The sequence below is a fragment of the Saccharopolyspora thermophila genome (genome assembly GCF_014646075.1).
GTDB lineage: Bacteria > Actinomycetota > Actinomycetes > Mycobacteriales > Pseudonocardiaceae > Saccharopolyspora > Saccharopolyspora thermophila.
In genome coordinates this window covers 1-184,722 of sequence record NZ_BMMT01000012.1, presented here as the reverse complement: position 1 = coordinate 184,722, position 184,722 = coordinate 1, and the positions used below count along the sequence as shown (strand labels likewise).

164 protein-coding genes, 4 tRNA genes and 3 pseudogenes are annotated in these 184,722 nt (G+C 70.7%); 107 read left to right on the top strand and 64 right to left on the bottom strand.

Going from position 1 to position 184,722, the window contains the following annotated elements:
* Positions 1-840 precede the first annotated feature (840 nt).
* From IEY17_RS26130 to cas2, 9 genes are all read left to right on the top strand, one after another.
* Complete coding sequence (locus tag IEY17_RS26130; RefSeq protein WP_422662582.1) at positions 841-1,422, top strand: ATP-dependent DNA ligase; 582 nt, start codon at positions 841-843, stop codon at positions 1,420-1,422.
* Between the two features lie 1,240 nt (positions 1,423-2,662).
* On the top strand, positions 2,663-3,097 hold the full coding sequence (locus IEY17_RS25525) for a CRISPR-associated endoribonuclease Cas6 (protein ID WP_229680257.1): 435 nt from the start codon (positions 2,663-2,665) through the stop codon (positions 3,095-3,097).
* Positions 3,094-4,530, top strand: coding sequence for a hypothetical protein (locus IEY17_RS17545; RefSeq protein ID WP_188989062.1), 1,437 nt, complete (start codon positions 3,094-3,096; stop codon positions 4,528-4,530). Before IEY17_RS25525 ends, IEY17_RS17545 begins: the two co-directional genes overlap by 4 nt.
* Positions 4,527-5,549 carry a type I-B CRISPR-associated protein Cas7/Cst2/DevR gene (gene cas7i / locus IEY17_RS17540; protein WP_188989060.1) on the top strand — a complete coding sequence of 341 codons (1,023 nt, stop codon included), beginning with the start codon at positions 4,527-4,529 and terminating at the stop codon, positions 5,547-5,549. Before IEY17_RS17545 ends, cas7i begins: the two co-directional genes overlap by 4 nt.
* A complete protein-coding gene (gene cas5, locus IEY17_RS17535; protein ID WP_188989058.1) occupies positions 5,546-6,199 on the top strand; it encodes a CRISPR-associated protein Cas5 in 654 nt (217 codons plus the stop codon). Before cas7i ends, cas5 begins: the two co-directional genes overlap by 4 nt.
* A complete protein-coding gene (gene cas3, locus IEY17_RS17530) occupies positions 6,196-8,667 on the top strand; it encodes a CRISPR-associated helicase Cas3' (RefSeq protein WP_188989056.1) in 2,472 nt (823 codons plus the stop codon). The genes cas5 and cas3 overlap by 4 nt, the downstream gene beginning before the upstream one ends.
* Complete coding sequence (locus IEY17_RS17525; RefSeq protein ID WP_229680256.1) at positions 8,664-9,161, top strand: CRISPR-associated protein Cas4; 498 nt, start codon at positions 8,664-8,666, stop codon at positions 9,159-9,161. Before cas3 ends, IEY17_RS17525 begins: the two co-directional genes overlap by 4 nt.
* A gap of 1 nt (position 9,162) precedes the next feature.
* On the top strand, positions 9,163-10,143 hold the full coding sequence (cas1b, locus tag IEY17_RS17520) for a type I-B CRISPR-associated endonuclease Cas1b (protein ID WP_188989054.1): 981 nt from the start codon (positions 9,163-9,165) through the stop codon (positions 10,141-10,143).
* A 7-nt stretch (positions 10,144-10,150) separates the two neighbouring features.
* Positions 10,151-10,414, top strand: coding sequence for a CRISPR-associated endonuclease Cas2 (gene cas2 / locus IEY17_RS17515; protein WP_188989052.1), 264 nt, complete (start codon positions 10,151-10,153; stop codon positions 10,412-10,414).
* 1,403 nt (positions 10,415-11,817) lie between these two features.
* On the opposite strand, the gene IEY17_RS26125 is transcribed toward cas2, so the two are convergent.
* Positions 11,818-12,357 (bottom strand): NAD-dependent epimerase/dehydratase family protein, encoded by a 540-nt coding sequence (locus IEY17_RS26125; protein WP_373289898.1) that lies wholly within the window; start codon positions 12,355-12,357, stop codon positions 11,818-11,820.
* Entirely contained in the window at positions 12,335-12,550 is a 216-nt protein-coding gene (locus tag IEY17_RS26120; protein WP_373289897.1) for an NAD-dependent epimerase/dehydratase family protein, read from the bottom strand. Before IEY17_RS26120 ends, IEY17_RS26125 begins: the two co-directional genes overlap by 23 nt.
* 1,397 nt (positions 12,551-13,947) lie before the next feature.
* Between IEY17_RS26120 and IEY17_RS17505 the strand changes: the two genes are divergently transcribed.
* Both IEY17_RS17505 and IEY17_RS17500 read left to right on the top strand, forming a co-directional pair.
* Complete coding sequence (locus IEY17_RS17505) at positions 13,948-14,205, top strand: helix-turn-helix domain-containing protein (protein ID WP_188989048.1); 258 nt, start codon at positions 13,948-13,950, stop codon at positions 14,203-14,205.
* A 525-nt stretch (positions 14,206-14,730) separates the two neighbouring features.
* Entirely contained in the window at positions 14,731-15,522 is a 792-nt protein-coding gene (locus tag IEY17_RS17500; protein ID WP_188989046.1) for a tyrosine-type recombinase/integrase, read from the top strand.
* A gap of 117 nt (positions 15,523-15,639) precedes the next feature.
* On the opposite strand, the gene IEY17_RS17495 is transcribed toward IEY17_RS17500, so the two are convergent.
* Together IEY17_RS17495 and IEY17_RS17490 are read right to left on the bottom strand one after the other, a co-directional pair.
* Positions 15,640-15,711, bottom strand: a tRNA-Val gene (locus IEY17_RS17495).
* 58 nt (positions 15,712-15,769) lie between these two features.
* Positions 15,770-16,225: a TIGR02611 family protein gene (locus tag IEY17_RS17490; RefSeq protein WP_229680255.1), complete on the bottom strand. Its 456-nt coding sequence runs from the start codon at positions 16,223-16,225 to the stop codon at positions 15,770-15,772.
* A 903-nt stretch (positions 16,226-17,128) separates the two neighbouring features.
* Here IEY17_RS17490 and IEY17_RS17485 point away from each other — a divergent pair.
* The 4 genes from IEY17_RS17485 (at position 17,129) to IEY17_RS17470 (ending at position 17,964) form a co-directional block, all read left to right on the top strand.
* Positions 17,129-17,554: an SsgA family sporulation/cell division regulator gene (locus tag IEY17_RS17485; RefSeq protein ID WP_188989044.1), complete on the top strand. Its 426-nt coding sequence runs from the start codon at positions 17,129-17,131 to the stop codon at positions 17,552-17,554.
* A 141-nt stretch (positions 17,555-17,695) separates the two neighbouring features.
* Positions 17,696-17,768: transfer RNA gene (locus tag IEY17_RS17480), tRNA-Gly, on the top strand.
* 48 nt (positions 17,769-17,816) lie between these two features.
* A tRNA-Cys gene (locus IEY17_RS17475) sits at positions 17,817-17,888 on the top strand.
* Between the two features lies 1 nt (position 17,889).
* Positions 17,890-17,964, top strand: a tRNA-Val gene (locus IEY17_RS17470).
* 112 nt (positions 17,965-18,076) lie between these two features.
* Here the strand turns inward: IEY17_RS17470 and IEY17_RS25520 are convergent.
* The 6 genes and pseudogenes from IEY17_RS25520 to IEY17_RS17445 form a co-directional block, all read right to left on the bottom strand.
* Positions 18,077-18,223: pseudogene (locus IEY17_RS25520) on the bottom strand (tyrosine-type recombinase/integrase); the annotation flags it as partial.
* A gap of 125 nt (positions 18,224-18,348) precedes the next feature.
* Positions 18,349-19,143, bottom strand: coding sequence for an SDR family oxidoreductase (locus tag IEY17_RS17465; RefSeq protein WP_188989042.1), 795 nt, complete (start codon positions 19,141-19,143; stop codon positions 18,349-18,351).
* A gap of 3 nt (positions 19,144-19,146) precedes the next feature.
* On the bottom strand, positions 19,147-20,496 hold the full coding sequence (locus tag IEY17_RS17460) for an MFS transporter (RefSeq protein WP_188989040.1): 1,350 nt from the start codon (positions 20,494-20,496) through the stop codon (positions 19,147-19,149).
* An 80-nt stretch (positions 20,497-20,576) separates the two neighbouring features.
* Entirely contained in the window at positions 20,577-21,575 is a 999-nt protein-coding gene (locus IEY17_RS17455) for an alcohol dehydrogenase catalytic domain-containing protein (protein WP_188989038.1), read from the bottom strand.
* Positions 21,576-21,606: 31 nt separating this feature from the next.
* A complete protein-coding gene (locus IEY17_RS17450) occupies positions 21,607-22,146 on the bottom strand; it encodes a 2,4'-dihydroxyacetophenone dioxygenase family protein (protein WP_188989036.1) in 540 nt (179 codons plus the stop codon).
* Positions 22,147-22,289: 143 nt separating this feature from the next.
* Positions 22,290-23,114, bottom strand: coding sequence for an IclR family transcriptional regulator (locus IEY17_RS17445; RefSeq protein WP_188989034.1), 825 nt, complete (start codon positions 23,112-23,114; stop codon positions 22,290-22,292).
* 136 nt (positions 23,115-23,250) lie between these two features.
* Here IEY17_RS17445 and IEY17_RS17440 point away from each other — a divergent pair, with 136 nt between their 5' ends.
* Positions 23,251-25,419: a tetratricopeptide repeat protein gene (locus IEY17_RS17440; RefSeq protein ID WP_188989032.1), complete on the top strand. Its 2,169-nt coding sequence runs from the start codon at positions 23,251-23,253 to the stop codon at positions 25,417-25,419.
* On the opposite strand, the gene IEY17_RS17435 is transcribed toward IEY17_RS17440, so the two are convergent.
* Positions 25,416-27,116, bottom strand: coding sequence for a hypothetical protein (locus IEY17_RS17435; protein ID WP_188989030.1), 1,701 nt, complete (start codon positions 27,114-27,116; stop codon positions 25,416-25,418). The genes IEY17_RS17440 and IEY17_RS17435 overlap by 4 nt on opposite strands.
* 364 nt (positions 27,117-27,480) lie before the next feature.
* Between IEY17_RS17435 and IEY17_RS17430 the strand changes: the two genes are divergently transcribed.
* Entirely contained in the window at positions 27,481-28,299 is an 819-nt protein-coding gene (locus IEY17_RS17430; protein ID WP_188989028.1) for an SAM-dependent methyltransferase, read from the top strand.
* 193 nt (positions 28,300-28,492) lie between these two features.
* On the opposite strand, the gene IEY17_RS17425 is transcribed toward IEY17_RS17430, so the two are convergent.
* Entirely contained in the window at positions 28,493-29,482 is a 990-nt protein-coding gene (locus tag IEY17_RS17425) for a sporulation protein (RefSeq protein ID WP_188989026.1), read from the bottom strand.
* Positions 29,483-29,789: 307 nt separating this feature from the next.
* On the opposite strand from IEY17_RS17425, the gene IEY17_RS17420 reads away from it, so the two are divergent.
* On the top strand, positions 29,790-30,620 hold the full coding sequence (locus tag IEY17_RS17420) for an SAM-dependent methyltransferase (protein WP_188989024.1): 831 nt from the start codon (positions 29,790-29,792) through the stop codon (positions 30,618-30,620).
* On the opposite strand, the gene IEY17_RS17415 is transcribed toward IEY17_RS17420, so the two are convergent.
* The 3 genes from IEY17_RS17415 to pruA form a co-directional block, all read right to left on the bottom strand.
* Positions 30,617-31,297 (bottom strand): Pr6Pr family membrane protein, encoded by a 681-nt coding sequence (locus tag IEY17_RS17415; RefSeq protein ID WP_188989022.1) that lies wholly within the window; start codon positions 31,295-31,297, stop codon positions 30,617-30,619. The genes IEY17_RS17420 and IEY17_RS17415 overlap by 4 nt on opposite strands.
* Before the next feature lie 130 nt (positions 31,298-31,427).
* A complete protein-coding gene (locus IEY17_RS17410) occupies positions 31,428-32,357 on the bottom strand; it encodes a proline dehydrogenase family protein (protein WP_188989020.1) in 930 nt (309 codons plus the stop codon).
* 155 nt (positions 32,358-32,512) lie between these two features.
* Positions 32,513-34,141: an L-glutamate gamma-semialdehyde dehydrogenase gene (gene pruA, locus IEY17_RS17405; RefSeq protein ID WP_188989089.1), complete on the bottom strand. Its 1,629-nt coding sequence runs from the start codon at positions 34,139-34,141 to the stop codon at positions 32,513-32,515.
* A gap of 167 nt (positions 34,142-34,308) precedes the next feature.
* Here pruA and IEY17_RS17400 point away from each other — a divergent pair, with 167 nt between their 5' ends.
* Positions 34,309-35,955, top strand: a complete 1,647-nt coding sequence (locus tag IEY17_RS17400; protein WP_229680253.1) for a PucR family transcriptional regulator — start codon at positions 34,309-34,311, stop codon at positions 35,953-35,955.
* Between the two features lie 57 nt (positions 35,956-36,012).
* On the opposite strand, the gene IEY17_RS17395 is transcribed toward IEY17_RS17400, so the two are convergent.
* The 5 genes from IEY17_RS17395 to IEY17_RS17375 all read right to left on the bottom strand — a co-directional run bounded on the left by IEY17_RS17395 (position 36,013) and on the right by IEY17_RS17375 (position 41,935).
* Positions 36,013-38,346 carry an ATP-binding protein gene (locus tag IEY17_RS17395; RefSeq protein ID WP_188989016.1) on the bottom strand — a complete coding sequence of 778 codons (2,334 nt, stop codon included), beginning with the start codon at positions 38,344-38,346 and terminating at the stop codon, positions 36,013-36,015.
* 247 nt (positions 38,347-38,593) lie between these two features.
* Positions 38,594-38,986, bottom strand: coding sequence for a type II toxin-antitoxin system VapC family toxin (locus tag IEY17_RS17390; protein ID WP_188989014.1), 393 nt, complete (start codon positions 38,984-38,986; stop codon positions 38,594-38,596).
* The gene (locus IEY17_RS17385; protein ID WP_188989012.1) at positions 38,983-39,240 is read right to left on the bottom strand and encodes a hypothetical protein; all 258 of its coding nucleotides are present in this window, start codon (positions 39,238-39,240) and stop codon (positions 38,983-38,985) included. The genes IEY17_RS17390 and IEY17_RS17385 overlap by 4 nt, the downstream gene beginning before the upstream one ends.
* Before the next feature lie 116 nt (positions 39,241-39,356).
* Positions 39,357-40,289, bottom strand: coding sequence for a type I pantothenate kinase (coaA, locus tag IEY17_RS17380; protein WP_188989087.1), 933 nt, complete (start codon positions 40,287-40,289; stop codon positions 39,357-39,359).
* A 206-nt stretch (positions 40,290-40,495) separates the two neighbouring features.
* Positions 40,496-41,935 carry an amino acid permease gene (locus IEY17_RS17375; RefSeq protein WP_188989010.1) on the bottom strand — a complete coding sequence of 480 codons (1,440 nt, stop codon included), beginning with the start codon at positions 41,933-41,935 and terminating at the stop codon, positions 40,496-40,498.
* 322 nt (positions 41,936-42,257) lie between these two features.
* On the opposite strand from IEY17_RS17375, the gene IEY17_RS17370 reads away from it, so the two are divergent.
* The 4 genes from IEY17_RS17370 (at position 42,258) to IEY17_RS17355 (ending at position 46,524) form a co-directional block, all read left to right on the top strand.
* The gene (locus tag IEY17_RS17370) at positions 42,258-42,710 is read left to right on the top strand and encodes a universal stress protein (protein ID WP_188989008.1); all 453 of its coding nucleotides are present in this window, start codon (positions 42,258-42,260) and stop codon (positions 42,708-42,710) included.
* The gene (locus IEY17_RS17365) at positions 42,691-43,668 is read left to right on the top strand and encodes an adenylate/guanylate cyclase domain-containing protein (RefSeq protein WP_229680252.1); all 978 of its coding nucleotides are present in this window, start codon (positions 42,691-42,693) and stop codon (positions 43,666-43,668) included. The genes IEY17_RS17370 and IEY17_RS17365 overlap by 20 nt, the downstream gene beginning before the upstream one ends.
* 225 nt (positions 43,669-43,893) lie before the next feature.
* The gene (locus IEY17_RS17360) at positions 43,894-45,267 is read left to right on the top strand and encodes an FAD-binding oxidoreductase (protein ID WP_188989004.1); all 1,374 of its coding nucleotides are present in this window, start codon (positions 43,894-43,896) and stop codon (positions 45,265-45,267) included.
* A gap of 27 nt (positions 45,268-45,294) precedes the next feature.
* On the top strand, positions 45,295-46,524 hold the full coding sequence (locus IEY17_RS17355) for an SAM-dependent methyltransferase (protein ID WP_188989002.1): 1,230 nt from the start codon (positions 45,295-45,297) through the stop codon (positions 46,522-46,524).
* A gap of 165 nt (positions 46,525-46,689) precedes the next feature.
* Here the strand turns inward: IEY17_RS17355 and IEY17_RS17350 are convergent, their stop codons facing one another.
* Positions 46,690-48,102: a lipase maturation factor family protein gene (locus tag IEY17_RS17350; RefSeq protein WP_188989085.1), complete on the bottom strand. Its 1,413-nt coding sequence runs from the start codon at positions 48,100-48,102 to the stop codon at positions 46,690-46,692.
* Positions 48,103-48,243: 141 nt separating this feature from the next.
* On the opposite strand from IEY17_RS17350, the gene IEY17_RS17345 reads away from it, so the two are divergent.
* Complete coding sequence (locus tag IEY17_RS17345; protein WP_188989000.1) at positions 48,244-49,068, top strand: putative RNA methyltransferase; 825 nt, start codon at positions 48,244-48,246, stop codon at positions 49,066-49,068.
* A gap of 38 nt (positions 49,069-49,106) precedes the next feature.
* Here IEY17_RS17345 and IEY17_RS17340 read toward each other — a convergent pair whose 3' ends face one another.
* Positions 49,107-50,567 (bottom strand): aldehyde dehydrogenase (NADP(+)), encoded by a 1,461-nt coding sequence (locus IEY17_RS17340; protein WP_188988998.1) that lies wholly within the window; start codon positions 50,565-50,567, stop codon positions 49,107-49,109.
* A 304-nt stretch (positions 50,568-50,871) separates the two neighbouring features.
* Complete coding sequence (locus IEY17_RS17335) at positions 50,872-52,224, bottom strand: FAD-dependent oxidoreductase (RefSeq protein ID WP_188988996.1); 1,353 nt, start codon at positions 52,222-52,224, stop codon at positions 50,872-50,874.
* 397 nt (positions 52,225-52,621) lie between these two features.
* Here IEY17_RS17335 and IEY17_RS17330 point away from each other — a divergent pair, with 397 nt between their 5' ends.
* The 4 genes from IEY17_RS17330 to pgsA all read left to right on the top strand — a co-directional run bounded on the left by IEY17_RS17330 (position 52,622) and on the right by pgsA (position 58,432).
* On the top strand, positions 52,622-54,721 hold the full coding sequence (locus IEY17_RS17330) for a putative bifunctional diguanylate cyclase/phosphodiesterase (RefSeq protein ID WP_229680251.1): 2,100 nt from the start codon (positions 52,622-52,624) through the stop codon (positions 54,719-54,721).
* Between the two features lie 213 nt (positions 54,722-54,934).
* Entirely contained in the window at positions 54,935-56,950 is a 2,016-nt protein-coding gene (gene thrS / locus IEY17_RS17325) for a threonine--tRNA ligase (protein ID WP_188989083.1), read from the top strand.
* Positions 56,951-57,110: 160 nt separating this feature from the next.
* Complete coding sequence (locus IEY17_RS17320; RefSeq protein WP_229680262.1) at positions 57,111-57,590, top strand: HIT family protein; 480 nt, start codon at positions 57,111-57,113, stop codon at positions 57,588-57,590.
* Positions 57,591-57,805: 215 nt separating this feature from the next.
* Complete coding sequence (gene pgsA / locus IEY17_RS17315; protein ID WP_188988990.1) at positions 57,806-58,432, top strand: phosphatidylinositol phosphate synthase; 627 nt, start codon at positions 57,806-57,808, stop codon at positions 58,430-58,432.
* 29 nt (positions 58,433-58,461) lie between these two features.
* On the opposite strand, the gene pdxS is transcribed toward pgsA, so the two are convergent.
* Positions 58,462-59,379 carry a pyridoxal 5'-phosphate synthase lyase subunit PdxS gene (pdxS, locus tag IEY17_RS17310; protein ID WP_188988988.1) on the bottom strand — a complete coding sequence of 306 codons (918 nt, stop codon included), beginning with the start codon at positions 59,377-59,379 and terminating at the stop codon, positions 58,462-58,464.
* Between the two features lie 232 nt (positions 59,380-59,611).
* Here pdxS and IEY17_RS17305 point away from each other — a divergent pair, with 232 nt between their 5' ends.
* Positions 59,612-61,735, top strand: a complete 2,124-nt coding sequence (locus tag IEY17_RS17305; RefSeq protein WP_188988986.1) for an elongation factor G-like protein EF-G2 — start codon at positions 59,612-59,614, stop codon at positions 61,733-61,735.
* 69 nt (positions 61,736-61,804) lie between these two features.
* Here IEY17_RS17305 and IEY17_RS17300 read toward each other — a convergent pair whose 3' ends face one another.
* Positions 61,805-62,374 (bottom strand): helix-turn-helix domain-containing protein, encoded by a 570-nt coding sequence (locus tag IEY17_RS17300; RefSeq protein WP_188988984.1) that lies wholly within the window; start codon positions 62,372-62,374, stop codon positions 61,805-61,807.
* A gap of 68 nt (positions 62,375-62,442) precedes the next feature.
* On the opposite strand from IEY17_RS17300, the gene IEY17_RS17295 reads away from it, so the two are divergent.
* The 13 genes from IEY17_RS17295 to IEY17_RS17235 all read left to right on the top strand — a co-directional run bounded on the left by IEY17_RS17295 (position 62,443) and on the right by IEY17_RS17235 (position 74,524).
* Positions 62,443-63,144: an AzlC family ABC transporter permease gene (locus tag IEY17_RS17295; protein ID WP_188988982.1), complete on the top strand. Its 702-nt coding sequence runs from the start codon at positions 62,443-62,445 to the stop codon at positions 63,142-63,144.
* Positions 63,141-63,449 (top strand): AzlD domain-containing protein, encoded by a 309-nt coding sequence (locus IEY17_RS17290; protein ID WP_188988980.1) that lies wholly within the window; start codon positions 63,141-63,143, stop codon positions 63,447-63,449. The genes IEY17_RS17295 and IEY17_RS17290 overlap by 4 nt, the downstream gene beginning before the upstream one ends.
* 71 nt (positions 63,450-63,520) lie before the next feature.
* On the top strand, positions 63,521-64,156 hold the full coding sequence (gene pdxT / locus IEY17_RS17285) for a pyridoxal 5'-phosphate synthase glutaminase subunit PdxT (protein WP_188988978.1): 636 nt from the start codon (positions 63,521-63,523) through the stop codon (positions 64,154-64,156).
* Positions 64,157-64,191: 35 nt separating this feature from the next.
* Entirely contained in the window at positions 64,192-64,941 is a 750-nt protein-coding gene (locus IEY17_RS17280) for a YebC/PmpR family DNA-binding transcriptional regulator (protein WP_188988976.1), read from the top strand.
* Positions 64,942-65,015: 74 nt separating this feature from the next.
* Complete coding sequence (locus IEY17_RS17275; protein WP_188988974.1) at positions 65,016-65,525, top strand: DUF4262 domain-containing protein; 510 nt, start codon at positions 65,016-65,018, stop codon at positions 65,523-65,525.
* A 129-nt stretch (positions 65,526-65,654) separates the two neighbouring features.
* Positions 65,655-66,245: a crossover junction endodeoxyribonuclease RuvC gene (ruvC, locus tag IEY17_RS17270; RefSeq protein WP_188988972.1), complete on the top strand. Its 591-nt coding sequence runs from the start codon at positions 65,655-65,657 to the stop codon at positions 66,243-66,245.
* Positions 66,242-66,835 carry a Holliday junction branch migration protein RuvA gene (gene ruvA, locus IEY17_RS17265; protein ID WP_188988970.1) on the top strand — a complete coding sequence of 198 codons (594 nt, stop codon included), beginning with the start codon at positions 66,242-66,244 and terminating at the stop codon, positions 66,833-66,835. The genes ruvC and ruvA overlap by 4 nt, the downstream gene beginning before the upstream one ends.
* Positions 66,836-66,842: 7 nt before the next feature.
* Positions 66,843-67,919, top strand: a complete 1,077-nt coding sequence (gene ruvB, locus IEY17_RS17260; RefSeq protein WP_188988968.1) for a Holliday junction branch migration DNA helicase RuvB — start codon at positions 66,843-66,845, stop codon at positions 67,917-67,919.
* 134 nt (positions 67,920-68,053) lie between these two features.
* On the top strand, positions 68,054-68,434 hold the full coding sequence (yajC, locus tag IEY17_RS17255; protein ID WP_188988966.1) for a preprotein translocase subunit YajC: 381 nt from the start codon (positions 68,054-68,056) through the stop codon (positions 68,432-68,434).
* Positions 68,435-68,707: 273 nt separating this feature from the next.
* Positions 68,708-70,264 (top strand): protein translocase subunit SecD, encoded by a 1,557-nt coding sequence (gene secD, locus IEY17_RS17250; RefSeq protein WP_188988964.1) that lies wholly within the window; start codon positions 68,708-68,710, stop codon positions 70,262-70,264.
* Positions 70,261-71,439, top strand: a complete 1,179-nt coding sequence (gene secF, locus IEY17_RS17245; RefSeq protein WP_188988962.1) for a protein translocase subunit SecF — start codon at positions 70,261-70,263, stop codon at positions 71,437-71,439. The genes secD and secF overlap by 4 nt, the downstream gene beginning before the upstream one ends.
* Positions 71,439-72,002, top strand: a complete 564-nt coding sequence (locus tag IEY17_RS17240) for an adenine phosphoribosyltransferase (RefSeq protein WP_188988960.1) — start codon at positions 71,439-71,441, stop codon at positions 72,000-72,002. Before secF ends, IEY17_RS17240 begins: the two co-directional genes overlap by 1 nt.
* 203 nt (positions 72,003-72,205) lie before the next feature.
* On the top strand, positions 72,206-74,524 hold the full coding sequence (locus IEY17_RS17235) for a RelA/SpoT family protein (protein ID WP_188988958.1): 2,319 nt from the start codon (positions 72,206-72,208) through the stop codon (positions 74,522-74,524).
* A 140-nt stretch (positions 74,525-74,664) separates the two neighbouring features.
* Here the strand turns inward: IEY17_RS17235 and IEY17_RS17230 are convergent, their stop codons facing one another.
* Positions 74,665-75,495, bottom strand: a complete 831-nt coding sequence (locus IEY17_RS17230) for a peptidylprolyl isomerase (protein WP_188988956.1) — start codon at positions 75,493-75,495, stop codon at positions 74,665-74,667.
* A gap of 215 nt (positions 75,496-75,710) precedes the next feature.
* Here IEY17_RS17230 and IEY17_RS17225 point away from each other — a divergent pair, with 215 nt between their 5' ends.
* Genes IEY17_RS17225 through IEY17_RS17215 form a run of 3 tightly spaced genes read left to right on the top strand, consistent with a single transcriptional unit; the run spans position 75,711 to position 78,319 of the window.
* A complete protein-coding gene (locus IEY17_RS17225; protein WP_188989081.1) occupies positions 75,711-76,394 on the top strand; it encodes an MBL fold metallo-hydrolase in 684 nt (227 codons plus the stop codon).
* Between the two features lie 21 nt (positions 76,395-76,415).
* Entirely contained in the window at positions 76,416-77,687 is a 1,272-nt protein-coding gene (hisS, locus tag IEY17_RS17220; protein WP_188988954.1) for a histidine--tRNA ligase, read from the top strand.
* Positions 77,684-78,319 (top strand): hypothetical protein, encoded by a 636-nt coding sequence (locus tag IEY17_RS17215; RefSeq protein ID WP_188988952.1) that lies wholly within the window; start codon positions 77,684-77,686, stop codon positions 78,317-78,319. Before hisS ends, IEY17_RS17215 begins: the two co-directional genes overlap by 4 nt.
* 18 nt (positions 78,320-78,337) lie before the next feature.
* Here IEY17_RS17215 and IEY17_RS17210 read toward each other — a convergent pair whose 3' ends face one another.
* Positions 78,338-79,723 (bottom strand): YibE/F family protein, encoded by a 1,386-nt coding sequence (locus IEY17_RS17210; RefSeq protein ID WP_229680250.1) that lies wholly within the window; start codon positions 79,721-79,723, stop codon positions 78,338-78,340.
* 148 nt (positions 79,724-79,871) lie between these two features.
* Here IEY17_RS17210 and IEY17_RS17205 point away from each other — a divergent pair, with 148 nt between their 5' ends.
* Positions 79,872-80,948, top strand: a complete 1,077-nt coding sequence (locus IEY17_RS17205) for an Rv2578c family radical SAM protein (protein ID WP_188988948.1) — start codon at positions 79,872-79,874, stop codon at positions 80,946-80,948.
* 417 nt (positions 80,949-81,365) lie between these two features.
* On the opposite strand, the gene IEY17_RS17200 is transcribed toward IEY17_RS17205, so the two are convergent.
* On the bottom strand, positions 81,366-81,902 hold the full coding sequence (locus tag IEY17_RS17200) for a pentapeptide repeat-containing protein (RefSeq protein WP_188988946.1): 537 nt from the start codon (positions 81,900-81,902) through the stop codon (positions 81,366-81,368).
* Positions 81,903-82,575: 673 nt separating this feature from the next.
* Complete coding sequence (locus tag IEY17_RS17195) at positions 82,576-83,619, bottom strand: hypothetical protein (protein WP_188988944.1); 1,044 nt, start codon at positions 83,617-83,619, stop codon at positions 82,576-82,578.
* Positions 83,620-84,133: 514 nt separating this feature from the next.
* Between IEY17_RS17195 and aspS the strand changes: the two genes are divergently transcribed.
* From aspS to IEY17_RS17130, 13 genes are all read left to right on the top strand, one after another.
* On the top strand, positions 84,134-85,954 hold the full coding sequence (aspS, locus tag IEY17_RS17190; RefSeq protein WP_188988942.1) for an aspartate--tRNA ligase: 1,821 nt from the start codon (positions 84,134-84,136) through the stop codon (positions 85,952-85,954).
* A gap of 512 nt (positions 85,955-86,466) precedes the next feature.
* Positions 86,467-87,687 carry a phosphotransferase family protein gene (locus IEY17_RS17185; RefSeq protein ID WP_188988940.1) on the top strand — a complete coding sequence of 407 codons (1,221 nt, stop codon included), beginning with the start codon at positions 86,467-86,469 and terminating at the stop codon, positions 87,685-87,687.
* Between the two features lie 429 nt (positions 87,688-88,116).
* Positions 88,117-88,497 carry a hypothetical protein gene (locus tag IEY17_RS17180; protein WP_188988938.1) on the top strand — a complete coding sequence of 127 codons (381 nt, stop codon included), beginning with the start codon at positions 88,117-88,119 and terminating at the stop codon, positions 88,495-88,497.
* Positions 88,498-88,546: 49 nt separating this feature from the next.
* Positions 88,547-89,149 (top strand): carbonic anhydrase, encoded by a 603-nt coding sequence (locus tag IEY17_RS17175; RefSeq protein ID WP_188988936.1) that lies wholly within the window; start codon positions 88,547-88,549, stop codon positions 89,147-89,149.
* Positions 89,150-89,246: 97 nt separating this feature from the next.
* Entirely contained in the window at positions 89,247-90,761 is a 1,515-nt protein-coding gene (locus IEY17_RS17170) for a SulP family inorganic anion transporter (protein ID WP_188988934.1), read from the top strand.
* Positions 90,762-90,796: 35 nt separating this feature from the next.
* Positions 90,797-92,152, top strand: coding sequence for a replication-associated recombination protein A (locus IEY17_RS17165; protein WP_188988931.1), 1,356 nt, complete (start codon positions 90,797-90,799; stop codon positions 92,150-92,152).
* Between the two features lie 104 nt (positions 92,153-92,256).
* A complete protein-coding gene (locus IEY17_RS17160; RefSeq protein WP_188989079.1) occupies positions 92,257-93,222 on the top strand; it encodes a 2-hydroxyacid dehydrogenase in 966 nt (321 codons plus the stop codon).
* 105 nt (positions 93,223-93,327) lie between these two features.
* Positions 93,328-93,738, top strand: coding sequence for a DUF948 domain-containing protein (locus IEY17_RS17155; RefSeq protein WP_188988929.1), 411 nt, complete (start codon positions 93,328-93,330; stop codon positions 93,736-93,738).
* Positions 93,735-94,034, top strand: coding sequence for a hypothetical protein (locus IEY17_RS17150; protein WP_188988927.1), 300 nt, complete (start codon positions 93,735-93,737; stop codon positions 94,032-94,034). The genes IEY17_RS17155 and IEY17_RS17150 overlap by 4 nt, the downstream gene beginning before the upstream one ends.
* Positions 94,035-94,113: 79 nt before the next feature.
* Positions 94,114-96,786 (top strand): alanine--tRNA ligase, encoded by a 2,673-nt coding sequence (gene alaS / locus IEY17_RS17145; RefSeq protein ID WP_188988925.1) that lies wholly within the window; start codon positions 94,114-94,116, stop codon positions 96,784-96,786.
* Complete coding sequence (gene ruvX, locus IEY17_RS17140; RefSeq protein WP_188988923.1) at positions 96,783-97,262, top strand: Holliday junction resolvase RuvX; 480 nt, start codon at positions 96,783-96,785, stop codon at positions 97,260-97,262. Before alaS ends, ruvX begins: the two co-directional genes overlap by 4 nt.
* Positions 97,259-98,464: an endolytic transglycosylase MltG gene (gene mltG / locus IEY17_RS17135; RefSeq protein ID WP_188988921.1), complete on the top strand. Its 1,206-nt coding sequence runs from the start codon at positions 97,259-97,261 to the stop codon at positions 98,462-98,464. The genes ruvX and mltG overlap by 4 nt, the downstream gene beginning before the upstream one ends.
* A complete protein-coding gene (locus tag IEY17_RS17130) occupies positions 98,451-99,305 on the top strand; it encodes a shikimate dehydrogenase (protein WP_188988919.1) in 855 nt (284 codons plus the stop codon). The genes mltG and IEY17_RS17130 overlap by 14 nt, the downstream gene beginning before the upstream one ends.
* A gap of 55 nt (positions 99,306-99,360) precedes the next feature.
* Here the strand turns inward: IEY17_RS17130 and IEY17_RS17125 are convergent, their stop codons facing one another.
* Genes IEY17_RS17125 through IEY17_RS17115 form a run of 3 tightly spaced genes read right to left on the bottom strand, consistent with a single transcriptional unit; the run spans position 99,361 to position 101,766 of the window.
* Positions 99,361-99,630: an HPr family phosphocarrier protein gene (locus IEY17_RS17125; RefSeq protein WP_188988917.1), complete on the bottom strand. Its 270-nt coding sequence runs from the start codon at positions 99,628-99,630 to the stop codon at positions 99,361-99,363.
* 32 nt (positions 99,631-99,662) lie between these two features.
* Positions 99,663-100,925: a PTS transporter subunit EIIC gene (locus tag IEY17_RS17120; protein ID WP_188988915.1), complete on the bottom strand. Its 1,263-nt coding sequence runs from the start codon at positions 100,923-100,925 to the stop codon at positions 99,663-99,665.
* Positions 100,926-100,968: 43 nt separating this feature from the next.
* Positions 100,969-101,766, bottom strand: coding sequence for a GntR family transcriptional regulator (locus IEY17_RS17115; protein WP_188988913.1), 798 nt, complete (start codon positions 101,764-101,766; stop codon positions 100,969-100,971).
* A 243-nt stretch (positions 101,767-102,009) separates the two neighbouring features.
* Between IEY17_RS17115 and IEY17_RS17110 the strand changes: the two genes are divergently transcribed.
* The 9 genes from IEY17_RS17110 (at position 102,010) to IEY17_RS17070 (ending at position 109,608) form a co-directional block, all read left to right on the top strand.
* Positions 102,010-102,246: a PTS sugar transporter subunit IIB gene (locus tag IEY17_RS17110; RefSeq protein WP_188988911.1), complete on the top strand. Its 237-nt coding sequence runs from the start codon at positions 102,010-102,012 to the stop codon at positions 102,244-102,246.
* Positions 102,243-102,695 (top strand): PTS sugar transporter subunit IIA, encoded by a 453-nt coding sequence (locus tag IEY17_RS17105; protein WP_188988909.1) that lies wholly within the window; start codon positions 102,243-102,245, stop codon positions 102,693-102,695. The genes IEY17_RS17110 and IEY17_RS17105 overlap by 4 nt, the downstream gene beginning before the upstream one ends.
* 116 nt (positions 102,696-102,811) lie before the next feature.
* A complete protein-coding gene (locus tag IEY17_RS17100; protein WP_188988907.1) occupies positions 102,812-103,417 on the top strand; it encodes a prepilin peptidase in 606 nt (201 codons plus the stop codon).
* Positions 103,418-103,543: 126 nt separating this feature from the next.
* Complete coding sequence (gene aroC, locus IEY17_RS17095; RefSeq protein ID WP_188988905.1) at positions 103,544-104,749, top strand: chorismate synthase; 1,206 nt, start codon at positions 103,544-103,546, stop codon at positions 104,747-104,749.
* Entirely contained in the window at positions 104,749-105,276 is a 528-nt protein-coding gene (locus IEY17_RS17090; RefSeq protein ID WP_188988904.1) for a shikimate kinase, read from the top strand. Before aroC ends, IEY17_RS17090 begins: the two co-directional genes overlap by 1 nt.
* Positions 105,277-105,366: 90 nt before the next feature.
* A complete protein-coding gene (gene aroB, locus IEY17_RS17085; RefSeq protein ID WP_188988902.1) occupies positions 105,367-106,473 on the top strand; it encodes a 3-dehydroquinate synthase in 1,107 nt (368 codons plus the stop codon).
* Complete coding sequence (aroQ, locus tag IEY17_RS17080) at positions 106,470-106,904, top strand: type II 3-dehydroquinate dehydratase (RefSeq protein WP_188988900.1); 435 nt, start codon at positions 106,470-106,472, stop codon at positions 106,902-106,904. Before aroB ends, aroQ begins: the two co-directional genes overlap by 4 nt.
* An 87-nt stretch (positions 106,905-106,991) precedes the next feature.
* A complete protein-coding gene (locus IEY17_RS17075) occupies positions 106,992-108,452 on the top strand; it encodes a glycoside hydrolase family protein (protein WP_188988898.1) in 1,461 nt (486 codons plus the stop codon).
* A 298-nt stretch (positions 108,453-108,750) separates the two neighbouring features.
* Positions 108,751-109,608, top strand: coding sequence for a 3-hydroxybutyryl-CoA dehydrogenase (locus IEY17_RS17070; protein WP_308424002.1), 858 nt, complete (start codon positions 108,751-108,753; stop codon positions 109,606-109,608).
* Positions 109,609-109,692: 84 nt separating this feature from the next.
* Here the strand turns inward: IEY17_RS17070 and IEY17_RS17065 are convergent, their stop codons facing one another.
* Positions 109,693-110,544 (bottom strand): alpha/beta fold hydrolase, encoded by an 852-nt coding sequence (locus IEY17_RS17065; protein WP_188988896.1) that lies wholly within the window; start codon positions 110,542-110,544, stop codon positions 109,693-109,695.
* On the bottom strand, positions 110,541-111,587 hold the full coding sequence (locus IEY17_RS17060) for an alcohol dehydrogenase family protein (protein WP_188988894.1): 1,047 nt from the start codon (positions 111,585-111,587) through the stop codon (positions 110,541-110,543). Before IEY17_RS17060 ends, IEY17_RS17065 begins: the two co-directional genes overlap by 4 nt.
* A gap of 107 nt (positions 111,588-111,694) precedes the next feature.
* On the opposite strand from IEY17_RS17060, the gene IEY17_RS17055 reads away from it, so the two are divergent.
* Positions 111,695-112,270, top strand: coding sequence for a TetR/AcrR family transcriptional regulator (locus IEY17_RS17055; protein WP_188988892.1), 576 nt, complete (start codon positions 111,695-111,697; stop codon positions 112,268-112,270).
* Positions 112,271-112,387: 117 nt separating this feature from the next.
* Here the strand turns inward: IEY17_RS17055 and IEY17_RS17050 are convergent, their stop codons facing one another.
* Entirely contained in the window at positions 112,388-113,035 is a 648-nt protein-coding gene (locus IEY17_RS17050) for a GntR family transcriptional regulator (protein ID WP_188988890.1), read from the bottom strand.
* Positions 113,036-113,164: 129 nt separating this feature from the next.
* On the opposite strand from IEY17_RS17050, the gene IEY17_RS17045 reads away from it, so the two are divergent.
* Together IEY17_RS17045 and IEY17_RS17040 are read left to right on the top strand one after the other, a co-directional pair.
* Positions 113,165-114,346: a CaiB/BaiF CoA transferase family protein gene (locus IEY17_RS17045; RefSeq protein WP_188988888.1), complete on the top strand. Its 1,182-nt coding sequence runs from the start codon at positions 113,165-113,167 to the stop codon at positions 114,344-114,346.
* The gene (locus IEY17_RS17040) at positions 114,343-115,536 is read left to right on the top strand and encodes an acyl-CoA dehydrogenase family protein (protein WP_188988886.1); all 1,194 of its coding nucleotides are present in this window, start codon (positions 114,343-114,345) and stop codon (positions 115,534-115,536) included. Before IEY17_RS17045 ends, IEY17_RS17040 begins: the two co-directional genes overlap by 4 nt.
* Positions 115,537-115,689: 153 nt before the next feature.
* Here the strand turns inward: IEY17_RS17040 and IEY17_RS17035 are convergent, their stop codons facing one another.
* Positions 115,690-117,153, bottom strand: a complete 1,464-nt coding sequence (locus IEY17_RS17035; RefSeq protein ID WP_188988884.1) for an amidase — start codon at positions 117,151-117,153, stop codon at positions 115,690-115,692.
* Positions 117,154-117,342: 189 nt separating this feature from the next.
* On the opposite strand from IEY17_RS17035, the gene IEY17_RS17030 reads away from it, so the two are divergent.
* Positions 117,343-118,512, top strand: a complete 1,170-nt coding sequence (locus IEY17_RS17030; protein ID WP_229680249.1) for an MFS transporter — start codon at positions 117,343-117,345, stop codon at positions 118,510-118,512.
* A 63-nt stretch (positions 118,513-118,575) separates the two neighbouring features.
* Here IEY17_RS17030 and IEY17_RS17025 read toward each other — a convergent pair whose 3' ends face one another.
* Complete coding sequence (locus IEY17_RS17025) at positions 118,576-119,382, bottom strand: SAM-dependent methyltransferase (RefSeq protein ID WP_188988882.1); 807 nt, start codon at positions 119,380-119,382, stop codon at positions 118,576-118,578.
* 121 nt (positions 119,383-119,503) lie between these two features.
* Between IEY17_RS17025 and IEY17_RS17020 the strand changes: the two genes are divergently transcribed.
* The 5 genes from IEY17_RS17020 (at position 119,504) to IEY17_RS17000 (ending at position 124,566) form a co-directional block, all read left to right on the top strand.
* On the top strand, positions 119,504-120,622 hold the full coding sequence (locus IEY17_RS17020) for an S-(hydroxymethyl)mycothiol dehydrogenase (protein WP_188989072.1): 1,119 nt from the start codon (positions 119,504-119,506) through the stop codon (positions 120,620-120,622).
* Positions 120,622-121,251, top strand: a complete 630-nt coding sequence (locus IEY17_RS17015) for an MBL fold metallo-hydrolase (protein ID WP_188988880.1) — start codon at positions 120,622-120,624, stop codon at positions 121,249-121,251. The genes IEY17_RS17020 and IEY17_RS17015 overlap by 1 nt, the downstream gene beginning before the upstream one ends.
* A 250-nt stretch (positions 121,252-121,501) precedes the next feature.
* On the top strand, positions 121,502-122,737 hold the full coding sequence (locus IEY17_RS17010) for a sensor histidine kinase (RefSeq protein ID WP_188988878.1): 1,236 nt from the start codon (positions 121,502-121,504) through the stop codon (positions 122,735-122,737).
* A gap of 37 nt (positions 122,738-122,774) precedes the next feature.
* Positions 122,775-123,467 (top strand): response regulator, encoded by a 693-nt coding sequence (locus IEY17_RS17005; protein ID WP_188988876.1) that lies wholly within the window; start codon positions 122,775-122,777, stop codon positions 123,465-123,467.
* Between the two features lie 43 nt (positions 123,468-123,510).
* On the top strand, positions 123,511-124,566 hold the full coding sequence (locus IEY17_RS17000) for a Gfo/Idh/MocA family protein (protein ID WP_188988874.1): 1,056 nt from the start codon (positions 123,511-123,513) through the stop codon (positions 124,564-124,566).
* Here IEY17_RS17000 and IEY17_RS16995 read toward each other — a convergent pair.
* Positions 124,544-124,792, bottom strand: coding sequence for a cell division protein SepF (locus IEY17_RS16995; RefSeq protein ID WP_188988872.1), 249 nt, complete (start codon positions 124,790-124,792; stop codon positions 124,544-124,546). The genes IEY17_RS17000 and IEY17_RS16995 overlap by 23 nt on opposite strands.
* Before the next feature lie 162 nt (positions 124,793-124,954).
* Between IEY17_RS16995 and IEY17_RS16990 the strand changes: the two genes are divergently transcribed.
* The 4 genes from IEY17_RS16990 (at position 124,955) to IEY17_RS16975 (ending at position 130,069) form a co-directional block, all read left to right on the top strand.
* On the top strand, positions 124,955-127,372 hold the full coding sequence (locus tag IEY17_RS16990; RefSeq protein WP_188988870.1) for a phosphoketolase family protein: 2,418 nt from the start codon (positions 124,955-124,957) through the stop codon (positions 127,370-127,372).
* The gene (locus IEY17_RS16985; RefSeq protein ID WP_188988868.1) at positions 127,369-128,460 is read left to right on the top strand and encodes an acetate/propionate family kinase; all 1,092 of its coding nucleotides are present in this window, start codon (positions 127,369-127,371) and stop codon (positions 128,458-128,460) included. The genes IEY17_RS16990 and IEY17_RS16985 overlap by 4 nt, the downstream gene beginning before the upstream one ends.
* A 79-nt stretch (positions 128,461-128,539) precedes the next feature.
* The gene (locus tag IEY17_RS16980) at positions 128,540-129,133 is read left to right on the top strand and encodes a protoglobin domain-containing protein (protein ID WP_188988865.1); all 594 of its coding nucleotides are present in this window, start codon (positions 128,540-128,542) and stop codon (positions 129,131-129,133) included.
* A gap of 294 nt (positions 129,134-129,427) precedes the next feature.
* Positions 129,428-130,069 carry a hypothetical protein gene (locus IEY17_RS16975; protein WP_373289895.1) on the top strand — a complete coding sequence of 214 codons (642 nt, stop codon included), beginning with the start codon at positions 129,428-129,430 and terminating at the stop codon, positions 130,067-130,069.
* Between the two features lie 66 nt (positions 130,070-130,135).
* On the opposite strand, the gene IEY17_RS16970 is transcribed toward IEY17_RS16975, so the two are convergent.
* Positions 130,136-131,131: an LLM class flavin-dependent oxidoreductase gene (locus IEY17_RS16970; protein WP_188988863.1), complete on the bottom strand. Its 996-nt coding sequence runs from the start codon at positions 131,129-131,131 to the stop codon at positions 130,136-130,138.
* Positions 131,132-131,193: 62 nt separating this feature from the next.
* The gene (locus IEY17_RS16965; RefSeq protein WP_188988861.1) at positions 131,194-131,616 is read right to left on the bottom strand and encodes a helix-turn-helix domain-containing protein; all 423 of its coding nucleotides are present in this window, start codon (positions 131,614-131,616) and stop codon (positions 131,194-131,196) included.
* 213 nt (positions 131,617-131,829) lie between these two features.
* Between IEY17_RS16965 and IEY17_RS16960 the strand changes: the two genes are divergently transcribed.
* Entirely contained in the window at positions 131,830-132,741 is a 912-nt protein-coding gene (locus IEY17_RS16960; protein WP_188988859.1) for a hypothetical protein, read from the top strand.
* Positions 132,742-132,878: 137 nt separating this feature from the next.
* Positions 132,879-134,315: an Nramp family divalent metal transporter gene (locus IEY17_RS16955; protein ID WP_188988857.1), complete on the top strand. Its 1,437-nt coding sequence runs from the start codon at positions 132,879-132,881 to the stop codon at positions 134,313-134,315.
* Between the two features lie 154 nt (positions 134,316-134,469).
* Here IEY17_RS16955 and IEY17_RS16950 read toward each other — a convergent pair whose 3' ends face one another.
* The 6 genes from IEY17_RS16950 to IEY17_RS16925 all read right to left on the bottom strand — a co-directional run bounded on the left by IEY17_RS16950 (position 134,470) and on the right by IEY17_RS16925 (position 141,045).
* Positions 134,470-136,029, bottom strand: a complete 1,560-nt coding sequence (locus IEY17_RS16950) for a hydantoinase B/oxoprolinase family protein (protein ID WP_188988855.1) — start codon at positions 136,027-136,029, stop codon at positions 134,470-134,472.
* Positions 136,026-137,978, bottom strand: a complete 1,953-nt coding sequence (locus IEY17_RS16945; protein ID WP_188988853.1) for a hydantoinase/oxoprolinase family protein — start codon at positions 137,976-137,978, stop codon at positions 136,026-136,028. Before IEY17_RS16945 ends, IEY17_RS16950 begins: the two co-directional genes overlap by 4 nt.
* A 95-nt stretch (positions 137,979-138,073) precedes the next feature.
* Positions 138,074-140,113: a bifunctional polysaccharide deacetylase/glycosyltransferase family 2 protein gene (locus IEY17_RS16940; RefSeq protein ID WP_229680247.1), complete on the bottom strand. Its 2,040-nt coding sequence runs from the start codon at positions 140,111-140,113 to the stop codon at positions 138,074-138,076.
* Positions 140,114-140,186: 73 nt separating this feature from the next.
* Positions 140,187-140,627: a hypothetical protein gene (locus IEY17_RS16935; protein WP_188988849.1), complete on the bottom strand. Its 441-nt coding sequence runs from the start codon at positions 140,625-140,627 to the stop codon at positions 140,187-140,189.
* The gene (locus IEY17_RS16930) at positions 140,624-140,767 is read right to left on the bottom strand and encodes a hypothetical protein (protein ID WP_188988847.1); all 144 of its coding nucleotides are present in this window, start codon (positions 140,765-140,767) and stop codon (positions 140,624-140,626) included. The genes IEY17_RS16935 and IEY17_RS16930 overlap by 4 nt, the downstream gene beginning before the upstream one ends.
* Positions 140,767-141,045 (bottom strand): LCP family protein, encoded by a 279-nt coding sequence (locus tag IEY17_RS16925; RefSeq protein WP_188989095.1) that lies wholly within the window; start codon positions 141,043-141,045, stop codon positions 140,767-140,769. The genes IEY17_RS16930 and IEY17_RS16925 overlap by 1 nt, the downstream gene beginning before the upstream one ends.
* A 19-nt stretch (positions 141,046-141,064) precedes the next feature.
* Between IEY17_RS16925 and IEY17_RS16920 the strand changes: the two are divergent.
* A pseudogene (locus IEY17_RS16920) lies at positions 141,065-141,199 on the top strand (amidohydrolase); the annotation flags it as partial.
* A gap of 472 nt (positions 141,200-141,671) precedes the next feature.
* Here IEY17_RS16920 and IEY17_RS16915 read toward each other — a convergent pair.
* The 5 genes from IEY17_RS16915 to IEY17_RS16895 form a co-directional block, all read right to left on the bottom strand.
* Entirely contained in the window at positions 141,672-142,580 is a 909-nt protein-coding gene (locus IEY17_RS16915) for a hypothetical protein (protein WP_188988845.1), read from the bottom strand.
* Positions 142,581-142,718: 138 nt separating this feature from the next.
* Positions 142,719-143,048 (bottom strand): hypothetical protein, encoded by a 330-nt coding sequence (locus tag IEY17_RS16910; protein ID WP_188988843.1) that lies wholly within the window; start codon positions 143,046-143,048, stop codon positions 142,719-142,721.
* Entirely contained in the window at positions 143,045-145,024 is a 1,980-nt protein-coding gene (locus IEY17_RS16905; RefSeq protein ID WP_188988841.1) for an ATP-binding protein, read from the bottom strand. The genes IEY17_RS16910 and IEY17_RS16905 overlap by 4 nt, the downstream gene beginning before the upstream one ends.
* A complete protein-coding gene (locus IEY17_RS16900) occupies positions 145,021-145,749 on the bottom strand; it encodes a toll/interleukin-1 receptor domain-containing protein (RefSeq protein WP_188988839.1) in 729 nt (242 codons plus the stop codon). Before IEY17_RS16900 ends, IEY17_RS16905 begins: the two co-directional genes overlap by 4 nt.
* 36 nt (positions 145,750-145,785) lie before the next feature.
* On the bottom strand, positions 145,786-147,063 hold the full coding sequence (locus tag IEY17_RS16895) for an NsdA family TPR-like regulatory protein (protein WP_188988837.1): 1,278 nt from the start codon (positions 147,061-147,063) through the stop codon (positions 145,786-145,788).
* A 139-nt stretch (positions 147,064-147,202) separates the two neighbouring features.
* On the opposite strand from IEY17_RS16895, the gene IEY17_RS16890 reads away from it, so the two are divergent.
* Positions 147,203-147,496: a hypothetical protein gene (locus IEY17_RS16890; protein ID WP_188988834.1), complete on the top strand. Its 294-nt coding sequence runs from the start codon at positions 147,203-147,205 to the stop codon at positions 147,494-147,496.
* 42 nt (positions 147,497-147,538) lie between these two features.
* Here the strand turns inward: IEY17_RS16890 and IEY17_RS16885 are convergent, their stop codons facing one another.
* Positions 147,539-148,510, bottom strand: coding sequence for a sugar-binding transcriptional regulator (locus IEY17_RS16885; protein ID WP_188988832.1), 972 nt, complete (start codon positions 148,508-148,510; stop codon positions 147,539-147,541).
* Positions 148,511-148,638: 128 nt separating this feature from the next.
* On the opposite strand from IEY17_RS16885, the gene IEY17_RS16880 reads away from it, so the two are divergent.
* From IEY17_RS16880 to IEY17_RS16845, 9 genes are all read left to right on the top strand, one after another.
* Positions 148,639-149,640 carry a zinc-dependent alcohol dehydrogenase family protein gene (locus tag IEY17_RS16880; protein WP_188988830.1) on the top strand — a complete coding sequence of 334 codons (1,002 nt, stop codon included), beginning with the start codon at positions 148,639-148,641 and terminating at the stop codon, positions 149,638-149,640.
* Entirely contained in the window at positions 149,633-150,967 is a 1,335-nt protein-coding gene (locus tag IEY17_RS16875) for an ABC transporter substrate-binding protein (RefSeq protein WP_188989070.1), read from the top strand. Before IEY17_RS16880 ends, IEY17_RS16875 begins: the two co-directional genes overlap by 8 nt.
* Positions 150,964-151,893 (top strand): carbohydrate ABC transporter permease, encoded by a 930-nt coding sequence (locus IEY17_RS16870; protein WP_188988828.1) that lies wholly within the window; start codon positions 150,964-150,966, stop codon positions 151,891-151,893. The genes IEY17_RS16875 and IEY17_RS16870 overlap by 4 nt, the downstream gene beginning before the upstream one ends.
* On the top strand, positions 151,890-152,714 hold the full coding sequence (locus IEY17_RS16865) for a carbohydrate ABC transporter permease (protein WP_188988826.1): 825 nt from the start codon (positions 151,890-151,892) through the stop codon (positions 152,712-152,714). The genes IEY17_RS16870 and IEY17_RS16865 overlap by 4 nt, the downstream gene beginning before the upstream one ends.
* A gap of 84 nt (positions 152,715-152,798) precedes the next feature.
* Entirely contained in the window at positions 152,799-154,454 is a 1,656-nt protein-coding gene (locus IEY17_RS16860) for a DUF6777 domain-containing protein (RefSeq protein WP_188988823.1), read from the top strand.
* A 236-nt stretch (positions 154,455-154,690) separates the two neighbouring features.
* A complete protein-coding gene (locus IEY17_RS16855) occupies positions 154,691-156,079 on the top strand; it encodes a DUF6777 domain-containing protein (RefSeq protein ID WP_188988821.1) in 1,389 nt (462 codons plus the stop codon).
* A 301-nt stretch (positions 156,080-156,380) separates the two neighbouring features.
* A complete protein-coding gene (locus IEY17_RS25515; protein ID WP_229680245.1) occupies positions 156,381-157,241 on the top strand; it encodes an MFS transporter in 861 nt (286 codons plus the stop codon).
* 8 nt (positions 157,242-157,249) lie between these two features.
* The gene (locus IEY17_RS25510; protein WP_229680244.1) at positions 157,250-157,660 is read left to right on the top strand and encodes an MFS transporter; all 411 of its coding nucleotides are present in this window, start codon (positions 157,250-157,252) and stop codon (positions 157,658-157,660) included.
* Positions 157,661-157,737: 77 nt separating this feature from the next.
* Entirely contained in the window at positions 157,738-158,976 is a 1,239-nt protein-coding gene (locus IEY17_RS16845; RefSeq protein WP_188988819.1) for an FAD-dependent oxidoreductase, read from the top strand.
* A 56-nt stretch (positions 158,977-159,032) separates the two neighbouring features.
* Here IEY17_RS16845 and IEY17_RS16840 read toward each other — a convergent pair whose 3' ends face one another.
* Complete coding sequence (locus IEY17_RS16840) at positions 159,033-159,596, bottom strand: type 1 glutamine amidotransferase domain-containing protein (RefSeq protein WP_188988817.1); 564 nt, start codon at positions 159,594-159,596, stop codon at positions 159,033-159,035.
* A 296-nt stretch (positions 159,597-159,892) separates the two neighbouring features.
* Here IEY17_RS16840 and hrpB point away from each other — a divergent pair, with 296 nt between their 5' ends.
* Genes hrpB through IEY17_RS25855 form a run of 3 tightly spaced genes read left to right on the top strand, consistent with a single transcriptional unit; the run spans position 159,893 to position 163,245 of the window.
* The gene (gene hrpB / locus IEY17_RS16835) at positions 159,893-162,301 is read left to right on the top strand and encodes an ATP-dependent helicase HrpB (RefSeq protein WP_188988815.1); all 2,409 of its coding nucleotides are present in this window, start codon (positions 159,893-159,895) and stop codon (positions 162,299-162,301) included.
* 57 nt (positions 162,302-162,358) lie between these two features.
* A complete protein-coding gene (locus IEY17_RS25860) occupies positions 162,359-163,048 on the top strand; it encodes a DUF2268 domain-containing putative Zn-dependent protease (protein WP_268240369.1) in 690 nt (229 codons plus the stop codon).
* Positions 163,036-163,245 carry a DUF2268 domain-containing putative Zn-dependent protease gene (locus IEY17_RS25855; RefSeq protein ID WP_268240368.1) on the top strand — a complete coding sequence of 70 codons (210 nt, stop codon included), beginning with the start codon at positions 163,036-163,038 and terminating at the stop codon, positions 163,243-163,245. The genes IEY17_RS25860 and IEY17_RS25855 overlap by 13 nt, the downstream gene beginning before the upstream one ends.
* On the opposite strand, the gene IEY17_RS16825 is transcribed toward IEY17_RS25855, so the two are convergent.
* Positions 163,246-163,440 carry a hypothetical protein gene (locus IEY17_RS16825; RefSeq protein WP_188988813.1) on the bottom strand — a complete coding sequence of 65 codons (195 nt, stop codon included), beginning with the start codon at positions 163,438-163,440 and terminating at the stop codon, positions 163,246-163,248.
* Between the two features lie 86 nt (positions 163,441-163,526).
* Between IEY17_RS16825 and IEY17_RS16820 the strand changes: the two genes are divergently transcribed.
* The 4 genes from IEY17_RS16820 (at position 163,527) to IEY17_RS25500 (ending at position 166,868) form a co-directional block, all read left to right on the top strand.
* Positions 163,527-164,495, top strand: a complete 969-nt coding sequence (locus IEY17_RS16820; protein ID WP_188988811.1) for a GlxA family transcriptional regulator — start codon at positions 163,527-163,529, stop codon at positions 164,493-164,495.
* Positions 164,496-164,888: 393 nt separating this feature from the next.
* Positions 164,889-165,158, top strand: coding sequence for a hypothetical protein (locus IEY17_RS25505; RefSeq protein ID WP_229680243.1), 270 nt, complete (start codon positions 164,889-164,891; stop codon positions 165,156-165,158).
* Between the two features lie 481 nt (positions 165,159-165,639).
* A complete protein-coding gene (locus IEY17_RS16810; RefSeq protein WP_229680242.1) occupies positions 165,640-166,509 on the top strand; it encodes a PAS domain-containing protein in 870 nt (289 codons plus the stop codon).
* Positions 166,509-166,868, top strand: a complete 360-nt coding sequence (locus IEY17_RS25500) for a GGDEF domain-containing protein (RefSeq protein WP_229680241.1) — start codon at positions 166,509-166,511, stop codon at positions 166,866-166,868. Before IEY17_RS16810 ends, IEY17_RS25500 begins: the two co-directional genes overlap by 1 nt.
* 102 nt (positions 166,869-166,970) lie before the next feature.
* On the opposite strand, the gene IEY17_RS16805 is transcribed toward IEY17_RS25500, so the two are convergent.
* From IEY17_RS16805 to eccCa, 5 genes are all read right to left on the bottom strand, one after another.
* A complete protein-coding gene (locus IEY17_RS16805) occupies positions 166,971-167,849 on the bottom strand; it encodes a hypothetical protein (protein WP_188988809.1) in 879 nt (292 codons plus the stop codon).
* Positions 167,850-168,080: 231 nt separating this feature from the next.
* Positions 168,081-168,470, bottom strand: a complete 390-nt coding sequence (locus tag IEY17_RS16800; RefSeq protein WP_188988807.1) for a VOC family protein — start codon at positions 168,468-168,470, stop codon at positions 168,081-168,083.
* 104 nt (positions 168,471-168,574) lie between these two features.
* The gene (locus tag IEY17_RS16795; RefSeq protein WP_188988805.1) at positions 168,575-169,819 is read right to left on the bottom strand and encodes a hypothetical protein; all 1,245 of its coding nucleotides are present in this window, start codon (positions 169,817-169,819) and stop codon (positions 168,575-168,577) included.
* A 1-nt stretch (position 169,820) separates the two neighbouring features.
* A complete protein-coding gene (locus IEY17_RS16790) occupies positions 169,821-170,138 on the bottom strand; it encodes a hypothetical protein (RefSeq protein ID WP_188988803.1) in 318 nt (105 codons plus the stop codon).
* 11 nt (positions 170,139-170,149) lie between these two features.
* Entirely contained in the window at positions 170,150-174,142 is a 3,993-nt protein-coding gene (gene eccCa, locus IEY17_RS16785; protein WP_188988801.1) for a type VII secretion protein EccCa, read from the bottom strand.
* 203 nt (positions 174,143-174,345) lie between these two features.
* On the opposite strand from eccCa, the gene IEY17_RS16780 reads away from it, so the two are divergent.
* Positions 174,346-174,774, top strand: coding sequence for a WXG100 family type VII secretion target (locus tag IEY17_RS16780; protein ID WP_229680240.1), 429 nt, complete (start codon positions 174,346-174,348; stop codon positions 174,772-174,774).
* A 39-nt stretch (positions 174,775-174,813) separates the two neighbouring features.
* The gene (locus IEY17_RS16775) at positions 174,814-175,104 is read left to right on the top strand and encodes a hypothetical protein (protein ID WP_229680239.1); all 291 of its coding nucleotides are present in this window, start codon (positions 174,814-174,816) and stop codon (positions 175,102-175,104) included.
* 94 nt (positions 175,105-175,198) lie between these two features.
* On the opposite strand, the gene IEY17_RS16770 is transcribed toward IEY17_RS16775, so the two are convergent.
* Positions 175,199-175,720 (bottom strand): hypothetical protein, encoded by a 522-nt coding sequence (locus IEY17_RS16770; protein WP_188988797.1) that lies wholly within the window; start codon positions 175,718-175,720, stop codon positions 175,199-175,201.
* Between the two features lie 14 nt (positions 175,721-175,734).
* On the bottom strand, positions 175,735-177,357 hold the full coding sequence (locus IEY17_RS16765; protein WP_188988795.1) for a hypothetical protein: 1,623 nt from the start codon (positions 177,355-177,357) through the stop codon (positions 175,735-175,737).
* Between the two features lie 155 nt (positions 177,358-177,512).
* Here IEY17_RS16765 and IEY17_RS16760 point away from each other — a divergent pair, with 155 nt between their 5' ends.
* Genes IEY17_RS16760 through mycP form a run of 3 tightly spaced genes read left to right on the top strand, consistent with a single transcriptional unit; the run spans position 177,513 to position 179,514 of the window.
* Positions 177,513-177,887 (top strand): YbaB/EbfC family nucleoid-associated protein, encoded by a 375-nt coding sequence (locus IEY17_RS16760; RefSeq protein ID WP_188988793.1) that lies wholly within the window; start codon positions 177,513-177,515, stop codon positions 177,885-177,887.
* Between the two features lie 2 nt (positions 177,888-177,889).
* A complete protein-coding gene (locus tag IEY17_RS16755; protein WP_188988791.1) occupies positions 177,890-178,234 on the top strand; it encodes a hypothetical protein in 345 nt (114 codons plus the stop codon).
* On the top strand, positions 178,231-179,514 hold the full coding sequence (mycP, locus tag IEY17_RS16750; RefSeq protein ID WP_188988789.1) for a type VII secretion-associated serine protease mycosin: 1,284 nt from the start codon (positions 178,231-178,233) through the stop codon (positions 179,512-179,514). Before IEY17_RS16755 ends, mycP begins: the two co-directional genes overlap by 4 nt.
* A gap of 61 nt (positions 179,515-179,575) precedes the next feature.
* On the opposite strand, the gene eccB is transcribed toward mycP, so the two are convergent.
* Positions 179,576-180,979 carry a type VII secretion protein EccB gene (eccB, locus tag IEY17_RS16745; RefSeq protein ID WP_188988787.1) on the bottom strand — a complete coding sequence of 468 codons (1,404 nt, stop codon included), beginning with the start codon at positions 180,977-180,979 and terminating at the stop codon, positions 179,576-179,578.
* 5 nt (positions 180,980-180,984) lie between these two features.
* Positions 180,985-182,363: pseudogene (gene eccD, locus IEY17_RS16740) on the bottom strand (type VII secretion integral membrane protein EccD).
* Positions 182,364-182,511: 148 nt separating this feature from the next.
* On the opposite strand from eccD, the gene IEY17_RS16735 reads away from it, so the two are divergent.
* On the top strand, positions 182,512-183,894 hold the full coding sequence (locus IEY17_RS16735) for a serine/threonine protein kinase (protein ID WP_188988785.1): 1,383 nt from the start codon (positions 182,512-182,514) through the stop codon (positions 183,892-183,894).
* Between the two features lie 14 nt (positions 183,895-183,908).
* On the opposite strand, the gene IEY17_RS16730 is transcribed toward IEY17_RS16735, so the two are convergent.
* Entirely contained in the window at positions 183,909-184,508 is a 600-nt protein-coding gene (locus IEY17_RS16730; RefSeq protein ID WP_229680238.1) for a DUF4129 domain-containing protein, read from the bottom strand.
* Positions 184,509-184,722: the final 214 nt, after the last annotated feature.

Below are 184,722 nucleotides of genomic sequence, written 5' to 3'. Positions count from 1 at the left end.
GGAATCCTGACGACGAGGAGGAGCAGACCGGGGCTACGCACTCGGAGCTGTCCGGCTCCGCGGCAGATGTCCTCCAGGCCAGGGACGTGCACGGCGGGGTCCACTTCCACGGCGGTGGCACCCGACGGAGTAGTGTCTGCCCTATAGCGGAGCCCAGTTGTGGACGGTCCTGTCGGTGACGCCGTAGCGGCGAACGACTGCTGCGAAGCTGCGCTGATGACCGCGAAGGGCTCCGGCCGCTGGTGAGGCCAGAGCCCGAGTTCTGAGTTGCCTCTATGAGGCCCCGGATATCCAGGACGGGTTGAACTCCGGGGGACAGGCACGTCCAGCCGCTTTGCAACTCGTGATCACGGCCTCGCAGCGTGAGTCGCTGTGACCGGCGATGCTCACTCGATCGCGGGTCGCGATACGGCGTTATCGGATCTAGGTGAGCGACTGGGCCGCCCGTCCGACCGGTGTGACGTGATCGGGGACGAATAACTCTCGGCGTCGCGGCCGCCCGGCGGGCGTCGTCGACCTCACCACCCTCACCCCCACGATGCGTCCATCTGTGACCGGGGCAGCGCGATGACCGCAACAACGATGCCGACCAGCGTCACGAGGACCGCTGCCCATAGAGCGATCGTGGTGACGCGGCTGCGTCGGCCGAAACCTGCTGCCAGGACTCCTACGGAACCCCAGCACAGCACGAACCAGACCATGGACCAGAGCAGGCTGTAGGGCAGGGCGACACCGGCCGGGACGCCAGGTCGATCCAGACCGGACGGGGCGGCCGGAAGCCCCGCACGAGCATGGGGTGCACATCCGGCTGGCCGCTTTCGAACACGTGTGCAGTATGCGATGGCGTGGGTCGTGATCGCCATGGCGGCGGCGCTGGGCTCGGAGCAGGATCACGCCAAGGCAGCGCCTTGGATACCCGCGTGGGTGGCGCGCGGGCCTATGCTCCCCACCGCCCAGTCCGGGCCCGCCACCGACGGGTCCGGACTGGGCGGTGGGGATAAGGTGGGACGGCATGCGCGCCTGGTCGTCGCCGGGCCCGAGGGCCTTCGGTTGATCAACCGTTCCGGGCGGGACGTGACCACCTCGTTTTCCGAACTGCGCGCTCTTGCCGACGCGCTCGGCTCGCGGCGCGTCGTGCTGGACAGCGAGATCGTCGCCCTGGGGCCAGGCGGGCAACCGGACTTCGGCCGTCTTCAACTGCGCATCCACCGCGCCCGGCCGACCGCGGTGCAGCTGCGTGACACACCCGCACGTCTGTATGTCTTCGACCTGCTGTACCTCGACGACACCGGACTGCTAAACCCGCCCGTACATCGACCGCCGCGACCAACTCGCCGCGCTCGACCTGGAGCACGGCCCGATCCGAGCACGCGCTCGTCCGCGAGCTGCGGGAGGAGACCGCCATGTTGCGACCCCTCGTAGGGGCGATGAGCACGCGCGACGACCGCCTCGGCACCGTCGTCTGCACCCCGTTGCGACCCCTCGTAGGGGCGATGAGCACCGTGGACTGGATCCACGCGCACTCCGCCCGGTACGAGTTGCGACCCCTCGTAGGGGCGATGAGCACGGCCGAACAGCGATGCACGTCGCGCCAGGTTGATCACGTTGCGACCCCTCGTAGGGGCGATGAGCACCCGATGGTAAAGGACCTGTTCAGGTAGGGCGTTTGCGTTGTCAAGGAGCTGAGTTCTGCAGTGGTGGGGTGGATTGTCACACGGTGTGGGTGTGCTTCTGCAGAAGGCTAGCTTCTTACGACGGCGTAATCAAGAGAACCTTGGCTGAGTGGCGGCTTGACTGGCGGGGCCGCAGGTTGGTGTGGCCTCCGTGGCGGTGGTTGTGGCGGGGGCTGGGTCGCTTGGTCCTTGGTGGCATAAGACGGCTGTCGTGGCGTGATCGAATCCATTGGTCGGAGTTCGTTCACCGCGAGGTGGATTGCGGCAGCGCGTTGTTGGGTTGTTGGTTTCAGCGAACCTGCGGTGCGGTCGGGGGTTTGGGGGGTTCGCTGAAATTGGGTCGGGTAGCAGCGGCTTCTCTGGGGATCGTGGCTGGTCTGAATGGGTGAATGTTGCCCAGGCTGGGGGCGCTGCGGTGCCAGCTGTAGTGCGGGCTAAAGATGTTTGCCCGGAGGGTGGAATCACGGTGATGTCCCTGGTGAGAGGGGTAGCAAGAGGTTCATTGGCCCTGGCAGGGGCGTTGGGAAGGGGATGGCACCCGGAGTCCGGTGTCATCCCCTTCTGGTATCTGGACTTACTGGTGGTGGTCGCGCGTGACAGATGTGGCCGGGCCGTCACGGCGGCTGGACAGGCTAAGAACGACCCCATCGACGGCGTGGTAGTAATGGCGGTTCTCGAGAGAAGGTGTTTGTGTGCGGCTGTTGGTGGAGGTGACGACTCGGGCTCGGGAGATTCCGTGGCGGGAGGTGCTGCGGCCTGGGCGTGGTGTTGTCTACGGGGTGTTGTCGGAGATGGCTCCGGAGTTGGGGAGTCGGCTGCATGAGAAGGGTTGGGGGCCTTACGGGATGGTGCCGTTCGGGCACAGCGCCCCGCGGTTTCCGAATGCCCGGGGTAGGGCTGGGGCGTATGCCGCGGGCGGGGACGGGGTGGTGGAGTTCGCCAGTCCGTTGCCGGAGGTGGTGCACGCCTTGGCTGCAGGATTGTCGGCGATGCGGGTGCTGGACTGGGGTGGTGTCGCGTTGCAGGTCCGGCGTGTTGTCCCGGTGTTTCCGCCGTTGTTCTCCGAGGGCACGGCGCTGCTGCGCACGGTGACTCCGGTGTTGGTGAAAGGCCCGCCGCGTCGGGATGAGCAGGGCTGTCGGCTGCGGAGTCAGCGGTGGCTGCTGCCGGGAGAGCCGGAGTGGGAGGCGTATTTCGTGCGGAATGTGAAGCGGAAGGCCGAGACGCTGGGCCTGGATGCGGGTGTGGAGCTGGAGTCGGTGACTCGGGTGGGTCCGAAGCGCTCGTTTGCGGTGGGGGCGGGTGCGAAGGTCGGCGCGGGGGTCGATGTGGAGTTGTCCGGGCCGCCGCAAACGTTGCAGGCGTTGTGGTCGTGGGGGCTGGGTGTGGCGACATCTGCGGGTTTCGGAGCGGTAGCGGTATGACCGAGACACGTTCTGTGGGCTTGCCGAGTTTGCCGACCGAGTTGGCGGCGGAGCCGGTGGTGTTGACGCCGCATCCGCTGCAGCGGTGTGGTGCTTTTGCGATCGCGGTGATGGCCGGGGTCGATCATCCGTGTGCCGTGGACGAGTCGAGTCTGGGCGGTGTGTGGAAGGAGATGACCGAGGACTTGGTGGGTGTGGCTGGTCTGCATGATGCCAAGCAGCCTGGGGGATTTTGGTTGTCGGTCAGCTACATGCTGTGGCCCAACAGCAAGATGAACACGACCAACCGCAAGAAGCTGACGCCGCAGCAGAGGGCGGAAGCCACGCGGGCGTGGCGGACTGTGCCTGAGGTTGGGGAATGGCCTGGGGCGCCGTGCGTGCTGTGCGGTCGGCAGGCGTGCGGATTCTTCGGCAAGGTCGACGTGCCGTTGGCCGGGTCGGTGGAATACCTCAACACCACCGTGCCCGGCCATGGCGGTGTCGCGCTGTGCGTGGGGTGTTTGGCGAGCTTCTACGCTCTTCCGTACGGTTGCCTGGTCCATAGCGGACGGTTGTCGGTGGTGCACAGCTGGGATGAGGAGTTCCTGGCTGCGGCCATCCGAAACCAGCTTGAGCACACGCGTAGGCAGGCGTCGTGGGGCGAGGCTCCCGTGCTTCCCGCGGGTGGATTTGAACGTGAGCAGCTGGTGGTGGATCTGCTTCGCCGGTATCGAGGCCGGAAGACGGTGACCTCAGGGGTATCGCTGCTGGTGTTCACCAACTCCAACAAGAAGCAGGAGTTTACCGAGCACTCGTTGAGCCAGTCCTTGATCAGCTGGCTGCGGACCACGGCGCTGTGGCCGCGCCGGGCTGCGGCGTGGTCGCAGCTGGAACGGGCGTGCGGCGGCCGCAAGGTGAGCGGACAGGCTCGCCTGGCCCGGTTGCTGGTCGCTGAGCCCCATCGCGTGCCGCGGACGATCGCCTCCACGGTGCACGAGGCCGTCGACGGAACAAAGCCACCGCGGATTCCCGCTGCGGCGGTGGGGTTGTACGAGTTGTTGTCGAGCTTTCTGTATGAGGTCATGAAGATGCCAGAGCAGCATGTGCACGAGATCGAGCAGCTGGGAGTACGCGCGGCTGAACTGATCATCGCGCAGTCCGAGCCGTTGAAGAAGTTCACGGTCGCCTACCGGCGTCCGGGTGATCTGCGGCGGTGGGTCAATGCTCAGTCGGTGGCGTGGTTGACGGCTGAGTTCGCCCGGCAGCGGGAGCCGTTCATCACGCCTCGCCAGCTCAAGCTGCTATTCGAGTTCAGCGATCAGGCGTGGCTGTACCGGAACTTGTTTTTCACGGCGGTGATCGCCGAACTGCACCGTCGTGGCTATGCCACCGATCCCGAGGACGCCGCGAGCGCCCGCAAGGGCATTGAAACCGAGGATGGAGAAGAACTGTGACTTTCCTGGCTGGCCTGCTGGTGATCGAGATCAAGGCGGGCGCACCGAACAACGGTCGCGGCGAGGACAACGTCGCGATGGTCAAGTCCACCCGGGTGGGCAGTCACACCTACCCGTATGTTTCGGCTCAGGCGCTGCGCAGGTGGTGGCGTGACAGCCTGCCCGTGGACGAGCCGCGGTCGCCGGTGTACCGCTCGGGGAAGGGCACGAACCAGCAGGCGTACACCGCCGGACGCGCCGACAAGTACCTTGACGATGACCTGTTCGGGTACATGATCGCCGTGAAGGACGACTCTTACAATCGTGACACAGTGTTGGCGGTGGGCACCGCGGTCGCGGTGGCACCGCGGGTGATCACGCGTGATTTCGGCACAATGAGCCGTGGTTTCGAGATCGGGGCGAACCCGGTTATCCACGAGCACCAGCACTACACCGCTGATGTGGCCAGCCCGGTGATGCTGGATCTGCCGCGGGTGGGGACCTTCGAGTACGAAGGCCGCGGCAACCGCCCGGATATGCCGCCGGAGGCGCTGGAGGAAGCCCGCGCGGCCGGCGCGGTGGAGGTGGAGTTCCGCGACACCAAGGCCATTCGGTTGCCGATGCCTGAGCGTCGGCGGCGGGTCGCCGTCTTGCTGCGCACCCTGGCGCAGCTGCGGGGAGGTGCCAAGCAGTCCCTGCACTACGGCGAGCGTTCACCCGCGTTGGTGGTGTTGGCGCCGACGAAGGGCGGCAACAACCCGTTCACTCGTGTCGTCACCCATGACGCAGGTGCCACGGTGGTGGACACCGCAGTGCTGCGGGAAGAGATCGCGGCCTGGTCTGACGAACTGGACGGGCCTGTGCTGCTGGGATGGGCCCCGGGGTTCCTGCGGGAGAACCGCTCTCTGGCTCGGGAGGAACTCGCCGATCTCATTGATGACGGCACGGTGCGCATGGAGCACCCGCGGGTGCTGCTGCGCGGCCTGGCCGAGGAGATCGAGTCCGGGGAGCACGACATGTGGTTCGAGGACGCTGCATGAGTCGCCGAGCGCTGGAGGTCACCGTCACCGCACCGGTGGCCTCCTTCCGCAACCCTCTGTATCCCTGGGAGCAGGTGGGGTTGCCGTGCCCGCCGCCGGCCACGGTCGGCGGGATGCTCGCCGCCGCGGTCGGCGGCTGGCACCGTGTCGACCCCGCTTTCGGTTTCGCGATGGCCTTCCGCGCCGAGGCATCGGGCATCGACGTGGAAACCTACCGTCCTCTGGCCAGAGGGGGCCGCAGAACCGAGGCCACACCGATGGACCGCCCCTACCTGTGGGGTGTGGAGCTGACCGTGTGGTTGCTGGAGGACTGCGAAAAGTGGTTCCGGGCGCTGCGACGCCCGGTCTGGCCTCTCAAGCTCGGCCGTAGCCAGGACCTAGCGGTTGCCCGCCCCAGGTTCGTCGACCTCGCAGAGACCCCGGGAACCCAGGGGCATGCTTTGGTGCCCGAGCAGATCAGCGCTGCGGGCACCCTGCTGCGGTTGCCGAGCGCGATCAGCCTCGACCGAGCCCGCACTCGCTGGGGCAGTTTCTGCTACGACGCCACCGGCAGCACCGACGCCCTGGCCAGTGGGCTGTCCACCGAGGACGGGCGGGCCGTGGTGCTGCTGGAGGAGGTCCACCCCACTCGCGCACAGGAGGGCGCATGAGCCACTCCGACGACGACAACGACGAGTCGACCACGGATGAGGTGGCATTCCTCGAGGTGTGGGCGAAAAGCCCCACCGAGGACAACCCGACAGCAGGTGGGGAGCCGCTGACCGTGCACAGCCGAGTGGCCCTGCGCGCCGCGATGGCCGTCGAGGATCGCGTCGGGATTGTGCCTGGCGTGCCGGGATGGTTCTGGCGCGCCGTGCTGCTGGCCGCACTCCTGCACGACTTTGGCAAGATCGACCCTGGTTTTCAACGCCAGATCCGCCACCCCGGCAGTCGGACCCACGCCTGGAGGCAACGCCATGAAGTGCTTTCCCTCGGCGCGGTGGGGCTCCTGCTGCCTGCGGAGCCTGCACAGCTGCGATGGTGGGTGGCCGCGGCGGTGGCCACCCACCATCGCCCGCTGCTGCACCCCAAGGAACCCGGGCGGGAGATCCTCGCACCGCACCTGCCCGGCGACGGCGAGCCTCTCCGCAGCCGCTTCACCGTCGCCGACGATCCCGCGGTGCTGCGCGGCCTGCTGGCATGGTTCGCCCGCCAAGCCCACGACCACGCCCTGCTCACCGGGACCCCCGATCTCACCAGGACCACGACCGCAGACGTCCTCGATGCCGTGGCCGCCCTCCTGGCGGAGCTGAACACGCACTGGGGGCTGGATCACCACGGTCACCCCGTGCGCACCAGCGACGGGCTGCCCCTGGTTTTGTTGCAGGGCGCGGTGACCCTGGCCGACCACCTCGCCTCCGCACACGGCGAACTGCTCACCGATCACCCCGTGAGCGGGTTTACCCACGATTTCCTCGCACGCCTGTCGCCGGCAGGCCACGTTCCTGGTGCCTGCACTGAGGAGGTGCTGGCAGAACACCAGAAACAGGCACGCGCAGCTCGGCGTCCACACTTGTTGCTGCGGGCGCCCACCGGCAGCGGCAAAACCGAGGCCGGGCTGATGTGGTCGGAGAACGCCATCGAAGAACTCTCGCTGCAGTGCGGTGGGCGTCCGCGAGTGTTCTATGTCCTTCCGTATCTGGCGTCGATCAACGCGATGGCCGACCGGCTGGCCCGCGTGTGCCGCGGCGAGGTCGGAGTCGTGCACTCCAAAGCCGGGGTGTACCATCTCCAGCACCTCGGAGAGGACACCGACCAGGCCCCGGCCCGGGCGTTGGAGGCCGTGGAGGCCAGCCGCCTGCACCGCGAGCTACTTCGGGTCACCACCCCTTACCAGTTGCTGCGCGCCGCGTTCGCCGGTGTCACCGACGCCGCCACGCTGGTGGACACCACGAACAGCGTGTTCCTCTTCGACGAGCTGCACGCTTACGAACCACGCCGACTCGGCATGATCCTGGCGATGGTGCGGCTGTGGGCGCAGCACCTCGGCGGCCGCATCGGGGTGCTCAGCGCGACCCTGCCCGACCGCTTCACCAGCCTGCTGGACGACACCCTCGGACAGAACACCCTGGAGCCGGTCGACGGATTCGCCACCAGCACGCTGCCACCACGCCACCTTCTGCGGCTCGGCCGGGACCACCTCACCGCACCCGAGACTGTCGATCGCATCGCCGCCGACCTCCAAGCCGGCCAGGCGGTGCTCGTGATCGCCAACAACGTCGCCGACGCCATCACCCTCTACGAGCAACTACGAAACTTCGCACCGGAACGAGGCGACTGCGAACGGGCCGCGTGGCTGTTGCACGCCCGGTTCGAACATCGTGACCGCGCCCGCATCGAACATGACATCACCACCTGGTTCGCCACCGCCGGCACCACATGCCGCCCGGGACTGCTGGTGGCGACCCAGGCAGCCGAGGTGTCACTGGACGTCGACCTGACCGTCCTGCACACCTCCGGCGCCCCACTGGAGCCCCTGCTGCAACGCTTCGGTCGCATCAACCGCCGTGGCCTGCGACCCCCGGAGTCGGTGTGGGTCTACCCGCCCGAGTACCGCACCAGCCGTGGGAACCAGATCCGCGCCGACGGCGTCTACGACGCCGAGCCCACCATGCAGACCTGGGAACTCCTGCAGCAGCACCACCCGCACACCCCGCTGGAGGAAGCCGACACCCAAGCCTGGCTGAACAAGCTCTACACCAGCACCTGGGGCGACAACTGGGAGAAGAAGGTATGCGCCTTCCGGGACGCCTTCACCCGCGACTTCCTCATCTTCGACCAGCCCTTCACCGACCGCACTCACCTGAAAAAGAAATTCTTCGAGCAGTTCGACGGGTTCGAAGCCATCCTCCACGACCGCGTCAACGACTACCAGATCGCGTTGCGGACCAGTGCGAAAAAGGCTGAGGGACGGCTGCTGGCCAGCCGATACCACATCCCGCTGCCCGACCACTGCCGCCGCCACGCCGAATTCCGCAAAGACCTCGGCATCCATGTCATCGACGGCCTCTACGACCCGACCACCGGCCTGACCGAGATCCTCGGCACCACCGACTACCAACCAGGAGAGATCCTGTGATCACCCGTGAGGACATCGGGGGAGTCCACATCAAATACCTCTACCACTGCCCCCGCCAACTCTGGCTGTACGCCCGCGGATTCCGCCCCGAACACCTCAACGAATCCGTCCAGCTCGGTACCGCCCTGCACGAAACCACCTACAGCCGCTACAGCCCCGTCGACCTCGGCGCCGCCCGCCTGGACCACTACGACGGCCAAGCCTGGGTCCACGAAATCAAACACTCCGCCCGCCCCACCGCAGCCGACCGCGCCCAAGCACGCCACTACTGCCACCAACTCACCCGCATCGGCGTCCCAGTCGAAGGCGCGATCCTGCACTACTACCAATCACGACGCACCCAGCGCCTGCCCTACACCCCCGAACAACACACCCACGCCGACAACGACATCGACCGCGCCGTCGAGGTCATCAACAGCCCCACCTCACCGCCCAGACCCGACCGCGCCCGCTGCCACGGATGCTCCTACCGCGACTACTGCTGGAACTCCTGACATGACCACCACCGCCCGCACCTACTGGCTGACCAGCCCCTGCCGAATCCGCCGCAAGGACAACAGCCTGCGCATCGAACGCGACGGCCACGAGCCCACCTACATTCCCATCACCGACGTCCGCGACATCATCGCCGCCGCCGAAGTGGACCTCAACACCTCCATTATCAGCTTGCTCAACCAACACCGCGTCAACATCCACTTCCTTAGCTACTACGGCGACTACGCCGGTAGTCTCCTGCCCGCCGACACCGCCACCTCCAGCCAAACCGTCCTCGGCCAAACCCGACTCGCCACCGACCACGACACCGCCCGACGCATCGCTGCCTCCATCGTGGACTCCGCCGCCTTCAACACCCGCTGGAGCATCGACCGCCGCCTGCTCACCCAGCCCTACCACACCCTCAAAACCACCCTGAAAACCGCAACCAGCCGCAACCAAATCATGGCCGCCGAAGGCAACTTCCGCCGCAGTGCCTGGGAAGCACTCGACACCAAACTCCCCGACTGGCTCCAACTCGCCGGCCGCCACCGCCGCCCACCAGCCAACGCCGGCAACGCCGTCATCAGCTACGCCAACGGACTCGTCTACGCCCGCGTCCTCACCGCCCTACGCCTCACACCTCTGCACACCGGTGTCGCGTTCCTACACAGCACCCTCGAACGCCACCGGCACTCACTCGCACTCGACATCGCCGAACTGTTCAAACCACTATTCGCCGAACGCATCCTGCTCAGGCTCGCCGGCCGCAACCAACTCAAACCCCACCACTTCGACACCAACACCGGCCACGCCACGCTCACCGAGCCCGGACGCAAACTCCTCATCACGACCATTCGCGACGACCTCGCCACCACTGTCAAACACCGAGGACTCGGCCGGAACGTCACCTACGACGAACTCATCTACCTCGACGCACTCGCCCTCACCCGACACTGCCTCGAAAACGAGCCCTACAAACCTTTCCGGGCCTGGTGGTGAACCAGCGATGTACACCATCCTCGTCTACGACACCGCCACCGAACGCAACGCCGCCATCCTCCGAACCTGCCGAAAATACCTACACCACATGCAAAACAGCGTCTTCGAAGGACAACTCAGCCCAGCACAACTCGTCCGACTCGAACACGAAATACGACACCACGCCGACCCCCAATACGACCACATCCTCGTCTACACCTTCCCACCCGGCACCACACCCCACCGCCAAGCCTGGGCCAAACCCGACGACCGCCCCCACAACATCCTCTGAGCCCAACCTCAGAATCCCACCCACACCAACCGCAAAACCACCCAACCGCCGCACACACCCGTACCTTGACAACATCAAAACCATCCACCACCAGCCGCTTTACCCTCCGCGGGCGCCCATCGCCCCTACGAGGGGTTGCAACGGTATGCCGCAACTTGGCGTGGCCGGGCCCAAACAGGTAGCGCACCAGCATGGCCATCACCCCAAGGAGGGGTCGCAACGCGCATGCAAGCGTACTGCGGCACGAGGTGGAGTGCCGCATCGGCCCCGGCGAGGGGCCGCAACGTATGGACGAGCCAGAGGACGTCGAGCACCGGGAGTCCTATCGCCTCCAGGAGGGGCGCAACGAAGGTGCGTCGTGGCATCTGCGGTGGAGCGAGACGGTGCCATCACGACTACGAGTTTGAACTCACGCGGCTGTTCGCGATCGATCAGGATCGGCGGCGTCCAGGTTTACTAGGGCGAGAGCGACCGAGGGACAGGCGGTCCAGTTAACCGCGGCGATCACGGTTGGCCCCGTTCGGAGTCGATGACCAGCGTGGTGGGGTGCTTCCCGACTTCCCGAAGTACAGCGGCCACCCGATCCAGACGAGCCGCCAGCCGCCCCGAACAGTGGTCGAGGTTCGGCCGGGCCCCCGGCCGACCTCCCGTTGGTACGCCCTCGGGGTGTAGGCGCCGTTGCGGTACAGCCGCTCATGTAGCGGTAGCAAGTCGGGGCATTCGCGGCTGAGCCAGGCGGCGTGGTAACCACTCCCGCGCCCACGACTGCAGGTGCAGCACCAAGGGCGTAATGCCCGCAGCCACAGGCCGCGACCAGCTCCCGCACCGTGGTATCGATCTGCTCCAGGCCATCGCTGAGTCTCGGCAAGATCCTGAACTGCCGAATGCCGGGTCGGCCCCAACTTAGCCTCGATTCACCGATGGTTCTTTCTTACGGTGGTAGCGGCGATGGCCGCGGTCTTCCGCGTTTCCATGGAGGAAGAGCAAGTTCGCTCGAATGTTGGTGGACTTCTTATGCTGTAGGCGCTTGCGGTGGCACGTCGCGAACTCTTGTGACGACGTACTCTGTATTGCCTCATGGCTGCGGAGGAGGATCGGAGTTCTTCTGTCGGTAACGACACATCCCAAGGACGGTGCCGATACCCGCAAGCCACGGGATCATCGACGAAAAGCTGCCATGAACGAGGATCACGGTTAGCAGCACCGGTAGCAGTGCCCCGAGGACGAGAACCACTGAGCGACAAGTGGCCCCCCGGTCTCCCTGCGCCCTGTAGAGCAGCATCCAGATAGGACTATGTGGTGGTTGAGCTTTCGTTTCCTCCTGCTCAGGCGGGTTGGGTGGGGTGTCCCGTGGTGCCACGTTACCTTGCCTACGTTCCGTTCAGCCGACTTTGCGAGGCCGGTCAGAGTCCACTTCGTCGACGATCCGGGGACTGAATGAGCCGCCGCACTCCAGTCATACCTGCCTCCGGCGAGCATGCGGGGAGAATCCTCGGAGATGTGCGGTCAGCGGTGGTCCAGAGGCGACGAGCGTTGTTGGGCCTGCGGCTCGACCGGTTGCCGCTCTCATGTGGCGTGACAGTTGGTCGCAATCGCCGAAATGAGTGAGCAACCGGACGTCGAGTGGAGCCGTCTAAGCCCGTTTCGAGCCGTGCCAACACGGGGTGCACATCCGGCCGGCAGTGTTCGAACGAGTGTGCATCATGCGATGGTGTGGGTCTGATCGCCATGGCGGCAGCGAGCATGGCCTCGACAATGTCGGTCACGAAGGTGAAATCGCGATGTTGATCATCATTCCTGTACGGCCTGACCGGACGAACGGTCAGCTTGGCGTCAAGCACTCGCCCGATCAGCATATCGGGCCGTTGGCATTGCCCGTATGCGGTGAAGTATCGCAACGCTGCAACCGTTGTTCGGGAATCAGCGGTCGAGCGTAGGCCAATGCCAAGGCTCGGCAGGCAGCTTGGTCACTCCGTACGGGGATATCGAGGCCGTCGGAGCGCATTCGTTCGTCGGCCAGCCATCGGTCCTCCCGTACACACTGGACGACGTGGCGATGACCACCCGTGGATTCCCAAACGCACTGCTGGGTCCATGATGCGCTGGGGTCGCAATGATGCTGCACGCAACGTACATCGGGAATCGGTCGCACGAAGGACGCGCACCCGGCTCGCCGGCGATGTGGAAGATCATCTCGGCCTCGGCGGGCAGGTTGTCCAGTGGACAGTCGAGCAGTCCGCGCGCTCGAACCGGAAGCGGGGACCTGCGAAGACTGAGGCGAGGTTCTCATCGGCACTAGGGCACACGGCGCGTCGATCGATGCCCAGCAACTGCAACGTCACGTTCCAGCAGGCGCTCGATCAGGTGCCCGCTGGTGAACCCTGCGGTGCCTGTAACCACAACACGGCGTGGACGTCCCAGGTCGAGTTCTCGGTGCCCAACAGGTCGTCGAGTTCGCCCAGCGTGATTTCCAAGGCGTTGGCCAGCCGGCGACGCTGCGATGGGTGCAGCTGCCCACCACGCTCCCACCGAACGACCGTCGAGGGTCCACCCCCACGAGCTCGGCAAAGGGACTCCTGCGTACGCCCAACAGCTCTTCTTCAGGCCACCAGCCCCTCGCGCCGCTTACTCACCGCTCTCCCTCGATCCCCAAGTGCGTACCCTACCGACTTCCTCTCAGGACAAGGCCCCCGACGCAACACCCGTGCCACAATGGGCCGGACGATCAGCGGCGGGTGTCGGCCGCGGTCAGGCCAGGCGCAGCTGGCGGCGTAGAGTGCGGCGCGGCGGTTCGGCTGGAGTGTTGCGGCGGCTGATGCTGGCGGTCGGCGTCGGTCGGGCGGCGGCGGGTTGGTCACGAGGTCACCTCCACTACAGATGCATTGAGCAGCGGCCGAGCGCGACCATGCTGGCGGTGTGCCGGACTATCCGCCTCGATCACGCCCGGCCGGGTCGACGAGAACACATTTGATGCCGACTGTCCCGAGGGGGCTTTTGTTTCGGAGTTCAGGGGTGTCACCAGCGCACAACGTGGCACAATCGTGGAGGCAGCTATGAACTCACTGTCGGTCATTCCGAACCCGCTGGTTGGCGGGATGGATCTGAGTCGACTCATCGCACGCGTTCACCCGAAGCCCAGAGGAGGCGGAGGACCCGCGACGGCGCTGAGTTGTGGTCGGTGATCCGCCCGCGCGTGGGCTCCTGGCCGATCGATCTCGATGTCATGTGGCTGACTCTGGTCGCGGAGAAGATCGTTACCTCTCTCGGCCCACAAATACTGGCGGCTGGTGCGAATCTGGGTGCTCGTTGTGTTCTTTACCAGGGAGGCACGAGTGGGTCGCGTCCAAGCTGGGTGGAGGCGTGAGGTTTATCTACGAACCTGCGAACTTCATTCGGTGTCAGCAGCACGATATACCTCGCCGTAACCCATTTCCCAGTAGCAATTTCCGGTCGTTGTGCGTCCAGATATGGATGCGAAGACAAGTATTGAATGGTCAGATTGCTTCGTTCTTCGAGCTACGTGGAGGTCTCCAATGTCTCACGCGAAATCACAACGTAATGTCTCGATCCGGTCATGCATCGACGACAGTGCCCGGCCGGCTTCGCGATCCATCCGCCTGTACACGCCCGCCGAGGCGGCGAAACAGCTTGCCGTCAAGGAATCCTGGCTCCGCCGCAAGGCCAGCGGACGCACCATTCCGTGTACCTTCCTCGGCAAGCATCTCCGCTTTTCTGACGACGACCTCCGCGAGATCATCCGCCAGGCCCAGTCGCCCGTCACGCACCGCTGAAACACAGACATCGCCACACCCTGGTCGACTCCGATCCTACTTTCGCCTGCCCGGCATAACGCTAATGGCGATCTGAACACAGTTCGCTTGCTCTCTTCCTTCCGGGGAGCGTGGATATGGCCGTGCCGATTTTCGGTGCGGCCATATCCACGGCTTTTATGAAAGAGAATCATCATGGCATGGGTAGAAAGGCGCGGAGACGGATTCCGTGTCCGCTATAGCTTGAACGACGGAACAATCTTCACGGAAAACGGGTTCACCACCCGGCAAGAGGCGGACAACCGCGCGGCTGACGTGGAGTCAGACCAGCGACGTCGGCAGTTCACCGACCCTCGGCTCGCGCAGACCACGATCGACGAGTGGATTCGCGCCTAGTCGGACGCGCACCGCGTCTCCGACGTCACTTGGGCGACCTACGACTCCCACATCCGTAATCACATTCTGCCCCGCTGGTCCGGCACGGCTCTGGGCGACGTCGCGCGCATCGCGGTTAAGGGATGGGTGAACAAGACACTGCGTCCGAACTTGGCCGACAAAAGTGTCCAGGACATCCTCGTGTTGTTCTCGATGATCCTCGGAGAAGCTGTGGACGAGGGGTTGATCGGCGCGAATCCGTGCCGGAAACTGCGGATCAGCTTCACCGACCGCCCCGAACGGCCCCACGCCACCGCCGACGAAGTCGGAGCGCTGGCCGGACGCATGCCACCGGATGCCGGGCTGATGACCATCACCGACGCCTACACCGGCCTGCGGTGGGGCGAGCTGGCCGGGCTGCAGTGGATCCGCACCTACCTCGACGACGACCCGCGCATCGAGATCGACCCGAAGTTCGGTGCCCTGCACGAGATCGCGGGTCGCCTCGAACTCGGCCCGCCGAAGACCCCGGCCAGCGCCCGCACCGTGCACCTGCCGCCGTTCCTCGCCGATCTCCTCGCAGAGCACCGGGAGCGCAACCCTGACGCGCGGTTTGTGTTCACCGGGGCCCATGGGGGCCTGCACCGCCGGTCCAACTTCCGCCGTCGGGTCTGGCTGCCCGCCCTCGCCGGGGACAAGGAACGGGGATGGGCGCCGCTCAACCAGGAGATGCATTTCCATGATCTTCGCCACACCCATGAGACGTGGCTGGTCGAAGACAACGTCCCGCGCATCCTGCGACTGGTGCGCCTCGGGCACAAGCGCAAGGACACAGACGACCTCTACTCGCACGTCACGGACGCGATGGTCGAGGAGATGCTCGCCGCCCTGCAACGGCGATGGGAGCAGGACGGTGGATGGACGTGGGACGACAGTCAGGATTTGAGGCGGGAAGCGGCGTGACCACTTCGGATACTAGTGTGTGGTCAGCACACCGTGCTCCCATTCTGCTCCCCAAAACGATCAGTGGCCTGCCCATGAAGATCACGGACAGGCCACCTGACCAGGCAAAAAAAGCTGTGGGCGATACTGGGATCGAACCAGTGACCTCTTCGGTGTGAACGAAGCGCTCTCCCGCTGAGCTAATCGCCCTTGTTCTGTTGTTCCGCCGCCGTCCCCCGGCGACGAGAAGAACAATACACGATCGTTTTCAGGGCCCGAACAGGGGGGAGGCCAACCACGTCCAGCGCAGCCCGAGCCAGCCGCCCAGGGTGCTGAAGATCCCGAGCAACCACAGCGTGACCAGCACGATCAGGCAGGTGCCGGTCATGACGACGAGCTTGGTGGCGAGGTGTTGGCGGCCCAGCCACCGGACCCAGCGCTGGTAGTGGTGCCTGGTGAAGGTGTTGACCCGGTGGGCCCAGTGGAACTCGGTGGCGAGGATGCCGAGGCCGGCGAAGACGACGAGCCAGCCGGGGCCTGGGTAGGGGATCATCAGGATGCCGGCGATGAGCACGAGGGTGCCGAAGACGCCGAGCACGACGCGGTAGGTGGTGTTCAGCCCGGGTTTGCTGCGGATGCGTTCGCGGACCGCGTGGAGCTTCTCCCGCATGGCGTGCAGCCTGGGGTGGCGGGGTGCTTGCTGGTCGTCGATGGCGGGCTCCATGGTGCTGCGGGATCCCGGTTCTGCTGTGTTGCTCAGGGCTCTCCACCTGCCGGTTGCGGAGGGTTTGCGGGTTCGGCCACCGCGGTGGTCGCTGCGCTGCGCCGTTCCGGGGACCGGTTCGGGGGTCAGAATACGGCGCATAACGGGCTGCGGTCGTGCCGTGGGCCGCTGCGTCGTGCGGGGCGTTGTCAAGGCGGCGGTCGGGTGTCTCGGGTTGCGTCGACCCGCGCAAGTGTGACGGGGATCATGGTCGTTTCGTCGCGGTGCCGGGTCCTTGGACTCTGTCGTCGCTTTTCGATCCTGGTCACAGTGTGACACTGCTCTCGCTTGAGTGTTCGGGTGCACGCGTGGCCGGTCACGGAGCCGGTCCAGGCCATTAGTCCAATCCGGGGAAATGTAGTGGTAAGCATCTCATCGCCGCCGTTCGCGGTCGGGGTCCTCGCGTGGCCGATCGCTTATTGTTGGGTGGACGTCAGGCGAGGTCGGCGACGCGGCAAACCCGGTGGTCAGCCGGGCGCGGAGGTGGCCTCTGCCGGGCGGGGGCGACGGATCGCCGGGCTGTGAGCGCACCGGATCGACCGATTACGGACCGTATTGATCCTCGGTTACTCAACGGTGTCGGCCTGTGATCCAGGGCCCTCGGCCAGGCTCCTCCGCAGTGGATCTTCTTCCAGTGCGGACAACGGATCTGGCTCGTCTCGCAAGTCGACGACCGGTCTGTTGCGGTTCGGCCACCGGGGGCCATCCGGGCACGCTCAGCAACCAATTGATTGCCCAGCGAAGTGGGGCCTGCCCCGTATGGGTGATCTATCGAGGAGTTGCGAGCGTGGCGGCATGAAGAGGCGTCACAACTGTGTTGCTCGGTCGATATGGGGACCAAGCGGGAGCAGGAAGGGGAGGGCTATGCGTACCGATCACGTGACACTACGTTCGACCGCTGTGTTCGATCTGTTGGCTCCGCAGGCGCCTGCCGTGCCGGTCCAGGTGGAGCTGCGCTACGACACGCGGGACCCGTACGCGGTGGTGGCCGCGTTCCGCACCGGCCGCGCCGGCTGGGTCGAGTGGGTCTTCGCCCGCGACCTGCTGGCTGACGGTCTCATCGCGCACGCCGGTGAGGGCGACGTGACCATCCGGCCCGCGGTGGACAACCCGGAGGTCGTGGTGATCGAGCTGAGCTCGCCGTCCGGGCACGCGGTGTTCGAGGCATCCGCGCAGGAGCTGGCCGACTTCCTGGACCGCACCTACGACGTGGTGGTCCCGGGCAACGAGAACCTGTGGGTCGACGTCGACGAGGCGCTCACCAGGCTGCTGCCGCACGACCTGGGCTGACCAGGGCGAACATGGCTTGACACGGCACGCGCCGGGCGATGTGGCACCCCCCTTTGATCGGCTTCCGGGGTGTGGTCTAGAGTTCACTGTGCAACGCGGCGGACGGGCCCGGCGGATCCCGGGCTTCAGAGTCGCAGGCAGGCGGACGTAGCGCAGTTGGTAGCGCATCACCTTGCCAAGGTGAGGGTCGCGGGTTCGAGTCCCGTCGTCCGCTCTGGGATTCTCTGGCGTTCCAACCGGCCTCGGTGTGGATGCGGAGTTCGGCGGAGTGGCCGAGTGGCTTAGGCAAGGGCCTGCAAAGCCCTGTACGCGGGTTCGATTCCCGCCTCCGCCTCGCGCGATTAGCTCAGTGGGAGAGCGCTACCTTGACACGGTAGAGGTCACTGGTTCAATCCCAGTATCGCGCACCAGTTCTTTCCGCAGGTCAGCGGCTCTGCTCCGCCATGGGGCGGGCTCGCTGTCAGCTCGCGGATGGCGATGACATGGCGATGCGATCGTGAACAGGCTCGCTACCGCCGGTACGAGGATGTGTTGTTCCATCTCCGGGGCCACGTGGTCGTAGACCCGGGTGATGCCTTTCCTCTTCTGTCCGAGCCGAGCGCGGCGTGCCACCTTGGGCATCCCGTCCTCGGTCAGCCAGGTGCTGTGGGTGTTGCCTCCTTCGTGGAAGCGAACGCCCTCGTCGGCAGCAGCCCGGCGAGGGCACCCTGGGAGTGACCAACTGCGTGCCTTCGTGAGTGTTCACACGGTGATGGTGGGCTGGGCGTGCCGACGAGGGCGTTCCTTGGGTGGACCTAGCGTGCCAGCCATCCGCCGTCGACGGTCAGGACACTGCCGGTGACGTAGTTGGAGGCGGAGGAAGCAAGGTAGACGACGGCCCCGGCGAGGTCGTCGGCGTTGCCCCAGCGGTTGGCCGGCATCCTGTCACGCATCGCCTCGTACCTGGTCGAGTCCTGCCGGTGTGCCGCGGTGAAGTCCGTCAGCATGTAGCCCGGCGCGATGGCGTTGACGCGCACGCCGTGCGCGGTCCACTCGTTGGCCAGCGCCCGGGTGAGGCCCAGCAGCCCGTGCTTGGCGGCCGCGTACGCCGGAACCTCGACTCCGCCCTGGAAGCTGTTGATCGACGCTATGTTGATCACGCTCCCCGATGTGCCGGTGTCCGTGAGTGCGCGAGCGAAAGCCTGGGCCAGCATGAACGGGGTGGTCAGGTTCAGGTCGATCACTGCGTGCCAGTCTTCGGCACTGGTGTGCAATGCCGGACCGCGCCGGATCGTGCCCGCGTTGTTGACGAGCACGGTGGTGTTCGGCGCCGCGCTCAGCGCCCGGCTGATCAGCTCCTGGGCGGTCGAGGGACTCAGCGACCGCAGGTCGGCCTGATGCGCGTGGCAGAGCACTCCGCGCGACTCGACGTCCCTCGCCAGGTCGGCGAGCGGTGCGACGTCGAGGGCCACGATGTCGGAGCCGGCTTCCGCGAGTGCGAGTGCCATCGCTCTGCCGAGCCCTCGGGCCGCACCCGTCACGATGGCGGCGCGTCCGTGCAACCGGAAGAGGTCCAACGAGCTGGTCGATTGGTGTTCGCGTGTTGGCATCGGTCAGCTGCTCCCGAGCTTGTTGATCGTTCTGTCGTGGCGCAGGGAGGATCCGGCTGTCTCCTTGGCGGCGACGGCGGCGACCAGAGTGATCACTGCGGCGATCGCGAGATAGATGCTGACCGCGGTGGTGTTGCGCTCATCAACGGTTCCGAGCAGGGCAACCGAGATCATCGGAGCGAGGCCGCCCGCGAATACCGATGCCAGCTGATATCCCAGCGAGGCACCGCTGTAGCGGACGGTCGTGCCGAACAACTCGGAGAACAGAGCCGCCTGGGGTGCGTACATGAAGGTCGTGAAGCTCAGACCGATCACGATGGCGAGCGTGATCATCAGCTGGTCGCCGGTGTCGACCATCGGGAAGAACACGAAGCCCCAGATTCCGGTGCCGATCGCGCCGATGAGGTAGAGCGGGCGGCGTCCGACCCGGTCCGACAGCCCCCCGATGACGGGGGTCAGGACGAGCTGGGCCGCGGAGCCTGCCAGGACGCCGACGATGGCCACGGATTTGGGCATGTGCAGGTAGGTCACCAGGTAGGTGAGCACCACGATCGAGAACATGTAGTAGCCGATGTTCTCGGTCATGCGCAGTCCCATCGCGATCAGCACCTCGCGGGGGTAGTTGCGGATGACCTGCAGCAGCGGAGCGCGCTTGTCGGGTTCGGCTTCGCGAACGGCCTTGGCCTCGGCGAAGACCGGGGATTCCTCGATACTCAGCCGGACCCACATGCCGATGAGCACCAGCAGTGCGCTGAGCAGGAACGGGATTCTCCATCCCCAGACCTGGAAGTCCTGGTCGCTCTGCACTGCTGCGAGCACCCACAGCACGGCCGCCGACAGCAGGTTGCCCGCCGGAACACCGGCTTGGGGCCAGGAGGACCAGAACCCGCGCCGGGCGTCGTCGCCGTGCTCGGCGGCCATGAGCACGGCGCCGCCCCACTCGCCGCCGACCGCGAATCCTTGCAGCATGCGGCAGGTCAGCAGCAACAGGGGAGCGGCGATGCCGACGGTGGCGTGGGTGGGCAGGAGTCCGATGGCGAAGGTCGCGGCGCCCATCAGCAGCAGGCTGACGACCAGCATGGTCTTGCGGCCGAGCCTGTCGCCGAAGTGTCCGAAGATGATGCCGCCCAACGGGCGGGCGACGAATCCGATGGCGTAGGTGCCGAAAGCGAGCATGGTCGCCGCCGCGGGCTCGGATTCGGGGAAGAACAGCGGTCCGAACACCAGCGCGGCGGCGGATCCGTAGAGGAAGAAGTCGTACCACTCGATCGAGGTGCCGATCAGGCTCGCGAACACGACCTTTCCGATCGATGTCCGCGACGGAGCGCGCGTGGCGGTTGTGGTGCTGGCCATGGTGTTTCCTCCTTGAAACGCCGGCCGATCGTGAGGAAATGAATGGGGACGTGCGGAATGCTTCGGGTGTGCCTGCCAGGTCAGGGAACGAGAGCTGCTTTGAAGACCTCCGCGGCTGCGGCTGCGTGCAGCGCTCTGTCGGCATCTGTGAGCGGAAAGGTCGTGACCAGGCAGGACCACGGATCCGGGTTGGCCGCCAGGGTGGTCAGGGCGTCGCGGTAGTCCTCCGCCAGCGAGCCGTAGCTGCCCTGCAACCGGATCTCGGCGCGGGTCAGCACGTTCACGTCCGGGTCGGTGGCACCGCCGAACAGCGCCGGAACCACGACCGTGCCGCCGGCCCGGATCCGGTGCAGTGCCGCCTGGAGCGCCTGGGACGAGCCCGATGCCTCGACCCACCCGCTGGGACGGGTTCCGGTGTCCTCTCCGGCGACGCGGGTCCGCAGTCCCAGCGAGGCCGCGACCGCCAGGCGCCGGTGCCGGTCTCGTTCGGCGCCCACGAGCACGACGCGGTGCCCGCGCTGGCGGAGCAGCAAGGCGATCATCAGGCCGATCGGGCCTGGTCCGCTGACAACCGCGTCGTGGGCCGCGTCGGCGCGCTCCAGGTGCCTGACCGCGCGGTGTGCCACCGAGAGCGGCTCGGTGAGCACCAGCGTGCTGGCGGGCAGGTCGACGTCGACCGGAACGAGCCGCCGTTCGTCGATAACGAAGAACTCCGCCGCCGCACCGTCGAAGGACAACCCGAGCACCGTCCGGTCCGGGCAGAGCTGCCGGAGACCTTCGTGGCAGGTCGGGCAGTCCCCGCAGCCGTCGATGGACACGGGCACGACACGGCGGCCGACCCATGCCCGGTCCGCACCGGGGCCGACGGCCACCACCTCGCCGATCGCCTCGTGCCCCAACGTCACCGGTGCTCGCACCCAGTCGTAACCCGCGTCCTGGCGCCAGGCGTGGACGTCACTGCCGCACAGCCCGCATGCCTCGGTGCGGACCAGAACGTGCCCGGCCGGCGGTCGGGGGATTTCCCGACCGCCGATGCCTGCGTCCCCAGGGACGTTGCCGCGCTTGACCAGCGCGCTCATCGTCCCGTTCGACGAGGTGGCACCCGTGGGCTCAGCGGATGAACTGGTCGACATAGTCCGCGCCGAGACCGACGGCCGCATAGTGCTTGCGCGCGGCTTCGAGCTTGGTGAACACGTCCTCGACACCGACCGGGTTGCCGTCGGGGTCAACGTAGATGTAGGCGCCGGTGACGTGGAACAGCGTCACCATCTCCTCCACCCCGTCGGGCACATGGAGGGTGTGGATGTCGCCCGGGGGCTCGAAGGCGTAGCTGCCTTCCTCGGCCCACCAGTCGTGCTCCAGGTAGTGCCAGCGGCCCTTGAGCGTCGTCGCGTGCACCGGTCCCGCGTGCCGGTGGCGGGACAGGATGCCCGTCTTGCGGACCCGGAGGATGTTGACGAAGTAGCCCTGGCTCACCGACAGCAGCAGTGGCCGGAACGTCACGTCCGGGGCCTGCGGAACCCACAACCGCTCATCGCAGTCCAGGTCGAGCGCCTGCGGAATCACCAGGTCCTCGAGCATGCCGTAGGGCTGCTCGCCGCGGTAGGGCACTTCGGCGTCGTACTGGGGTCGTTCTGGGGTCGTGCTCATTCACTCCTCCTCGAAACGTCCGGTGCGACCGGCGTTGGTGTGTTGCGGAGAAGTGATACGTCCGTTGCGGGGGTCGTGGCGGGGAAGCGCCCAAACGTCCCACGAGGCGGTGCAAAACTGTCCGCATCGTGGTAACAAGAAGGTCAGGCTCCGGTTCTGGCAGGCTCTGGTGACCGAGACCGCGCCGCCCGCGGGGTGCTGAGTTCGCCGATCTGCTGCGCCGCTCGTCGCACCGCCTCCACCAGGCCCGGCTGGCGGTCCTTGTTCAGGATCTCTTCGGGCGAGCCGGCGATCGACACGGCCGCGAGGCATCGGCCGTCGGATGCCCAGATCGGTGCGCCGATCGCGGCGATGCCGATGGTGTTGTCCTCGGAGCTGACCGCGAACCCGGTGGAGCGCACCCTGCGCACCAGGGCCTCGATGTCGGCCAGGCGCCGGGGAGTCCGCTGGGTGAAAACTTCGGCCTCGCCCCCGCGCTCCAGCACGTGTGCGCGCCAGCGCTGGTAGAGCGCCTCGCCGCCGAAGGCGAGCAGCACCCGCGCCCCGGCTCCCGCGTGCAGTGGCAGGGAGCCGCCGAACTGGAGCCCGAAGCTGAGCAGCTCACGCCCGTCGATGCGCTCCACGCACACGGCCCGCAGACCGCGCAGAACGTGGAGGTAGACCGTCAGGCCGGTCTCGTTCCGCAAGGTCCGCAGGACGGGTGCTGCGAGGCGGTGCTCGATGCCGGCCTCGACCGCCGCCCGCCCGAGCTGCATGAGCGTGAGCCCCAGCGCGTAACGACCGCGTTTGCCCGTCTCCTCGACCCAGCCCATCCCCTGCAAGGTCGCCAGCAGGCGGTAGATCGTGGTCCGCGGCTCACCGGTCTCCTCGGCGAGCTGCACCACGGTCTGCGGCCCTCGGTACGCCAGCGCTTCCATGAGTGCGCCAGCCTTCTCAATGACGCGGACACCGCCGGTGGACGACCCCATGCTCGTGTCCTTCCTGGCTGAGACGGACCACAAGTTACCACGATGCGGACATGCCTGAAACGGTTCGGGGTTCCGGGGTCGCGTACTGTGGTTGGTTGATCACGGTGGTGGGTCTTGGGGCGCATCGGGAGCTGGGATGAGCCGACTGGGGCGTGCGGACGAAGGCGAGCCTGTGCAGGCGCGCAACGAGCTGTCGGGCACGGTCAACGGTCCTTCGGTTCAGGTCGGTCAACTCCACGGTGACGTGCACGTCGGGGTAACGCCGCTGGCGGAGGTGGTGCCGCACGAGGTTCCGGTTCCGCTGGGCGGGTTCGTCAACCGGGCGCGGGAGTTGGCCCGGGCCGGGGAACTGCTCGATCCGGGGGCCGGTCTGGTGCGGATCGCGGTGTTCACCGGCCTTCCCGGGGTGGGCAAGACCGCGACGGTGCAGCGCGCCGTTGCCAACACCCGTGGTTGCTATCCCGGTGGCGAGCTGTACGTGGATTTCGCGCGGTTGCGGGACGGCGGTGGGACCGCGGTCAACGACGGGTTGGCCGACTGCCTGCGTGCGCTCGGGGTGCACGACAAGGTGATGCCGCCGACCCTGGCGGGCCGGGCGAACCTGTACCGGACGCGGACCAGGGGCCGACCGGTGCTGGTGGTGCTCGACGACGTGACCGAACCCGCGGAGGTGGCGCCGTTCGTGCCGTCCGCGGCGGGGAGCGCGGTGCTCGTGACGAGCAATCGCCAGCTGAGCGAACTGGTGCTGGACGAAGCCGCGGTCGTGCCGGTGGAGCCGCTGTCGGACGAGTCCGGCGTCGAGCTGCTCACCGCGCTGTGCGGAGAGCACCGCACCGCGGCGGAGCCGGAGGCGATGCGGGAGCTGGCCGCGTTGTGCGGTGGGCTGCCGATCGCGTTGCGGACCGCAGCAGCCCGGTTGCGCAGCCATCCCAGCCTGTCCGTGGCTGATCTGATTGCCGAAATCACCGCTGAGGACAGCGGTCTGGCACCGTTCGATTTCTCCGGCGCGGCGCGGGTGGCGTCGGTGTTCACGGCGTGCTACCGGGAGCTGCCCGCTCCGGCAGCGCGCCTCTACCGGGCGCTGGGCCTGTTCCCCGGCGCTGACTTCGACTCGGACCTGGTGGTGGCCCTGGGCGGCGGCGCGCCCGCTGACGAGCGGCGCGCGCTCGGTGCGCTGCTGGAGGCGAACCTGGTCACCGACCAGGGCGAAGGGCGGTATCGCTTGCACGGCCTCGTCCGCCGCCACGCGCGGGGCTGCGCCGACCAGGACGACCCGACCGGCCAGGTGCGCCGGGCGGTACTGCGGAGTGTGGTGGACTTCTTCCTGCGTCGGGCCGCGTTCGCCGACCTGGCGGTCATGGGGGAGGGGCGGCTGCGGATCACCCCGCACGAGGAGTTGCTGGGCGACGAACCCAGTCCGTTCCGCGGTGACACCGCCAAGGTGGCGGCCCTGCGCTGGTTGGACGTCGAGCGGCCGAATCTGATGGCGGTGCTGCGGACCGCGCTCGACGAGGGGTGGTACCGGGCGGCGTGGCAGTTGTCCGAGGCGATGACCGCGCTGTTCGTGAATCGCCGCTACCTGGAGGACTGGGTCGAGTCGGCCAGGATCGGGGTGTGGGCGGCACGGCTGGACGAGAGGCCGGCGGCGGTGGCCCGGTTGCGGAGTTTCGTCTCCCGTGCCTACACCGATCTCGGGGACCTGGTCGAGGCGCGGGCAGCGTTGGACGAGTCGCTGCCGATCGCCGAGGCATCGGGCAACGCGCGCCTGGTCGCGTCGGTGTGGGAGCTGATCGGCCGCCTCCACGACGAGCACGCCCGGGTGGAGTCCGACGAGGTGCGCCGTGCGGAGGCGATCTCGGCGTACCGACGCGCTCTGGAGCTGTTCGCCGCGGCCGACGACGACCGCGGGGGCGCGTTCGTGACGTTCTTCCTGGGGTGCAGCCAGCTCGGGCAGGGGCGGGCGCCGGAGGCGCTGGCGACGCTGGAGCGTGCTCTGGACCTCATCCGCGCGGTGCCCGATCAGCGGATGGCGGGTCGTGCCCTGACCGCGATCGGCTCGGCCTACCACGCGCTGGGGGATGATGAGCGAGCCGTTACCGCGTTGCGCCAGGCGATCGAGCAGCTGCATGCCGGGCAGGACTACTACTACGAAGCGCAGGCCCGCGAAGAACTGGCCAAGGTCGCCGCGCACCAGGGAAATCGCGCGCTGCAGCGGGAAAACCTGCAGCGAGCACTGGACATCCACGCGAGGTTCGGCAGTCCGCGCGTTGCGGAACTGCACGACGCCCTCGCCGCTCTCGGCTAGCTCACCACACCCAGTCGTACTCGCGTCGTGGTCCGACCCGTGTGCACGGTGAGGATCCGATCAGCGACGCTGCGGTCGAGCACGCACGCATAGACAGCCGAGGCCAGGAGCATCGCGTCCACCCCGTCCGCGGTCGCCTCGACGCACGGGCCGTTTCTGATCCTGGCCAGGCACCCGGATGCCGTGGCGGCACCGGCCACGCGGGCACCGGGAAGCGTCTGCAGCGCTTCGGCGGTCCACTGGAGCGCTTCCGTGCGGGTCGCGACGTCGCGCCGCACGAAGACGGCGGCTTGGTGCGGGCGGCGCAGATCGTGGTCGTCTTCGTCCACGGCCAGGTGCCGCACCGCCCCCGGATGCGGCGGGCCCGGGTGGATGGTGTCCGCGGGCGGGCGCGCGGCCGCCGGGTATCGCCAGATGGCCAAATCCTCCGGCCCGGTGAACCGGGTGACGGTGTCGAAGGCCGTCACGGGCAGCGGAGCCGATTCGATGTCCGGCGGACGCAGCAGCGGCACCTCGCCCGGCGGCGGAGCCAGGCCCATCTCGCGGTAGAGGAGGTCTCTCAGCAGGGTTTCGGATTCGCCGACGTGCGCGAAAACCTCCGCGGTGAGCTCGGCGAACCGGTCGGGGTCGTGGCTGTCGAGGGCCCGTTCCACCTGCGCGCGCAGGTCGGCCCGCGGGTCGAGGCGGTCTGCCATGCGGCCCAGCTTCTCGATCGGGGTGCCGGGCACATGTTCGTCGCCGAAAGCGGCCAGCAGCAGCGGCTTACCCAGGGCCGCGCTGTAGAGGCTCAGCGACCCGTGGTCGGCAACGACCAGGTGGGCGGCCACGAGCGCGGCGTGCCACCCGCGGTGCGGCGGCACCAGCAGCAGGCCCGCGTCCAGCGCGTCGCGGAACCAGGTGCGGATGACACCGGGGCCGTACCAGGCCCAGACGTTGGGGTGCATCGCCACCGCGACCTGGTACTCGTCGGCGGGCAGACTGGCCAGCATCTCCAGCGGAAGCGTGCGCCAACGCCCCAGTTCGGACTCGCTGCGCCACGTCGAGCTCAACAGGACCAACCTGCGGCCGCCGAGTCCGAGCTTGCGCCGGTAGCGCTCGCGGAACGGCAGACTGGCCAGCAGCTGGTCGTAGGTCGGGTCGCCGGTCACCGCGGTGTGCCCGGCCACCTCGGAGCACAGGGCCCGCAGCTGCCGCTCCTGCGCGGGATGGCTCAACACCAGGCGTACGCGACCGCTGCGCAACGCTTCGGCCCGTGGCAGGCCGGCCAACCGGGTGCCGCCGGTGGTGGGGTCGGGCACCCACTTGTTGAAACCGATCCCGTGGGGGAGGACCACAGTGGTGCCCCGCAGCTTCGCGAAGTCGACGTTCTCGCTGGCGGAAAGCGCCAGTGCGTAGTGCAGCTCGGGAACCTGGTCCCACGGCACGATGTCGGTAACCCCGGCCGCTTCCAGCAGCGTGCGCGCCCCTGAGCTGTACGGGGAGGTGTCGTTGATCGTGAACAGGGGCTTCACCCGGAAATCGTTGCGGAAGAAGCGCAGTGCCTCCAGCAGCCTGGCAGTCGACGTGACCGTGCGGGCGACGACCAGCACAGCGCGTTCGCAGTCGAACGTCCCCTGTACCCGTTCCTCCGGCGAAACGGGGAGCAGCGGACCGCGCGCATCACGGTCCACACCGACCGCCCGCGATCCCCGGCGCACCCGGCCACGGTGCACGACCGACCGGGCCTGCGCCTACCGAGAACGATCTACCGCCTTGGGCCTTGGGCCTTGGGCCTTGGGCCTCGGGCCTTGGGCCTTGGGCCTTGGGCCTCGGGCCTCGGGCCTCGGGCCTCGGGCCTCAATGTAACGATCATATCACCGTCGGTGAACATCGAAGCTGCAGGGGTGCCCGATTCTAGCGCTGGCGCCGGACGTTTGGAGCTCACGAGCTGCAGCGTGCGGAGCGGTCGGTTTCGACGCAGTCGAAGACCGTCAGGTCAGGGGTCGGTCAACGCCGGGCGGGCGCGTGGACGACGATGTCGATCTTTGACACGATGGGACCCTGTGATCGGAAGGGGGCGCAATGGGTAACGGGATTCGGCGCACCAGCGTCGACCTGCGGACCGACCGGGCACACGGCGCGCGGATCTACGACTACATCCTCGGCGGCAAGGACAACTACGCCGTCGACCGGGCCGCCGCCGAGGCCACCAAGCGAATCTGGCCCGCGCTGCCTGTACACATGCGCGCCAACCGTGAATTCATGCACCGCGCCGGCCGGTATCTGGCCACCGAGTGCGGCATCGACCAGTTCCTGGACATCGGTACCGGCATTCCCACCTCGCCGAACCTGCACGAGGTCGTGCAACAGGTGCGGCCGGAGGCACGCGTCGTCTACACCGACAACGATCCCATCGTGCTCGTGCATGCCCGAGCCCTGATGACCAGCACCCCGCAGGGCCGCACCGCCTACGTGGAGGCCGACCTGCGCGATCCGGACTCGATCCTGTCCGCTCCGGAGTTCCGCGAGACCCTGGATTCGACCCGGCCGATCGGGCTGATGCTCATCGCGGTCGTGCACTTCATCGAGGACGACGACGAGGCGCTGGACGTGGTGCGGCGGATCATCGACGTGCTGCCCTCCGGCAGCTACATGGCGGCCACGATCGCCACGGACGACTTCGCCCCGGACATGCTGGCGGAGGTCCGCCGGACCTACCACGAGCACGGCGAGGCCCTGCGCTGGCGCTCCCGGGCCCAGGCCGCCCAGTACTTCGAGGGTCTCGAACTGGTCGAGCCCGGAATCGTCCAGATGCACAAGTGGCGCCCGGACGATCCAGCCGCGCTGAACATCCCGGAGGCCGACATCGCCATGTACGGCGCCGTCGCCCGCAAGCCCTGAGCCGGCTTGGGAACCAAGGGGAGCGGCCTGCCGGTGTCGTCGACACCGCTTCGCGCGTTCCCACGCCGCGGTGCGTTGTCCGATCAGGACGCTCGTGCCGATGCCGTGGTTGCGGGCGACCAGGCAGGCCGCGTCGGCGCGATTTCCCTGGAAGTCTTTGCTTGCCAGGGAAATCGCGGATCCGGCGCCCGAGTCAGAACTCCTCGTCGTCGCCCTCGAAGAGCTCGCCGACCTCCTCGATCATCTCGCCCGCGACCATGCCGCCGAGGAATCCGGCACCGGCGCCGAGGGCCGCCCCGGCGATCATGCCGCCCATCCCGGAGCTGTGGTGGTGGTCGTGGTGCCCGTGACCGTGGTGGCCGTACCCGTGGTGGTCGTGACCGTGGTGCCCGAAGCCGCCCATCGCGGTGCGGCGCTCGGCGACCTGCTCCAGCCAGCCCTGGATCTGCTGCGCCCAGTCGGTGGTGAGGGCCTCCTCGTGGCTGACGTGGAAGCGGCCGAAGACGTCCTGGCTCGGTGTGAAGAAACCACCGCGCTTGTCGGCCTCCAGGATCACGTCCAGGCCGTGCGGGCTGGCGACAAAGGTCAGCTCCACCTCGTTGACGCGCCCGGCGAAGGCGGGCGGCGGGAAGAACTCGATCTCCTGGAAGAACGGCAGTTCCTGGTGCACCCCGTGGATCCTGCCGTGCTCCAGATCGGCGCTCCTGAAGTGGAACCCGAGCTGCGAGAACGCCTCCAGCACGCGCTCCTGGGCGGGCAGCGGCTCGACGGAGACCGGGTCCAGATCGCCCTTGTCGGCGACCTTGGCGATGGCCAGCTCGGTGCGCACGCCGAGGGTCATACCGTGCAGGTGCTGGCCGTAGACGCTGGTGATCGGGGTTTCCCACGGCACCGGCAGCCCGAACGGGATGGTCTTGTGCTCGCCCTCGCGCAGGGGGAAGCGCCCGGCGACCACGGCACGGTGGAACTCCACCCCGGCGTGCCCGTCGTGGTCGCCGTACTCGGTCTCCATGTGGGTGACGAAGCCGAGGGCGACGTGCTCGATGGTCACGTCCTGGTTGCCGCCGGTGATGCGGACCTCACCGGACAGGTTCTCGCCGGGGCGGACGTGCGGGTGGTGCAGCACGGTGTCCACGGACGGGCCGCCGACACCGAGCACGCCGAGCAGTTTCTTGAAGACCATGGGCCGACCCTTCTCCTGGTGTTGTCGATCGATCGCGGTGAGCGGTTCTGGGGGCACGCATCCATAGCAACGGAAGATCAGGATGGTGAGTTCCGGACAAAAGCCCCGTGGATCGTGATCACGGCAACATCGCGGCACAGTCGTGCTCGCGTGGCGATGCTCGCCGCGGACCGAGGTGTGCGGCGCGGTCCGGGGTCGCCTCCTGGCTCCGGTCGAATCGGTCGCCAAGGCGCGTGATCGGTGCACCTGTCCGAGGTAGGCTGCGCGCCAGCAGTCGGGGAACATCGCGGAGGGAGCCGTGCAGGGCATGGACTGGGTGCGATCAAGCGCGGCCGACATGCGGCCGCCGATCGACCTGAAGACGAACGTGCCGCACTCGGCGAGGATCTACGACTACCTGCTCGGCGGCCGGGACAACTTCGCCGCGGATCGCCAGGCCGCGGCGCGGATCACCGCCGACTGGCCGAACCTGCCGAAATCGATGCGCGCCAACCGCGACTTCATGTGCCGCGTCACCCACTACCTGGCCGCCGAGCTCGGCTTCCGCCAGTTCCTCGACATCGGCACCGGCCTGCCGACCGAGCCCAATCTGCACGAGATCGCCCAGGCCGTGGCCCCCGAATCGCGGGTCGTCTACGTCGACAACGACCCGATCGTGCTGGTCCACGCGCGAGCGCTGCTGACCAGCACCCCGCAGGGCCGCACCGCGTACATCGACGCCGACCTGCACGACCCAGCCGCGATCCTGGGCTCCGCGGAGTTCGCCGAAACCCTCGACCTGGACCGGCCGGTCGCGGTGAGCCTGCTTGCGATCGTGCACTTCATCCCGGACGACGACCAGGTCCGCGACCTGATCGCCCGGCTGCTCGGTCCGCTGCCCAGCGGCAGCGCCCTGGCGCTGTCCACCGCGACGGCGGTGAGCGCGCCGGAGGAGGTGCGCCGGGGAGTCGCCGCGTACAACGCCAACGGCATCCCGCTGGTCGCCCGCACCAAGGAGCAGGTGGAGGGCTTCTTCACCGGGCTGGACCTGCTGGCACCGGGCGTGACCCTGGTCCACCACTGGCACCCGGACGCGGCGGCCGCCGCCACTGACGACGCCCACGTCCACATGTACGGCGGCGTCGCCATCAAGCGCTAGCAGATGTCCGAGCCGGCGGACCGTGACACCGCGGCGCGGGTGGGCTCCGCGGGCACCGGGGCCGGTGGTGCGTTGCGGGGCAGGGCCCGGTCGATGAGGACCAGGGCCAGACCGAGCAGCCAGAACGCGCCGCCGTAGAGCAGGACGTTCAGCGCGAGACCGTCCCAGCCCAGGACGTCGACGTCGAGGAACGGGTACGGGTAGCGGTGCGGGCCGTCCACCGTGGTCGCGCGCACGAGCGCGAAGCCCAGGTAGCCGAACGGGTAGGCGAGCCAGGCGAAGGCGTGGGAGAAGCGGAACCGGCGGTGCTCGTCGAACAGCAGCCAGTCGACCGTGGCGGCGATCGGGGTCACGACGTGCACCACCTGGTTCGACAGGTGCCAGATGGGCGAGGCGTGCGGTGCCACCGGCAGATCCGCCAGCACGAGGTTGTAGACGAGCCCGGTGATCGCGATGGAGAGCGTCGTGCCGCCCTTGAGCCACGTCGGCGGGTGGCCGGCGCCGCGCCAGGTGGCCGACGCCGACCAGGCGAAGACCGCGGCCACCAGCACGTTGCTCTGGATCGTGAAATACGCCAGGGAGGCGGTGAAGCTGCTGTCCCTGGTCGTCAGGTGCACGCCGAGGACGGCGGTGATCACCACGGCGATCCGGAACAGCACCGCGACTGGCCTGCGCATCGGTTTCCCGCCCCAGAATGCGAACAATGTTTCGCGATCAAGGTTAACGACACCCAATCCCGGGCCGGGCATCGGAGCGCGACAAGGCCCGACTCGAACGGGATCCGAGCCGGGCCGGGTGATGGTGCGGTCAGTGCTGCGAGACCAGCGACCGCAGGAAGAACACCAGGTTCGCCGGGCGCTCGGCGAGGCGGCGCATGAAGTAGCCGTACCACTCGTCGCCGTAGGCCACGTAGACGCGGAGCTTGTTGCCGGCGGCGGCGATCCGCTTCTGCTCCTCCGGCCGGATTCCGTACAGCATCTGGTACTCGAAGTCACCGGCTCCGCGCCCGGCCCGCGCGGCCAGGTCGGCGGCGATCGACACCATGCGCGGGTCGTGGGTGGCCACCATCGGATACCCCGCTCCGTTCATCAGGATCTTCAGGCAGCGCACGTAGGAGCGGTCCACCTCGGCCCGGTCCTGGTAGGCCACCGAGGCGGGCTCGGAGTAGGCGCCCTTGCACAGCCGCACCCGCGACCCCTCGGTGGCCAGGTCGCGGCAGTCCTGCTCGGTGCGGTGCAGGTAGGACTGCAGCACCGCACCCACCCACGGGAAGTCCACCCGCAGGTCGCGCAGGATGGCCAGGGTGGAGTCGGTGGTGGTGTGGTCCTCCATGTCGAGGGTGACCGTGGTGCCCGCGGCGGCCGCGGCCTCGCAGATCAGCCGGGCGTTGTCCAGCGCGATCTTCTCCCCGTCGGTCGGCAGGGACTGCCCGACGGCGGACAGCTTCACCGACACCTCGGCCCGGTCGGCCAGCCCCTCGGCCGCCAGCACCGACAGCATCTCCTGGTAGGCCCGCACGGTGTCCGCCGCCTGCTGCGCGTCCAGCGTGTCCTCGCCGAGGTGGTCGAGCGTGACGTGCATGCCCTGCTCGCGCAGGGTGCGGGTGACGCGGACCGCGTCCACCGGGTCGGTCCCGGCGACGAACCGCTCGACGACCGGCCTGGTCAGCGGGTTGGCCTCCACGAGGCGGCGCACGCCCTGCGAACGGGCGGCGGCCAGCATGGTGCTGCGCAGCATCGCTGCTCTCCTTCTCAACGGATGGGTGGGGGGATCTCCTGCCTTCCGCGTTGCCTGCAAGACGAAGCTGCGTGCCGCGGCCCGCCGGACCGGCGAGGGGTCGGAGCGAGAGGTGCGGGGCCAGGGGCGCCCCACGGGGAGGGCGCCCCTGGAGGTCAGCCCATGTGGGGGTAGCCGTACTCGGTCGGGGCGTTCCAGGTTTCCTTGATCGCCCGCGGGCTGGTCCAGCGCTGGATGTTCAGCAGCGAACCTGCCTTGTCGTTGGTGCCGGAGGCCCGGCTGCCGCCGAAGGGCTGGCGGGACACGATCGATCCGGTCGGCTTGTCGTTGATGTAGAAGTTGCCGGCCGCGCCGCGCAGCTTGCGGTGCGCCTCGTCGATCGCGGCGCGGTCGGTGGCGAACACCGCGCCGGTCAGCGCGTACGGACTGGAGGAGTCCACCACGTCCAGGATCTCGGAGTACTTCGCGTCGTCGTAGACGTGCACCGCGATGATCGGCCCGAAGTACTCGGTGGTGAACACCTCGTCGGCCGGGTCCGAGCCGACCAGCACGGTGGGCTCCACGAAGTAGCCGACCGAGTCGTCGCAGCCGCCGCCGACCAGCACCTCGATCGACGGGGTGGTCTTCGCCCGCTCCAGCGCCGCTTGGTGCTTGGCGAACGCGCGGCGGTCGATGACGGCGCCGCCGAAGTAGGAGAAGTCGGTGACGTCGCCGTAGCGGACGGTGCGGGTCAGCTCGGCCAGCTCCTCGCGCAGGCCGCCGTCCCAGATCGACCGCGGCACGTAGGCGCGGGACGCCGCCGAGCACTTCTGGCCCTGGTACTCGAAGGCGCCGCGGACGAACGCGGTGGCCAGCGGGGCCGGGTCGGCCGACGGGTGGACCACGATGAAGTCCTTGCCGCCGGTCTCACCGACGATGCGCGGGTAGCAGCGATAGGTGTCGAGGTTGTCGCCGATGATCCGCCACAGCTTCTTGAACGTGGCGGTGGAGCCGGTGAAGTGCAGGCCCGCGAAGCCGGGGTCGGTGAGCGCGACCTCGCTGACCGCCTGCCCGTCGCCGGTGACCAGGTTGATCACGCCCGGCGGCAGGCCGGCCGCCTCGAACAGCCGCATGGTGAAGTGCGCGGCGAACTGCTGCGACGGCGTCGGCTTCCACACCACCGTGTTGCCCATCAGCGCCGGGGCGGTGGGCAGGTTGCCCGCGATGGCGGTGAAGTTGAACGGGGTGATCGCGGTGACGAAGCCGTCCAGCGGGCGGTAGTCCATCCGGTTCCACTCACCCGGCACCGAGCGCGGCTGCTCGGCCATGATCTGGCGGGCGTAGTGCACGTTGAACCGCAAGAAGTCGATGAACTCGCAGGCGGCGTCGATCTCGGCCTGCTGCACCGACTTGGACTGGCCCAGGATGGTGGCGGCGTTGAGGGTGTCCCGCCACGGCCCGGCCAGCAGGTCGGCGGCGCGCAGCAGCACCGCGGCCCGCTCGTCGAACGGGGTGGCGGCCCAGTCCGCGGCGGCGTCCTTGGCGGCCTGCACGGCGTCGGCGACGTCCTGCGCGGTGGCCTGCGCCGAGGTACCCAGCACGTGGGAGTGGTCGTGCGGCTGGACCACGTCGAAGCGGTCGCCGCCGGCCATCCGCTGTTTCCCGCCGATGGTCTGGGTGAGCTCGATGCGCTCGGACTCCAGTTCGGCGATCCGCTTCTGCAGCGACTCCCGTTCCGGAGAACCCGGCGCATAGCCCTTGACCGGCTCGTTGTACGGCACCGGAACCGAAGTGATGGCGTCCATGGCCATGTCGCCTCCTCGCGAGAAGTCGCCGGTGGATGATTCGGGGTCCCTCATGCCCCGCAGGTCTGTTACCTGGGAGGTTAGGAGCTCAGCAGCACGCCGGGCTTGTCCGATCGGCTATCGTTGGCCACATCGGATTGTTCCGCTGGACAAATGAGGTTCGTGGGGTGCACGAGGTCGGTGTCGACCCGGTCGCGGTGGCCGGGGTGCCGTTGCGCCAACTCCTCATCGCGGTGGGGGAGCCCCTGGTCGACGTGCTGGCCGCGCCCCGCGGTTTCGACGTCGAGGTGCGCGACGTCGTCATCGTCGACCCGGAGGAGGAGTCCGGCAGCGGTCGCGGTGGAGACCTCGTGCTGGTCATCGGAGCACGCGGCCGGGCGGCGACGCGGCTGGTGCGGGCCGCGGCGCGGGACGGGGCCGCAGCGGTGGCGGTCAAGGTCGACTCGGAGGACGACGCCCGCCTGCTGCGCGACGCCGCCATCGACGGCCGGATCGCGCTGCTCGGGGTGCGCCCGGAGGTGCGCTGGGAACGGCTCGAGTCGTTCGCCCGCTCCGCCGTCGACAACGCCCGGCTGACCACCGACGCCGACCTGGGCGAGGCGCTGGGCGACTTGTTCTCGCTGGCGCAGACGGTGGCGGCGATGACCGACGGGATCGTCAGCATCGAGGACACCGCGAACCGGGTCCTGGCGTATTCGCGCTCCGACGACGAGGTCGACGAGCTGCGCCGCCTGTCGATCCTGGGCCGCCAGGGGCCGGAACCGTACCTGGCGATGCTCCGCGAGTGGGGCGTCTACCAGCGGTTGCGGGCCGGTGAGGAGGTCGTGCGCATCGACGAGCGGCCGGACCTGGGCATCCGGCGGCGGATGGCGGTCGGCATCCACGCGGGCAGCCAGCCGTTGGGCACGATCTGGGTGCAGGAGGGCCGGCGACCGCTGTCGGAGAACTGCGAGCGGGCGCTGCTGGGTGCGGCGCGGGTGGCGGCGCTACAGCTGATCCGGCAGCGCACCGAGGCCACCGCCGGGCCGCGCTTCCGGGAGAACCTGCTGGCCGGTCTGCTCGACGGCCGCACCGACGCCCGGTCGGTTGCCGACAACATCGGCGCGGACGCCGCCAAACCGGCGGTGGTCGTGGTGTTCACGCTGCGCCCCGCGGAGGCCAGCGCGGACCGCTCGGAACTGGAGTTCCAGCGGGCCGAGATGACCAGCCTGATCTCGGTGCACGCCTCGGCGTACCGGCGCAGCGCGCTGGTCACCACCATCGGCTCCCGGGTGTACGTGCTGCTGCCGGACCTGCCGGAGCGCTCGGCGGGCGCGGCGGCGCTGAGCCTGACGCGGGAGATCGTGACGGCGGCAAAGCAGCACCTGCGGGCCCGGGTGCAGGTCGGGGTGGGCTCGGCGGTGCCGACGCTGGACGAGGTGGCCGAGTCGCGCACCGAGGCCGACCGCATCCTCGACGCGATGGCCCACGACCTGCACGCCGAGGTCGCCACCATCTCCGACGTCCGGGCGCAGGTGGTGATCAGCGAGGTGCTGACGGTGCTGCAGGGCAACGAGCGCTTCCGGGACGCCCGCCTGGCGGCGCTGCACGAGCACGACGCCGAGCACGGCACGGACCTGGCCCGCTCCCTGCTGGCGTACCTGGAGTCCTTCGGTGACGTCCGAGCGGCCAGCGAACGCCTCCACGTCCACCCCAACACGCTGCGCTACCGGGTCCGCCGGGCGGGCGAGATCACGGGCATCGACCTGGCGAACCCGAGCGAACGCCTCAGCGCCCACCTCCAGCTCCTCCTCGCCCGCCGCACCCGCCGCTGACCACCGACGTGTCGGTCGCGCCGGGAAGGCGTCGCCCGCTGTTTCGGCGAACCAGGCTCAGCGGGGGAGGGATTCGCGGTGGCTGGTCATCCAGGCGGCGATCTGGGCTCGGGAGTGAAAGCCCAGCTTGGTCAGGATCTTCTCGACGTGGCCTTCCGCGGTGCGCGGCGAGATCACCAGGCGGGTCGCGATGTCCCGGTTCGTCAGCCCCTCGGCGACGAGTTCGGCGATCTCGAGCTCGCGTCGCGTCAGCACCGGCACCTCGCCGTCCCCGCGTGGTTGCGCGACCGACGCGGGCGCCGTTTCCAGGGCGAAGTCGATCGCCTCCGCGGTGGCCAGCTCCAGGCCGTGCTTGAACGCCTGCTCGAATCCGCTGTCGCCGAGCGCTTCCCGGCTGCGGTGGAGGTGTTCGTGGTGGAGGTCGGTGAGCGTCGCGTAGAGCTCCGGGGAACCGCCGATCGCGCGCCACATCCCACCGGCGATGCCGAACAGGGTGGCCGCGCGGGAGTGCTCCTCCTGGTCCGCGGTGACCCAGGCCAGCACCTCCAGGGTGAACGCCATGGCCGACCGGTCCTCCAGGACCTGCTCCAGCCGCAGCGCCTGCTTGCAGGCCCGCTCCGCCGCCTCCGACTCGCCCGCGCGCACGTCGATGGAGGCGCGCGCCCACAGCGCGTGGGACCGCCAGAAGAGGTCACCGATCCCGACGGACATCGCCACGCACGCGTCGAGGAGTTCCCGGCCCCGCGCCAGATCGCCGTTGTGGCCGACCGCCAGCCCGTGCATCACCAGCGCGAACAGCTCCCCGCGCAGAATCCCGGCGGTGCGGAACTGCTCGCGCGCCGCGCCGAAGAGCCCGACGGCCCGGTCCAGGTCGGCTTCGACCATGGCGGCCATCCCGGACACGTGCGCCAGGTAACCCTTCTGCTCGTCGCTGCCGACTGCCGCGACCAGGTTGGCGGCCTCGGCCAGGGCCGTCCGCGCGGCGGGCAGCTCGCCCTGGTGCACCGCGAACCAGGCGTTGAGCACGAGCCCGGCCAGCCGCTCCCGCGACACCGCGGGCACGCCGTCGAGCAGCCGGTTCAGCCACATCCGTCCTTCGGAGAGGGACCCGCGCAGCGTCCAGTAGTCGGCCAGCCGGACGGCCATGCGCAGACCCGCACCGGCCTCGCCGTTCGTGCGGGCGCAGAAGTCCAGGGCCAGCCGCAGGTTCGGGTAGTCCGCGCGCAGCCGGGCGTTCCACCTCGCCTCGTCCGGGCCGATCCACCGCGCGCCGAACGCCAGGGCCAGGCGGGCGTACCAGCTGCGGTGGCGGCGGCGCACCGCCTCCTGCCGCCCCGCGGCGGCGAGCTTCTCCTCCCCGTACTGGCGGGTGGTGTCCAGCATCCGGTAGCGAATCCCGGTGGGAGCGCGCTCCGGCAGCAGGATCGACTTGTCCACCAGGGCGTCGACGAGGGCGAGCACGTCCTCGCGCGGCACCTCACCCGTCGCGACGTGCTCCATTGCCTCCAGGTCGAAGGTGCCGGAGAACGCCGACGCGCACGCCCACACCCGCCGCTCCGCCTCGGAGCACAGCTCGTAGCTCCAGTCGATCAGCGCCCGCAGCGTCCGGTGCCGCGGTGGCATCCCGCGCCTGCCGTTGGCCAGCAGGGTGTGGCGCTCGCCGAGCCGGTCGGCGAGCTGTTCCAGCGACAGCGTGCGCAGCCGGGCCACGGCCAGCTCGATCGCGAGCGGCATGCCGTCGAGGTCGTGGCAGATCCGCGCCAGCGCCTGGTAGTTGCAGCTGTCGACGGTGAAGCGCGGGACCACCGCGGTGGCGCGGTCCAGGAACAGGCGCACCGAGTCGAAGTGCGCGACCGACGCCGGCGAGCTGATCTGCTCCGGGTCGGGCACCCGGAACGGCCGCACGTCGTAGGTGCACTCGCAGACCAGGCCGAGCGACTGCCTGCTGGTGGCGACGACCCGCAGTTCCGGGCACGCCCGCAGCAGGGTGCCGACCAACGCCGCGCAGGCGTCGACGAGGTGCTCGCAGTTGTCCAGCACGAGCAGCGCGGGACCGTCGGCGAGACGGTCCACGAGGGTGTCGGTGACCGGGCGACAGGACTGCTCGCGCAGCTGGAGCCGGTCGGCGACGGTCTCCGCGACCAGCCCGGGCTCGCGCAGGTCGGCGAGGTCGACGAACCAGACCTCGTCGTGAAACGCGCGCCGCACGTCCGCGGCGAACCGCAGCGCCAGGCGCGTTTTGCCGACCCCGCCCGGGCCGGTGAGCGTGATCAGCCGGTGCTCGACCTGCAACCGCTTCAGCTCGGAGAGCTCCCGTCGGCGCCCGACGAAGCTCGTCGCATCCGCGGGCAGGTTGCCCATCCGTCGCCGACGTGATGTGGTGCGCGCCACTCGGTCAGGGTAATACCTACGTCCTGACGTGCGGTTTGCACGCGGGATACGTAGGGGTGCGGGTATTTGCACGGGTTCGCCGCCGCGGCGCATGCGGCACGCTCGGTACCACTCCCGTCCGGGAGTCCAGATGCCGGTGACCGCCTCTCCCCCCGAAGCGCCGGTCCCCGGGATCGCGGAAACGCCGTGCGGCTTGTCCGACCCACCCAGCCCCCCGACGGGCCGGACAAGCCGTGCGGACGGCTCATCAAGCCGGTGCTTCGACGGGAAGCTCCGCCTCGGTCGCCGCGTCAGCGAGTCGCTTGTCGTAGGTCACGAACGCAGTCAAAGCGATGCGGGCGTCCAGCGCGGTGGCAAGGTGAATCGCATCCAAACTTCTCAGGTGCGTGCCGTCGAAAGCCGCGGCCGTCGCCAGGACCGGGTCCACTGGTCGAAGGAGCAGACCGTCCAGGAACTCATCGGCGGCGTTCCGCACGGAGCTGGCTACGGCGAGCCGCGTCAGGGCACGATGCAGTTCGACCCGAAGAAGCCTGGACGAGATCAACGGTTCGTCGTGCGACTCCAACCATTCGATCAGGGCTTCGGATTCGGGTTCCGGGATGATCAGCTTGATGGCGGCGCAGGAATCCAGATAGATCACCGATCGGTCTCCTCGCGGTCGGCAAGGATCGCCGCCGACCCGACGGGTTCGCCTGTGGGGGCACTCCGGGCGGGAGCGTGGCGCAACCAGGATCGGAGGCGGCGTTGGCGAGTTCTCCAGTCCGAGGGCAGTTCGCCTCGGTCGGCCCATTCGTCCAGGAGCATTTCATCCGGATCGGGCGCGGTCAGGACGCCCGCGAGCTTGCCGTTGCGGGTGATGATCAGCCGCCGCTCGTGCTGCAGGCGATCGAACACCTCGCCGCTGCGGTGGATGAGGTCAGAGACAGTCACTCTCCCAGCCGTCATGTCACCACTATATGACGGTGGTGACTTCCGCGGAACGATTCCGACCAGCTCGTGCGGCCGCGCGGTCAGAGCTTGCGGAGGCGGACCCGGTTGATGGAGTGGTCCGCGTCCTTGCGCAGGACCAGGGTCGCCCGGGGCCGGGTCGGCAGGATGTTCTCCACCAGGTTCGGCTCGTTGATCGTGCGCCACAAATGCTCCGCCTCGGCGCGGGCCTCGGTGTCGGACAGCTGCGCGAAATGGTGGAAGTGCGAGTTCGGGTTCGCGAACGCCGTGCTGCGCAGCGCCAGGAACCGGTCCACGTACCAGCGGGCGATGTGGTCGGTGTGCGCGTCGACGTAGATGGAGAAGTCGAACAGGTCCGACACCGTCAGGCTCGGGCCCGGTTGCAGGACGTTCAACCCCTCGATGATCAGGATGTCCGGTTGGCGCACCACGTGCTGCTCGCCGGGCAGGATGTCGTAGGCGACGTGCGAGTACACCGGTGCGGCCACCTCGGGCGCGCCGGACTTGACCTCGGTGACGAAGCGCAGCAGCGCCCGCCGGTCATAACTCTCGGGAAAGCCCTTGCGGTGCATCAGACCGCGGCGCACCAGCTCCGCCTTCGGGTACAGAAAGCCGTCGGTGGTCACCAGGTCCACCCGCGGGTGGTCCGGCCAGCGGGCCAGCAGCGTCCGCAGGATGCGCGCGGTGGTGGACTTGCCGACCGCGACGCTGCCCGCGATGCCGATCACGAACGGCACCCTGGTGCCGCGGGTCTCCTCGCCGAGGAACGTCGTGGTGGTCGCGTGCAACTGCTGCCGCGCGGCCACCTGGAGGTTGATCAGCCGCGACAGCGGCAGGTAGACGTCGGCGACCTCGTCCAGGTCCACCGGATCGCCGAGCCCGCGTAGGGCGACGAGTTCGTCCTCGGTCAGCGGCAGCGGGAGGGAGTCGCGTAGTTCCCGCCACTGGGCGCGGTGCAGCTCGACATACGGGCTACGTTCGCGAACGCGCGTCACAGACACCCCTCGACGTTGAGGCCCAGCAGGAACTCCGCCGTCGCCGGGATTCCCCCCGAGCGACACTCGGTGCACATTAGGCCGCCGGGTCGGCTGTGCGCTGTGACCCACTGCACGCTGAGACGCACGGAACACGATCACGCGGGAAACCGGAGGGCGTCCCCGACCGTGGTCGCCAGACGCCCTCCGCCCGCGGTCTCAACCGGTCATTCGCCTGCCCTGTCCGGGTTGAGCTTGGAGTTGCGGTAGCCGTAGGCGAAGTAGATCACCAGGCCGATGAGGAACCAGACGCCGAAGCGCACCCAGGTCGCGGTGGCCAGGAAGGTCACCAGCCAGATCGAGAACACGATGCCGATGATCGGCACGATCGGCATACCCGGGCACCTGAACCCGCGCGGCAGCTCCGGCCGTCGGTAGCGAAGCACGATCACCGCGGCGCAGACGATCACGAACGCCAGCAGGATGCCGATGTTGGTCAGCTCCGCTGCCTCGCCGATCGGCAGCAGCCCGGCGATCAGCGCCGAAGCGACGCCGATCAGCCAGGTGAACCGCGACGGCACCTTACGCACCGGGTGGGTCTTGGCGAACCACTTCGGCAGCAGCCCGTCGCGGCTCATCGCGAACCCCACGCGGGTCACGCCGAGCATGAAGGTGAACAGCACGGTCAGGATGCCCAGGATCGCGCCGACCGCGATGATGGCACCCAGCACCGGCAGGCCCACGTCGGCGAAGGCGCTGGCGAACGCGCTTTCGGTGCTGATCTCCTGGTACGGGATCATGCCGGTGAGCACCAGGCACGCCAGCACGTAGAGCACCATCGAGATGGCCAGCGAGTAGATGATCGCCTTGGGCATGTGCTTCTGGGCGTCGGTGGACTCCTCGGCCGCCGTGCTCATCGCGTCGTAGCCGAACACCGCGAAGAACACCGTCGCCGCCCCGGCGAACGCACCGCCGATGCCGTACGGGAAGAAGGGGTTGTAGTTGCCGGCGTTGATGTGGAAGGCGCCGACGACGATCACCAGCAGGACCACGCCGACCTTCAGGTACACCAGCAGCGTCTCGAAGCGGGCCGCGCTCTTCATGCCCTGGTTGAGGACGAAGGCGATCAGCAGGCACAGCAGCGCCGCGAACAGGTTGATCTTGTAGCTGCCCGGTGGGGCCGCGCCGTCCTCGGTACCGGGGGCGCCCAGCATCCACACCGGCAGGTCCACGCCGAGGAACCCGAGCAGCTCGTTGAAGTAGCCGGAGATGCCGATGGCCACCACCGCGACGATCGCGGTGTACTCCAGCAGCAGGTCCCAGCCGATCAGCCAGCCCACCACTTCGCCGAGTACCGCGTAGCCGTAGGTGTAGGCCGAACCGGCCTTGGGGATCATCCCGGCGAACTCGGCGTAGGAGAAGGCCGCCGCCGCGCTGGCGATGCCGGCGATGAGGAACGAGATCAACACCGCCGGCCCGGCCTTCTCGTTGGCCACCGCACCGGCCAGCGAGAAGATCCCGGCGCCGATGATGCCGCCGACGCCGATGGCGGTGAGCTGCCACAGGCCCAGGGAACGCTTGAGGCCCGTCTCGCCGTCCTCGGTGATCAGCTCGATCGGCTTGCGGCGGAAGATCCCGCGCCCCGGTTGGAGATGTGGTGTGGTCACGGCTTCTCCTGATGCTTCGTCTTGCGCGAAAGGGTACGTACAGGGGTGCTTCGGCTCGTCGGACGTCCCGCGCAACGTCGTCCGTGTGCTGCATCACCACTGGGTTTGCACGTTGCGGCGAAACCTACGCGGACGCCCGGCCGCAGCTGTTTGTCGGTTCGGATGAGAGTTTTGGCAACTGTTTGGCCGAGCCCACAAGCACGGTGGGGAACAGGGCAATCCAGCTCACACCGCTGATGCGCCCGGTAGCGACGCGTGACCGCGCGGGCCCCCGATCGTTAGTGTTCACGCCGGTGTCCGCCGCCTCGGAAGTGAGAGTCCGATGTCCAGTTACCGCACCGTCGTCGTCGGAACCGACGGCTCGGCGCCCTCGCTGCGCGCGGTGGCCCGCGCCGCCGAGGTCGCCGGTGTCTGCGCCGCCCGGCTGGTGATCGTCTGCGCCTACTACCCGAGCAGCGCGCGGGAGGTCGAGCACGCCCAGGACCAGCTGGGCGACGAGGCGTTCCAGGTGATCGGCTCGGCGCCGGCCGAGGACACCCTGCGGGAGGCCGCCGACATCGCCCGCGCGGCGGGGGTGGCGACCGTCGACACCTTCGCCTCGGTGGGGGCGCCGGTGCCGGTGCTGCTGTCGGCGGCGCAGCAGGAGTCGGCCGACCTGCTGGTGGTGGGTAGCCGGGGGTTGAACACGTTGAAGGGGCGCATCCTGGGGTCGGTGCCCTCCGAGGTGTCCCGTCGAGCGGACTGCGATGTGCTCGTTGTTCGAACCGCGAAATGAGCCCGCGCAGCGCGGCCACGAGGTCGAGGAGACCATCCTCGGCGGCCCGCCGCGCTACACCAAGGCCCAGGTCGCCGCGGCGGCCGAGGTCCCGGTGGCCCGCGCCGAACAGCTGTGGCAGGCGATGGGTTTCGCGCACGTCGACGACGACGCGGTGGTGTTCACCGACGCCGACGTCGCCGCCCTGCGTGCCCTGGTGGAGCTGGTCTCGGCGCAGGTGATCCCGCCGGAGCTGGAGTCGGCGGTGGCGCGCTCGTTGGCGCAGACCATGTCGCGGCTGGCCGAGTGGCAGGTCGGCATCTTCAGGTCGCTGCTCGGCGACAAGTTCGCCGTCGACATCGAGACCACCGCGCAGGTCGCCGAGGTGATCCTGCCGGTGATGGAGCGCATGCAGGGCTACGTGTGGCGGCGGCACCTGGCGGCCACCGCGGCGCGGGAGCTCACCGAGCGTGACCCGGGCGCCGACGAGCGGGTGCAGGTGATCGGCTTCGCGGACATCGTCGGCTACACCCGGCTGATCCGGGACTTCACCGAGCTGGAGCTGGCCCGGTTGATCGACGGCTTCGAGGAGGTCGCGACCCGGGTGGTCGCGGAGAACCGGGGCCGCGTCGTGAAGACCGTGGGCGACGAGGTCCTGTTCGTCACCGACACCGCGCCGGAGGCCGCCGAGATCGCGTTGGCGCTCAACGAGGAGATCGCCCGCACCGACCTGCTGCCGCCGCTGCGGATCGGGCTGGCGATGGGGCCGGTGCTGGCCCGCTTCGGTGACGTGTACGGCTCGACGGTCAACATCGCCAGCCGGTTGACCTCGGTGGCCCGCCCGGCGTCGGTGCTGGTGGACCGGGAGCTGGCCGCGGCGCTGCGGGGGCGGCCGGAGTACCAGCTGATCTCGATCGGGCCGACCAAGGTGCAGGGCTTCCGCGGGCTGCGGGCGTGGGCGCTGCGGCGGGCGTCGTGAGCGGGCACCGCACCGCTCACCCATCCGGGGATGTGATCGGGATGATCTTGGATGCAGCGGGCGAATTCCTCTGGTATGGGGCACGCGGGCGCCGGTCACCTGCGGTTTCTCGATCCGCGCCACACCGCAGAGGTGCGGTCTGGTCCCGGTTTGTCCGCTCGGCGGCGGTCGGTGTCCGCCGTTGAGCGGGATGCCCCGGGCGCGTCCCCGCAATAGAGTCGGTGCATGCCCGGATCAGTCGCTGCGGACAGGCATTCCGACGAAGTGACCGCACTGGCCGCGCAGTACGCGCGGCTCCCGGCCGGTACCCCGGTGCGCCTGGCCAAACCCACCTCGAACCTGTTCCGCTTCCGCACCCCGGCGACCGGTCCCGGGCTGGACGTGGGGCGGTTCAACCGGGTGCTGGAAGTGGATTCGGCCAACCACCGCGCCCATGTGCAGGGCATGGCCACCTACGAGGGCATCGTGGACGCGCTGCTGCCGTCCGGGCACATCCCGCTGGTGGTGCCGCAGCTGCGGACGATCACGCTGGGCGGCGCGGTCGCCGGGCTGGGCATCGAGGCCACCTCGTTCCGCAGCGGCCTGCCGCATGAATCCGTGCGGGAGCTGGAGATCCTCACCGGGGACGGGCAGGTGGTGGTGGCCCGGCCGGACGGCGAACACGCCGAGTTGTTCCGCGGCTTCCCCAACTCCTACGGCACGCTCGGCTACGCGCTGCGGCTGGAGATCGAGCTCGAGCAGGTGCGGCCGTACGTCCGGTTGCACCACGTGCGGTTCGGCTCGGCGCAGGAGTGTGCCGCCGCGATCGCCGAGATCTGCCGGGACCGCAGCTTCGACGGTCACCCCGTGGACTTCCTCGACGGAACGGTGTTCGACGCCCGCGAGCAGTACCTCACGTTGGGCTCCTATGTGGACGAAGCTCCGTTCGCCAGCGACTACACCGGACAGCGGATCTACTACCGCTCCCTGCGGCAGCGGCAGGTCGACTACCTGACCATTCACGACTACCTGTGGCGGTGGGACACCGACTGGTTCTGGTGCTCCCGCGCGCTCGGCGTCCAGCACCCGCTGGTGCGGCGGCTGTGGCCGAAGAAGTACCGCCGCTCCGACGTGTACCGGCGCATCGTGGCCTGGGACCGCCGCCACGCGCTGACCGACCGGCTGGCCGTGCTGCGCGGCCGCGGCGTGCACGAACCGGTCATCCAGGACGTGGAGATCCCGGTCGACCGGCTGCCGGAGTTCCTGGAGTTCCTCCACCGGCAAACCGGCATCAGCCCGGTCTGGTTGTGCCCGGTGCGGCTGCGCGACCGCAAGGGCTGGCCGCTGTACCCGATGGACCCCGACACGCTGTACGTCAACGTCGGGTTCTGGGCCACGGTGCCGCTGCGACCGGGTGAGGCTCCCGGCCGGCACAACCGCGCCATCGAACGCAAGGTGTCCGAACTGGACGGTCACAAGTCGTTGTACTCCAACTCCTACTTCGAGGAGGACGAGTTCTGGCGGCGGTACAACCGGCCCGCGTACGAGCGGTTGAAGCAGCGCTACGACCCGGAGGGGCGACTGCCCGGGCTGTACGAGAAGTGCGTGGCGGAGAAGTAGCGGACGGCGTGGCGAGGAGGACCGTTGATGGGCTGGGCAGAGGTGTTCGCGCGCGTCCTGGGGGGCGACGCCCCGGTCGAGATCAGCGCCTTCGACGGCAGCCGGGTCGGACCGGCCGGATCGGACGTGCGCGTGGAGATCCGTTCCCCGCTGGCGCTGTCGCACCTGGCCGCCGCGCCCGGCGAACTGGGCCTCGCGCGCGCCTACGTCAGCGGGGCGATCGAGGTGCACGGCGACATGTACACCGCCCTGTCGGCGTTCCCGGCCGTCGCGCTGGAGGACATCCCGCCGGGACTGCGCCGCGAACTCCTGGTGAAGCTGGCCGGATACCGGTTCTGGTGGCCGGTGAAACCTCCCGCCATCGAGCATCGGCCGTGCGGCTGGCGGCACTCCAGGCGCCGCGACAGCCGGTCCATCTCGTACCACTACGACGTGTCCAACCGGTTCTACGAGTGGGTGCTGGGGCCGTCGATGGCCTACACCTGCGCGGTCTACCCGTCGGCGACCGCCACGCTGGAGGAGGCGCAGTTCGCCAAGCACGACCTGGTGGCGCGCAAGCTCGGCCTGCGCGAGGGCATGCGGCTGCTGGACGTCGGCTGCGGGTGGGGCGGCATGGTCATTCACGCCGCCGAGCACCACGGGGTCCGCGCGCTGGGCGTGACCCTGTCGCGGCAGCAGGCGCAGTGGGCGCAGAAGACCATCGCCGAGCGCGGCCTGGCCGACCTGGCCGAGGTGCGTCATCTTGACTACCGGGACGTCACCGAGACCGGTTTCGACGCGGTCAGCTCCATCGGACTCACCGAGCACATCGGGCTGGCGCAGCTGCCGTCGTACTTCTCGTTCCTGCACGACAAGCTGCGACCGGGCGGGCGGCTGCTCAACCACTGCATCACCCGGCCCGACGGCAGCCGCGGTTCCCGGCCGGGCAGGTTCATCGGGCGCTACGTGTTCCCGGACGGGGAGCTGGAGCCGGTGGGCACCCTGGTGTCGGCGATGAACGACAACGGGTTCGAGGTGCGCCACGAGGAGAACCTGCGCGAGCACTACGCGCTGACCCTGGCCGGGTGGTGCGAGAACCTGGAGCGGCACTGGGACGAGGCCGTCACCGAGGTGGGGCTCAGCCGGGCCCGGGTGTGGCGGCTGTACATGGCGGCGTCCCGCCTGGGCTTTGAGCGCAACGTCGTCCAACTGCACCAGGTACTCGGCGTCCGCCTGGACGGCACCGCATCCCGCATGCCCCTACGCCCAACCTGGTGACCCACACCAAGCGCCCGCACCCCTGACGCGGTCACTCTCGCAAGAAACACACACGCCCACCACCCACCGCCGCCCCAACTCCACCGAAACTTGGGTCCCGACCCCCACGTTGGCCGCAATGTTGGTGCCCGGGGGGGGGCTGGGGAGGAGGCCGGTGCGGGGGGATCACCTTAGGTCGGTCAGGGACAGTGGTGGGATGAAGTCGCCGATGCGGGTGCGGACCCAGAAGGCGCCCGTCTCGCGGCGTTCCCGCCGCGTGGTGAACCGGTAGCGGTACAGCTGGGCGCGAACCAGGGCCGGGGGCCGGTCCGGGAACGGGTTGCGCCGCAACAGGCGCAGCACGTGCTCGTCGTTGCGCAGCAGCGCGAGCACCAGCCCCGGCAGCCACGTGCGGCCGTAGCTGGGCGACAGCGCGAGGAACCACATCAGCCAGTCCAGCCGCAGGTGGTACGGCGCCACCTGCGGCGGCCGGCGGTACGGGTCGCCGGGCTTGCCCCTGAACTCGTACTCGCGCCACGGCCCGCCCTCCTCGGCCGCCCCCTCGATGATCACTTCGTAGCGGGTGCGGGTGACGCTGCCGAACGCGCCGTAGGTGTTGCCCAGGTGCAGCTTGTTGAAGCTGAGGTTCATCACCTGGCGGCGGCCCAGCATGTTGCGCACCGGCCAGTAGCTGAGCACGACGAACACCGCGGTCAGCATCAGCACCACAGCGGCGAACCACCCCGGCAGGGGCTCCAGCGGCGGCGGGGCGGGGGTCACCAGGCCCAGCAGCCACGGTCCCATCACCGAGCACGCCAGGGCGATCGTCAGGAAGTTCAGCCAGGCGAAGTTCCCGCTGACCATCAGCCACAGCTGCGTGATCACCACGATCAGTGCCGCCACGCCGGACGCCGGTTGCGGGGCGAACAGCACGAACGGCACGCCCAGCTGGGTGCCGTGGTTGGCCAGCACCTCGATCCTGTGCAGCGGACGCGGGAGCCAGTGGAACCAGCGGCTCAGCGGGCCGGGCATCGGCTGCGTCTCGTGGTGGTAGTACAGCGCCGTGAAGTCCCGCCAGCAGGTGTCGCCGCGCAGCTTGATCAGTCCCGCGCCGAACTCCACGCGGAACAGCAGCCAGGCCAGCAGCCACAGCACCGGGGCGGGCGGCACCAGCGACCCGGGCCCCAGGAAGGCCACCAGAAACCCGGTCTCCAGCAGCAGTGACTCCCAGCCGAACGCGTACCAGACCTGGCCCACGTTGACGATCGACAGATACAGCACCCACAGCAGCAGCCACAGCACCAGCCACGCCCACAGCGGGCCGAGGTCGGCGACCAGCGCCAGGACGCTCCCGGCGATGCCGACCCAGCACACCGCGGCGAAGAACCGGTCGGAGTAGTGCAGGTGGAACAGGCTCGGCGCGCCGCGGAACGACACCCGCGCCAGGAACCGGGAGATCGGGGTCAGCCCGCGTTCGCCGAGCAGACCCCGGAACTGCCGGAGGGCGCAGGTGAAACCCAGCAGGTACCCGACCGCGACCAGGTGCTGCACCGCGAACCGCGCGGCCCAGTAGTCAGGGGCCGCCAACCAGTCCCACATCGCGCCACCGTCCCCAGCTGCTCCACCCTCGGACACCGGCGTCCACCCCAGTGTGGCCCGGCGCGGTCGGGGAGCGCGGTCGGGACCGGCGCAACACCGCGACTAGGATCGCGGACCGGACGTGCGGGGTGGAGGCGAGCTGTGCTGGACGACGTCGTGGGGGTGTTGGCCTGCCCGCACTGCGGGGCCGGGCTGGACCGGGACGGCACCAGCCTGCGCTGCCCGGCCAATCACGTGTTCGACATCGCGCGGCAGGGTTACGTGAGCCTGCTGCCCGGCGGGACGCGCGTCGTCGGCGACACCGCGGCGATGGTGGCCGCGCGGGCGACCTTCCTGGACGGAGGTCACTACGCGCCGATCGCCGACGCGGTCGTGGCGGCGCTCGCCGGTGTCCAGGGCTGCGTCGTGGACGTCGGCGCCGGGACCGGGTACTACCTCGCCCGCGTGCTGGACGCCTCGCAGGAGCGCACCGGGTTGGCCCTGGACGTGTCGAAGTTCGCCTGCCGCCGAGCGGCCCGCGCCCACGCGCGCATGGGCGCGGCGACGGCGGACGCGTGGCAGCAGCTTCCGGTGCGCACCGGCGCGGCCTCAACGCTGCTGAACGTCTTCGCGCCGCGCAACGCCGCCGAGATGCATCGTGTGCTGCGCCCGGGCGGACTGCTGGTGGTCGTCGTGCCGAACTCCGATCACCTCACGGAGCTGGTCGGGGCGCTGGACCTGCTGGCGGTCGACGAGCGCAAGCAGCAGCGGCTGTCCGAGCAGCTCGCCGACCGGTTCGAGCCGGTCTCCCAGCGCGTCTGCCGGTTCCCGCTGTCGCTCACTGCGGCAGACGCCGAGGCCGTGGTGGGAATGGGGCCGAGCGCCTGGCACGCCGATCCGGGGCGACTGCGGGAGCGGATCGCGGCCGTGCCGGAGCCGGTCACGGCGACCGCGTCGGTGACCGTCGCGGTGTACCGGCGTGCCTGAGACCGCCGGGTCCGAAGTGGACCCGGCGGGCCCGGTCGTCACTTCGGTTCGTGCACGGTCTGCGGGATGCCCCACGGGTTGTCGTCGCGGAGGGCTTCCGGCAGCAGCTCCTGCGGGACGTTCTGGTACGTCACCGGGCGCAGGAAGCGGTCGATGGCCGCGGTGCCCACCGAGGTGAATCGCGAGTCGGTGGTGGCCGGATACGGGCCGCCGTGCTGCATCGCCGGGGACACCGCCACCCCGGTCGGCCAGCCGTTGAACAGCAGCCGCCCGACGCGCTCGCGCAGCCGGGACACCAGGCTCGCGGCGAACTCGGTGTCCTCGGGTTCGGCGTGCACCGTCGCGGTCAGGTTCCCGTCGAAGATTTCCGCGGCGCGGCGGGCCTCGTCCGGCGAGCGGTAGGTGACCACGATGGACAGTGGGCCGAACACCTCCTCCAGCAGCTCCTCGCGGTGGGCGAGCAGGGTGTCCACGTCGGTGGTCAGCAACGTCGGCACCGCGCCGTCGTCGATGCTGCCCTCGGCGAGCACCCGGACCCCGGGCACCCCGGTGACCGCTGCCCGGCGACCGCAGTAGCCCTCGTGCAGCCGCTCGTTGAGCAGCCGGTGGGCCGCGACGGCCTGCGACTCGGCGACCAGCACGTCCTCCAACCCGTGGTCGGCGGGCAGGAACACCAGGCCCGGCTTGGTGCACAGCTGACCGGCATTGCCCGAGTACGAGGTGACGTAGCCCTTGGCGATCTCCTCGCCGCGGGCGCGCACCGCCGCGGGCGTGACGAACACCGGGTTCAGGCTACCGAGTTCGCCGAAGAACGGGATCGGCGTGGGCCGCGAGTTCGCGATGTCGAACAGCGCCCGCCCGGCGGGCACCGAGCCGGTGAAGGCCGCCGCCCTGATCCGCGGGTCCCGCAGGGCGGCCGTGCCGGTCTCGAAGCCGAGCACGACGCGGAAAACGCCGTCGGGAGCACCGGAGGCGCGCAGCGCCTCGACGAGGACCTCGCCGGTGCGCACGGACAGCTCCGGGTGGCCGGGGTGTGCCTTGAGCACCACCGGGCATCCTGCGGCCAGCGCGGAGGCGGTGTCGCCGCCGGCGACGGAGAAGGCGAACGGGAAGTTGCTCGCGGCGAACACCAGGACCGGACCCACCGGCACCAGCATCCGCCGCAGGTCCGGCTTGGCGCCCAGCGGGAACCCGGGGTCCGCGCGGTCCAGGGTGGCCTGCAGGTAGCGGCCCTCCGCCAGTACCTCGGCGAACAGCCGCAGCTGGAAGGTGGTGCGCTTGAGCTCGCCGGTCAGCCGGGCCTCGGAGAGATGCGACTCGGCCATGGCCAGTGGCACCAGGTCGCCGGCGGCGGCGTCGAGGGCGTCGGCGACGGCGCCGAGCTGCCGGGCGCGGGTGGCGGGCGGCAGTTCGCCGAAGCTTCCGGCGACGTCGGCGGCTCGCTGCAGAACGGTGTCGAGTTCGGCGGGGCTGGTGTCCGGAATCCGTGTCGCGGTCAACGTGCCATCCTTCTGCGCGGTATGCGACCACCCAAGTTCGCCTGAACCCGGACATCCCCACCCCAGGGCGGGGTTTCCGGGTTTGCCTGAAGTTGGGCGTCTGCCTCGTCCGGGGTTTCCTAGATTCGAAAGCCCTCACCCAGGGTGGGGACCCACGGGTGCTGACCCCTACACCGTAGTACGCCCATGGACGGCAGGTCGCACGGCGTTCGAAATCTGGAACGGGGTGAGGGGCTGAGGAAGCGCGACAGGCACCTCCCGACCGAGCGAGCCGGTCCGGAAGATGCCCGTCACCTGGTGCAGATCAGCTCTCGGCGCGGCTGATGCGCACCATCTCCTCGCGGGGGACGACCTTGATCCGCTCGCGGCCCCGGGCCTCGCCCTGCGCCTTCTCGTGCGCGTCCAAACGGCCCCAGCCCTCCCAGGTCGTGTATGCCACGCCACGCTCGTCGAGCAGCCGCAGGACGCTGTCCCGCTCCGGCTGCTCCGCCCGCGGCAGCGCCTCGCGGTCCGCAAGCAGGTGGGTGATCGTCTCCAGCGCGTCGCCCTTCGTGTGGCCGATCAGGCCCACCGGGCCGCGCTTGATCCAGCCCGTGGTGTAGACGCCCCGTATGGGCTCACCGTCCAGGTCCAGCACCCGGCCGCCGTCGTTGGGCACGGTGCCCGTCGCGTGGTCGAACGGCACGTCCGCCAGCGGCGAGCTCAGGTAGCCCACCGCCCGGTAGACCTGCTGCACCGGGTAGGTCTCGTACTCGCCGGTGCCGCGCACGGTCCCGTCGCCGGTGAGCTCCATGACCTCGACCTTCAGTCCCTCGACCCGCTCGTCGCCGAGCACCGCCACCGGCGCCCGCAGAAAGTGCAGGTGCAGCCGGCGCGCGGTGTCGTGCTTCGGGTCCCGCAGCGCCCAGTCCTGCAGCGTTTTGACGATCGTCTTCACCTGGTTGTTGGTACGGATCGCCTCCTCGCTGGCCCGGTCGAGCTCGAAGCCCTCGGGGTGCACGATGATCTCGACGTCGTCCTGGTGGTCCAGCTCCCGCAGCTCCAGCGGGGTGAACCTGGCCTGCGCCGGGCCCCGCCGGGCGAACAGGTGCACGTCGGTGACCCGCGAGTTTTTCAGACCACGGTGGACGTTGTCCGGGATCTCGGTGCTGAGCAGGTCGTCGGCCTGCTTGGCCAGTACCCGCGCCACGTCCAGCGCGACGTTGCCGGCGCCGATCACCGCGACCTGCTCGCCGTCCAGCGTCCAGTCCCGCGGCGCCTCCGGGTAGCCGTCGTACCAGTAGACGAACTCGGCCGCGCCGTAGCTGTGCGGCAGGTCGATGCCCGGGATGTCCAGCGGCCGGTCCCGGTCCGCGCCGGTGGCGAAGATGACCGCATCGTAGTGGTGGCGCAGGTCGTCGAGCTTGATGTCCACGCCGTAGTCGACGTTGCCCAGAAACCGGATCTCCGGCTTGTCCATCACCCGTCGCAGCGCGCTGACGATGCCCTTGATGCGCGGGTGGTCGGGGGCCACACCGTAGCGGATCAGGCCGTAGGGAGCCGGCATCCGGTCCAGCAGGTCGATGTCGACCGGGGTCTCGGACTTGGTCAGGGTGTCGGCGGCGTACACACCGGCCGGCCCGGCCCCGACGATCGCGACTCGCAGCGGGCGGGTCATGCGCTCTCCTCACTGTGCGCCCCGCTCGGGCGCTGGTCGACTGGGCCCGCGCGCGGTCCGCCCAGGTGTTGTGGGTCCGCGGGACGTGCACGGGGACCCCGTAAGCTTAGGCATGCCTTACCCCCGATCCCGCGATGCGGACCGGTGACAATGCTCATAGGGCGCCCCCGCTGCCGGGTGGCGAGGTTAGGCGGAAGGGCTGCTGAGGTCGCCCACACCGCGTACGTGGCCGAGTGCGGTACGTGACAGTAAGATCACGATGGGATCGTCGACCCAGCCGCTGCCCGGCGCGTCGCAGCGGCGGCGAGCGTCAGGTGCAGGGCACGTGAGAGACAGGTGGGGAGATGCGCCAGGAGTCGGTTGGTCGGTCGCAGCCCGCGGGTCGCGGGGCGGAAACGTGATCACCAGAGTGGACCGACTGGAGTTCGCGCAGCGCTGGAAGCGGGAGATCGTGCACACCAGCTACGTCCCGCTGGCCCGGGCTGACATCGTCCAGCACCTCGCTGACTGCGTCGACCGACTCATCGGCGAGCTCACCGGCGCGTCCCCGCCCGGTGCGGCGCTGGACGTGGGTGCCGAACTGGTACAGATCCACTTCACCAACCCCGAGGTGCTGTCCCGCACCCTGCGGCTGTTCGCCGCCGACCTGCCGGCGCTGGTGCCCGGCCTGCGCCGCGACCGGTTGTTCACCGCCCTCGGCGACCTGGCCGCGGGCTTCGCGGGGCGGCTGCGCGAGCAGACGTTCGACGAGCAGGAAGTGATCAAGCAGGCCGTCCTGCACGCCAGGGACGCCGCCGAGGAGGCGCTGCGCGCCAGCGAGGCGCGGTTCCGCGCGGTGTTCACCGCCTCGGCGCTGGGCATCGCGGTGGTCACCCGCGACGGCGTGATCGAGGAGGTCAACGCGGCGATGACGCGGATCTTCCGCCGCGCCGAGGCCGACCTCGTCGGCGCCGCCGTGTTCGAACTGGTCGACGACGAGTGGCTGGACGCGCTCACCGACGTCGTCACGGAACTGGCCGCCGGGGACGCCGGTCACGGCTTCCTGGAGACCCGCTTCACCGCGTCCGACGGCGCGCACGTGTGGACCCGACTGTCGGCATCGTTGGTGCGCGACGCGGGCGGCGAACCCGGCTACCTCGTGCTGCTCTACGAGGACATCACCGACCGCCACATGCTCCAGGAGCAGTTCCGGCGGCAGGCCACCCACGACCCGCTGACCGGGCTGGCCAACCGCACCCAGCTGCAGACCAGCCTCGACGAGGCGCTGGAGCGCACCCACCCGGGACGCCGGGTGGGGCTGTGCTATTTCGACCTGGACGGCTTCAAGGCGGTCAACGACAGTCTCGGCCACCCGATCGGCGACCGCCTGCTGCGGCAGGTCGCGCAGCGGCTGGAGGTGGTGACCCAGGACGAGGGCGCGCTCGCGGCGCGGATGGGCGGCGACGAGTTCGTGGTGCTGGTGCCCGACTCGCAGGGCGCCACCGCGGTCGTTGACCTGGTCGAGCGGCTGCTGCGGGAGATCACCCGGCCGGTGCTGATCGGCTCCCACGAGCTGAGCGCCTCGGCCAGCGTCGGCATCGTGGAGCGCGAGGTTGACGGGACCGACGCGGACGCGCTGCTCCGCGACGCCGACATCACGCTCTACCGGGCCAAGCGGGACGGGCGGGCCCAGTGGGTGCTGTTCGACCCCGAGCGCAACGCGGCCGCCCGCCACCGCTTCTGGCTGTCCGCGGCGCTGCCCGCCGCCCTGGACCAGAACGAGCTGTTCGTCGAGTACGAACCCGTCCAGCGGCTGGAGACCGGCAAGCTCGTCGCGGTCTGCGCCAACGTGCGCTGGGACCACGAGGAGTTCGGCGAGCTGGGGGCTGACCGGTTCGTGGAGGTGGCCGAGGAGACCGGTCTGATCACCCGGCTCGGCAGCTGGGTGCTGGAGCAGGTGTGCCGGCACGCCGCCCGTTGGGCGGAGCGGCTCGGCGACGACGCGCCGGTGGCCGCGGTGAACCTGTCGGTGCGGCACTGCCGGGACCCGGAGCTGGTGGCCGACGTGCAGGGCATCCTGCGGCGCACCGGGCTGCCGCCGCGGTCGCTGGCGCTGTGCCTGCCGGAGCGCGCGCTGTTCGATCACCAGGGTGACCCGGTGGACACCCTGGAGATCTTCGCCGAGATGGGCATCCGGTTGGTCGTCTACGAGTTCGGCGGCGACTACCGCGGCGTGGGGCGGCTACGCCACCTGCCGCTGTCCGGGATCCGCATCGACGGTCCCCACCTGGACCGGCTCGCCGAGCCGACGGACCCCGACCCGCTGGACGAGCACCTCGTGCGCTGCGCCGTCGGCGCCGCGCAGCTGATGGACTTCCCGGTGATCGCCGGCGGGGTGCGCACCGAGCTGCAGGCGCGCCGGCTGCGCGAGTTCGGCGTCAGCCTGGTGCAGGGGCCCTACGCCGGGGAGCTGGCCTCGGCGCTGGAGATCGAGCAGATCGTCGCCGCCTCCCGCTGACGGCCTGCGAAAGCGGCGCGGCCGCCCGGCCCGGGCGCAAGCAGGAGTTCGGCGACGACCGCCAAGGTCCCGCGCACCCGGGAGCGGCGGTAGGTGTGCTGCGACATCCCGATAGCATCGGGATGCGAAGCGTATCCACGCCGGTCGGCGACCGGCACCAGCCGAGGAGTGATCGTGTCCGTACAGCCGTCCCACGCCCAGCAAGTTCTCCGGGTGAAGGTTCCGGCGGGCACTACCGCGGGGGCTGCGGTCGCCGAGGCAGGGTTGCCGTCCAAGGGCCCGGAAGCGATCGTGGTCGTCCGCGACCCGGACGGCATCCTGCGCGACCTGGCGTGGGCGCCGGAGGTCGACGTCGAGGTGGAGGCGGTGGCCGCCGACACCGAGGACGGCCGCAGCGTCATCCGGCACTCCGCCGCGCACGTGCTGGCCCAGGCGGTGCAGAACCTGTTTCCGGACGCCAAGCTGGGCATCGGCCCGCCGGTGCGGGACGGCTTCTACTACGACTTCGACGTGGACCGGCCGTTCACCCCCGAGGACCTGCAGGCGCTGGAGAAGCGCATGAAGCAGATCATCAAGTCGGGGCAGAAGTTCCAGCGCCGTCGGCTGGATTCGGTCGAGGCCGCCAGGCAGGAGCTGGCCGCCGAGCCGTACAAGCTGGAACTGGTCGACCTCAAGTCCGATGTGGACACCAGTGAGGTGATGGAGGTCGGCGGCGGCGAGCTGACCGTCTACGACAACATCGACCGCAACGGCGAGGTTGTCTGGGGCGACCTGTGCCGCGGCCCGCACGTGCCGCACACCCGGTACATCCCCGCGGTCAAGCTGATGCGGGTCGCCGCCGCGTACTGGCGGGGCAACCAGAACAACCCGCAGCTGCAGCGGATCTACGGCACCGCCTGGGAGTCCAAGGAGAAGCTCGCCGAGCACCTGGAGCTGCTGGCCGAGGCCGAGCGCCGCGACCACCGGCGGCTCGGTGCGGAGCTGGACCTGTTCTCCTTCCCGGAGGAGATCGGCTCCGGCCTGCCGGTGTTCCACCCCAAGGGCGGCATCATCCGGCGCGAGCTGGAGAACTACTCCCGGCAGCGTCACGAGCAGGCCGGCTACGAGTTCGTCTACACCCCGCACATCACCAAGGACCAGCTGTTCAAGACCTCCGGACACCTGGACTGGTACCGCGACGGCATGTTCCCGGCGATGCACCTGGACGAGGAGCGCGACGCCAACGGCGAACTGCGCAAGCCCGGGGTGGACTACTACCTCAAGCCGATGAACTGCCCTTTCCACAACCTGATCTTCCGCTCCCGCGGCCGCTCCTACCGGGAGCTGCCGCTGCGGCTGTTCGAGTTCGGGTCGGTGTACCGCTACGAGAAGTCCGGCGTGGTGCATGGGCTGACCCGGGTGCGCGGCATGACGCAGGACGACGCGCACATCTACTGCACCCCGGAGCAGCTGCAGGACGAGCTGACGTCGCTGCTGAGCTTCGTGCTGGACCTGCTGCGCGACTACGGCCTGGAGGACTTCTACCTCGAGCTGTCCACCCGCAACGAGGAGAAGTACGTCGGCGACGACGAGAGCTGGGCGGTGGCCACCGAGGCGCTGCGCACCGCCGCGGAGAGCTCCGGTCTGGAACTGGTGCCCGACCCGGGCGGCGCCGCCTTCTACGGCCCGAAGATCTCCGTGCAGGCCAAGGACGCGCTCGGCCGCAGCTGGCAGATGTCGACCATCCAGGTTGACTACCACCTGCCGGAGCTGTTCAACCTGGAGTACACCGCCCCGGACGGCAGCAAGCAGCGGCCGATCAAGATCCACCGGGCGCTGTTCGGCTCCATCGAGCGGTTCTTCGGGGTGCTCACCGAGCACTACGCGGGCGCGTTCCCGGCCTGGCTGGCGCCGGTGCAGGCGGTTGGCATCCCGATCGCCGACGATCACGTGCCGCACCTGCAGCGGGTGGCCGCCGCGCTGCGCGCCAAGGGCATCCGCGTCGAGGTCGACACCAGCGACGACCGGATGCAGAAGAAGATCCGCACCCACACCACGCAGAAGGTGCCGTTCCTGCTGCTGGCCGGGGACAAGGACGTGGCGGCCGACGCGGTGTCGTTCCGGTTCCGTGACGGCAGCCAGGTCAACGGGGTGCCGCTGACCACCGCGGTCGATTCGCTGACCCGCTGGGTCGAGCGGCGGGAGAACGCCTCCCCGACGGCGGAGAACTTCCGGGCGGAGGTGTCATGAGCGACGCTGTCGCACTTCTGGCTGGAGGACACCGGCCGGATGCGGGTGTCCGGCAGGACGCGGAGGTGTCGTGAACGAGCTTCCCGAGGGCGTGGAGCTGATCGAGCAGCCTGGTGTCGGCGTGCCGGACGCGTTGCAGCGGCTGTGGACCCCGCACCGGATGGCCTACATCCAGGGCGAGAACAAGCCGGTCGGCGACGACAGTGACGGCTGCCCGTTCTGCCGGTTGCTGGACTCCGGCCGACCGGACAGCGAGACGCTGATCGTGGCGCGCGACGAGCTGGTGTTCGCGATCCTGAACCTGTACCCGTACAACCCGGGGCACCTGATGGTGCTGCCGTACCGGCACGTGGCCGACTACACGGAGCTGACCCCGGCGGAGACGGTGGCGCTCGCCCAGTTCACCCAGCGTGCGATGCGGGTGATCCGAAAAGTGTCCGCGCCGCACGGGTTCAACATCGGGCTGAACCAGGGGCCGGTGGCCGGGGCGGGGATCGCCGCGCACCTGCACCAGCACGTGGTGCCCCGGTGGGGCGGCGACTCGAACTTCATGCCGGTCATCGGGCACACCAAGGTCCTGCCGCAGCTGCTGGGCGAAACCCGCGAGCTGCTGGCTGACGCCTGGGCCCGGGTTCGGTAAACCCGCGCTCGGGACGGGAACGGGCCGAGGACGCCCATCCTGGCCCGTTCGGGCGGCGATTCCGGGTGGAGATCGGCGCGTCGATCCCCGCGACAGTGACGTGTCACCAAGGTCACGGAGTGCCGCGTCGGCGCCCGCCCGGCTGGCGGGGTGATCACCGGCGGCTAGTCTGCAAGAACGGCAAACGACTGCACAGGTGGCTGGCACTTCAGGCAATGCTCAACATCTTCGCGCGGGCTTCACTATCGCGGCTGACCAACCCAATCGGCGCGGGGCTGGTCCGGCTCGGGCTGTCGCCGAACGCGGTGACGGTGGTCGGGACCACGCTCAGCGCCACGGCGGCGCTGTGGTTCTTCCCGCGCGGCGAGTTGTTCGTGGGCACCGTGGTGGTCGCGGTGTTCCTGCTGTTCGACATCGTCGACGGTGCGATGGCCCGCGCCGGGGGCAGGGCGTCCCGCTTCGGCGGGGTGCTCGACGCGAGTTGCGACCGGCTGGTCGACGGCGCCCTCTTCGGTGCCCTGGTGTGGTGGGCGCTGGTCGTGGAGGTGGACCGGCTGCGCGGCCTGGGGCTGCTGATCTGCCTGGTCACCGCCCAGGTGATCTCCTACGTCAAGGCTCGTGCGGAGGCCAACGGGCTGCGGGCCGACGGCGGCCTGGCCGAGCGTGCGGAGCGGTTCCTGGTGATCCTGGTGGGCACCGGCCTGCACGGTCTGGGCGTCCCGTACGTCCTGGACGTGGCGGTGTGGCTGCTGGTGGTGATGTCGCTGATCACCATCGCCCAGCGTCTGGTCGCGGTCCACGCGTCGTACCGCGCCGGCGAGTCGGGCGAGGGGCACCCCTGACGTGAAGTGCCCCCGCACCGTCATCTGGTTCACCAGCCGCGCTGGGCGTAGCGCTGCTGCTCGGAGAGGTCGTCGAGGTTGATGCCGACCATGGCCTCGCCGAGCCCGCGGGAGACCTTCGCGATCACGTCCGGGTCGTCGTAGAACGTGGTGGCCTTGACGATCGCCTCGGCCCGCTTGACCGGGTCGCCTGACTTGAAGATGCCCGAGCCGACGAAGACGCCCTCCGCGCCCAGCTGGCGCATCATCGCCGCGTCGGCGGGGGTGGCGATGCCGCCCGCGGTGAACAGCACCACCGGCAGCTTCCCGGTCCGGGCCACCTCCTGGACCAGCTGCACCGGGGCGCGCAGCTCCTTGGCCGCCACGTAGAGCTCGTCCTCGCCGAGCACCGACAGGCGGCGGATGTCGGCGCGGATCTGGCGCATGTGCCGGGTCGCCTCGACCACGTTGCCGGTGCCGGCCTCGCCCTTGGAGCGGATCATCGCCGCGCCCTCGGAGATCCGGCGCAGCGCCTCGCCGAGGTTGGTGGCACCGCACACGAACGGCACCGTGAAGGCCCACTTGTCGATGTGGTTGGCCTCGTCGGCGGGGGTGAGCACCTCGGACTCGTCGATGTAGTCCACGCCCAGCGACTGCAGCACCTGGGCCTCCACGAAGTGCCCGATGCGCGCCTTGGCCATCACCGGGATGGACACCGCGTTGATGATGCTCTCGATCATGTCCGGGTCCGACATCCGGGCCACGCCGCCCTGCGCGCGGATGTCGGCGGGCACCCGCTCCAGCGCCATCACCGCGACCGCGCCGGCGTCCTCGGCGATCTTGGCCTGCTCGGGCGTCACCACGTCCATGATCACGCCGCCCTTAAGCATCTCGGCCATGCCGCGCTTGACCCCGTCGGTCCCGGTCCGGGTGGTGCTGGTGGTGTCCTTGGCGTCGACGGTAGTCACTTCGACCTTCCTGTTGTTGTTGTCGTCGGTGGTGCGCAGGGATGCGCAGCGCGCCGACCTCGCGCTGGAGAGGTTAGTGCCGAACTGGACCACTTCAACGGTCCACTCTTGGGCTTTTCCGGTAGTCCACTTGACTCCCGTGGCGACCGCCAGCCCTTGCACGACCGGTGGCCGAGGTGTGTGATCGGTGACACATCCGGTCGCCGGGAGCGGAAACGCGCAGGGAGTAGCCATGGGAAGCAAACAAGGCGGCGCGGTAGGAGGGCCGGCGATCCCGGCCCCTTCAGATCCCGCCATGATTCGCAACGTCGTGCTGGTCGGCCCGTCGGCGGCGGGTAAGACCACGCTGGTCGAGGCGCTGCTCGCGGCCACCTCGACGATCCCCCGGGCGGGCACGGTCACCGAGGGCACCACGGTGTGCGACCACGAGCCCGCCGCGATCGAACAGCAACGGTCCATCGGTCTGGCCGTCGCCCCGGTGCAGTACGGCGAGATCAAGATCAACCTCATCGACACCCCCGGCTACGCGGACTTCGTCGGCGAACTCCGCGCCGGGCTGCGCGCGGCCGACGCCGCGCTGTTCGTGGTGGCCGCCGCCGAGGGCGTCGACGCCGCCACCCGGGCCATCTGGCAGGAGTGCGCGGCGGTCGGTATGCCGCGCGGCGTGGTGATCTCCCGGCTCGACCAGCCCCGCGCGGACTTCGACGGCGCACTGCTGGCCTGCCAGGACGCCTTCGGCTCCGGCGTGGTCCCGCTGTACCTGCCGCACCGCGGCGCCGACGGCGAGATCTCCGCCCTGGTCGGCCTGCTCACCGGCAGCCTCTACGAGGTCGGAGGCGTCCACCCGGCCGACGAGCAACTGCGCGAGCTCTACGACGAGCAGCGCGGCGAGCTCATCGAGGCGATCATCGCCGAGAGCGAGGACGAGTCGCTGATGGACCGCTACCTCGGTGGCGAGCAGATCGACGAGAACACGCTGATCAGCGATCTGGAGACGGCCGTGGTCCGCGGTGGCCTGCACCCGGTGGTGCCGGTGTGCGCGGCGACCGGGCTGGGCGTGCGGGAGGTGCTCGACGGCATCGCCCGCGGCTTCCCGTCGCCGCTGGAGCACCCGCTGCCGGAGTTCACCGACCCACAGGGCCGCCACCCGCGCACGCTCACCCCCGACCCGTCGGGGCCGTTGGCCGCCGAGGTGGTGCACACCTCGGTCGACTCCTACGTCGGGCGGGTCTCCCTGGCGCGCGTGTTCTCCGGGACGATGCGCCCGGAACGGCCGGTGCATGTCTCCGGGCACGGCATGGCCGAACGCGGGCACCCCGACCACGACGAGGACGAGCGGGTGGCGCACCTGTACTCGCCGCTGGGCGCGAGTCTGCGCGAGGTGCCGCACTGCATCGCCGGTGACCTGTGCGCGCTGACCAAGATCGGGTCGGCCGAGACCGGCGACACCCTGTCGGACCCATCGGACCCGCTGCTGCTGACCCCGTGGCCGATGCCCGAACCGCAGCTGCCGATCGCGGTCACCGCGCACACCCGCAGCGACGAGGACGCGCTGGCGCGCAACCTCAACCGGCTCGTCGCCGCGGACCCGAGCCTGCGGCTGGAACGCGACAGTGCCAGCCACCAGCTGGTGCTGTGGTGCATGGGCGAGGCGCACGCGGACGTGGTGCTGCAACGGCTCCGCGAGGGGGGCGCGGAGATCGACACCGTGCCGGTGCGGGTGCCGCTGCGGCAGACGTTCGCGCAACCGGCCAAGGGGCACGGGCGCCACGTCAAGCAGTCCGGCGGGCACGGCCAGTACGCGGTGTGCGACATCGAGGTGGAGCCGCTGCCGCGCGGGTCGGGTGTCGAGTTCGCCGAGCGGGTTGTCGGGGGAGCCGTGCCGCGGCAGTTCATCCCCAGCGTCGAGAAGGGCGTGCGCGCGCAGGCCGAGAAGGGTATCACCGAGGGGTGTCCGCTGATGGATATCCGCGTGACGCTGGTGGACGGCAAGGCGCACAGCGTCGACTCGTCCGACGCGGCGTTCCAGGCGGCGGGGGCGCTGGCCCTCAAGGCCGCCGCGGAACAGGCGGGGCTGGTCACCCTGGAGCCGGTCGACGCGGTGGAGGTGCGCATCCCGGACGAGCACCTCGGGGCGGTGCTGGGTGACCTGTCGAGCCGCCGCGGCAAGGTGATCGGCACCGAGCCGGAGGACGGCGGCTGGACGGTGGTGCGGGCGCACGTGCCCGCGAGCGAGCTCATGCGCTACACGATCAACGTGCGTTCGCTCAGTTCCGGCAGCGCCACGTTCACCCGGCACTTCGAGAGCTACGAGCCGGTCCCGGAGTCGCTGCTCGCGCAGATGACCACCAGATGATGGGTGTCGGCGATTCCGGTGGAAACCGGCTTGAGGTGATGTCCACTGGGATCGCCGCCTCCCGCGGCGTCAGACGTGTTCCATGACGAGGACCGCCTTGGTGGTGGGGGCAAGCGCCTCGTAGCGGTGCGGGACGTCGCCGGAGAACGAGATGTAGTCGCCCACGTCGAGCTCCACCGGGTTCTCCTCCGGGCCGACGCGCAGCTTCCCGGCCGTGACGATGACGTGCTCCACCGAACCCGGGATGTGCGGGTCCGCGTGCCGCACCCCGCCCGGTTCGAGCTCCAGCACGTAGAGGTCGCGGCGGGTGCCGGGCTGCCCCGACGACAGCAGGGCGGCGGCGTAGGTCGACTGCTCGGAGCGCACGATCGGCACCTGGCCGGCGCGGACGACCCGCACCCGGGGCGTCGGCGGGTCGACGAGCCGGCTGAACGGCACGCCCAGCGCCACGCCCAGCGCCCACAGCGTCTCGACGCTGGGGTTGCCGGTGCCCGACTCCAGTTGGGAGAGCGTGGATTTCGCGATGCCGGCGCGGCGGGCGAGTTCGGTCAGGGTCAGCCCGGCGCGGTCGCGCTCGCGGCGCAGCGACATGGCGATGATCTCCAGCGGCGCGGCCGGGGAGTTCTCGGTCTCACTCATGCTGTTCGGTCTGCCGGTCCAAAAATTCGTTTTGACGAACGCTCCTCGTTTCGTTCAGGATAACGAACGTGAGTGCGTTACAGCGAACACGAACGGCTTTCTGGCGGGATGCGCTGGTGCGCGACGTGCTGTCGATGGCGCTGGCGATGGCCATCGTGGGGGCCTCGCTGGGCGCGATCGCGGTGAGCAGGGGCGTACCGCTTCCGATGATTACCCTGATGGGGGCGGTGGTGTTCGCCGGCGGCTCCGAGTTCATGGCGGTCGGCCTGATCACCGCCGGCGCCGCACCGCTCACCGCGGTGCTTGGCGGCCTGATGCTCAACGCCCGCCACTTCCCGTTCGGCCTGGCCGTCGGCGGCCTGCTCGACCGCGGCTGGCCGAGCCGGCTCGTCGGTAGCCACCTGATGGTCGACGAGTCGGTCGCGTTCGCGTTGGCGCAGGACACCACCGCGGAGAAGAAGCGCGCCTACTGGCTCACCGGCATCGCGCTGTACTGCGCCTGGGCGCCGTCGGTGTTCCTCGGCGGCCTGCTGGGCCAGGGCATCGGCGACCCGAGTGCCCTCGGGCTGGACGCCGCCATGCCCGCCGCGCTGCTCGCGCTGATCATGCCGTCGCTGCGCGAGCACCGGACGCTGCGGGCGGTGGCGCTCGGCGCGCTGATCGCCGTGGTGACCACCCCGGTCCTGCCCGAGGGGCTGCCCGTCATGGCCGCCCTGATCGGCCTGGCCGCCGCGCTGCCGCTGCCCAAGCGGATCGAGGTGACCCGATGACCCTCGGGGTGATCTTCGCGCTGGCCGCCGGGACCTACGCGATGCGACTGGCCGGTCCGCTGCTGCGCGGGCGGATCCAGGTCTCGCCGCGCTGGGAGCAGCTGATGTCGATGGCGGCGATCGTCCTGCTCGCCGCGTTCGTGACCACCAGCACCGCCTTCGAGTCCGGCGGGTTCGCCGGGTGGGCCCGGTTCGCCGGGGTCGCCGTCGGCGGCGTGCTGGCCTGGCGGCGCGCGCCGTTCGTGGTCGTGGTCGTCGCCGCGGCCGCCACCACGGCCCTGCTGCGGCTGGCCGGACTCACCTGACTTTCGTCCGGGTTCGTGCGGCGCCGGTCCCGGGCTTCGGCCGGACACGCGGATGCAGGACAATCGGAGTCGTGACGAAACCCGTTGTCGGAGTTCTCGCCCTGCAGGGTGGGGTGGCCGAGCACCTGGCCGCGCTGGAGCGCAGTGGGGCCGACGCGCGTCCGGTCCGCCGTCCCGAGGAGCTGGCCGCGGTGCACGGCATCGTGCTGCCGGGCGGGGAGTCCACCACCATGACCCGCCTGCTGGACACCTTCGAGCTCTACGAGCCGCTGCGCGAGCGGCTGGCCGCCGGGCTGCCTGCGTTCGGGTCCTGCGCCGGCATGATCATGCTGGCGCGCGAGGTGCTCGACCAGGACCCGCAGCTTCCGGCGGTGCGGCCGCTGGGAGCGCTGGACGTCGCGGTGCGCCGCAACGCCTTCGGCCGGCAGGTCGACTCCTTCGAGACCGACCTGGAGTTCACCGGCATCACCGACGGCCCGGTGCACGCGGTGTTCATCCGCGCCCCGTGGGTGGAGAAGGTCGGTGACGGGGTCGAGGTGCTGGCGAGCGTGCCCGAGGACCCGGACACCACGGGACGCGGCGGGGCCGCCGGTAGGATCGTCGCGGTTCGGCAGGGACCGGTGCTCGCCACTGCTTTCCACCCGGAGCTGGTCAGCGGGGACGAGCGCGTGCACCGCTATTTCGCACAGATCGTCCGCGCGCAGTGAAAACGGCAGCGCAGGCGTAGAACGACGGAGGAGAGATGAGCGGCCACTCGAAGTGGGCCACCACCAAGCACAAGAAGGCCGCCCTCGACGCCAAGCGCGGCAAGCTCTTCGCGAAGCTGATCAAGAACATTGAGGTTGCCGCACGAACCGGTGGGGGCGATCCCGAGGGCAACCCGACCCTGTACGACGCCATCCAGAAGGCCCGCAAGAACTCGGTGCCGTTGGACAACATCGAGCGCGCGCGCAAGCGCGGTGCCGGTGAGGAGGCGGGTGGCGCCGACTGGCAGACGATCATGTACGAGGGCTACGGCCCCAACGGCGTCGCCATGCTGGTGGAGTGCCTGACCGACAACCGCAACCGCGCCGCCGGCGAGGTGCGCACCGCGATGACCCGCAACGGCGGCTCGATGGCCGACGCCGGTTCGGTGTCGTACCTGTTCAACCGCAAGGGCGTCGTCCTGCTGCCGAAGAACGGGCTCAGCGAGGACGACGTGCTCATGGCGGTGCTGGAGGCCGGCGCCGAGGAGGTCAACGACCTCGGCGAGAACTACGAGATCCTGTCCGACCCGGCCGACCTGGTCGAGGTCCGCAAGGCGCTGCAGAACGCGGGCATCGAGTACGACTCGGCGGAGACCAACTTCCTCGCCTCGGTCAACGTCCAGCTGGACGCCGAGGGCGCCAAGAAGATCTTCAAGCTGATCGACGCCCTGGAGGACTGCGACGACGTGCAGAACGTCTACGCGAACTTCGACGTCTCGGACGAGATCATGGCCGAGGTCGGCTGACGCCACGTGACCGCGCCGCTCCCGCCGGTACCCGCGACCGGGCACCGGCGGGAGCGGTGTGCTTCGCGGGCAGAATGGCGCCCGTGGTCGACAGCGATGAGGGACTGCGCCGCTGGCTGGTGAACGAGGCCGACAGGCACGGCGCGGCGGTGGTGCACGTGGCCGGCGACGACCGCGGCGCGTCGTATGCGTTCTCCGTCGGGGCCTGGCGGCGCTTCGGGAAACCGGAAGTGGTCGTGATCGGGCTGCCCCAGGAGGTGGCGCACGCGGTGGTCCACACCTACGTCGAGCGTGTCGCGGCCGGGGAGCGGTTCCGGCCCGGCACGCTGTACGAGGGCTTCCTGCAGGGGTGCCCGGTGACCTTCGAGAAGGTCGCCCTGCGGCACTACCCGGAGTTCCTCGGCAGCGCGTTTGTGGTCTACAACGGCGCGGACTTCCCCGCCGTGCAGCTGATTGCCTCGAGCCCGGACGGGGGCCGGTTTCCGTGGCAGGACGACGCGCCGGGTGGTTTCCGCGAGTACCAGCCGGTGCTGACCGACAGCGGTCTGCCGGAGAGCTGGACCCCGGGCGTCGACGGGCCCTGAGCGCGTGCGGGCCGAGGCCGCGCGCTGTCGTGATCGGGTGGGTGCGTGTCGGTGCTCGGCCCGCGGTGCGCGGTTCGCTAGGGTTCGAACGGATGTTCACGGGTTGTTGATGGCTGGGCAGGTGGCTGCGTGCGCGTGTTGGGAGTCGACCCCGGGCTCACTCGCTGCGGGCTTGGCGTGGTCGACGGCGGCCGCGGCCGCGAGGTCGCCTGCGTCGCGGTCGGCGTGGCCCGCACGCCCCCGGAGTGCGAGCTGTCCGCCCGGTTGCTCGCGGTCGCCGACGTGGTCGAACAGTGGATGGACCGGCACCGCCCCGAGGTGGTCGCCATCGAACGCGTCTTCAGCCAGCACAACGTGCGCACGGTGATGGGCACCGCCCAGGTCTCCGGGGTCGTGGCGCTGGCCGCCGCGCGCCGCGGCCTGCCGGTCGCCTTCCACACGCCGAGCGAGGTCAAGGCGGCCATCAGCGGCTCCGGGCGGGCGGACAAACGCCAGGTCACCACCATGGTCACCAAGATCCTCGGGCTGGCCACCGCGCCGCGGCCCGCCGACGCCGCCGACGCGCTCGCGCTGGCCGTCTGCCACCTGTGGCGGGCCCCCATGGCGAACCGCCTCGCCGAGGCCGAGGCCAGGGCAGCCGAGCTCGCCCGCAACCACCGCGCCCGGCTCCGGGCGGCGCAGCAGGCCGCCCGGACACCAGCAGGAAGGAAACCGCGATGATCTCCACGGTGCGAGGTCCGGTGCTGTCCATCGGGCTGGACCACGCCGTGATCGAAGTCGGCGGGGTCGGCCTGGCGGTGCACGCCACCCCGGCGACGCTGGCCGGACTGCGCCGCGGCGAGGAGACCCGGCTGTGGACCTCGCTGATCGTGCGCGAGGACTCGCTGACCCTCTACGGCTTCGCCGACGCCGAGTCCCGCGACCTGTTCGGCCTGCTGCAGACCGCCTCCGGGGTCGGCCCGCGGCTGGCGCTGGCCACTCTCGCGGTGCTCTCGCCCGACCAGCTCTGCCACGCCCTGGCCGACGGCAACCTCACGGTGCTCACCCAGGTGCCGGGCATCGGCCGCAAGAGCGCCGAGCGGCTGATCCTGGAGCTGCGGGACAAAGTGAGCGCGGTGGCCGCGCCCGGACCGGGGGCCGCACCGGACCGCGCCCGGGTGCGCACGGAGGTGTCGGAGGCGCTGGTCGGCCTGGGCTTCTCGGCCAAGCAGGCCGAGCAGAGCGTGGAGGCGGTGCTCGCGTCCGGCGACGGCGACCTGGACACCTCGGCGGTGTTGCGCCGGGCGTTGACCAAGCTGGGACCGAAGTGAGGGCCTGATGTACCAGGACGACGCAGCCGGGGACTGGGGCGGCGACGGCGCCGAGGTCAGCCTGGCTCCGCACCAGGAACCCGCGGAGCGGGATGTCGAGATGACGCTGCGGCCGCGCAGGCTCAGCGAGTTCGTCGGCCAGGCACGCGTCCGGGAGCAGCTGGAACTGGTGCTGCACGGTGCGCTCAAGCGCGGCGACCAGCCCGACCACGTGCTGTTCTCCGGTCCGCCCGGGCTGGGCAAGACCAGCCTGGCGATGATCATCGCGGCCGAGCTGGGTGCCTCGATCCGGGTCACCTCCGGCCCGGCGCTGGAGCGCCCCGGCGACCTCGCGGCGATGCTGTCCAACCTCGCCGAGGGCGACGTGCTGTTCATCGACGAGATCCACCGGATCGCCCGCCCCGCCGAGGAGATGCTCTACCTGGCGATGGAGGACTACCGGGTGGACATCGTGGTCGGCAAGGGGCCGGGCGCCACCAGCATTCCGCTGGAGCTGGCCCCGTTCACGCTCGTCGGGGCCACCACCCGGTCCGGCGCGCTGACCGGCCCGCTGCGCGACCGGTTCGGCTTCACCGCCCACATGGAGTTCTACAGCGCCGAGGAGCTGGAGCAGGTGGTGCGGCGCTCGGCCGGGATCCTCGGCGTGGACCTGCGCGACGACGGTGCCGCCGAGATCGCCCGCCGCTCGCGCGGCACGCCGCGCATCGCCAACCGGCTGCTGAGGCGGGTCCGCGACTTCGCCGACGTGCGCGCCGACGGCGCGGTGACCCGCGACATCGCGCGGGCGGCGCTGGAGGTCTACGACGTCGACGAGCAGGGACTGGACCGGCTGGACCGGGCGGTGCTCGGGGCGCTGATCAGGTCGTTCCACGGTGGACCGGTGGGCATCTCGACGCTCGCGGTCGCGGTCGGCGAGGAACCGACCACGGTGGAGGAGGTGTGCGAGCCCTACCTGGTGCGCGCCGGTATGCTCGCGCGCACCCCACGTGGCCGGGTCGCCACGGCAGCCGCCTGGCACCACCTGGGACTCACCCCGCCCCAGCACGCACCGGGCGAGCGACCGCCGAGCCTGTTCGACGAGTGATCGGCCGGTGACCTGGGCGTAGTAGGGTCCTCGGCACCCCGGGTGGACCTGGCACACTGGGGGCTGAACATCCGAACAATCCGGGCGCAGTGCTGCGAGGGCTGGGCCCTGAAGCGTCCGCTGAACGGAGCACGATGGACCTCCAATCCCTGATTCTCCCGCTGCTGATCGTCCTGCTCGCGGTGCCGCTGTTCCTTCAGGCGCGTAAGCAGAAGCGCGCCATGCAGGAGCAGCAGAAGCTGCAGAACTCGATCGCCCCCGGTGACCGGGTGATGACCACCTCCGGCGTGTTCGGCACCGTCGTCGCCACCGCCGACGACACCATCGACCTGGAGCTGGCCCCCGGCCTGACCACCACCTGGGTGCGTGCCGCGATCCGCGAGAAGGTCACCACCACCAGCGCCCCGGCCACCACTGCGGAGGCCCCGGCCAAGGCCGAGGAGAGCCGCTCCGCTGACGACACCTCCGCCGACGAGGCCAGGACCGAGGTCGCGGAGCAGCAGAAGACCAACTGACGCCCGGCGGGACGTCCCCGGGCCCGGCCCGGGCCCGCGGTGGCGACGCGCCGACCAGCGACGCGGGCACCGGACACCATGCCGGGCCCGCGTCCGTGCGTAGCGATCGGTGACGCACTGTGGACCCCAGGGCGGGGACGGTCACAGCGGGTTTGTCACACTGGACCGAGAACTGCGGTGATCGGCACCACCCGGTCACCGCCAGGAGTGCGCGCGGGTCGCCGGCGAGGCCGAATCCGCGCACCCAGACCGCGAACAGGAGACCGACGCACCGTGGCACCTCCGGCCGGGCAGATCCGCCCAGGGCGTTATCTGGCGATCTTCGCGCTGATCGTGGCGGCGCTCTACGCGCTGGTGTTCTTCACCGGCGACGGCAGGCCCTACCCGAAGCTCGGGATCGACCTGCAGGGCGGCACCAGGGTCACGTTGACCGCCCGCACCCCGGACGGCAGGCCACCCACCACCGAGTCGCTGAACCAGGCCCGGCAGATCATCGAGACCCGCGTCAACGGCATGGGCGTGAGCGGCTCCGAGGTCACCCGGGACGGCAACAACCTGGTGATCACCGTGCCCGGCGCGGGCGGTGAGCAGGCCAAGCAGCTCGGCCAGACCGCCGAGCTGAACTTCCGCAAGGTCGTCAACCAGGTGCCGGCGCAGCCCGCCCAGGCGGGCACCACCCCGCAGGCCGTGCACCAGCAGCAGCCGGGCGACCAGCGGGAGGCCATCGAGGAGGCCAAGCGGACCCGGCAGAGCACCGACCCGGGCGTCCAGCAGCAGGCCCTGCAGGCGCTGGACTGCAACGCCGAGGACCCGCTGCGCGGCAACGACGACCCGAAGCTGCCGCTGGTCACCTGCGACCGCGAAGGCGAGTTCAAGTACGTGCTGGACCCGGTGTTCCTGGAGGGCAAGGAGATCGCCAACGCCCAGGCCGTGCCGCCGCAGCCGCAGGCCGGCCAGCCGGGGTGGACGGTGTCGCTGGACTTCAAGAGCGCCGGGGCCAAGGTGTGGGCCGACTTCACCTCCGCCAACGTCGGCCAACAGGCGGCGTTCGTGCTGGACAGCGAGGTCGTCTCGGCGCCGACCATCCAGCAGGCGCTGCTGGCTGGCAACGCGTCGATCAGCGGCCAGTTCAACCAGCAGAGCGCGACCGACCTGGCCAACATCCTCAAGTACGGTTCGCTGCCGCTGGCCTTCGACCAGTCCGAGGCGGAGACGGTGTCGGCGACCCTCGGTGTCGCCTCGCTGGAGGCGGGCCTGCTCGCCGGCGGCATCGGCCTGCTGCTCGTCGCCGTGTACTGCCTGGTCTACTACCGGTTGCTGGGCATCCTGACGATCCTGTCGCTGGTGCTGTCCGGCGGTGTGGTCTACGCGGTGCTGGTGCTGCTGGGCCGCTGGGTCGGGTTCACCCTCGACCTGGCCGGGGTCGCCGGTTTCATCGTCGCCATCGGCATCACCGCCGACTCGTTCATCGTGTTCTTCGAACGCCTCAAGGACGAGATCCGCGAGGGCCGCACGTTCCGCTCGGCCGTGCCCCGCGCCTGGGTCCGGGCACGGCGCACGATCCTGTCGGCGGACGCGGTCAGCTTCCTCGCCGCCGCGGTGCTCTACGTCCTCGCCGTCGGCCAGGTGAAGGGCTTCGCCTTCACCCTCGGCATGTCCACGGTGCTGGACCTGGTGGTGGTCTTCCTGGTCACCCACCCGCTGGTGGCGATCGCCTCGAAGAACAAGGTCCTGTCCAAGCCCTCGGTCTCCGGCCTCGGTGCGGTGCAGCGGCTGGGGGCCCAGCACCGCGCCGCCCGCAAGGCCGCGACCACCGCCAAGGAGGCGTGAAGGTGACGACTCCAGGTACCGAAGGAGCCCGGCGCGGCAGCGTCTTCCACCGCCTCTACACGGGGACCGGCGCCTTCGACATCGTCGGCAGGCGTGCCCGCTGGTACGTCGCGCTGGGTCTGCTGGTCCTGGTGTGCCTCGGCGCGATCGGGTTCAGGGGCTTCAACCTCGGCATCGACTTCGAGGGCGGCACCAAGATCCAGCTTCCGGCCGTGGGCGCGCAGGGGCCGATCAGCACCGACGCGGTGCAGGACGCGTTCCGCGACGCGCTGGGCCACCCCGCCGAGACCGTGCAGATCGTGGGCGTCGGAGCCAACCAGAGCATCCAGATCCGCTCGTCCTCGCTGACCACGGACCAGGTCGCGGCGGTGAAGCAGTCGCTGTTCACCGAGCTGCAGCCGCTGGACCAGCAGGGCCGCCCGAGCCAGCAGGTGATCAGCGACAGCGCGGTGAGCGGCACCTGGGGTGGCGAGATCACCCAGCAGGCGCTGATCGCGCTGGGCGTGTTCCTGGTGCTGGTGACGGTCTTCCTGGCCCTCTACTTCGAGAAGTGGATGGCGGTGGCCGCGCTGATCGCGCTGTTCCACGACATCATCGTCACCGCGGGCATCTACTCGCTGGTCGGGTTCGAGGTCACCCCGTCCACGGTGATCGGCCTGCTCACCATCCTCGGGTTCTCGCTGTACGACACGGTGGTGGTGTTCGACAAGGTCAAGGAGAACACCCGCGGCCTGCTCGGGCTGACCCGCCGCACCTACGGCGAGGCGGCGAACCTGGCGGTCAACCAGACCCTGATGCGGTCGATCAACACCTCGGTGATCGCGCTGCTGCCGGTGGCCGGGCTGCTCGTGGTCGGTGCCGGGCTGCTCGGCGTCGGCGTGCTGCGCGACCTGGCGCTGGTGCAGCTGGTCGGCATGATCGCCGGTGTGGTGTCGTCGGTCTTCCTGGCCACCCCGCTGCTGGTGGACTTCAAGATGCGCGATCCGAGGTACCGCGACCACGCGGCCAAGGTGCAGCAGCGGCGGGAGCGCTCCGCGACCAGGGCCGCTGAGGGCCCGGCCGAGCCCAGGCACGCGGTCGCGGCCGGTTCCGGGACCAACAACCACTCGTCCGGCCGTCGCCCGAGCCGTCCCGCGGGCAAGGCGGGGCGCCCGACCGGCAGGCGGCGACGCTGATGGCCTCGCTCGGAGAAACGCCGTCCGTGCAGGTCACCGATGCTTCCGACGACGCGCTGCGGCGGGCCGCGGCGCTGATCCGCGAGATCCCGGACTTTCCGGAGCCGGGGGTGCTGTTCCGCGACATCAGCCCGCTGCTGGCCGACCGGGACGGGCTCAACGCGGTCGTCTCGGCACTCGGCCGGGACAGCGAGTTCGACGTGGTCGCCGGGGTGGAGGCCCGCGGTTTCCTGGTGGGCGCCGCGGTCGCGCAGGCGTTCGGCACCGGGGTGATCGGGTTGCGCAAGCCCGGCAAGCTGCCGGTGGTGGCCGACCGCATCGAGTACACCCTGGAGTACGGGCGCGCGACCCTGGAACTTCCGGCCGACACCCTGCGGCCGGGGCAGCGGGTGCTGATCGTCGACGACGTGCTCGCCACCGGCGGCACCCTGGGCGCGGCGTGCCGCCTGGTCCGCCAGGCGGGCGCCGAGGTGGCCGCGGCGGCGGTGGTCCTGGAGCTGACGGCGCTGGAGGGCCGCGACAAGATCATGGGCGAGACCGTCCGCGCCCTCCTGCGCGTCTGACCAGCGTCTCCCACGTCGTGGGACCGGAACGCGTGTGCGGTGATCGGTCGGGCTGAAGTCCGTTCGGCGATCGGCTGCCCCAGGTGACCGCTGGGCGTATCACACCCGCACCAGGGAAGGTCCATCGCCCGGATGGCGTTATTCTCAGTGTCCGGGTCCCCCGGACCTGGGACGAGTGCAACGCCTGAGCCCGGGAGCGTGCGGTGAGCCAACACGTCGAATCTCCTGCCTCGGCAACCGGCCCGGTTGCCCAGCCGCGGGCGGCCTCCGCGACGCGGCGCGTCCGGGCCCGCCTGGCCAGGAGGATCACCGCGCAGCGGGCCGCCCAGGTCAAACCGGTGCTGGAGCCGTTGGCCGCGGTGCACCGCGAGCTGCACCCGATGGCCGACCTGGCCCTGCTGCAGCGCGCCTACGACGTGGCCGAGGAGAAGCACCGCAGCCAGAAGCGCAAGTCCGGTGACCCCTACATCACCCACCCGCTCGCGGTGGCGACGATCCTCGCCGAACTCGGCATGGACACCACCACGCTGGTGGCGGGCCTGCTGCACGACACCGTCGAGGACACCGACTACTCGCTCGAGCGGCTGGCCGCCGATTTCGGCGACGAGGTGGCGCACCTGGTCGACGGCGTGACGAAGCTGGACAAGGTCAAGCTGGGTGCCGCGGCCGAGGCCGAGACCATCCGCAAGATGATCATCGCGATGGCCCGCGACCCGCGGGTGCTGGTGATCAAGCTGTCCGACCGGCTGCACAACATGCGCACCATGCGCTTCCTGCCGCCGGAGAAACAGGCCCGCAAGGCGCGCGAGACCCTGGAGGTGCTGGCTCCGCTGGCGCACCGGCTGGGCATGGCCACCATCAAGTGGGAACTGGAGGACCTGGCGTTCGCCATCCTGCAGCCCAAGAAGTACGACGAGATCGTGCGTCTGGTCGCCAACCGGGCGCCGTCGCGCGACACCTACCTGCGCACCGTGATCGACGAGCTGTCCCGCCAGCTCGACGCCGCACGGCTGGCCGCGAAGGTGGAGGGGCGGCCCAAGCACTACTACTCGATCCACCAGAAGATGATCGTGCGGGGCCGCGACTTCGACGACATCCACGACCTGGTGGGCGTGCGGATCCTGGTCGACGAGGTGCGCGACTGCTACGCGGCGATGGGCGTGGTGCACGCGCTGTGGCAGCCGATGCCCGGCCGGTTCAAGGACTACATCGCCCAGCCCCGGTTCGGGGTCTACCAGTCGCTGCACACCACGGTGATCGGCCCGGAGGGCAAGCCGCTGGAGGTGCAGATCCGCACCCACGAGATGCACCGCACCGCGGAGTACGGCATCGCGGCGCACTGGCGGTACAAGGAGACCAAGGGCCGCAACGGCGCTGGCAAGCAGTCCGCCGTCGAGATCGACGAGATGGCATGGATGCGGCAGCTGCTGGACTGGCAGCGCGAGGCCGCCGACCCGGGCGAGTTCCTGGAGGCGCTGCGCTACGACCTGGCCACCCGGGAGATCTTCGTCTTCACCCCCAAGGGCGACGTGATCACGTTGCCGTCCGGGTCGACGCCGGTCGACTTCGCCTACGCGGTGCACACCGAGGTCGGGCACCGCTGCATCGGCGCCCGCGTCAACGGTCGGCTGGTCGCGCTGGAGCGCAAGCTGGAGAACGGCGAGGTCGTCGAGATCTTCACCTCCAAGGCGGAGGGGTCCGGGCCGAGCCGGGACTGGTTGTCGTTTGTGGCGTCGCCGCGGGCGAAGGCCAAGATCAAGCAGTGGTTCGCCAAGGAGCGCCGCGAGGAGGCGATCGAGTCCGGCAAGGAGCTGATCGCCAAGGAGATCCGCCGGGCGGGCCTGCCCGTGCAGCGGCTGGTGTCGGCCGAGACCCTCGCCGCGGTGGCCCGCGAACTGCACTACGCCGACGTCACCGGGCTCTACGCAGCGGTGGGCGAGAAGCAGCTGTCGGCGCAGCACCTGGTGCAGCGGCTGGTGGCGTTCATCGGCGGCCCGGAGCAGGCGGCGGACGAGATCGCCGAGCGCTCCACGCCGTCGACGCTGCGCGGCAAGCGGCGCAGCAGCGGCGACTCGGGTGTGGTGGTCAAGGGTGCCGGTGACGTGTGGGCGAAACTCGCGCGCTGCTGCACGCCGGTCCCCGGCGACGAGATCCTGGGCTTCGTCACGCGCGGCGGCTGGGTCAGCGTGCACCGGACGGACTGCACCAACGCCGACGACCTGCGCAAGACGCCGGAGCGGCTGGTCGAGGTGTACTGGGCGCCGTCCGCGTCGTCGGTGTTCCTGGTGGCGATCCAGGTGGAGGCGCTGGACCGGCACCGGCTGCTGTCGGACGTCACGAAGGTGCTGGCCGACGAGCGGGTGAACATCCTGTCGGCGTCGGTGACCACCTCCAAGGACCGGGTCGCGGTGAGCCGTTTCTTCTTCGAGATGGGCGACCCGAAGCACCTGGGCCACGTCCTCAAGGCGGTCCGCAACATCGAGGGCGTCTACGACGTCTACCGCGTGACCTCCGCGGCGTGAGAGGGCGGCGGAACCGGGATCGCCGACATCATGAAGCCGATTCGGCGCTGCCGTCGTGCTTCCGGTCGTTGCGTGCGTGCCCCAGAACGTCGGAAACGGGGCGCCGTCCGTCGCGGACAGCGCCCCCTGTCGGCTCCTGATCAGACCTGGACGTCGACCCTTTCGAAGGTGACCTGCTGGTTCGGGTGGCCGCCGCCCGGCGACGGCTCGAACGCGCCGTCGTGGCCGGCGCGGGCGATTCCGTCGATGACCTTCAGGCCCTCCTCGGAGATCGTGCCGAACACCGTGTAGTCCGGCGACAGCGGCGCCTCGCCGAACACCATGAAGAACTGGCTGCCGTTGGTGTTCGGGCCGGCGTTCGCCATCGCCAGGTAGCCGCGGCCGTACCGCAGCTCCGGGAACGTCTCGTCGTCGAAGGCGTAGCCGGGGCCACCGCTGCCCTGGCCGGTCGGGTCGCCGCACTGCAGCATCTGCAGGCCCTCGGTGCCGATCCGGTGGCACGACGTCCCGTTGTAGAAGCCCTGCTTGGCGAGGTGGATGAAGCTGTTGACGGTGCACGGCGCCAGCGACCGGTCCAGGGTGAGCGGGATCGCGCCGTGGTTGGTGACGATCGTGGCGGGCACGGTGCCCTTGGACGACACCTCGCCGTTGGCCGGCGGCTGCACCGGCTTGCTCGGCGCACCGTCCGGGCGGTACTGGCAGGACACCGGGTCCGGCAGCGGCGTGGGGCGGGTGGGCGGCGGCGCCAGCTCGGTCGGGATCTGGATCTCCGGCTGCGGCGCCGGCTGCTCGGCGGCCTGCCCGCCACCGGTGCGGTTGAAGTAGAAGACGCCCACCACGACTGCGATGACCACCACGATCGTCGCGCCAATGGTGATCATGCGGCGGCGCTTGGCCTGCTCGGCCCGGCGCTGCAGCTGGCGTTCGAGCTTCCGCTTGGCCGCCTGGCGCCGTTGCTCGTTGCTGGGCACCTGCTCCTCCCGGATCCAGTGAGCCTGTGATGTTGTCGCCGGGAGTTTATGAGGTCGGTGCGCGGTCGAACCTGAGAGCCCGCGCAGCGTCCTCGCGCCGGGCGCGCGGGGCGGGACGATAACCTGAAGTGGACCGCCCGCCGGGTGGCACCCCGCTTGAGCGGGTGGCACGGGCTCGCCGGGTGGCCCAGCACTTCGACGAAAGGTCGCGCTTCGTGCTTGTCCTCGGGTTCCCGGTCGGACCGCTGCAGGCGAACTGCTACGTGCTCGCGCGCGGGGAGGGCGAACCCTGCGTCGTGGTGGACCCCGGCCAGGACGCCGTGCCGCCGCTGGCCGATCGGCTGCGCGAGCACCGGCTCACCCCGGCCGCCGTGCTGCTCACCCACGGGCACTTCGACCACGTCTTCTCCGCCGGTGCGGTCTGCGCCGAGCACGACATCGCCGCGCACATCCACCCGGCCGACCGGTTCATGCTCACCGACCCCGGCGCGGCGCTCGGCCCGGCCGGGCGGCAGCTGTTCGGCGACGCCCTGGTCATGGACGCCCCGTCCGAGGTTCGCGAACTCGCCGACGGCGACGTGCTGGAGCTGGCCGGGCTGCGCTTCGACGTCACGCACACCCCGGGCCATACCAGCGGATCGGTGCTGTTCGGCGTCGGCACCGAGGAGGGTGGGCGGCTGCTGCTGTCCGGCGACACCCTCTTCGCCGGGGCCATCGGACGCACCGATCTGCCCGGCGGCGACCACGGCCGGATGCTCAAGTCGCTGAGCACCAAGGTGCTGCCGCTGGACGACGACACCGTCGTGCTGCCGGGCCACGGACCGACCACCACCATCGGGCGCGAACGCGCGGGCAACCCGTTCCTGCAGGGCCTGCCCACGTCCGACGCCCTCTCCTGACGAGGACTGAACCACCACACCATGACCACGTTCACCGCACCCAAGGGCATCCCGGAGTACTTTCCGCCGGAGTCGGCGAGCTTCCTGGCGGTCCGCGACACCCTGGCCGAGGCCGCGCGGCGCGCCGGGTACGGCTACATCGAGCTGCCGCTGTTCGAGGACACCACGCTGTTCGCCCGCGGCGTCGGCGAGTCCACCGATGTCGTGTCCAAGGAGATGTACACCTTCGCCGACCGCGGCGGCCGGTCCGTCACGCTGCGCCCGGAGGGCACCGCGGGCGTGATGCGCTCGGTCATCGAGCACGGCCTGGACCGCGGCCAACTGCCAGTGAAGCTGTACTACAGCGGCGCGTTCTTCCGCTACGAGCGGCCGCAGGCCGGCCGGTACCGGCAGTTGCAGCAGGTCGGTGTGGAGGCGATCGGGGTGGACGACCCGGCGCTGGACGCCGAGGTGATCGCCATCGCCGACGAGGGCTACCGGCGGTTGGGCCTGACCGGGCACCGCATCGAGATCACCTCGCTCGGCGACAGCACCTGCCGCCCCGCCTACCGGGCGAAGCTGCAGGAGTTCCTGCGCGGGCTGCCGCTGGACGAGGAGACCCGGCGCCGCGTGGAGCTCAACCCGCTGCGGGTGCTCGACGACAAGCGCCCCGAGGTACGCGAGATGGTCGCCGACGCGCCGCTGATGGTCGACCACCTCTCCGCCGAGGCGAAGGACCACTACGAGCGGGTCAAGGAGCACCTGAGCGACCTGGGCGTGGCGTTCGTGGAGAACCCGCGTCTGGTCCGCGGTCTGGACTACTACACCAAGACCACCTTCGAGTTCGTCCACGACGGGCTCGGCGCGCAGTCCGGCATCGGTGGCGGCGGTCGCTACGACGGGCTGATGGCCGAGCTCGGTGGCCAGCAGTTCTCCGGGGTCGGTTTCGGGCTCGGTGTCGACCGCACCCTGCTGGCCTGCCAGGCGGAGGGCATCGCGGTCGGCGACCAGGCCCGGTGCGACGTGTACTGCGTGCCGCTGGGCGAGGCGGCCAAGCGGCGGCTGGTCGCGGTGGCGGGCGGTCTGCGCGCCGCGGGCGTGCGCGTCGACCTGTCCTACGGCGGCAAGGGCCTCAAGGGCGCGATGAAGGCCGCCGACCGCTCGGGCGCGCGGTTCGCGCTGGTGCTCGGCGAGCGCGACCTGGAGTCCGGCACCGCGCAGCTGAAGGAGCTGGCCAGCGGCGAGCAGCGCGCGGTGGCACTGGACTCGCTGGTTGACGAGGTGCGAAGGGCCCTCGCGGAGCCACGCGGATGACCGAAGTCGAGACGGTGCCGCTGGACCTGCTGGACCGCGCGACGGTGCGTCGGCGGGCTCGCAACGTGGCGATCGCGGCGCTGGTCGTCGCGGCGGCGTTCGGCGGCATCGTCGGGCTCTTCGCGGGGGTGACCGGGTTCGCCGTCGCCGCGGCGATCGTGGCGGTGCCGTTGTTGCTGCTGGCCTTTACCGAGTCCCGCAAGACCATCGTGCTGCGCGGTGGCGAACTGATGGTCCGCGCGCTGGGGACCCGCGTGGTGGACGTGCGTAGCGCCGACCGGCTCGAGGTGTTCGTCACCGACCTGCGCGGTGCGCGGACGATCAACCTGCTGGTCGGCGGCCCGCCGAAGGGCAAGGCGATCAGCGTGTCGTTGGCCATGTACGCCGGGACCGGCGGCCGGGAGCTCGGGATCTACGCCCTGCGGCGGCTGGCCGACGCGCTGGCCGGCAACGCGGACACCCGCGCTCTGGTGCTCTCCCAGTTGATCGTGGCGCAGCTGCGCGCCGAGGCGCGCGGTGACGCGGCCCCGAACCGGCCGCTGTTCCGGCTGGCGTCGGTGGCCCCGCCGGGCCGGATGGCGCAGCGGCTGCACTCGGACGCGGTCGCGAAGTTCGTCGCGGCGCTCGACTGAGCCGGGGCGGGCTCGGGGTCAGCGCGGCCCCGGTCGGCGGTGCGGCGCCCGGGACCGCACCGTCGCGCTCGTTGCACCGGTCGCGGCGGCCCGCCCGACCCGGTCGGCCACGGACACCCCGCTGCGGCGCGGGCGCTGCGCGGGCTCCCGCACCGCCACCGCCGCGGCGATCGCGGTGGTGATCGGCACCGCGGCGACCAGGCCGATGCTGCCCACCAGCGTCCGCACCACCTCCTGCGCCACCGCCTGCGACGTCACGATCTGGGCGAAGGTGCGGCCGGAGAGCGTGTAGGCCAGCAGCATCGGCAGTGCCGCACCCGCGTAGGCCAGCACGAGCGTGTTCACCGCGGACGAGACGTGGTCCCGGCCGATCCGCAGCCCGGCGGAGTACAGCTGCCGCCAGGACAGCGTGGGGTTGGCGCGGCGCAGTTCCCACACCGCGCTGGTCTGGGTCACCGTGACGTCGTCCAGCACGCCGAGCGCCCCGATCACGATCCCGGCCAGCAGCAGCCCGCGGGCGTCGATGGGCGCGCCCAGCACGCCCATCAGGCTGGAGGTGTCCTCGTCCAGGCCGGTGAGGCTGGTCGCCGCCGAGAACACCGCGCTGAGCAGGCCGATCATGGCGAGACTGAGCAGGGTGCCCAGCACCGCGGTGGACGTCCGGGCGGACACCCCGTGCGTCAGGTAGAGCACCGCGAACATGATCAGCCCGGCGCCGACGATGGCCACCAGCAGCGGGTCCTGTCCGGCGAGGATGGCCGGGAGCACGAAGCCGACCAGCACGACGAAGCTGAGCCCGAGGCCGATCAGCGCGGCGAAGCCCTGCCAGCGGCCGAGCACGAGCACCGCCGCCGCGAACACCAGGGCCAGCACCAGCAGCGGAGTGCCGCGCTGGAAGTCCACGACCTGGTAGGCGCTCGGGTCGTCGGGATCGGCCCCGGAGTAGCTGAGCACCACCTGGTCGCCGACGGCGAAGCGCGGCGTGCCGGGGTCGGTGGGCACCACCTGCTGGATGGTCCGCCCGGGGCGGGGGCCGTCGGCCATCCGCACGCCCAGATGCACGCAGCCGCCTTGTTCGGGAGCGTCCTCGGTGCAGGACCCGGCGACGGCCGAGACGACCTCGGCGTTGACCGGGGACTGCCCGAATCCGAGGTCGGCGCCGGTGCGCTGGTGGTGGCCGAACGGGTAGAGCAGCAGCACACCGAGGACCGTCGCCAGCGCGAACGGCACCAGCATCACCGCGAGCACGCGCTTGACCTGCTTGGAGGCGGGCTCGGCCGGGCCGTGCCCGTGGCCGTGTCCATGGCCGTGGCCGGTGATCGGTGGTGCTTCGGGCGAGGGGCGGCCCCTGCGGCGGCGGGCCCGGTGGCTGGGTGGTTCCGCAGCGGGACGGCGGTCGGTCACCCGGCCAATTATGCGGACTCCCCGGTAGGCGACGGCGGCAGCGGGCGCGCGGGAGCCTCGTGCACACAGCGTCGCCGTACGCCACCTGATGGGAGGACATCGGGGAATACGGCTCGACACGATCTCGAAACTATGTTCGAATTGAATCATGCGATGGGAACAGCAACGCATCGTCCGCCCGGCCGGGTGCGCCCCGGAACTGCCGCTGGCGCTGCCGGAACCGGCGCGCGGCAGCGGGCGAGCGGGGCTGCGCCTGCCCGATCCGATACCGATCGAGGCGGGTACGGAGGATGCCTACGCGATCGAGATCCACGCCAAGTCGATCATCAACCGCGTGCCGAGTGCGTCCCACGTGCCGTTCAACTGGACGATCAACCCGTACCGGGGTTGCGCCCACGCCTGCCGGTACTGCTTTGCCAGGCGCACGCACACGTATCTGGATCTCGATGCGGGGCACGACTTCGACAGCAAGATCGTCGTCAAGGTCAACGCGGGCGCGCTGCTGCGCAAGGAACTGGCCAGCCCGCGCTGGCGCGGGGAGCCCATCGCGATGGGCACCAACACCGATCCCTACCAGCGGGCCGAGGGGCGCTACCGGCTGATGCGGGAGATCCTCGCGGCGCTGCGCGACCGGGCCAACCCGTTCTCGATTCTGACCAAGGGCACGTTGATCCTGCGGGATGTCGACCTGATCCGGCAGGCGGCCGAGGTCGCACCGGTGTCGGTGGCGGTGTCGATCGGTTCGGTCGACGAGGGGTTGTGGCGGGCTGTCGAGCCGGGTGCCCCGCCACCCCGCCGGCGGTTGGACGTGGTGCGCCGGTTCGCGGATGTGGGGATCGGCTGCTCGGTGTTGATGGCGCCGATCCTGCCCGGCCTCAGCGATGCGCCGGAGCAGATCGACGCGACGGTGCGGGAACTGGTGTCGGCCGGGGCCGCGAGCATCACGCCGCTGCTGCTGCACCTGCGGCCGGGGGCGCGGGAGTGGTATCGAGCCTGGCTCAGCCGCGAACGGCCCGATCTTCTGCCGCTGTACGCCCGGCTGTACCGCAACGGCGCGTACGCCCCGAAGTGGTACCAGCGGGACGTGACCGACCTGGTGGCGCAGGCCAAACGTCGTCACGGGATGGCGAAACCGCAGCGGCCGGGCAACTTCCGAACGCAGCGGCACGACCCACCGCAGTCCGACGCAGAACGGGAGCAGGCACGCCAGCTCGCCCTGCTCTAGTGCGTCGGTCAGTCGTAGGCGTCGGCCAAGGTTCGCCACTGCTCGGCGTCATGGCTGTGCAGGACCAGCGTGGCGCCCGCTGCGTCACGCCACTGGCGTGGGACACCCGCAACCGGACACGACCACGCCGCCCCTCCCCAGATTCACCTAAACTTGGAAAGCCCGGCCCTGGCGGATTCCCGATTTTGCCTGAATTCGGGAGGTTCGCTCTCCGCCTCGACCGGAGGTTCCGGAATCTTGCTGGATGTAGTTCCAGCCGTGGGCAGATGCGAAAGCACCCGCCGGCTACTGCCGAAACGGCAAGATCGCTTAGGTTGAGGGAGTACTCAATGCTGCGAGGGAGAACGGCCGAGATTGTGGGACGGATTCGACGGTCTGAATCGGGGTTGCGGGCGCTGATCGCTCGCCGCCCGCACTTTACTCCGATTCACGGGTGGGGACAATCGCGATTCGTGGGAACAAGTGCGGGGCGCGCACCCTGAGACCGGCCTCGGTGGCGATGATGATCGCCGCCGAGGCTGCTTGCTCGGCGGCGATCCGGGCGCCGCGTGGTCCGAGCAGCCCGCGGGCGCCGGCGATCCGCGACGTCGTCAGGTCGCACCCCGCGGCCTTCGTTGCCTCGAACTCGACGCCGTCGAGCGAGCAGTCGGAGAACACCACGTTGGACAGGCCTCCGCTGATCGTGGCCTCGCGAAAGGTGCACGAGTGAAACACAGGCGCGCCCTTGACGCTCTCGACGTGGATGCTCGCGTAGTCCAGTCGGCAGCCGTCGACGTGGACGTCGTTCGCCGACGCCAACGACAGCCGGAAGCCCACCGTGCGGCTGCGGACGATCTCGGTTCGCCGAGCCCTGACACCATGCCATGGCGCATTGGACAACTCGACGTCCTCGAACCGAACGTCGGAGAACTCCAGCGGCGAGAACTTGGTGCCGGAGAGGTCAACAGAACGCACCAGCGAGCGGACGAGAATACCCTCACCCTTGACGTCGGTGAATTCGCCGGTCTCGACTCGGATCTCGTCTCCCTCGAATTGCCCTTGAACGTGAATGCCTCATCGGTCAAGTCCTCGGGGTCGAATGTCGGGCGCTGAATGGTGCGTTCACTCCCCATTTCGCGAAAGTCCATGTCGGGACCAAACCGGCGCAGTCCAATGCGGGGCGTCCTGCTGGACCCGTTCAGCCCCGGCGCGGCACGGCTTCGCCGCCGTCGGTGGACGTGCCGATGTCCGCCCGGCTGTGCCGGAACGGCGCGTACGCCCCGAGTCGTATCAGGCGACTGGCGTGGGTGGCGGAGGTGACGCGGCGCCACGGCCTCCGGCGCGTCCCGCGCCGGGGCCCGGGACGTCGTCGCGGACACCGCCGGATCGGCCGCGGGTGCGCCGGCTCAGCTCGTTGTGAGCCGCCGACCGCTGGCACAACGGGCGCGGTTCGGGAAAATGCACATCATTTTCGATTGGTGGGGCAATGGGTTAGAAATCGTTTTCTTGTGTTACAGGAAAATCGGCGCTCGGTTTCGGCAACGTAAATGGGTTGGGCGCGCTGTTCGCCCTTCAGCCAACTGCCGAACCGGCGCCGATTTTCGATTACTGTCCGTGATGTCGAGGGGGTGTGTCTCCCTGGAACGGGTCAGCGCGCGGTGGTCCGGGACGAGCTCGCGGAGCCCGACTGCTCCTCCGGCTGCCAGCGGACGCCGAACACGCCCATGCCGAAGTCCAGGGCCACCGCGTGGGTGCGGCCGAACCGGTCCACCGTCAACGGCTTCGGCGGCTCCACCTCCTGCGCGGTGGTGTCGCCGACGTAGCTCTCGCAGTGGGTCGGTGGGTGGGCCGGGTCGAACTGTAACTCGACCACGTACTGCCGCACCGGTAATCGGAACAGTCGGCAGAAGCTGTGCTCGGACTCGTTCGGGCCGGTCGGGGGATCGATGATCTCGTACTCCAGCAGCAGCGTCTCACCGCGCGCCAGGGCCCGGTCGAACAGCAGCTCGGCCACCACGAGATCGCGCGCGTGGTCGGTGAGCACCTGACCGAGGCGGCAGGAGCGGATCGGCCGGATGATCGGCGGGGTCTCGCTGGACGAGGCGCCGTCGAAGATGATCACCCAGCGGTCCACGCCGTTGGTCTCGGCGCGGACGAGCTTGCGGGTCCGGATCTTGCGCAGGTCGCCACGCTGGTCCACGTGTACCACGTCGTGGTGGCTCAGGCGGGCGAGCTTGCTGTCATGGCTGGTGTCGATTTTGGTCAGCAGCTCGGCGGCCGACTCGTTGTCCGACCACAGCGCGCTCAGCGGCGGCGCCTCGGCCGGGGCCTGCCTGGTGCGGCCGCGCGGTCGAGGCGGGCCGAGCAGCGAAGACAGGGAGCTCTCCGGGACACCGAGCACCTGCTCCAGCTGTCGGAGGGCGAGCAGGGAGTCGGGGCGTTCCGGGCGGCGTCGGCCGGACTGCCAGTAGCTCAGCGCGGTGATGCTGACGGGTGTGCCGCGGGCGCGCAGCCGGTGCTGAATGCGTTCCAGGCTCAACCGGCTCGCCCGGATCGCCGTGCGCAGCGCGGCCTCGAACGGTCCGGTGCGCAGCAGTTCAGAGAGTTCGGCCGACAGAGCGTCCGTTCCTTGCTGCGCGCTGCGAACGGCCGTCGGGGCGGTTGGGCGAGCCTCGGTTTTCGGGCCGGTCATCGTTACTCCTCGTGTCCGCCGAATTCCGACTTACGCTAATCAGTGGATCTTATGTTGCGCAACGACCGAGTTTCGGTAGTCGCCTCCTACTAAAGGATGATCTGGGCGCTACTTAAGGCAGGATTCAACTTCCTTCGGCGGCGCGGCGCACCGAACAATGACGCCTCCTGATCGTCGATCGTGCGTCGAATGAGGCGAATTCTGTCCTTCGTCGCGCCACACTGGTATCAACCATCGGTGTCGGCGCCCGGAACGGGCCTGTCGGGCAGACTGGTGGTGGGCGGGGCGGTGGTCGCGCCCGCGGCACCTGCCCGACGTGATCTCGGGCTCGTTGGCTAGCCTTGATGCCTTGCGTCCCAGCTGTCGGGTCGGCGTGTCCGGGCGGATGCCGTGCCCGCGGGGCAGCGGTCGACCGGGCAGGCGGCAGCGTAGGTCGCGGCACCACGTGTCAAGATCGTCCAGCCCTGGTCACCAACCAGGAAACCGGTCAGGCGGAAGAAGGAGCTCAGTACCCGTGATGCGCACGCACGAGGCCGGATCGCTTCGCGCCGGTCATGCCGGGCAGACCGTCACCCTCGCCGGGTGGGTGGCGCGCCGACGCGATCACGGCGGGGTCATCTTCATCGACCTGCGCGACGCGTCGGGTGTGGCCCAGGTGGTGTTCCGCGAGGGCGAGATGGCCGAGCGCGCCCACCGGCTGCGCTCGGAGTTCTGCGTCCGGGTCACCGGCGACGTCGTCCGCCGCCCGGCGGGCAACGAGAACCCGGAGATCGCCACCGGCGAGATCGAGGTGACCGCCACCGCCCTGGAGGTCCTCTCCGAGGCCGCGCCGCTGCCGTTCCCGCTGGACGAGCACCTGGAGGTCGGCGAGGAGGTCCGGCTCAGGCACCGCTACCTCGACCTGCGGCGCGCCGAACCCGCCCGGATCATGCGGATGCGCAGCGAGGTCAACCGGATCGCCCGCGAGGTGCTGCACAACCGCGACTTCGTCGAGGTCGAGACGCCCACGATGACCCGCTCGACCCCGGAAGGCGCCCGCGACTTTTTGATCCCGGCCCGGCTGCAGCCCGGCAACTGGTACGCGCTGCCGCAGTCGCCGCAGCTGTTCAAGCAGCTGCTGATGGTCGGTGGTCTGGAGCGCTACTTCCAGATCGCGCGCTGCTACCGCGACGAGGACTTCCGCGCCGACCGGCAGCCCGAGTTCACCCAGCTCGACATCGAGATGAGCTTCGTCGAGCAGGACGACGTGATCGAGCTCGGCGAGGAGATCCTGGCCGCGCTGTGGGGCAAGCTGGCCGGTTTCGAGATCCCGCGCCCGATCCCGCGGCTGACCTACGCCGACGCGATGGCCCGGTATGGCACCGACAAGCCGGACCTGCGCTTCGGGCTCGAACTCACCGACATGACCGAGTACTTCAAGGACACCCCGTTCCGGGTGTTCCAGGCGCCCTACGTCGGCGCGGTGGTCATGCCGGGCGGCGCCGACCAGCCGCGCCGCCAGCTCGACGCCTGGCAGGAGTGGGCCAAGCAGCGCGGCCACAAGGGCCTGGCGTACGTGCTCGTCGGCGCCGACGGCACGCTGTCCGGCCCGGTCGCCAAGAACCTCTCCGAGGCCGAGCGGGAGGGGCTGGCCAAGGCGGTGGGTGCGAACCCGGGCGACTGCGTGTTCTTCGCCGCCGGTCCGCGCTCGGCGGCCCGCAGCCTGCTCGGCGCGGCGCGGCTGGAGATCGGCGAGCGCTGCGGGCTGATCGACCACGACGCCTGGTCGTTCGTGTGGATCGTGGACGCCCCGATGTTCGAGCCGGTCGACGAGACCGACGAGGTGACGGTGGGCAGCGGCCGCTGGACCGCGGTGCACCACCCGTTCACCTCGCCGAACGCCGACTGGATCGACACCTTCGACCAGGACCCGGAGAACGCGCTGGCCTGGGCCTACGACATCGTCTGCAACGGCCACGAGATCGGTGGCGGTTCGATCCGTATCCACCGCTCGGACGTGCAGGAGCGGGTCTTCGAACTGCTCGGCATCTCGCACGAGCAGGCCCAGGACAAGTTCGGCTTCCTGCTGGAGGCGTTCAAGTACGGCCCGCCGCCGCACGGCGGCATCGCCTTCGGCTGGGACCGGATCTGCATGCTGCTCGCCGGGGCCGACTCGCTGCGCGACGTCATCGCCTTCCCCAAGAGCGGCGGCGGGTTCGACCCGCTGACCGGTGCGCCGTCGCCGATCACCATCGAGCAGCGCAAGGAAGCCGGGATCGACGCCAAGCCGGCGGCGAAGGTCGGCGACCAGAGCATCTCGGTGTTTCCGCCCGGCGTCGTCGAGAAGCAGGGCTGACCCCGGCGTCGGCACCAGGTGCTACACCCGCGGGTGGTCTGTCCGGCTGACCGCTCGGTGACCCCCGGCGAGGCCGCGACGTCGTCACGGCGCTGCCGGCCGGTGCGGCGGGCATGCGGTCGCTGACCGGCGAAAAACGCCGCGTTCGAGCTGCGGTTGCGCAACCGTCTCCGCCGTGCAACGTCGTCGACGTCCCGTTCCGTCATGGTCGGCGGAGGAGTGCGGTCGGTCGACCACCGATGGGAGTGATGCCCCTGAAGGCGGAGCTTGGGACGGTGCTGGAGGCGAGGCTGGAAGCTGTGGTGCGCCGAGGGCCGCTGCGCCCTCGGGAGCGCCTTTCGAGGGCCCCACGGCAGGCCGCCAGGACTCGTCGCGAACGGCGACAGCGGGGGGGGGCTGCGGGAGAAGCACCATTGGTGAACACGCAGCGAATACGGGTATTCACCGGTTGTGTGTCACTTGACCGGTCATGCCCTCTCGGGTTGAGGTTGTGGGGGTAGTGTCTGGAGACGATGAGCGTGGAGATCACCACCGGCCCCCCGGAGGTCCGGGTTCCGGCCAGCACGGAGGCGACCGACACCGTCGCGACGGCGGAGGCCGTGCTGAGCAAGCGGACCGGAGCCCCGGTGCGGCTTGCTGACGCGGAGGACCTGGGTGGCAGCGACCGCTCGGTCGTGCTGCGGGTGCGGATCGCCGAGTCGCCCTTCGAGCTGCCGCGGACCGTCGTGGTCAAGCACTACGGGCAGTGCCCGCGGGAGGCCCGGTCCGACCCGTTCGCGCATGAGGCGGCGAGTTGCCAGCTCACCACTGCGCTGCCGCCGGAGGCGCGGGTCGGACCCGAGCTCATCGCCCACGACGCCGCCGAGCGGCTGCTGGTGCTCGAGGACCTGGGCCGTGGCTCCACCCTCGCCGACGTGCTGTTCGCCGACGACCCGCGGGTGGCCGAGCGGGCGCTGCTCGCCTGGGCGCGGGCGCTGGGCCGCCTGCACAGCACCACCGCCGGGTGCGAGGAGGACTTCGACGCGCTGATGCGGCGGCTCGGCGCCAAGACGTGGACCGACCCGGTGGCTGACGACATCGTGCGCTCGGTGGCCGAGCTGCCCGACCTGCTGGCGCAGATCCTCAACGTGGTGACGTCCGCAGAGGTGGTGCAGCGGTTGACCACCGCGGCGGAGCTGCTGCGCGCCAGCCGCTACCGCGCGTTCAGCCCCTCCGACATCTGCCCGGACAACAGCCTGGTCACCGGCAGCGGTGTGCGGTTTTTGGACTTCGAATGGGGTTGCGTGCGGGACGTGGCGCTGGACGCGGCCTACCTGCAGTACCCGTTCCCGTCGTCGTGGTGCTCCTACGCGTTGCCGGAGAACCTGGCGGGGAGCATGTTGTCCACGTGGCGGTCGGAGATCGCCGAGGTCTGGCCGGAGCTGGACGACGACGAGGTGCTGATGCCGCGCCTGTTCAACGCCCAGCTGCTGTGGGTATGGGTGTCGACGTGGTGGTTCCTGCCCCGCACCGGGGAGAAGGACCGGCCGATCGACCTGCACATGCCGTCGCCGCGCCGGAGCACGGCGCTGGTGGACCGCTGGCGGCACCTGCGGTCGGACGCGGAGGCGGCGGGCATGGCAGACATCGCGGAGTTCGCGGGCAGGCTGGTGGACGCGCTGGTCGACCGCTTCGGTGCCGGTGCCCTGCACCTGCAGCCCTATCCCGCGTTCCGCACCGAACAGGCGCGCTGACCGCGCCGGAGGCGCGCGAACGAGGCGGCACCGGACCTGTCCCGGGCCGCCTCGTGGTGTTTCGGGGCCTCGTGCACCTACCACTACCGCGTCGGTTAAAATCAATTTTTCGGTTATGTTGCCTCCGCGACACAACCTCGTTCTGCAGCGTTAGCTCGATGAGGTAATCCTCGTCACAGGGTGACCACTTTCCGTAGTGGACATTGTGGACGCAACGCGATGACGAGGTTGATGTCCACCCGGCAACCGGGTGAATTCGCAGGTCGGGCTCGGCTTGGATTAGGAAATCTTCATTTCACTGCTGCGGGGTCATGCCGACAGCGACTCGCTCCGGCCGCAGTTATCGGATATCTTGAGTTCAGCGTTTCGCTACTTCTCCCCGCTACCGTCGACGACGCCGGAAGGGGACTGGCTGCCCAAATTCGGGAGGTGTTCGTGCGCGGCAGGGCGTGGCAGATCACGAGAGCGGGGCTGTTCCTGCTCTTCGCGCTCGTGCTCGCCATGCTGGTGCCGGCGCAGTCGGCGGTCGAGGCGGGGTCGGTACGTACCGGGTCCGCGGAATCGCAGACCGAGACCGAGCAGCGGGACAGCGAGAAGCTGCGCGAGCGGCTGCCCAGCGTCGCGCTGAACCGGCGCAGCTACGTGCGCCGCGAAGACCGCCGCGAGCCGCTACCGCCGGAACTGCAGCACCCCGACGTTGTCGCGGGTTGGCCGCGCATCGGGAAAATCCCGAATACTGGGAGCGGTCCGCACCACGCCTACGCGAAGCTCAGACACTCACCCGCCGCGCTCCAGGTCATCCGGCACTGATCGGTCGCGCTCGCGACCGTTTTCGAGCCGACGACCTGGAGAGGTGGCAATGAGCTTCGAACATTTCGTGAACCACGCCCGGCGACACCCGGCCATGCTTTCCGAGGATCGCCGTCGCCAGCTGGCCGCCGGCCAGAAACCGACCGCCCTGTTCATCGGTTGCTCCGATTCACGGGTGATCCCGTCGCAGATCACCGGCGCCGAGCCGGGGAAACTGTTCGAACTGCGCACGGCGGGCAATGTGGTGCCGCAATACGTGCCGGACTCCGCGTCCAGCGAAATGGCGACCATTGAATACGCCGTGCTGGTGCTGCGGGTGCCGGACATCATCGTCTGCGGGCACTCGCACTGCGGCGCGGTCACCGCGCTGACCGTGGCCGGCCGCGGCCTGGAGCAGTTGCCGGCCATGCGGAACTGGCTGGGCACCGACGGCGTGACCGACGCCCCGCCCGAGGTGGCGGACCCGGGCGTGCGCTCGGAAAGCAAGCGGCACGTCCAGGCGCAGCTGCGGACGCTGCGCGAGTACCCGTTCATCGCCGACCGCCTCGCCGCGGGTGACCTGCGGTTGCACGGCTGGTTCTACGAGATCGACACGGGCCTGGTCTACACCTGCCCGCAGCAGGAGGAGGACGCGGACTTCCTGCCGCTGTAACCCCACTTTTCGTTCCACCACGTCGACGCCGGCACCCAGCGCGGGGTGCCGGCGCGATACCCGCATCCCGCATCACGACACTGCACTGGAGTGCGTTGTGACTACTCAACTGCAATCACCTCGACCCACGCGTCGCGGGCCCGGCTCGCCCCGCTGGCCGAAGGAGACCTTCGGCGCCGACCTGGGCGCGTCCCTGGTGGTGTTCCTGGTGGCCGTGCCGCTGTGCGTCGGCGTGGCCGTGGCCTCCGGCGTGCCCGCCGAGCTGGGCATCGTCACCGGCATCGTCGGCGGCCTGGTGGTGGGCCTGCTGCCCGGCAGCACGATGCAGGTCAGCGGCCCCGCGGCCGGGTTGACGGTGCTGGTGGCCTCGGCGGTCGCCGAGCACGGGCTGGGCATGCTGGGCGTGATCGTGCTCGGCGCCGGGATCGTGCAGATCGTGCTGGGCCTGAGCCGGCTGGGCACCTGGTTCCGGGCGATCTCGCCGTCGGTGGTGCAGGGCATGCTCGCCGGCATCGGCCTGGTGCTCATCCTCGGCCAGGTCTACCCGGTCGGCGGGCTGGAGCAGCCCGCCACCACCGCGGCGAAATTCACCGGCATCCCCGACCTGGTGGTGGCCGCGACGACCACCGCCGAGGGCCTGGCCGGGCTCGGGCTGGCGGTGGCCGCCCTGGTGATCATGGCGTTGTGGAAGAAGATTCCGGGCAAGCTCAGGCTGCTGCCCGGCGAGCTGGTGGCCGTGGTGGTCACCAGCGCCGCGGCGGCACTGCTGGCGCTGCCGGTGCAGAAGGTGCAGATCGGGTCGCTGCTGGCGGCGCTCAACCCGCCGCCCGCCGCCGCCTGGGCCGGTCTGCTCACCCCCGCCGTGCTCGGATCGATCATCACCTTCGCGCTGCTGGCCTCCGCGGAGAGCTTGTTCAGCGCGGCCGCGGTCGACCGCATGCACGACGGGCCCAAAACCCGGTACAACACGGAACTGGTGGCCCAGGGTGCGGGCAACGCGGTCTGCGGCCTGTTCGGCGCGCTGCCGATGACCGCGGTGATCGTGCGCAGCTCCGCCAACATCCAGGCCGGCGCCAGAACGAGGCTCTCGCGGGTGCTGCACGGCTGCTGGCTGCTGCTGTTCGTGGTGCTGCTGCCCGGGGTGCTGGCCTTCATCCCGACCGCGGTGCTGGCCGCCCTGCTGATCCAGGCCGGGTGGAAGCTGCTGGAGTTGCGGCAGGTCGTCGCCCTGGTGCGCGAGCACCGCTCGGAGGCGTTCGTGCTGGTGCTCACCGCGGGCACCATCCTGGCCACCGACCTGCTGATCGGCACCCTGACCGGGCTGGCGGTCGCCATCGTCAAAACCGCCGTCGAGGTTTCCCGGCTGTCGGTCGACGCCGAGCACGCCGACGAGCACGTGCGCGTCACGCTGGGGGGCAACGCCACCTTCCTGCGCCTGCCGCGGTTGCTGGACCACCTCGAAAAGCTCCCCGCCGGCAAGCACGTGCACCTGGACCTGACCATGGTCCGCCACCTCGACCGCGCCTGTCACCAGGCCGTGGAGCACTGGGCCGCGCAGCGCCGCCGCGGCAACAGCACCGTCGAGGTCGCCCTGCCCGGCAAGGTCGGCTGACCGGCCCGTCGGGGGAGCCGGGTAGCGTCGGAGCCGTGAGCGAGGGCCTGTTCGACGAGGGATTGTTCGGCGCCGACACCGAGCAGCGCGCGGGCGAGCGGCTGGCCGAGAACGCGCCCCTGGCGGTGCGGATGCGGCCCCGCTCGCTCGACGAGGTCGTCGGCCAGCAGCACCTCCTGGGGCCCGGCGCCCCGCTGCGCCGGCTGGTCGAGGGCGCGGCTCCGGCGTCGGTGCTGCTCTACGGCCCGCCGGGAACCGGCAAGACGACACTGGCCAACCTGGTCTCGCTGGCCACCGGCCGTCGGTTCGCGGCGCTGTCCGCGCTGTCGTCCGGTGTCAAGGAGGTGCGTGCGGTCATCGACGAGGCGCGCCGCCGCCTGGGCCGTTCCGGCGAGGCCACGGTGCTGTTCATCGACGAGGTGCACCGGTTCTCCAGGACTCAGCAGGACGCGCTGCTGGGCGCGGTGGAGGACCGCACGGTGCTGCTCGTGGCGGCCACCACGGAGAACCCGTTCTTCTCCGTGGTGGCCCCGTTGCTGTCGCGGTCGCTGGTGCTGCAGCTGCGCAGCCTCGAGGACGACGACATCCGCACGCTGCTGCGGCGCGCGGTCTCCGACGAACGCGGGCTCGGCGGGGCCGTGCGCCTCGACGAGGCCGCCGAGGCGCACCTGGTGTCGCTGGCCGGCGGGGACGCGCGGCGGGCGCTGACCGCGCTGGAGGCCGCGGCCGAGTCGGCCACCTCGACCGGGGCGGACGTGATCGACCTGGCCACCGTGGAGTCCACAGTGGACCGCGCCGCGGTGCTCTACGACCGTGGCGGCGACCAGCACTACGACGTGGTCAGCGCGTTCATCAAGTCCATCCGCGGGTCCGATGTGGACGCCGCGCTGCACTACCTGGCCCGCATGGTGGAGGCCGGCGAGGATCCGCGGTTCATCGCCCGGCGACTGGTGGTGCACGCCAGCGAGGACATCGGCATGGCGGATCCGACCGCGCTGCAGACCGCGGTGGCCGCCGCGCACGCCGTGCAGTTCATCGGCATGCCCGAGGGGCGGCTGGCGCTGGCCCAGGCCACCATCCACCTGGCCACCGCGCCGAAGTCGAACTCGGTGATCATGGCGATCGACGAGGCGGTGAGCGACGTGCGCGCGGGCCGGGGCGGGCCGGTTCCGCCGCACCTGCGCGACGGCCACTACGCCGGGGCGGCCAAGCTCGGCAACGCCCAGGGCTACCGATATCCACACGACAAGCCCGAGGGCGTCCTGGCCCAGCAGTACCCGCCGAAGGAGCTCGTGGGGCGGGACTACTACCAGCCCACCAACCGGGGCGCCGAGCGCACGCTGCACGAACGGGTCCCCAGGTTGCGCAGCATCGTCCGCGGCACCGACTGACCTCGTGCGCAGTTCCTGTGGTCCGCATCGGCTCCGTTTCCCGGTGATCTTCGCGGTTCGCGCGGGTAGATTCGGCCCGGTTCGTCGTGAGGAGGTCGCTGGTGGTGGACAAGCGGATCGTGGTCACCCGGACGGTTCCGGAGTCAGCGCTGGACGTGCTGCGCGAGGTCGGCGAAGTGCACGTCTGCACCCAGGACCGACCGCTGACCCCGGCCGAGCTGCGCGAGGCGGTCCGCGGCGCGCACGCCGTCGTCGCGATGCTGCACGACCGCATCGACGCCGACCTGGTCGGCGCCGCCGGTCCCCAGCTGCAGGTGGTGGCCAACGTCGCGGTCGGCTACGACAACATCGACGTCCCGGCCGTGACCGACCGTGGCGTCATCGTCACCAACACCCCGGGCGTGCTCGTGGACGCCACCGCCGACCTGACCATCGGCCTGCTGCTGATGGTGACCCGGCGGCTCGGCGAGGGCGAGCGGCTGCTGCGCGCCCGGCAGCCCTGGACCTTCCGCCTCGACTTCATGCTCGGCACCGGGCTGCAGGGCAAGGTACTCGGCATCGTCGGGCTCGGCGGCATCGGGCAGGCCGTGGCGCGGCGCGCCCGCGCGTTCGGCATGGACGTCGTCTACACCGGTCGCCGCCGCGCCGCCGCCGACGTGGAGTCCGAGCTGCAGGCCCGCTTCCTGCCGATCGAGGAACTGCTGGGCACCGCCGACGTGGTGTCGCTGCACTGCCCGCTGACCGAGCAGACCCGGCACCTGATCGACAAGCCGGCGCTCGCCGCGATGAAGCCCACCGCGTACCTGGTCAACACCAGCCGCGGCCCCGTGGTCGACGAGCGGGCACTGGCCGAGGCCCTGCGCGAGCGGCGCATCGCCGGTGCGGCCCTGGACGTCTTCGAACGCGAACCGGAGGTGGAACCGGAGCTGCTGGAGCTGGACAACGTGGTGGTGGTCCCGCACCTGGGATCGGCCACCACGGAGACCCGCGCGGCGATGGTCGAACTCGCGGCCCGCAACGTCGCCGCCGTGCTCACCGGCGGTGCGCCGCTCACCCCCGTCCGCTCCTGACCGGGTGCGGAGGCGGCGGACCCGCCCGGTAACCTGACCCACGATCACCGGGCCGGGGCCGCACCCCGGTCCCGACGGACCTGACGTGGACATTCGGGAGGGCACGTGACGCCCACGCAGATCGCCGCGCTGATCGCCGCCGGAGCGTTCGTGCTGCTGGTTGTACTGCTGGCGATCCCGCTGATCAAGCTCGGCCGTACGCTGGACGAGGCGACCATCGCGATCCGCAAGGCGCACGAGAACTCCGAGCCGCTGTTCACCGGTGCGAACTCGACCATCAACCATGTCAACACCCAGCTCGAGCGGGTCGACGGCATCACCGCCAACGCCAAGACCATCAGCGGCAACGTCTCGGCGTTGTCCTCCCTGTTCACGGCTACACTGGGTGGGCCGTTGGTGAAGACGGCGGCCTTCTCCTACGGGGTCAGCAAGGCACTCCGGGCCCGCCGCAAGCGCAGGCAGCAGCCCGTGAGCGAGAGTCGCAACCGCCGCAAGACCAAAGGGGGGCGCAAGTGAGGCGCCTGTTCTGGTTCGGGGCCGGTGTGGCCGCCGGGATCGCGGTGAGCCGCAAGCTCAACGAGACCGCGCGCAAGGCGACCCCCGTCGGGATGGCCGAGCAGCTGGGCGGCGCGGTCCGGGAGCTGGCCGGTGCCGTCGGCTCGTTCGGCGCGGACGTCCGCGCCGGCATGCAGGAGCGGGAGCAGGAACTGCAGGACGTGGTGGACCGCAACGCCGAGACCGTGCAGTTCCGCCGGATAGACGGGGCGCCGGACGCGACCAACGGGCGGCGAGCTCGTCGGGCGGGCCGCTGACGTCGGCGCACCGCGCCGCCAGCTGTCCGCCGGAACCCGCCAGCCGTGTCCACCCGCTGACTTCCCCGAGGATTCCACCGTGCAGACCCACGAGATCAACAACCGCTTCATCGAGCACTTCCGCAGTCGTGGCCACACCGTCGTGCCCAGCGCGTCGCTGATCCTCGACGATCCGACGCTGCTGTTCGTCAACGCCGGGATGGTGCAGTTCAAGCCGTACTTCCTGGGCGAGGCCCCGGCGCCGTACCCGCGGGCCACCAGCATCCAGAAGTGCGTGCGCACCGGCGACATCGACGAGGTCGGCAAGACCACCCGGCACAACACGTTCTTCCAGATGGCGGGCAACTTCTCCTTCGGCGACTACTTCAAGGAAGGCGCCATGGAGCACGCCTGGGAGCTGCTCACCCGGCCGCAGTCCGATGGCGGCTACGGCTTCGACCCGGCGCGGCTGTGGGTCACCGTCTACGAGAAGGACGACGAGGCCGCCGCGCTGTGGCAGAAGGTCGCCGGCGTCCCGGCCGAGCGGATCCAGGCCCGCGGCGGCAAGGACAACTACTGGGACATGGGCGTGCCCGGCCCCGGCGGTCCGTGCTCGGAGATCTACTACGACCGCGGCCCCCAGTACGGCCGCGAGGGCGGGCCGATCGCCGACGAGGACCGCTACATCGAGATCTGGAACCTGGTGTTCATGCAGGACATCAGGGGTGATCTCTCGCCGAAGCAGGGACACCCGCCGATCGGGTCGCTGCCCACCAAGAACATCGACACCGGCATGGGCGTCGAGCGGGTGGCCTGCCTGCTGCAGGGCGTGGAGAACGTCTACGAGACCGACCTGGTGCGTCCGGTGATCGCCAGGGCCGAGGAGCTCTCCGGCCGCCGCTACGGCGCCAACCACGAGGACGACGTGCGGTTCCGGGTCATCGCCGACCACGCGCGCTCCGGCGTGATGCTCGTCGGTGACGGCGTCACCCCCGGCAACGAGGCCCGCGGCTACGTGCTGCGCCGCCTGCTGCGCCGCATCATCCGCTCCACCCGCCTGCTGGGTGTGCACGAGCCGGTGCTCGGCGAGTTCAGCAAGATCGTGCGCGACGCGATGGCCCCGAGCTACCCGGAGCTGGTCACCGAGTTCGACCGCATCGAGTCGGTGATGCGCAACGAGGAGGACGCGTTCCTGGCGACGCTGACCGCCGGTTCGAAGATCTTCGACATGGCGGTGGCCGAGACCAAGAAGGCCGGGGGCAACCAGCTGACCGGTGACAAGGCGTTCCAGCTGCACGACACCTACGGCTTCCCGATCGACCTGACCCTGGAGATGGCGGCCGAGCAGGGGCTGAGCGTCGACGAACAGGGCTTCCGCAACCTGATGGCCGAACAGCGCCGTCGGGCCAAGGAGGACGCCAAGGCCCGCAAGACCGGGCACGGCGACCTGTCGACCTACCGCTCACTGCTGGACCAGCACGGCACCACCGAGTTCATCGGCTACACCGACCTGCAGTCGCACAGCCGGGTGCTGGGCATGCTGGTGGACGGAAAGCCGGCGAAGTCCGCGACCGCGGGCACCGAGGTCGAGCTGGTGCTGGACCGCACCCCGTTCTACGCCGAGGGCGGTGGCCAGATCGCCGACACCGGTCGGCTGGTCGGCTCCGGCGTGGCCGTCGAGGTGCACGACGTGCAGCGCGCGGTGCCCGGCCTGTTCGTGCACCGCGCCAAGGTCGTCGAGGGCGAGCTGGGCGTGGACACCACGCTGGAGGCCGCCGTCGACCAGGCCCGCCGACACGCCATCGAGCGCTCCCACTCCGCCACGCACCTGGTGCACGCGGCGGTGCGCAGCGCCTACGGCAAACGCGCCGCGCAGGCCGGTTCGCTGAACTCGCCGGGCCGGATGCGCTTCGACTTCACCGCCCCCGCCGCGGTGTCGGCCGACGTGCTCACCGGCGTCGAGGAAGAGGTCAACGACTACCTGCAGACCGACGTCGAGGTGCAGTCCTACACCACGACGATGGACCGGGCCATGGAACTCGGTGCGATCGCCCTGTTCGGCGAGAAGTACGGCGACCGGGTCCGGGTCGTCGACATGGGTGACTACTCCCGCGAGCTCTGCGGCGGCACGCACGTGCCGCGCATCGGGCGGCTCGGCGTGGTCAAGCTGGTCGCGGACTCCTCGGTCGGCTCCGGCGTGCACCGCGTCGAGGCGCTGGTCGGTATGGACGCGATGCGCCACATCAGCAAGGAGCACCTGCTGGTCAGCCAGCTCGCCGAGCAGTTCAAGGTGCCCGCCGACGAGCTGCCCGAGCGGATCCAGACCGTGCTGACCCGGCTGCGCAACGCGGAGAAGGAGCTGCGGCAGCTGCGCGTCGCGCAGGTCCTGCAGTCCGCGGGCGAACTCTCCGCCAAGGGCACCGACGTGCACGGCGTCACGGTGGTCGCCGAGCAGGTCCCGGACGGGGTGGACGGCAACGCGCTGCGCGCGCTCGCCAGCGAGGTCCGGGGGCGCCTGGGGGCCCGGCCCGCGGTGGTGGCGCTGTTCTCCGCCGACGAGCAGAAGGTCAGCTTCGTCGTCGGCATCAACGATCTCGCCTGCGACAAGGGCCTCGCGGCCGGCAAGCTGGTGCCCGGCTTCGCCGCCGAGGTCGGCGGCCGCGGCGGTGGCAAGCCGGACATGGCCCAGGGCGGCGGCTCGAACCCGGCGGGCATCCCCGCCGCGATCGGCGCGCTGCGCCGCGCCGTGGACCAGGCGGTGGCTGCCGGGTGAACGAGCACCGGCAGGGTGGTGCGGACCCCGGGCCGGGTCGGCGTCTCGGTGTGGACGTCGGTGCGGTCCGGGTCGGTGTTGCGCTCAGCGACCCCACCCCGATGCTGGCGACCCCGTTGATCACCCTCCAGCGCGACGAGGCGGGCGGCGCGGACCTGCGTCGGCTCGCCGAACTCGTCGCCGAGCACGACGTGGTGGAGGTCGTCGTCGGCATGCCGAAGACGCTGGCCGGTCGGCACGGCGCCGCCGCGGAGGCGGCGCGGGCCTACGGCACGGCGCTCGCGGAACTGATCGCACCGGTCCCGGTGCGCTTCGCCGACGAGCGGTTGACGACCGTGACGGTCAGCCGGATGTTGTCTCAGCGCGGCGTGCGGGGGAAGAAGCAGCGCGCCGTGGTGGACCAGGCGGCTGCGGTGGAGATCCTGCAGGCGTGGTTGGACGGTCGGGGGCAGCACACACGAGAGGACCTTTCGTGAGCGACGAGCTTGGACTGTTCGCGGACGATCCCGGCGACGACCGGCGGCGGCGCGCCCCGGATCCGGAGGGGTTCCGCCGCCGAAAGCGCCGCCGCACGGTGACCGCCCTGGCGGGTCTGTTCGTGCTGCTGCTGGTCGGCGGTGGCGTGCTCTACGGGGCCAGCCAGATCCTGCAGATCGGGTCCTACGAGGACTACGAGGGCGAAGGCACCGGCGAGGTGGTCGTCGAGGTCAAGCCCGGCGACACGGTCAGCGCCATCGGCCGCACCCTGGCGCAGCAGGACGTGGTGGCCAGCACCAAGGCGTTCACCAAGGCCGCCGAGCAGAACCGGCGGATCAACAGCATCCAGCCCGGTTACTACCTGATGCGCACCAGGATGTCCGGGCAGGCCGCGGTGACGCACATCCTGTCCGACGACGCGAAGGTCGGCCGGGTCGAGGTCCGCGGCGGCATGCGCCTGGAGGACCAGGCGGCCCCCGACGGCGGACGCACCGCGGGTATCCTGCGGCGGCTCGCCGAGGCCACCTGCGTTGGCAAGAACCCCACCTGCACCACTCCCGAGGAGATGTTCCGGGTCGCCGAGACCGCCGACCTGGCGTCGCTGGGTGTGCCGGAGTGGGCGATCGCGGATGCCTCGAAGGCAGAGCCGAAGCGGCGGCTGGAGGGCCTGATCATGCCCGGCGTCTACGACGTGAAGCCGGGCGAGTCCGCGGAGAACGTGCTGCGCGACGTCGTCACGCGGTCGGCGGCGGTGCTGGAGGTCGCGGGCCTGCCGCAGGCGGCCGAGGGCACCGGGCACAGCCCGTACGAGCTGCTGATCATCGCGTCGCTGGTGCAGAGCGAGGGCATCACCAAGGACTTCCCGCAGATCTCCCGGGTGATCCACAACCGGCTCACGCACCCGGTCATGCGGCTCGGGCTGGACTCGACGATCAACTACCCGCTGGACAAGCCGACGCTGCTGACCAAACCGGAGGACCGGGCGCGGCCGGGGCCGTACAACACCTACCTGAACTACGGCCTGCCACCGACCCCGATCTCCTCGCCCTCCAAGGAGGCGATCGCGGCGGCGGAAAGGCCGGCCGAGGGACGCTGGAAGTACTTCGTGAAGTGCTACCCGGACGGCACGTCCTGCTTCGCCGAAACCCCGCAGCAGCACGAGGCGTACATCGCGGAGGCCCGGGCCCGTGGCGCGTTCTGAGGTCAGAAGGGCGGCGGTGCTCGGTTCGCCGATCGAGCACTCGCTGTCCCCGGTGTTGCACGGCGCGGCCTACGCCGCGCTGGGCCTGCGTGACTGGACCTACGAACGGGTCGAGGCCGACGCCGAGCGGCTGGTGGAGTTCGTCGCGGGCCTCGGCCCCGAGTGGGTTGGGCTGTCGGTGACCATGCCCGGTAAGCGGGCGGCGCTGTCGGTCGCGGCCGAGGTCAGCGACCGTGCTGCGGCCGTCGGTGCGGCGAACACCCTGGTACACCGGGAAGACGGCAGCTGGGTGGCGGACTGCACCGACATCGACGGGGTCGTGGGTGCGCTGCGCAGCGCGGGCGGGTTCACCACCGGCCGCCGCGGGCTGATCCTGGGCGCGGGCGGCACCGCCGCCGCGGCCCTTGCGGCGTTTGCCGACCTCGGTCTGGTCGAGGTGGTGCTGGCGGTGCGGGAACCGGCGCGCGCAGAGCAGGCGGTGCGCACCGCGGAGCGGGTCGGGTTGGAGGTCCGCGTCGAGCGGCTGGACCGGATCGTGCTCGCCGATGCGGCGGCTGATGCCGACGTCGTGGTGTCGACACTGCCCGCGGGGGTGCTGGACGCGCGGGCCGCGGAGCTGGCCAGGGCCCGGTGCCTGCTGGACGTCGTCTACCACCCGTGGCCCACGCCGGTGGCCGCGGCGGTCGCGGCCGCGGGCGGTCGGGTGGCCACCGGCCTGGACATGCTGCTGCACCAGGCGTTTGGCCAGGTCGAGCAGTTCACCGGTCGCCCGGCGCCCCGCGAGGCCATGCGCGACGCGCTCGCCGCCGCCACCGGCGGCGTGGTCCCGCTCCCGCTCTAAAGACGTGATGTCCCGGCAACGGTCCCCCGCGGCGGGGGGACCGTTGGTCGGCGGATCAGTTGTTGTCGAGGTCCGTGGCGACGAGTCGGGCGACGTGCTCCAGCGCCGCCTCGGCGCCCTCGCCCTCGGCGGCCAGCACCACCTCGTCGCCGTGTGCCGCACCCAGGGTCATCAGCCCGAGGATGCTGCCCGCCTCCACCGGGTCGGTGTCGTCCTTGCGGATCATGATCTTCACCGGCTGCGCCGCCGCGGCCTTGGCCACGAGCGCCGCCGGGCGGGCGTGCAGCCCGACCTTGCTCGCCACGGTGACCCGTCGCTCCAGCATGGCTCTCCGTTTCGTCGGAAAATGGGGGGGAATCAGCTCTTCTCGGAACCCGATGCGGCCTGCTGCCCGGAATTATCCGCGCCGGTGGTGCCGCTGTCGGTGTCGTCCTCCTCACGGCCCGGGGTGCGCAGGTTCCACTTCGTGATCGCGAACCGGAACACGAAGTAGTAGACGACCGCGTAGCCCAGGCCGATCGGGATCAGCCACAGCGAGTTCTGCGAGATGCCGAAGTTGAGCACGTAGTCGATGGCACCTGCGGAGAACCCGAAGCCGGAGTGGATGTCCAGCGCGTTGACCAGCGCCAGCGCGGTGCCGGTGAGCACCGCGTGGATCAGCAGCAGCGGCCAGGCCACGAAGATGAAGGAGAACTCCAGCGGCTCGGTGATGCCGGTGAGGAAGGAGGTGAACGCCACCGAGATCATCACGCCGCCGACGACCTTGCGCTGCGACGGCTTGGCGCTCTGCCAGATGGCCAGCGCCGCGGCGGGCAGGGCGAACATGAAGATCGGGAAGAAACCGGTCATGAACCCGCCCGCGGTCGGGTCGCCGGCGAAGAACCGGGCGATGTCGCCCTTCTCACCGTGGTAGTCGCCGAAGAGGAACCAGACCACGTTGTTCGGGATGTGGTGCAGGCCGAACGGCAGCAGCAGCCGGTTGATCACGCCGTAGATGCCGCCGCCGATCACCGCGTTCTGCGTCACCGCGTCGCTGAAGGCGGTCAGCACCCTGTCGAACACCGGGAACAGCAGGCCCAGCACCACGCCCGCGACGACCATGGCGAACGCGGTGACGATCGGCACGAACCGGCGACCGCCGAAGAAGCCCAGGTAGTCGGGCAGCTTGATGCGGTGGTAGCGCTGCCACAGCCACGCCGCGGTCAACCCGGCGATGATGCCGCCGAGCACGCCGTACGGGCCCTTGTTGAACGACTTGTCCGCTTCGGTGCCGGTGATCTCCCACAGGACCCCGGACAGCACCAGGTAACCGACCGCGCCGGACAGCGCCGTGGAGCCGTCGGCCTTCTTGGCGAAGCCGATGGCCACACCGATGGCGAACAGCAGCGGCAGGTAGTTGAACAACGCGTCGCCCGCCGCGCCGATCACCCCGGCCACGGGTCGCAGCCAGGGCAGCGCGCTCCCCAGGCCCTTCTCCCCGAGCAGGTCCGGCTGGCCCAGACGGGACAGCAGTGCGGCGGCGGGCAGGACGGCGATCGGCAGCATCAGGCTCCGGCCCAGCCGTTGCAGCAGGGCCAGTCCTCTCTTGTTGCCGCTCGCCGCGTTGGCGCTGGCACTCATCGGTTACCTCCTGTGTCGTGGACACCGGGTCGTCGGGGCCCGCTCATGTGGGGCGCCGGGTGGGGCGGTGGTGGCCGGAACCGTCGGAGTTGCGGTCCAGCTGCATGGTCACCTGGTACAGGTCGCCGCGGTACCAGGACGTCATGTCCTCAATCGGCTGGCCCTGGGCGGTGGCGACCCGACGGAACACCAGGGCGGGACTGCCGGTGCGCACGCCGAGCAGCCGCGCGGTCTCGGCGTCGGTGCCCTCGGCGAGCACCGTCTGGGTGCCGCTTTCCAGCCGCACCCCGTAGCGGTGGGCCAGCAGCGTGTAGATCGAGCCGGTGAGGTCGTGGTCGAGCAGGCCGGGCAGCGCCGCCGCGTGGTACCAGCCGCGCTCCACCGCCATCGGCGCGCCGTTGGCCTTGCGCAGCCGGGACAGCCGGTAGGCGGGCTCGCCGGGGGCGAGGCCGAGGGCCCGCGCGGTGCCGGGCGGGGGAACCGCTTCGGCGGCTTCCAGCACCACGGTCTCCGGGCGCATTCCGCGGCGGCGCATGTCCTCGGTGAACGACGCCAGGTGCAGCTGGGAGTCGACCCGCGGCCGGGTGGTGAAGGTGCCCTTGCCGCGGACCCGCACCAGCAGTCCTTCGGCGACCAGGTGACCGACGGCTTCGCGGACGGTCAGCCGGGAGACGCCGTAGCGGGCGGCGAGGTCGCGTTCGGACGGTACCGGCGAGCCGGGCAGCAGTTCCTCGCCCGCCAGCTTGCGGAGGATCTCCCGCAGCTGGGCGTGCTTCGGTGTCGGGCCGTCGCGCAGGACGTCCGTGCGCGCCTCGCCCGGTGCTGCTCGTCGTTCGGCCACCCTGCCTCCCTCGCACGACCGGTGCCTTGTGGGCGCTGGTCGCCGGGGTGAACATGAGCCTGTTCACCCGGCGCACCGGGTTGGTACTGTCCGGTCTAAACCAGTCGGTTGCGAACAATGCGCCGTCAGGAGATGGGGTGTCAAGGCGGTCCGGGCTTCGTTGCCGCATCGACACCGTCTGGAGCAAGATCGTCACGGCGCGGTGCGCAAGCCTGCGTCGAGGCAGGACGAAGGGAGCACGGGGTGGCTCAGGACAAGGCCGCGGCGATCCTGGCCGCACTGGGCGGCGGGGACAACGTGGTGGAGATCGAGCCGTGCATCACGCGGCTGCGCTGCGAGGTCGAGGACGGTTCGCGCATCGACGAGGCGGCGCTGAAGGCGGCCGGCGCGCACGGCGTGATGATCCAGGGCACGATCGTGCAGGTGGTGGTGGGACCGGAGGCGGACACGCTGGCCGGCGACATCGAGGACCTGATGTGAGCGTCGAGGTGGGCAGCCCGGTCGAGGGCTTGGCGGCGGCGCTCAGCGAGGTGCCCGACCCGGTGTTCTCGCAGGCGATGGTGGGACCGGGGGTGGCGGTGAAGCCGTCTGGCGGGCGGGCTGACGCGGTGGCTCCGGTCGCCGGGACGGTGGCGACCCTGCACCCGCACGCGTTCGTGATCGCCACGTCCGACGGCACGGCGATCCTGGTGCACCTGGGCATCGACACGGTGAAGTTGAAGGGCGAGGGCTTCGAACTGCACGTGGCCAAGGGCGACGTGGTGCAGGCGGGGCAGCGGATCGTCACCTGGGACCCCACCGAGGTGGAGTCGCACGGCCACTCCTCGATCTGCCCGGTGATCGCGCTGGACGTGGTGCCGGAGGCGCTGGCGGACCTGCGCGAGGACGGCCAGGTCATCGCCGGGGACCCGTTGTTCGTCGTGGACTGACACCCGACCGGAGCGCCCTTCCGCGTGGTCGAAGGGTCCTGGCCATGTGGCCCGACACGCGCGGGTTCGCGGTGCTGGTGCCCGTGGTTCGGCGGTGGTGGCCGGACGCTGGTGGGGTGCTTGCGCTCGTAGGGGTCGGGGCGGCCGCCGGGTTCGGTGCCGGGTGGGTCGGTCGGGTGGTGCTGCTGTCGGCGCGCCGGGGTGTGGTCCCGCCCCGGTGGTGCTGCGAAGCGGCGGTGGGTCTGCTGTGGACCGTGGTCGCCGTCCGCGTGGCCGGTGGCATGCCGGTGTGGTGGGCGCCGGTTCCGCTGCTGCTCGGCTGGCTCGCCGTGCTGCTCGTGGTGTGCGACGTGCGGGCCGCCAGACTCCCCGACGTTTTGACGTTGCCCGCCTGCCCGGTGGCGGCGGTGCTGGTGTGCGGTGCGGCGACACAGCGGCCAGGGGTGCTCGGCGGTGCGGTCGGCGGCGTGGTGCTGTTCGCCGGGACGTACCTGCTGGTGCGCGTGGTGGCGCCGCGCTCGATGGGGCCCGGTGACGTGAAGCTGGCGGGCAGCCTCGGGACCGTGGTGGGTGCGGTGTCGCCGGTGGCGGTGCTCGCGGTGATGGCGGTGGCGGCGCTGTCCACGTTGCTCGTCGCGCTGCGGACGCGCGGCGGCGTTCCGCACGGCCCCGCCATGCTCGCCCCGGCCTGGTTGGCTGTCGTGGTGGGACCCGGCGGCTGAGCGGGCGGGCCGACCGCGCCGGTACCCGTTCGGCTGGTCACGGCCCCGGCCCCGGGAGCCTGACCAGCCCGGGGTTTCGACCCCAGGAGGTTTGACCGGCGGCGCAGCGTGGCAGGATCTATAGGCGTGCTGCGCTGGATGACCGCTGGAGAATCGCATGGCCCCGCCCTGGTGGCGGTGCTGGAAGGCATGGTGGCCGGAGTCGAGGTGACCTCCTCCGACATCGCGGCCCAGCTGGAGCGGCGCAAGCTCGGCTTCGGTCGCAGCCCGCGGATGAACTTCGAGGCCGACGAGCTGGAGATCATCGGCGGCATCCGGCACGGGCGCACCCAGGGCGGCCCCGTCGCGATCCGCATCGGCAACACCGAGTGGCCCAAGTGGGAGCAGGTCATGGCGACCGACCCGGTCGACGAGGACGTGCTGTCCTCACTGGCCCGCAACGCGCCGCTGACCCGCCCGCGCCCGGGGCACGCCGACCTGGCGGGCATGCAGAAGTACGGCTTCGACGAGGCCCGGCCGGTGCTGGAGCGCGCCAGCGCCCGGGAGACCGCGGCGCGCGTGGCGGTCGGCACGGTGGCCCGGCAGTTTCTGCGCCAGCTGCTCGGGGTGGAGATCGTCAGCCACGTGGTCAGCCTTGGCGGGGTCGACGCCGAGCACGACGTGCTGCCCGGCCCGGATGACCTGGCGGCCATCGACGAGAACCCGGTCCGCGCGTTCGGCGACGCGGCGACCGAGGCGATGATGGCCGAGGTCGAGGCAGCCAAGCGGGACGGCGACACGCTGGGCGGCGTGGTCGAGGTGATCGCCTACAACCTGCCCCCGGGCATCGGCTCGCACGTGCACTGGGACCGCAAGCTGGATGCGCGGCTGGCCGGTGCGCTGATGAGCATCCAGGCGATCAAGGGCGTGGAGATCGGCGAGGGCTTCGCCAACGCCCGCCGACGCGGCAGCGCCGCGCACGACGAGATCTTCCCGGCGGAGGGCGAGAAGTGGGTCCGCCGCGGCAGCAACCGGGCCGGTGGCCTGGAGGGCGGCATCACCAACGGCGAACCGCTCATCGTCCGCGCCGCCAAGAAACCGATCTCCAGCCTGCCGCGCGCACTGGCCACTGTGGACATGGCGACCGGTGAACCGGCGCAGGCCATGCACCAGCGCTCCGACATCACCGCGGTGCCGCGCGCCGCCGTCGTGGCCGAGGCGATGGTCGCGCTGGTGCTGGCGGAGGCGGCGCTGGAGAAGTTCGGCGGCGACTCGCTGCCGGAGACCCGGCGCAACGTCGACGGCTACCTGGCGTCGCTGCGGGAGCGCGCCGAGAAGCGGCAGGTGCGCTGATGGCCCCGCAAGCAGTGGTGGTCGGCCCGCCGGGCGCGGGCAAGACGACGATCGGCCGCCTGCTGGCGCAGCGGCTGGACGTGTCGTTCCGCGACACCGACGACGACATCGTGCGCACCGCCGGTCGTGCGATCGCCGACATCTTCGCCAACGACGGGGAACCCGCGTTCCGGGCGATGGAGGAGGAAGCGGTCGCCACGGCGCTGCGCGAACACGACGGCGTGCTGGCGCTCGGCGGCGGTGCGGTGCTCTCGGAACGCACCCGCGAGCGCCTGGCCGGGCACCCGGTGGTGTTCCTGTCGGTGGGTCTGGCGGAAGGCGCCCGCCGCGTCGGGCTGTCCACCGCGCGCCCGCTGCTGGCCGGGGTGAACCCCCGCGCCACGTTCAGGGCGCTGCTGGAGGCGCGGCTGCCGATCTACCGCTCGGTGGCGTCAGTGGAGGTCGCCACCGACGGACTGGGCCCGGCCGAGGTGGTGGAGCGGGTCGTCGCCGCGCTGACCGCGGACAGCGCCCGGCCGTCCAGCTGATCGCACCGCCGACCGGCGGAAATGGGATGCTGTTCAGCGCACGAGCAGCGCAGCTGCCCGGCACGCTGCGGAGAGCCCGAAAGGACGATGATGACCGAACCGGTGCGGATCCGGGTCGCCAGCCAGCAGCCCTACGACGTGGTGGTCGGGCGGGGCCTGCTCGGCGAGCTCGTCGACCACCTGCGTGACGCGTCGGTGGTGGCGCTGGTGCACCAGCCCACCATCACCGCCACCGTGGAGGCGGTGCGCGACGAGCTGACCGCCGCCGGTGTGGACGCGCACCGTGTGGAGATCCCCGACGCCGAGGATGGCAAGAGTCTGCAGGTCGCCGGGTTCTGCTGGGAGGTTTTCGGCCGGATCGGCATGGACCGCAGCGGGATCGTGGTGTCCTTCGGCGGCGGCGCGGTCACCGACATCGCCGGTTTCGTCGCCGGGACCTGGATGCGCGGGGTGCGGGTGGTGCACGTACCCACCACGCTGCTGGGCATGGTGGACGCCGCGGTCGGCGGCAAGACCGGCATCAACACCGAGGCGGGCAAGAACCTGGTGGGGCTGTTCCACGAGCCCAGCCTGGTGCTGGCGGACCTGGCGACGCTGGAGGGCCTGCCCCGCAACGAGCTGCTCGCCGGCATGGCCGAGGTGGTCAAGGCCGGGTTCATCGCCGACCCGGAGATCCTGCGGCTGATCGAGGCCGACCCGGCCGCCGCCACCGACCCGGCCGGTGACGTGCTCGGCGAGCTGGTGCGCCGGTCGATCCAGGTCAAGGCGGACGTGGTGGCCGAGGACCTGAAGGAGTCGCACCTGCGCGAGGTGCTCAACTACGGCCACACCCTGGCGCACGCCATCGAACGCCGGGAGCGCTACCGGTGGCGGCACGGTGCCGCGGTGAGCGTCGGTCTGGTCTTCGCCGCCGAGTTGGCGCGGCTGGCCGGGCGGCTGGACGACGAGACCGCCGACCGGCACAAGAAGGTCCTGGACCTGCTGGGCCTGCCGACCACCTACGACCCGGACGCACTCGGCCAGCTGCTGGAGACGATGCGGGTGGACAAGAAGACCCGCTCCGGGGTGCTGCGGTTCGTGGTGCTGGACGGGCTGGCCAAACCGGGCCGCCTGGAAGGTCCGGACCCGTCGTTGATCGCCGCCGCCTACTCGGCGGTGACCGGTGGCCGCACGTCCGGCTCGGAGGTCCTGCTGTGAAGGTGTTCGTCCTCAACGGCCCCAACCTGGGGCGGCTCGGCACGCGGGAACCCGCTGTCTACGGCAGCACCACGCACGCCGACCTGGTCGCGATGTGCGAGCGTGCGGGCAGGGAGCTCGGCGTCGACGTCGAAGTGCGGCAGACCGACTTCGAAGGCGAGATGGTGCAGTGGCTGCACGAGGCCGCCGACCGGAACGTGCCGGTGGTGCTCAACGCGGGCGCCTGGACCCACTACTCGGTGGCCGTTCGCGACGCCGCCGCGCAGCTCAACGCCGACTTGATCGAGCTGCACATCTCCAACGTGCACAAGCGCGAACCGTTCCGGCACACCAGTTACCTGTCGGACATCGCGACGGGGGTCATCGCCGGTCTCGGGGTGGCGGGCTACCCGCTGGCGATCCGCTGGCTCGCGGAGCACGCGAGAAGCTGATCCGCGGCTCACCTACACCCCAGCCCCAGTAGTTTGGTCACAGGCGCTCGGGGTGCCTGTGGGTTTCTGGGGGAGGGTGTCGCCTCGATGAGGATTCCGCTGCGGGCGGTGCTGGTGGTGGCCGCGGTCGCACTGGTTGCCGGTTGCACCCGGGTGGCGGGCATCCCGGCGGAGCCCGAGGCGCCGCTGCAGGCACGGGTTCCGCGCGCGCCGGTCGTGCTGCGGGTCGGTGGTGAGCGCAGCAGTCCCGGGGTCGTCGTCTCGGGCGGCATGCCCGCGCCGTACAACTACGGCCCCACCGTGCTGCAGGAGGATGGGCAGTTCCGGACGTGGTGGTGCAGCCAGCTGCCGGACATCGGTCCGCCCGGTGACGACGTGCTGTATGCCGCGTCGGGATCGCTGGACGGCCCGTTCACCGCGGCTGGTGGGGCCCCCGCGGTGCCGGTTTTCGCGGGGCGGCCCGGCGCCTTCGACGCCATGCACACCTGCGACCCGTCGGTGTTGCGGGTGGGCGGCCGCTACTACCTGTACTACACGGGGGCCGCGGGCGAGCACGCGCACGGCAACGCCATCGGCGTGGCCAGCAGCACCGACGGTCGCGCCTGGCGGCGCGAGGCCGGTGGCGCGCCGATCGTCACCGCGTCCCGCGAGGTGAGCCGGGAGAACGTCTACGGCGCGGGCCAGCCGTCCGCGCTGTACCTGGACGGCTGGTTTTACCTGATGTTCACCGACACCACGGCGTCCGGTGCGGGCTGGAACGGCGCCGGGCAGTTCGTGCTGCGCGCCCGCAACCCCGAGTTCACCGACCAGCTGCAGTCGTTGACCGAGGAGGGCTTCGTGCCGGGTGGTGCCCGGCGGTCCCGGTCGGTGGTGGACGCCTTCAGCGCCGACTGGGCGTGGGTGCCCGCGCTCAACGCGTTCGCCATCGCGCACCAGACCGCGACGGGCACCTCGATCACCTTCTGGGACCGCGGGTTCACCCGCCACCCCTACGAGCCGGTGGTCATCCCGGGCCCGTGGCAGGAGGGGCCGGGGCTGGTCCGCCAGCCCGACGGCAGCGCCGTGGTGTCGTCGGTGGACCCGTGCGGCACGGTGCCGTTCGACGTGCTCCGTGCCACCGCGCTGCTGCCCGCGCCGACCGACGTGCGCCGCTTCGGTATCGACGTCCAAGGGGTTGACGGGTGCGCGACGCCCCAGCAGGCGGCGGCGGTGCTGGACGGGTTCGGCGTGCCGTCCCCGTCCCGTACCGTGGACGTGGTGCGCGGTGGACAGCGAATCCGCTTCGAACGGCGGTCGGTCGCCGAGCGGCTGGTGACCAGGGTGCTGGACAAGCGGGTGTCCGCTGTGGACGCCCTGCCGGTGGTCGCCACCATCGCCTCCGGCGCCCGGGCCCTGCGTTCGCCGCAGGGTGTCGTGGGGCTGCTGGACGATGAGGGTCGACTGTGGACGGTCACGCCGGAGGCCGCCGAGGCCAACGGGTCCGCGATCACCGACGTGTCCCAACAGGACTGGAACTCCCACCCCCAGGCCGGCAACCTCCACCCCTGACCGTTCACGAGACGTGTGGAAACGTGTCGTGATCCGCGTGTGCGGATTGGCCCGCGCCGGGTGGTGCGGCCTTCCCGTGGCGGTACCCGCAGCCCGCGCGGTGCGGGTCTTACGTGGGTTTCCATCGGGCTCGTTTTTCCGCACAACGCGACTCGCCGAAGAGAGCCCCGCTGTGGCGCCGGCGTTCCTCGGCCGTGTGATCGGCGTGGCGTAGCGCACGGTTTACCGGTCGGTAACCCCTGTTCCTGGCATGATCTGTCGCGCCATGGCAGCGCAGCCGAAGCGGAAGGATCGTGTGGTGACGAAGATCGAACGCCTGGGAGTCGTCGGCGGCGGGCAGATGGGCGGCGGCATCGCCGAGGTCGCCGCGCGCAGCGGCATTGACGTGATCGTGGTCGAGGTCAGCGACGACGCCGCCCGGGCCGGGCGCGCCAAGCTGTGGAAGTCGCTCAACCGCGCCGTGCAGAACGGCAAGATCACCGAGGCCGAGCGCGACGAGGCGCAGTCGCGGCTGCACTTCACCACCACCCTCGGCGACCTCGACGACCGGGAGATGGTCATCGAGGCGATCGCCGAGGACGAGGGCCTCAAGCTCAAGCTGTTCGCCGAGCTGGACAAGGTGGTGACAGACCCGGACGCGATCCTGGCCTCCAACACCTCGTCCATCCCGATCGCCAAGCTCGCCGGGGCCACCGAGCGTCCGAAGCAGGTGCTGGGCGTGCACTTCTTCAACCCGGTTCCGGTGCTCAAGCTCGTCGAGCTGGTGCCGTCGCTGCTGACCGCCGAGGAGACGGTGGAGCGGGCCGCGCGGTTCGCCACCGAGCAGCTGGGCAAGGAGGTGATCCGGGCCAAGGACCGGTCCGGGTTCATCGTCAACGCCCTGCTGGTGCCGTACCTGCTGTCGGCGATCCGGATGTTCGAGGGCGGTTTCGCCAGCGCCGAGGACATCGACAACGGCATGGTGCTGGGCTGCGCCCACCCGATGGGCCCGTTGCGCCTGTGTGACCTGGTCGGCCTGGACACGCTCAAGGCGATCGCGGACTCGATGTACGCGGAGTACGGTGACCCGTCCTACGCGGCCCCGCCGCTGTTGCGGCGCATGGTCGACGCCGGTCTGACGGGCAGGAAGTCGGGCAAGGGCTTCTACGACTACTGATCCGGCCCGGGGGACGCCTTCGACCACGGGACGACGGAGCCTGTCAGTCACTCTCGCGCGGGAGCCGGGCGTTCGGCCGGCTGTTCACCCACCTGCGGGCACGGGGTGGGCGAGGAGGGCTCGGAGTTCCGCCACGACGCTGGCCGGGGCGTCCTCCATCAGGAAGTGCCCGGCTGCGGGGACCACGGTGAGCTGGGCGCCCGGGATGTCGCGGACCAGGCGTTGCGCGTAGTGGAGCGGTTGCCAGCGGTCCTCGGCTCCCCAGACGATCCGGGTCGGCATCGTGAGGGTGGGCAGCAGCGGGGCCACGCGTTCGGTCGGGGTCGAGTCGTAGTGGCGGACCTGGTGTTCGAAGAACGACACCCGGCCCAGGGGGGTCCGCAGCGGGGCCAGGTAGGCGCGCAGCGTCGAGCCCGCCATGGCCGCCGGGTCGGCGACCGTCATGGTCAGCTGCCGGGTGAGCATCGCCTCGAAGTCCGCCTGCGGCATCGCAGCGTCATCCGCGAGGTGGTCGCGGATGACGCGCCGCCACGTCGCCGACGGCCACGAGTCGTAGCTCACCGAGTCCACCAGCATCAGCCGGTCGACCCGCGCCGGATGGCGGGTCGCGACGATCTGGGCCACCGCGCCGCCGATGTCGTGGGCGACCAGCGTGCAGCGCCCGATCCCCAGCGCCGCCAGCAGGCCCTCCAACAGGTCGGCCTGGGCGGTGACGGAGGTGTCGCGGTCCGGCGGGCGTTCCGAGGCGCCGTAGCCGAGCAGGTCGTACACCAGCACCCGGTGGCCCGCCGCCTCGAACTCCGGCACCACGTGGCGCCAGATGTGCGAGTGCGACGGCGTGCCGTGCAGGAACACCAGGGTCTCCGCGCCGGGATCGCCGGTGAGCCGGTGTGCCAGCCGCACCCCGTCCACGATCGCGTTCCGGTCCAGGTTCATGCGTCGGCCCCCGGGGTGACCACGAGCTTGCCGAAGAAGCCCTTCGCGGTGAACACCCGCTGGGCCTCGCGGAGCTCACGCAGCGGGAAGGTCCCGGACAGCAGCGGGACGAGCTCGCCGCGCTCCACATGCCCCACCAGCTCGCGGAAGTCCTCGTGCGTGCCGAACGACGAGCCGATGAGCTGCAGCTGGCGCAGGTACACCGTGCGCAGATCGGTCTCCACCAGCGGGCCGGCGATGCCGCCCGCGACGACGTAGCGGCCCAGCGGGCCCAGCATCCGCAGCAGGGCGGGAAACAGTGGACCGGCCACCACGTCGGCGACCACGTCCGCCGGACCGGCGACCGCGCGCACCGCGTCGACCAGGTCCTCCGCGCTGCGGTCCACCGCCGCGTGCGCGCCGAGTTCGACGGCGCGGTCGCGCTTGGCTGCGCTGGTGATCGCGACCACCCGCGCGCCGCGCAGGGCACCGAGCTGGATCAGCGCCGAACCCACGCCGCCGGACGCACCGGTGACCACCAGCGCCTCGCCGTCCCGCACCCGCGCGCGGTTGAGCATGCGCATCGCGGTCGCGTACGCGGTGGGGAAGGTGGCGAGCTCCGCATCACTGAGCGCGCTGTCGACACGATGCGCGTTCGCGGCGGGAACGGTGGTGAACTCCGCGAAACCGCCGTCGCGTTCGCTGCCCAGGTAGGCGGTGTCGACCAGCTCCCGTTCCCCGCCGGTGTAGAGCATCGGGTCGACGATCACCCGCTCGCCCAGCCGAGCCTCGGGCACTCCCGGGCCGACCTGGTCGATGCGGCCGACCACGTCGGCGCCCTGGATTCGGGGGAATTCCAGCGGCTCGCGGCGCCAGCCCGCCGTCGCCGCCGGGTCGTCGGGGGCGCCGTAGGCCCCCTCACGGGTCCAGATGTCGGTGTTGTTCAGGGCCGCCGCGCCGACCCGGACGCGGACCTCGCCCGGTCCGGCCTGGGGGTCGGGCACGTCCTCCCGGTAGACCAGCCGCTCCGGGCCGCCGAAGCCGGTGAGCTGCACCGCACGCATGGGAGATCAACTCCGTCCGTTCGAAAGAGGTATACCGACCGGTGTGGTTATCCACGGAACCAGGGCATGGCTGCGATGTCAACCCACTGGTCGGTATAGTTCGCGGCATGGCGGCGGAGGAGTTGCCGGGCAAGCTGACGCCCGCCGGGCGGCGGGTACTCGACGTGGCGGCCGAGATGTTCTACCGGCAGGGCATCCACGCGGTCGGCGTTGAGGCGATCGCGGCCGAAGCCGGGGTCACCAAGAAGACCCTGTACGCCTGCTTCGGCTCGAAGGACCGGTTGGTGACGGCGTACCTGGTCGAGCGCGACCAGCGCTGGCGGGAGTGGTTGGCGGCCTGGTTGGCCGAGCACGCGACCGAGCCGCGGCGGCGGCTGCTCGCCGTCTTCGACGCCCTGGAGGTGTGGATGGCGGACACCGACTTCCGGGGCTGCGGGTTCGTCAACGCCCTCGCGGAGATCCCGGATCCGGAGCACCCGGCCCGGGCGGTCGTCGTGGGGCAGAAGCGGTGGATGCGGGAGCTCTTCGAGAAACTGGCCGGGGAAGCCGGGATCGCCGATCCGGCAAACTTCGCCGCCAGCGCGCTGCTGCTCTACGAGGGTGCGACCGTCGCGGCGTCGGCGGGCGTTTCCGGTGCGGTCCGCCAGGCGCGCCGCACCGCGGAAATCCTGCTGAAGGCATAAGGAACCCGGAACCCAGGTCCACTTCGGACCGGGTGAACCGGGATCTCACGAGGAGAACTCCCAAGGCGCAATCGGAAGTCTCCTGGGCGGGACCCCCGGGCGGGGGGGACCCCGCGGTCAGTCCGACGGGATCGTGGCGCGCAGCGCCGCCACTGCGTGCTGGCGGTGCTCGTCGAGGAGGCGAACCAGTTCGTCGGCCCGCCGGTCCACCGCGGCCGCGACGATCGACTCGTGCTCGTGGCGGACGCGCTCGCGGTTGGCGTCGGAGTTGTAGTACACCGCCCGGTACGCGTCCGTGGCGTCCCAGAGGGTGCGGACCACGCGCAGCAGCCGCGGCATGCCCGACGGCTCCAGCAGGGCGAAGTGGAAGCGGCGGTTCGCCGCGATCATGGCGACCAGGTCGCCGCTGTCGGCGGCCTTCTCGACGTCGAGCTGGGCGTCGGTGATCCGGGACAGGTCCGTGTCGGTGAACCGCTCGGTGGCCACCGCGGCGGCCTCCGACTCCAGCAGCTGCCGCATCCGGTACACCTCCAGCAGGTCGGCCAGCGACAGCTCGGCGACCGAGTAGCCCCGGTGCGGCTGGTAGACCACCTGCCCCTCGGCCTCCAGTGTCTTCAGCGCCTCGCGCAGTGGCACACGGCTCACCCCGAGCCGCTGGGCGATGCCGTCCTGCCGGATCGGCTGGCCGGGTGCCAGTTCGCCGGACACGATCGCCTTGCGGAGCTCGTCGAGGACGAACTCCTGGGTGGTCGGTGGTCGTCGCATCCCCGGATCTCCCACGTCTCTTGACCGCTGCTCGGGCAACTGTATATTGGATCCAACTTCGCCGTGATGCAAGCCACTGGATGCCGCTCGCCGGCCGGCGGGCGGCAACGGCGCGGAAGGGTTGGGTGCATGCAGACGCTGCCGATGGACGGCGTGGTCGTCGCCGACTTCAGCCGGGTGCTGGCGGGCCCGTACGCGACCATGCTGCTGGCCGACCTCGGCGCGACCGTGATCAAGGTGGAACGCCCCGGCAGCGGCGACGACACCCGGTCGTGGGGTCCACCGTGGACGGAGCGCAGCTCGGCCTACTTCGAGTCGGTCAACCGGGGAAAGCGCAGCATCACCCTCGACCTCGCCGATCCGCAGGACCAGCAGGCGGCCCGGGAACTCGTCCGCCGAGCCGACGTGCTGGTGGAGAACTTCCGCCCCGGTTCGCTGGCCCGCTACGGGCTGGACTACGACAGCGCGAAGGAGCTCAACCCGCGGCTGGTCTACACGTCGATCTCCGGGTTCGGCAGCAAGGAGGGCGCGCACCTGCCCGGCTACGACTTCGTGGTGCAGGCCCTGGGCGGGCTGATGAGCATCACCGGCGAGTCGGATGGTCCGCCGATGAAGGTCGGCGTCGCGGTGGTCGACGTGCTCACCGGCAAGGATGCCGCGCTGGGCATCATGGCCGCGCTGCGGCACCGCGAACGCACCGGTCGCGGCCAGCACGTCGAGGTCAACCTGCTGTCCAGCCTGCTGGGCTCGCTGGCCAACCAGATGAGCAGCCTGCTGACCACCGGCGTCGCACCACAGCGGATGGGCAACCGGCACCCGAGCATCGCGCCGTACGAGGCGCTGCGCTGCGAGGACGGCTTCCTCGCGGTCGCGGTCGGCAACGACGCCCAGTTCCGCAGGCTCACCGACGCGCTCGGGCTGGTGGGGCTGGCCGACGACCCGCGCTTCGCGACCAACGCCCAGCGGGTCGCCCACCGCGAGGAACTGGCGCAGCTGCTGGAGAACGTCCTGGGCGCGCGGACCGCCGCGGACTGGCAGCGACGCCTGCAGGGCGTCGGCATCGCGTGCGGGCAGGTCAACGACCTGGCCCGGGCGGTGCACTACGCCGAGTCGCTGGGGCTGAGCCCGATCGTCGATCCCGGTGGCGGCGCGGCGATGCAGGTGCGCATGCCCATCGACTTCTCCGACCACGGCACCGCCGAGGTGACGCCGCCGCCCGAGCTGGGCGCGCACACCAAGGAGGTCCTGGCCTGGCTGGAGGATCCCGAGCAGCAGCTTTCCCCGCTCGTGTCTAGGAGGAACTCGCGATGAGTGCCGGTGGAAACCGTCCCGCGTTCGACCCGCGCGATCCGTTGGGGATCGACGCCGAATTCACCCCGGAACAGCTCGCGATCCGCGACAGCGTGCGCGCGTTGTGCCGCGACCACGTGCAGCCGTACGTCGCCGAGTGGTTCGAGCGCGGCGAGTTCCCGCAGGCCCGCGAACTGGCCCGGGAACTCGGCAAACTCGGCGTGCTCGGCATGCACCTGGAGGGCTACGGCTGCGCCGGTCTGTCCGCTGTGGACTACGGTATCGCCTGCGAGGAGCTGGAAGCCTGCGACTCCGGGCTGCGGTCGCTGGTGTCGGTGCAGGGGTCGCTGGCGATGTTCGCCATCTGGCGGTGGGGTTCGGAGGAACACAAGCAGCACTGGCTGCCGCAGATGGCCGCCGGAGAGGCGATCGGTTGCTTCGGGCTGACCGAACCCGACCACGGCTCGGACCCGGCCTCGATGCGCACGGTCGCCCGTCGTGACGGCTCCGACTGGGTGCTCAACGGCCGCAAGATGTGGATCACCAACGGCAGCATCGCCTCGGTGGCCGTGGTGTGGGCCAAGACCGACGAGGGCGTGCGCGGTTTCGTCGTGCCGACCGACACGCCCGGCTTCTCCGCGCCGGAGATCAAGCACAAGCTGTCGCTGCGCGCGTCGGTGACCAGCGAGCTGGTGCTCGACGACGTGCGGCTGCCCGGCGACGCGGTGCTGCCGGAGGTCACCGGCCTGCGCGGACCGCTGTCCTGCCTCAACGAGGCCCGCTACGGCATCGTCTGGGGCGCCGTCGGCGCGGCCCGCAGCTGCCTGGAGGCGGCGCTGGACTACGCGACCACCCGCGAGCAGTTCGGTCGGCCGATCGGCGCCTTCCAGCTCACCCAGGGCAAGCTCGCCGACATGGCGGTGCGGGTGCAGAACGGGCGCCTGCTGGCACTGCACCTGGGGCGGCGCAAGGACGCCGGCCAGCTGATCCCGCAGCAGGTCAGCTTCGGCAAGCTGGACAACGTGCGCGGCGCGCTGGAGGTGGCCCGCACCGCGCGGACCATTCTGGGCGCCAACGGCATTTCGCTGGAGTACCCGGTGATCCGGCACATGACGAACCTGGAGTCGGTGCTGACCTACGAGGGCACCAGCGAGATGCACGCGTTGACGATCGGCCAGGCCCTCACCGGGCACTCCGCCTTCCGTGGCTGAACGAATCCGGAGTGCTCCGGGCTCCGCGTGGGTGGTCCCGGAGCGGTGTCCTCGATCTGTGCAGCGGCGCAACCGCTCGGCTGCCTCGCGGAGGACGACGCGGATGGTCGCGTCGCGGGCGTGGGCCAGGCGGTTGCGCCGCTCGCGGACGGGCTAGCGCAGCAGGGGCGGGAGGACCCGGTGCGGCCAGTCGGTGGCGCGCTCGTAGGCGTGGGCAAGCTGGAGCAGCGGCCACTCCGCGTGGTTGCGGCCGATCAGCTGCACACCCATCGGCAACCCGGCGTCGATGAACCCGACCGGCAGGTTCACCACGGGCAGCCCGGACAGCGTCCACGGGGCGACCACCTCCATCCAGCGGTGGTAGGTGTCCATCGCCCGCCCGGCGATCTGCCGCGGCCACCGCTGGTCGGCGTCGAACGGGAACACCTGCGCGCTCGGGGCCAGCAGGAAGTCGTAGTCGCCGAACAGCTCGGCCACCGCCGCGTACCACTCGGCGCGCCCGTCGAGCGCACGCGAGATGTCGTCGGTGGTCAGCCGCTGGTAGCTCTCGATCTCGAAGACCACCTCCGGCTTGAGCAGTGCCCGGGTCGCCGGGTCGGCGTGCAGGTCGGCGTGCTCGCGGCCGACCATCCACGCGCGCCACAGCAGGAACGTCTCCCACGCCCGCTCGATTGGTAGCGGCCTGGTCACCGGCTCCACCTCGCAGCCGATCTCGGCGAACGCGCCGAACGACTCCGCACACAGCTCCAGCACACCGGGCTCGGTGGCCAGGTAGCCGTCGAAGTCGCCGAGCCAGCCGATCCGGGTGCCGCTGAAGTCGCGTTCCAGGCGGCCGGTGAACAGCTCCGGGTCCTGCTCGACGCTCAGTGGTGCGCGGTCGTCCGGTCCGGCCATGGTCGACAGCAGCATGGCCACATCACGCACCGTCCGCCCCATGGGGCCGACCACCGAGAGCGAGGCGAGGAAGCCCTCGTCGGGGATGCGCCCGAAGCTGGGCCGCAGTGACACGAGGTTGCCCCAGGCGGCCGGGTTGCGCAGCGACCCCATGAAGTCGCTGCCGTCGGCGACCGGCAGCATCCGCAGGGCCAGCGCCGCCCCGGCCCCGCCGCTGCTGCCGCCCGCGCTGCGCGAGGTGTCGTAGGCGTTGCGCGTCGTGCCGAAAACGGGGTTGAAGGTGTGCGAGCCGAGGCCGAACTCGGGCACGTTGGTCTTGCCGATGACGATCGCGCCCGCGTCGCGCATCCGGCGTACGTGCAGGGCGTCGGCCGTGGCGATCTGCTCGGTCAGGATCGGCGAGCCCTTGGTGGTCGGGAAGCCCCCGGCGTCGGAGAGGTCCTTGACCGCGATCGGGAACCCGTGCATCCAGCCGAGGTGGTCGCCGCGGTCGAGTTCGTGGTCGCGCTGCCGGGCCTGGTCCAGCAGCTTGGCCTCGTCGGCGCGCGAGACGATGGCGTTGACCGCCGGGTTGAACCGGTCGATGTGCGCCAGGAAGGTTTCCAGCACCTCGACGCAGCTGACCTCCCGGCGGCGGATCAGCCAGGAGAGCTCGACCGCGTCCAGGAGCACCAGGTCAGGAATCTGCGAAGCGGGAAGTCCGGAACCGGGTGCCACGGACACGCTGTCCTCCTGCCGTAGATCAACTCTGTTCGACTTTTGCGCCTCGGCGAACCGGCGTCAACCCGCGTTCGACGGCCGTGCCTGCATCAGGGGATCGACCGAGGCGTGCGTCACGTTAGCGTTGCTAAAAACTCGCCGGGTTCCCACGCTGGTAAGACCACCACACTGAACGTGCGGCGAGGAGGCGTGATGTCCGTAGTGGCGCTCGCCGGACGGCGACCGCGGACCGCCGGGACGCCGCGCGTACTGTCGTCGGTGGCCGCGGTGGTCACCGTCGGGGTGTTCCCGGTGTTCCTCGTCGGCGGGCTCGGCGTGCAGCTGCGGCACGACCTGGGGTTCGGCGCCGCGTTGCTGGGGGTCGGCGCGGCCGGGTTCTTCGGCGTGGCCTCGCTGTCCTCCCGCACGATGGGCTGGCTGGTGGAGAAGATCGGCGCCCGGCTCGGCATGCGGCTGGGTGCGCTGGGCAGCTCCGCGTGCCTGTTCGGCATGGCCGCCGCCCCGGACGCCCCGTGGCTGATCGGGCTGCTGTGGGTGGCCGGGCTGCCCAACTCGCTGGCGCAGCCCGCCTCCAACCTGCTCATCGCGCAGGGCATCCCGGCGCGGCGGCGCGGCATGGGGTTCGGGGTCAAGCAGTCGTCCATTCCGGCCGCCACCCTGCTGGCCGGGATCGCCGTGCCGTCCATCGCGCTGACCGTCGGCTGGCGCTGGGTTTTCGTGATCGCCGCGCTGCTCGGCCTCCTCGCCGCCGCCGGGGTGCCGCGGCTGCCCGACGCCGAGCGGTCCGACTCGCGAGCCGGCGGCGCGCGGTCCGCGGCGTCGGCTCGTGGCGCCCTGCTGCTGATCGCGATCTCCGGCGGGCTCGGCTCGGCCGCCGCCAACGCGCTCGGTGCCTTCGTCACCACCACGGCGGTGGAGGTCGGGTTCAGCCAGGCGGCCGCGGGACTGGTGCTGTCGCTGGGGTCCGCGGCGGGGCTGTGCATCCGGCTGCTCGCGGGCGTGCTGGCCGACCGCCGCGAGCCGAACCTGGTGCGGGTGATCACCGCGATGCTGCTTGTCGGTTCCCTCGGCTTCGGGCTGATGGCGGTCGACTCGCCCGCGGTGTTGCTGATCGGGGTGGCCGTCGGGTTCGGTGCGGGCTGGGCCTGGCCCGGGCTGCTCAACTTCGCGGTCGCCAAGATCGCCCCGGACCGCGTGGCCAGCGCGACCTCCTTCACCCAGACCGGCGTCTACCTGGGCGGCAGCCTCGGGCCGCTGCTGTTCGGCGTGTTCGCCGAGCACGCGGGCCTGGCAGTGGCCTGGCTCGCGGCGGGCGCGGCCGCGATCGTCGCCGGGGTCCTCCTGCTGTTCGTCCGCCGCTGACCCGCCGCGTTGCCGCTGCTGGGCGGCGCGTGCCCGTCGGCGTCCCGTTTGCCGCGGCATCGCTCAGGGTTTGCGGGCGACTCCGCCGTAGAGCAGGTGGTAGCGGTGCTGCGCGGCGGACTGGTCGGGGTCCGGGCGCCAGCGCGACAGGTAGGTGGGCCCGGGCGGCATGACCTGGAAGTCGCCGAACAGGCTCGCGACCCACGCCGCGTCGCGCGGGTACAGCGGGTCCGCGGTCTCCTGGTAGAGCGTCGCCAGGGTGCGCGCGGCGTCCGGGTCGTGGCTGTCCGTCAGGTGCGAGACGACCAGATAGCTGCCGGGGACCAGCGCGTCCCGGTACGTCCCGGCCAGCCCGAGCGGGTCGTCGGAGTCCGGCACGAAGTGGAACACCGCTGTCATCAGTAGCCCGACCGGCTCGTCGAGGTCGATCAGCTCGACCGCCTCCGGGGCGTGCAGCACCGACTTCGGGTCCCGGCAGTCGGCCTGAATGAACTCCGCGCGCGGCTCCCCGGCCAGCAGCGGCCTGCTGTGCGCCACGGTCAACGGCTCGTTGTCGACGTACAGCACCCGGAAGTCGCGGGTCCGCCGCCGCGCCACCTCGTGCACGTGGCCGATGGTGGGGATGCCCGAGCCCAGGTCGAGGAACTGCCGCACGCCCCGGGCCAGCAGGAACTCCACGGCGCGCCGCACGAACGCCCGGTTCTCCCGGTAGACCTCCCCGACGCCGGGGAGGGCGCGTTCCAGCCGCTCCGCGAAGCTGCGCTCGCTGCCGAGGTTGTGGCCGCCGCCGAGGAACGCGTCGTAGATCCGCGCGGCGCAGGGCCGGTCGATGTCCATCTCCCGCGACGCCGGGGTAGGCGTGTCGACCATGCTCGTCCTCCCCCTCCTCCCGGAATCGTACAGTAGCCGTCATTTCACCCTTCGTGTTCTCCTTGGGGTGTCCGGCACCAGCCGCGAGTGCGCTTGCTGATGGTGACCGGCGCATATGACGATGTTTTCCGATTCCGACGACATCCAGGAGGTGCCCGTGACCGACGTCCGCGCGGTGGTGGCGACCGGCAGGGGGAATCCCGTCGAGGTGGTGCAGATCAACGTCCCGGACCCCGGGCCGGGCGAGGCCGTCGTGCGGGTGCGGGCGTGCGGGGTCTGCCACACGGACCTGCACTACCGTGAGGGCGGGATCAGCGACGACTACCCGTTCCTGCTCGGCCACGAGGCCGCCGGGGTGGTGGAGGAGGTCGGCGACGGCGTCCAGAACGTGCAGCCCGGTGACTTCGTGATCCTCAACTGGCGCGCGGTGTGCGGCCTGTGCCGGGCGTGCAGGCGGGGACGCCCGTGGTACTGCTTCAACACGCACAACGCCGCGCAGCCGATGACGCTGTCCGACGGCACGCCGCTGTCGCCCGCGCTGGGCATCGGTGCGTTCGCGGAGAAGACGCTGGTGCACGCGGGGCAGTGCACGAAGGTCGACCCGGCGGCGCGCCCGGCGGTGGCGGGGCTGCTCGGTTGCGGCGTGATGGCCGGGATCGGGGCGGCGGTCAACACCGGCGCGGCCGGTCCGGGGGACACCGTCGCGGTGATCGGCTGCGGCGGTGTGGGCGACGGGGCGATCGCGGGGGCCAACATGGCCGGGGCGCGCCGGATCATCGCGGTGGACACCGACCCGAAGAAGCTGGAGTGGGCCCGCCAGTTCGGCGCCACGCACACCGTCAACGCCGCCGAGGCCGACACCGTCGAGGCCATCCGCGAGCTCACCGACGGGTTCGGCGCCGACCTGGTGATCGACGCGGTCGGCCGCCCGGAGACGTTCCGGCAGGCGTTCTACGCGCGGGACCTGGCGGGCACCGTGGTGCTCGTCGGCGTGCCCACCCCGGAGATGAAGCTGGAGCTGCCGCTGCTGGACGTGTTCGGCCGTGGTGGGGCGGTGAAATCCAGCTGGTACGGCGACTGCCTGCCGGAGCGGGACTTCCCGATGCTCATCGAGCTGCACCAGCAGGGCCGCCTGCCGCTGGAGAAGTTCGTCACCGAAGAGATCGCGCTGGACCAGGTGGAGGAGGCGTTCGGGAAGATGCACCGCGGTGAGGTGTTGCGTTCGGTGGTGGTCTTCTGATGGCGCTGCGCATCGACCACACGGTCACCTCGGGCACCTTCTCGCTGGACGGCCAGACGTTCGACGTGGACAACAACGCCTGGGTGGTCGGCGATGAGCACGAGTGCGTGGTGATCGACGCGCCGCACGACGCGGCCGCCATCCGCGAGCTGGTCGGAGACCGCCGGGTGCTCGCCGTGCTGTGCACGCACGCCCACGACGACCACGTGCGCACGGCCCCGGAGCTGGCGGACGCGGTCGGCGCGCCGATCCTGCTGCACCCCGACGACCGGGTGCTGTGGGACCTCACGCACCCCGACCGCGCACCGGACCGGGACCTCGCCGACGGCCAGATCATCGAGGTCGGCGGCGCGCAGCTGCGGGTGCTGCACACGCCTGGCCACGCGCCGGGCGCGGTCTGCGTGCACGTCCCCGAGCTGGGCGTGGTGTTCACCGGCGACACCCTGTTCGCCGGGGGCCCGGGTGCCACCGGCCGGTCCTTCTCGGACTTCGACGTGATCGTGGCGTCCATCCGGGACCGGCTGCTGCCGCTGCCGGAGGACACCGAGGTGCGGCCTGGCCACGGCGAGTCGACCACGATCGGTGCGGTCCGCGGCCAGTTCGACGAGTGGGTCGCCCGCGGCTACTAGAACGCCTCCAGGCGACAAGGCGGATCTGGCGCTACGACTTTCGCCGGATGATCGACGTCGGCGTTCTGGGACACGATCTTGTTGCCCCCGCCGGCGCGCGGATCCGGTGGCGGGCGGGTGCTGCGGACGTCGCCCATCCCCGAAGCACGGCGTCCGCAGCACCCGACCACGGGGGCAGCGGCGCGGATGGGCATGATGTCCGGGGATCGCGGGGTGCGGTCGTCGGCAGCGTTCTTCTAGGGCAGGTTCGATGGTCGATCACGCACTTGGCCGGGCCGCTGCTGCGCCGGAGTCGCGGGCCGGTCTGCTGGTCTGGGCGACCGCACACCGGGCGTTCCTCGGCGACCTCGCCTTCGTGGTCGTGCTGTCGGTGCTGCACGGCTTCGACCTGTCGATCGACGATCACCCGTCGTGGATGCAGTGGTGGTGGCCGCTGCTGGTGAGCGTGCCCGCCACCGCGCTGCTGCTGTTGCGGCGGCGCGTGCCGTGGGTGGTGCTGTGCGCGCTGCTGGCCGTCACCGTGGGGTTGACCGCGCTGAAGCTGAGCATCGGCGGGCTCAACCTGGTGATCCTGGTCGCGATCTACTCGGTGTGCGTGCGCGGCTCGCTGACCGCGTCGGCGGTCGCCGCGGCGGTGGCCATGGCGTACCCGATCAGCGAGCTGATCGTCTACGAGATGACGCCGGTGGAGGGCCTGCTGCGGATCTCCGGCGCGATCGTGAACCTGGTCATGGTGGTCGGGTGGGGCCGCGCGATTCGGGTGGGGCGGCTGCGCGCGGCGCAGCTCCAGCAGACCATGGCGCTGCTGGACCAGGCCCGGGACCAGCTCGCCGCGGACGCCGCCGCCGTGGAGCGGGCCCGCATCGCCCGTGAGTTCCACGACATCGTCTCGCACAACCTGTCCGTGGTGGCGTTGCGCGCAGGTGTCGCGCGGGCGCTGATCGACCGCGATCGCGAGCACGCCCGGCAGACGTTGCAGGAGCTGGAGCAGAGCTCCCGCGGGGCGCTGGGCGAGATGCGCAAGCTGCTGGCCGCGCTGCGCGACCGCAACGCCGCGAGCGACGACCCGGACGACTGGCAGCCGACGCCCACCCTGGACCGGGTCGACGCGCTGGTCGACTCGGTGCGCGGCGGGCAGGTGACGTGGCAGCTGGACCGGCGCGGCCAGGTGCGCGAGCTCGGCCCGGGCGTGGAGATGACCGCCTACCGGATCGTGCAGGAGGCGATGACCAACGTGCTCAAGCACGCCGGCGCCGGGCAGGCGCGGGTGCTGCTGGACTACGGGCCCACCGCGCTGCGGATCGAGGTGACCAACCAGGTCAGCGGAGTGGCGGCGCGGCCGGTCTCCCAACAGTCGGGTCACGGGCTGATCGGCCTGCGGGAACGCGTTGCGCTGCTGGGCGGAACCTTGACGGCACACCCGATTCTGAACGGATTTCATCTTGAAGCCGTGTTACCGTGCGGCGACAATTCGGACCTGGCCTGAGCCGAAATTCGGGCCGCCCGGACCAAGGAGGCCCGGCTTGGGAACGGACACGACAGTCCTGGTAGCCGACGATCAGGCGATGATTCGCGCGGGACTGGTGGCGCTGCTGTCCGCCGAATCGGGTCTGCGGGTGCTCGCCGAAGCCGCAGACGGCGACGCGGCGGTCGCCGCGGTGCGCCGCCGACGCCCCGACGTGGTGCTGATGGACGTGCGCATGCCGGGCAAGGACGGCATCACCGCGACCCACGAGATCATCGCCGAGACCGGCGGCGAAACCGCGGTGATCATGCTCACCGTGCACGACCTCGACGAGTACGTCTACGCCGCGCTGCGCGCGGGAGCCAGCGGGTTCCTGCTCAAGGACGCCACCCCGGAGGAGCTGGTCAAGGCGGTGCACACGGTCGCCGCGGGGGAGGCGCTGCTGGCGCCGCGGGTGACCAAGCGGCTGTTACAGCGCTTCGCCGCCCTCGGGGTGCGCGATGCCCGCAGCGAACTCAGCGTGCTCACCGAGCGGGAGCTGGACGTGCTTTTGGAGGTGGCGCGCGGCGGGTCGAACGCCGAGATCGCCCGCAACCTCGGGTTGGCGGAGCTGACCGTCAAGTCGCACCTCTACCACGTGATGCAGAAGCTGCACCTCAGCTCGCGCACCCAGCTGGTGATCATGGCATATGAGACCGGTCTGATCTCCCCCGGCCAGGAAAACGCCCGGCCGCGGCGCGCTTCGGCCTGACCGGTTCCGCAGGCCGATCACGGCACCGCGGTCTAATGGGGTCATGAACTCTTCCGCCCCGCTGCGTGTCGGACTGGTCGGCTACGGCGTCGGTGGCGCGATCTTCCACGCGCCACTCATCGCCGCGCATCCCCAGTTGGAGCTGACCGCCGTGGTCACCGCCAACCCGGAGCGCCAGCAGCAGGTGCGCGCCGATCACCCAGGCGCCGCCGTCGTCGACGACATGGACGCGCTGCTGCACCGCGAACTCGACGTCGTGGTGGTCGCCAGTCCGAACCGGACCCACGTGGAGCTGGCGACCGCCGCGCTGGACGCGGGTCTGCCGGTGGTGGTCGACAAGCCGTTCACGCCCACGGCCCACGAGGGGCGGCGGTTGATCGAGCACGCCCGCCGCGCCGGGCAGATGCTCACGGTGTTCCAGAACCGGCGGTGGGACAGTGACATCCGCACCGTGCGCAAGCTGCTGGACTCCGGTGAGCTGGGGCGGGTGCACCGCTTCGAGTCGCGGTTCGAGCGGTGGTCGCCGACCCCGAAGCCGACCTGGCGTGACTCCGGCGGCGCCGAGGACGTCGCGGGCATCCTCTACGACCTGGGCAGCCACCTGATCGACCAGGCTCTCCAGCTGTTCGGACCGGTGGCGACGGTCTATGCCGAGATCGACTGCCGCCGCCCTGGGGTGGGCGCGGACGACGACACGTTCGTCGCGCTCACCCACACCAACGGGGTGCGGTCGCACCTGTGGATGAGCAAACTGGCGGCCCGGTCGGGCCCGCGGTTCCGGGTGCTCGGCGACCGCGCAACGTTCACCAAGCACGGCGTCGACCCGCAGGAGGCGGCCCTGCGCGCGGGCGGCACGCCGCGCGACGCGGGCTGGGGTCGCGAGCCGGAGGAGGACTGGGGTGAACTGGGCGTCGGTGCCGACACCCGCCGCATTCCCAGCGAACCAGGCGCCTACCAGGACTTCTACGACGGCGTGGTGGCCTGCCTGCGGGACGGGGCACCGCCGCCGGTGGACCCGGCGGACGCGGTGGCGGCCCTCGACGTGATCGCGGCGGCCCGCCGCGCGGCGGCGGAGATCACCGTCGAGCGTCTGATCTGACGTCCTGGCGCCGCATCCCGGGTGGCAGCAGCAGGAACACCCGGGGCGCGATGCGGTCCATGTCGCCGCCGCGGCCGACGACCAACCCCGCGGCGAAGTCGACGATCTGCGTCGCCTCGGCGCTGGACATACCCGTCAGATCCATGACAACGGCGTTGCCCTGCCGGTAGTAGTCGCCGACGTGGTAGACGTCGGCGTACTCCCGTGGGTGCAGTGTCTTGACCACCGCTCCAGTGTGACCGGCCGGGCCGGCAAGGCAACTCGCGCGAACCCGGCCCGCCGGCAGCACCGGTAGCTGCGGTTCCGGTGCAGGGGGTGTTCCGCCGAGTTGCGCGGTCGCCAGTGCCCACCACGCTGAAGGACGGGCCCACGAGCTTGGGAGAGGCCGATGACGCGCGACATCAGCACCACCGCGGACACCACGTGGACCACCGGCCCGGCGGTCGCCGAGCACCTGAGCCGACCGGAACTGGACGGCCTGCAACTGTGGTGGCGGGCCGCGAACTACCTCTCCGTCGGGCAGATCTACCTGATGGACAACCCGCTGCTGCGGGAACCGCTGCGCCCCGAGCACATCAAGCCGCGGCTGCTCGGCCACTGGGGCACCACACCGGGGCTGACCTTCGTCTACGCCCACCTCAACCGGGTCATCCGGGAACGCGACCTGGACATGATGTATGTGATCGGGCCCGGCCACGGCGGGCCCGGGCTGGTGGCCGCGGCCTGGCTGGAGGGCACCTACAGCGAGGTCTACCCGGATGTGGCGCAGGACTACGCGGGACTGCGCCGCCTGGTCACCCAGTTCTCCTTCCCCGGCGGCATCCCCAGCCACGTCGCGCCCGAGACACCCGGCTCGATCCACGAGGGCGGCGAACTCGGCTACTCGCTCTCGCACGCGTTCGGCGCCGCCTTCGACAACCCCGACCTCGTGGTGGCGTGCGTGGTCGGCGACGGCGAGGCCGAGACCGGACCGCTGGCCACCAGCTGGCACTCCACCACGTTCCTCGACCCGGCCACCGACGGCGCGGTGCTGCCGATTCTGCACCTCAACGGCTACAAGATCGCCAACCCGGCGGTGCTCGCGCGCATCCCCGAGAACGAGCTGATGAGCATGCTGCGCGGCTACGGCTACGAGCCCTACCTGGTGTCGGGTGCCGAACCGGAGCCGATGCACCACCTGTTCGCCGCCACGCTGGACCGCTGCCTGGACGAGATTCACGCGGTCCAGCGGCGGGCCCGCCGCGACGGCCTGGCGCCGCGCCCGCGCTGGCCGATGATCGTGCTGCGCACCCCGAAGGGCTGGACCGGCCCCACCGTCGTCGACGGCCTGCAGGTCGAGGGCTCCTGGCGGTCCCACCAGGTCCCGATCAGCGACCCCCGGCACAACCCGGAACACCTGGCGCTGCTGGAGTCCTGGCTGCGCAGCTACGAACCGTCGGCGCTGTTCGACGGCAACGGCGCACCGGTGCAGCGCATCAGGGACCACAACCCGACGGGCACCCGGCGGATGAGCGACAACCCGCACGCCAACGGCGGTCTGCTCCTGCGGGCGCTGCGGCTGCCGGACTTCCGCGACTACGCGGTGTCCGTCGACGAGCCGGGCGTGATCACGGCCGAAGCCACCAGGGTGCTCGGCGAGTACCTGCGGGACGTGTTGCGGAGCAACGCCGAGGCCCGCAACTTCCGGGTGTTCGCCCCCGACGAGAACAACTCCAACCGGCTCAACGCGGTGCTGGAGGCCACGCCGCGCGCCTGGGTCGCCGACACCGAGCCCGGCGACGACGCGCTGGCCCCCGGCGGGCGGGTGATGGAGATCCTGTCCGAGCACACCTGCCAGGGCTGGCTGGAGGGCTACCTGCTGACCGGCCGGCACGGCTTCTTCTCCTGCTACGAGGCATTCGCGCACATCGTGGACTCGATGGTCAACCAGCACGCGAAGTGGCTGAAGGTCAGCAACCGGTTGTCCTGGCGGGCGCCGATCGCGTCGCTGAACTACCTGCTGACCTCGCACGTGTGGCGGCAGGACCACAACGGGTTCTCCCACCAGGATCCCGGATTCATCGACCACGTGGTGAACAAGAAGGCCGAGCTGGTGCGGGTCTACCTGCCGCCGGACGCGAACACGCTGCTGTCGGTGGTCGACCACTGCCTGCGCAGCCGCGACTACATCAACGTCGTGGTGGCCGGCAAGCAGCCCGAGCCGCAGTACCTGGACATGGACGCGGCGGTGGTGCACTGCACCAAGGGGATCGGCATCTGGGACTGGGCCAGCACCGACCAGGACGGTGACCCGGACGTGGTGCTGGCCTGCGCCGGGGACGTGCCGACGATGGAGACGCTGGCCGCGGTGGACCGGCTCCGCCAGGAGTTCCCGGACCTGCGGATGCGGGTGGTGAACGTGGTGGACCTGATGCGGCTGCAGGACGAGCGGGAGCACCCGCACGGGCTGTCCGACGCCGACTTCGACAGCCTGTTCACCCGCGACCGCCCGGTGATCTTCGCCTACCACGGCTACCCGTCACTGATTCACCGGTTGACCTACCGGCGGCACAACCACGGCAACATCCACGTGCGCGGCTACAAGGAGGAGGGCACCACCACGACGCCGTTCGACATGTGCGTGCTCAACCAGATCGACCGGTTCAACCTGGCCATTGACGTGATCGACCGGGTGCCGAGGCTGGGCCCGCGCGCCGCCTACACGCGGGAGGCGTTGCGGAGCGAGCTGATCGAGCACCGGGAGTACGTGACCACCCACGGCGAGGACATGCCGCAGGTCCGGGACTGGGTCTGGTCGGCGCGATGAGGGTGCTGGCGGTCAACGCCGGGTCCAGCAGCCTGAAACTGTCGCTGCTCGACGACGGCGAGGCGGTCGCCGCGGATGTGCTGGAGCGGTGGGACGGCGCGGCCGAGCCGATCCGGCGCTTCCTCGACGAGCACGGGGCTGACGCGATCGGGCACCGGGTGGTGCACGGCGGCCCCCGCGTCGTCGACGCGACGGTCGTCGACGACGCGGTGCTGAACTACCTCGCGTCGCTGACCGACCTGGCCCCGCTGCACCAGCCCCGCGCGCTCGCCGGGCTGCGCGCGGCCCGCGCCGCCGCGCCGGGCACGCCCTCGGTGGCGTGCGTGGACACCGCCTTCCACGCCCGGCTCCCCGTCGGGGCGTCGACCTACGCGCTGCCCCGGGAGTGGAACCGCGCGTGGTCGTTGCGCCGCTACGGATTCCACGGGTTGTCGCACTCCTACGCGGTGGTGCGTGGTGCCGAGGTGGCGGGCCTGCCGCCGGGGTGGGGCCGGGTGCTGTCCTGCCACCTCGGCGCGGGCGCGTCGATGGCGGCGGTGCTGGAGGGCCGTTGCGTGGACACCACGATGGGCTTCACCCCGGAGGAAGGGCTGGTGATGAACACCCGCAGCGGCTCGGTGGACCCGGGGCTGCTCGGCTGGTTGCTGACCGCGAAGGCCGTTGCGCCGCCGGAGCTGTTCGAGACATTGACGAAGCGCTCCGGGTTGCTCGGCTTGTCCGGCGTTTCCGGTGATCTGCGGGATGTGCTCGCGGCACGCGACAACGGTGATGCGGATGCGGCGGTGGCCTTCGACGTGTACCGGCACAGCCTCGTCCGGCACGCCGGGGCCATGGCCGCGGTGCTCGGCGGCGTGGACCTGCTGGTGTTCACCGGAGGGATCGGCGAGCACCAACCGCCGGTGCGCGCCGCCGTGGGTGAGGCGCTGGAGTTCGCTGGTGTGACCGTGGACCCGACGCGCAACGCGCAGGCGTCCGGGGACGCCGACATCAGCATCCCGGGCGCGACGGTGCGCACGGTCGTCGTCGAGGCCCGCGAGGACCGGGAGATCGCCCGCCAGACCACCGCCGCGCTCACCCGCGGGCGGTGAGCGCCCGCGCGCCGGGTGGGAACGCCGCGGCCGCGGGGTATGCCCAAAGCGTTCCGGAACCGCGAGCAGGGGAGTTCCCATGAGCACGGCAAGCACCATCCCCGGGTACACCTACGGCGAGCCGCAGGTGGCGCACTCGCCGGTCACGATGGCCGAGCTCGACGAGCTGAAGCAGACGCTGCTGTGGACGGCGGAGGACGACGAGGCGTTGCGCATGGTCGGCGACGTTCTCGCCGACCAGGTCAGTGACGTCGTGGCCACCTGGTACGACTACGTCGCGTCGCATCCGCACCTGGCCGCCTACTTCGCCCCACCGGGCGGTGCACCGGACCCGACATACCTGGAGCGGGTCCGGCCGCGGTTCGAGCAGTGGATCCTCGACACCTGCCGGCGGCCTCACGACCAGACGTGGCTGGACTACCAGCAGGAGATCGCACTGCGCCACACGAAGGCGAAGAAGGACCAGACCGACCACGTCGACGCCGTCGACCAGGTTCCGCTGCGCCACCTCATCGCCTTCATCTTCCCGATCACGGAAACCACCCGGCCGTTCCTGGCGCGCAAGGGCCACGGCCAGGACGACATCGAACGCATGCACCGGGCGTGGCTCAAGGCGGTCACCCTGGAGGTCGCGCTGTGGAGCCGGCCGTACGTGCGGGAGAACGCCTGGTGATCCGGCCGGACGCGCGGCGACCCAGGGTGCGCGCGCGGGAACGCGCCTAGCCTGTGGGAGTGGCGTCCGCCGGGCAGATGATCAAGCGGTGGGTGCTGGGGCGGCCCATTCGCAGCGACCGGCTCGGGCAGACGCTGCTGCCGAAACGGCTGGCGCTCCCGATCTTCGCCAGCGACCCACTGTCCTCGGTCACCTACGCCACGCAGGAGATCCTGCTGATCCTCTCCCTCGGCGGGCTCGCCGTGCTGCACCTGACCCCGTGGGTGGCGGCTGGTCAACGCCTTCGGCGTGGTCATGACCGCAGTCGTGCTCGTGGTGGTGCGGGCCACCAAGTTCAGCCACGGCGTCTACCTGGTGGTGATCGCGATACCGCTGCTGTTCCTGCTGATGCGCGGCATTCACCGGCACTACGGGCAGGTGCGCCGCGAACTGGAGCTGGAGGACGGCGGAATCACCCTGCCCAGCCGGGTGCACGCGGTGGTCCTGGTGTCCACAGTGCACAAGCCGACGCTGCGGGCGCTGGCGTTCGCCAAGGCCAACCGGCCGGACACCCTGACCGCGCTGACCGTCAACGTCGACGACGCCGACACGCACGTGCTGCGCGCCGAGTGGGAGCGCCACGACATCGACGTGCCGCTGAAGGTCGTCGAGTCGCCGTACCGGGAGATCACCCGGCCGGTCGTCGATCACATCAAGCGGATCCGCCGGGAGAGCCCGCGCGACCTGGTGTGCGTCTACATCCCGGAGTACGTGGTGGGCCGCTGGTGGGAGAACCTCCTGCACAACCAGAGCTCGCTGCGCCTGACGTGGCGGCTGCGCTTCGAACCGGGCGTGATGGTGGTCAGCGTGCCCTGGCAACTGTATTCCAGCCGCCGCCGCGACGTGGACCGCCGCCACCACCTTCCGGGCCACCTTCGTCGCGGCATCTCCCCGTGACTCCCGAGGCGAGGCACCCCGCACCAGCTCGGCGCGGGTCGTCGAGGTGTGGGGGTTGCGCGGCGGTCAGGCGGAGATCCCGGTGAGTTCGGCGAGGGCACGGTAGGACGCCAGCCGGTCCCGCGGGTCGTGGGCCGTCGTCGTCACCAGCAGCTCGTCGGCGCCGGTCCGATCATGCAGGGCCTTCAGCGCGAGCGCCACCTCGTGCGGGGTGCCGTACACGTGGCCCTGCAACGCGCGTTCGAACTCGGCGCGCTCGCGGTCGGACATCTCCCGCGCCAGCACCTGCTCCGGCGGCTCCAGCGGCGGGAACTCGCCGCGTGTCCGCGACTGCGCCAGCGCCCACGCCTCCGGCACCAGCAGCCGCCGCGCCCGCTCCGCGGTGTCGGCCACCGCGACCGACTTGGCGACGATCACGTACGGCTCGTCAGCCCACGCCGAGGGCCGGAAACCCGCTCGGTAGGCGTCGATGGTGCGCGCCATCCGCTCGTCGCCGCGCACCGCGGCGATCACCAGGGGCAGGCCGAACTCGGCGGCGAGGTCCGCACCCGACCCGGTGGCCAGCACGAACACCGGCAGTGGCACGCCCTCGGCGGCGACCGCGTGCACCCCGGGGTGCGCCTCCGGCCGCCCCACCAGGTAACCGAGCAGTTCGGCCAGCTGGTCACCGAACCCGTCGGCGGCGTCCTTGTCCCGCCCGAGCGCCCGCCGGATACCGCTGGTGAACCCGACCGAGCGGCCGAGCCCGACGTCGATGCGGCCGGGGAAGAGCGACCCCAGCACCCCGAACTGCTCGGCGACCACCAGCGGCTGGTGGTTGGGCAGCATCACGCCCCCGGTGCCGACCCGGATGCGGCTGGTCGCGGCGGCGACAGCGGCGGCCAGCACGGTCGGCGCCGACCCGGCGACCCCGGGCACGCCGTGATGCTCGGCCACCCAGAACCGGTGGTAGCCGAGGGCCTCGACCTCCTGCGCGAACCGGACGGTGTCGCGCAACGCCTGCTGCGGGCTCCGACCCTGGGAGAGGTGCGAGCGGTCCAGCACCGACAACCGTGCAGTCACATCTGGGTCAACGCCCGGCCCGCGGCGGGATTCCGGGCAGTGACGAGCGCGACTGCCGACGATCAGCCGCAGCGCCGCCCGGCCCGGCGTTCGCAGGCCGCCAGGTGATCGATCATCGCCGCCACCGCCTCGCGGTGCCCCGGGCTCAACCGGGTCAGGCGCTGCATCAGCTCCCCGGCCTCGGTGTTGCGCCAGTCGACCAGCTCGCTGAGCTGCGCGTCGACCCGCTGCGCCACCGCGTCGTCGAAGAAGTAGGCGACGGGCACCCCGAAGAACGCCGCCAGGGCCTCGATGGTGTGCTTGCGCGGGTTCGGCTGCTTGCCGGAGGCGAGCTGCTGCACGTAGGCGGCGGTCACCGCCCCTGGGTGGTCCCTGATGCCGGCCTCGACCTCCCGGTAGCTGTAGGGCCCGCGGTCGGCCGGATGCACGGTTTTGATCAGATGCCGCAGGCGCTCGGCGAAGGTTCTGCTGTCACGTCCGTCCATGGCTGCCCCCCGAAACGCAGCTGCCAACGGTGGATCGGCCATTCCTACCACGTGTCAACCGGTGTTGACAGCGTTGTAGGCTGTGTGTTTACAGTACTGATCCCGCCGTCAACAGCTGTATGCGGCGCGCCGGAGGGGGCACCGGCACGTGGGGGTGTGCCGGTAGCCCCGAGCCGCCTCGCGGCGACCGGAACCGCGTGGCACGTTGGGCCGGTGGAGTTGCAGGACGTGGCCCGCGAGCTGTACGGCACCGACCCGGCCGACTTCGTCTCCGAACGGGACCGGCAGGCCGCTGCCGCCCGCGACAGCGGGGACGAGGAACTCGCCGCTTCGATCCGCAAGCTCCGCAAACCCACGACCGCGGCGTGGGCGGTGAACCTGCTCGCCGCGCACGAACCGCGCGGCCTCGACGAGCTGCTCGACCTCGGCGACCGGATGCGCGCCGCGCAACGCGAACTGCGCGGCGACGAACTGCGCACCCTGGCCGCCGACCGCACCCGGCTGCTGCGCGCACTCACCGACCGGGCCGCGGATCTCGCGCGGGAACGCGGCCACCCGCTGGCCGACGCGGTGCGCGACCAGGTCGAGCAGACCCTCACCGCCGCCCTGTCCGAACCCGAAGCCGGACAAGCGGTGCGCGCGGGCACCCTGGCGAAACCCCTGACATACAGCGGGTTCGGGCTCGACGAACTGTCCTTGGTCGCCGTCCGGCGCAGCGCGACCACAGCACCCGCGCGAGCCGAACGCGACCGGCGCGCGACGGTGGAAGCCGGGGCCCGCACCGCCGAGCGGGAACGGCGTGTGCAGCGGGATCGGGAACGGCGCGCCAACGAAAAGCGCGAGCGGGACGAGCGCAGCGCGGTCGTGCGGGAGCTCCGCACGCGGCTGAAGTGCAGCGACCAGCAGCTCGGCGAGGCTGCGGACGCGGTCGAGAAGATCGAGCGCGCGCAGCGCGAAGCCGAGCAACGCCGCGCGCGGCTGCGGGCGGAACTCGAGCAGGTGGACGACGAACTGCGCGAACTGCGACGCCAGGCGAAAGCGGCGCGGCAGAGCCAAGAACGCGCGCAGCGGGACCGCGAAGCGGTCGCGGAACGGCTCAAGCGGGCCGACGTGCGCAAGCGCTGACCGCGTCTGCGACGAAAAGGTCACGATTCTCCGACCCGCGCGTTCGGTGACTTACCGTGTGCGCGCCGGTCGCCAGGTGGTGGTACGCAACACCGCGGGGACCGGTCCGACCCGCCAGCGACGAACGAGGGGTCCCCATGGCCAACCGCAACGAAGCGAGCCTTACCGGACCGGCGGAAGCATTCCCGGACAAGCACATCCCGCGCCCGCAGGTCGCCGACCTGCCCGAACCACCCAGCAGGCAATGGCGATTGATCGGCCCCGGCATCGTCGCCGCGGGCGTCGGCCTGGCCAGCGGTGAGTTCATCCTGTTCCCGTACATCACCTCGCAGGTCGGGCTGACGTTCGTCTGGGCCGCGCTGCTCGGTCTGGTGACGCAGTACTTCCTGAACATGGAGATCGAGCGCTACACGCTGGCGACCGGGGAAACCGCGGTCACCGGATTCAGCCGGCTGTGGAAGCACTGGGGCCTGGTGTTCGCGATCATGTGCTACTTCGCCAACCTGTGGCCGGCCTGGGCGACCAGTTCGGCGACCCTGGCGTCGTACGCGTTCGGCGGCAGCGTCCCGGTGATCAGCGTCGTGATCCTGGTCGTGGTGGCGCTGATCCTGACCCTGGCGCCCGCGGTCTACACCGCGCTGGAGCGCGCGCAGATGCTCAAGGTCGCGGCGGTCCTGCTGCTCATCGTGGTCGCAGCGCTGTTCGTCATCGGCGCCGACGCGTGGGCGGGTCTGCCGAAGGTGGTGACGCAGCCGGGATTCCCGGCCGCCGAACTGGGCTTCGCCCTTCTGATGGGGGCACTGGCGTTCGCCGGTGCCGGCGGTGGGCAGAACCTGGTGCAGAGCAACTGGATCCGTGACAAGGGCTTCGGCATGGGCCGCTACGTGCCGAAGATCGTCTCGCCGCTGACCGGCGAGGTGGAGGCCCGTGGCCAGGCTGGGTTCATCTTCCCGGCCACCGACGAGAACCTGGCGCGCTGGCGGGTGTGGTGGCGCTTCGCCAGCAAGGAGCAGTTGGTGACGTTCGTGCTCATCACGTTCCTGTCCATCGTGTTCATGTCGTTGCTGGCCTACGCCACGGTCTTCGGCAGCAGCGGCCTGTCCAACAACGTGTCGTTCCTGCGCGTCGAGGGCGAGCGGATGATGGCGCAGGCCGGGACGTGGTTCGGCTACTTCTTCTGGATCGTGGGCGCGTTCTCGATGTTCACCGCGGCGCTGGGCATCGTCGACTACACCAGCCGGCTGGCCGCCGACGTGCTGAAGACGACGTACTTCCCGAACGCCTCGGAAAGCAAGATCTACGCGGGCTTGGTGTGGGGCCTGGTGCTCATCGGCACGATCGTCGTCATCGCCGGGCTCGGCCAGCCGCTGCTGCTGGCGACGATCGCGGCGTGCACCGGCGGCGCCATGATGTTCCTGTACTCCGGCCTGCTGATCGTGATCAACCGCAGGATGCTGCCGGAGCAGATCCGGGTCCGCGGTTTTCGCCTGGTGGCCCTGGTCTGGTCGATCCTGCTGTTCGGCATCATGGCGGTCCTGACGGTGTACCAACAGCTCGACAAGCTCCTCGGCTGAGCCGGGAAGGGCCCGTTGGGAGCGCTGGGCACGTGAGAGGTGGGCCGGAGACGGAGAAGCCTCCGGCCGCGCGGGTCGGAGGCTCCGCCGGACCGGGGGTGCTGTGCTCCACGTGCCAGCGCGAAGCGCCCGGCCGGCACCCCCAGGGTAGCGCTCAACCGCCTTGGTCCGCATCGCCCCAACCACCGCCACCTGGGGTTTCGATGCGGACCCTGGTGCAGCGGCGCAGCGGCCAGGTGCCCTTGGCGGCCAGCGTCTGCTCGGAGCCGTCGGGGTGCACCAGGACGTTGCGCCCGGTCGCCCCCGGCCCACCGCCCCGCGCGCCGCGGGGAGCGTGGGTGCGCCGTTCGGACTGGATGGTGAGCGTGCAGTCGGTCAGGGCCTCGATCTCCCGCACCAGGCCCTCCCCGCCGGGGTGCCGTCCCGCGCCACCGGAGCCGGACCGCAGCTCGTAGCGCCACACGCGCAGCGGGTAGTCCAGCTCGACCGCCTCGGCCGGGGTGTTCTGGGTGTTGGTCATGCCCGTGTGCACCCCGGACATGCCGGGCCGGGCGGGCGTGCCGCCCTCGCCGCCGCCGAGCGTCTCGTAGTAGCTGAACGCCGGTTCGCTGCCGCCGATGAGCAGGTTGTTCATGGTGCCCTGGCTACCCGCCGGGACGCGGTCCGGGATGGCCTGGGCGAAGGCGCCGAGCAGCACGTCCACGATGCGCTGGCTGGTCTCCACGTTGCCGGCCGCGGTCGGTGCCGGGAACACCGGGTTGACCACGGTGCCCTCCGGGGCGGTGACGTGCAGCGCCCGGTAGCACCCGGCGTTGGGCGGCGCGTCCGGGTCGGTGAGCACGCGAAACACGAACATCGAGGCCGACAGCGTCACCGCGAACACCGCGTTGCAGTTCACCGGCACCTGCGCCGCGGTGCCGTCGAAGTCCACCGACACCTCGTCACCGGTCACGGTCACCGCCGCCCGGATCGGCACCCCGTCGCCGATCTCCAGCGAATCCTCGCAGCGGTAGCAGCCGTCGGGGATGTCGCGGATGGCCGCGCGCACCCGCCGGTCGGAGTAGTCGCACACCGCGGCCATCGCCGTCCGCAGCCGCTGCGACCCCATCCGCCGGGCCAGTTCCCGCAACCGCACCGACCCCACGTGGTTGGCCGCGAACTGGGCGCGCAGGTCGCCGCGGCGTTCCCCGGGGGTGCGGGAGTTCGCCGCGATCAGCCGCACGACGTCGACCCGCTCGCCGTCGGCGTCGGCGACGAGCACCGGCGGGATGCGCACCCCCTCCATGGCGATCTCGGTCGCGGTGGCCGGCATCGAGCCCGGCGCGGCCCCGGCGACGTCGGCGTGGTGCGCCCGGTTGGCGACGTAGCCCAGCAACCGGTCGCCGTAGCCGACCGCGGCCACGATGGTCAGGTCGGGCAGGTGGGTGCCGCCCAGGTACGGGTCGTTGACGCACACCTGGTCGCCGGGCCGCAGCTCGCCGAACGTGTCCAGCACGGCCCGGACGCTGGCGGGCATCGCGCCCAGGTGCACCGGGATGTGCTCGGCCTGCGCCACCATCTCGCCGTCGGCGTCGAACACCGCGGCCGAGCAGTCGGCGCGTTCCTTGATGTTCGGCGAGTAGGCGGCCCGGCGCAGCGCCACGCCCATCTCGTCGGCGACCCCGGCCAGGGCGTGCCGGAAGACCTCCAGCTCGACCGCGGACAGCTCGCTCATACCCACCGCACCACCAGGTTCCCGGCCGCGTCCACCACGGCCACCTCGGATTCGTCCAGCAACGTCGTCGTGTCCGGTTGCTCGATCAGGGCCGGGCCGGGGACCTCGTCGCCCGGCCGCAGCGCGGCCCGCGGCACGATCCCGGCGCGCACCACCCGGTCACCGATGCCGATCTGCCGGTCCGGCCGCCGCGTGGCCGCGCCCTGGTCCCACTCCTGCGGCGGCTCGGGCAGGACCGGCTCGCCGCGCGCGACCACCCGCAGGGTCACCACCTGGACCTGTTCGTCGCGCATCTCGTACCCGTAGGACTCGTGGTGCGCTCGGTGCAGCAGCTCGGCGAGGTCGGCCGGTTCCTCGACGTCGACGCGCAGCTCGTGGGACTGGCCCGCGTACCGCATGTCGGCCACTTTGGACAAAGTGATTCCCGTTGCCACGCCTTGCTTTTCCAGTTCCCGGCGCGCTTCGTCGGCCAGCTCGGCCCAGCTGGTCGACAGGTCCTGCCCGGCGTCGGCCAGCACGGTCCGGGAGGACTCGAAGCGCGGCGGAGCCAGCAGCAGGCCCAGCGCGCTGAGCACGCCGGGCGCTGGCGGCACCACGACCGCCCGGCAGCCCAGTTCCCGCGCCAGCGCGGTGGCGTGCAGCGGGCCCGCGCCGCCGTAGGCGACCAGCGCCAGGCCCGCCGGGTCGACCCCGCGTTCGGTGCTGACCCGGCGTAGCGCCCGCGCCATCGTCGCGCGCACCACCGCCAGCACCCCGGAGGGCGGTTCCGGCAGCGTGTCGAGGGCGCGGCGGGCCGCGTCGACGTCCAGCCGCAGGCCGCCGCCCAGCACCCGCTCCGGGTCCAGGTGCCCCAGGGCGCAGTGCGCGTCGGTCACCGTCGGCTCCACACCGCCGAGCCCGTAGCAGGCCGGGCCGGGATCGGCGCCCGCCGAGCGCGGGCCCACCCGCAGCGCGCCCCCGGTGTCCACCCAGGCGATCGAGCCGCCACCGGCGCCGACGGTGTGGATGCCGACCGAGGGCGTGCGGAACGGCAGGCCCGCGATCTGGGCGGACGTGGACACCTCCGGGTGCCCGTCGCGCACCAGGCACACGTCGGTGGAGGTGCCGCCCATGTCGAAGGCGATCGCGTCGTCGAACCCGGCGGAGCGCGCCACGGCCCCGGCCGCCACCACCCCGGCGGCCGGGCCGGACAGCAGCGTGTGCACGGGAGAGGAGGCGGCGAAGTCCACCCCCGCGGTGCCGCCGCTGGAGGTCATCACCGTGATCGTCGGCTGTGGCAGCCGGCTGGTGAGGTTGGACAGGTAGCGGCGCATCACCGGCTCGACGGCCGCGTTGAGTACGCACGTCGAGGCGCGTTCGAACTCGCGGAACTCGGGCAGCAGCGCGCTGGAGCGGGTGATCGGCACGCCCAGGTCGGCCAGCGCCGCGCACAGCCGACGCTCGTGCTCGTCACGGGCGTAGGAGAACAGCAGGCTGACCGCGACCGACTCGGGCCGCAGCCGCCGGACCGCGGCGACGACCCGGTCGATCTCGTCGTCGGTGAGCGGGATGATCGCCTCGCCGCGCGGACTCGTCCGCTCCCTGACGGTGACGACCATGTCCCGCGACACCAGCGGCTCGGGCCGGGTGGCGGTGAGGTCGTAGAGCGCGGGCCGGTTCTGCCGGGCGATCTGCAGCACGTCGGTGAACCCGTCGGTGGTGACGAACACGGTGCGGGCGATCTTGCGCTCCAGCACGGCGTTGGTGGCCGTGGTACTGCCGTGCGCCAGCAGCCGCAGCGAGCCGTCGGGCAGACCCTCCGCAACGCCGCGCTGCACGCCCTCGGCCTGGTTCGCGGGAGTGGTGGGCACCTTGACGGCCCGCGGCCGGCGCCCGGGGCAGTGCACGACCACATCGGTGAACGTGCCCCCGACGTCCACTCCGGCGCAGGTCTCGGACAGCCCTGGCATCACCATTCCCCCAGGGCCATCATCCCGCAGCCCGAGCCCTCCGGCAGCGCACCGGCCGCCACGCTGCGGTCGTTGGTCGTCGACGAGCAGCCGCGTCAGCGCCGCCCCACCGGCAGCGGCGCGATCCGGCCGCGGCGCGGCAACTTCTGCCATGGCAGGCGCGCCCCGGACAGCGCGGTGATCACCGACTGCACCACGACCAGGTACATCACCTGCCGGTACACCACCTGTTGCAGCGGCAGCGACAGCAGCGGGCGCAACCGCTCGCCGTCCAGCCGGAACGCGATCACCGCGGGCACCGCCTGCAGCAACAGGAACCCGAGCCAGGTGGCGGCGACGGTCGTCGCGTCCTGGGCGAACAGCGCGAACACCGCCGTCACGTCCACCACCGGCGCGATCACCTGCAGCCCCACCTGGAACAGCAGCAGGTAGGGCAGCCCGCGCCGACCCAGTCGACCGGCCGCACCGCGCTCCACCACCGCCCGCCGGTGCTTCCACACCGCCTGCAGCGTCCCGTAGCACCAGCGGTACCGCTGCTTCCACAGCTGCCCGAAGGTGGCCGGTGCCTCCGTCCAGGACAGGGCCCGCTCCTCGTAGGCCACCCGCCACCCGTCGCGCTCCAGGGCCATGGTCAGGTCGGTGTCCTCGGCGAGGGTGTCGTCGCTGACCCCACCGGCCTGCTGGATCGCCGACCGCCGGAACGCGCCGAGCGCGCCGGGCACCGTCGGCGTGCAGTGCAGCACGTCATACAGCCGCCGGTCGAGGTTGAACCCGACTACGTACTCCACGTGCTGCCAGCGCCCGAGCAGCCGACCGCGGTTGCCGACCTTGACGTTGCCGGCGACGGCGCCGACCGTGGCGTCGGTGAAGTGCGCCACCAGCCGGCCGACCGCCTCGGGTTCGAGCACCGTGTCGCCGTCGACCATGACCACCAGCTCGGAGTTCGCCGCGGCCAGCCCGGTGTTCAGCGCGGCGGCCTTGCCCGCGTTCTGTTGGCGGACCAGCCGGACGCGCGGGAACCGCCGCTGCATCCGCTCGACGATCTCGGCGGTGCGGTCGGTGGAACCGTCGTCCACCACGATTACCTCGACCGGGTGGTCGGAGGCCAGGATCGAGCGCACCGTGTTCGCGATCCCGGCCTCCTCGTTGTAGGCCGGGACGATCACGCCGATCCGCTGGCTGATCTGCCAGGGCGCCGTCCACCGGCGGGCGCGGCGGGCGTGCAGCGGTGCGACGATAAGCACCAGGAGCAACCGCAGCGCGGCCAGCGCGGTCGCGACCACGAGCAGCACCCGCAGCGCGCCCGCCAACCAGCCGGAGACCTGCACGGCGGCGATGAACAGCGCGCCGCCGACCCGGTCGACGATGCGGGCCTGGTTCATCGTCGCGGGCAGCCGGAACACCCCGCCCACCGAGTCGACCCGCCATCCGGTGCGCTGCAGCTGCGGGAGCAGCCGGTCCAGGGCCGCGGCGGTGTCCGGGCCGACCGCGTCGTGCATCAGCAGCACCGCGCCGCAGTCGTCGTGCGGTGTCGAGTTGGCCAGCACCGCGTCCAGGCCAGGACGGCGCCAGCCCTGGGAATCGAGGTCGGCCAGCACCACCTGTCGCCCGTGGTTGCCGATGCGCAGGATCGCGTTCCACGCGTCGTGGTCGAGCGAGCCGCTGGAGGTGTAGGGCGGTTGCACGAGGTTGGCGGTGACCCCGGCCGCCCCGGCCAGGGCCAGGTCGGTGGCCTGCAGCTCCAGCTGGACGCGGCGGTCCCCGACCCCGCGCAGGTCGATGCCCGACGTGGTGCGGTTGCCGAGTTCGTGCCCGGCGTCGAGGATGCGCCGGACCAGGTCGGGGTGTTGCGCGGCGCGGGCGCCGGAGACGAAGAACGTGGCGCGCACGCCGTGCCTAGCCAGCACGTCCAGGACCTGCGGCGTCCACTGGGGATCGGGGCCGTCGACGACGGTCAGCGCCAGGGTGCGCGGCGGCGGGTGCCGCACCGTCGGCTCGCGCGGGTCGATGATCGACCCGCCGGCGTAGGCCGCCGGAGGCACGAACTGGCGGGACCCGCTGGGGCGGTCTCCCCCGTCGCGGGGGCCGGTGATGAGGACGTCCAGTCCGAGCAGGCCGCACAGCACGACGAGCACGGTGCCGAGCAGCAGCCAGTGCGCTCGGGGGCTTCGGGGGGTGGGGGCGCGGCGGGTTATGGTCCTGCCTCGCTCAGGGGTTCGGGGACGTGGCATCCGGGACGGGGGCCAGCGGCGGTGCCGGCGCGCGGGAGTCGAGCATGGCCGCGACGAGCAGCAGCCCGAGGCAGGCCAGCACGGCGGTGGAGACCAGGGCGAGGGCGCGCAGCGCGCGTCGGCGGCGCCCGCTGGTGTCGACGAAGACCGGCCGCACCGGCCGGTGCAGGCGGCGGACGCGGCGGTCCGGGGTGACGGCGAGGACCTGCCGACCGGGTCGGGGCACCGGTCTGCCGCGTCCGGTGTGGACGGTGACCAGCGGCAGGTCCGGACGGTGCCTGGCACCGGCGCGGTGCGAGCCGCGGCGGGTCCCGGGACGGTCTCGGCGGGGCACGCCGTACGCGGTGTTCGACGACAGCGTGCTGGCCGACGGCGCCGCGCTGTACGCCGAACTCGCCGTGCGGCGCCTGGCGGTCACGGGCTGAGTACCGCCGGCGGGATCGGGCGGTCCTGCGCCAGCGCGGCGAACAGCGCGGCGGAGCGCGGTTCGTCCCAGCGCAGGACGGTGCCGATCCCGGGCAGGTCCCCGCCGTCGCGGGTGGGCACCGTCGCGGTCATCAGGCCCCGGCCCGCGCTGGCCGCCCGGTAACCGAGCAGCCCAGGTCGGCCAGGCCGTCGCGGTCGGACACGGTGACCAAATCGGTCGACCGCCACACCAGCGGCACCGAACGCAGCGGGTTGGCCAGCACGTCTCTGCTGGTGGCCCGGTTCAGCAGGGCGATCAGGAACTGCCGCTGGTGCTCGGCGCGTTCCAGGTCGCCGCGTTCGAAGGCGCGGGTGCGCACGAAACCGAGCGCCTGCGCGCCGGTGAGCTGCTGGCACCCGGCGGGCAGCACGAGGAGGCTGCCGTTGTCGATGCACGACCTGCAACACCGGGGCGTCCGGCTGCGGCGCGACCTGCACGCCGAGCCGGAGATCGGGCTGCGCCTGCCGCGCACCCAGCAGAAGGTTCTTGCGGCGCTGGACGGCCTGCCGCTGGAAATCAGCCTCCGCTGGTGATCCGGCAGCACCGCTCGTGGCGGCGCATGCACGCTGAAATCGTCGCGGAGAACCCGCCACCGCGCAGGAAACAGTCACCACCCCGCTGGACCGGCCCCGACGGCACCGTGCACATAGCCACAAGGGAATCCGAGCGGCTGCCGACCACACCGCTGCGCACCGCTGAGCGATGCACACAACCCGCGAGACCTGGAGGTACTGAACTTTTTGTTTTGGCTACGGCAAGATGCTTCGTCCATCAGGGACGGATGCGTTGCATGCTGCTTCCCGGTACGCCTGCGAGAGCGCGTCGAGGAGTTCGTCGGAGACGTCGTGGACGGTGCTGCCTTGGCGGATCGTGGTTCCGATCAGGGCCTCGACGATGGGAATGCTGTTTGGCGCGAGGCGCTCGAACGTACTGCGCGAGAGCGTGATGTAGCAGACCTTGATGTCTTTATAGACGGTGACGAGGCCATGTTTCCCGTCAAGTCGGGGTTGTAGCGTGGTTTTGACTTGCCCTGGTAGGTGTACAGGGTGGTGAGACCGTCACGGGCCAATTGTTCTGCCCAATCGGTGAGCCTGTGCAGCAGTTTGTGTTGTGCGGCGGGCGCGTCGGCGATGACTGCACGGAAGGCCGTGGAGCCAGGGTGGAGGACTCTCCTGCCTGCCGGTTGAGTGCTTCGGCGTCGGAGAGTGCCCTGGATCGGGGAGCTGGTTCGACGCGCTGGGGTACGACGATGTGTTGACCGTTGATCTGGTACGAGGTGACGGTGATGAGGTCGATGATGAGCTTGTCCGTAACCGACTGGAGATAACCGGTGAGCTGGACGAGTTCGTCTGGCGCTTCGTCCAGCACGATGACGAGCCGCAAGTTTCCTTCGGCCAGGCTGTGTGCGAGACCATCGCTGAATGCTTGTGCGTCGACGGTGTGTTCCTGATCCTCCTCAACGGCGTTGAGGACCGTCTCGCAGCCCAGTTCTGCGAGATCTCGGTCAAGGATCTGGCCTTCCAGTTGGCGAGGGAGGAGGCCCTGTAGGTGGGCGGCGTAGGAGAGCACCTGGGCCACCACGGCACGCCGGGCTTCTGAGTTGTCGGCGAGCTTGACCTCGATGATGACCAGTCGTCCGGACGATTCGACTGCGATGAGGTCGGCATAACCGTTCCCGAGACGCACCTCGCTGCCGAGGACCGTGAGCCTCGGTGCGCCGGCGAGGGGAAGCATCTGCGGCGCCTGCTTCACCAAGTCGTGCAGGACGCGTTCGGCAGGGTATTCGCTCGGCGTGAGAAAACCCCAGCGCCCGTTCTCATCGCATGTCCAGATCGCTGGCACGCACCAAGGCTGTCTGATGCGGACCTCGCTCTGGTCGAAGTCATCCCGGATGAAGGAACTCACTCGGTAACAGGGTGCCCCGCACCCAGCACCTCCAGGGTGGCACCGAAAGCGGGTTTACGCCCCGGAATGGCGGGTGAAGGGCACCGTCGATCCGGTCAGTTGGGCAAGAGTGCTGCTCGCTCCGCGATGACCGTCTGTTCAGGCGAAGGGTTTCGGGCTGTCGAACCGCTGGCGGACCTCTTCGGCGACGCTCGGGTTCCCTGCCGCGTCGATCAGCTTCGCGAACCGGCTCGCAGTCAGATCCCGCACGGGGTTGTCGCGGTGGAGGCCGATCTTGTCCAGCAGGATTCCCACGTGGTCGCTGGGAGTCTTGGTGCCGTGCATGAGCTTCTGGTAGATGCCCGCGAGCACCGCGAAGAACAGCGGCACCGTCACCCACGCCGACCACTCCAGCAGCAGGCCCAGTAGCAGCGGCAGCAGCGCGGCCATCGCGAGTCCGGTGTAGAGGGTCCTGTTCTCCTGACTCATCGAGCAACCTCCTCGGGAGTCCGGGGGTACACGTAGTCGTCTGTCTGCAGTCCCTGCGCCCTGTCGATCAACTGCGACAGCCACGCCGCGACCTCGGGACGCCCCTGCGCGCAATGGCTCCAGTCGCGGGCGGTCACGTGCAGCGAGCCGAGCAGGTGCAGGTGGTGTCGGGCTGCGTCGACGAGGATGCCCAACACCGCGTCGTACGGGGCCACCTGACCGGCTGCCGCCAGCCAGTCGCACACGCGCTGGCCGACGAGGTCAGGGCGGGCCAGCATCGCGGTGTGCCAGCAGAACACCAGCTGAGGTCGGACCGTGCCGTCAACGAACAGCGGTCGCCGACCGTTGGTGTCCGACAGCAGGCGAGGGTCCGCCAGGTCAAGGAACAGGAGCACGTCGGCGGGCCACTGCTCGTCCCTGTCGAATGCCTCCACCAACCTCTGCAGTAGCAGCCGGAGCAGGAGCCGGTTGTTGGCGATGAGGTCAGCGATGGCCTGACGCGCGGACGGGTTGCCGAGGCCGTCCTCCCGCCGGGCCCGGTTGTGCAGCCGGACGAGCGCCTGCGACGGGTACTTCGGCGCGATCACCTCGGTGCAGACGTCGACGAGGACCTGGCCGACGTCGGCGGAGAGGTCGTCACGCCGCGACCACTCGTACACCAGGCGCCGGAAGAACGACCCATGCCGCTCGTCCTCGAGCCCCCGCACGAGCGCCCGGACACCGAAGTCCCAAAGCGGATTCGGACGCCTGTTCTGGTCCGGAAACAACCATCTCTCGACCAGCCAGCTCACATGGCCCGGGCACTTCGTGCGCAGCGATTCCGCGACGACGCGGTCCACCATGTTCTTCCGGTCGCGCTGAGCGAACAGCCCGTCGCGGATGATGTGGTCGACCCACTGGCAGAACTGCCTGCGGAGGTCGGGGTAGTTGTCCCAGAAGTACTCCCGCACCGCTTGGTCGTACTGGAACTTGCCGAACTCGACGCGGTCGTCGGCATCGACCTCAATGTGCATCTGGCGGAGCTGATCGCGGAAACCGTCCTGCTCCAGCCGTGGGTCCTCGTCCTCGTCGAGCGCCAGGATCTTCACGAGATCGTGGGAGGCGAAGAACACCGCGTCAGTGGACGCACCGCGGCACATGCCCGCAGCCAGCAGCACCGTCCGCGGCCTTCCACGCCAGTGCTTCTGCACCTGATCGGCCACTTCACCGCCGCGCTCCGTACGGACGGAGATGGCCTCATTGAGCCAGGTTTCGACGTTGCCGTCCCGGCTCTCGTCGCTGGCGGCCACCACGAGCCTCGCCAGGTCGGCGATCTCGGCCATGGAGGCGGTGAGGTGCCGCCTGACGTCGGTCGCGGCCAGCAACCGCATCGGCAGATCGATCTGCTCCGCGCTCAGGTGCGCGCGAAGCACCTCGCCGCCGTCCGGCCGATCGATGCGCACGATGTGTTTGGCCAGCTCCGAGTCCACGTGGTGTTGGAGGGAGTCGGGGACCACGACGACCAGATGGGCCTGCGCCTGCTGGAGCCTCGTTCGGAAGTGGTTCAGCTCGCGCTGCCGGGCCCGGAACACGCCCTCCGTGCTGTCGGTGAGGTCGAGAACCAGCTTGTGCCGGTTGAGGATTTTGACATCAGCCAGCGCTTGGAGCCCCGCGGCTTCGTCGTCGAGGACCGTGAAGGGGGTGTGGTCGTCCGCGATCCTGTGTAACAGGATCTTCGCCGCCGTGCGACGTCCGCTACCGGGCGGTCCGGTGAGCAGGACGGTGCGGGTCGTGTCCAGCACGTTCGACGCCTTGCCGAGGTTCGGCGGGGAGACGAACCGCCGCTTGAGCCAGAGCAGGTCGCCCTTGAGCGTCAACCGAGGGCCGCGGGCCTGCTCCCTGACGCTCTCACGAGTGTTCAGGTAGATGTACTGGTCGCCCGGACCCGTGTTGATCGGTCCGTGCACTTCGTGGAACTCGTTGTGGGTCTCGCTCACCGGTCGTCCTCCAGTCCGGTGCCGACGTTCTGCTGGATGCCGCCGAATTGCGGACCGGCGATGTAGTTCGTCCGGTCACCGGTGAAGACCTGCTGGTTGCCCGACCCGGTGTGCACGGGGCCGTTCACTCGCCCGAACTGGTTGACGACAGAGCCGCCGTTGATCTGGCCGGCTTGGACCATGTCGCCGTTCACCTGGCCATGGTTGATGTTGTAGACCGGGCTCGTGGTCGGGGCCTGCTCCGGTTTCGGATCGGACAGACCGGGGACCAGGTCCACGAGTTCCTCGGCGATCTGCTTCAGGCTGGCTTGGTCGTTCCCGGTGTCGTAGACGAGGGACTGCAGGTCCGCGAGGAACGCCAGTGCCTTCGGAAGCTTCTTCGCGTCCAACCGCTCTGTCCTGCGCCCGACCAGGATGGGGATGATGCGTGCGCCTGATCGCCTGGCGTTGAGAATTTCCCTGCGGGTCCAGTCGTTCTTGTTCTCCAGCGCTCGATTGCCGTCGCGGTCCGCTGCGTCGAGCCAGCCCGGCCCGATCAGCGCGAGCAGCGCCCGGGAACCGGAGGAAGCGTTCTGCAGGTGGTGTTTGTAGTTGTCACCGGGGCGGATCGACTTGCTGGCGCGGAACGTGCATCGGTCACCGAACCGGTCCGACAGGTAGCGCTCAATGTGCGCTGCCGCTTGCTCGCAGTCGCCGGTGCGGTAGTTGATGAAGATTTCGGGCACAGCGGTACCTCGCTTTCGGGTGGTGGGAGGGGTTCGTCAGGCGATCTCGTGGTGCAGGGAGGCCGTGAGGCGCGGCTGGAGTTCGCGCACCGACCTGGCTGTGTGGAAGCGGGAGAGGGTGCGGGCGAGGCGGCGCAGGTCGGTGATGATCGTGGCGGAGCTGACCGCGTCCACGACGCCGAGCACCTCGCTGATCAGCGCACACGCGTGATCGACGTTCCCGGCGGCCGCATGCGCGAGTGCGCGGCGCACGCCGTAGCGCGCCTGGGAGCGGAGGGCGTGCGGTGGCACGCGTTGGATCTCGCGGTCCAGGATCTCGGTCGCTTCGCGCACCCGGCCCAGGTCGTGCAGGCACCACCCGGTGACCATCGCGACCGGGTCGGCCAGGTTCGCCGTGCCGAGCACCGGTCCGTTGTCCGGGGTTGCCGCGCTGAGCAGTTCACGGGCGCGGTCCAGGCTGCGCATGCAGGCGTTGTATTCCCCGGCCAGGGCGTGGCCCTGCGCCTCGCGCTGCGCGGCCAACCCGCGGATGCGGGCCGTGGTCGCGGTGGTCTGCGCCTGACGCGCCAGGTCGATCGTCTGCCGTGCGTCCTCGCGATACAGCGTCACCAGCGCGCGCCGCACCAGCGAGTACGCCGCGAGCGTGCGGTCCTGCCCGGCGTCGGCCAGCTCCACCGCCCGGTCGGTCCACCACAGCGCGGCGCGCTCGTCACCCGACTCCTGCGCCATCCACCCCGCGAACTCGGCATACCGGGCGCCCAGCGCGAGCAGTTCCTGGCGTTCCCGAGGCCGCGCCCGGGCCGCCAGCTCGCGCACCGTGTGCGTCTGGGCGATGAGCCCGGGCAGCACCACCGCGGGGCTGGCGGTTTGCCCGAGGCTCCGGAACTGGTCGAACATGGTCCGGAACGCCGCGGTGGTGGTCGCCTCCGCGGCGACCGCGTGCCCACCGCCCATCCCGAAGGAGAGCACCGAGGCCGCGCCCGCGGCCAACACCTGCCTGCGGTCCACCGGTCGGAACCAGCTCCTGCCGTCGGATGCCAGAGCCATCACCCACACCTCACCGTCGCCGTCTGCTTCGGGCAGCGGTGCATCCGAGGACTGCGCGGGCACCAGCCGGGCCAGTTCGCCACCGGCGTCCAGCACGTCGTCGCAGCGCCGGGCGAAATCCGGTGTCGGTTGTTTCCGGCCGGTTTCGATCTTGCTGAGATATCCCTTGCTGTAATGCGCCAGTCCCGCCATGCGGGTCAGGGAGAGACCAGCGGCAATGCGCAGTCTTCGGAGCTCCGCCCCGAACAGTGTGGACCGTTGTTCCACATCGTCCTCCCGGTTTCCCGTTGCCCGCTTCAGCGGGCCCGGGGAAACGGCTGTTCGTTCCGATCGGCTCTCGGTCAGGGTGAAACGCACAGGGCCTCCCGCATTCTCGGGGGACCACCGGCAGACCCTAGGAGAAGAGATGATCAAGGACGAGTCCGTTCGGGAAACCGCACCCGAACAGTGCAATCCGGCCGGCGACTCCGTGTTCGGTCGGGTGTTACGCACGCTTCTGTTCACCGCCGCGCAGGTGTGGGCGGGCGGCGTTCTCGCTGGTGCGGGTCTCGCCGGCGCCGCGTCGTTCGCGCTGGCGCTGGTGCTGTCCGCCGCTTTCCTCGCCACCTTCGACGCGTGGCGGGAAATGTTCCTCCACGTGGTTGAGCGCCGCATGCCGAGGCATTCTGGCGGAATCCGCGATTCAGCGGTCGAAGAATAGCGGGGTTTCCTGTTTCCTGTTGTGCTGGGCGACGGGAAACGGTCAGTGCGGTCGGTTTTCGGCGAGGAGGGCTTCGGCTGCTTTCGCGTCCGTGATGAGGGTTGTCACCAGGCCCGAGCGGAGGACCGCCGCTATTGCCCGGGCTTTCGGTTCGGTGTAGCCGAGGGCGATCACCTCGGGAATGCGGGCGAGCAGGTCGTGCGGGATCGCCAGGACGTGGTGCGCCAGTCCGGTGGACAGCGCGTTGCCCTCGGCGTCGAACAGACGGGCCGCCACCTCGGCCGCCGCACCGCGGCGGCCGATCGCCTCGCGTTCGGCCGGGCTCAGCGCGTCGTAGACCGTCGACTCGCCCGGCTGCCAGGCGCCGATGCTGACCACCGCCTTGGTCAGGTGCTGGAACTGGTCGAAGGTTTCGGCGATGCCCGGCTGGCGGCGCAGGATGTCGGTGGTGCGCCGGTCCGGCAGCACCAGCGGACCGTAGATGGGGTAGGCGGTGCCGCCGGTGGCGTCGGCGACCCGGCTGACCGTCTCCACCGACCGGTCGCGCATGTCCATGCCCGCCTGCACCCCGCACAACTGCACGATCGGGCAGCGTGGCAACGACCGGATCGATTCGGCTATCGCGTTCACCGACCGTGCCCACGCCAGGCCGATAACGTCACCGGGGACGGCGATCTCGCTGAGCAGCTGGGCGGCGAGGGCGCCGATCCGCTTGCGTAGCTCCGGGCGCTCGGCCCTGCTCTGCGCTCGATTGAGCACCAGCACGCGGCGCAGGCCGTAGGCCGCGCGGATCTCCTCCGACAGCGCCACGTCGACCGGGAACGGCAGGTCGAACTCGATCCGCACCAGGCCGTTTTCCAGCGCTGATGTCAACATCCGGGCCACCTTGAACCGGCTGATGCCGAACTCCTCGGCGATCTCCAGCTTCGACCGGCCCTGGACGTAGAAACGGTGTGCCACGGCGGCCGAGGTGATGGTGTCGGCGAGACCCGCCCTGCGGGGTTGCTTGCTCATATGAGCACTTTAGCGCGAGATTCGGCCGAAAAGTTGACGCAACCGCGCGGTAACCCCTTCAATGCTCGGCAAGTTCTGCACGTGGTCATCAAGCACGTGCTCTTCTGAGCAGACTGGAACGGGGTGTCATGCGCGCCGCAATCGTGGACCAGCCGGGCTCGGTGCGGGTCGGTGACGTGCCGGACCCGAAACCGGGGGACCGGCAGTTGCTGATCAGGGTGGGTGCCTGCGGCATCTGCGGCACCGACCTGCACATCGCTGACGGGCACTTCCCACCCACGCCCTACCCGATCGTGCCCGGCCACGAGTTCGCCGGGGAGGTCGTCGAGCTGGGGCCCGACGTGCCCGGCGACTGGCGGGTCGGCGACCGGGTCGCCGTCGACCCCTCGCTGTTCTGCGGCTACTGCACGCCCTGCCGCTCCGGCCACGGCAACCTGTGCGCGAACTGGGGCGCCACCGGCGACACCGTCAACGGTGCGTTCGCCGAGTACGTCGCCGTCCCCGCGGCCACCTGCTACCGGATGCCCGACGAGATGACCTGGCAGCAGGGCGCCCTCGTCGAGCCGGTGTCCTGCGCGGTGCACGGCGTCCGGCAGATCGGCGTCGAGGCCGGTGAGCGGTTCCTCGTGGTGGGGGCGGGAACGATGGGGCTGCTGATGCAGCAGCTGCTCCAGCGCGCCGGGGCGCACGTCTCGGTGGTGGACCGCAACACCGCACGGCTGCCCCGGGCCGAGCAGCTGGGCGCCGCCGCGGTGGCCGCGTCCGTCACCGAGCTCGACGAGCGCTTCGACGCGGCCGTGGACTGCACCGGCGCCGCCCCGGCGATCGAGGCGGCGTTCGACTCCCTGCGCCGCGGTGGTCGCCTGCTGGTCTTCGGCGTCGCCCCGGCCGAGGCGCGCGTGTCGCTGTCGCCGTTCCGGATCTACAACGACGAGATCAAGATCATCGGTTCGATGGCCGTGCTGCACAGCTTCGGCGCCGCCCTCGACCTGGTCGCCACCGGCGCCGTCGACCCCGACGCGCTACTCACCGACACGCTCCCGCTGGAGGAGTTCCCCGCCGCGCTGGACCTGATGCGCCGCGGCACCGGGCTGAAGGTGCAGATCATTCCTGGAGGTGCCGATGCGTAGTCGGCTGGCGTTGCTCCTGATCGCCGCGCTGCTGGCGCTCACCGGCTGCGCGGGCGCCGGGACCCTCGGCTCCGGCGAGCAGACCCTGGTCATCGCGATCGTGTCGAACCCGCAGATGGAGGACGCGATCGCGCTGTCCCACGAGTTCGAGCGCGACAACCCCGGCATCTCGCTGAAGTTCGTGCAGCTGCCGGAGAACCAGGCGCGCGCGAAGATCACCGCCTCCACCGCCACCGGGGGCGGCGAGTTCGACGTGGTGATGATCAGCAACTACGAGACGAAGCAGTGGGCGGCCAACGGCTGGCTGGAAAACCTGCAGCCCTACCTCGACCCCGCCTACGACGCTGACGACTTCATCCCCAGCATCCGCGAGTCGCTGTCCTACCAGGGCTCGATGTACGCGGTGCCGTTCTACGGCGAGTCGTCGTTCCTGGCCTACCGCAAGGACCTCTTCGAGCAGGCCGGGCTGACCATGCCCGAGCACCCCACCTGGCAGCAGATCGCCGAGTTCGCCGCGCGGCTCGACGACGACGAGAAGGGCATCGCCGGGATCTGCCTGCGCGGCAAGCCCGGGTGGGGCGAGAGCCTCGCCCCGTTCAACACCGTCGCCAACACCTTCGGCGCGCGCTGGTTCGACGAGAACTGGAACGCGCAACTCACCTCGCCGGAGTTCCGGGCCGCCGCGGAGTTCTATGTGAACCTGGTCCGCGAGCACGGCGAGGTCGGCGCCTCCAGCTCCGGCTTCTCCGAGTGCGGCACCGCCTACGGCCAGGGCCAGGCCGCGATGTGGTATGACGCGACGGTCATGGCCGGCACCAACGAGGACCCGGCGAGCAGCAAGGTCGTCGGCAAGTCCGGGTACGTGGCCGCCCCGGTGGAGCGGACCCCGAGCAGCGGCTGGCTCTACACCTGGGCGCTGGCGATGCCCAAGGTCACCGAACACAAGGACGCCGCGTGGCGGTTCATGCGCTGGATGACCAGCAAGGAGTTCGTGCGCGAAGTCGGCACCACCTTCGGCTGGAACCGGGTGCCGCCGGGCTGCCGCCGGTCCACCTACGACATCCCCGAGTACCAGCAGGCCGCGCATGCCTACGCCGCGGCCACGCTCGAGGGCATCGACCGCGCGCAGCAGCGCAACACCATGCTGCACCCGGTGCCCTACCCGGGGATCCAGTTCGTCGGAATCCCGGAGTTCCAGGACCTCGGCACCCGTGTCAGCCAGCAGTTGTCCGCGGCCATTGCCGGGCAGATCAGCGTCGACGAAGCGCTGCGGCAGTCCCAGGAGTACGCCGAGTCGGTCGGCCAGTCCTACCGGGAGACGCGATGACCCAGACTCTTTCGCCGGCTCCGGCCAGACCCGCCGCGGCGCGCAAACCCACCGGCGCATGGTCGTCGGCGGCCTGGCTGCGCCGGGCGCCGCTGATGCCCGCGCTGGTGTTCACCATCCTGGTGACGCAGATTCCGTTCCTGCTCACGGTGTTCTACTCGTTCCAGTCCTGGAACCTGGTGCGCCCCGGGTCTCGGCACTTCGTCGGGCTGCGCAACTACGTCGACGTCTTCGCTGACAGCCAGTTCCGCGGCGCGATGCTCAACACCGTCGTGCTGACCGTGGTCTGCGTGCTGGTCGCGATGCTGCTCGGCCTGGGGCTGGCGCTGCTGCTGGACCGCCAGTTCCTGGGCCGGGGCGTGGTGCGGACGCTGCTGATCACGCCGTTTCTGATCCTCCCGGCGGCGGGGGCGCTGCTGTGGAAGACGACGATGTTCCACCCGACCTTCGGGCTGCTGGGCTTCGTGTTCGGCACGGACGTCGACTGGCTGTCGCAGTACCCGCTGGCCTCGGTGATGGCGCAGATCATCTGGCAGTGGACGCCGTTCATGATGCTGCTGATCCTGGCGGGGCTGCAGGCCCAGTCGAAGGAGGTGCTGGAGGCGGCGGCCGTGGACGGCGCGGGCCGGTGGCGCACCTTCGTCTCGATCACCCTGCCGCAGCTGAGCCGCTACCTGCAGCTGGCCGTCCTGCTGGGGGCGATCTACGTCGTCAACAGCTTCGACGCGATCTTCCTGATGACCCAGGGCGGACCGGGCACCGCCAGCACGAACCTGCCGTACTACATCTACCAGCGCGCGTTCGAGGGTTTTGACGTCGGCCAGTCCTCGGCGATGGGCGTGATCGTGGTGGTGCTGACGCTGATCGTGGCGACCTTCGCGCTGCGGTTGATGTTCCGGACCTTCGGCGTGAGCGAGGTGCGATGATGCGGACCGGTAACCCCCTCGGCCGGTGGGCGTTGACCGCCTTCACCTGGCTGGTCGCGATCCTGTTCGTGTTCCCGCTGTTGTGGATGGTGCTCACCGCGTTCAAGCAGGAGGCCGACGCCTACACCGACCCGCCGCGCCTGGTGTTCACCCCGACGCTGGAGCAGTTCGCCGGCATCCTGGAGCGCGGGTTCCTGCCGTACCTGGCGAACTCGGCGTTCGTCACGGTGGTGTCCACACTGCTGGTGCTGCTTTTGGCGGTCCCGGCGGCGTACGCGCTGTCGATCTCGGCGGTCCCGGGAACGCGCAACGCGCTCGGGTTCTTCCTGTCCACCAAGATGCTGCCGATCGTGGCGGCGATCATCCCGCTCTACGTGATCGCGCAGAACCTGAAGCTGCTCGACAACGTCTGGGCGCTGGTCGTGCTCTACACGGCCATGAACCTGCCGCTGGCGATCTGGATGATGCGCTCGTTCTTCCTGGAGGTGCCCAAGGAGATCGTGGAGGCGGGGCGCGTCGACGGCGCGTCGCTGCCGACCCTGCTGTTCCGCGTCGTCCTGCCGGTGGTCGCCCCCGGCATCGCCGCCACCGCGCTGGTGTGCGTGATCTTCTCCTGGACGGAGTTCTTCTACGCGGTCAACCTCACCGCGGCCCAGGCGGGCACGGTGCCGGTGTTCCTGGTCGGCTTCATCACCAGCGAGGGTCTGTACTGGGCGCAGCTGTCCGCGGCGGCCCTGCTCGCCTCGCTGCCCGTGGTGGTCGTCGGCTGGGCGGCGCAGAACCACCTCGTCCGGGGCCTGTCCATGGGCGCGGTGAAGTAGCGCGGACCAGGACTTGCGACCCTCGACTCCGGCCGCGTCGGTGCCACCCTGGGGCAGGAGAAGCCAGTGGTCGGGGAGCGGGCGATGCCGAAGCGCGGCAGGTCCGAGCGGGCCAGGGCCGCCGCGGTGGCCCTGGCCGCTGTGGCGGGTGCCGTCGTCGCATGCGGGCAGCCGGCGTCGGCGCAGGTGCGACTCGAACCGGTCTCGTATTCCGGTCCCAGGCCGTTCACCTCGCCGGTCGGCCAGGACCTGGCGGACCTGACACCGGTGGAGCAGGGCTGGGGCGACGTGTCCGGCGACACCGCCGGGCTCTATGCCGACAGCGGGGGCGCGCCGCCGTGCGACGCGCGGGCGCTGGTCTCCCAGGTGGCCTCCGACGAGGCCAAGTCGAGGGCGTGGGCGCAGGTCTTGGGCGTCGAGCCTGCGGCCATCGAGCCGTTCGTGACCAGCCTGAACCCGGTTTTGCTGCGCTCGGACACCGCCGTCGTCAGCCACGACTACGCCAACGGCCGGTTCGAGGCGCACCCCGCGGTGCTGCAGGTGGGCACGGCGGTGTTCATCGACGGGCACGGCCAGCCGGTGGTCAAGTGCTTCAACGGCAACCCGCTGACCCCCGGCGAGGTGGGCGACGGTGACTTCACCGGCCCCCGGTGGAGCGGATTCCAACCCGGCGAGATCACCGCGGTGCGCCCGGCCGTCCCGGTGGTCTACGAGTTCTCGCTGGTCGACGCCCGCAGCGGCGCCCCGGTCACGCGCCCCGGCGGCCCCAACCCGGGCCGGGCCGACCCGTATCTCGATTTTCTCGTGGCCCAGTCCAGGCAGGAGGCGGCCAGGGCGCGAGCGGACGCCGACGAGGCGCGCCGCAACGCCGACGCCGCCGAGCGGCAGGCGACGGTGTCGCAGGACCGGGCGGCCTTGGCGAAGGACGCGAGCGACCGGGCCTGGGCGGCGTATCAGGAGAACCTGGCGCGCTTCGGGCTCGCTGACCCGCGGACGGTCGCGGCGCTGCGGGACTTCGAGGCGAGAAGGGCACAGTACGACGCGGCGCGCGCCCAGGCCGACCGGGACCGGGAGGCCGCGGCGAAAGCCAGGGCCGCAGCGGAGGACAAGGTCAGGATCGCCGCCGACTCGGCCGCCGACTACCAGGTCCGCCAGCAGGACACCGACGCCTGCCGCGACGGCCGGTCCTGCTCCGGGGAGCTGCGGCCGGATACGGCCCAGGGGGACTTGCCCGGGACCCAGCCCGCGCCGCCGGTCGGCACCCCGCAGCAGACGGGTTCACCGCCGCCGCAGCAGCCAGGCACGCAGCCACCAGGCACGCAGCGACCGACCGGTACCCAGGAGCCACGACCGCCCGGCACGCGGCAACCGCAGCCGACCACCACGCAGCCGCCGGGGAAGACCACACCGGACGTCCGAACCGGAACGACAGCTCCCGCTCCCGGAAGGCCGCCGACGAGTGCGCCGCCCACGCAGGGCAGGCAGCAAACAACCTCCGTGCCGGGACAGCAGCAGACGACGAGGCAGCAGCCGCAGACCACGCAATCCCCGCCTCCGCGGCAGACGACGCAGCAGCACACCACGCAGCAGCGTCCGCAGCCGACGCAGCAGCACACCGTCACGCGCGCGCCGACGACCCAGCCGCGCGGAACCGGTCCGCAGCAGACGCAGACCGGCGGCGGGGAGCAGTCCCCGGGAACGGTCCCGCAGCACACCCGCCGGGCCACCCCGACCGGCTGACCGGCTCGCCCGCCCCCTTCCTGACGACGCGGCGGCCAGGGACTTGTGACCCCTCGATTCACCCGGGACAGCTGCCACGCTGGTGTGCGAAGGAAAGCCCCACCGGCATCCGGGGGACGCGGTGGCGCGACCCGCACCCCATCGACTGCGCCGCGGTGCGCTGCCCGTCTCCGCCACACGGCTCGGCGGAAGGGCCGGAACACCGATCGCAGCCGGTGCCGAGGAGAGGAACGACCGTGTCCGTGCACAACGAGCGCGGTAGATCCGCGAAGTTCACGCTCACCACGGCCACGCTGGCCGCTGCGGTGGCCGCCGGTCTCGTCGGCGCTGCGTGCGGGCAGCAGGAGACGACGACCAGGGAAGTGCGACTGGAGTCGGTCTCGTCACCGGGGAGCAACCCGTTCACCTCCCCGGTCGGACAGGACCAGGCCGACCTCACCCCGCCGCAGGGTGTCGGGGGCGAGGTCTCCGGTGACACGTCCGGGCTGTTCGGCGGTACCGGCGAAACCCCGCCATGCGACGCGCAGCAGCTCGTCACCGAACTCGAGGCCGACGAGGCCAAGGCCAGGGCATGGGGCGAGGTGCTGGGGGTGCAGGTCGGCGACATTCCACGCTTCGTGGAGAGCCTGAATCCCGTGGTGCTGCGTGCCGACACCTCGGTCACCAGCCACGGGTACGACGACGGCCGTTACGTGCCGTACCCGGCGGTACTGCAGGCGGGCACCGCGGTGTTCGTCGACGGCTTCGGGCAGCCGACGGTGAAGTGCTTCAACGGCAACCCGCTGACCAAGGGCGATCCCCGGCCGCAGGGCGGCTTCGCGGGCCAGCGGTGGGCGCACTTCCAGCCCGAGGGCGTCACGTCCGTGCAGCCCAGCGGCAACGTGATCGGTTCGTTCTCGATGGTCGACGTGAACACGGGCAAGCCCACCACGGCCCCCGGCGGACCCAACCCGGGCCGGGTGCCGCCCTGGCTGGCCGCTCTCGGCAAGGAAGCGTGGGACCGGTACGCCAAGGCGCAGCTCGACGCCCAGGACGCCCGCAAGAAGGCCGACGGCGCCAAGGGGACCGCGGCGGAGTCGCAGCAGGCCGCGGACCGGGCGAGGGCCGCGCGGGACTCGTCCTTCCGGGAGTGGCAGCGTCTTGTGGCGTTGTTCGGCCCGAACGATCCCCGTACGCAGGCCGCGCGGAACGACTTCATCACCAGGGACGGCCAGTTCCGCAACGCCCAGTCCAAGGCCAACAACGACAAAGGGGTCGCCGCTGTCCTGGGCGACGACGCCACGAGGAGGGAGAAGGCCGCTGAGCAGGAGAGGAAGCGAGCCGAGCAGATCAACGCCCAGATCACGGATTGCCGCAACGGCAAGCCGACGTGCTCGCCGACTCCACCTGCGCCGAAGCCTACGCCGAAGCCTGCGCCGACCCCGACCCCGCAGCCGCGCCCGGGGGAGCGGCAGAAGTCCACTGAGACGACGGAGCAGGGGGACCAGACGACGGCCCCGGAGCAGCGACCGACGCAGACCGGCGGTGGCGAGCAGGAGCGGAGCCCGCAGGTTCCCGAGCAACCGGAACAGCCCGAACCAGAGCAGCCGGACACCGGAGGCGGTGCACCCACCGGCGGCGGCTGACCCCCGGAGCCGCAGCGCCCACGCCAGCATGATCACTGGGACAGCGGCCGCGGCGGCGAGATACCGCAGGTGGCGCAGCTCCATCGCCACTCCCTCTCGGCACAGCCATGTCTGCCGGGCATGACCCATCTGACCACGTGGTATTCGACGCCTTCTCGTCGAGCCGGTGTACTACCCGTGCCGGGGCGTGGTAGGTGGGTTGCGCTCGGTAGTGGCGGCCGGACGCGCGGAGCTGACCGGACTGGCGGCTACTGCCCTGCGGGCATCGACCACACGGCTTCGGGAAAGGGATCGCTCGACGATGAGTCCCGATGACAACGACGGCGTCGCGGTTCGGCACCCGTACCGGTGGGTGGTGCTGCTGCTGTGCTGGGGCGCGTTCACCATGACCGCGGTCGACCGCTCCACCTGGGGGCCGGCGTCGGTCGCCGTCGGCGAGGACCTCGGCGTCGCGCTGGCCGGGCTGGGTGTCTTCGCCACCGGGTACTACGTCGGGTACGTGATCTCCAACGCCTGCGGCGGTTTTCTCACCGACTGGCTGGGCGGCCGGGTGGTCATCGCCAGCACCCTGTTCGTGGCCGGTGGGTTCATGGTGCTCTTCGGCGAGACCGACTCGGTGGCACTGGGTATCGCCTTCCAGGCGGGCGTCGGCGTGTTCGCTGGCTGCGACTACTCGGCCGGGGTGAAGCTCATCTCCCGGTGGTTTCCGGCCGAGGACCGCGGTTTCGCGATGGGCGTGTTCATGACGGCCACCTCGCTCGGCACGGTGATCGCCAACGCGATCGTGCCGGGCCTGATCGAGGCGTCCGGCTGGCGCACCTCCTACCACGTGTTCGGCGTCGCCTCCATGGTTGTGGCGGTCCTGTGCTTCTTTTTGCTGCGCAACGGTTCCGCCCCCCGGACCGCGGACCGGCGGGAACTGCCCGGCCTGGCCCCGCTGGTGCGCAACCGGGACCTGTTTCTGCTCGGGCTGGCGGGTTTCGGTGGGCTGTGGGGAACCTACGGCTTCATCACGTGGTCCAACGCCCTGATGGTCAAGGGAAGTCACGTGTCCCCGGTGCAGGCCGGCGTGGTCGTGGTGATCTTCGGTGTCGCGGCCGTGGTCGCCAAGCCGCTCATCGGCGTGGTCAGCGACCTGATCGGCGGACGCCGCAAGCGCTGACGATCGCCGTGCTCGGCGCCTTCGTGGTGGCGCTGCTGGTGTTCGGCACCGCCGACAGCCTCACCGCTTTCCTCTGGACGGCACCGTTCCTGGGGGTCGCGGCCTACGTCTACAGCCCGCTGATGGTGGCGCTCATCCCGAAGCTGTCCGGGGTGCGGCTGGCCGGTTCCGCGGCCGGGGCCACCAACGCGTTCTGGCAGCTCGGCAGCACGGTCGTGCCCGTCGTGCTGGGCATCGTGTTCGACGCGACGCACTCGTTCTTCGCCACCTTCGCCACGCTCGCGGCCGGTCCGCTGCTCGGCATGGTGCTCATGCTCGGCGTCCGGGAGGACCGCGCCGCCCCGGCGGACGCCGAGGGCGAACTCCCCACTTCAGGCACACCTGGGAACCTTCCTCCGGAGGCGAGTTCCCAGGTTTAGGCAAACCTGGGAGCCTTCCTCCGGTGGGTGAGCTCCCAGATGCACGAGAAAGCCCTCGCCCGATGAGGAAAACCAGCATGACCGAATACGATGTGATCGTCGCCGGCGGCGGGTCCGGCGGGGTGGCCGCCGCGGTCGGTGCGAGCCGGGCCGGGGCGCGCACCCTGCTGATCGAACGCGGCCCCTGCCTGGGCGGCGCCGCCACTCTGCGCAACGTGGTGACCTACTGCGGCCTCTACACGCGGGACGACCGGCGACAGGTGGTCTTCGGCGTCGCCGAGGAGATGCTGGCGGAGCTGCGCGCCATGGGCGCGATCAGCGAACCCACCCGCTTCACCGCGGTGGCGGCGGTTTTCGACCCGGAGAGCGTGAAGCGGGCCTCCGACGAGCTGTGCGCGCGGGCGGGCGTGGCGGTGCTGCTGCACACGCACGTGCTCGGCGCCGGGCGGGAGCAGGACCGCGTGACCACGGTGCGCGTTGCCGATCACTCGGGCATCCACGAGTTCTCCGCAGCGGCGTTCGTCGACGCCACCGGCGAGGCCGACCTCGCCCACCACGCCGGCGCGGAAGTCCGCTACGGCAACGACGGGTGGGTGCAGAACGGGACGCTCGGCGTGCGCTTCGGCGGCATCCCGGCCGATGTGGCGATAACCAAGGACGCGATCGGTGCGGCGGTGCGCGCCGCGAAGCGGGCCGGAGCCGTTCATCTGACGGCGGAGACCGGGCTGATCGCGCGCATGCCGATCTCCGGCGATCTGATCACCTACCTGGCCGACGAGGGCTACGACGCGCGCAGCGCGGCGGACACCACGCGAGCCGAGATCAGCGCCCGCCGCCAGGCCCAGGCGTACCTCGGGGTGCTGCGGTCCCTGCCCGGATGCGAGGGCGCGTACATCGTCAGCACCGGACCGGAGATGGGCACCCGGGAGTCGCGCCACCTGGTGGGCCGCTACCAGCTCACCGAGACGGAGGTGCTGACGCCGGGGCGGACCGACGACGCGGTCGCCATCGGGGCCTGGCCGATCGAGTACCACCCGGGCGCGGGCATCCCGTCGGAGTGGCGGTTCATCGGAAAGTCGGGCTACTACGGGATTCCGCTCGGCGTCCTGCACAGCCGTAACACGGACAACCTCTTCGCGGCGGGCCGCACGGTCGACGGCGACCGCGGAGCGGGAGCGTCGTTGCGTGTGATGGGAACGGCTTTTGCGACCGGCCACGCGGCCGGCATCGCCGCGGCGCTGGTGGCGCGCGGCGAACCGGTGGACGCGGAGGCGGTGCGAGCGGAGCTCAACGCCCAGGACGCCCGCCTCCCCTGACGAGGTCCGCCGGCTACTACGCGCCGAACTGGACCTCGTCCGCGCCGGGGGAGCGGTCAGGTGCGCGCCGGGTGCTTGCCCTCGGCGATCTCCTCGACGATCTTGGTGGTGAACGCCGGCAGGTCCTGCGGCCCGCGACTGGTCACCAGGCCCTGGTCGGTGACGACCTCCTCGTCGACGACCTCGGCCCCGGCGTTGCGCAGGTCGGTGCGGATGCTGGCGAAGGAGGTCATCCGGCGCCCGCGCACCACGCCGGCCTCCACCAGGGTCCAGGGCCCGTGGCAGATCGCGCCGACCGGTTTGCCGGAGGCCACGAAGTCCCGCACGAACTGCACCGCGCGGGAGTCGCGGCGCAGGTTGTCCGGGTTGATCGTGCCGCCGGGCAGGATCAGCGCGTCGTAGTCGTCGGGGGAGACCTGCGAGATCTCCCGGTCCACCGGGAACGTGTCACCGGGGTTGATGTCGTGGTTCATGGCCTGGATTTCGCCGGAGTGCGTCGAGACCAGCTCCACCCGAGCCCCGGCGTTCTCCACCGCCTCGCGCGGCTGCACCAGCTCGACCTGTTCGACGCCGTCGGCGGCGAGCATCGCCACCCGGCGACCCCGCAGTGTGTCTCCCATCGCTGATCACCTCTCCGAGCTGTGGAAGGTACGACGAGCCCCAGGGTCCTCGCTCGGATGCCGGGTGCAACTCGGCGAGTCGTGCGCGGGTGCGCCTGGCCGGCCGCGGGCGCCGGGCCCGCGGCGTGCGGTGGTGTGCGCGCTGCGCGGCGCAACGGCTGTTGACTGTCCAATGTGACCAATGTGGGGTGGATGCCCTCGGTGACCTGCGGCCAGCGGGGCGTGGTGGTCCCGCGAACCGACACCTCGACGAGGCTGCTCGGGCGGTACCCGTCGCATGGCAGGATGGGGTCGCCATGTTCGACCTCCCCGACCTGCCCGTGCGCGCCGTCCTCGACGACGTCGCCACCGCCCTCGCCGACCACGGCACCGCGGTGCTCGTGGCCCCGCCCGGTACCGGCAAGACCACGTTGGTGCCGTTGTCGCTGGCCGCCGAGGGGCTGCGGGTCGTGGTCGCCGAACCGCGGCGGTTGGCCACCCGGGCCGCGGCGCAGCGCATGGCGGCCCTGATCGGCGAGGACGTGGGGCAGCGCGTGGGTTACTCGGTGCGCGGCGAGCGGCGGCGCGGCCGGGACACGGTCGTCGAGGTGGTGACCTCCGGGCTGCTGGTGCGCAGGTTGCAGGCGGATCCCGAGCTGGGCGGCGTCGACGTGGTGGTGCTCGACGAGTGCCACGAACGCCACCTCGACGCGGACCTGCTGCTGGCGCTGTTGCTGGACGCCCGGGAGGGGCTGCGGCCGGACCTGCGGGTCCTGGCGACGTCGGCCACGGTGGCCGTCGACCGGGTCGCGGACCTGCTCGGCGGTGCGCCGGTGCTGGAGGCGCACGCGCGGATCCACCCGGTGCGCACCCGGTACCTGCCGCCGGGCCGCGGCGAGCGGATCGAGTCCTGCGTGGCGCGGGCGGTGCGCACGGCCCTGACCGAGCAGGACGGTGACGTGCTGGCGTTCCTGCCCGGAGCCGCCGAGATCCGCCGGGTTTCCGGGTACCTCGCCGCCGAGTCCGATGTGGACGTTCTGCCGTTGCACGGTCGGCTGCCCCACGCGCAGCAGGACCGTGCGCTGCGGGAGGGCGACCGCCGTCGCGTGGTGCTGGCGACGGCAGTGGCGGAATCGAGCCTGACCGTCCCGGGCGTGCGCGCCGTCGTCGACTCTGGCCTGTCCCGTGTGTCCAGAGTGGACACACGACGTGGGTTGGCCGGGCTGGCCACGGTGCGCGTGTCGGCCGCGGTCGCCGAGCAGCGCGCCGGCCGGGCCGGGCGACAGGGCCCGGGCGTGGTGTACCGCTGCTGGCCGGAGCACGAGCACAGCACGTTGCCCGCCTTCCCGGAACCGGAGATCCGCACGGCCGACCTGACGCGCCTCGCCCTGGAACTGGCGTGCTGGGGAACGCCGGACGGGGCGGCGTTGGCGTGGTGGGACCAGCCGCCCGCCGGGGCGCTCGCCGCTGGGCGTGAGGTCCTGCGCAGCCTCGGCGCGCTGGACGCATCCGGTGCGGTTACCGAGCGGGGACGCCGGATGGCCGAGCTGGGCCTGCATCCGCGGCTGGCCCGCGCGCTGCTCGACGGCGCGGACCTGGCCGGAGCGGACATCGCGGCCGAAGTCGTGGCGCTGCTGGACAACGACCAGCTGACCAGTGAGACCGATGTGGACACCGCCCTCGCGAGGCTGCGCCGCGGCACCGCGGGCACCGACCGGTGGCGTCGCGAGGTGCGCAGACTGCGAGGCGCGGTGCGCGGCACCGAATCTCGGGGCGACGCGGCGCTGGTGGTGGCGCTGGCGCAGCCCGAACGCCTGGCCCGGCGCCGGTCGGCGGATTCGGCGGTGTACCTGATGGCTTCCGGCACGGCCGTCGAACTGCCCGCCGGTTCACCGCTGCGCGGATCGGAGTGGCTGGCGGTGGCCGTCGCCGACCGCTCGCCGGGCAGCGCGTCCGGCACGATCCGGCTCGCTGCTCCCGCCGACGAGGACCTGGCCCGCCGCGCCGCGCCCGCGCTGCTGGAGACCACCGACGAGGTGGGCTGGTCCGACGGCGACGTGCGTGCGGTCCGCGTCGAACGCCTCGGCGCGATCACGCTCGGCCAGCGGCCGGTCCCGGACCCGGATCCGGCCGAGATCCGCGCCGCCCTGGTGGCGGGCCTGCGCGCCGAGGGGCTGGAACTGCTGCGCTGGACCGAGGACGCCCGGAGGTTGCGGCGGCGCCTCGGTTTCCTGCACGCGACTCTGGGCGACCCGTGGCCCGCCACCGATGATGAATCCCTGCTGTCCGCGGTGGACCACTGGCTGGAGCCGGAGCTGTCCGCCGCCCGGCGGCGCGCCGACCTGCGCATCCCGGCGGAGGAGGCGTTGCGGCGACTGGTTCCCTGGTCGGCGGTGGGGCGGCTGGACGAACTCGCCCCGGACCGCATCGAGGTCCCGTCCGGGTCGCGCATCCGGGTGGACTACGAATCCGACCGGCCGGTCCTTCCGGTGAAGCTGCAGGAGGTGTTCGGCTGGCGTGATGTGCCCCGCATCGCCGACGGCAGGGTCCCGGTGGTGCTGCACCTGCTGTCCCCGGCGGGCCGCCCGGCGGCGGTGACGTCCGACCTGGCCTCCTTCTGGCGCAACGGATACCAGCAGGTCCGGGCGGAACTCCGCGGTCGCTACCCGAAGCACCCCTGGCCGGAGGACCCCACGACGGCAATCCCCACCCGCCGCACCAGGTGACCCCGGCACTGCGCGCGCCTTGACCCTCACGCGACGTGAGGCCCTAGCTTCTCGGTCATGGAGATCGTTGTGCACGACACCGCATCCACCATGGCCGCGCTGCTGGACCTCCCGGTGGCGAAGCGGCCTGACGCGTTGCGGGAGATGCTTGCCCCGCTCGACCGCGTGATGTCCGCGGTGGGCGGCGGGGACGTCGTGGCCATGCACCAGCAGGGCGCCGGTTTTCGGCTGGACCGGGACGATCCGCGCTACCCGGCCGCGCTGCGGGAGATGCGCGAGGCCGGGGTGTGGAGTCGGGTCCGCGACTGCCTCGCCGCGGGGTGGGACCGGTTGCGCAGCGCGGCGCCCGGCATCAGGCACGCCGACGAACTGCACGTGCTCGTGGTGCTCGGCGACCCCGACGACGAGCACCTGACCGTCCGCAGCCGCGGCTACTTCGGCCTGGGCGGGTTCCCCGGCGTGGTGCTGCTGGTGATGTGGCCGACCGCGACGAGTCTCGCGAAGATCGGCTACGCCGCCGCGCACGAACTCCACCACAACGTGCGGTACGCCAACGTGACCTGGAATCCGGTGACCGTGACGGTCGGGGAGCAGGTCGTCGCCGAGGGGTTGGCCGAGGCGTTCGTGCGGGAGCTGTTCGGTGAGCAGGCGCTCGGACACTGGGCGACCGAACTGCGCGGCCCCGAACTGCAAGCCGCCTACGAGAAGGTCGTCGCCGGGATCGACGTGACGGGATGCACAACCTGACCGCCTACGTGCACGGCGACGCCACGGCACGGCTGTGGGGCCAAAAGCCCGTGGGGCTGCCGGACTTCGCGGGGTATGCGGCAGGACTGCGCATTGTGGACGCTCACTGCGCGGTCTCCGGGCTGTCCGCGGCCCAGAGCGTCGCGCTGTCGGCACGGGAGATCCTCGCGAACGCGGGGGTGCCCACCAACGCCTGATCACCGCGGGAGGAGCCCGCCGCGCAGTTCCCAGCGGCGCGTGATCGGGTTACGCACCCAGCACATTTCGGTGTCCTGCTCCCAGGGTTGCAGGGCCGCGAGGTGGCGGGACCACAGCCAGTTCTGGACCGCGATGTACCGCCGGACCCTGTCGAGCCGCTTCCGGGTGGGTCTGTCCTGCAGCGGTGTGTTCATGGCACCCAGTGTGGGAGGCGCCATTTCCTGCCAACAGTGGCAGCCGTGCCGTTGTGCGGCAAAATCCTGCCACGTAGGGTGGGGGTGTGCTCAGAAGCGTCGCGGCCGTCGTGCTCGACGGTGCCGCACCGTTCGAGCTCGGCGTGCTGTGCGAGGTGTTCGGCCTCGACCGCACGGCCGACGGGGTCCCGCCGATCGAGTTCCGGGTGTGCGGGCCGCGGCCCGGTGCGCCGCTGACCACGTCCGTGGGCATGAGCCTGGTTCCCGAGCACGGCTTGGACGGGCTGGATGATGTCGACGTCGTCGCCGTGCCCGCCTGCCGGGTGCGGGAGGAGTACCCGGCGGAGGTCCTCGACCGCCTGCGCCGCGCCGCGGACCGCGGTGCCACCCTGCTGTCGGTGTGCAGCGGGGCGTTCGTGATCGGTGCCGCCGGGCTGCTCGACGGGCGGCCGTGCACGACGCACTGGCACATGGCGGCGGAATTCCGCCGCCGCTTTCCGGCCGCCCGGCTCGACCCGGACGTCCTGTACGTCGACGACGGGAACGTGGTGACCAGCGCGGGCACCGCGGCCGGCATCGACGCCTGCCTGCATCTGGTGCGCCGGGAGATCGGCGCCGCCGCGGCGACGGCGATCGCCCGCCGCATGGTGGTGCCACCGCAGCGTGACGGTGGCCAGCGGCAGTTCATCGACCTGCCCGTCCCCGAGTGCTCCGGCGACAGCCTCCAACCGGTGCTGAGCTGGATGAGCGAGACGCTGGACGCCGACCACACGGTCGCCAACCTCGCCGACCGGGCGCGGATGTCGCAGCGGACCTTCGCGCGGCGCTTCGTCGCCGAGACGGGCACGACGCCGAACCAGTGGCTGGTCACCCAGCGGGTGCTGCTCGCGCGGCGGCTGCTGGAGGACACCGACCTGGCGATGGACGAGATCGCACGCCGGTGTGGGTTCAGCACCGCGGCGCTCCTGCGCCACCACTTCCGCCGCGCGGTGGGCATCACCCCCAGCGACTACCGGCGCACCTTCTCGCGGACCGCAGCCCTCACCCCCGGCTGACGCGGGAACCCCGCCGAGGCCCGGCGGTCACACCAGCCCCATCCCCTTCTCCGGCAAGAATGTCCTCTGCCGCGCCGAACCACCACAGCAACCGCGCGTCCGGTTCCCGCGCGGCGGGCGGCGGACCTACGCTGGGGTTGCTGCTTGGCAGCGTCGAAACACCGGACGGGCAATGGTTTTCCCGACCGGCCACGGCATTTGATGCAGGAACTCCAGGGGGGTGGAGCAATGCACGCCGAGGTTCTCGACAGAAAGTCCCGTGCCACCAAGCGGACCGCTCTGGGGGTCCTGGTCGCCGTTCTCGGACTGGCGGCGGCCCTCTGTGTCAGCGTAGGTACGGCCGCCGCGGTGCAACCGGCCCCGAGCGTCCATCCAACAGGTGGTGGCGGCGGTGTGGTCATCGTCAGGATGGTCGACTACCGGCTGGAGCAGCCCGCGATGTTCCCACCGGGCCGCTTCACGTTCCGGGCCGTCAACATGGGGCGAGCGCCGCACGCCCTGCAGATCAACGGTCCCGGGGTCTCGAACGCGCGCACACCCGTGGTGCAGCCCGGCGATTCCGCCGACCTCACCGTGACGTTGTCCCGCGGCATCTATGACTTCTGGTGCCCGGTCGGCAACCACCGGCAGATGGGGATGCAACTGGACGTCTACGTCAATTGAGCGGACCGGGGCTTCGGCCGACCGCGGCCGAAGCCACCGTCACGCGGGGATCGTAGCGGTACACCAGCGAGCCGCAGACCAGGTTCTCACCCCACGCACCCCGCCCGAAGAATCCCGAATCTACCCAGATCTGGGAACATCCAGTGTGGACAACCTTCGGTCGCTGGAACACCGGGTCGGTGGGCGCCCGTCCGCTCCAGTCGGCGCCGCGTTGACCGAGGGGCATGATGGTCGGCGAGATCCGAAAAGGAAATGTGGTTCGCCGCGCCTGGTGATCAGCCGCATGATGCAGGTACTCGGAGTGGCTGAGCAACATGCACATGAGGCCGGACCACAGCGCTGTCGCGTCACCCCGGCGCGGTGATCCGGGCCGGGCGTCGACGACGCCGTGCCGCACCGCGCGGGAAGATGACCACGTGACGCCGACATGTCGCCCATTCGGGGCAATTCTGGGTTGGTCAGGTGCGGCTACCGTGTGGCTATGTCGGCGCTGGGCATAACAAGTGGTGACTTGTTCCTGTGGCAGAGCATCTTCGACCAGTCCGCGTGCCCGACGACCGTTCTCGATCTGAACGGACGCTTCCGCTATGTCAACGACGCGCTGTGCGAGTTGCTCGGGTACGACCGCGCCGACCTCGTCCGCCACCACCGGACCGACTTCATCAATCCCGATGATCTCGCGGATGCCACGCTTTTCGACGAGGTGCTCGCCGATCCCAGCGGCGAGGCGGTTCGCGAGTTCCGGTGCCTCCGTTCCGACGGGAGGATCATCTGGCTCCTGCTGCACGCCTCGGTCATCCGAGACGACGAGGGGCGGCCGCTGTATGTCGCGACCTACGCCCAGGAAACCACGGAGCGCCACGAAACCGCGCTTCGATGGCAACGGACGTTCGACCGCGCGCCGATCGGGATCGCGCTGCTCGACACCACGGGCCGGTGGACGGAGGTCAATGCCGCGTTCTGCGAACTGCTCGGGTACTCGCGCGACGACGTGCTCAACACACACCCCACTGAGCTCACCTACCCCGGAGACGTGGGGTGCGGGGTTTTCCAGGACCTGATCGAATCCCGGCGGGACACGGCGAGCGTGGAGATCTGCTTCCGCCACAAGGCCGGGTACCCAGTGTGGGTGTTCGTCCGCGTCAGCGCCGTACCGGGACCGGACGGCCGCCCGGCATACCTGGTCGGCCAGTACGAGGAGATCGGCGACCGCCGCATGCGCAACAAGCACCTCGCGCACCACGCGCTGCACGACGCGCTGACCGGGCTGGCCAACCGTGTCCTGCTCACCGATCGACTCGACCACGGCCTCGCGAGGCTGGTCGAGGCCGGGGAGCGCTGGCACTGCTGATGGTTGACGTCGACGGACTCAAACGGGTCAACGACTGCTTCGGGCACGCTGCGGGCGATCAACTGCTTCGGGCGGCCTCGGACGCTCTGCTGCGCGCCGCTGGTTCCGGGGCCACCGTGGCCCGTTTCGGCGGCGATGAGTTCGCCGTCCTGGCGCACGTGCCCGATCGCCGGGCCGCGGAAGCGTTCCGCGATCGCCTCCAGCAGTCCCTGCGGCATGATGTCGTCGTGTTCGGCAACGCGGTGGAGATGCGCGCGAGCGTCGGCCTCGCCGCCACGGCCGACCCGACCACTCGTGGCGCGGACCTGATCCACGCCGCCGACCAGGACATGTACCGCCGCAAGCGGCAACGCGTCTGACGACCGGCCGGGCCACTGCCTCGCGGCTTGCTCAGCGCGCCACGTAGGCGCTCATGAGGGCCTGGCCCCCTCGCCGTCGTTGTCCGTCGGGGTTCCGGCGGGTCAGGCGGGTGAGAGGCTCAGGACGGCCCTGCCGTCGCCCACGGCCACGGCTTTGATCTCGATGCCGTTCATGATCGTGGACCGCCCGGTTGGCAGCGGCGACGTGATCGACCCGCCTTCGAACTTCGCGCCGATCTCCATCACGCCGTCGGTGATCCTGCGCACCCGCATCAGCGTGAACCCGTACGCCCGAGGTGCCGCGACCACGGCCGTGGGGGTGACCAGCACCTCGCACATCCCGTCGGCGCAGGCGGCCAGGTTCTCCCCGTCCCGGGCCGGGGGCAGCTCGACCGGCGTGGCCGAGGGCGTGCCCTCGTCCTTCGCGGGATGGCAGCTCTCGGCCTGTTGGTGCGCTTGGGCGACGGTGCGGTTCTCGGCCATCAACGTGGGCAGGTCGAGCCCGTCCGGCCTGAGCGTCGCGAGCGCGGAGGAGGTCTCGGCGACCCATCCGCGCAGCATGTCCTCGGCAGCGTCGTACTGGCTCGCGTACCCGTCGACCTTGGCGCCCACCCGCTCGGCCGCCCTGGAGTAGGAGTCGATCAGCTCCGCACCGCGCGGGAACGCCTCGGGAGCCAGACTAAAGGTCTGGAATTCCACATCGTCCAGCGCGGTGTTCACCGAGCTCAGGTAGGACGACAGGTCCATCGCGACGAACTCGTCGTGGAGGTCCGCTGGCGGTTCCGGGGGTTGGATGAACACCTCGGTCGCCTGGCAGAACGTGTTCAGCCACTCCACCTGGTCCGGGGTGGGCGGTGGCGCCGGGATGCTCGGCGCGGGCGAGGGTGAACTGGCCGACGGCGCCTCCGGAGCGCCGCAACCGGCGAGGCTGAACAGGATCAGGGCTGCGGTACCGAGCCGCACGTGGTTGCGCATGGTCATGTCCTACTCGTCGGATCGGGGAGGCGTCCCGCGGTTGGCAGGTTCAGGACGCCGGAGCTGGTCTGTTCGCCGTGGTTCGTGGTCGTGTCGGAGTTGGCGTTCGGCGATGCGGGGATGATCGGCTGCGGGGTGGAGTTCGCGTCGACCAGTGTGGACAGATCGCCCCCAGCCGAGTCCGATCGTGCTCCGGCTCGGGCGAGGACGTGGGTCCGGCGCGGTGTGCGGGCTCCATCAGGGGTGGCGGCCCGCGAGGACGCAGAACTCGTTGCCCTCCGGGTCGGCAAGGCAGACCCAGCTCTCCTCGCCGGTCTGGCCGACGTCGGCGTGTCGAGCACCCAGGTCGAGCAGGCGGCGCACCTCGTCGTCCTGCTCCCTGTCGGTCGGGTTGACGTCGATGTGGAGCCTGTTCTTGACGGTCTTGCCCTCGGGCACGCGCGCGAAGGTCAACGTCGGTGGCACCGGGCCGAGACGGTTCCTGCCTTCCGGCACCAGAGGGGAGCCGATCGTGACAAGCTCGTCGTCCTCGTCCAGCACCTCGTAGCCGAGGACGGCGCACCAGAACCGGGCGAGACCGCGGGGATCGGCACAGTCGATGGCAAGCTCGGTGAACTTGCTGGTCATCCAGGACCTCCCGGTCACGAAGCGGGTCTCCCGCGCCCCGAACCACGCCGCGCGCGGCCCTGGTGGGGCCGCAGTGCATTGTAGGTGTGATCGCTGGTTCACCGTCAGTGTCGCGGACGGCGCAGTCTGCGCGGCTGCTCGGTCTGCACCACCTCGGGCTTCACGGGGGACGCGGCGCCTGGATTCGCGACCTGCCACACCTCGTGGTCGAGGGCCTGCTGCGCGGGCTCGTTCGCGGTGTTCCTGGTGCCGGACATGGCGACCGGTCGGTAGCCGCTGCCGACGGGGTCGGCCAGTGCCGATCTCCCCCGCAGCCGTGATGGAACACCTGGCACGGCGGTGGTGGTCCTCGTCCGTCGTGCACCGTCGAGGGAGCGGGTGGCGCCTGACCGCCTACCGGTCGCCGGTCCGCCGGTCCCGGGAATCATCGGCGGCATCATCATGGGCGGGACCATGCCTGCGGAGGCGGCCTTCGTGCCCGGGGCCGTCCCGGTGGGCCGTTCGGGAGGCTGAGGGGCCTCCGGCGCGGCGGGTGGTCCCGTGAGCGGCACGGGATTGGCGACCTGTTCGATCCTCCTTGGGATGTCCGGGCTGCTCGCATCAGGCAGGGAGCCACCCGCGGTGGTCCGCGGGCCGGACGAGCTCGCGTCGATCGGTGCGCCTGCCGTGGAGCGTGGTTCCGCCGGGCTGCCGCCTGCCCCGCCGCGCGGGGTGTACCGGCCGCCGGCCGAGCTCGGAACGGCGAGCAGGCCCGGGATCGAGACGCTGCCGGGCGGCAGCATGGAACCGCTGCCGGAATCCAGAGCCACGTGCGGTGCCAGGTTCGGGCCGAGACCGCCCGCGAGCACGGGGCCCGTCACGCCGGGTCCCGAACAACATCCGTCGGCGAGCGGACCGTTCGCGGCGAGGCTGACACCGGCCGCGGCGAGCACCGCCTCGGCGGCCGCATGGAAGTAGCGATCGAGCTCCTCGAGGTCAGCGGCCGCTTCCTGGTGGCTCGCGTCGGCGGACCGCTCCACCGCGCCGGTGATCCTGGCCTGGCAGATCACCAGTTGCCTGGCCAGATCATCGAGGGCCAGCCACGGTCGGTGCTCCTCGATCCGCTCGAGCAGCTCATCGATCGCCGCCCTGCGTCCCGCGGCTCGGCGGATGAACTCGACGCCCGTCGCGTCTTTCCAGTGCTGCTGCAGACGATCCAGCTCGTGCCGCAGCGAGTCGGACACCTCGCGTAGCTCCGCCGCGATCGTCCGCCACATCCGGCTGGCCTGCTCGACCCGCGCGAGATGGGTGTGGACCTCCACGTCGACCAGCGCGAACTGGACGATGGCCGGCAACCGCGCGTAGTCCACGTCAGTCCTCCACGACAACGAACACGGCGCCCACCACGGCGTGCGCGCCCACCCGGTCCGTGGTCAGGTAGTCCTCCGCCGCTTCGGCCGCCGCCGCCCGCAGCGCCGCGATGGCGGCACCGGTCTCGGCGAGGAAGCTGGCGAGCGCCCGGGTCGAGGCCACATCAGCGGCGGTGAACCTCGCGCATGCCTGCATGCCGCCCGGGCAGGGCGCACCAGGCGGCTCGAGGACCGCTGCCGTGTCCAGGTCGACGAGCTGCTCGACGAAACGCCGCATCGCCTCCGGGTCTCCGTGCATTTCCTGGCGTGACTCGCACATGGAATCTCCGTTCACCCGCTCTCGGTCGGCGACAGGTGCTGGGCCTGGGGCAGCCAGGCGAGTTGGACGAGCCGCGCAGGATGCCGCCTGCCGACCAGCCACGCCCGGCCCGGCGGGAGCGGTTCGGGTTTCAGCCCTCCCAGGAGCGGGCCCTCGTCCTTGTCCCCGGACATCAGCAGGCCCGGTGATCCGATGTCGCGCAGCCGGGAGATGAACGGTTCGAACAGCGCTCGGCTGGCGCCTCCCGTGCGGCGGGCCAGCACGACGTGCATCCCGATGTCGCGGCCCTGGGGGAGGAAGTCCAAAAGCGGCAGGAACGGGTTGTCCAGCTGGTTGACCACGAGGTCGTAGTCGTCGATCAGGATGAACAGCTCGGGCCCCTGCCACCAGCTGCGTTCCCGCAGCTGTTCCGGTGTGACGTCCGGTCCCGGCAGTCGCACGGCCATTTCTCCGGCCACCTGCCGCATCAGCCGGGACGTCGAGTCCCGATCCGTGCCGTAGCCGATGAGGTGCTCGGACTCGACGTCGCCGAGCAGGCCGCGTCGGTGGTCGATGACGATCAGGCGCGCTTGCCTGGGTTCGTAGCTGTCCACGATGGCTCGGGTGAGTGCACGGAGGAAGGTGGTCTTACCCGCTTCGGTGTCTCCGAGGAGCACCAGGTGGGCGTCCGAGGCGAAGTCCAGGTGCACCGCGCCGAGGTCGTGTTCGGCGATACCCACCGCCAGGCGGTGCGCGGCGGCGTCGTGGGAGCCGACCAGCTCCTCGTACGGCACCGTCGCGGGCAGCAGCCGCACGGCGGGGGCGGGCGGGCCGTGCCAGGCCGAGGACACCGTCTCCACCAGCTCGCGGACCCCGCGCGTGAGATCAGCCGGATCGTCGACGCCGTCGATCCGCGGCAGCGCGATCAGCATCTGGTGCCTGTGCATCGTGACACCACGGCCCGGCGCGCCCTCCGGAACCTTGATCGCCGACGCCCGGTCGACCATGCTGTCGACCGGATCGCCGATGCGCAGCTCGAGCTTGCTGCCGAACAGGTCCCTGATGTTCATGCGCAGGTCGAACACGCGGGCAGCGGACACGATCACGTGGACGCCGTAGGCGAGGCCGCGCGCGGCGATGTCGGCCACGACCGCCTCCAGGTCCTCGAACTCGGTACGCAGCGTCGCCCAGCCGTCGATGACGAGGAACACGTCACCCCAGGCGTCGACGGCTGTTCCTTCAGCGCGCAGCAGCCGACGACAGGACTGCATTCCGTCGATCTCGTTTTCGGCGAAGGTGCGCTCGCGCTGCGCGATCAAAGCCCGCAGCTCGGCGATCGTCCGCCGTACCGCGCCGACGTTCTGCCGGCCCGCGACGCCGCCGACGTGGGGCAGGCCGCGGAGTGAGGTCAGCGTGCCGCCGCCGAAATCCAGGCAGTAGAACTGCACCTCGCGCGGTGTGTGGGTCAGGGCGAGGCTGGTGATGATCGACCGCAGCGCGGTGCTCTTGCCCGACCGCGGCCCACCGATCACGAGCACGTGCCCCGCCGATCCGGACAGATCCAGCACCAGTGGATCGCGGCGCTGTTCCATCGGCCGGTCGATGATCCCGATGACGGCGCGCAGGGCTCCCGCGAGCTCCTCGTGCGTGCAGCCGAACCCGCGGTCGTCGTCGCGGACCAGGCCGGGCAGCAGCCGGTCGAGCGTGGGCGACTCGGCCAGGGGCGGCAGCCAGACCTGATGCGCGGGCGTGCCGCGACCCCGCATCCGCTCGACGATGATGTCCAGCAGGCTTTCGCCGACCGCGTCCTCGTCATCCGGCGCCTCCGCCGCCTCGCCCGCGTCGACGGCGGGCGGCAGGTACTGCGTGGAGTACTCGAGCAACTCGCCAGCACCGTCGTCGCCCGGCTCGCCGGTGCTCACCTCCGGCGCGCGGTGCACCCCCGAGACGTACGCCGAGCGGAACCGGATCATGGGTCCGTCGTCGGTTTTGAGGAATCCATGACCCGGTGCGCGCGGGAGCTTGAAGGCATCCCCGACGCCGAGCACGTTGCGGCTCTCCACTTCCGAGAAGGTGCGCAACCCGATCCGGTACGACAGGTGGGTTTCCAGACCCCGGAGCCTGCCTTCCTCCAGACGCTGGCTGGCCAGCAGCAGATGCACGCCCAGTGCCCGTCCGACCCGGCCGATCTGCACGAACATGTCGATGAAGTCGGGCTTGGCGGACAGCAGTTCGCTGAACTCGTCGCAGATCACCAGCAGGGTGGGAACCTCGGGCAGCGGAGCGCCGGTGGCGCGAGCCCGTTCGTACTCGCGTAGCGACGTGAAGTTGCCGGCCGCGCGCAGTAGTTCCTGCCTGCGCAGCAGCTCGCCGGTGATCGCTTCGGTCATCCTGTCCACGAGCGGCAGCTCGTCGGCGAGGTTGGTGATGACCGCGCTGGTGTGCGGGAGCTTGTCGAGCGTGGCGAACGTGGCACCGCCCTTGAAGTCGACGAGCGCGAAGTTCAGCGAGCTCGGTGGGTGGGTCACCGCCAGCGCCAGCACGATGGTTCGCAGCAGTTCGCTCTTGCCGGACCCGGTGGCGCCGATCAGCAGGCCGTGCGGCCCCATCCCGTCCTGGGCGGACTCTTTCAGGTCCAGTTCGACCGGCGTCCCGTCGGGCCGGATGCCGAACCGGATCCGCAGGGTGTCCCTGGTCGGTCGCCGCACCCACGTTTCGGCGGGGTCGAACGTGCGGGGGTCGCCGATGCCGAGCAGCTCGGCGAGGTCGAGGTCGGTGTTCATCGGTTGCTCGCCGAGCCGACCCGCGGTCGTCCGCAGCGGTGCCAGCTGGCGGGCGATGCCTTCCGCCGCCGGCACATCCAGCGCGTCGGCCCAGCCGAGATCGACCGCGCCGTCGATTGTTTCGCTGGCGAGGGCGCCGTCCTGCCCGACCCGCAACACGATGGTCGCCGGGTCGAGAGCGCGGGGCGGCGGGGAGCGCAGGTCGATGATGGTGACACCTTCGAGCCCGCCGTCCGCCAGGAGGGCGTCCGAGCCGGCGGTCGAACCCCCGTCCAGGACCACGACGACGTGCGGCATCGCCTCCCGATTGTCGACCGCGGGGTCGAACCTCGTCCGCTTGCCCAGCAGGTCGTCGATCATCGCCTCGATCGAGACGATCGAGGGTGCCACGAGCCGCAGCGGCCCCACGGCGTCCGTCCGCTCCGGATGCAGGGCGTGCGGCAGCCACTTGAGCCATTCCCACTGCGCCTGCGCGTCAGCGCCCGGGCAGGCCGCGATCCGCAGATCGTCCGGCGCGTGCAACGACGCGAGCTGCGCGAGCACCGCACGGACCAGCGCCGCCGACCGGTCCCGGTCACCGTGGACGTAGATCCGGTTGAACCCGTTGACCGCCATGGCCAGCGGCAGCCCGGGAATGGCCGAGTACGTGGTGAGAAACCGGCGCAGCGCGAGCGCGGACAGCGGCTCCAACCGCTCCAGCGGCTTGGCCTCCGGTGGCACGAGCGTGATCGCCGGGCGCTGTGCACCGGTGCCGATGCGGGCGACCCCGAAGTCGGCGTCGACCGGGCGGCGTTCCCACAGGCGGTAGCTCGCGACGAGGGACAGCAGGGCCGCCGGTTCCGGATGCAGGTACACCATGGCGTCGCGTTGCTGGTGGATCGCGCGGGTCAGCCGCAGCCGGTGCTGTCCCAGGTGACGGAGATAGCTCCGGCGTTCCTGGCCCATCTCGCGCTTGCTGGGACCGGAGGAGTTGATCAGGGTGACCGCGAGCATGCCCAGCATGCCGACGCCGAAGAGACCGAGGACCACCAGCCGCAGAACTCCGTTGCCCTGCCCGAAGTTTCCGGAGAACATCAGCGCCATCGCGGCCATCATGGCGATCATCGGGATCACCATGAAAACCTGCGTCCACGGCCTGCCGGACGGCTGCGGGATCTCGGGCGGCGGGTCCAGGACGAGCTCACCGGAGGGTTGCTCCGGAGCGGGCCGGCGAACCGGCCTACGCACCACGACCGCGGCCATGACGATCCCTTCTTGCCCGTGCACTGATGCCAGCGATTGTCATCGCGACCTGGTGGACCAACGGCGTGCGTGGCAGGAACGTGCCGTGCGCACCTGCCGACGGCGGTGACACGGCTAGCGTCCGATCGTGCCCGCACCCTGCCGCGGGTTCCGCGCGGCAGCACTGTGGACGGCGTGAGCCGTGTGGAGGGAAGGAGAATCCGGTGAATGCTGGTGGCGGTCTGCTGGACGCCAATACGGAAACACTCGCTCGAGTGGTGCAGATGGCGGCGGTGGTCGTGCAGGAAATCGAAGGCCATCGCAGCAAGCTGGACGGTGAGGTGAACTCCGTCATCCCCGCCCAGTGGAACATGGACCAGTCCCGGGCGCTGCTCGTCGCGCACCGGAAGTGGGACAAGGCGATCAAGAACCTGTGCGAGAAGCTGGAGAAGCTGGGCAACGACACCAACTTCGCCTTGAACGACTACCTCGACGTCGACCAGCAGGGTGCCTCCTGCTTCAGCGGTATCGACGACGGTGGCCTCGATGGCGCCCACGGTGGCGGCGACCACGACGGTGGCGGTGACTCCGACGACGACAAGGGGTCTTCCGGTGAGAGCTACGCGTTCGCCGGGGTGCTGCGCGCCCTGTGAGCGCCGCATGACAACACGCATGATGGAGAGGAGTGAACCGTGACTCGCAAACTCGCGATGTTCGGCGCGCTGGACGCCCTGTCGATGAACATGAACAGCTGCGTCCAGGGCGTTCAGCAGTCGATTGACTCCTGGCGCCAGGTGTCGGGGATGGGCGAGGCAGACTGGCTCGACCAGGCGGGCGGACAGTTCGCCGAGATCAGCAGGGCCTGCCAGCAGGTCATGGCTGCTGGCCAGGAGCTGATGCAGGCCATGAACCAGGGTGTCCAGACCTGCAACCAGCAGAACATGGCCGCGGTGCAGCGCTGCTGCAGCCGACTGGGTTCCTGACGGCATTGATCGGCACGTCCCGGTGCGCCGAAGCGCTCCGGGACGTGCTTTGTCGTTGTCCGAGGGAGTTTCCCGCTGTCGCTTCCTCGACCTCTCACGTCCCGTGCGCCGGGTGGTGGTGCCGCTGGACGGCCGTCCGGTCGGCCGTGGGTGAGTCCGAATCGAGGCCGGACACCATCAGCTCGAAGTCGGTCGCGATCGCCTCGGCCTGCTCGAGCGTGGCGGTCGACGTCGCGCGGAGCACGGGAAGTCCGGTGGGCAGACCGCCCTCCTGGAGGACGGCGTACTCCTCCACCCGCACCAACCACCGCAGTCTCGGGCCGGCCCCGTCGGTCAGGCGCAGCACCTGCCGCAGCCGCGGCCCGCGGGGGCCCTCCCAGGCCGAGCGGCTGATCACGATTCCCGTCGGCTGCGCCGCCGCGGCATGGTCGGCCAGGTCGGTCAGCGACGAGCCCGGTTCCAGGGTCATGCCCTCGATCACCACGGTGGCGGTGAAGCCCGAGCCGTGGGTGTCGAGCCTGATCGCGAGAAACGCGACGTCGAGGTTCAGTTCGCCCGGTGACACGGGGTGCCACCGGGCGGGGAGCGGGAACTCGATCGATCCCGGCGCTGCCATGCGTTCCTCCCAGGTCAGCCGAAGATGGAGCGCCGGATGGACTCGAGGCTCTGGTTGAGCTCGTTCAGGTCGACCTTGACGTCCAGGCCGAGTCCGCCGCCGACGATCGGGGACGCCGAGCCCTCACCCTTGAGGCTCAGCTGTCCGTTCTCCTCCTGCACGTTGAGCTCCAGGCCCGCGCCGGGGCCGACCCGGGCTTCCGGCTTGATGGACACCGAAAGCGGCCCGGCGTCGACCACGTTGATCTCGTCGAGGTTCGCCTTCGCGCCCAGCTGCACGTCGGCCTCGAGGAGGGGATCCTCCGAGTCCGGCATGTTCAGCTGGCCGGACCCGTAAGCCCCGGCCGAGTACTCGCCGTTGACCGCACCACCGAAGGCGTGCCACTTGCCGTGGTCGGCGAGGGCCTCCGCTTCGATGCTGGCGACCCCGCCACCGGGGCCGGGCCCCTTCGGGGTGATGTCGGCATCCGGTCCTTCCGGCTCGACCGTCAGCAACCACCGGCCCGCCTCCCGCACGCGCTCCCCGGTTTCGTTGACCAGCCGACGGAACTCGCGGTAGACGGGGTTCTCGGTGCGGGGGTCCATGAAGTCGTCCCAGTCGCCGGCCTGTGCCAGGGAGGTCTGGGCCTCGTCCAGCTTCTGGCCGGCCTGCCGGACAGTGCCCTGCGCGCCAGCCGCTGCCGACGCCGCCGGCGGAGCGGTTCCGGCTGCGGGTGTCGCCTGACCCGCACCCGGTGCCGCCGGCGGAGCGGCGTTGGCGGCGTTTCGCGCGCCGTCCGCCCAACCGCCAACGGTGTCCCGCATCTCCCTGCGGGCCTGATCCATCACGTCGTGACCGCGACGCACGGCGTCAGCCACCGTGCGTTCTTTCGCCACGATGTCCTCGCCCGGCGGCAGGGTGTCGGCCATCGCGTAGATGGACCTGCCGTGATCGAGGTCGGCCTTGCGCTCCTGCGTGGTCTTCTCGACGATGTCGGCGGCGCGATCGACGTCGTCGGCAAGCCTGCCGCTGTCCTGGCCGACCGCCCGGGTCTGCTCGGCCTGCTTGGCCACCTGCGTGGTGAGTTGCTTTCCCGGTTCTCCGCCGAAGTTCTCCCCGAGGTCGCGTGCCGCGCGGTCGGCCTCGTCGGCGGCTTCCGGAGCATCGCGAGTCCCCGACGCGCGAAGGTTGTCCGCCGCGGCACGCATGGAGGCCGGATCCGAGTCCGGCAGCGGGGCCTCGGCCGTCACGCGGTCATCGAACTCGTGGCTGCCAGGCTGCTGGGTTCCGGTGCCCTTCTCCTGCGTGTTGTCGGCACCTTTGCCCTGCCCGGCAGGCTGTTCCTCGGAAGTCCGTTGCCCCTCTGACCCCGGGGGCTGGTCGCCTGAGGGCTTGGACTCCGCGGTTTTGGACTCGTCAGGCTTGGATTCGGCAGGTGCCGACTCGGCGGGCTTGGAGTCCGCCGGTGTGGACTCCGCAGGCTTGGATTCCGCGGATTTCGACTCAGGCTTGGGGTCCGCAGACTTGGACTCGGCGGGCTTGGACTCGGCGGGAGCCGACCCGCCGCCACCGCCGGACTGGCCGCCGCCACCGCCGGACCCAGCCGGTGCACCGCCCCCGCCGCCAGCGTTGCCGCCGCCTCCCGCTGCCTCGGCCATCTCAGCACTCCCTCGACCGTCGACCGATCTCACGCCGCACCCGAGTGTCGTGTCGGCGGTGGCGGCGTGGGGGCCGGTGGCCGGAAGAGGTCAGCAGCCGTCCGGCCAGGGTTGTCGCGTGTGACGCTGAAATCCCGTTCCCCCAAGGAGAATCCATGGCACCGAGGATCGACGTGGCCCGGCGAAGGGCGGACTACGAACGACTGCGCGACGACCTGTTCGACATCCGGACGAGGATCGCCGACATTGAGGCGACCGCGGAGTCCCCCGACGGCCTGATCAGGGCCACCGTGGTCGGCCGGGGCGAGGTGAGCGAGCTGCACCTCGATCCGCGGATCTACCGGACGACGGACTCCCAGGCCCTCGCCGCTTCCATTGTGGACACGATCAGGGACGCCGTCGAGCAGTCCCGGGAGCAGCTGTTCGAGATCACCCGCCAGTACCTGCCACCCAACGCGAAGTTCGAGAACACCGACGTGCACACCGATCCGTTCCTCCACCATCTCAACGAGAAGATCGAGGGGGCGTAGCGATGGCGGACTACGACATGGACCCGGACGCCGTCACGCGCAGCATCAACCGGCTGCGGGCCGCCGGGGAGGCGTTCGGCAGCGCATGGGAAAGCCGTAAGAAGGCGATCCAGGCCGCCCAGTCCGGCTTCGGCCACGACGGGCTCGCCCAGGCGTTCCTGGAGAAGTACCAGCCGCTCGCCGAGAAGCTGATGGCCAACGCCGATGCCATTCCCACCTCGTACGGGAGACTGTGCGACGACGCGCTGGGCTGCGTCCGGGACTACCTCGCGGCGGAGCACCAGGGAACCAGCTCGGTCCGGAGGCTGACCGGGACAAACGACCAGGAAACGTCCACGTGGCGATGAGGACCAGTAGACTGGTGACGGCCGTCGCGTTCGCGGCGGCCGTCCTCGTCAACCCCGGTGTGGCACGGGCCGCACCACCGCCCGGCGCGTGCGGTGACGTCGATCCGGCAAGCCCCACCGTCACCGAGCTGCCCTGGGCGCAGAAGACGCTCGACGCGCGGGCCGTGTGGCAGCACGGCACCGGTGTCGGGGTGGTGGTCGCCGTGATCGACTCCGGAGTGGACGCCGACCATCCGCAGCTACGGCAACCCGGAAAGGTCCTGCGCGGCGAGGACTTCTTCCTCGTCGGGGACCTGCCGGGCAACTTCGACTGCGTCTCGCACGGCACGGCCGTGGCCAGCATCATCGCCGCCAGCCCGGTCGACGGCATCGGGTTCGCCGGTTTGGCCCCGGACGCCACGATCCTGCCGGTGCGCGTCAGCGAGCGGGACGTGGCCGACGGCGCCGCGCAGGCCATCGACCCGGAGGTGCTCGCCAGGGGCATCTGGTACGCGGCCGATCACGGTGCTGACGTCATCAACCTGTCCGTCGCGGGAGGACTCGACAACCACTACGTGCGCGACGCGATCCGGTACGCGGTCGAGAAGGACATCGTCGTGGTGGCAGCGGTGGGCAACGCGCAGCAGGGCACGGCGCCAGGCCCCGTGACCTATCCCGCCGGCTACGACGGGGTGCTCGGTGTCGGTGCGGTGGACATGTCCGGTACCCGGCTGCCGAGCTCGCAGATCGGGCCGCAGGTGGACCTGGTGGCCCCGGGCGGAGGTGTGCTGAGTGCGGCCCGGGCGGGCGGACACCAGTACCGGGACGGGACCAGCTTCGCCGCGGCGTTCGTGTCGGCCACCGCGGCGCTGGTGCGGTCGGCCTGGCCGGAGCTGTCCGCCGAGGAGGTCGTCGAGCGGATTCTCGCCACCGCGACCCCAGCGCCGGGCGGCCGGGACAGCGCCGCCTATGGCGCCGGGCTGGTCAACCCGTATCGAGCGCTGACCGACGGCCTCGTCGATGCGGCGCCCGCACCGTTGCCACCGGTGCAGCATCCCGTGCCGGACGCGGCGCGGCTGCGCGTCTCCGCCTGGTGGGACGCCAGCACCTCGAACGCCCGCACCGCGGCGATCCTCACCGGGGCGGGCGTGGCGCTGGGCGGGGTGGCGGTGCTGGTGGTGGTTCGGGGACGGCGGACGCGCTGGCACCCCCGCCGCGCCGCCCTCCCGCCGGCCGAGCCGGCGCGCGAGGACCTGCCGCAGGAGATGTTCCTGGTGCCGCCGCCACCGGCGGACAGCTGACCGGTCACCGGAATCACCGAGCCCGGCCGTTCTCGCACGGCCGGGTTTCGGCAGCGGGCATTCAGCCGCTGCGTACGTTGGCGGGGTCGAGGCCGCTGCCCATCGGGACCCGGCTGACGATGCCCGCGGGCAGCCGAACGGGTCGCACACCGCCGTAGCCGAGGATGTCCAGCACGGCCGGAGAAGCCAGCGGATACGCCCGGCCCTGGTCGGTGACCAGCACGAGGGTCCCCGCGTACGCCTCGGCGCTCGGCATCACCTCGACCAGCGCGGCCCGGCCCGGCTCGACGTGGATGCGATCGGCCATCGGCATCCCGTGAGCCGTCGTGCGCGTGGTGGCCACCGTCGCCACGTCGGGCATGCGGGGATCGAGGTGCACCGTCGGCGTGGCAGCGGCCGGTTCGTAGGTGGCGCAGATCGTGTTCCCGCCGACGAAACGGGGCCGCACCCTGGGTGCTGCGCCGGGGCCGGCTTCCGCGGCGGGCGCCCGGCGGGCTTCGGCGGCCTCGGCCGGGTCGAGCGGGATGCCGACGGGCTGCCCGCCCCCGTACGCGCGCCGGGTGTCCGGGTCGGCACGCTGGATGTCGTACTGCAGCGGCGAGATCGGCCGGAGGCGGTCGACTTCGGCGAGGTAGTGCTCGCGTCCTGCGGACGTCTCCACGACGAGCAGTTGTCCCGCGCGCAGGTCCGTGCGCCTGGGTACCGCTGACGACGGTGCGCCCGCGTCGGCCAGCCTGATCGGTGCGATCGGTGCGCCCGAGGGCAGGATGTCCACCAGTGGCATGCCGGTCCTGGCCTTCGGTGCGGACCGCAGCGCGAGCCCCACGGTGACGGTGTCGGACTGGCGGATCCGGTGACGGTAGCCGTTCCAGATCAGGTACTGGTCACCGCTGGCCGGAACCTCGACCAGCAGCGCGGCGTCGCCCAGCGGGGCGCCCCCAGATGCTCCCGTCCCGACCAGCAGCACCGACTCGTCCACAGTGGATCCACTGGGGTCCGGGACGGGCCGGGAGCACAGACTCCAGCCTCCGGTGAGCAGCTCCTCCGGTGCCGCGAGCGTGTCCGGCGCGTCATGGATGCCGATCCGCGGCCCGCGCGGCACCCCCATCAGCGACTCGCTCGACACCGACATCGTCTCGGCGTGCTGGCCCAGCGCCAGCAGCGCCGACACGTAGTTCTCCACGGGATGCAGCACATCGTCCAGGTAGACGTACTGAGCCCCGGTGTCCTTCGCCACGATCACCGCGGGCCGGTCCCGCCAGGCGGTGTTCCCGCCCGGGTTGATCAGCCCGTACACCCCGACCGCGACCAGCGCCACGATGCCCAGCACGATGCTGCCGATCGCGGCATTGCCGGGACGGCGAAACGGCGGTTGCTCCGGGTCCGGTTCTCTCGTCACCAGTGCCGAGATGACCCGCTGGGCGAGGAACTGGTGCGCCTGCAGCAAATCCCGTTTGGAAGCCACCGCCGTCACCCGCCAAGCCCGCGCACGAGCCCGTACAGACCCAGCACGGCACACAGGACGGGCACGCAGGCGAGCACGATCACGACCTCGAGCAGTTCCGCGGACCGGCCGAGAAACGGGCTGGGCAGCCGCCTGCTGTGGGTGAGCCCGGCCAGGACGGCCAGGCCGCCCACGGCGATCAGGGCCGGTGCGGTGACGGCGAGCAGGCCCCCGTAGCGGCCATGACGGGTCCGGCGGCGAGCGCACCCCCGCTCGACACGCCCGCAAGCAGCAGCGGCGCCCGGTGCCGCAGGGCCGGATAAAGACGGGCGCGCAGGCAGAAACCCGCCGACAGCACGGACAGCAGCACCATCACCGAGGTGCTCGCCTCCTGCGCGATGACGAACACGCACAGCACGGTGACCACCGTCGCGCCACCGATCATGCCGGTCAGCAGCTGGTCCGCGCGCAGCACCGCGGCGTACACCGCGTGCCGCGGTGGCTGCGGATCGTCGCGCACCAGATCGGCCGTGCTGCGGGGGAGAACCGGCATCGGGACCCTGGCCAGCCGGATCGTCAGCGGGCCGAACAGCGGCGAGAACAGCAGCACTGCCACGGCAGCCACCGCCGCCCCGTCCACGCCGTCCAGTGCCTGTGTGGTCGCCAGCCACGACGCGAGCGCACCCACCAGGCCAACGGTGATGCCCGCGAGGAACAGCTCGGCGCGTTCCACCACGCCGGCATAGCCGAGTGCCGATGCGACCACGAGCGCCGAGCATCCGGCGAGCACGTGCGGTGCGCCGAATGCGGCGGGCGGCGGCCCGCTGCCGAGGAGCAGCCCGCCGCCGGTGAAGGCGAACGGCAACGCCAGCGCGGCGATGACGGCGCCCGCACCGGCGTCTCCCAGCGCCCGGGCCAGCGCGGTCCCCGCCGCGAGCAGCGCGGCGCAGAACCCCAGAGCGACCCAGGCCGCCGTGCCCCACGCAGGCCCGGCCCGCACCACCGCCAGCAGCGCCAGCAGGGCGGCCAATGACCCGACCAGCAGCCCCGCGGCGCGCGTGTGCGCAGGACCCCACAGGCGGCCGGTGCGCCCGGCTCCCTGCGCGATGGTGTCGGCGAGATCGTCGTACTCGAGTTCGGGCCAGTGCAGGCGCCGGGGCACCAGGTGCAGGATCTCGCCGTCGCGGATCCCGTGCGTGCCGAGAGTCCGGCCGAGGTCGAGCTCGGTGCCGTCGGTGCGGCGCAGCAGCCAGCCGCCGTCGGTGACGCCGTCGTCCGGCAGGCTCTCGCCCGCGCGGCGCAGCAGCCCCGGCAGGATTTCGGCCACCGACGAGCGCTCCGGCAACGCGAGGTCGATGCGGCGAGCCGGCGCGTCGATGGTCACCCTGACGAGGTTCGTCGTCATCCGCGTGCCCCTTCTGGATGGGCGGCAGCAAGCTGCCGCCGAACCCCCTGTGGAACCGTCGGTCTCTACGATGAGCGCGCCAGCGCGGTAGCGAAACGGCCACGGCAGCTACCGGACACGACGGAACGGCACCAGAATGACCACCGCGATGACGACATCCCCCGAAGACGACGAACTCGTTCCCCTCGGCGAGGGACCGGTTGCCACGGTGTTCGCGAGCGTCGACGAGCAGGGCGGTGCGGCGTTCGCGCTGAAGATCTATCCGGGACCGATCGACCGGCGCACACGCAGCGAACTCGACACCGAACTGCGCAGGCTTGCCGAGCTGCGCGCGCGGGCGGGCGTTGTGGTGGCCGACCGCGTCGAGGAACTGCCCGACGGCCGCTGCGCGCTGCGGATGGAGCTGTGCGCCCAGTCGATGCCGGAGCTCGTCGCCTCGTTCGGGCCGCTCACCATTCCCGACGTGCTCGCTCTGGGCAGCGCGCTGGCGACCGCGCTCGCGGCCGCACATGCGGCCGGGCTCGTGCACGGCGCCGTCACCCCGGGCAACGTGCTGTTCCGCCCTTCGGGGGAGCCGGTGCTCGCCGACTTCGGCCTCACGTTGCGCCGTGCTTTCCCCGGCGAGGTGTCCGCTGGTGTCGACTTTCTGGCGCCGGAAACCCTGCGGGATGGCACCCGCACCGAGCGGACCGATCTGTACGGGCTGGGCGCGGTTCTGTACTTCGCGCTGTCGGGTTCGTCGCCGCACCAGGGACGTCCTGGCGAGCCGGTGGACGCGCGGCTGCTGCGTGCGCTCAGCGGCGAGGTGCCCGCGCTGGAGCGGGCCGACCTGCCGGCCGGGCTCGCCCAGCTGGTTTCGGCGCTGCTGGCGAAGAACCCCGACGCGCGTCCGCTCGACGCGGCGACGGTCGCCGCCCGGCTCGGCGCCATGATCGGGCCGGTGCCGGCACAACCCGCGTTCGACGACTTCGGTGGTGCGGTGCCCGGCAACGCTGTCCGGCAGCCGCCTGCCGAGCCGACCGCGTTACCCGCTGGGCCCCCCACCGCGGTCCCGCCGCGGCCGAGGGGTGAGCTGCTCGTGCAGTTCGGGCCGAACGACAAGGCCCGGGGAAAGCCGCGCGCGGGCATCGTCATCGCCGCTGTCGGCGTGCTGTCGGTCCTGGCCGTCGCGTTGGTCGCCCTGCTGGTGAGCCAGCCCGCGAAGCTCGACGTGCCGGTCGCTTCCGCGCCGGTCGCCGGGCCCGCACCCGTGCAGCCCGCACCACCGCCCGTTCGCCTCGAACTCGATGACCCGGTGGACAAGGGCGACCATGTCGAGCTGTCGTGGCGTAGCAGCGAGCCGCTTGACTACGCGGTGATCGTCGCGCCCGAAGGGCAGCCCTCCGACACGATCTTCGTGCGGCGCGACACCCGGCTCCGGCTGCGGATCGACCCGGTCCTCCAATACTGCTTCCAGATCCAGGGCGCCTCCAGCGCCGGGGTGTACGAAAGCCAGGCCAAACCGATCCGAGACGCCACCTGCACCACCTGAACCCAGGTGAAACGTCAGCGTGGGGCGCGCAGGGGTGTCGGATTGAGCGCGGCGCGGATGCGGGCCTGCACGCCGCGGCGCCCGAGGCCCCGGCGCACCGCATCGACCGCGGCCCAGGCGCGCTCGCCGCTGTCCGGTTCCGGTCCGGCTCCGGACCACAACGCGACGTCCACCGTCGCGGCGAGATTCCGGAGACCTTCCGCGACAGCGCCGTCGGTGGCCGCGACAGCCGACGCCAGGTCCCGCACCGTCATACCCGCGGACACCGGAATCCCGTAGGCGCGCAGCCGGTCACGTGCCTCCTCCCAGGCGCCGACCACGGCGCCCACGCCCGGCCTGCGCCTGCGCCGCCACGCACGCAACGCCTTCGCGAGCGGCACACCCGCCGCCCACAGCGGCACCACGAGCAGCGGCACCACGAGCAGGATCCACAACGGAAACGACCAGCCGTCCGCGGCACCAGACACCAACGCGGCCGGTTCCGGTGCTACCGGCGCGTCACGCAGCTGTTCGGGAGGTGGTAGCGCCGCGCGTACCTCCTCGGCTGCCGCGGCGAGCCCGCGAACCGGGGCCGGGCCCGCCGCGGTGACCGTGCCGCTCGGGTCCAGCGGCACCCAGCCCACTCCTTCGACGGCCACCTCCGGCCACGCCAGCGCATCGCCGTTGCGGACGGTGTAGCTCCCGCCCGACCCGCGGTCCGGGGGGGGTGTTCCTATGGTTTTGTCAAGCGGCGGCTGGGGGTGCCGGGGGTTGGGTTGTGGGGCGGGTTGGCTGGTAGAGGGTCTTGTTGCGGAGCATGGCGAACAGGACGTCGCAGCGTCGGCGGGC

Excerpts from the sequence above, each read along its gene's own strand:
- IEY17_RS26130 (WP_422662582.1), top strand. The coding sequence starts at position 841 with ATGGCGTGGGTCGTGATCGCCATGGCGGCGGCGCTGGGCTCGGAGCAG.
- IEY17_RS25525 (WP_229680257.1), top strand. The coding sequence starts at position 2,663 with ATGCGGGTGCTGGACTGGGGTGGTGTCGCGTTGCAGGTCCGGCGTGTT.
- IEY17_RS17545 (WP_188989062.1), top strand. The coding sequence starts at position 3,094 with ATGACCGAGACACGTTCTGTGGGCTTGCCGAGTTTGCCGACCGAGTTG.
- cas5 (WP_188989058.1), top strand. The coding sequence starts at position 5,546 with ATGAGTCGCCGAGCGCTGGAGGTCACCGTCACCGCACCGGTGGCCTCC.
- cas3 (WP_188989056.1), top strand. The coding sequence starts at position 6,196 with ATGAGCCACTCCGACGACGACAACGACGAGTCGACCACGGATGAGGTG.
- cas1b (WP_188989054.1), top strand. The coding sequence starts at position 9,163 with ATGACCACCACCGCCCGCACCTACTGGCTGACCAGCCCCTGCCGAATC.
- cas2 (WP_188989052.1), top strand. The coding sequence starts at position 10,151 with ATGTACACCATCCTCGTCTACGACACCGCCACCGAACGCAACGCCGCC.
- IEY17_RS26120 (WP_373289897.1), bottom strand. The coding sequence starts at position 12,550 with ATGTACGTTGCGTGCAGCATCATTGCGACCCCAGCGCATCATGGACCC.
- IEY17_RS17505 (WP_188989048.1), top strand. The coding sequence starts at position 13,948 with ATGTCTCACGCGAAATCACAACGTAATGTCTCGATCCGGTCATGCATC.
- IEY17_RS17490 (WP_229680255.1), bottom strand. The coding sequence starts at position 16,225 with ATGGAGCCCGCCATCGACGACCAGCAAGCACCCCGCCACCCCAGGCTG.
- IEY17_RS17485 (WP_188989044.1), top strand. The coding sequence starts at position 17,129 with ATGCGTACCGATCACGTGACACTACGTTCGACCGCTGTGTTCGATCTG.
- IEY17_RS17465 (WP_188989042.1), bottom strand. The coding sequence starts at position 19,143 with ATGCCAACACGCGAACACCAATCGACCAGCTCGTTGGACCTCTTCCGG.
- IEY17_RS17460 (WP_188989040.1), bottom strand. The coding sequence starts at position 20,496 with ATGGCCAGCACCACAACCGCCACGCGCGCTCCGTCGCGGACATCGATC.
- IEY17_RS17455 (WP_188989038.1), bottom strand. The coding sequence starts at position 21,575 with ATGAGCGCGCTGGTCAAGCGCGGCAACGTCCCTGGGGACGCAGGCATC.
- IEY17_RS17450 (WP_188989036.1), bottom strand. The coding sequence starts at position 22,146 with ATGAGCACGACCCCAGAACGACCCCAGTACGACGCCGAAGTGCCCTAC.
- IEY17_RS17445 (WP_188989034.1), bottom strand. The coding sequence starts at position 23,114 with ATGGGGTCGTCCACCGGCGGTGTCCGCGTCATTGAGAAGGCTGGCGCA.
- IEY17_RS17440 (WP_188989032.1), top strand. The coding sequence starts at position 23,251 with ATGAGCCGACTGGGGCGTGCGGACGAAGGCGAGCCTGTGCAGGCGCGC.
- IEY17_RS17430 (WP_188989028.1), top strand. The coding sequence starts at position 27,481 with ATGGGTAACGGGATTCGGCGCACCAGCGTCGACCTGCGGACCGACCGG.
- IEY17_RS17425 (WP_188989026.1), bottom strand. The coding sequence starts at position 29,482 with ATGGTCTTCAAGAAACTGCTCGGCGTGCTCGGTGTCGGCGGCCCGTCC.
- IEY17_RS17420 (WP_188989024.1), top strand. The coding sequence starts at position 29,790 with ATGGACTGGGTGCGATCAAGCGCGGCCGACATGCGGCCGCCGATCGAC.
- IEY17_RS17415 (WP_188989022.1), bottom strand. The coding sequence starts at position 31,297 with ATGCGCAGGCCAGTCGCGGTGCTGTTCCGGATCGCCGTGGTGATCACC.
- IEY17_RS17410 (WP_188989020.1), bottom strand. The coding sequence starts at position 32,357 with ATGCTGCGCAGCACCATGCTGGCCGCCGCCCGTTCGCAGGGCGTGCGC.
- pruA (WP_188989089.1), bottom strand. The coding sequence starts at position 34,141 with ATGGACGCCATCACTTCGGTTCCGGTGCCGTACAACGAGCCGGTCAAG.
- IEY17_RS17370 (WP_188989008.1), top strand. The coding sequence starts at position 42,258 with ATGTCCAGTTACCGCACCGTCGTCGTCGGAACCGACGGCTCGGCGCCC.
- IEY17_RS17360 (WP_188989004.1), top strand. The coding sequence starts at position 43,894 with ATGCCCGGATCAGTCGCTGCGGACAGGCATTCCGACGAAGTGACCGCA.
- IEY17_RS17355 (WP_188989002.1), top strand. The coding sequence starts at position 45,295 with ATGGGCTGGGCAGAGGTGTTCGCGCGCGTCCTGGGGGGCGACGCCCCG.
- IEY17_RS17350 (WP_188989085.1), bottom strand. The coding sequence starts at position 48,102 with ATGTGGGACTGGTTGGCGGCCCCTGACTACTGGGCCGCGCGGTTCGCG.
- IEY17_RS17335 (WP_188988996.1), bottom strand. The coding sequence starts at position 52,224 with ATGACCCGCCCGCTGCGAGTCGCGATCGTCGGGGCCGGGCCGGCCGGT.
- IEY17_RS17320 (WP_229680262.1), top strand. The coding sequence starts at position 57,111 with ATGGCCTACATCCAGGGCGAGAACAAGCCGGTCGGCGACGACAGTGAC.
- pgsA (WP_188988990.1), top strand. The coding sequence starts at position 57,806 with ATGCTCAACATCTTCGCGCGGGCTTCACTATCGCGGCTGACCAACCCA.
- IEY17_RS17305 (WP_188988986.1), top strand. The coding sequence starts at position 59,612 with ATGGGAAGCAAACAAGGCGGCGCGGTAGGAGGGCCGGCGATCCCGGCC.
- IEY17_RS17300 (WP_188988984.1), bottom strand. The coding sequence starts at position 62,374 with ATGAGTGAGACCGAGAACTCCCCGGCCGCGCCGCTGGAGATCATCGCC.
- IEY17_RS17290 (WP_188988980.1), top strand. The coding sequence starts at position 63,141 with ATGACCCTCGGGGTGATCTTCGCGCTGGCCGCCGGGACCTACGCGATG.
- IEY17_RS17280 (WP_188988976.1), top strand. The coding sequence starts at position 64,192 with ATGAGCGGCCACTCGAAGTGGGCCACCACCAAGCACAAGAAGGCCGCC.
- IEY17_RS17275 (WP_188988974.1), top strand. The coding sequence starts at position 65,016 with ATGGCGCCCGTGGTCGACAGCGATGAGGGACTGCGCCGCTGGCTGGTG.
- ruvA (WP_188988970.1), top strand. The coding sequence starts at position 66,242 with ATGATCTCCACGGTGCGAGGTCCGGTGCTGTCCATCGGGCTGGACCAC.
- ruvB (WP_188988968.1), top strand. The coding sequence starts at position 66,843 with ATGTACCAGGACGACGCAGCCGGGGACTGGGGCGGCGACGGCGCCGAG.
- yajC (WP_188988966.1), top strand. The coding sequence starts at position 68,054 with ATGGACCTCCAATCCCTGATTCTCCCGCTGCTGATCGTCCTGCTCGCG.
- IEY17_RS17240 (WP_188988960.1), top strand. The coding sequence starts at position 71,439 with ATGGCCTCGCTCGGAGAAACGCCGTCCGTGCAGGTCACCGATGCTTCC.
- hisS (WP_188988954.1), top strand. The coding sequence starts at position 76,416 with ATGACCACGTTCACCGCACCCAAGGGCATCCCGGAGTACTTTCCGCCG.
- IEY17_RS17215 (WP_188988952.1), top strand. The coding sequence starts at position 77,684 with ATGACCGAAGTCGAGACGGTGCCGCTGGACCTGCTGGACCGCGCGACG.
- IEY17_RS17205 (WP_188988948.1), top strand. The coding sequence starts at position 79,872 with ATGCGATGGGAACAGCAACGCATCGTCCGCCCGGCCGGGTGCGCCCCG.
- IEY17_RS17195 (WP_188988944.1), bottom strand. The coding sequence starts at position 83,619 with ATGACCGGCCCGAAAACCGAGGCTCGCCCAACCGCCCCGACGGCCGTT.
- IEY17_RS17185 (WP_188988940.1), top strand. The coding sequence starts at position 86,467 with ATGAGCGTGGAGATCACCACCGGCCCCCCGGAGGTCCGGGTTCCGGCC.
- IEY17_RS17175 (WP_188988936.1), top strand. The coding sequence starts at position 88,547 with ATGAGCTTCGAACATTTCGTGAACCACGCCCGGCGACACCCGGCCATG.
- IEY17_RS17125 (WP_188988917.1), bottom strand. The coding sequence starts at position 99,630 with ATGCTGGAGCGACGGGTCACCGTGGCGAGCAAGGTCGGGCTGCACGCC.
- IEY17_RS17120 (WP_188988915.1), bottom strand. The coding sequence starts at position 100,925 with ATGAGTGCCAGCGCCAACGCGGCGAGCGGCAACAAGAGAGGACTGGCC.
- IEY17_RS17090 (WP_188988904.1), top strand. The coding sequence starts at position 104,749 with ATGGCCCCGCAAGCAGTGGTGGTCGGCCCGCCGGGCGCGGGCAAGACG.
- aroB (WP_188988902.1), top strand. The coding sequence starts at position 105,367 with ATGACCGAACCGGTGCGGATCCGGGTCGCCAGCCAGCAGCCCTACGAC.
- IEY17_RS17075 (WP_188988898.1), top strand. The coding sequence starts at position 106,992 with ATGAGGATTCCGCTGCGGGCGGTGCTGGTGGTGGCCGCGGTCGCACTG.
- IEY17_RS17065 (WP_188988896.1), bottom strand. The coding sequence starts at position 110,544 with ATGAACCTGGACCGGAACGCGATCGTGGACGGGGTGCGGCTGGCACAC.
- IEY17_RS17060 (WP_188988894.1), bottom strand. The coding sequence starts at position 111,587 with ATGCGTGCGGTGCAGCTCACCGGCTTCGGCGGCCCGGAGCGGCTGGTC.
- IEY17_RS17055 (WP_188988892.1), top strand. The coding sequence starts at position 111,695 with ATGGCGGCGGAGGAGTTGCCGGGCAAGCTGACGCCCGCCGGGCGGCGG.
- IEY17_RS17050 (WP_188988890.1), bottom strand. The coding sequence starts at position 113,035 with ATGCGACGACCACCGACCACCCAGGAGTTCGTCCTCGACGAGCTCCGC.
- IEY17_RS17045 (WP_188988888.1), top strand. The coding sequence starts at position 113,165 with ATGCAGACGCTGCCGATGGACGGCGTGGTCGTCGCCGACTTCAGCCGG.
- IEY17_RS17040 (WP_188988886.1), top strand. The coding sequence starts at position 114,343 with ATGAGTGCCGGTGGAAACCGTCCCGCGTTCGACCCGCGCGATCCGTTG.
- IEY17_RS17030 (WP_229680249.1), top strand. The coding sequence starts at position 117,343 with ATGTCCGTAGTGGCGCTCGCCGGACGGCGACCGCGGACCGCCGGGACG.
- IEY17_RS17025 (WP_188988882.1), bottom strand. The coding sequence starts at position 119,382 with ATGGTCGACACGCCTACCCCGGCGTCGCGGGAGATGGACATCGACCGG.
- IEY17_RS17020 (WP_188989072.1), top strand. The coding sequence starts at position 119,504 with ATGTTTTCCGATTCCGACGACATCCAGGAGGTGCCCGTGACCGACGTC.
- IEY17_RS17015 (WP_188988880.1), top strand. The coding sequence starts at position 120,622 with ATGGCGCTGCGCATCGACCACACGGTCACCTCGGGCACCTTCTCGCTG.
- IEY17_RS17010 (WP_188988878.1), top strand. The coding sequence starts at position 121,502 with ATGGTCGATCACGCACTTGGCCGGGCCGCTGCTGCGCCGGAGTCGCGG.
- IEY17_RS17000 (WP_188988874.1), top strand. The coding sequence starts at position 123,511 with ATGAACTCTTCCGCCCCGCTGCGTGTCGGACTGGTCGGCTACGGCGTC.
- IEY17_RS16990 (WP_188988870.1), top strand. The coding sequence starts at position 124,955 with ATGACGCGCGACATCAGCACCACCGCGGACACCACGTGGACCACCGGC.
- IEY17_RS16985 (WP_188988868.1), top strand. The coding sequence starts at position 127,369 with ATGAGGGTGCTGGCGGTCAACGCCGGGTCCAGCAGCCTGAAACTGTCG.
- IEY17_RS16980 (WP_188988865.1), top strand. The coding sequence starts at position 128,540 with ATGAGCACGGCAAGCACCATCCCCGGGTACACCTACGGCGAGCCGCAG.
- IEY17_RS16975 (WP_373289895.1), top strand. The coding sequence starts at position 129,428 with ATGACCGCAGTCGTGCTCGTGGTGGTGCGGGCCACCAAGTTCAGCCAC.
- IEY17_RS16965 (WP_188988861.1), bottom strand. The coding sequence starts at position 131,616 with ATGGACGGACGTGACAGCAGAACCTTCGCCGAGCGCCTGCGGCATCTG.
- IEY17_RS16955 (WP_188988857.1), top strand. The coding sequence starts at position 132,879 with ATGGCCAACCGCAACGAAGCGAGCCTTACCGGACCGGCGGAAGCATTC.
- IEY17_RS16950 (WP_188988855.1), bottom strand. The coding sequence starts at position 136,029 with ATGAGCGAGCTGTCCGCGGTCGAGCTGGAGGTCTTCCGGCACGCCCTG.
- IEY17_RS16945 (WP_188988853.1), bottom strand. The coding sequence starts at position 137,978 with ATGCCAGGGCTGTCCGAGACCTGCGCCGGAGTGGACGTCGGGGGCACG.
- IEY17_RS16930 (WP_188988847.1), bottom strand. The coding sequence starts at position 140,767 with ATGACCGCGACGGTGCCCACCCGCGACGGCGGGGACCTGCCCGGGATC.
- IEY17_RS16910 (WP_188988843.1), bottom strand. The coding sequence starts at position 143,048 with ATGAGTCAGGAGAACAGGACCCTCTACACCGGACTCGCGATGGCCGCG.
- IEY17_RS16890 (WP_188988834.1), top strand. The coding sequence starts at position 147,203 with ATGATCAAGGACGAGTCCGTTCGGGAAACCGCACCCGAACAGTGCAAT.
- IEY17_RS16885 (WP_188988832.1), bottom strand. The coding sequence starts at position 148,510 with ATGAGCAAGCAACCCCGCAGGGCGGGTCTCGCCGACACCATCACCTCG.
- IEY17_RS16880 (WP_188988830.1), top strand. The coding sequence starts at position 148,639 with ATGCGCGCCGCAATCGTGGACCAGCCGGGCTCGGTGCGGGTCGGTGAC.
- IEY17_RS16875 (WP_188989070.1), top strand. The coding sequence starts at position 149,633 with ATGCGTAGTCGGCTGGCGTTGCTCCTGATCGCCGCGCTGCTGGCGCTC.
- IEY17_RS16870 (WP_188988828.1), top strand. The coding sequence starts at position 150,964 with ATGACCCAGACTCTTTCGCCGGCTCCGGCCAGACCCGCCGCGGCGCGC.
- IEY17_RS16865 (WP_188988826.1), top strand. The coding sequence starts at position 151,890 with ATGATGCGGACCGGTAACCCCCTCGGCCGGTGGGCGTTGACCGCCTTC.
- IEY17_RS16860 (WP_188988823.1), top strand. The coding sequence starts at position 152,799 with ATGCCGAAGCGCGGCAGGTCCGAGCGGGCCAGGGCCGCCGCGGTGGCC.
- IEY17_RS25515 (WP_229680245.1), top strand. The coding sequence starts at position 156,381 with ATGAGTCCCGATGACAACGACGGCGTCGCGGTTCGGCACCCGTACCGG.
- IEY17_RS16845 (WP_188988819.1), top strand. The coding sequence starts at position 157,738 with ATGACCGAATACGATGTGATCGTCGCCGGCGGCGGGTCCGGCGGGGTG.
- IEY17_RS16840 (WP_188988817.1), bottom strand. The coding sequence starts at position 159,596 with ATGGGAGACACACTGCGGGGTCGCCGGGTGGCGATGCTCGCCGCCGAC.
- hrpB (WP_188988815.1), top strand. The coding sequence starts at position 159,893 with ATGTTCGACCTCCCCGACCTGCCCGTGCGCGCCGTCCTCGACGACGTC.
- IEY17_RS25860 (WP_268240369.1), top strand. The coding sequence starts at position 162,359 with ATGGAGATCGTTGTGCACGACACCGCATCCACCATGGCCGCGCTGCTG.
- IEY17_RS25855 (WP_268240368.1), top strand. The coding sequence starts at position 163,036 with ATGCACAACCTGACCGCCTACGTGCACGGCGACGCCACGGCACGGCTG.
- IEY17_RS16825 (WP_188988813.1), bottom strand. The coding sequence starts at position 163,440 with ATGAACACACCGCTGCAGGACAGACCCACCCGGAAGCGGCTCGACAGG.
- IEY17_RS16810 (WP_229680242.1), top strand. The coding sequence starts at position 165,640 with ATGTCGGCGCTGGGCATAACAAGTGGTGACTTGTTCCTGTGGCAGAGC.
- IEY17_RS25500 (WP_229680241.1), top strand. The coding sequence starts at position 166,509 with ATGGTTGACGTCGACGGACTCAAACGGGTCAACGACTGCTTCGGGCAC.
- IEY17_RS16805 (WP_188988809.1), bottom strand. The coding sequence starts at position 167,849 with ATGACCATGCGCAACCACGTGCGGCTCGGTACCGCAGCCCTGATCCTG.
- IEY17_RS16800 (WP_188988807.1), bottom strand. The coding sequence starts at position 168,470 with ATGACCAGCAAGTTCACCGAGCTTGCCATCGACTGTGCCGATCCCCGC.
- IEY17_RS16790 (WP_188988803.1), bottom strand. The coding sequence starts at position 170,138 with ATGTGCGAGTCACGCCAGGAAATGCACGGAGACCCGGAGGCGATGCGG.
- eccCa (WP_188988801.1), bottom strand. The coding sequence starts at position 174,142 with ATGGCCGCGGTCGTGGTGCGTAGGCCGGTTCGCCGGCCCGCTCCGGAG.
- IEY17_RS16770 (WP_188988797.1), bottom strand. The coding sequence starts at position 175,720 with ATGGCAGCGCCGGGATCGATCGAGTTCCCGCTCCCCGCCCGGTGGCAC.
- IEY17_RS16765 (WP_188988795.1), bottom strand. The coding sequence starts at position 177,357 with ATGGCCGAGGCAGCGGGAGGCGGCGGCAACGCTGGCGGCGGGGGCGGT.
- IEY17_RS16760 (WP_188988793.1), top strand. The coding sequence starts at position 177,513 with ATGGCACCGAGGATCGACGTGGCCCGGCGAAGGGCGGACTACGAACGA.
- IEY17_RS16755 (WP_188988791.1), top strand. The coding sequence starts at position 177,890 with ATGGCGGACTACGACATGGACCCGGACGCCGTCACGCGCAGCATCAAC.
- mycP (WP_188988789.1), top strand. The coding sequence starts at position 178,231 with ATGAGGACCAGTAGACTGGTGACGGCCGTCGCGTTCGCGGCGGCCGTC.
- IEY17_RS16735 (WP_188988785.1), top strand. The coding sequence starts at position 182,512 with ATGACGACATCCCCCGAAGACGACGAACTCGTTCCCCTCGGCGAGGGA.